Source organism: Enterobacter sp. ENT02 (assembly GCF_019219165.1).
GTDB classification, from domain to species: Bacteria; Pseudomonadota; Gammaproteobacteria; order Enterobacterales; family Enterobacteriaceae; genus Enterobacter; species Enterobacter mori.
Genome location: NZ_JAHUWD010000006.1, coordinates 57672 through 235675, shown reverse-complemented (window position 1 = coordinate 235675; position 178004 = coordinate 57672). Strand labels below are relative to the sequence as shown.

Below are 178004 nucleotides of genomic sequence, written 5' to 3'. Positions count from 1 at the left end.
TGTCTGATAAATTGTTAAAGAGCAGTGCAACGCGGCTTTCGCTCACCGTTGCGAGGTGGCGTATATTACGCTTTCCTCTTTCAGAGTCAACCCGTTATTTCAGGATTTTTTCTCTTCAACCGACCCGATTGTTTGTGAAGTGATTCACATCTGCCGTGTCGATGGAGGCGCATTATAGGGATCCCATTTTTTAGCACAAGTGTTTTTTAGATCTTTTTTTCCGACTGCTGATTTTCCGCGCTTTTCGCTGAAATCCCGCCCGATCTGCTTAAATATTGACGTATTTTGCCTTGCCACGATCCCAAAATATGATCAAAGTCTTCTGTATAGCGTCCATCTGTCGAGGTAGATATGTCTGCAGTACTACGTCCTTATAAAGATCTGTTCCCCCAAAAAGGCGATCGCGTGATGATCGACGCCAGTAGCGTCGTGATTGGCGATGTCCGAATGGCCGATGATGTGAGTATCTGGCCACTGGTTGCGATCAGGGGAGATGTTAACTTTGTGTCTATCGGCGCACGCACCAACATTCAGGACGGCAGCGTTCTTCATGTGACGCATAAATCTTCTTATAACCCGGAAGGTAATCCTTTAATCGTCGGGGAAGACGTTACCGTCGGCCACAAAGTGATGCTCCACGGCTGCACGATAGGTAACAGGGTACTTGTTGGTATGGGTTCAATTTTACTGGATGGCGTAACAGTAGAAGATGACGTGATGATTGGAGCCGGTAGCCTGGTCCCGCAAAACAAACGTCTGGAAAGCGGCTATCTCTATTTAGGCAGCCCGGTAAAACAGATCCGCCCCTTAAAAGAGGCGGAGATCGAAGGATTAAAATACTCAGCAAATAACTACGTCAAATGGAAGAATGAATATCTGGATCAAGACAACCAGACCCAGCCTTGATCGTCTTCCTGCTGATCGCGGATTAAATCGCTGGCTTCCTCTTCAAGATCCCAGCGATTTTCGCAAAATACCGCTAACGGGTCTGAACCGCCAAAACGACGCAGTAGCGTTTCCCCAGTAATTGCACAGGTCAGCTGCATTCCGTGCACCAGCACCGGGAAACAAACCGCTTGCTGATTTTCATCCCAGATTTCTCTGTCAGGAAAGTGGATCGCCTGATTCACGCCATCAGTTCCTGTTTCAGTTTTTCGATCACGGGTTCCACTGCAGGCAACACACCGTGCCAGAGCAGTACTGCATGAGCTGCCTGGCCCACCAGCATGCCCAGACCATCAGCCAGATGCTTCGCGCCGTGTTGTTCACACCAGGTCAGAAAAGGTGTTTTGCCTTTCTGATAGAACATGTCGTAGCAATAAACGTGGGCACTTACCAACGAAGCAGGGATCGCGGGCACTTCACCGCCAATACCGCTGGAGGTCGCATTAATGACAAGATCGAACTCATGGTCGGCAAGGTCATCAAGCGCAATGGCACTGACGCTCCCGGTATGGGCGAACAGCGCAGCCAGCTCTTCTGCACGGGAGAATGTTCGGTTGGTAATCGTTACCGCACAATCCATTGAAAGAAGAGGAAGCAGCACGCCCCGTGATGCCCCGCCCGCGCCAATCAGCAGGATGCGGAAACCAGGCTTAATAAATGAGAGTCTTTCTAAATCGCTGAGTAAACCAATCCCATCAGTGTTATCACCCAGAAGTCGGCCGTCCTTGAGCTGTTTTAGCGTATTTACCGCACCAGCAAGCGCCGCGCGCTCGGTCAATTCATCCGCGCGTTCAAAAGCGTCTTCCTTAAAGGGGACTGTTACATTCGCACCTTTTCCACCCGCCTCGAAAAAAGCATTCAGCGTCGTCACAAATGCATCAACAGGGGCCAGCACACGACCATACGGATGCTCTATCTGCAGTTGTTCAGCAAATAGCTGATGGATTAACGGCGATTTACTGTGAGCGATCGGGTTACCAAAAACAGCATAGGTTTCCATGAGATTACCCCTGGCGAAAACGTTCGCCGGTCAAAGCGTCGCGAATTTCAGACGGATTCAGGCGCCCTCCCGTTTCACCGACAGCGACAGGAAAGTCATTCCCGAACTGCGCCAGTACTTCTTCGGTTGTCCGGCAAGGTGGCAATCCGGTCAGGTTGGCGCTGGTTGAGACCAGCGGTTTACCAAATGCCAGACAAAGCTCAACCACCAGCGGATGGTCAGTTACGCGAACGGCGAGGGAATCAAAGCGTCCGGTTAACCAGCGCGGCGTTGTCGGCTGCGCCGGGAAAACGAAAGTCACCGGTCCAGGCCACGCGGAGAAGATACTCTCGCGCTGCGCCGGCGTCAGCATGGAATCATCGATGTAGGGTTTAAGCTGCTCGTAATTAGCAGCGATCAAAATTAGCCCTTTCTCGACGGGTCTTTGCTTTAGGGTGAGCAATCGGCTCACAGCGGTCTCGCTGTCAGGATCGCAACCGACCCCAAAAACAGCTTCTGTTGGATAGGCGATGACTTCTTCATTTTTCAGTACGTCCACGGCATGGGCAATGGAGCCTGATGGCAGGTTATTATTCACTGTTTTGATCCGCCGAAACCGGCTTTCCACATTGTTTACTGGCGCAGAAGCGTTTCATGCCTTGCGCGGTTTTCTTTTCTATAAGTAGCGGATAATTGCAATGAGGGCAGGTTCCCGCTACCGGTTTAAAATTGATAACGAACTGGCATTCAGGGTAGCGATCGCACGAATGGAAGTTCTTACCATAACGGGAGCGGCGTTGTACCAGTTGACCGCGCTGACACTGAGGACACGCAATCGCCGTTTCATCTGGCTTATCAATTTGTTCCGTATGCTCACATTCGGGGTAGCGGCTACATCCAATAAACATGCCGAAACGTCCCTGCCGCAGAGCTAATTCGCCACCGCAGAGTGGGCAATACTGACCCTCCAGAATTTTCACGATATGTCCATCCGCCTGGCTCTTCAGGGGACGGACATAATCACATTCCGGATACTGTGAACAACCGAGAAACGGGCCGTGTTTCCCGGACCGAATGACGAGCTCAGCCCCGCACTGTGGGCAGGGCTCGTTTTTGTGCACCGTGAATAGTGCTGATTTGGCCATAACAACTCTTGGTCCCGCACATTGAATTAGTGCAGCATACCTTCATTCACTTCAAAGAGTAATTCTTCCATTTGCTGATAGGCATTTTCACAGCCTGGGATATTGAACAGAACCATCAGGATCACCCACTTGAGGTCTTCCAGCTCGAATTCTGCCGTATCCAGCGCCATGACGCGCTCTATCACCATTTCTCGCGTTTCGAGGTTTAGCACCTGAATCTGCTCAAGGAATAAGATGAATCCCCGGCAGCTGGCATCCAGCCTTTCACACTCTTCAGCGGTGTAAATGCGTACAGATAAGGGATCGGAAGCAAGCTGCATCGGTTCGGCGAGGCCGTCCTGATAATCAGCCAGTTTATCCAACCACATCAACGCATTGTAAATATCTTCCCGCTCAAATCCTGCTTCGGTAAGATCCCGTGTCAATTTGTCCTGATCCACGCGCATTTCTGCTTCGTTGTGGATGTAAGTCTCAAACAAATACATCAGTACGTCGAACATGGCATGCCCTCCTTAATCGGACATAGCCGCCGGGTACAGCTGCGATCCACCCTGCTAACTCCAGTTCAAGTAGCTGTGCTACCGTTACTGGCACAGGTTGGCCGGCACGTTCAGCGACAACGTCAACAGGTGTTACCTCATCTCCTACGTTAGCCAGGAGCTTGGGAAATGGCAATGCCACCTTCTCCTGATCTGACGAATAATGTTGCTTTTTAGGTTCATCTGTTAACCAGTGCAAGCCATACCGTAAATTTTCCAGGATATCCTCTATGCAAGTCACAGGCGTTGCGCCTTGCTTTATTAGCCAGTGCGGCCCCTCACATCCTGGATTTCCGATCGGACCGGGTAAAGCAAAGACCTCTCGCCCCTGTTCTAGCGCACATCTTGCCGTAACCAACGAACCGCTTCGCAAAGCAGCCTCAACGACCAGCACGCCCTGACTTAACCCACTAATAATCCTGTTACGTCGAGGGAAATTCGCCGGTCTGGGGGGCGTAGAAAGTGAGAATTCAGACACGAGCGCCCCCTCCGAATGAATAAGCCGCCTGGCCAGGGTCTGATGGCGACGGGGATAGATGCTAAAGAGTCCATTACCCAACACCGCCACGCTTGTGCCTTGTACTGACAATGCAGCGTTGTGGGCCACACCGTCAATGCCACAGGCCAGGCCGCTGGTAATCGTGAAACCGCATTGTGAGAGCTGTTCACTCAGGATCCTTCCCCATCGCTCACCATACCAGGAGGGCGCGCGACTTCCGACAACAGCAAGTTGAACGGCATTAAGGGCCTCAAGGTTCCCCGTCACGAATAATGCCCCGGGATAATCAGGAAAAGTGCGAAGCAAAGGAGGATAAAGGGGATGGTCGGCAGTTAAGAGATGGTTCCCCGGCTGTTCCAGCCACACCTGGCTACGCTCAAGCTCACCTACACTTAGAGCAAGAAATCGCCCAGCCTGCGTTGCTGACAATCCGGCTTCTCGAAGCGTCACGCCATCAATCGTTGTCTGTTTACTGAGCTGTGATGCGGCTTCCAGCATTGCATCACCACATAGAGAACCTATGTGAATTAACCGTAACCATATCTCTGTCGACGTCATCCTTTCCCCTGCCACAAGCAGCCTCCGCAATCATTGCGATTGGTCACTGATGCTGTCAATCGATGAGGGATTTGTCTAGAATAGAGGTAGTATTCTTATCAACTCCTGAACACGACTCTGGAAATTTATGGCAGTTTTGCAAGTGTTACATATTCCGGACGAGCGCCTTCGCATCGTCGCTGAACCGGTTAAAGAAGTGAATGCAGAAATTCAGCGTATCGTCGATGATATGTTCGATACCATGTACGCCGAAGAAGGTATTGGGCTGGCGGCGACTCAGGTAGACATTCACAAGCGTATTATCGTGATTGATGTCTCTGAGAATCGCGATGGCCGCCTGGTGCTGATCAACCCGGAACTGCTTGAAAAGAGCGGTGAAACGGGTATTGAAGAAGGCTGCCTCTCCATTCCGGAACAGCGTGCTTTAGTACCGCGAGCAGAAAAAGTGAAGATTCGCGCTCTGGATCGTGACGGTAATCCGTTCGAGCTGGAAGCAGACGACCTGCTGGCAATTTGTATTCAGCATGAGATGGATCACCTGGTCGGTAAACTGTTTATCGATTACCTCTCGCCACTCAAGCAGCAGCGTATTCGTCAGAAAGTAGAGAAACTGGATCGCTTGCGTTCTCGCGCCTAAGATCCCCCCGGATACAAGGATCAACGTGTCTAAAACACTACGTATTATCTTCGCGGGTACCCCTGATTTTGCAGCGCGTCATCTCGACGCGCTGTTATCTTCTGGTCACAAGGTTGTTGGCGTCTTTACACAACCGGACCGTCCGGCTGGTCGTGGGAAAAAGCTCATGCCGAGCCCGGTTAAAGTGCTGGCCGAAGAACATGGATTACCCATTTACCAGCCTGCATCCTTGCGCCCTCAGGAAAATCAGCAGTTAGTGGCAGACCTGAACGCGGATGTCATGGTGGTAGTGGCTTACGGTTTAATCTTGCCAAAAGCCGTGCTGGATATGCCACGCCTGGGCTGTGTCAACGTGCATGGTTCTCTTCTTCCACGCTGGCGCGGGGCGGCACCTATTCAACGCTCTCTGTGGGCTGGCGATGCTGAAACTGGCGTCACCATCATGAAGATGGACGTAGGTTTAGACACCGGTGACATGCTGTTTAAGCTGGCCTGTCCAATTACTAACGAAGATACCAGTGCCACACTTTACGACAAGCTGGCAGATTTGGGCCCGCAGGGTCTCATTGAGACGCTGCAACAGCTTGCTGATAATACGGCGACACCTGAAGTTCAGGACGAAGCGCTGGTAACCTATGCCGAGAAACTCAGCAAAGAAGAAGCTCAGCTCGACTGGTCACTGTCTGCCGCTCAGCTTGAACGCTGCATCCGCGCTTTTAATCCGTGGCCAATGAGCTGGATGATGATTGACGATCAGCCGGTGAAAGTCTGGAAAGCCTCCGTTATTGATGGCGTTACCTCTGAAGAACCCGGCACAATTATTGAAGCCAGCAAGCAAGGTATTCAGGTCGCAACCGCGAAAGGCATTCTAAATCTTGAGTCTCTGCAACCTGCGGGTAAGAAAGCAATGAGCGCCCAGGATTTGTTAAATTCCCGTCGCGAATGGTTTATTCCTGGCAACCGTCTTGCCTGACCCCTTTCATTTTTAAGGCCCGGTGTTTCCGGGCATTTTTATTTTTACGGCTATGAAAAAACAAAATCTACGCAGTATGGCGGCACAGGCCGTTGAGCAAGTTGTCGAACAGGGCCAGTCACTCAGTAATGTCCTGCCCCCACTGCAGCAGAAGGTGTCCGATAAAGACAAAGCACTGCTTCAGGAGCTGTGCTTTGGCGTTCTACGCACCCTTTCTCAGCTTGAGTGGTTAATTAGCAAGCTAATGTCACGCCCTATGACCGGCAAGCAACGCACCATTCATTATTTGATCATGGTGGGCTTCTACCAGTTGCTTCATACACGCATTCCTCCTCATGCCGCGCTGGCTGAAACGGTGGAAGGTGCCGTTGCGGTTAAACGCCCTCAACTTAAGGGTTTGATCAACGGCGTACTACGTCAATTCCAGCGACAGCAGGAAGAGCTTCTGGCTGAATTTTCCCGCAGCGAAGCACGTTTCCTGCATCCGGAATGGCTGTTGAAGCGCCTGAAAAAAGCCTGGCCACAGCAGTGGCAGGATATTGCTGACGCCAATAACCAGCGCCCGCCGATGTGGCTACGCGTCAACCGTAATCACCATACTCGCGACGCATGGCTGGCTATGCTGGAAGAAGCCGGAATGAATGGATTCACACATGAAGCCTACCCGGATGCCGTGCGTTTAGCCTCTCCGGCACCGGTACACGTGCTTCCCGGGTTTGAAAATGGCTGGGTCACCGTTCAGGATGCTTCAGCTCAAGGGTGTATGACCTGGCTTGAGCCACAAAATGGTGAGCAGATCCTCGATCTCTGCGCAGCCCCTGGCGGTAAAACGACACATATTCTGGAAGTTGCTCCGCAGGCGAGCGTAATGGCAGTTGATGTTGATGAACAGCGTCTTTCTCGCGTCTACGATAACCTGAAGCGTCTTGGAATGAAGGCTCAGGTCAAGCAAGGCGACGGACGTAAACCTGCAGAATGGTGTGGCGAATCGCAGTTTGATCGCATTTTACTGGATGCTCCCTGCTCGGCGACGGGCGTGATTCGTCGTCATCCAGACATTAAATGGCTACGCCGGGATCGCGATATTACAGAGCTGGCCCAACTGCAATCCGACATTCTCGATGCTATCTGGCCACATCTTAAACCAGGCGGAACGTTGGTCTATGCAACCTGCTCCGTACTTCCGGAAGAAAACAGCCAGCAAATTGCGGCCTTCCTTAAGCGAACCCCTGATGCAACATTACGCGATACAGGCACGCCGGAACGACCTGGCCAGCAGAATCTCCCTGGCGCCGAAGAGGGCGATGGTTTTTTTTACGCTAAGCTAATCAAAGAGTGATGTTGAGAACAGGTCACGAGATATGAAAATTATCATTCTGGGTGCAGGACAGGTTGGCGGAACGTTAGCTGAAAATCTTGTTGGCGAAAACAATGACATCACGATTGTTGATACCAATGGCGATCGGCTGCGCGTTTTGCAGGACAAGTTTGACCTTCGCGTCGTGCAGGGTCATGGTTCACATCCTCGCGTTCTGCGTGAGGCAGGCGCTGACGATGCCGATATGCTGGTTGCCGTCACCAGCTCTGATGAAACCAATATGGTGGCATGCCAGGTTGCCTACTCGCTTTTCAACACCCCGAACAGAATTGCCCGTATCCGTTCTCCGGACTATGTTCGCGATGCAGAAAAACTGTTTAATTCTGAAGCGGTACCGATTGATCACCTGATCGCGCCAGAACAACTCGTTATCGACAATATCTATCGCCTGATTGAATATCCGGGCGCTTTGCAGGTTGTGAATTTTGCGGAAGGTAAAGTAAGCCTGGCAGTGGTGAAAGCCTATTACGGCGGCCCACTCATTGGTAATGCCTTGTCTACGATGCGTGAGCACATGCCACATATCGATACTCGCGTCGCTGCCATTTTCCGCCACGACAGGCCTATTCGGCCGCAAGGCTCAACGATTGTTGAAGCCGGTGATGAGGTTTTCTTTATTGCCGCATCTCAGCATATCCGTGCGGTGATGAGCGAGCTTCAGCGTCTTGAAAAGCCTTATAAACGCATCATGCTGGTCGGCGGTGGGAATATTGGCGCAGGTCTGGCGAGACGACTGGAAAAAGACTATAGCGTGAAGTTGATCGAACGCGATCAACAGCGCGCTTCTGAACTCGCTGAAAAGCTGCAGAATACGATCGTATTTTATGGTGATGCGTCCGATCAAGAATTGCTGGCCGAAGAGCATATCGATCAAGTTGATCTGTTTATTGCCGTCACCAACGACGACGAAGCGAATATTATGTCTGCGATGCTCGCCAAACGAATGGGAGCAAAAAAGGTTATGGTACTTATCCAGCGCCGCGCCTATGTTGACCTCGTTCAGGGAAGCGTCATTGATATCGCCATTTCGCCACAGCAAGCGACAATTTCAGCCCTGCTAAGTCATGTCCGTAAAGCGGATATCGTCGGTGTTTCTTCGCTTCGTCGCGGTGTTGCTGAAGCCATTGAGGCCGTGGCGCACGGTGATGAAACCACATCACGCGTTGTGGGTCGTTCAATTGATGAAATCAAATTACCCCCGGGCACAATCATTGGGGCTGTGGTGCGCGGGAACGATGTCATGATCGCCAATGATAATTTACGCATCGAGCAAGGGGACCACGTAATTATGTTCCTTACCGATAAAAAGTTTATTACAGACGTCGAACGCTTATTCCAGCCAAGTCCATTCTTCCTGTAATGATTCAGGTGCTCGGGTTAGAGCACCTGATTATTAACCTTTAAATTTATAAGACTTTTATTTTTCATAACCTTTATTTATCCTCGATGGCAATTAGCTAATCATTTGTTAAACTTATAGTCGTCAGCTGGCACAAGGAGAACATAATGAGTTTCATGAAAGAATTTCGCGAATTTGCGATGCGCGGGAATGTGGTAGATTTAGCTGTGGGTGTCATTATTGGTGCTGCGTTCGGTAAGATCGTTTCATCACTGGTTGCCGACATAATTATGCCGCCGTTGGGGCTATTAATTGGGGGCATTGACTTCAAACAGTTCGCCGTCACGCTCAGAGATGCACAGGGAGATATCCCGGCAGTCGTTATGCACTATGGCGTATTTATTCAGAATATTTTTGATTTCGTGATCGTGGCGTTTGCGATTTTTATGGCGATCAAGCTCATCAACAAGCTCAACCGTAAAAAAGAAGAACCGGCAGCGGCACCGCCAGCCCCTTCTAAAGAAGAAGTTTTACTGACTGAAATTCGCGATCTGTTAAAAGAGCAGAATAACCGCTCCTGACAGAACACTAAAAGCAGGAAGGCCAGTGGTAAATAAGCGATTCGCTTTTTTGCCACTGGCCTCCCAGTTACCCCGATTCCCATGTTTCCCTTTACGCAGATAACTCCCTTTCCCTTTTTTATTCTTCTCAACGCGCTGTCTGAAAAGCGGGTCGTGAAGTAATGCCTCAATGGCGTTATCCTTAATTTGTCCCTTCGTATGCTGATAGCGGCTCATAATTTCTCCTGAGCATGGTTTATGTTGACGCGAGTGTAGGCCCGGACAGAGGGAAAATCAACACCCCTGCGTTTCCGTTTCGCCACTGGCGCCCTGTTCAAGGGCTTCAAGAATAGAGCAATAAATGCTGCTGTGCGCAGTACCACAGCATGCGTCATTCAATCTTTGCAGGGAACGCTGCATTGTCTGCAATTCCTGAATTCGGGCCTCAACTTCATCCAGTCGGGCCTGGACGATGCTTTTTGATTCCTGGCAAGTGTGGTGCGCCGGATCGATGCGGATCGACAGTAACTCACGGATCGACTCCAGAGTGAAACCAAGCTGCCGTGCATAGCGGATAAACCGAAGACGCTGGAGATCGTTGTCGGTATAAAGACGGAATCCACCTTCCGTTCTCACCTCATGATCTATCATTTGCTGTTTCTCGTAGTAACGGATGGTATCTGGCGTTACGTTAGCGAGCTTTGCAAGTTCACCAATACGATACATAGTTATTCCTCATCGATTTTCTGCATTAACCTTTCACAATATTCACCGCGCAAAAAGTCAGTGCTCACACCAGCCTGGCGGAGTTTAAGCTCAATCAGCGTCAGTCGGCGGCTGAGCTCATTATGTCGTGGGTCATCTTTGCGAACACTTTTAAGTAGATCAACAAGTTCAATTGCCTCTCTTCGCTGTTCAAGTTCCGGAGGCAAACAGCCCGCATTTTTAAGTAAGCGGTATCCAGCACGTAATTCAGGTGCGATGTGCGAATCATCCTCCAACACGAGCGGTTCGCCGCTTCCTGGAAGATTATCGAATTCACCTTTGCGTTGGGCATCGCTGATATGGCGCTCTACCCATTCATCGAGTAACCACATGATGATCTCCGCGGATGAACAGAAAAGATACAGATAGTGTAGAGAGGTGATGATACTGAGGATATAAAAAAACCCGCCGGAGCGGGTTTTTTTACGTTACTACAGATTACTCTGCAGCAGCTTCTGCTTTCTCTGAACGATCAACCAGCTCGATGTAAGCCATCGGCGCGTTGTCGCCTGCACGGAAGCCACACTTCAGAATACGAGTGTAACCACCTGCACGGCTCGCGAAACGCGGGCCCAGTTCGTTAAACAGTTTTGCCACGATCTCGTTATCACGAGTACGGGCGAATGCCAGACGACGATTAGCAACGCTGTCAGTCTTGGCAAGAGTAATCAGCGGCTCAACTACGCGACGCAGCTCTTTCGCTTTAGGCAGGGTCGTCTTGATGATCTCATGACGAACCAGTGAACCTGCCATGTTGCGGAACATAGCCTGGCGATGGCTGCTGTTGCGGTTCAGTTGACGACCACTCTTACGATGGCGCATGACCTTATCCTTCTCAGTAAAACCTTAACCTGTGATCCGGTTACTCGTCAGCAATGCTTGCCGGTGGCCAGTTTTCCAGGCGCATGCCCAGAGACAGACCACGTGAAGCCAGCACGTCTTTAATCTCAGTAAGAGATTTTTTACCCAGGTTCGGCGTTTTCAGCAACTCAACCTCGGTACGCTGTACCAGATCACCGATATAGTGGATAGCTTCTGCCTTAAGGCAGTTAGCAGAGCGGACAGTCAATTCCAGATCGTCAACAGGGCGCAGCAGGATCGGATCGAATTCTGGTTTCTCTTCTTTCACTTCCGGCTGACGTACATCACGTAAGTCAACGAAAGCTTCCAGTTGTTCTGCCAGGATGGTTGCCGCACGACGAATCGCCTCTTCAGGATCGATTGTGCCGTTGGTTTCCATTTCGATGACCAGCTTGTCCAGGTCGGTACGCTGTTCTACACGCGCTGCTTCAACATTGTAGGCAATACGCTCTACAGGGCTGTAGCATGCGTCGACCAGCAGACGGCCGATTGGGCGCTCATCTTCTTCCGAATGAATTCGGGCAGAAGCCGGCACATAACCACGACCGCGCTGAACTTTGATACGCATGCTAATAGCTGCGTTCTCATCGGTCAGGTGGCAGATCACGTGCTGCGGCTTGACGATTTCAACATCACCGTCGTGGGTGATGTCGGCTGCAGTCACAGGGCCAATGCCAGATTTATTCAGAGTAAGAATAACTTCATCTTTACCCTGAACTCTCACCGCCAGCCCTTTCAGGTTGAGCAGGATTTCAAGGATATCTTCCTGAACGCCTTCTTTGGTGCTGTACTCATGAAGTACACCATCAATCTCAACCTCGGTCACCGCGCAACCCGGCATCGATGAGAGCAGAATACGGCGCAGTGCGTTACCCAGAGTATGGCCAAAGCCACGCTCTAAAGGCTCAAGGGTCACCTTGGCGTGCGTCGAACTCACTTGCTCGATATCTACCAGGCGCGGTTTTAGAAACTCTGTCACAGAACCCTGCATTGTGTCCTCTCTTTGGTACTAAGCTTTACTTGGAGTAAAGCTCGACGATCAGGTGTTCGTTAATGTCCGCAGACAGATCAGAACGTTCTGGCTGACGCTTGAACGTACCTTCCATCTTGCCAGCATCAACTTCCAGCCAGGTTGGCTTTTCACGCTGCTCAGCCAGCTCCAGAGCGGCCTTCACGCGAGATTGCTTTTTCGCTTTCTCACGAATGCTAACAACGTCATTCGCTTTAACCTGATAAGAAGCGATGTTAACAACACGACCGTTTACCATGATTGCTTTGTGGCTAACCAGCTGACGTGATTCAGCACGAGTAGCGCCGAAGCCCATACGGTATACAACGTTGTCCAGACGACCTTCCAGCAGAGCCAGCAGGTTTTCACCTGTGTTGCCTTTCAGACGTGCTGCTTCTTTATAGTAGTTACGGAACTGACGCTCCAGCACACCGTAGGTACGGCGAACTTTTTGCTTTTCACGCAACTGCACACCATAGTCAGACAGACGCGGTTTACGCGCACCGTGCTGGCCAGGAGCTTGTTCAATTTTACACTTGGTATCGATCGCGCGAACGCCAGACTTAAGGAATAAGTCGGTGCCCTCACGACGGCTCAGCTTGAGCTTAGGACCCAAATATCTTGCCATTTTCTATCTCCAACTAACCTAAAAAACGGAGCGTTATACGCGACGTTTTTTCGGCGGACGACAACCGTTATGAGGGATCGGAGTCACATCAGTAATATTAGTGATGCGGAAACCAGCGGCGTTCAGAGCGCGAACAGTAGATTCACGACCCGGACCCGGACCTTTAACCATAACTTCCAGATTCTTGATGCCGTATTCTTTTACGGCTTCAGCGCAACGCTCTGCTGCAACCTGAGCTGCGAACGGAGTGGATTTGCGAGAACCACGGAAACCGGAACCACCGGCTGTTGCCCAACCCAATGCGTTACCCTGACGATCAGTAATAGTAACGATGGTGTTGTTGAAAGAAGCATGGATATGAGCCACGCCGTCAGAGACTTGTTTTCTTACACGTTTACGTGCACGAACTGGTGCCTTTGCCATTATTCAATCACCCCGATTATTTCTTGATCGGTTTGCGCGGACCCTTACGGGTACGTGCGTTGGTCTTAGTACGCTGACCGCGCACTGGCAGACCACGACGATGACGCAAACCGCGATAGCAACCAAGATCCATCAGGCGCTTGATGCTCATGCTGATTTCACGGCGCAGATCACCTTCAACGACAAATTTGGCAACTTCGTCACGCAGCGTGTCGATTTGTTCTTCAGACAGCTCACTGATCTTAACATCTTCAGCGATACCCGCTGCAGCCAGAATGGCTTTAGAACGGGTCTTGCCGACGCCGTAGATCGAAGTTAATGCGATCACAGCATGTTTCTGATCAGGAATGTTAATGCCTGCTATACGGGCCACTATGCACTCCTACTATTTAATATGTACGCACCATGCTGAAAAGCCCGTTTTCAGGATACTCAAATGGAAACGTACAGACATACAAAAGATTGGCTGGCTAATCTAGCCAGCTCAACCCAACTTTGCAAGAAAAATATGCGAAATAATCAGCCTTGGCGCTGTTTATGCTTCGGCTCGGCACTGCAAATCACACGGATGACACCATCACGCTTAACGATTTTGCAGTTACGGCATAATTTCTTGACGGAAGCACGAACTTTCATTTTTACTCTCCGTAACTTCTCAGGCGACCATTTAGCGGCCGTAGCCTTTCAGGTTCGCCTTCTTCAATGCAGACTCATACTGACTGGACATCATCAGAGTTTGCACTTGAGCCATAAAGTCCATAATCACGACAACAACGATAAGCAGTGAGGTCCCACCGAAGTAGAACGGTACTTTCATTGCATCACGCATGAACTCCGGGATCAGGCAGATAAAAGTAATATAAAGCGCACCAACCAAAGTCAGGCGAGTCATTACTTTATCGATATACTTCGCCGTTTGCTCTCCCGGACGAATTCCTGGTACAAATGCACCGGACTTCTTCAGGTTATCTGCTGTTTCACGCGGGTTGAAGACCAACGCCGTGTAGAAGAAACAGAAGAAGATGATCGCAGACGCATAGAGTAACACATAAAGTGGTTGCCCAGGCTGCAAATACAGCGAAATTGTTGTCAGCCAGTTCCAACCAGTACCGCCCCCGAACCATGACGCGATGGTTGCCGGGAACAGAATAATACTGGAAGCGAAGATAGCCGGGATAACCCCCGCCATATTCACTTTCAGCGGTAAATGTGTGCTCTGTGCAGCATAGACACGACGACCCTGCTGACGTTTAGCGTAGTTCACCACAATGCGGCGCTGACCACGTTCAACGAAGACAACAAAGAACGTCACTGCAAATACTAATACTGCAACCAACAGCAACAGGAGGAAGTGCAGGTCGCCTTGACGCGCTTGCTCGATAGTATGGGCGATGGCTGGCGGGAGACCCGCAACAATACCGGCGAAGATGATGATTGAGATACCGTTACCGATACCACGCTCAGTAATCTGTTCGCCGAGCCACATCAGGAACATCGTCCCTGTGACCAGACTTACAACAGCGGTGAAATAGAATGCAAAGCCCGGGTTTAACACCAGGCCCTGCATACCAGGCATATTCGGAAGACCGGTAGCAATACCGATCGACTGGAATATTGCCAGCACCAGAGTGCCGTAACGGGTGTACTGGCTAATCTTACGACGTCCAGACTCCCCTTCTTTCTTCAGCTCTGCCAGGGCCGGATGAACGACCGTCAGCAGCTGGATAATAATTGATGCCGAAATGTACGGCATAATACCCAGTGCAAAGATAGAAGCACGGCTGAGAGCACCACCAGAGAACATGTTGAACATTTCAATGATGGTGCCTCGCTGTTGCTCAAGCAGTTTGGCAAGTACAGCGGCATCGATACCAGGGATCGGAATAAAAGAGCCAATACGGAACACAATCAGCGCGCCGATAACAAACAGCAGTCTGCGTTTCAGCTCGCCAAATCCACCTTTGGCACTTTGAAAATCTAATCCCGGTTGCTTAGCCATCTGCTACTTATTCCTCAATTTTACCGCCAGCAGCTTCGATAGCAGCACGAGCACCTTTAGTAACACGCAGGCCACGAACAGTTACCGGAGTAGAAACTTCACCAGCCAGGATCACTTTCGCGAACTCGATCTGGATACCGATAATGTTTGCTGCTTTCAGCGTGTTCAGGTCTACAACGCCGCCTTCAACTTTCGCCAGGTCAGACAGACGGATTTCCGCTGTGATCGCTGCTTTGCGAGAGGTGAAGCCGAACTTCGGCAGACGACGGTACAGTGGCATCTGGCCACCCTCGAAACCGCGACGTACGCCACCGCCAGAACGAGAGTTCTGACCTTTGTGACCACGACCACCGGTTTTGCCGAGGCCAGAACCGATACCACGACCCAGGCGTTTACCCGCCTTTTTAGAGCCTTCGGCCGGAGACAGAGTATTTAAACGCATCTCTTACTCCTCAACTTTAACCATGAAGTAAACCGCGTTGACCATACCACGAACAGCAGGAGTATCCTCGCGCTCAACGGTATGACCAATACGACGCAGACCCAGGCCAAGCAGCGTTGCCTTGTGTTTCGGCAGACGACCGATTGCACTGCGGGTTTGAGTGATTTTAATAGTCTTTGCCATGGTCAATTACCCCAGAATTTCTTCAACGGATTTACCACGCTTGGCAGCGACCATTTCTGGAGAATTCATATTTTCCAGGCCATCAATAGTTGCACGAACCACGTTGATCGGGTTGGTGGAACCATATGCTTTAGCCAGAACGTTATGAACTCCAGCAACTTCCAGAACGGCGCGCATTGCACCACCGGCGATGATACCGGTACCTTCTGAAGCTGGCTGCATGAATACACGAGAACCCGTGTGAACACCTTTAACTGGGTGTTGCAGGGTGCCGTTGTTCAGCGCGACGTTAATCATATTGCGACGGGCTTTTTCCATCGCTTTCTGGATCGCTGCTGGAACTTCACGCGCTTTACCGTAACCAAAACCAACGCGACCGTTACCATCACCAACTACAGTCAGAGCTGTGAAGGAGAAAATACGACCACCTTTTACGGTTTTAGATACGCGGTTAACCGCGATCAGCTTTTCCTGCAGTTCGCCAGCCTGTTTTTCGATGTGAGCCATCTTACACCTCTACCTTAGAACTGAAGGCCAGCTTCACGGGCAGCATCTGCCAGTGCCTGGACACGACCATGATATTGGAACCCGGAACGGTCAAAGGAAACATTGCTGATGCCTTTTTCCAGAGCGCGTTCAGCAACAGCTTTACCTACAGCTGCAGCGGCGTCTTTGTTACCGGTGTACTTCAATTGTTCTGAGATAGCTTTTTCTACAGTAGAAGCAGCTACCAGAACTTCAGAACCGTTCGGTGCAATTACCTGTGCGTAAATATGACGCGGGGTACGATGTACCACCAGGCGAGTTGCACCCAGCTCTTTGAGCTTGCGGCGTGCGCGGGTCGCACGACGGATACGAGCAGATTTCTTATCCATAGTGTTACCTTACTTCTTCTTAGCCTCTTTGGTACGCACGACTTCGTCGGCGTAACGAACACCCTTACCTTTATAAGGCTCAGGACGACGGTAGGCGCGCAGATCTGCTGCAACCTGACCGATCAGCTGTTTATCAGCGCCTTTCAGCACGATTTCAGTTTGAGTCGGACATTCTGCAGTGATACCGGCCGGCAGCGGATGCTCAACAGGGTGTGAGAAGCCCAGAGACAGGCCTACTGCATTCCCTTTGATAGCTGCACGATAACCTACACCAACCAGCTGAAGCTTTTTAGTGAAGCCTTCGGTAACACCAACAACCATTGAGTTCAGCAGGGCACGCGCGGTACCAGCCTGAGCCCATCCATCCACGAAACCATCACGTGGACCGAAGGTCAGAGCGTTATCTGCATGTTTAACTTCAACAGCTTTGTTGAGGGTACGAGTCAGCTCGCCGTTTTTACCTTTGATCGTAATAACCTGACCGTCGATTTTTACATCAACGCCGGCAGGAATAACGACCGGTGCTTTAGCAACACGAGACATTCTTTCCTCCGATTAGGCTACGTAGCAGATAATTTCGCCACCAAGACCAGCCTGGCGCGCTGCACGATCAGTCATAACACCTTTTGAGGTAGAAACAACTGCGATACCAAGGCCAGCCATAACTTTCGGCAGCTCATCTTTTTTCTTATAGATGCGCAGACCTGGGCGGCTGACACGCTGAATGCTTTCTACAACAGCTTTACCCTGGAAATACTTGAGAGTAAGTTCCAGTTCCGGCTTGGTGTCGCCTTCAACTTTAAAATCTTCGATAAAACCTTCTTCCTTCAGCACGTTGGCAATTGCCACTTTCAGCTTGGCGGAAGGCATGGTGACCGCAACTTTGTTCGCGGCCTGACCGTTACGGATACGGGTCAGCATATCCGCGATCGGATCTTGCATGCTCATCTGTCTTTACTCCCGTGATTCAATTGGTAATTACCAGCTAGCCTTTTTCAAGCCTGGTACTTCACCGCGCATGGCGGCTTCACGCAGTTTGATACGGCTCAACCCAAACTTGCCCACATAACCATGTGGACGACCTGTTTGACGACAGCGGTTACGCTGACGAGACGGGCTGGAATCACGCGGCAGAGACTGCAGCTTGAGAACCGCATTCCAACGATCTTCGTCGGAAGCGTTCACATCAGAAATGATCGCTTTCAGTTCAGCGCGTTTAGCGAAGAATTTATCAGCTAAAGCTACGCGCTTTACTTCGCGTGCTTTCATTGATTGCTTAGCCATTCAGTAACCCTACCTTACTTGCGGAACGGGAAGTCAAAGGCAGCCAGCAGAGCACGGCCTTCTTCGTCAGATTTCGCAGTAGTGGTAATGGTAATATCCAAACCACGCACGCGGTCGACTTTATCGTAGTCGATTTCTGGGAAGATGATCTGCTCACGGACACCCATGCTGTAGTTACCACGACCGTCGAAAGACTTAGCGGACAAACCACGGAAGTCACGGATACGTGGAACAGCAATAGTGATCAGGCGCTCAAAGAACTCCCACATGCGTTCGCCACGCAGAGTTACTTTACAGCCGATCGGATAGCCCTGACGGATTTTGAAGCCTGCAACTGATTTGCGTGCTTTGGTGATCAACGGCTTTTGACCGGAGATTGCTGTCAGGTCAGCTGCTGCGTTATCCAGCAGTTTCTTGTCAGCGATCGCTTCACCAACACCCATGTTCAGGGTGATCTTCTCGACCCGAGGGACTTGCATGACAGAATTGTAGTTAAACTCAGTCATGAGTTTGTTAACTACTTCGTCTTTGTAGTAATCATGCAGTTTCGCCATCGTACTACTCCAAATTACTTGATAGTTTCGCTGTTAGACTTGAAGAAACGGACTTTTTTGCCGTCTTCGAATCTAAAGCCTACACGGTCAGCCTTGCCGGTAGCCGCATTGAAGATTGCAACGTTAGAAACCTGAATTGCAGCTTCTTTTTCAACGATGCCGCCTGGTTGGTTCAGGGCCGGAACCGGCTTCTGATGTTTCTTAACCAGGTTGATACCTTCAACGACGAGTTTGCCGGAAGACAGAACATTTTTTACTTTACCGCGTTTACCTTTATCTTTACCGGTTAACACGATAACTTCGTCATCACGACGGATTTTCGCTGCCATGATTCGCTCCTTAGAGTACTTCTGGTGCCAGAGAGATAATTTTCATGAACTTTTCAGTACGAAGTTCACGAGTTACCGGCCCAAAGATACGCGTGCCGATAGGCTGCTCGCTGTTATTGTTTAAAATAACGCATGCATTACCATCGAAGCGAATGACAGAACCGTCAGGGCGACGAACACCCTTCCTGGTGCGCACCACTACCGCTTTCAGCACATCACCTTTTTTGACCTTACCACGTGGAATTGCTTCCTTGATGGTGATCTTGATGATGTCGCCTACGCCTGCGTAGCGACGGTGCGAGCCACCCAGAACCTTGATACACATTACGCGACGTGCACCGGAGTTGTCGGCGACGTTCAGCATAGTCTGTTCTTGGATCATTTCAGTGCTCCGCTAATGTCAACTACTACCTGAGACTCTAAAATCAGAGCCGTTAAAAAGCCCCATATCGAGGGCGCGGCATTATAACACCGCTTCTACAATATGGGTAGAAAAAATAAACGGCTCATCGCTGAGCCGTTTATTCGTATTGAGAATGCGTACTGTATTACAGAACCGCTTTCTCTACAACGCGAACCAGCGTCCAGGACTTAGTCTTGGACAGTGGACGGCATTCACGGATTTCAACCTTGTCGCCGATACCACATTCGTTGTTCTCGTCATGTACGTGCAGTTTGGTCGTACGTTTGATGAATTTACCGTAGATCGGGTGTTTCACAATACGTTCGATAGCTACAACAATGGATTTCTCCATTTTGTCGCTAACAACACGACCTTGCAGAGTACGGATTTTATCGGTCATTACGCACCCGCCTTCTGAGTCAGTAAAGTCTTAACGCGTGCAACATTGCGACGCACTTGCTTCAGCAGGTGAGTCTGTTGCAGCTGGCCACTTGCAGCCTGCATACGCAGGTTGAACTGCTCACGCAGCAGGTTCAGCAGCTCAGCGTTCAGCTCTTCAACGCTTTTTTCACGCAGCTCTTTTGCTTTCATTACATCACCGTCTTAGTTACAAAGGTGGTTTTGATAGGCAGTTTCGCTGCTGCCAGGCCGAAGGCTTCACGGGCCAGCTCTTCCGGAACACCGTCCATTTCATAAAGGACTTTGCCCGGTTGGATCAAGGCAACCCAGTACTCCACGTTACCTTTACCTTTACCCATACGAACTTCCAGTGGCTTCTCGGTGATCGGTTTGTCCGGGAATACACGGATCCAGATCTTACCTTGACGCTTAACTGCACGGGTCATTGCACGACGTGCTGCTTCGATCTGACGTGCAGTCAGACGACCACGGCCAACAGCTTTCAGACCGAAAGTGCCGAAGCTAACATCCGTACCCTGCGCCAGACCACGGTTGCGGCCTTTGTGCACTTTACGGAATTTTGTACGCTTTGGTTGTAACATCAGCGACGCTCCTTATTTACGGCCTTTACGCTGCTGCTTTTTAGGTTGAGCAGCCGGTTTTTCCGGTTGTTCAACAGCAGCCATACCACCCAGGATCTCACCTTTGAAGATCCATACCTTAACGCCGATTACACCGTAAGTGGTGTGCGCTTCAGAGGTGTTGTAGTCAATGTCAGCACGCAGAGTGTGCAGCGGTACGCGACCTTCGCGGTACCATTCGGTACGTGCGATTTCCGCGCCGCCCAGACGGCCGCTAACTTCAACTTTGATACCTTTAGCGCCCAGACGCATTGCGTTCTGTACAGCACGCTTCATAGCACGACGGAACATAACGCGACGTTCCAGCTGTGAAGTGATGCTGTCAGCAACCAATTTAGCGTCCAGTTCAGGCTTACGAACTTCAGCGATATTGATCTGTGCAGGAACGCCAGCGATATCCGCTACGACCTTGCGCAGTTTTTCTACGTCTTCGCCTTTCTTACCGATAACGATGCCAGGACGAGCAGTGTGAATAGTCACACGGATGCTCTTAGCTGGACGCTCGATAACGATACGAGATACAGACGCTTTAGCCAGTTCCTTAGTCAGGTACTGACGTACTTTAAAATCGCTGTCCAGGTTGTCAGCGAATTCTTTGGTGTTCGCAAACCAGGTAGAGTTCCATGGTTTTACAATACCCAGGCGAATACCATTAGGATGTACTTTCTGACCCATTGCTAGTCTCCAGAGTCTCAGCGATCGGACACAACCACAGTAATGTGGCTGGTGCGCTTCAGGATGCGATCTGCACGACCTTTCGCACGCGGCATAATGCGCTTCATGCTTGGGCCTTCATCTACGAAAATTTTCGCGACTTTCAGATCGTCGATGTCAGCGCCATCGTTGTGTTCAGCGTTAGCAATGGCAGATTCCAGTACTTTCTTGACCAATACCGCAGCTTTCTTGTTGGTATAGGTCAGGATGTCCAGGGCCTGCGACACTTTCTTACCGCGAATCAGGTCAGCAACAAGGCGAACCTTCTGTGCAGAAGAACGAGCATGGCGATGTTGAGCTAAAGTTTCCATCTCTTCCTCCTACCTTATTTCTTCTTCGCTTTTTTATCAGCAGCGTGGCCGCGATAAGTACGAGTCGGTGCGAATTCACCCAGTTTGTGACCAACCATTTCGTCGGTAACAAAGACTGGAACGTGCTGACGACCATTATGGACAGCGATGGTCAAACCGATCATGTTAGGAAAGATCGTTGAACGACGGGACCAAGTGCGCAGGGGCTTCTTGTCTCCGCTTTCCACCGCTTTCTCTACCTTCTTCAGCAAGTGCAGGTCAATAAAAGGACCTTTCTTGAGAGAACGTGGCATGGCTTATCCTCTAAAATTATTTGCTACGGCGACGTACGATAAATTTATCAGTACGCTTGTTGCTGCGGGTCTTCTTACCTTTGGTCTGAACGCCCCACGGAGATACCGGGTGCTTACCAAAGTTACGACCTTCACCACCACCATGTGGGTGGTCGACTGGGTTCATCGCAGTACCGCGAACGGTAGGACGAACACCACGCCAGCGTGCAGCACCTGCTTTACCCAGAACGCGCAGCATATGCTCAGCATTGCCAACTTCGCCCAGAGTAGCGCGGCAGTCTGCTTCGACTTTACGCATTTCACCAGAACGCAGACGCAGGGTGACATAAGCACCGTCGCGCGCAACGATCTGAACGTAAGTACCAGCGGAACGTGCCAGCTGACCGCCTTTACCTGGTTTCATTTCTACGTTATGAACGGTAGAACCAACCGGGATATTGCGCATCGGCAGGGTGTTACCTGCTTTGATTGCAGCATCAACGCCAGACTGAATCTGGTCGCCAGCTTTCAGGCCTTTAGGGGCCAGGATGTAACGGCGTTCGCCATCTTTGTACAGAACCAGCGCGATGTTCGCGGAACGGTTCGGATCGTACTCAAGACGCTCAACAACTGCTGGGATACCGTCTTTGTTGCGTTTGAAGTCAACAATACGATAAGCCTGCTTGTGGCCACCACCGATGTGACGAGTGGTGATACGGCCATTGTTGTTACGACCACCGGATTTGCTGTTTTTTTCCAGCAACGGAGCAAAAGGTTTGCCCTTGTGCAGCTCAGGGTTAACCACTTTAACTACGTGGCGACGACCCGGAGATGTCGGTTTACATTTAACAACTGCCATTGTATTACTCCTCCGACTTACTCAGCGCCGCCAACGAAGTCCAGATTCTGGCCTTCTTTCAGGGTGACGTAAGCTTTTTTCCAGTCGCTACGACGACCGATACGCTGTCCGTGACGTTTAACTTTCCCTTTAACAACCAGGGTGTTAACGACTTCGACTTCGACTTCAAACAGTTTCTGCACAGCAGCTTTGATTTCTGCTTTGGTCGCGTCTTTAGCAACTTTGAGAACGATGGTGTTTGTTTTTTCCATCGCAGTAGACGCTTTTTCAGAAACGTGCGGTGCGCGAAGCACCTTCAGCAGACGTTCTTCACGAATCATGCCAGCATCTCCTCAACTTGCTTAACAGCATCAGCAGTCATTACGACTTTGTCGAAGGCGATCAGGCTAACCGGGTCGATACCAGTCGCATCGCGTACGTCAACCTTGTGCAGGTTACGTGCGGCCAGGAACAGGTTCTCGTCCAGCTCACCGGTGATGATCAGCACATCTTCCAGAGCCATGTCTTTCAGTTTCTGTGCCAGCAGCTTAGTTTTAGGCGCTTCTACAGAGAATGATTCGACAACGATCAGACGATCCTGACGTACCAGTTCGGACAGGATGCTTTTCAGCGCGCCGCGGTACATCTTTTTGTTAACTTTTTGACTGTGGTCCTGTGGACGCGCAGCGAAGGTCACGCCACCTGAACGCCAGATCGGGCTCTTGATAGAACCTGAACGCGCACGGCCGGTACCTTTCTGGCGCCATGGCTTTTTGCCAGAACCAGTTACTTCAGCACGAGTCTTCTGAGCACGAGTACCCTGACGAGCACCAGCTGCATAAGCAACAACAACCTGGTGAACCAGCGCTTCGTTGAAATCACGACCGAAGGTAGTTTCGGAAACAGTCAGCGCGCTCTGCGCGTCTTTCAATACTAATTCCATTGCTATCCCCTTACGCCTTCACAGCTGGTTTAACGATCAGGTCGCTACCGGTTGCACCCGGAACTGCACCTTTAACCAGCAGCAGGTTGCGCTCAGCGTCAACACGTACTACGTCCAGGCTCTGAACGGTTACACGTTCGTTACCCAGCTGACCTGCCATTTTCTTGCCTTTGAACACTTTGCCCGGAGTCTGGTTCTGACCGATAGAACCTGGAACGCGGTGAGACAAGGAGTTACCGTGAGTAGCGTCCTGGGTACGGAAGTTCCAGCGCTTAACGGTACCAGCAAAACCTTTACCTTTAGAGGTACCGGTTACGTCAACTTTTTTAACGTCAGCAAACAGCTCAACGCTAATGTCTTGACCTACGGTGAACTCTTCGCCTTCAGCAAGACGGAATTCCCACAGACCACGGCCAGCTTCAACGCCAGCTTTAGCGAAGTGACCCGCTTCTGGTTTGGTTACACGGTTAGCTTTTTTAGCACCAGTGGTCACCTGAACAGCGCGGTAGCCATCGTTAGCCAGATCTTTGATCTGAGTAACGCGGTTTGCTTCAACTTCGATTACGGTTACTGGGATAGAAACGCCATCTTCTGTGAAGATGCGGGTCATACCCACTTTTTTACCGACTAAACCAATCATTGTATCAACCTCTCAATCGCTCGATGACCTGATCAACCCAGGCTGATCTGCACGTCTACACCGGCAGCCAGATCCAGACGCATCAGAGCATCAACGGTTTTCTCAGTTGGCTCAACGATGTCAACCAGACGCTTGTGAGTGCGGATTTCGTACTGATCACGCGCGTCTTTGTTGACGTGCGGAGAGATCAGAACGGTGAAGCGCTCTTTGCGGGTCGGCAGCGGGATCGGACCACGGACTTGCGCACCAGTGCGCTTAGCAGTCTCGACGATTTCCGCGGTTGATTGATCGATCAGACGATGATCAAACGCTTTAAGGCGGATACGGATTCTTTGGTTCTGCATGAGACCAGAGCTCCAATTATTTTATAAACGAAAATGATTACTCCTCAAACCCATTACGATTGATGGGAGAGTGTAACCGTTCTTACGTAGCTCCCCAATTGGGAGCATTGTTGAGTAACAAAATGAGTTACTCCGGTTCAGTTCGAACCAGCCGTCAATTACGACAAGCCCGCGCATTATACGTAAATCAGAGAAAGACGCAAGTGCCGTTTAGAAATTAAGCGCTAAAGGCGCGGTATGCGTAGGGACTCGCAACTTTTTACGCAATGTATCCCTTCTCGAATCTTTGTCTGGAGCCCCTACGCAATTGTGGTTTTTGTAGATTGTCGGACAGGCCGATTATAACGAGGATGCGCTCAAACCCTGTTGAGGCCTTTTCCATGTTAACTACCCTCCCCTTTCTGCTGTTCTATTTTTCGCTAACTGCCTTTCTTGTCTATGCAGATATCCGCTGCGGCCTACTTCCCGATAAATTTCTCTGCCCACTGCTGTGGGTGGGCCTGCTCTTTCAGCTCTGTATCCATCCTGATTTTCTGCCGAGTGCGGTGGTGGGTGCGATGGCAGGATATGTTGGCTTTGCCGTTATTTACTGGGGCTATCGTTTTTTCTTTCGCCGCGAAGGGATGGGCTATGGCGATGTTAAATATCTGGCAGCGCTGGGCGCCTGGCATGGCTGGTGCGTATTACCGCTGCTGGCGTTGGTCGCCGCGCTGATGGCACTTTTGTGCCTTCTCATCCTCTCTTTAGTGCACCCTGATAAACAGACATTAAAAAACCCACTGCCTTTTGGGCCATTTCTGGCGGCAGCGGGTTTATGCGTTGGCTGGGAAAACCTTATTAGCTTTCCACTTTGATCTGCGACTGAAGGTAGTTCTGTAGACCAATTTTGGTAATGAGATCCAGTTCAGTCTCCAGCCAGTCAATATGGCCTTCTTCATCGGCGAGGATCTGGATCATCATGTCACGACTAACATAATCATGGACGCTGTCAGCATAGGCGATGGCTTCACGAAGATCTCTTGCGCCTTCGAGTTCCAGTCTGAGATCGGAACGCAGCATCTCCTCAACATCTTCACCAATGCCCAGTTTGCCAAGATCCTGCAAGTTTGGAATGCCTTCGAGGAATAAAATACGCTCAATATATTTATCGGCGTGCTTCATCTCATCGATGGACTCATGGTATTCGACATCATTGAGGCGAGTCAGTCCCCAGTTTTTGAACATTCTTGCATGGAGAAAATACTGATTGATTGCGACAAGCTCATTTCCCAATAATTTATTGAGATAACTTATGATTTTAACATCACCTTTCATTATATAGTCCCTCCGCTTCCACTCATTGAAGCGTAGATCGGGCTACAGGGATGTCAAAAAAAAGATACGGGCTTACGCGATCTCTTTGAATTCCGGGATCTGCATCAATTCGTCCTGCATAATCTCACGCGCTGCGCGAACGCATTTACCGCATTGATTTCCCACCGGAACAAACTTGCGAAGCTGCTGGAAAGACTGTGGCTGAAACTGGCGAACGGCCTGACGTATTTTTTTGTCACTCACACCATTACATAAACAAACGTACATAAAAACTCCCGTTCAAAATATGCGCAAAGTGTAAGTGAGAATGGTTATGATTACAATAGCACAAACGCCGGGATGCGAGACGGAAGCACGCAAAAAATGCGAAAATTTGTGACAGGTTCAAAACGCCAGAAAACAAAAAAGGACGCCGAAGCGTCCTTTTTTCATTCAGGGATAATTAATTAGCCCAGAACTTTAGCAACAACGCCCGCGCCAACGGTACGGCCGCCTTCACGGATTGCGAAACGCAGACCGTCGTCCATCGCGATTGGGTGGATCAGAGTCACAACCATCTTGATGTTGTCGCCTGGCATTACCATCTCAACGCCTTCTGGCAGTTCGATGGTACCGGTCACGTCAGTTGTACGGAAGTAGAACTGTGGACGGTAGCCTTTGAAGAACGGAGTATGACGGCCGCCTTCGTCTTTGGACAGGATGTACACTTCAGATTCGAACTTGGTGTGCGGCTTGATTGAGCCTGGCTTCGCCAGAACCTGACCACGTTCGATTTCTTCACGTTTGATACCACGCAGCAGAACACCAACGTTCTCACCAGCACGGCCTTCGTCCAGCAGTTTGCGGAACATTTCAACGCCAGTACAGGTAGACTTAGCAGTCTCTTTGATACCAACGATTTCAACTTCTTCGCCAACTTTGATGATACCGCGCTCTACACGACCGGTAACAACGGTACCACGACCGGAGATGGAGAATACGTCTTCGATTGGCAGCAGGAATGGCTTGTCAATCGCACGCTCTGGTTCTGGGATGTAAGAATCCAGGAAGCCAGCCAGTTCGATGATTTTCGCTTCCCACTCTGCTTCGCCTTCCAGCGCTTTCAGCGCGGAACCACGAACGATTGGGGTGTCGTCGCCTGGGAAATCGTACTGAGACAGCAGTTCACGAACTTCCATCTCTACCAGTTCCAGCAGCTCTTCGTCATCAACCATGTCGCATTTGTTCAGGAACACGATGATGAAAGGAACGCCTACCTGACGACCCAGCAGGATGTGCTCACGAGTCTGAGGCATTGGGCCGTCAGTCGCAGCAACAACCAGGATCGCGCCGTCCATCTGCGCAGCACCGGTGATCATGTTTTTAACATAGTCGGCGTGGCCTGGGCAGTCTACGTGTGCGTAGTGGCGAGTCGGGGTGTCGTATTCAACGTGGGAAGTGTTGATGGTGATACCACGAGCTTTTTCTTCTGGTGCGTTATCGATCTGGTCGAATGCACGAGCAGAACCACCGTAGGTTTTAGCCAGAACGGTAGTGATTGCAGCAGTCAGGGTAGTTTTACCATGGTCAACGTGGCCGATAGTACCAACGTTGACGTGCGGTTTTGTACGTTCAAATTTTTCTTTAGACACGGCTATATTCCTTACTATAGTGCTCTCCCCTTTGGAGAGAGCACGGGACTTAGGTTTTAATCCTGTGGATTACTTACCACGGGCTTCAATAACGGCCTGAGCAACGTTGTTAGGCGCATCATCATACTTCAGGAATTCCATGGTGTATGATGCACGACCTTTGGTCAGAGAACGCAGCTGAGTTGCATATCCGAACATTTCAGACAGCGGAACTTCAGCGTGGATCTTAACGCCAGTTACTTCAGATTCCTGACCACGCAGCATACCGCGACGACGGCTCAAGTCACCGATAACGTCACCGGTGTTCTCTTCAGGAGTTTCTACTTCAACCTTCATGATCGGCTCAAGCAGAACTGGTTTTGCTTTCTTAAAGCCTTCTTTAAAGGCAATAGACGCAGCCAGTTTAAACGCCAGTTCAGAGGAGTCAACGTCATGGTAAGAACCGAAGTGCAGACGAACACCCATGTCAACAACTGGATAGCCAGCCAGAGGGCCCGCTTTCAGCTGCTCTTGGATGCCTTTATCAACGGCTGGGATGTATTCGCCAGGAATTACACCACCTTTGATGTCGTTGATGAACTCGTAACCTTTAGGGTTAGAGCCCGGCTCCAGTGGGTACATGTCGATCACAACGTGACCGTACTGACCGCGACCACCAGACTGCTTAGCGTGTTTACCTTCAACATCGGTAACTTTCGCACGAATCGCTTCGCGGTAAGCAACCTGAGGTTTACCCACGTTCGCTTCAACGTTGAATTCACGCTTCATACGGTCAACGATGATGTCCAGGTGCAGCTCACCCATACCAGCGATGATGGTCTGGTTAGATTCTTCATCAGTCCATACGCGGAATGATGGGTCTTCTTTCGCCAGACGGCCCAGAGCCAGACCCATTTTTTCCTGGTCAGCTTTGGTTTTTGGTTCAACCGCGATGGAGATTACCGGCTCAGGGAATTCCATACGCTCCAGAATGATCGGGTGATCTGGGTTACACAGGGTGTCACCAGTAGTCACGTCTTTCAGACCGATAGCTGCAGCGATGTCGCCCGCACGAACTTCTTTGATCTCTTCACGTTTGTTAGCGTGCATCTGTACGATACGGCCAAAACGCTCACGCGCCGCTTTCACGGAGTTCAGGATGGTGTCACCGGAGTTAACCACACCAGAGTAAACGCGGAAGAAGGTCAGGTTACCCACGAATGGGTCGGTAGCAATTTTGAACGCCAGTGCAGAGAACGGCTCGTCATCACTTGCGTGACGCTCAGCCGGAGTATCTTTACCGTCGTCCAGGATGCCGTTGATCGCAGGTACGTCAACTGGGGATGGCAGGTAGTCAACTACCGCATCCAGCATCGCCTGAACACCTTTGTTCTTGAACGCAGAACCACAGGTTACCAGGATGATTTCGTTGTTCAGAACGCGCTGACGCAGAGCTTTCTTGATCTCTTCTTCAGTCAGTTCTTCACCACCCAGGTATTTCTCCATCAGCTCTTCAGAAGCTTCAGCAGCGGACTCGATCAGGTTCTGGTGCCATTCGTCAGCCAGGTCCTGCATGTCTGCTGGGATATCTTCGTAAGTGAAGGTAACGCCTGCGTCTTCTTCGTTCCAGTTGATGGCTTTCATTTTCACCAGGTCGATAACACCGGTGAAACCTTCTTCAGCACCAATTGCCAGCTGCAGCGGAACAGGGTTCGCGCCCAGACGGGTTTTGATCTGACCAACAACTTTCAGGAAGTTAGCACCCATACGGTCCATTTTGTTAACGAACGCGATGCGTGGAACTTTATATTTGTTCGCCTGACGCCATACGGTTTCAGACTGTGGCTGAACACCACCAACTGCGCAATAAACCATTACCGCGCCGTCAAGAACACGCATGGAACGTTCTACTTCGATGGTGAAGTCAACGTGGCCTGGGGTGTCGATGATGTTTACGCGATGCGGTTCGTACTGCTTAGCCATACCTGACCAGAATGCAGTAGTCGCTGCGGAGGTGATAGTAATACCACGCTCCTGCTCCTGTTCCATCCAGTCCATGGTGGCTGCGCCGTCATGAACTTCACCGATTTTGTGGTTTACACCGGTGTAGAACAGAATACGTTCGGTAGTAGTGGTCTTACCGGCGTCGATGTGCGCACTGATACCGATGTTACGGTAGCGTGCGATGGGTGTTGTACGAGCCATTTGATTCCTCGTTTGTTTCTTTAGGCGTTCAGTTAAGTTACCCAGAGCGGGCGGCTTCTCTGAAGCGCCCGCCTGGTGACTAATACTCCGAAGGGATTACCAACGGTAGTGTGCGAACGCCTTGTTGGCTTCTGCCATACGGTGAACGTCTTCACGTTTCTTAACTGCAGTACCTTTGTTTTCTGCAGCATCAGAAAGTTCGTTCGCCAGACGCAGAGCCATGGATTTATCACCGCGTTTACGAGCAGCTTCAACGATCCAACGCATTGCCAGAGCATTACGACGAACCGGACGAACTTCAACTGGAACCTGATAAGTAGAACCACCAACACGGCGGGACTTAACTTCTACAGTTGGGCGAACGTTGTCGAGAGCGACTTCGAAAGCTTCCAGTTCATTTTTACCAGAACGCTGAGCCAGGGTCTCAAGCGCGCTGTATACGATTGCTTCTGCAGTAGATTTTTTACCATCTACCATCAGGATATTTACAAATTTTGCCAGCAGTTCTGATCCGAATTTCGGATCTGGAAGGATTTTACGCTGACCAATGACGCGACGACGTGGCATGGGAATACTCCGTTGTTAATTCAGGATTGTCCAAAACTCAAAGAGTTTAGTGTGACATTAAGATAAATCAGTTTGGCCTTACTTAACGGAGAACCATTAAGCCTTAGGACGCTTCACGCCGTACTTGGAGCGAGCCTGCTTACGGTCTTTAACACCTGAGCAGTCGAGCGCACCACGAACGGTGTGGTAACGAACACCCGGAAGGTCTTTAACACGACCGCCACGGATCAGGATCACGGAGTGCTCCTGCAGGTTGTGACCTTCACCACCGATGTAGGAAGTCACTTCGAAACCGTTAGTCAAACGCACACGGCATACTTTACGCAGTGCGGAGTTTGGTTTTTTAGGAGTGGTGGTATATACACGAGTACATACGCCACGTTTCTGCGGGCAGGCTTCCAGTGCAGGCACGTTGCTTTTTGCAACTTTGCGTGCACGTGGTTTGCGTACCAGCTGGTTAACTGTTGCCATTAAATAGCTCCTGGTTTTAGCTTTTGCTTCGTAAACACGTAATAAATCGACCTCATACAATATGAGGACGCGAAATTTTAGGGCTACGTCGAAAAGGTGTCAAGAAATATACAGCGATCTCAAATCACCAGTTCATTTGACTGGGGTGTGTCACAGTAAGATTGACGAAATCAGTATAGCCAACCACGTCAATTTTGGCTGAAATTTGACCAGTAAGACCTCGCGCTTCAAGATCGTCTTTCAGCGCAGAGATGGATATGGGGGCACTGCTGAGGATTTCAACGAACTGACTACCATCAAGCGCCGCAAGCACACCGTCCTGAATCAGCAGCAAATCATCCCCTTCGCGCAACATGCTCAGTAACGCGTCGATATCACATTGCCACGGGGAATGGCTCAGGGTGTGCAGCATGTCAGCCTCAGAAAGTCAGAACAGTATCATATTGAGAGAGTTGTTCGCGCAGCGCACCCGCGGGGAGGAGCGTGACATCCAGCACGAAAGGCGTCTTATCATTGAGACCGCGTGCAGCCAAAGAGTCAGCACACACATAGAAGGTTTCAATGTCGTAAAGCGGTAAAACTTTGAAGGTAGCGATGTAGTCTCGCGCCAGAATTGCCTGCGGTTGCTGGCCCGCCAGCAGCTGGAATACGCCGTCTCCCAGAAAGAATACGCCAATATCTTCGGTTAATGCGGAGGTTGCAAGCAACGCGTCCAGCCCTTCTCTGCCAGACGCACTCCCATGGGGAGCAGACGAAAAAACAAACGCGACACGCTTCATTAAAACTGCACCACTCTGTCGCAGGTTAGCGCGGCCCGGGCCAGCGCCCCCAGGCCACTCAACGAAAAACCGGGCTGAAGGTTAGCCCCTGGCAAGCCGAGACGCTCCGCTTCGGCCGCATCCGTCACGCCGCGACGCAATGCCGCTGCCACGCAGATATGCAGCTCAACGCCCTGCTTTTCGTTTAATGCCTGCCAGGCGCGGACAAGGTCAAATTCATCGCTCGCCGGTGACGTAAACTGGTTCGCGTTATAGACCCCTTCCCGATAGAAGAAGACGCTCGCCAGTTCGTGTCCAGCCTCAAGTAGCGCATGAGCAAACTGCAGCGCACTGCTGGCCTGCTGAGTGCCATACGCCGGGCCTGTCACCATTAACGCAAAACGCATTACTTGTCTTGCCCCAGGAAATCGCCGCTTTTGAACTGGCGAATGTAGAGGTAAACCGTGTGCTTGGAGATATTCAGACGATCGGCCACCTGGTTAATGGCGTCTTTGATGTCAAAAATCCCTTTCTCGTAGAGGTTAAGTACGATCTGACGGTTCTTGGCGTTGTTCGATACGTTGCGGTCGGCATTCACCTCTTCAATGGTGAACTCCAGCGTTTGGGTCACCAGATCCTCAACAGAGGAGGCAAAATTCACAGAAGAGCCTACATCTGGGGTTTCAGGTGGGATAAAGGTGCTCATGATTTGGGAGAACGGTACATCAAGGTTCATGTTGATGCACAGCAAACCGATGACACGATGGTCACGGTTTCGAATGGCGATAGTTTCTGATTTCATCAACACACCGCTTTTGGCGCGGGTGAAGTAACATTTGGAGACGCTGCTGTCCGCGCCGGTCATGTCATGCAACATACGCAATGCAAGGTCGGTGATTGGCGAACCAATTTTACGGCCAGTATGTTCACCATTCGCAATGCGGATGGCGGAACACTTCAGATCTTGCAGGGAGTGCAATACGATTTCGCAGTGGGAGCCAATGAGCATCGCTAACCCGTCCACCACCGCCTCGTAGGATTTCAGAATATCGAAGTCGGTCTGGTCAAAAGGACGTTGATCCAGCAAATCGAGTTCACTGGTTTCGTTGGTTAAAAGCGACCTGGACATGAAAAAAACACTCCTTTTCAGGAGCCTGTCGTTAGGTTTTCAGGGCAGGCTCATTATCTACACGGACAACTAAATTAATACAGCGTGTATAGCGCTTTCCAGTGTTAATTATATCTGCCCTACAATAAAAAAAACCGCCGCCTCGAAGGCGGCGGTTTTTTTTCAGCATTACTTCTTAGCAGCAGCGGCTTTATCGTCAGCCGGAGCATCTGCCTTGGCATCCGCTTTAGGTGCCGGTTTGATGTCCAGCAGTTCTACGTCAAAGACCAGCGTAGAGTTCGCTGGGATACCCGGCACACCGGTTTTGCCGTAAGCCAGATCCGGTGGGATGACCATCTTGATCTTGCCGCCTTTCTTGATGTTTTTCAGGCCTTCGGTCCAGCCCGGGATCACACCGTCCAGACGGAAGGAAAGAGGCTCACCACGGGTGTAAGAGTTGTCGAACTCTTTACCGTCGATCAACGTACCTTTGTAGTTAACCACAACGGTGTCGCTGTCTTTAGGCGCATCACCGGTACCTTCTTTCTCAACTTTGTACACCAGGCCAGTAGAGGAGGTTTTTACACCTTTTTCTTTAGCAAAGGTATCGCGGTAAGCTTTGCCTTTCGCTTCGTTGTCTTTGGCATCTGCTTCCATTTTGGTCTGAGCAGCACCTTTCACACGCGCTTCAAACGCCTGCAGAGTCTGTTCGATTTCCTGGTCAGACAGTTTGCTCTTATCTGCAAACGCATCCTGAACACCCGCGATCAGCTGAGCTTTGTCCAGTTTGATGCCCAGTTTCTCTTGCTCTTTCAGAGAGTTTTCCATGTAACGACCCAGAGATGCGCCAAGTGCGTAGGCGGATTTCTGGTCGTCATTTTTGAACGCCGCTTTGCTGTCTGCAGTTGCAGCAGGCTTCGCTGCAGTGTCAGCAGCGAAAGACAGCGGTGCATTCAGTGCGACAGCCATTGTCGTCGCCAGCAGCGTTACTTTGAACAGTGATTTCATCCATATCTCCAGGGCCTGGGGACTCTCACCCCAGCATTAAACGTAAATGAGTGACGTACTATAAATCGTTGCGGAAGAAATCTACAGACAGACTCTCCCGATTCTCGTCTCTTTTCAGACTATTTTTGTTTAAATAAGTTTCTTGCCAAAGGGATGGATACTGCACTTGAGGATAAACTCAGTTAAACTTCGCCGCCGCAGGCCCATTATGGCGAGTGTGAAATTGACGAGGTGAACCATGAAGGACACATTGATTGAAGCGAGACTGGCTGAGCTGGAAAGCCGACTGGCTTTTCAGGACATCACCATCGAAGAACTTAACCAGACCGTAACCGCCCATGAACTTGAAATGGCAAAGCTGCGCGATCTGATGCGCCTGCTCACTGAAAAAGTGAAGGCAACCCAGTCGTCGCACATCGCCTCTCAGTCAGAAGAGACACCACCACCTCATTATTGAGACGTAAAAAAAGCGGGATTATCCCGCTTTTTTATTTTCCGCATGACGGTATTAGTGGCAGCCGCAGCCGCCGTTGCCGCAACCACCTTTACCGTGGTCGTGACCATGGTCGTGATCGTGGCCGTGACCACCGCAGCAGCCGTCGTGGCCGTGATCGTGGTCATGGTCGTGACCGTGTGCACCGTGAACGTGGCCATGAGCCAGTTCTTCTTCGGTTGCTTCACGGATCGCAACAACTTCTACGTTGAATTTCAGGTTCTGGCCAGCCAGCATGTGGTTGCCGTCAACCACAACGTGGTCGTCTTCAACTTCAGTGATTTCAACCGGCACCGGGCCCTGGTCGGTTTCCGCCAGGAAGCGCATGCCAACCTGCAGTTCGTCAACGCCCATGAACACGTCTTTAGGAACGCGCTGAACCAGGTTGTCGTCATACTGACCGTAAGCGTCGTTCGCGCCTACAGCAACGTCAAATTTGTCGCCAACGTCATGACCTTCCAGCGCTGTTTCCAGGCCAGAAATCAGGGAGCCGTGACCATGCAGGTAGTCCAGCGGCGCACTCACCGGAGACTCATCAACCAACACACCGTCTTCTGTACGTACCTGATAGGCCAGGCTGACCACCAGGTCTTTTGCTACTTTCATGATATCTCCTGAGCGTGGGAAAATTGCTGGCGCAGATTGTAGCGGAAATCTGCACCCGTGTACCCTTTAGCTTAAAAAAACTCAGGGCATATCGCTAGTCCGGATGAAAAATGCCGATCACTTGCTCTTCTTTGCGAACGTGATCGCGGGCCTCTTTATCAGCCTCACGCATCTGGTGACCGCACTTAACACACTCAACTACATCAATATTATTCTCACGCCACATAGCCAGGGTATCTTGCGCCTGGCAGGTCGGGCATTTTGCCCCCGCGATAAAGCGTTTACGTACAGCCATCTTTCGTTACCCTTTATTCAAATTCGTCCCAGCCGTCCAGTTGGCGTCGTTCCTGTTGCATCTCTCTCTGGAAGATCTCCTCCAGCTCGCGACGCGCTTCCCGCACGCGGGATATTTGCGCCGTATCGGTATGGACCGGCATCAGCTCGCGCAGCATCCGCATATCCAGCCGGCGGAAGTGCATCTGGGCGCGCTGCGCCTGATGCGGATGCATGCCGAGCGAGATCAGCGCCTTACGGCCCAACTCCAGCGCACTGGAGAACGTCTCACGGGAGAAGTGTTTCACACCCGCCTGCAACAATTCGTGAGCTTCAACACGTCCCCGCGCACGCGCCAGAATATGCAGATGCGGGAAATGCTGCTGACACAGCTCCACCAGCTTCATGGTATCTTCCGGGTCATTGCAGGTAATCACGATGGACTCTGCCGCTTCCGCCCCCGCCGAGCGCAGCAGCTCAAGCTGGGTCGCGTCGCCGTAGTAAACCTTATAGCCATATTTGCGCATCAGGTTGACCGCACTGATATCGCGCTCCAGTACCGTGATGCGCATTTTGTTCGCCATCAGCAAACGCCCAATCACCTGTCCGAAACGGCCAAAACCCACGACGATAACCTGTGGCTTATCATCTTCCACCCAGGGCGCTTCATCTTCATCATCAGCCGGGTTAAACCGGCGCGACAGCAGTTTATCCACCAGCTTCATCAGCAGCGGCGTGGTCATCATCGACAGCGTGACCGTCACCAGCAGCAGCGCCATCTGGTCATCTTTGAAGAGTTTTTGGGAAGATGCGGTAGAGAACAGCACAAACGCGAACTCTCCTCCCTGGCTTAGCACGCTGGCAAACTGCATGCGTTCCGAGCTACGCAGCCCGTAAATACGGGCCAGTACGTAGAGCACCAGCGTTTTCACCGCCACCAGCACCGCCACGCTCACGGCCACCCACAGCAGATGGGTATAAAGCACGCCAAGGTTCAGCGCCATGCCGACCGAAATAAAGAACAGCCCTAACAGCAGCCCCTTAAACGGATCGATGGCAATTTCCAGTTCGTGACGATATTCGCTCTCCGCCAGCAGCACCCCGGCGATGAACGTCCCCAGCGCCATCGACAGCCCCAGCGCATCCATAAACAGCGCAGAGCCAAGCACCAGCAGCAGCGTCGCGGCGGTAAACACTTCACGAACGCCCGAGGCGGCAATAAAGCGGAACACCGGACGCAGTAAGAAACGCCCGCCAATCAGCATCCCCGCGAAGGCCAGCACCTTCATGGAGATTTTTACCCAGTCAAAATGATCGTCACCGGATCCTGCCAGCAGCGGCACCAGCGCCAGCGCCGGGATAACGGCCAAATCCTGGAACAGCAGCACCGAAAAGCCCAGCTGTCCGGCTTCGTTGCGATTCATCCCTTTGTCGCGCATCAACTGCAGCGCCATCGCCGTGGAGGACATCGCGAGGCCAATCCCGCCGATCACCGCCGCCTGCCAGGAAAACTGCGTCAACATGAGCAGCCCGCCCAGAATCGCGGCGCTGAACAGCACCTGTGCCGCCCCCACGCCGAAGATGGAGCGGCGAAGCTGCCACAGCTTGGACGGGTTCAGTTCAAGGCCGATGATGAACATCAGGAACACGACGCCCAGTTCAGAGAAGTGGAGGATCTCATCCACATCGCTGATGAATCCCAGCCCCCAGGGGCCGATGGCGATCCCCGCCAACAAATACCCCAGCACTGCACCGATCCCGATACGTGCCGCAAGCGGCACCGCAACAACCGCCGCAAATAAAAACAGCACCCCGGCGAGGAGTAAATTCGATCCTTCCATCAACGACCTCCTGCCGGAATCGGTGAGGCCAGCCATTCACCGTAGGCTCTGGCGTGGCTCGCCAGCTCTTGTGGCTGCTGGCGTCGCGCCCAGTAGACAATAATCGGGCTCATCCAGTGCATACGGCACATTGCCGCCGTCAGCTCGAAGGGACGCAGGATATCGCTCATCGGATAGCGGTTCAGCCCGTCGTGACGGTAAGCGCTTTCAGGCTCACCGGTCGTGATGACGCTACGCCAGTACTTTCCCGCCAGCTGGTTTCCCCCCACCCCGCTGGAGAAGCCCCGGCTCAGCACGCGGTCCAGCCACTCTTTAAGCAGCGCCGGACAGCTATAGGTATAAAGCGGATGCTGGAACACAATGACGTCATGCTGACGCAGCAGTTCCTGCTCGTAAGGAATATCAATAAAGAAATCAGGATAGTGCGCGTAGAGATCGTGCACTGTTACGTTACTGAGCTGTGTAGCCGGCTTAAGCAGCACCCGGTTCGCCACCGAGTCCTGAGATTCCGGATGGGCATACAGCAGCAGCACCTTTGCTGTCTGAGACATCATTCCCCTCCCGGTCTTGTTTCTGTTTTTGTGTATCGTCGTTGTTTTGGGCTACCATGGCGGCCCGGTGCGGAAAATGGCGCACACCTTACATTATCATAATGACAAATTAACATAGTCGGAACATACGGCGCTTCTATGATTGTTTTCTCCTCGTTACAAATTCGTCGCGGCGTGCGCGTCCTGCTGGATAACGCCACTGCTACCATCAACCCGGGCCAAAAAGTGGGTCTGGTCGGCAAAAACGGCTGCGGTAAATCCACCCTGCTGGCGTTGCTGAAAAACGAGATTAGCGCGGATGGCGGTAACTTTACCTTCCCGGGGAACTGGCAGCTTGCCTGGGTAAACCAGGAGACGCCTGCGCTGAGTGAGCCGGCGCTCGACTATGTTATCGACGGCGACCGTGAATACCGCAAGCTCGAGGCAGAACTCAACGCCGCGAACGAGCGCAACGACGGTCACGCCATCGCCACCGTTCACGGCAAGCTAGACGCCATCGACGCCTGGACCATTCGCTCCCGCGCCTCCAGCCTGCTACACGGCCTGGGCTTCAGCAATGAACAGCTGGAACGCCCGGTCAGTGACTTCTCGGGCGGCTGGCGCATGCGCCTCAACCTGGCGCAGGCGCTGATCTGCCGCTCTGACCTGCTGCTGCTCGATGAACCGACCAACCACCTCGATCTTGATGCCGTTATTTGGCTGGAGAAGTGGCTGAAGAGCTATCAGGGCACTCTGATTCTGATCTCCCACGACCGTGACTTCCTCGATCCGGTGGTGGATAAAATCATTCACATCGAACAGCAAACGATGTTCGAGTACACCGGCAACTACAGCTCCTTCGAGCGCCAGCGCGCGACGCGCCTTGCCCAGCAGCAGTCCATGTACGAAAGCCAGCAGCAGCGCGTGGCGCACCTGCAGAGCTTTGTGGATCGCTTCAAGGCCAAAGCCTCAAAAGCCAAGCAGGCCCAGAGCCGCATCAAGATGCTGGAGCGCATGGAGATGATTGCCCCAGCGCACGTTGATAACCCGTTCCACTTCAGCTTCCGCGAGCCTGAAAGCCTGCCGAACCCGCTGCTGAAGATGGAGAAGGTCAGCGCGGGCTATGCCGAGCGCATTATTCTCGATTCCATCAAGCTCAACCTGGTGCCGGGTTCGCGCATTGGCCTGCTGGGGCGTAACGGCGCCGGTAAGTCGACGCTGATCAAACTGCTGGCGGGCGAGCTTAACCCGGTCAGCGGTGAAATCGGCCTGGCGAAGGGCATTAAGCTGGGCTACTTCGCCCAGCATCAGCTGGAATTTTTACGCGCGGATGAATCGCCGATTCAGCACCTGGCGCGTCTGGCGCCGCAGGAGATGGAGCAAAAGCTGCGCGACTACCTCGGCGGCTTCGGCTTCCAGGGCGATAAGGTGACGGAAAACACCGAGCGCTTCTCCGGGGGCGAAAAAGCCCGTCTGGTGCTGGCGCTGATCGTCTGGCAGCGCCCGAACCTGCTGCTGCTCGATGAACCGACCAACCACCTGGATCTCGACATGCGACAGGCGCTGACCGAAGCGCTGATCGAGTTCGAAGGCGCGCTGGTTGTGGTTTCGCACGACCGCCACCTGATCCGCTCTACCACGGACGATCTCTACCTGGTGCACGGCGGCAAAGTTGAACCGTTCGACGGCGATCTGGAAGACTACCAGCAGTGGCTGACGGACGTGCAGAAGCAGGAGAACCAGCCGGAAGAGTCAGCGAAAGACAACGCCAACAGCGCGCAGTCGCGTAAAGACCAGAAGCGCCGTGAAGCGGAGTTGCGCACCCAGACGCAGCCGCTGCGTAAAGAGATTGCCCGTCTTGAAAAAGAGATGGAAAAGCTCAACGCCACGCTGGCTACCGTTGAAGAGAAGCTGGGCGACAGCGAGCTGTACGACCAGAGCCGCAAAGCGGAACTGACCGACTGTCTGCAAACCCAGGCGAAAACCAAATCCAGCCTCGAAGAGTGCGAAATGGCGTGGCTGGACGCGCAGGAACAGCTGGAAGCCATGCTTCAGGCCGACTAAACCATCGGGAGGGTTATGCGTTTCGATACCACGAGCGATATTACATTCCGCAAGCTCAGCATCTTCATGACGTTTATGGAGAAGGGGAATATCGCGCGTACCGCCGAAACGCTGGGCCTGAGCGGCGTCAGCGTGCACCGTGCGCTGCACACGCTGGAAGAGAACGTGCGCTGCCCGCTCTTTACACACAAGGGGCGTAACCTGATTGCGCTCCCCTCCGCGTGGACGCTGCTGGAGTATTGCCAGGAGGTAATGCAGGTGATGGAGCGCGGCCTGGAGGCGTCCCGCAAAATCGCCGGTATCGGCCAGGGGCGGCTGCGCGTGGGCACGCTCTACTCGCTCACCCTGGAAACCGTACCGCGTCTGATTATGGGCATGAAGCTGCGCCGTCCGGATCTGGAGATGGATCTGACGATGGGCTCCAACGACACCCTGCTGCACATGCTGGATGAAGGCTCGCTGGACGCGATTCTTATCTCCATCTCCGAAAGCGACATCGACCGTAACAGCCTCGAAGTGCTGCCCCTGTTCCACGACGATATTTTCCTTGCCGCACCGGCTTCCGCCACGCTGAATACCCGCGGCCCTGCGGATCTGCGTGATTATAAAGACCAGAAATTTGTCGCCCTGGCGGAAGGGTTCGCCACGTATGCAGGGTTTCAGGAAGCGTTTCATATCGCCGGGTTCGAGCCGGAAATCGTCACGCGCGTTAATGACATTTTCTCGATGCTGAGCCTGGTGCAGGCAGGCGTTGGATTTACGCTGATGCCGGGCAGGATGAAGAAGGTCTACGAGAATTCCGTGCAGCTGTTGAAGCTGGCGGAGCCGTACCAGATGCAGCAGCTGATCGCGATTGTCTTTGCCCGTAACCGCGAGCAGGACCCAAGCCTGCGGGCATTAGCCGCCGAAGGGCGGATGTATGCGCGCAGCCTGCAGGAAAGTGTGTGATACAAAACAAAGCAACCGAACACGTAGGCCCGGTAAGGCGCAGCCGCCACCGGGCAAAAAACTCATCGCTGAAGCCGACCCGCCAGATGCACCGCCACGTCCACCCCGCTGCGCTCCAGCGAAATGGTTTCCCCTTCCCACGCAGCCTGACGCGTCAGGCAGGTCAATATGCCGCCGGGCGGCATTTCAATCGCCAGCCGCGCTTCGCGTTCGTTAGCGGAAATCATCGCCTCCTGCCAGCGCACGGTTCGCGCCATGTTCATCGCCAGATCGTCGGCAATCTTTTCCGGCTGCCAGAGCACGCGGCCTGTACTGCCGCTCAGGTAGGCGCAGCGTGGACGAGCCAGCGTAACGGGCTCAAACGCCGACGCCAGCTTTTTCGCCGGTTCCGCCAACAGCGCGCAGTGCGACGGCACGCTAACCGCCAGCCGCCTGGCCTTGCTCGCCCCTTTTGCCAGCGCGCGTTCTGCCACCTGCGCCATCCCCTCATCGGTTCCGGCGATGACGATCTGCGTTTCGGCATTCAGGTTAGCAATATACGTTCCGGTACCCTCGATAAGCTGCTCCACCTGCGGCAGGGTCAGCCCCATAATCGCCGTCAGGCCGTAGCCGTGCGGGTACGCCTGCTCCATCAGGTCACCACGCAGCGCCACCAGCCTCAGCGCGTCCGAAAAATCCAGCGCGCCCGCGATAACCGCCGCCGGATAAGCGCCGATGGACAGCCCGCTGACGATATCCGGCGTCACGCCGCGACGCTCCAGCTCGCGCGCCCAGGCCACGCCTGAAATCAGGAGACACAGCTGAACCGCGCGGGTGTGAGTTAGCGAGGCTGCACTGTCCAGCGTATCGACTTCGCTGCCCAGCACCTCGCGTGCCTGTGCAAGCTCCGTTCCCGGCAGGTTTTGCAGCATGCCTTCGTGCTGCGTACCCTGCCCCGGAAAGGTAAACAGTATTTTCATCACTCCTCCCTGCGCCACGGATCCGCCACCAGGCGCGGTCCACATTGAGTTTTTAGCAGCGTTTTGCCGTCGCGCAGCCACTCCGCCAACGCAAAGCCCCCTTCGGGGGTATCGACCTGCGTATCCGCCCGACACAGTGCGCGGCTCAGCTGCGACTGCCATGCGGTAAAAGCATCCGGGGAAATCGGCTCAGGGGCGCGGATCAGCAGATCAAGATCGCTGTCGGCATGGATCACCGGAATACCGGTCGCCAGCGCGTAGCCGGCGCTGCCGGTAATGCCCCACGTCCACGGCCACGCCTGCTGAGCCAGCTGCAGCGCCACCTGAACCGGCGGCTGGGTCACAAAGGGCGAGCGCAGCAGATCGGCGGTGGTGCACAGGTCTTCAGGTGACACCACGCGCTGCACGTTTTCGGGCTTCACCCATCCGGCCGCACGCTGGTCGCGACGCAGGCCGCGCACGCCAACGGGAATACGGCCTTCATTATCAACATCACGCCGCACCACTACCGGCAGGCCAATATGCCAGGCTGCCTCAACCCAGGATTCGGTGATGCCTTCCAGCGCGTCGCGCGCGGTAAGCCAGATGAGGTCGTGCGGGCGTAATGTTGTGGTCATGATTACATTCCTGAAGTCAGCGAGATAAACAGCGGAAGCGACAGGATACACAGTACGGAGCTTAACAGCAGCACGGCTTCAGCATCCGGCGACTGCACGCCAAAGCGGTTACCGAACACCACGCCGAAGAAGCCCGCGGAGAGCGCAATCATCAGGATAGCGGTAATCGCCACCGAGCCGTGCAGACCGAAGATCAGCACGATACCCCAGGCAATCGCGGGCTGAATCAGCAGCTTGGCGATGGTTGCGGTAATCACCATGGTGTTGATCTGCAGCTTGCGGGCAGAGAGGATCACCCCGGTCAGGAACAGTGCCGCAGCGGTGGCGGACAGCCCCAGCGGTTTAATCGCCGCAAGCACCAGTTCCGGCATTTTGATGCCGATGGCGGAGAGAATCACGCCCAGCAGCGGGCCCATCACGATCGGTTTTTTAATGGAACGCCACATCAGCACCGGCAGCATGGAGAGCGTTGAGCCGGAATTATTCCCCTCGGCGCGCGCTTTCTCGCGCTCCAGGATCAGCAGGCAGAACGGGGTCATCAGCACCGAACCGCAGGCAATAGAGACCGCAACGGAAAGCGACGTGGAAGATCCTTCACCCAGCACGCTGCCCAGAATCGGCAGACCGAGCGCCGCGTAGTTCGGCAGGGCAACGGTAAGCGTCAGCACCGCCGCGTCCTGCGGGGATTTCTTAAAGATTTTGGTGGCAAGGAAGTAGATGACCGCATAGGTGATCCACATCGCCAGGGTCAGCACCAGGATCAGCGGCGACTGCGCCACGATGCCGGTCCACGGCGTTTGCACGGTGGCGCTAAACAGCGCGGCAGGCAGTGCAAAATCCATCACGAAGATATTGAGCAGGGAAACGTTTTTGTTATCGACCATCTTTGCCTTACCGGCCCAGAATCCCAGCAGCATGATGACGAAAATCGGTGCAAGAGCATGAACAATTACGTAAGTCATAAATCACCTGTAGTAAAAAAAGTTTTAGCACTGGTGCGATGTTTATTATTTTTCAGGATGCAGGCTCCCACGCGGGCGCAGCGGGCGCGCCCACGGGGGGTTGCATCTCTGGCAGGTCTCTTTTTTACTTACCAGCTGGCTCGCATACGTTCGCGTACGAGCGCCGAGCTGCGGCGGTTGTCAGCACCCAGACGGTTTTTCAAGGTGATATCCTGACGTGCGTCACTGATGGCCTGCTGCAGGGTGGTTTTCACCTGTGCCAGATCGTTATCGGATGGGGCATCCGGGTTGCTGATGTCCAGCAGGTCAGAAAGCAGCCCCAGCGTGGCGTAGTTGCTGATGTCATACGCCATTGGTGGAATGGTTGCCGCCAGTTTTTCCAGGGCCTCCACGGTACGCAGCGTAATGCGCGCCGCAGACTCTTTGCCCATCGCGTGAATCAGCACCCCTTTGTCGTTAAAGGCAATCAGGCGGTTGGCCTGGTAGCCGTGCGCCAGAAACGCGCCGGACATCGCCTTGCCGACGATAAGCCCAATCACCGGATGACCGGCCAGGCGCGCGTTCGCATACGCGGCAGCGGCTCCCGCCAGCGCCTGATGGATACCAAAAGCCTCTTCACGACGGCCATAGGCCTGGCTTGGGACGTCAATCACCGCCACAATCGGGCGCTTAACGTCCTTATCGGCATCCGCCGCGACGGTTTCGCTGACCACTTTCGCCAGCGTCCAGCCTTCCAGCAGACCGACTTCACCTTTCGCGGCGCGCGGGAAGTGGTTGTTGGCATCCGGAACCACGGCCACAAAGCGCACCGCTTCACCATTAAGCTCGCCGTCTGCCGCCTGCACGGACGGGCATAACCCTTCCACACGTTTTGCATTCGGGGCAAGAATGTCCAGCCAGAGTTCACCACGGCTCATTGAGTTAGTCATCATTTCACCTCCCGGGCAAAAAGTGCGTTAATCTGTTCGGCATCGGCCTGTTTGCGGGTGTCGAAATGGGTCAGACGGTTCAGGTAATCGTCGTAGTTATCGGTGCGGTGTTTCGCCGGTACGCCTTTCGCTATCGCCTCGTTCACCGCCGCTTTCACCGCGTTTACGCCGTCGCCTACCAGCGCATCCACCAGACCGCTTTGATAACGCACTTCGCCGCCGGTCATGCTCCAGATAAACGGACGGTCGCGGGAGTCGTACTCTTCAATCCCCGCCTCCTGCTCGATAACCTGCGGGCCGTTGAGGCCGAGACGCGCTTCACGGGTCACGATCAGGTAGCTGCACAGCGCCGCGGCGATGGACATCCCGCCGAAGCAGCCCACGGTCCCGGCAACAATCCCGACCACCGGGGTATACCGGCGCAGGTCAACAATCGCGGCGTGGATATCGGCAATCGCCGCCAGGCCGAGGTTAGCTTCCTGCAGACGCACGCCGCCGGTTTCGAGGCACAGCACCGCCTGCGTCGGAATGCCGTTGCGGTTATCTTCTGCCGCCAGCTCCAGCGCCGCCGCCATTTTGGCGCCGGACACTTCGCCCATGCTGCCGCCCTGGAACGCGCCTTCAATCGCGACGACGACCGCAGGCTGACCGTTGATGGTGCCTTTTGCGACGACCATGCCGTCATCGGCCTGCGGAACAATCCCCTGCGGCCCAAGCCACGGAGAGATAATGCCTTCAAACGGATCCAGCAGTTCGCGGTAGCTGCCGTCATCCAGCAGCGCCTGCGCGCGCTGGCGTGCTTTTAGTTCGATAAAGCTGCTGTCATTACGCATGGCTCACCCCCTCAAAGACCTGTTCGATGCGAATGCGCGCCACGCCCGGCGTCGCGCCGAAGTCGTGGATGGTCAGTTTGCCTGCGGGCAGGCTGCTGACGGTGTGCAGACGGTTGAACAGCGCCTCCCAACGACCACGGCTGTTGTCGACTGAAGTGGTGATATCAACGGTTAAGGTCTGGCCCGGTTCGGCGGCGAACAACACCTCCATATCCCCGGAGCCGACGACGCCTGCCAGCGCCCTGCCGCTTACTTCGCGGCTGGCGGGCACGGTCAATGTAATTTTTTCCATAACATCCTCTTAATGCTTTGAATAAGGCGTTTCGACGCGGTCGAGAAACAGCGTAGCGGCAAGCAGGTCGGCAGCGCCGCCCGGTGAAGCGTTGAGCGAGAGCATCTGGCGGTCTAAGCTCGCCAGCGCCTGCTGCCCTGAAAGCGTTGCGCATCCTCCGGCGTTCAGTACCCCACGAGCACCGTTCTGCATGGCGTCCAGTCCCTCCATTCCGGCGCGCGACAGCACGCAGGTGTCGGTGAGTGACGTCATGATCGCCATCAGCGCGTCGAGCCTCGCATGCGTTTCACTGCTGCCGTTGAGACGGCTGAGGCGAAGCTGCGGCAGCGCGCGCTGCATAACGTGCGGGAACGCCTGCTGCGCCTCTTCGCGTGCGCCCGGCACGCGGTAGCGGTGCGTGGCGCGCAGCCCTTTGCTGAACACTTTCGGCGCCGCATCGTCCGGGAGTTTCGCCAGCTGAGCGGCGGTATTCGCGACGGCCTGCGCAGTCGCCTCACCGCCCAGCATCGCCACCGCGCTCACCAGCAATCCCAGCGCCCAGATCGCACCACGGTGGGTATTAACCCCGTCGGTGGCAGCCATCATCTGCTGCTCGCCTTCGCGGCCAAGACGGCCAACGGTTTGCCGAAGCGCAATGTCCGCCGGACGCTGCCAGCTCTGCTGCGCCAGCGCCTGAAACGTGGGGGTCAGGCTGTGCGCGGAGCGCTCCATCAGCGCAAGGGATAAATCGTGGTGCGCGCCGTTCCCCCGACTGTCCACCAGACCGGGTTTCGGGCTTAAACGTGCTTCGTCAATCAGACACTGCGTGGCGGTTCGCGCCAGCCATTCGGCACCGCCTTCAACCTGAATCTGGGGCAGAAGTTTCATTACCAGCTCCGGAATTTCGCAGGTGGGTTATACAGACCGCCGGACCACTCAACGAGGTCAGACACGCTCCCGGCTGCCAGAAGAGAGCGGGTGGCGTCGGTGCGACGAATCCCCATATCTTCCGGATACACCACTTTGCCGCTCTGGCGCAGTTCCGCCACGCGTTTGGCGTCAACGCCCAGGCCGATATCGGTGATCCCCGCGACGGCGGCAACCATGGCACGACGCTCTTCCAGATCTTTCGCCCGGTAGAGGTAGGCAATGCCCTCTTCCGTCAGCACGTGCGTCACGTCGTCGCCGTAAATCATCACCGGTGCCAGCGGCATGCCGGAGGCTTTCGCCACGTCGACGGCATCGAGTTTTTCCACGAAGGTCGGCTTCACGCCTGCCTGGAAGGTTTCCACCATCTGCACGACCAGCTTTTTACCGCGCTGCATCGGATCCGGCTCGGTGATCATGTTCAGCCAGGCCGGGGTCGCATGACGACGACCGTGCGGGTCATGGCCCATGTTTGGCGCACCGCCGAAGCCGGAAAGACGACCGCGGGTCACGGTTGAGGAGTTGGCGTAGCCGTCAACCTGCAGCGTAGAGCCGATGAACATATCCACCGCGTACTGGCCTGCCAGCTGGCAGAAGGCGCGGTTGGAACGCATCGAGCCATCGGCACCGGTAAAGAAGACATCAGGACGGGCGCGGATGTACTCTTCCATCCCCAGCTCGCCGCCGAAGCAGTGCACGCTTTCCACCCAGCCGCTTTCAATGGCGGGGATCAGCGTCGGATGCGGGTTCAGCGTCCAGTGTTTACAGATTTTGCCCTTCAGGCCGAGCTGTTCGCCGTAGGTGGGCAGCAGCAGCTCAATCGCCGCGGTGTTAAAGCCGATACCGTGGTTCAGGGACTGCACCTGGTGTTCCGCATAGATGCCTTTGATCGCCATCATCGCCATCAGGATATGTTCCTGTTTGATCAGGCGCGGGTCGCGGGTGAACAGCGGTTCAATAAAGAACGGCTTGTCCGCAACGACCACGTAGTCGATCCAGGAGCCCGGAATATCGACGCGCGGCAGATCGCACTCGTCGTCCACCAGCTCGTTCACCTGCGCGATGACGATGCCGTCGTGGAACGCGGCGGCTTCCACCAGCGCCGGGGTATCTTCGGTACTCGCCCCGGTGTAGAGGTTGCCTTTGCGGTCGGCTTTAAAACCGGCAATCAGCGCCACGTTGGGGGACAGGTCGACATAGAGGCGCGAGTAGAGTTCGATGTAGGTGTGAATTGCACCGATTTCGAGCTGACCGTCTTCCAGCAGCTGCGAGATACGCAGGCTCTGTGTCCCGGAGAAGGAGAAGTCCAGCTTGCGGGCGATGCCTTTTTCAAAGATATCCAGATGCTCGCTGCGGCCAACGCTCGGCATGATCATATGCAGGTCGTGAACGATTTGCGGGTTCACTTCAGCGAGCGAGCGGGAAAGGAAATCCGCCTGCTTCTGGTTGTTGCCTTCCAGCACGACTTTATCGCCCGGGGCGATCAGTTTTTCCAGCATGGCGACAAGATCGCCGGTTGGCAGTACCTTGCCCTGCACCGGTACGGACGCCAGACGACGCGCTTTCTCGCTGCGTCGTGTGTTCCATTGCCGGGTGGGTGTTTGCCCAGATAACATTATTAACCTCCTGATTCAGCACATCATTCTGATTTGCCTAACGTTGAGTAAAGTCTGCGCTCTGGCGAGAAAGGCATCAATTAAGCGTAGAGCTGAATCATTAGCCTGAGAGTAATAATCAAGGTAAAGATTTGTGATCGGGATCAGTTCATGGTTCGGAAATCCAGGCTAAACGGGGTACAATTCGGAAGGTATAGTAAATTTCTGACAAGAATCAGCATCGCCCTTATGACCCAAATCATTCCATCAGACTTCGACATTACAGCCGAAGAGAGCGCAGAGTTCGTGCCCATGCGCGGCGTGGCTAACCCCCACCTGCAAACCATGCTGCCGCGCCTGATCCGCCGCAAGGTGCAGTTCACCCCGCACTGGCAGCGCCTGGATTTGCCGGACGGCGACTTTTTAGATCTCGCCTGGAGCGAAGCGCCGGAGCTGGCCCGACACAAACCTCGCCTGGTGGTGTTTCATGGTCTGGAAGGCAGCCTGCACAGTCCCTACGCCCACGGTTTAATCGAGGCGGCGAAAGCCCGCGGCTGGCTGGCGGTGGTGATGCATTTTCGCGGCTGCAGCGGCGAGCCGAATCGCCAGAAGCGCATTTACCATTCCGGCGAAACCGAAGACGGCACCTGGTTCTTACACTGGCTGAGAGAAAATTTTGGCACGGTGCCAACGGCGGCGGTGGGCTATTCGCTGGGCGGCAATATGCTGGCCTGCCTGCTGGCTAAAGAAGGTGATGCAGTCCCGCTGGATGCCGCTGTTATTGTCTCCGCTCCCTTTATGCTCGAGCAGTGCAGCTACCATATGGAGAAAGGGTTTTCCCGCGTCTATCAGCGCTACCTGCTCAACCTGCTGAAGGCCAACGCCGCGCGCAAGCTGAAGGCCTACCCTGATACCCTGCCGGTTAGCCTGCAGCAGCTCAAGCGCGTGAAGCGTCTGCGCGAGTTTGACGATCTGATTACCTCGAAGATCCACGGTTTTGCCGATGCGATTGACTATTACCGTCAGTGCAGCGCCATGCCGCTGTTGAATCAAATCACCACGCCGACGCTGATTATCCACGCCAAAGACGATCCGTTTATGGATCATCACTCCATTCCGGCACCGGAGCATTTACCGGCTAACGTGCAGTATCAGCTCACCGAGTACGGTGGGCACGTCGGCTTTGTTGGCGGCACGCTACGCAGGCCGAAAATGTGGCTGGAAACCCGCATCCCTGACTGGCTCACCTCTTTTCTGGACGGTAAAAAATGATTATCCCCTGGCAGGATCTCGCTCCCGAAACGCTCGATAATCTGATTGAAAGCTTTGTATTACGTGAAGGCACCGATTATGGTGAACAAGAACGTTCGCTCGAACAAAAGGTCAGCGATGTTAAGCGCCAGCTGAAAAGTGGCGACGTGGTGCTGGTGTGGTCCGAACTGCATGAGACGATCAATATCATGCACCGCAACGCGTTTCACGGCTGATCTGTAAACCTTTCCAGTCAGGGAGTTGCTATGTCTGCCAGACATCCGGTTATTGCCGTAACGGGCTCAAGTGGTGCGGGTACCACCACCACCAGCCTCGCCTTTCGCAAGATTTTCGCACAGCTGAATCTCCGGGCGGCAGAAGTGGAGGGCGATAGCTTTCACCGCTATACGCGCCCGGAAATGGACATGGCCATCCGCAAGGCGCGCGATCTGGGCAAACACATCAGCTATTTCGGGCCGGAAGCCAACGATTTCAGCCTGCTGGAACAAACCTTCCGCGAATACGGGCAGAGCGGGACCGGGCAGTCCCGCAAATACCTGCACACCTACGACGAAGCGGTTCCCTGGAATCAGGTGCCGGGGACGTTCACCCCGTGGCAGCCGCTGCCGGAGCCGACCGACGTGCTGTTTTACGAAGGGCTACACGGCGGCGTGGTCACGCCTCAACACGACGTCGCGCGTCACGTGGATCTGCTGGTCGGCGTGGTGCCGATTGTTAACCTTGAATGGATTCAGAAGCTGACGCGTGACATGAGCGAGCGCGGGCATTCTCGCGAAGCGGTGATGGATTCCGTCGTGCGCTCCATGGAGGATTACATCAACTTCCTGACGCCGCAGTTCTCCCGCACCCACATCAACTTCCAGCGCGTGCCGACGGTGGATACCTCCAACCCGTTTGCGGCCAAAACGATCCCGTCGCTGGATGAGAGCTTTGTCGTCATCCATTTCCGCAATCTCGAAGGCATTGATTACCCCTGGCTGCTGGCGATGCTGCAGGGCTCGTTTATTTCGCACATGAATACGTTGGTGGTGCCGGGCGGAAAAATGGGGCTGGCGATGGAGTTAATTATGACGCCGCTGGTCCAGCGACTGATGGAAGGGAAGCAGATCGCGTGAACATGTTCCCTCTCCCTGTGGGAGAGGGTTAGGGTGAGGGCATCAACACGCACGATGCCTCAATAATTAAGCCTCGATCACTTCATACGAATGCGTGATTTTTACCGCTTTCTCCAGCATTAACGCCACAGAGCAGTATTTCTCCGCAGAAAGGTCTACGGCGCGTGATACTGCGGCATCCTTCAGTTCTTTACCGGTCACGATAAAGTGCAGATTAATGTGCGTGAACAGGCGTGGCGCCTCTTCGCGACGTTCGGAAGTAAGCTTCACTTCGCAATCGGTCACATCATGACGACCTTTTTGCAAAATCGACACCACGTCAATTGCGCTGCATCCGCCCGCCGCCATCAGCACCATCTCCATCGGGCTTGGGGCTTTGTCGCCGGAGTTACCGTCCATCAAAATCTGATGTCCAGAAGCGGATTCGCCCAGGAACGTTAAACCTTCAACCCATTTCACACGCGCTTGCATATTCATTAACTCCAACGTTGCATTTTTGGTGACAGATTACGCGTGCATTACATTTCTCGCAACGGAAGGCGACCTGCATCATGCTGAAGCGAGACACCAGGAGACACGCGGCAAAAGCTATGCTAAAACACTCTGGATGCTACAGTAATACATTGACGTTACACATGTATGCAGAGGACATCAAACTTTACTGGCTGCGAAACGTTACGACAGCCGACTTCCCAGGGTATGGGTAAGAATTCGATTGCAACCCCAGAGTCCGGATGCATCTTATGACTCTGGTGACAGCTTATAACAGAGGATAACAGCGCATGGTGCTTGGCAAACCGCAAACAGACCCGACTCTCGAATGGTTCTTGTCTCATTGCCACATTCATAAGTACCCATCGAAGAGCACGCTGATTCACCAGGGTGAAAAAGCGGAAACGTTGTATTACATCGTTAAAGGCTCGGTGGCAGTGCTGATCAAAGATGAAGAAGGGAAAGAGATGATCCTTTCTTATCTGAACCAGGGCGATTTCATCGGTGAACTGGGCCTGTTTGAAGAGGGCCAGGAACGTAGCGCCTGGGTTCGTGCAAAGACAGCATGTGAAGTGGCTGAAATTTCTTACAAGAAATTCCGTCAGCTGATTCAGGTTAATCCTGACATCCTGATGCGTCTTTCTTCCCAGATGGCGCGCCGTCTGCAGGTGACATCTGAGAAAGTGGGTAACCTCGCCTTCCTGGACGTAACCGGCCGTATCGCGCAGACCCTGCTGAACCTGGCGAAACAGCCAGACGCCATGACCCACCCTGACGGCATGCAAATTAAAATTACCCGCCAGGAAATTGGTCAGATCGTCGGTTGCTCCCGTGAAACAGTGGGCCGTATCCTGAAAATGCTGGAAGACCAGAACCTGATCTCCGCCCACGGTAAAACCATCGTGGTTTACGGAACGCGTTAATTCCGCTCAAACGGCGTGCCATCGCAAGGTGTCACGCCGTTTTTGTCTCTACTCCTCATGTGGCGCAGGCTGATCTATCACCCGGAAGTTAACTACGCACTGCGACAAACGCTGGTGTTGTGCCTTCCTGTGGCCGTGGGCCTGATCCTCGGACACCTCCAGCAAGGTCTGCTGTTTTCCCTCGTGCCCGCCTGCTGCAACATTGCCGGTCTGGACACGCCGCATAAGCGCTTTTTCAAACGCCTGATTATCGGTGGCTGTCTGTTTGCTGGCTGTAGTCTCGCCGTACAGCTCCTGCTTGCCCATGATATCCCTCTGCCCCTGATCCTGACCGTGCTGGCGATGACGCTTGGCGTGACGGCGGAAATCAGTTCGCTGCACGCGCGCCTGCTGCCCGCTTCGCTGATTGCGGCTATCTTCACCCTGAGCCTCGCCGGGAATATGCCGGTGTGGGAGCCGCTGCTGATCTACGCCCTTGGCACGCTCTGGTACGGGGTGTTTAACTGGTTCTGGTTTTGGCTCTGGCGGGAACAGCCGCTGCGTGAATCCCTGAGCCTGCTCTATGTGCAGCTTGCGGATTACTGTGAAGCCAAATACACCCTGCTCACCCAACATACCGACCCGGAGAAATCCCTGCCGCCGCTGCTGACGCGCCAGCAAAAGGTTGTCGACCTGATTAGCCAGTGCTACCAGCAGCTGCACATGCTTGCCGCCAACAAGAACCACGAATACAAACGGCTGCTGCGCACTTTCCAGGTGGGGCTGGACCTGCAGGAGCATATCTCCGTTAGCCTTCACCACCCGCAGGAGGTACAAAAGCTGGTAGAGCGCAGCCATGCAGAAGCAGTGATCCGCTGGAACGCCCAGACCGTCGCCGCGCGGCTTAGGGTACTGGCTGACGATATTCTCTATCACCGCTACCCCACGCGTTTTAACATGGAAAAACAGCTCGGCGCGCTGGAGAAAATCGCCCGTCAGCATCCGGATAACCCGGTAGGCCAGTTTGCCGCCTGGCACTTCAGCCGTATCGCCCGCGTGTTGCGTACGCAGCGCCCGCTTTATCCGCGCGACCTGATGGCGGATAAGCAGAAACGTCTGCCGCTGCTGCCTGCGCTCAAAAGCTATCTGTCACTGAAATCCGCCGCCCTGCGCAACGCGGCGCGGATAAGCGTGATGCTTAGCATTGCAAGCCTGATGGGCATGGCGCTGCACCTGCCTAAACCCTACTGGATCTTAATGACCGTGCTGTTTGTCACGCAGAACGGCTACGGGGCCACGCGAGTGCGTATCTTCCACCGGGCTGGCGGAACGCTAGCCGGGCTGATTATTGCGGGCGTGACGCTTCACTTCCACGTGCCGGAAGGCTATACGCTGGTCGGGATGCTGGCGATCACCATGGTGAGCTATCTGATCATCCGTAAAAATTACGGCTGGGCGATGGTGGGCTTTACGGTCACCGCGGTGTACACCCTGCAGCTGCTCACGCTCAACGGCGAGCAGTTTATCGTGGCTCGCCTGGTCGATACGCTGATTGGCTGCCTGATTGCCTTCGGCGGTATGGTCTGGCTGTGGCCGCAGTGGCAGAGCGGATTGCTCAGGCAGAACGCCCATGACGCGCTGGAAGCCGACCAGCAGGCCATTCGCCTGATCCTCAGCGACGATCCGCAGCCCTCCCCGCTGGCGTATCAGCGGATGAAGGTCAACCAGGCGCACAACGCGCTGTTTAACTCGCTCAATCAGGCGATGCAGGAGCCGGGGTTTAACTCACACTATCTTGCAGACATGAAGCTGTGGGTGACACACAGCCAGTTTATCGTCGAGCACATTAACGCCATGACCACGCTGGCGCGCGAGCACACGATGCTGACGCCGGATCTGGCGCAGCGCTATTTGCAGTCGTGTGAAATTGCGTTGCAGAGGTGTCAGCAGCGTCTGGAGTATGACTCGCCAGGTGAATCGGGAGATTCGAATATTCTGGAAGCGCCTGAAACGCTGACCCACGGGCCGATGAGCACCCTTGAGCAGCATCTGCAGCGCGTTCTGGGGCATTTGAACACCATGCACACCATTTCATCGGTGGCATGGCGTCAGCGCCCGCATCACGGGATTTGGTTAACGCGCCGGTTAAAGCGAACCGAGTATTAGCCTTTAACGATCTTCGCAACCGCCGCAGCAAAGCGGGTTAATCCATCTTCAATATCTTTATCTTCCACCACCAGCGACGGCGCAAAGCGCATCACGTCAGGTCCGGCATTGAGCACCATCACCCCTTCGTGCGCGGCGGCGTGCAGGAAATCACGCGCGCGGCCTTTGAACTGCGGCTTCAGCTCGGCACCAATCAGCAGCCCCATGCCGCGGATCTCGCTGAAAACGTCATATTCATCGTTAATCTGCTGGAGATGCTTCACGAACAGCTCGCGCTTCGCGCTAACGCCGTTCAGCACCTCAGGCGTATTGATAATATCAAACGCGGCTCCCGCCACAGCGCTCGCCAGCGGGTTGCCGCCGTAGGTAGAGCCGTGAGAGCCGACGTGGAACGCAGAGGCAATATCCTGCGTCGTCAGTACCGCACTCACCGGGAAACCGCCGCCGAGCGCTTTGGCGCTGGTCAGGATGTCCGGCGTCACGCCGTAATGCATGTAGGCAAACAGATCCCCGGTGCGCCCCATGCCGCACTGCACTTCATCAAAGACCAGCAGCGCCTGATGCTCGTCACACAGTTCGCGCAGCCCTTTCAGGAATTCCGGCGTCGCTGCGGTCACGCCGCCTTCGCCCTGAATAGGCTCGACCACCACCGCGCAGGTGTGGTCGTCCATTACCGCTTTCACGGCATGCAGATCGTTAAACGGCACGTGGACAATGTCTGCCGGTTTCGGGCCAAAGCCGTCTGAATACTTCGGCTGGCCGCCAACGGAGACGGTAAAGAAGGAGCGTCCGTGGAAGGCATTGTGGAAGGCGATAATTTTGGTTTTGTACGGGCTGTGGCGCGTGGTGGCGTAGTAGCGCGCCAGCTTAAAGGCGGTTTCGTTGGCTTCGGTGCCGGAGTTCATAAACAGCACGCGTTCCGCGAAGGTGGCATCGATGATCTTACGCCCCAGACGCAGCGCCGGTTCGTTGGTGAACACGTTGCTGGTGTGCCACAGGGTTTCGCCCTGGGTTTTCAGCGCCTCCACCAGCGCGGGATGGCAATGGCCCAGCGCCGTCACCGCAATCCCGCCCGCGAAATCAACATACTCTTTGCCCTGCTGATCCCAGACGCGGCTGCCTTTCCCCTTCACAGGGATAAACTCAGCCGGTGCATAAATCGGCAGAATCACTTCATCAAATGTTGCACGGGTAATTGCTGGTTGTTCAGTTGCCATGTCATGACCATCCATTTTTATGTCACAGTGATTGTGAAAATATAATCACAAAATATGCATAAAAAATCACAGCAAGGCAACAGATATTCAGCGATTGAGGAAATTTGCCAGCAGCGCGTGTCCCTGCTCGCTGAGGATGCTTTCCGGATGGAATTGCACGCCTTCGAGATCCCACTCGCGGTGACGGATACCCATGATCTCCTGCGTCTCGCTCCAGGCGGTGACCTCAAAGCAGGCGGGTAGCGTCGGCGGGTCAATGACCAGAGAATGGTAGCGCGTCACGGTTAACGGATTATTTAACCCTGCGAATACGCCCGTGCCGGTGTGGGTGACCGGAGAGGTTTTCCCGTGCATCACTTTCGCAGCGCGCACGATGGTGGCACCAAACGCCTGGGCAATAGCCTGATGGCCCAGGCAGACGCCCAGAATCGGCAGTTTACCTGCATAGTGGCGGATAACATCCAGAGAAATGCCTGATTCCGAGGGCGTACACGGCCCCGGCGAAATCACGATTTTCTGCGGGGCCAGCGTGTCGATATCGGCCAGGGTGAGGTCATCATTACGGCGGACAACCACCTCTGCACCCAGTTCACAAAAATACTGGTAAAGGTTCCAGGTGAAGGAATCGTAGTTATCAATCAGCAGAATCATGGCGGCTCCCGAAAAAAATGCCGCCCTATTCTACTCAGATTCCCGTGCTTCGCTCACTACTTTGGCAAAGATAGCACTCAGCGCGGTCAAATCGCCCATCGCGCCGCTTCGGTTAGCCGCCACCCACTGCTCGGGATCGATATCCCGCCAGTCCAGCGCGTAACCCGCGTGGAGCGCCAGCTGCTCGAAGAAGACGCGTTGGGCAATGCCGTTGCCGTGCATAAAAGGATGCAACATATTGATTTCACAGTAGTAATGACTAACTTTGTCAACAAAAGCCGCCCTCTCAAGACCCACAAGATACTTTTCACTTTCAAGCGCCGCCATCAGCTCGTTGCCCATCTTCTCGATGTACTCGAAATGGCAGAAGGGAATGTCACCCTTAAAAATATCGTCGGTACGGAATTCGCCTGCCCGTTTCAACTCGCTGTGATACAGATGGCGGTGAATCAGGCACAGATGGGGCAACCCGGGCGCGGATGGCCCAAGCTCCAGCGTTTCGATGTGGGGCGCTGAAGGACCATGACCTTTTTCAAGGAGACAACTGGCCTGCAAATTGACGCTACGCTGCTGTTCCCAGAGACGGGATTTTTGCTTGTCGGTGAGTTTTTTCACTTAACGCCTCCCTGAATAGTCCGTTTGCCACAAGTATAAGCAGCAAAACGCGCTTTCGCAGGGAGGGCTACATAACGCGGGCAGAAGAAACCCGCGTTCAGAAGAGTTACGGCAGAACTTTTGCGGAAAGGATAACGATCGGTTTTGACGGGACATTCTGATACGGGCCGACGTCGTGAGTAGGCACCTGAGAAATCTTGTCGGCCACGTCCATCCCTTTCACGATTTTACCGAAGACGGCATAGCCAAAGTCGCGCTGGCCGTGGTCAAGGAAGGCGTTATCCGCCACGTTGAGGAAGAACTGGCTGGTCGCGCTGTCTTTATCTGCGGTACGCGCCATGGAGATAGTGCCGCGCTTGTTCAGCAGGCCGTTGTCCGCTTCGTTTTTAATCGGCGGGTTGGGCTGCTTCTGCTGCATCTGCTCGTTGAAACCGCCGCCCTGCACCATAAAGCCCGGGATCACGCGGTGGAAAGTGGTGTTGTTGTAGAACCCACTGTTCACGTAGTCGAGGAAGTTTTTCACAGAAACAGGGGCTTTCTGGCTGTTCAGTTCCAGCTCAATATTCCCGGCAGAGGTGGTCAGCAGGACGTGAGGGTCACCCTTGGCTGCCAGCGCAGCAGGGGAAACGGCAGAAAGAGCAAACACAGCTGCAACAGCCGCCAGTGTTGATTTGAGCATGAGAATTCCTTAACAAAGCGCAGTATAAAAAGCGAATGGCTTGATTCTAAAGAGCAGTATGAACGGAGACCAGCCTTTTACCTAATTTTACGAAATTGAAACAGTTGTTACCGCGCAAACGATTGGTAATGGCGCCATTTTACGTGATCTGCATCACACAAAAATATGCAAATGTGATCAATATTTTCTGAAAAGATTTAATTAGATCACTTTCGAGTCTAAAATCTGCCCGCTCTCAGCGCCTTCCCGGCGCTTTTCTTTTTCTGAACAGGCCAGACATGACTAACAGCAATCGCATCAAGCTCACATGGATCAGCTTCTTCTCCTACGCCCTGACCGGCGCGTTGGTGATCGTCACCGGGATGGTGATGGGAAATATCGCAGACTACTTCCAGCTGCCCGTTTCCAGCATGAGTAACACCTTTACCTTCCTCAACGCGGGGATCCTGATCTCTATCTTCCTGAATGCCTGGCTGATGGAAATTGTGCCACTGAAAACCCAGCTGCGCTTTGGTTTTGTGCTGATGGTCGCCGCCGTGGCGGGCCTGATGCTGAGCCACAGCATCGCGCTGTTCTCCGCCGCCATGTTCGTGCTCGGTCTGGTCAGCGGTATCACCATGTCGATCGGGACCTTTCTGATTACCCATATGTATGAAGGCCGTCAGCGCGGCGCGCGACTGCTGTTTACCGACTCTTTCTTCAGCATGGCCGGAATGATCTTCCCGATGGTCGCCGCCGTTCTGCTGGCCCGCAGCATTGAGTGGTACTGGGTTTATGCCTGCATCGGCCTGGTCTACGTGGCAATCTTTATTCTGACCTTCGGCTGTGAGTTCCCGGTGCTGGGCAAAAAAGCGCAGACTACCGCAGAACCTGTCGCGAAAGAGAAATGGGGCATCGGCGTGCTGTTCCTCTCCATTGCCGCCCTGTGCTACATCCTGGGCCAGCTGGGCTTTATCTCCTGGGTACCGGAGTATGCGAAAGGCCTGGGCATGAGCCTGAACGACGCGGGTAAGCTGGTGAGCGATTTCTGGATGTCTTACATGTTCGGCATGTGGGCGTTTAGCTTCATCCTGCGCTTCTTCGACCTGCAGCGCATTTTGACCGTGCTGGCGGGCCTGGCAACCGTGCTTATGTATCTGTTCATCAACGGTTCGCCGGAGCATATGCCGTGGTTCATTCTGACCCTGGGCTTCTTCTCAAGCGCAATCTACACCTCGATCATTACCCTGGGCTCTCTGCAGACCAAAGTGGCCTCGCCGAAGCTGGTTAACTTCGTCCTGACCTGCGGTACCATCGGCACCATGCTAACCTTCGTGGTGACGGGTCCGATTGTCGCCCACAGCGGTCCGCTGGCGGCGCTGCACACCGCGAACGGTCTGTATGCCGTGGTGTTCATCATGTGCTTCATCCTGGGCTTCGTGACCCGCCACCGCCAGCACAACGTCGCAGCGGCGTCTCACTAACGTCTACGCCCCTTTGCGCTCGGCAGAGGGGCTGTTTCTGGCAAAGCTCACCTCTTCTCCCCCGACATCCATCTGGATCCACGTCTGCGCCAGCTGCGTCGTGGCAATCACGCGTCCCTGACGAATCGACCAGCGCACCGGCACCTGACAGCGTACCGCTTCAAACCCGCTCTCCGCAGGCAGAATAATCAGATTCGCCGGGTTTCCCGTTTCAATGCCGTAATCGCTCAGGCCAAAGGTCCGGGCGCTGTTATGGGTGATCAGGTTCAGGCCGTTGTCGATTTGCGGATAGCCCATCATCTGACAGACGTGCAGTCCCATATGCAGTACCTGCAGCATATTGCCAGTCCCGAGCGGATACCACGGGTCAAACACATCATCGTGACCAAAGCAGACGTTAATGCCCGCGTCCTGCAGCTCTTTCACTCGGGTGATGCCGCGGCGTTTCGGGTAGTCATCAAAGCGCCCCTGCAGGTGGATGTTCACCAGCGGGTTAGCGACGAAGTTAATCCCTGACATTTTCAGCAGGCGGAAGAGCCGCGAGGTGTACGCGCCGTTGTAGGAGTGCATGGCGGTAGTATGGCTGGCCGTCACGCGCGGACCGATGCCTGCTTCATATGCCAGCGTCGCCACCGTCTCGACAAACCGCGACTGTTCGTCGTCAATTTCGTCGCAGTGAATATCCAGCGGGCGGTCATATTTCTTCGCCAGATCAAAAGCGATATGCAGCGACTGGACGCCATACTCACGGGTGAACTCGAAGTGCGGGATCGCCCCCACCACGTCGGCCCCCAGCGTTAACGCCTCTTCCAGCAGCGCCGCGCCGTTCGGATAGGAGAGGATCCCCTCCTGCGGGAATGCGACGATTTGCAGCGTCACCCACGGCGCGACCTCCTGCTTCACCTCCAGCATCGCCTTCAGGGCGGTGAGCGTCGGATCAGAGACATCCACATGGGTGCGGACAAACTGGATGCCGTTGGCGATTTGCCACTTCAGCGTTTTCCAGGCGCGCGCTTTCACATCCTCATGGCTGAGCAGCGCCTTGCGCTCGGCCCAGCGCTCGATACCTTCGAACAGAGTGCCGGACTGGTTCCAGTTTGGCTCCCCCGCCGTCTGGGTGGTATCGAGATGAATATGCGGCTCGATAAACGGCGGGATCGCAAGCCCGCCGCGCGCATTCAGGATTTCGTAACTTTCGGCATGGGTATCATCCATTGGTGTGATATCACCAAAACGACCGTTCTCGATGGCGATTTGCCACAGCCCTTCCCGACCCGGTAAGCGAACATTCTGGACAAGCCAAAGCGGTGTTGTAGACATACCTTTCTCCCGAAAAACACGGCTGATATTTAGGAGTACGCATTTTCAAAAAACGCACTCTATTTTGTACACAAAATCGACGAATACGAAAAGCCAGCAAATTCCATAACTTATAAAAATCCTGACAAATCAGTCATATACCACCTTGTGGGTAGGTGAAGGCGTATTTGATTTGCATCAATAAGTGCCCCTGCTGAATCGTTAAGGTAGGCAGTAATAGAAAAGAAATCGAGGCAAAAATGAGCAAAGTCAGACTCGCTATCATCGGTAACGGCATGGTCGGCCACCGCTTTATTGAGGATCTTCTCGATAAAGCCGACGCCGACCGTTTCGATATTACCGTGTTCTGTGAAGAACCCCGCAAGGCGTACGACCGCGTGCACTTGTCTTCCTACTTCTCCCATCATACCGCCGAAGAGCTCTCTCTGGTGCGTGAAGGTTTCTACGAGAAGCATGGCGTAAAAGTGCTGGTGGGCGAACGCGCTATCACCATCAACCGTCAGGAAAAAGTGATCCACTCCAGCGCCGGGCGTACGGTTTTTTACGACAAGCTGATCATGGCGACGGGCTCCTATCCGTGGATCCCGCCTATCAAAGGCTCGGAAACGCAGGATTGCTTCGTTTATCGTACCATTGAAGACCTCAACGCCATCGAATCCTGCGCCCGTCGAAGCAAACGCGGCGCGGTGGTCGGCGGCGGCCTGCTGGGTCTGGAAGCGGCTGGCGCGCTCAAAAACCTCGGCGTTGAAACCCACGTTATCGAATTTGCCCCGATGCTGATGGCCGAACAGCTGGACCACATGGGTGGTGACCAGTTGCGCCGTAAAATCGAAAGCATGGGCGTGAAGGTTCACACCAGCAAGAACACCAAAGAGATCGTGCAGGAAGGCACAGAGGCGCGCAAAACCATGCGCTTTGCCGACGGCAGCGAGCTGGAAGTGGACTTTATCGTCTTTTCCACCGGTATTCGTCCGCGCGACAAGCTGGCGACCCAGTGCGGCCTTGCCGTGGCGCAGCGCGGCGGGATCATGATTAACGATGCCTGCCAAACCTCCGATCCGGATATCTACGCCATCGGCGAATGCGCCAGCTGGAACAACCGCGTTTACGGTCTGGTCGCGCCGGGTTACAAAATGGCGCAGGTCGCCGTTGACCACATTCTCGGCACCGAAAACGCGTTTACCGGCGCAGACATGAGCGCCAAGCTGAAGCTGCTGGGTGTGGACGTAGGCGGTATTGGCGATGCGCACGGTCGTACCCCGAACTCCCGCAGCTACGTCTACCTCGACGAAAGCAAAGAAGTCTACAAACGCCTCATCGTCAGCCAGGACAACAAAACCCTGCTCGGAGCGGTACTGGTGGGCGATACCAGCGACTTCGGTAACCTGCTCCAGCTGGTGCTGAACGCCATCGAGCTGCCGGAGAACCCGGACGCACTGATCCTCCCGGCGCATGCCTCCAGCGGCAAGCCGTCTATCGGGGTGGATAAACTGCCCGACAGCGCGCAGATTTGCTCCTGCTTCGACGTCACCAAAGGCATGCTGATTTCCGCCATCAATAAGGGCTGCCACACCGTGGCGGCGCTGAAAGCGGAAACCAAAGCCGGTACCGGCTGCGGCGGCTGTATTCCGCTGGTCACTCAGGTGCTGAACGCCGAGCTGGCGAAACAAGGCATCGAAGTGAACAACAACCTGTGCGAGCACTTCGCGTATTCTCGCCAGGAGCTGTACCACCTGATCCGCGTGGAAGGCATCAAGTCCTTCGACGAACTGCTGGCGAAGCATGGCCAGGGCTACGGCTGTGAAGTGTGTAAACCGACCGTCGGCTCCCTGCTGGCCTCCTGCTGGAACGAGTACGTGCTCAAGCCGGAACACACGCCGCTGCAGGACACTAACGACAACTTCCTGGCGAACATCCAGAAAGACGGGACCTATTCCGTTATCCCACGTTCCGCCGGTGGCGAAATCACGCCAGAAGGGCTGGTGGCCGTGGGCCGTATCGCCCGTGAATTTAACCTGTACACCAAAATCACCGGCTCCCAGCGTATCGGCCTGTTTGGTGCGCAGAAGGACGACCTGCCGGAAATCTGGCGTCAGCTGATTGAAGCGGGCTTTGAAACTGGCCACGCGTATGCCAAAGCGCTGCGTATGGCGAAAACCTGCGTGGGCAGCACCTGGTGCCGCTACGGCGTGGGCGACAGCGTGGGCTTCGGCGTGGAGCTGGAGAACCGCTACAAAGGCATCCGCACCCCGCACAAAATGAAGTTTGGCGTCTCCGGCTGTACCCGTGAATGTGCGGAAGCGCAGGGTAAAGACGTGGGGATCATCGCCACCGAGAAAGGCTGGAACCTGTACGTCTGCGGCAACGGCGGGATGAAGCCACGCCACGCGGACCTGCTGGCCGCGGATCTTGACCGCGACACGCTGATTCAGTATCTCGACCGCTTCATGATGTTCTACATCCGCACCGCCGATAAGCTGACCCGTACCGCTTCCTGGCTGGATAACCTGGAAGGCGGCATCGACTACCTGAAGTCCGTCATCATCGACGATAAGCTGGGCCTGAACGAACAGCTGGAAGCCGAAATGGCTCGCCTGCGCGAGGCGGTAATCTGCGAGTGGACTGAAACCGTGAACACGCCTGCGGCGCAGACGCGCTTCAAACACTTTATCAACAGCACCCAGCGCGACCCGAACGTGCAGGTAGTGCCGGAGCGTGAACAGCATCGCCCGGCAACGCCATATGAACGCATCCCAGTGACGCTGGTGGAGGAAAACGCATGAGCCAGTGGATAAACATTTGCGATATTAACGACATTATCCCCGCCTCCGGCGTATGTGCGCTGCTGGGCAGCGAGCAGGTCGCGATTTTCCGCCCTCGCCACGATGAACAGGTTTATGCCATCAGCAATATTGACCCGTTCTTCGAGGCCAGCGTGCTCTCCCGTGGATTGATTGCCGAGCATCAGGGTGAACTGTGGGTTGCCAGCCCGCTGAAAAAGCAGCGCTTCAGCTTAACTGACGGACGCTGCATGGAAGATGAAAGTGTCTCCGTGAAGCACTACGACGCCCGCGTGAAGGACGGCAAGGTGCAGCTGAAAGGCTAATCCCCCGCCTTTTCAATACGAAAAGCTTATGACCCCTTATGGGTAACGGCAGGAAAAACCGTATGTTCTGTGCGATTCCTGCTGTTATCCTGACGTCAATTATTACCCCCTCCATGAATGCTGCGAGGTAACGTCGTGGATCACCTGCCGATTTTTTGTCAATTACGCAACCGCGACTGCCTGCTCGTGGGCGGCGGCGACGTGGCTGAACGCAAAGCGCGCCTGCTGTTAGAGGCTGGCGCCCGACTCACCGTCAACGCCCTCGACTTCGCCCCACAGTTTGAGGTCTGGGCTCAGGAAGGGATGCTCACGCTGGAACAGGGTGAGTTTAATGAATCCCTACTGGATACCTGCTGGCTGACCATCGCTGCGACGGATAACGATGAAGTGAACCAGCGCGTCAGTGACGCCTGCGAAGCGCGACGTATCTTCTGTAACGTGGTGGATGCGCCGAAAGAGGCCAGCTTCATCATGCCGTCGATTATCGACCGTTCGCCGCTGATGATCGCAGTGTCATCCGGCGGTCGCTCGCCGGTTCTCGCCCGCCTGCTGCGGGAAAAGCTGGAGGCCGTGCTGCCCCAGCATCTTGGTCAGATAGCCCATTACGCCGGGCAGCTTCGTACCCGCGTGAAGCAAACTTTCTCCACCGTGGGCGAGCGTCGCCGCTTCTGGGAGAAATTCTTTGTTAACGACAGGCTGGCACAGTCTCTGGCGAATCAGGACGCGAAAGCCGTTGAAGAGACGACCGAACAGCTGCTAAGCGAACCGCTGGATCACCGCGGTGAAGTGGTGCTGGTGGGCGCAGGTCCCGGCGATGCAGGTTTGCTGACGCTGAAAGGGCTACAGCAGATCCAGCAGGCCGATATCGTGGTTTACGATCGCCTGGTCTCCGATGACATCATGAATCTGGTGCGCCGCGACGCCGACCGCGTGTTCGTCGGCAAACGCGCGGGCTACCACTGCGTGCCCCAGGAGGAGATCAACCAGATCCTGCTGCGTGAAGCGCAAAAAGGTAAGCGTGTGGTGCGCCTTAAGGGCGGCGATCCGTTTATCTTTGGCCGCGGCGGCGAAGAGCTGGAAACCCTGTGTAACGCGGGCATTCCGTTCTCTGTCGTGCCGGGCATTACGGCGGCGTCCGGGTGTTCAGCCTACTCTGGCATTCCGCTGACCCACCGTGATTACGCCCAGAGCGTGCGTCTGGTGACGGGGCACCTGAAAACCGGCAGCGAGCTGGACTGGCACAACCTGGCTGCCGAAAAGCAGACGCTGGTGTTCTATATGGGGCTTAACCAGGCCGCGACTATTCAGGCGAAACTGCTGGAACACGGCATGGAGGCTGATATGCCCGTCGCGCTGGTAGAAAACGGTACCGCCATTACGCAGCGCGTGGTGGATGGTGTGCTGACGCAGCTTGGTGAACTGGCGCAGCAGGTAGAGAGTCCGGCGCTGATTATTGTTGGCCGTGTGGTTGAACTGCGCGAAAAACTCAACTGGTTCTCTAATCACTAACGCATATCCGCCCTACTTCGAGTAGTCCTTAACCGGACTACTCCCCTGTTACCGCTGTCGATAACATACCGCCCTGAAATGGAACTTTTCCATTTATTCCCTCGTGTTACATCCAATTTAAGTTTCAAGACAAGGAATGCGTATGTTCAAACTGGCAAAAGCCGCCGTTCTGGTTGGCCTGTTATCGACTCTGACCGCCTGCACCGGTCACGTGCAAAACACCAAAAATAACTGCAGCTACGATTACCTGCTGCACCCGGCGATCTCCATTTCGAAGATCATCGGTGGCTGCGGCCCGGCGGCGCAGCAGTAAGCGATTTTCAGGCGTAAAAAAACCGGGGATTTCCCGGTTTTTTAGTTTTGGTGGTGCGGCCTGATGCCCTCACCCTGGCCCTCTCCCACAGGGAGTGGGAATAAACCCTAAAAACGGTAACGTGGTTACCGTTTTGCTTTTACCTAAGGTTTCGCCACAAACCCAATTGCTTCGTACACCGCTTTCAGGGTTTCGGACGCGCGCGCGCTGGCTTTTTCCGCGCCGTCTTTCATCACCTTCTGCAGGAAGGCTTCGTCGTTGCGATAGCGGTTGTAGCGCTCCTGAAGCTCGGTCAGCATGCCGGAAACGGCGTCTGCCACTTCACCTTTCAGGTGACCGTACATTTTGCCTTCGAAGTGCTGCTCCAGCTCAGGAATGCTCTGGCCGGTGACACCGGAGAGAATATCCAGCAGGTTGGAGACGCCCGCTTTGTTCTGCACGTCGTAGCGCACAACAGGCGGCTCGTCGGAATCGGTCACAGCACGCTTGAGCTTTTTAACCACCGATTTCGGGTCTTCCAGCAGGCCGATAACGTTGTTGCGGTTATCATCTGACTTGGACATCTTCTTGGTCGGCTCCAGCAGCGACATCACGCGCGCACCGGATTTTGGAATGAACGGCTCTGGCACTTTAAACACATCGCCGTAAATCGCGTTGAAGCGCTGGGCGATATCACGGCTCAGCTCAAGGTGCTGCTTCTGGTCTTCACCCACCGGCACCTGGTTGGTTTGATACAGCAGGATGTCAGCCGCCATCAGCACCGGATAGTCAAACAGACCGGCGTTGATGTTTTCAGAGTAGCGCGCGGATTTATCCTTGAACTGGGTCATGCGGCTCAGCTCGCCGAAATAGGTGTAGCAGTTCAGCGCCCAGCCCAGCTGTGCGTGCTCTGGCACGTGAGACTGAACGAAGATGGTGCTCTTCTCTGGATCGATACCGCAGGCCAGATATAAAGCCAGGGTATCCAGCGTGGCTTTGCGCAGCTTCTCAGGATCCTGACGCGCGGTAATCGCATGCAGGTCGACGATGCAGTAAATGCAATGGTAGTCATCCTGCATGCTGACCCACTGACGTAACGCACCCATGTAGTTACCAATGGTCAATTCACCTGACGGCTGTGCGCCACTAAAAACGATGGGCTTAGTCATTTTTCAATTCCTGATGTTCACTGTGCGAAAGCCCGAGTGCGGGCAACAAATCTTTGAAGTGGTCGAACACGACATCCGGCTCACTCAACGTGATGGCCTCACCGTAGTTGTAGCCATAGGTTAATCCCACGGAAGGACAGCCTGCCGCTCTGGCAGCCAGAATATCATTACGGGAATCACCGACAAAGAGCAGCTCCGCAGGCGTTAAGGATAATTTTCCTGCCACCAGCAGAAGCGGTTCCGGGTGCGGCTTTTTGTTCTGCACGTCGTCGCCGCCCACAATCACGGAGAAATACTTCGCGATATCCAGCGCTTCCAGAAGCGGTGCGACAAACGGCGTCGGCTTGTTCGTCACCAGACCCAGCGGGATGCCTTTGGCGTGAAGTGCGCTCAGCGTTTGTTCTACATCCGGGAACAGGAAGCTGCCCTCTTCAACGGTCTCTTCGTAGAAACGATCGAACAGTTTACGCAGAATACGCAGCTGCTCATCTTTAGGAATGTCGGCGTGATCGACGCTCGGTTTACCCTGCGCAGCACGCTGCGATGCGCGTTCCTGACGAGCCCAGGTCAGGGCGCGATCCATCAGCACATCTGCGCCGTTGCCAATCCACGTCACCACGCGCTCTTCGCCCGCAACGGGTAATTCGAGAGCATACAGCGCCTGATCGACGGCGCTCGTTAAGCCAGGCGCGCTGTCGACCAGCGTGCCGTCGAGGTCAAATGCGATACCCCGGGTTGCCTGCAATTTATCCATGACTTACCTTCGCCAGTTCACGGCGCATTTCATCAATGACTTTTTTGTAATCCGGTTGGTCGAAAATCGCTGAGCCTGCAACGAACATATCCGCGCCCGCAGCCGCAATTTCACCAATGTTATTTACTTTCACGCCACCATCCACTTCCAGACGAATATCGTAACCTGACTCGTCAATACGACGGCGCACTTCACGCAGTTTATCGAGCGTCTGAGGAATGAACGACTGGCCGCCAAAGCCCGGGTTAACGGACATCAGCAGGATCACGTCCAGCTTATCCATCACGTAGTCGAGATAGCTCAGCGGCGTAGCCGGGTTAAAGACCAGGCCCGCTTTACAGCCGTTCTCTTTGATCAGCTGCAGCGTGCGGTCAACATGTTCGGAGGCTTCCGGGTGGAAAGTGATGATACTGGCGCCCGCAGCGGCGAAATCAGGCACGATGCGATCAACCGGTTTAACCATCAGGTGCACGTCAATCGGTGCGGTAATACCGTAGCTACGCAGCGCCTTGAGCACCATAGGACCGATGGTCAGATTGGGAACGTAGTGGTTATCCATAACGTCAAAATGGACGACATCCGCGCCAGCCGCCAGTGCGTTGGCGGTGTCTTCACCCAGGCGGGCAAAATCGGCCGACAGAATTGAGGGAGCAATCAAAAACTGTTTCATCCGCATCTCCTTGAAATGTATTTACCGGCGGGCAAAACGGCTCAGGGGCGATAAAGAGCCAGGAGTTCGTCCACCTTTTTACGTGTGCCGCCGTTGCTGCTAATGCTACGCCGCACCTTGACCTGAAAATGCTTCGCGGCTTTGTACCATTCGCGCGTATCAGGGGTATCGTGATTCGAAATTAACACCGGAATTCTTTTGCTGACCAGCTTTTCCGCCATCTCCGCCAGACGCGCCTGCTCGGCAGGGCTGAAGCTATTGGTGTGATAAGCGGTAAAATTCGCCGTCGCAGAGAGCGGGGCGTAAGGCGGGTCGCAGTAGACGACCGAGTTTACGCCAGCCAGCTCCATGCACTCCTCATAGGAGAGACAGTGGAATTCTGCATTCTGCGCTTTTTCAGCAAAGTGGTACAACTCATCCTGCGGGAAGTAAGGACGCTTGTAGCGACCAAACGGCACGTTAAATTCACCGCGCAGGTTATACCGGCACAGGCCGTTGTAGCCATGGCGGTTGAGGTAGAGGAACAACAGTGCACGACGGAACGGATCCTGGCTCTGATTAAACTCAGTGCGGAACTGGTAGTAAACGTCAGGATGGTTGTTCTCAGGGGTAAACAGCTTCCGCGCCTCTTCCACATACTCATCGGTACGCAGCTTAACAATGTTATAGAGGCTGATAAGGTCGCTGTTGATATCCGCCAGGATATAACGAGAAAAATCGGTATTCAGGAATACCGATCCAGCGCCCACGAAGGGCTCGATAAGACACTCGCCTTTCGGCAGGTGCTTTTTAATATCGTCGAGCAGGGGGTATTTCCCCCCTGCCCATTTCAGAAAAGCGCGATTTTTTTTCATGCTGACTAACTGATTACACCTTCTCCGGCTGTGGAGAAAGCTCCGACAGCATCCTGCGCTTTAAACATTACTTCAGATCGGCCTGCACCTGATGAATCGGCTTCGCCCACGGGTTCTTCGCCTGGACATCAGCGGGCAGCGTTGCAACGGCGCGTTTCGCTTCATCTTTAGAAGCATACACACCGCTCACCAGCACATACCACGGCTGCCCGTTGCGGGTCGTCTGATAAACAACGTAGTTTTTCAGATTTGATTTCTTCGCCCAACCGTTGAGATTGTCATAGTTAGACGAACTGCTCAGCTGCAGGGTGTAATTGCTGGATGGCGCAGATTTCAGAGAACCCACGTTGCCTGCCGTTTTACCTGCTGCTGCGCTGGAAGTGGTTGCCGTTGCAGTTGGTGCTGCCGTCGCTGCAGGTGCCGTTGTGGTTGCTGTCGCTTTTGGCGCTGCTGTTGCCGCTGGCGCTTTCACCGGCTCGCTCACTGCAGGTTTGGTCTGCGCTGGCGCTTTCACTTCAGGCGCTTTAGCCACAGTCTGCGGCTTGCTTTCACGCTTCGGCTCAATCACGGCCTGTTTACGTTCCTGACGCGGTGCAGTCTGCGTCTGGCGCGGTTTGGTTTCCGTTGTCGGCGCGGTTGCCGTTGCTTGCGATTGTGCATTGCTACCGCGAATCGGCGCGACGGTTGCAGGTTCAGTTGGCAGCGTAGAGTTGACCACCACGTTGTTCATCTGATCCTGGTTCTGAGGCTGCGTCAGTGCGTTGTTCAGATCGCCCTGAACCTCTACACGCTGCTGGCCCTCTGGCGTAGCAGGTGCCTGCCCTTCGGTCGGGGTAGAAGAGACTGGCGGCAAAGACACATCCTGCGGAGTCGTTGTATTACCCGCAGTCTGCTCTGCAGACGTGGTACCCGGTGCAGGCTGCGCACCGTTTGCCTGGTCGGTCGCATCGTTACCTGACAGGTTGATGCTCTTCTCGGTAGAAGCCGTCTGATCGGCTGAATTCGTTGAGGGTGCTTTCAGCGCGGAACCAATGCCGACAATCAGCAGCAGCAGTACCAGAACGCCCAGCCCCATCATGATGTACTGGCGGGAAGCCGGTTTCGCCGCTACCGCTTTTTTACGTTTACGCGGGCGACGCTCTACAGGCTCTTCGTCCATTGAATCTTCTTCGGACTCATAATCCTCTTCTTCTCGCTCATCACGCGCGTTACGGCTGCGTGAAGGGCGACGATCGTCTGCATCCAGATCAACATCGTCAAAGTTGATCTGCGGCTCGTTATCACGTTCTGAAGATTGACGAGAACGACCAGTACGACGATCGCTGGGATCGGGTTTCAGCTCGTCTTCTGGTTTGAATTCATCCATTTAACACCCCACTCAAAGGCTTATGCCAACGACTTTGCATTTCACCTGAAGCTAAACGACCACCGGTAACAGTGGCCTGACCTTTCTAGTTGTTACGCCTGCTGACAATCAGCGATAGCGCCAAGAACGACATCGTGCGGCACTCCGCCGCGCATTTCACTCTTCCCTATTGCAAGCGGGAGTACCAAACGCATCTCACCTGCCAATACTTTTTTATCGCGCATCATGTGGGGTAGATACGCCTGCGCAGACATCTCCTGCGGCCCTGTCACTGGTAACCCGGCACGTTCAAGCAGCGCAATAATGCGCGCTGTCTCTTCCGGTTTGAACTGACCCAGGCGCTCAGACGCACGCGCAGCCATGACCATACCGGCCGCGACCGCTTCGCCATGAAGCCAGTTGCCGTAGCCCATTTCCGCTTCGATCGCGTGACCAAACGTATGCCCCAGATTCAGTAAAGCACGTAAGCCCGTTTCGCGCTCGTCTGCTGCAACGACTTCTGCTTTCAGCTCACAACAACGACGAATACAGTACGCCAACGCTGGCCCGTCAAGGCGCAGCAGGGCATCCATATTCTCTTCCAGCCAGGTGAAGAACTCACCGTCAAGAATAATGCCGTATTTGATCACTTCTGCAAGACCAGACGCCAGCTCACGCTCAGGTAAGGTTTTCAGACAGTCGAGATCCACCACCACCGATGCCGGCTGGTAGAACGCGCCAATCATGTTTTTACCGAGCGGATGGTTGACGGCGGTTTTGCCACCAACAGAAGAGTCGACCTGTGACAGCAAGGTCGTTGGGATCTGAATAAAGCGCACGCCACGTTGATAGCTGGCGGCAGCAAAGCCTGTAAGATCGCCTACAACACCGCCGCCGAGGGCGAGCAGTGTCGTATCGCGACCGTGCGGTTTTTGCAGAAGTGCGGTAAAGACGGTATCAAGCACCGTCAGGCTTTTATACTGCTCGCCATCGGGCAGAATCACACTGTCGACCTTCACGCCCGCCTGCTCAAGCAGGTGGCGCACGCGGTCAAGATAAAGCGGAGCCAGTGTCTCATTGGTGACCAGCATCGCCTGATCACCCGCTTTCAGTGGTAAGAAGGAAGCTGGGTCGTTAAACAAACCAGCCGCGATGGTGATAGGGTAACTACGTTCCCCGAGAGTAACTGTAATCCTCTCCATGACGCGACATCCACCTTAAATGCTTTTACCCGCAGGCGAGTGTATATAAAGCCAGAATCAGTTGCTTTCCAGCATATGAATAATCTGGTTTGCAACCACTTTAGCGCTCTGATCGTCAGTACGAATGGTCACATCAGCAATCTCTTCGTACAGAGGATTGCGTTCGCCTGCCAGGGCTTCCAGAACTTCACGTGGTGGCGTTTCAACCTGCAGCAGCGGGCGCTTTTTATCGCGCTGCGTACGTGCCAGTTGTTTTTCGATAGTTGTCTCAAGATAGACCACTACACCACGGGCGGAGAGACGGTTGCGGGTTTCGCGAGATTTAACAGAGCCGCCGCCAGTTGCCAGCACAATGCCCTGTTTTTCCGTGAGTTCGTTGATCACTTTTTCTTCTCGGTCACGGAAACCTTCTTCGCCTTCTACATCGAAGACCCAGCCCACATCCGCTCCGGTTCGTTTCTCAATCTCTTGATCAGAATCGTAAAATTCCATATTGAGTTGTTGAGCTAACTGACGCCCAATAGTGCTTTTGCCGGCACCCATAGGCCCAACCAGAAAGATATTGCGTTTCTCTGCCATTTTTTCGGTACTACTAAGACTATTCGTTAATGGTAATCCCCGCTTCGCAGACACCCAGCGTAGCAGGACATGAACTGAAACCTCATATGCAATAGAGCGAGAGTCAGACTAAAAATTATCTCAATACTCCGGCTTGTTTGGCAACTGATTAAATCACCGCACCAGACGCATAAGGTAATAAGACGTAAGTCCAACTCAAATCGGTACTCCTTGTATGCTAATTCATGCCCCACGTCAAACATCTGCAACAAACTGAATGCAAAATCATTGCGGGGATCGTTACCCGTTAATGAATATCGACCAGGCGTGGCGTAATAAACACCACCAGCTCGCGCCGCTCGTTATCTTTACCGTCGTGACGGAACAGTTGCCCAATCCAGGGGATTTTCCCCAGCCCCGGCACGCTATCACTCCCGGTTTTATTCTTTTGCGAGAAAATGCCGCCCAGCGCCAGCGTTTCTCCGCTTTTTACCTCCACCTGCGTTTCTATCTCTTGCTTATCAATTGCCAGCGTTTCGCCATCGGCCTGCTGAAGCACCTGGCCCGGCATGTTTTCGCTGATGTGAAGCTTCAGACGCACGCGCCCTCCCGGCAGCACCACCGGCGTGACCTCCATCCCAAGCACGGCCTCTTTAAATTCCACGGAGGTCGCGCCGCTCTCGCCGCTGGAGACCTGATACGGAATTTCGCTGCCCTGCTTGATGCTGGCCGGTTGCATATGGGACGCCAACAGCCGTGGACTGGCGATAATATCCACCTGCTGTTTTTGCTCCAGAGCCGACAGTTCCAGATCCAGCAGCCTGCCGTTGATGCGCCCAATGTTAAACCCGACGTGCGTGGTCGCACTGGCGACCGACAGATCTGCCCCGAGCGTCGTGACCTGCCCCACTTTACCGGCCTCTGTAGCCTCTGCGAGATTCCATTTCACCCCCAGTTCACGCAGGCTTTTTTCGTTAATGGTGACGATATGGGCCGAAAGCTCCACTTGCTCAACGGGCAGGTCCATCTGCTCCGCCCAACGCTTTAGCACGTCCACGACGCTCTGATTATCCCGCACCCACAGTCGATTTGTGCGCTTATCGACGGATAAACTGCCCTTCGGGCTCAGGAGCCTTTCGGCGTTTTTTTGCACGTCTCCGGCATCCGCCCAGGTGAACGGAATGCTATGTGAGACGAGCGGTGCCTCAAGCAACCGCCGTGCCTGCTGCTCGCGCTGCCAGGCGGCAGTATGGACATAAAAGATGCCGCCATCTTCCTGAAGGACCAGCCCGGCACTGGTCACCACCGTCTGCAGCGCCTGTCGCCAGGGCACGCGCGTTAAATTCAACGAAAGCGAGCCCGTCACATCCGGCGATACCACCAGATTACGGTTCTCCTGCGCCACCAGCGCCTGCAGCACCTGTACGACAGGGACATCATCCACCACGAGGGTGACGGGTTTTGGCGCGGCGGCCCACAGGGGCTGGCTGATCGCCAGCAGTAACAGCAGTATCCTTAACGTCACTTTTATGCGTTCCTTCTCGTTGCCATGTCCATTGCGTCGGTTCACACAGGTCACCGACATCCACGGTCAGCTGTTGTTGATCCATCTTGCTCACCCGCCAGCCTGGCGGTAAACGTTCATCCTTTTTCACGCGGTGCCAGCGCTGTTGCCCGTCGCGCAAAATGCCGGTTTCCATGCTGCCACCCACCATTCCCTGATATCGCCACTGGGCGAGCTGCCCAACCGCACAGCTATCCTCCGGAGGCTGGAAGGGATCGCGCATTCCAGTCAGAAACAGCAGCGAAAAGAGAATCAGGTAGCGCACCTTACTGCGCATGATCGCTCTCCAGCTGCAGGCTCAGGCGTAGCGTTGTGCCTTCAGGGGCAAGGTTAAATGCGCTGATGCTCACCGCCTGCTGCGCCAGACGGGAAAACAGCGCAGGGACATCTGACCATAGCGTATCCAGCACCAGTTCCCCGCCGTTCGTCTGCGGTTTCCAGTGCACCAGTGCGGTTCTCTTGTCATGAAAATCCAGCGGCGAGAAGGGCTGAACGGGCGGCATCTCGCGCCGGGCTGGCGCCACGGGTTGCCGTCCGGCCCCGGGCCACAACGCGGCATTCAATTGCCTGGCGCGAATGGATAACGCCTCGAGTTCTGCACACTTCACCCCAACGGGCCGGACCAGAAGCCCCCATACGGCTATGGCAATAACCCCGGACACCACGCACCAGCAGATCACCCGCACAGAAGAGCGGATTTCTACCCAGCGTTGCAGACGTTGTTCCACGGCCTACCCCCGGCGCTTAAGCTGAAAAGTGAACACCCAGCGGCCCTGGCTATCCTGCTGCAGTTCACCAGCAGACCCGAAGCTAAACCCTGCCACCTGTTTCAGCGCATCCGTCATGGCCGCAAGCGCCGGGAGGGCGGAGGCATACCCGCTCACCGTAAGCACAGGCGGTTGATAACGTAACGCTGAAAGCCAGGCTTGCGCTGGCATCACGGCAGAGAGTGACTCCAGTGCCGGTTGCCATGCGACGGGACGAGATTCCACCTCAGTCGTTGCTGGGGGTGCAGAGGGGCGCTGACGTGTTTTCAGTATTTGCTGCACCGCGTTGATTCCCGCCAGTTCACTCTGTAGCCCACGCAGCTTCACGTCATGATTCATCCGCAGGCCAAGCCCGAGGGTCAGCGTCACCAGCAATGAAGCGATAAACAGCACGCCCCAGAAGCGCAGGCAGCGCATCCGGCGCTGCTGTCGCCACGGTAAAAAATTCGCCGTGCTCATTCAGGCACCTCACTCATGGCCAACGCCAGCGCGACGGTAAAATCAGCACCGCGCTCGGGTAAGGGAGGCTGGCAACTGACCAGCAGTTTCCAGGGGTCACGTGTGGCATCGAACTGAACGATGTCATCAAAAGAGAGCGCAAGCAGGGCCGCCAGCTCGGTGACATCTTTCGCTTCTGTGGCGTAGCGCCGTCCCCACTGGTGGCGCATCGCCCACAGCCACTGGTGCCGATCCCGCCAGGCGACGCACTGAGCAGGGGCAATGGCAGGAAGGAGATTCCCTAACGCGCCTGCATCCGGCGTGATAGCCGCTAACCGCAAGCGCAGCGTTTTTGCCAACAACAAAAGGGCATCGACTTCGTTGTTTTGCGCCGCCGTAACATGAAATGTGTTGCTGAACGTGTCCTCCACATAGTCAAAGCACAGCCCGTCTGTGGACATCTCCAGCTCCCGGGACAGCGTGGAACCCACCCAGGAAACCTGCTCGCTGTCACGAAGGGCCATGGACGGGCGCGGCAGCGAGCGTTGTAACGTGCGCGCAGCGGGAAATGAGAGGAATACCCGGTGGTAATGGGGCAACGCCCGCCGCCAGTCGCGTAACGCGGCAACCAGATGTTCTGGCTTGAGAATTTTCCCGTCGCGGATAATCCCGTCTGCCAGGGAAACAGCCCACCAGCGCCGTAAACGCCACCCAGGCTTCTCTTTGGTCAGCGCTACAATGAGCACCCTATCTTGTTGAATATGAATGCCCGTTTGCCAGGTTTTGAAAGCCATACTTCACGATCTCCTTATCGCCCGTCAGAGTGACGGCTATATCAATGAATCAGGCTTGCCTTTATACTACCGCGCGATTGTTTAGAAACTGCCCAAGTGAAACCAGATGGGAAATCTCCGGTGAAGTTCGTAAAGTATTTATTGATCCTTGCAGTCTGTTGCATTCTGCTGGGAGCAGGCTCGATTTATGGTTTGTACAAATATATTGAGCCGCAGCTACCTGATGTCGCCACGCTTCGTGATGTGCGACTCCAGATCCCAATGCAGGTCTATAGCGCCGATGGCGAGCTTATGGCGCAATATGGCGAAAAACGCCGTATCCCGCTGACCTTAAAGCAAATTCCTCCCGTGATGGTGAACGCTTTTATCGCCACCGAGGACAGCCGTTTTTACGAGCACCACGGCGTCGATCCGGTGGGGATTTTCCGCGCCGCCAGCATTGCGTTGTTCTCCGGTCATGCCTCTCAGGGGGCCAGTACCATTACGCAGCAGCTGGCGCGTAACTTCTTCCTCAGCCCTGAAAAGACGCTGACGCGTAAGATCAAAGAGGTGTTCCTCGCGATCCGCATCGAGCAGCTGCTGAGTAAAGACGAGATCCTTGAGCTTTACCTCAACAAAATCTATCTCGGTTACCGCGCCTATGGCGTTGGCGCTGCGGCGCAGGTGTACTTCGGTAAGCCAGTAGAACAACTCACGCTGAGCGAAATGGCGACCATCGCCGGTCTGCCGAAAGCGCCATCCACGTTCAACCCGCTCTACTCCATGGACCGTGCGACTGCGCGTCGTAACGTGGTGCTGTCGCGTATGCTGAGCGAAGGCTACATCAGCCAGACCGAGTACGACCAGGCACGCAGCGATGTTATCGACGCCAACTACCATGCGCCGGAAATCGCCTTCTCCTCACCGTATCTCACCGAGATGGTTCGTCAGGAGATGGTGAGCCGTTATGGCGAGAAGGCCTATGAAGACGGCTATCGCGTATACACCACAGTAACCCGCAAAGTTCAGCAGGCGGCACAGCAGGCCGTGCGTAACAACGTGATGGATTACGACATGCGCCACGGCTACCGCGGCCCGTCGAACGTGTTGTGGAAAGTGGGCGAAAGCGCATGGGACAGCAAGAAAATCACCGACTCGCTGAAAACACTTCCAACCTATGGCCCGCTGCTGCCAGCCGTTGTCACACAGGCCGATCCGCAGGAGGCCGTCGCACTGCTGGCAGACGGCACCTCCGTCTCGCTGCGAATGGACGGGATCCGCTGGGCCCGTCCGTACCGCTCTGACACGCTGCAAGGCCCAACGCCGCGCAAAGTGACGGACGCGGTGCAGACGGGTCAGCAAATCTGGGTTCGCCAGGTGGGCGATACGTGGTGGCTGGCACAGGTGCCAGACGTGAACTCCGCGCTCGTCTCCATTAATCCGCAAAACGGTGCGGTGATGGCGCTGGTCGGCGGGTTTGATTTCAACCAGAGCAAATTTAACCGTGCCACTCAGGCGCTGCGTCAGGTTGGCTCTAACATCAAGCCGTTCCTCTACACCGCCGCGATGGATAAAGGGCTGACGCTCGCCAGTATTCTCAACGACGTACCGATTTCGCGCTGGGATGCCGGTGCGGGTTCTGACTGGCAGCCGAAAAACTCTCCACCGCAATATGCGGGCCCAATCCGTCTTCGTCAGGGTCTGGGGCAGTCGAAAAACGTGGTGATGGTTCGCGCCATGCGCGCCATGGGCGTTGACTATGCGGCAGAGTATCTGCAGCGCTTCGGCTTCCCGGCGCAGAATATCGTCCATACCGAATCGCTGGCGCTGGGCTCCGCGTCCTTTACGCCGCTTCAGGTCGCGCGCGGTTATGCGGTAATGACGAACGGCGGGTTCCTGATCGATCCGTACTTCATCAGTAAAATTGAGAACGACCAGGGCGGCGTGCTGTTCGAGGCGAAACCAAAAATCGCCTGTGCAGAGTGCGATATTCCGGTCATTTACGGCGATACGCAGAAGTCTAACGTACTTGAAAACAAAGACATGGAAGATGTCGCCATTTCTCAGGAACAGCAGAACTCAGCGGTACCACAGCCTCAGCTGGAGCAGGCTAACCAGGCCCTAGTTGCCCAGACCGGTGCGCAGGAGTATGCCCCGCACGTAATCAACACACCGCTGTCGTTCCTGATTAAGAGCGCGCTGAATACCAATATCTTTGGTGAACCGGGCTGGCAAGGCACCGGCTGGCGTGCCGGACGTGATCTGCAGCGCCGCGACATCGGCGGGAAAACGGGAACCACCAACAGCTCGAAAGATGCGTGGTTCTCCGGTTACGGGCCGGGTGTGGTCACTTCTGTCTGGATCGGCTTTGACGATCACCGCCGCGATTTGGGTCGTACCACCGCCTCCGGCGCGATTAAAGATCAGATCTCTGGTTACGAAGGCGGCGCGAAGAGTGCGCAACCGGCGTGGGATGCGTACATGAAATCCGTTCTGGAAGGCGTGCCTGAGCAGCCGCTAACGCCTCCGCCGGGCATTGTGACGGTCAACATTGACCGCAACACCGGGCAGCTCGCCAATGGCGGAAATAGCCGTGAAGAGTATTTCATCGAAGGCACGCAGCCAACCAGGCAGGCGGTGCATGAGGTGGGAACAGAAATTATCGATAACGGCGAAACGCACGAGTTGTTTTAAGCATAAAAATGCCCGGTAAAAACCGGGCAAAGAATTGTAGGCCGGGTAAGGCGAAGCTGCCACCCGGCTTTTTTATGGCCTACAGTCGCCCCAGCCCTTTCAACCACTCGCGTACCAGGAATAGGGCGCTCACGTTACGCGCTTCGTTAAAGTCCGGATCTTCCAGTAAATCCATCAGATGCGCCAGCGGCCAGCGAACCTGCGGCAGCGGCTCCGGCTCGTCTCCTTCCAGCGATTCTGGATAGAGATCTTCCGCCACCACGATATTCATTTTGCTGGAAAAATAGGACGGTGCCATGCTCAGTTTTTTCAGGAACGACAGCTCATTCGCGCCAAAACCGACCTCTTCTTTCAGTTCACGATTGGCGGCTTCGAAAACCGTCTCGCCAGGATCGATCAGTCCCTTGGAGAATCCAAGTTCGTAAGATTCAGTTCCTACCGCGTATTCACGGATCAAGATCAGGTGATCGTCAACGATGGGGACAATCATCACTGCTTCACGCGAAGAGGGGCGCATACGTTCGTAAACGCGACGCACACCGTTGCTGAACTCCAGGTCCACACTTTCCACATTAAACAGGCGCGATTTAGCGACGGTTTCAACGCTCAGAATGGTGGGTTTTTGTAGTGGTTTGCTCATCTTGACGGGTCTTTGCTGTGTGAACTGGCGTTATTGTGCGATATGCCGCACGGTTTGGGCAATGTCAATTGTACTTTATTTACATTTGTGCAACGTAACTGGAATCAATCCTTAATTCAAAACAAATGTCAAGAGGTTGAAATGTTTCCAGGAATTTGCTGATATCGCGCCATCACAGGCTTTGCTATTATCATCGGTCACTGGGATGCGCTTCAGAATGCTCAAGTTCGACTCCATACTTGCCGATAGCCAACCACAGACTCTCATTCATGTTAAAGGTGCTACTGACTACACCTGTAAGATAAGTAAGATGGGGAAAGCATGAGCACCATTTTGATTGTTCTCACTGCTATGCTGGCCGCCGCGCTGGTTGCAGGGTGGGCGTACAGGCGTCGCGTACAGCGTCGATATCGACTGCCCTTTTTAAACGCTTTTGCGGGTGCGACGACACGTAAGCTCGCGCCTGAAGAACGCAGCGCCATTGAACACTACCTCGATAATCTGAACCGCGCTCAGCAGTCGCCTGGGCCAACGGGTGCCAGTACTGCGCCGGTCTCCCTCAATCTTAACGCACAAAGCGACACCGTGCTCTGCGTGACGCGCTCGATCACCCGTTACGGCATTACGACTGACGACCCTAACAAATGGCGTTATTACCTGGATTCTGTCGAGGTCCATCTCCCGCCATTCTGGGAACAGTACATTAATGATGAAAACAGCGTAGAGCTGATTCATACCGACTCCCTGCCGCTGGTTATCTCGCTAAACGGTCATCACCTCAATGAGTACGTGCATGAAGCGCCGCGCTTCGCGCTGGAACGGGCAAGTTCAACGCAGGCCAGCATTCGCGGTGAAGAGACAGAGCAGATTGAACTGCTGAACATTCGTCAGGAGACGCATGAAGAGTACGCCTTAAGCCGCCCGGATGGTATTCGTGAAGCGGTGCTGATTGTTGCGGCATTTCTGCTCTTTTTCTTCTGTCTGCTCACGCCAGATGTTTTCGTTCCCTGGCTTGCGGGCGGCGCAGTTCTGCTCCTGGCGGCCGGATTGTGGGGTCTGTTTGCCCCTCCGACGAAAACGTCGCTGCGTGAAATTCACTGCCTGCGTGGAACGCCAAAGCGCTGGGGTCTCTTCGGCGAGAACGATCAGGAGCATCTCAATAATATCTCGCTCGGTATTATCGACCTTATCTATCCGCGCCACTGGCAGCCGTGGATCGCCCAGGATTTAGGGCATAAAACCGATATCGATATCTACCTCGACCGCCACGTGGTGCGTCAGGGGCGTTATCTGTCCCTGCACGATGAAGTGAAAAACTTCCCGCTTCAGCACTGGCTTCGCAGCACGGTCATTGCTGGCGGTGCAGCGCTGGTCTTTTTGATGCTGCTACTTTTCGTGCCGCTGGATATGCCCATTAAGTTCACCCTGTCATGGATTAAAGGGGCGCAGACGGTGGAAGCCACCAGCGTGAAGCAACTGGAAGACGCCGGCATACGCGTGGGTGATACGCTGCGTCTGCAAGGGACCGGAATGTGTAACATCCATGCGCCTGGCGCATGGAACACACGTCAGAATTCGCCGTTTATGCCGTTTGATTGTTCGCAAATTATCTGGAACGATGCGCCTCCGCTGCCGCTGCCTGAATCCGATGTCGTGAATAAAGCTACGGCGCTCACCGAAACGGTCAGCCGCCAGTTGCATCCGAAACCGGATGACGATTCCCGCGTTAGCCCTGCCCTGCGTTCGGCAATTCAGAAATCGGGCATGGTACTGCTGGATGACTTTGGTGAAATCGTCCTGAAAACAGAGGATCTCTGTTCTGCCCAGGACGAGTGCGTGCGGCTTAAAAATGCACTGGTGAATCTCGGGAACAGCAAGGACTGGGATGCACTGGTGAAACGCGCGGAAGCAGGACGCCTGGACGGCGTCAACGTGCTGCTGCGTCCGGTCAGCGCTGAATCTCTGGATAACCTGGTCGCCACCTCCACCGCGCCGTTTGTGATGCGCGAAACCACCCGAGCAGCCCAGGCGTTAAACAGCCCGGCTCCGGGCGGCTTTGTGATTGTCAGCGATGAGGGGAGCGATCTGGTTGATCAGCCTTATCCGCAAGTTGCGTTATATGACTACCCGGCTCAGGAGCAGTGGGGAGAGTTCCAGCGGCTTGCTCAAATGCTGATGCAAACGCCGTTCAGCGCGGAAGGGATCGTCACACGTATCTTCACAGACGCCAATGGCACGCGCCATGTCGACCTGCACCGAATGCCGGATAGCGCAGGATTGTGGCGTTATATCGGCACATCCCTGCTGATGATCGCGATGCTGGCATGCATTTTCTGGAACGGCTTTATGGCCTTGCGCCGCTATCAGCGTTCGCGCACCCGGCTTGCTGAGATTCAGCAGTATTACGAAAATTGCCTCAATCCTAAACTCATCTCATCCTCTGAGAGCCTGATCGGATAACGTCACTGCGCGGCAAGTTGTGCTACCCTGTCGCGCACGTTTCTTCTGGCTGGAGTTCCCCTAAATGCATCTTGATATTGCCTGGCAGGAGGTCGATACCGTCCTGCTGGATATGGACGGCACGCTGCTTGATCTCGCCTTTGATAACTTTTTCTGGCAACAACTGGTGCCCGAAACATACGGTAAACAGCAGGGTATCTCTCCGGCAGAAGCGCAGGAATTCATTCGTTCGCAATATAGCGCCGTGCAGCATACGCTAAACTGGTACTGTCTGGACTACTGGAGCGAGCGCCTCGGTTTGGATATTTGTGCCATGACCACCGCCCAAGGGCCACGCGCGGTACTGCGCGACGATACGGTGCCGTTCCTGGATGCCCTGCAAGCCAGCGGTAAGCGCCGCATTTTGCTGACTAACGCGCATCCTCATAATCTGGCCGTGAAGCTGGAACATACGGGTCTGGCGTCACACCTTGATTTATTACTTTCCACCCACACATTTGGTTATCCGAAAGAGGATCAGCGGTTGTGGCATGCGGTGGCGGAAGAGACCGGTTTACAGCCAGAACGTACGCTGTTTATTGACGACAGCGAGCCGATTCTGGATGCTGCCGCGACGTTTGGCATTCGCTATTGTCTGGGCGTGACCAATCCTGATTCCGGACTGGCTGAAAAAAGCTACCTGCGGCATCCGGGGCTGAACGACTATCGCCGGATGATCCCCTCACTCACCGTGAAGGAGACGCCATGAAAGAAAAACCCTCTGATGGGGTAAGACTGGATAAATGGCTATGGGCGGCCCGGTTTTATAAAACGCGCGCCCTTGCCCGCGAAATGGTTGATGGTGGCAAAGTGCATTACAACGGTCAGCGCAGCAAGCCGAGCAAGATGGTTGAGCTGAATGCCACCTTAACGCTGCGCCAGGGTAATGATGAAAAAACGGTAGTGATTAAAGCCATTACCGAACAGCGACGTCCCGCAACCGAAGCCACACAGCTTTATGAAGAGACAGTTGAAAGCATTGAAAAGCGTGAGAAAACCGCGCTGGCGCGCAAAATGAACGCGCTGACGATGCCTCACCCGGACCGGCGACCGGATAAAAAAGAGCGCCGCGATCTGATGAAATTTAAACACGGTGAGACCGAGTAACCCTCACCTGCACGAGAGATGAAAATGGCCCAACACGACCAATTACACCGCTATCTGTTTGAACAATTCGCCGTGCGCGGCGAGCTGGTCACCGTATCCGAAACCTGGAAACAGATTCTGGAAAACCACAACTACCCGCTGCCGGTGAAAACCCTGTTGGGCGAACTGCTGGTTGCCACCAGCCTGCTGACCGCCACGCTAAAATTCGCTGGTGATATCACCGTGCAGCTGCAGGGTGACGGCCCGATGACGCTGGCGGTGATCAACGGCAACAACCAGCAGCAGATGCGCGGCGTTGCACGCGTTCAGGGCGAAGTCCCTGAAAATGCGGATCTGAAAACGCTGGTTGGCAATGGCTATCTGGTGATCACCATCTCTCCGGAGGAAGGCGAGCGCTATCAGGGCGTGGTCGGGCTGGAAGGCGATACCCTGGCAGCCTGCCTGGAAGACTACTTCATGCGGTCTGAACAGCTGCCAACCCGTCTGTTCATCCGCACCGGTGAAGTTGACGGTCAGCCTGCTGCTGGCGGTATGCTGCTGCAGGTTCTGCCTGCACAGGATGCGCAGACTAATGATTTTGAGCACCTGGCGACGCTGACCGAAACCGTCAAAGCAGAAGAGCTCTTCAACCTGTCGGCGACCGACGTGCTGTGGCGTCTGTACCACGAAGAAGAAGTGACGGTATACGACCCGCAGGCGGTGGAGTTTAAGTGCACCTGCTCCCGCGAGCGCTGCGCGGGCGCCCTGAAAACGCTGCCTGACGAAGAGATCGACAGCATCATGGCGGAAGACGGTGAAATCGACATGCACTGTGACTACTGCGGTACGCACTACGTGTTCAATTCGATGGATATCGCCGAGATCCGCAATAACGCCTCCCCGGCGGATCCGCAGGTCCACTAAACCTCTTTCCCCTCATCCTAACCCTCTCCCCTTTGGGGAGAGGGGTAAAAACCCCCCCCAAGCTGAATCGTTTTCCCTATGTAACTCTTACGTAATTTTCTTACGTGTATGCGATTACATTCACATTCCTTCGGTTAAATTCACCAGCCCTTAACCTTTTAGGAACATTTTCCACAACCAAAAAGCGATTCCTGCGATAATCCGCCTGCGCTGTGACTGGAGTCGCAGCGTTTTCCGTTAGTAAGGGTTTTGTCCAGATACGTAAATCTATGAGCCCCGTCGCGGTTAACAACCTCAGAAAAACCCTACAATTTCAGGCAGTACATATTGGCTAAGGAGCAGTGATATGCGTGTTACTGGTTTAACCCCGCAAGATCTCATGGCTTATGGTATTCACGACGTCCAGGAAATCGTCTACAACCCCGATTACGATACGCTGTATCAGGAAGAGCTCAATCCAGCACTGGAAGGATACGAGCGAGGTGTGTTGACAAACCTTGGTGCTATCGCCGTCGATACCGGTATTTTTACCGGTCGTTCGCCGAAAGATAAGTATATCGTCCGAGACGAAACCACCCGCGATACGCTGTGGTGGGCTGATAAGGGCAAAGGGAAGAACGACAACAAACCGCTCTCCCCGGAGACCTGGCAGCATCTGAAAGGGCTCGTCACTCACCAACTCTCCGGCAAGCGCCTGTTCATTATCGACGCTTTCTGCGGCGCTAACGCCGACACCCGACTTTCCGTGCGTTTCATTACCGAAGTGGCCTGGCAGGCGCATTTCGTGAAAAATATGTTTATTCGTCCTACCGACGAAGAGCTACAGGACTTCACCCCAGATTTCATCGTGATGAACGGTGCAAAATGCACGAATCCACAGTGGAAAGAGCAGGGTCTGAACTCCGAGAACTTTGTTGCCTTCAACCTGACCGAGCGTATCCAGCTGATTGGCGGTACCTGGTACGGCGGCGAGATGAAGAAAGGGATGTTCTCGGTCATGAACTACCTGCTGCCGCTGCGCGGTATCGCCTCCATGCACTGCTCGGCGAACGTCGGCGAGAAAGGCGACGTGGCGGTATTCTTCGGCCTGTCCGGCACTGGGAAAACAACCCTCTCTACCGACCCGAAACGCCGCCTGATTGGCGATGACGAACATGGCTGGGACGACGACGGCGTGTTTAACTTCGAAGGCGGCTGCTACGCGAAGACCATTCGCCTGTCTGAAGAGGCCGAACCGGATATCTTCCACGCGATCCGCCGCGACGCGCTGCTCGAAAACGTCACCGTGCGTGCCGACGGCTCCATCGACTTCGACGATGCGTCGAAAACCGAAAACACCCGTGTGTCGTATCCGATTTACCACATCGACAATATCGTGAAGCCGGTGTCAAAAGCGGGTCATGCTACGAAGGTAATTTTCCTGACGGCGGATGCGTTCGGCGTACTGCCTCCGGTATCTCGCCTGACCGCCAGCCAGACGCAGTACCACTTCCTCTCGGGCTTTACCGCCAAGCTGGCGGGTACCGAGCGCGGTGTGACGGAGCCAACTCCGACCTTCTCCGCCTGCTTCGGCGCGGCCTTCCTGTCGCTGCATCCGACGCAGTACGCTGAAGTGCTGGTAAAACGCATGCAGGCATCCGGCGCGCAGGCCTACCTGGTGAACACCGGCTGGAACGGCACCGGCAAGCGTATCTCCATCAAGGATACCCGCGCGATTATCGACGCCATTCTGGATGGTTCTCTGGACGACGCTGAAACCTTCACGCTGCCAATGTTTGACCTGGCGATCCCAACGTCTCTGCCGGGCGTGGATACGCATATCCTCGACCCGCGCAATACGTACGGCTCACCGGAGCAGTGGCGCGAGAAGGCGGAATCGCTGGCGAAGCTGTTTATTGAGAACTTCGAGAAGTATACCGATACCCCGGCAGGCGAAGCGCTGGTGAGCGCGGGTCCGAAGCTGTAGTTAAAAGCAAAAAGGCAACGCAAGTTGCCTTTTTTAATGTTTTCTCCCTCTCCCCGTGGGAGAGGGCCGGGGTGAGGGCATCAAACCGCACCTTTTAATGATGAACCCTCTTTCACCTGCCCCCGCGTCACCGGTACCGGCAGCCAGGCGCGAATGCTCAGCCCACCCCGTTCGCTGGTGCCAATCTCCAGCAATCCGTTATGGTTATCGATAATACGCTGCACAATCGCCAGGCCTAAACCGGTTCCGCTGGTGCTGCGCGCGCTGTCGCCACGCACAAACGGCTGGAACAGATGCTTACGCTGCTCAGGCTTAATGCCAGGGCCATCGTCTTCCACCTGGAACCAGGCGCGGTTGAGTTCAGACCCGCTGCTGACTTTAATCCAGCCATTACCGTAGCGAGCCGCGTTGACCACCATGTTCGCCACTGCACGTTTGATGGAGAGCGGATGCATGCGCACCTGGATCTCCCCCGCCTGCAGGTCGGTATCAATCTCACGCTCGTAGCCGCTTTCCGCCGCCACCACCTCGCCCAGCACCGCGTTCAGGTCAGCCATTTCCATCGGCATCTCCTGCCCGGTGCGCAGGTAATCGATGAACTGCTCGATGATGGCGTTACACTCTTCGATGTCCTTGTTGATGGACTCGGCAAGGTAACCGTCCTCTTCCCCCATCATCTCCGTCGCCAGGCGAATACGCGTCAGCGGCGTACGCAGGTCATGGCTAACGCCCGCCATCAGCAGCGTACGGTCATCCGCCAGCTGCTTCACACCTGCCGCCATATGGTTAAACGCACGCGTCACCGAACGCACTTCTGAGGCGCCATACTCGCGCAGCGGTGGAGGAATAATCCCTTTACCGACCTGCAGCGCCGCGTGCTCCAGGTCGACCAGCGGTCGGTTCTGTATACGGATAAACAGCCACGCGCCGCCTATCGCCAGCAGCATGATGGCCAGGGTGTAGCGGAACAGCGGCGAGAAGTCGCCCTGATGGATTTCGGTCAGCGGGACGCGCACCCATATGTTGGGTGAGAGCCAGGTTTTCAGCCAGACGACCGGCGAGCTTTTGTTGACCTCAACGCGCACTTCCGTTGGGCCACCCAGCTGCTGCGCCATCTGCTGGCTAAGGAATTCGTAGTGCTGCGCCCAGCGCAGGCCAGCGTCTTCCGCCGCTTCGTTGGAGTAGAGCGAAATGCCCAGCTCACGGTAGATTTCACGGCGAAACGCCGGGGGAACAACCAGCTGCGTGCCGTCCTCCAGCTGCAGCTTATCGGTCATCAGCATACGGACTTCGTAGGCAAGGACCTTATTAAACTGCTGGAGGCTCGGCAGGATCGCAAAGTTCAGCACCACCAGATAGGTCGTCACCAGGCTGACGAACAGCAGGGTGACGATCAATAACAGGGTGCGGGCAAACGAGCTTCGCGGCGAGAAGCGCATTCGCCTCATGCTTTAGAGCCGTCCGGGACAAACACGTAGCCTAGACCCCACACGGTCTGAATATAACGAGGATGCGCCGGATCTTCTTCCACCATGCGGCGCAGGCGGGAGATCTGCACGTCGATGGAGCGTTCCATTGCGGAGTATTCGCGACCGCGCGCCAGGTTCATCAGCTTGTCACGGGAGAGCGGCTCACGCGGGTGGCTGACCAGCGCTTTCAGTACCGCAAACTCGCCGCTGGTGAGCGGCATTGGCTCGTCTTCACGGAACATCTCACGGGTGCCGAGGTTCAGCTTGAACTTACCGAAGGCAATCACCGCTTCTTCCTGGGAAGGAGCGCCCGGCAGTTCGTTCGCCTGACGGCGCAGCACGGCGCGAATACGCGCCAGCAGTTCACGCGGGTTAAACGGTTTTGGAATGTAGTCGTCTGCGCCAATTTCGAGGCCCACGATACGGTCAACCTCTTCGCCCTTCGCCGTCACCATGATGATTGGCATCGGGTTGCTCTGACTGCGCAGACGGCGGCAGATGGAAAGCCCGTCTTCGCCCGGTAGCATCAGGTCAAGGACCATCAGGTGGAAAGATTCACGGGTCAGCAGACGGTCCATCTGCTCAGCGTTCGCGACGCTACGAACCTGGAAGCCCTGCTCGGTCAGATAACGCTCAAGCAGCGCGCGCAGGCGCATGTCGTCATCCACGACCAGAATTTTGTAGTTTTCTTGCATTGTGTGTACTCCCAAAGGTTCGGATAGTCTTTGTAACAGCGTATTCTAAAAAAGTGCACGTATTCGACCAGCTAATTCTGGTATAAATTCTAGTCGAAATTGTTACAAAGCATATTTAACAGCAGCTTATCTGCTCATTTCATCACATAAATCATTATTAATCCTGTCTGTTACACTGTGTGGTACGTATTGTGCGCAAGACAGTAAACCGGCAGCAAAGGCTTCACCATGAAAACGCCCCTGATCACCCGCGAAGGGTACGAAAAGCTCAAAAAAGAGATGGATTACCTGTGGCGCGAAGAGCGTCCCGAGGTGACCAAAAAAGTCACCTGGGCGGCAAGTCTGGGCGATCGCAGCGAAAATGCTGACTACCAGTACAACAAAAAGCGACTGCGTGAGATCGACCGCCGGGTTCGCTACCTGACGAAGTGCCTCGAGAACCTGAAAATTGTCGATTACTCCCCGCAGCAGGAGGGCAAAGTGTTCTTCGGCGCGTGGGTTGAAATTGAAAACGATGACGGCAACACCCTGCGGTTTCGCATCGTTGGCTACGATGAAATTTTTGGTCGTAAGGATTACATCTCCATCGACTCACCCATGGCGCGCGCGCTGCTGAAAAAGGAAGTGGGCGATCTGGCCGTCGTTCAGACCCCTTCCGGTGAAGCCAGCTGGTACGTGAACGAAATCGAGTACGTTAAATAGTCCGAGAGCGCCCTCCACGGCTGGCATTTTGCCGTGTCAGCCCGTATAACTATCCCCTGATTTTTTCGACTCAACAGATGATAAAGCCATGATGAAAGATTCGCTCTGCCGCATTATTGCGGGTGATATTCAGGCCAGAGCCGAACAGGTAGAAGCTGCCGTTCGCCTGCTTGATGAAGGGAACACCGTGCCGTTTATTGCACGCTATCGTAAGGAAGTCACCGGTGGTCTGGATGACACGCAGCTGCGTAACCTGGAAACGCGTCTGGGTTATTTGCGCGAGCTGGAAGAACGTCGGCAGGCAATCCTCAAATCCATTGGCGAACAGGGCAAGCTGACCAGCGAGCTGGAAAACGCCATCAATGGCACCCTGAGCAAAACCGAACTCGAAGATCTCTATCTGCCGTATAAACCGAAGCGCCGCACGCGTGGGCAGATTGCGATTGAAGCGGGTCTTGAGCCGCTGGCCGACCTGCTGTGGAACGAGCCGTCCCACGATCCCGATACCGAAGCGGCGAAATTTATCGACGCTGACAAAGGCGTAGTGGACACCAAAGCCGCCCTCGACGGCGCGCGCTACATTCTGATGGAGCGTTTCTCTGAAGACGCCGCCCTGCTCGCTAAAGTGCGTGATTACCTGTGGAAAAACGCCCACATCGTCTCTACCGTCGTCGCGGGTAAAGAGGAAGAAGGCGCGAAATTCCGCGACTACTTCGATCACCACGAACCGATCTCTACCACCCCTTCACACCGCGCGCTGGCGATGTTCCGCGGCCGCAACGAAGGCGTGCTCCAGCTCTCCCTGAACGCCGACCCGCAGTTTGACGAGCCGCCGAAAGAGAGCCACTGCGAGCAGATCATCACCGATCACCTCGGCCTGCGCCTGAACAACGCCCCGGCGGACAGCTGGCGTAAAGGCGTGGTGAGCTGGACCTGGCGCATTAAGGTGCTGATGCACCTCGAAACCGAGCTGATGGGCACCGTGCGCGAGCGCGCCGAAGACGAAGCCATTAACGTTTTCGCCCGCAACCTGCACGACCTGCTGATGGCCGCCCCTGCTGGCCTGCGCGCGACCATGGGTCTCGATCCGGGCCTGCGTACCGGTGTGAAGGTTGCCGTCGTTGACGGCACCGGCAAGCTTGTCGCCACCGACACTATTTACCCGCACACTGGTCAGGCAGCGAAAGCGGCCGTCGTGGTGGCGGCGCTGTGCGAGAAGTACAACGTGGAACTGGTCGCCATCGGCAACGGTACGGCCTCACGCGAAACCGAGCGTTTCTACCTCGACGTGCAGAAACAGTTCCCGAAAGTGACGGCGCAGAAAGTGATCGTCAGCGAAGCGGGCGCATCCGTCTATTCCGCGTCTGAACTGGCAGCGCTGGAGTTCCCGGACCTGGACGTTTCCCTGCGCGGCGCGGTCTCTATCGCACGCCGTTTACAGGATCCGCTGGCCGAACTCGTGAAGATCGACCCGAAATCCATCGGCGTGGGCCAGTATCAGCACGACGTGAGCCAGACGCAGCTGGCGCGCAAGCTGGATGCGGTGGTGGAAGACTGCGTAAACGCCGTAGGCGTTGACCTGAACACCGCCTCCGTTCCCTTGCTGACCCGCGTGGCGGGCTTAACCCGCATGATGGCGCAGAACATCGTCGCCTGGCGTGATGAGAACGGCCAGTTCCAGAACCGTCAGCAGTTGCTGAAGGTGAGCCGTCTGGGGCCGAAAGCCTTTGAGCAGTGCGCGGGCTTCCTGCGTATCAACCACGGCGATAACCCGCTCGATGCCTCTACCGTTCACCCGGAAGCCTACCCTGTGGTGGAGCGTATTCTGGCCGCGACCCAGCAGGCGCTGAAAGACCTGATGGGCGACAACAGCGCGCTGCGTAACCTGAAAGCATCGGATTTCACCGACGAGCAGTTTGGCGTGCCGACGGTTAGCGACATCATCAAAGAGCTGGAAAAACCGGGCCGCGATCCGCGCCCTGAGTTTAAAACCGCGACCTTTGCTGACGGCGTGGAGACCATGAACGACCTGCTGCCCGGCATGGTGCTGGAAGGTGCGGTCACCAACGTCACCAACTTTGGCGCGTTTGTGGATATCGGCGTGCATCAGGACGGTCTGGTCCATATCTCTTCCCTCGCCGACAAGTTCGTTGAAGACCCGCATACCGTGGTCAAAGCGGGCGACATCGTGAAGGTGAAAGTGCTGGAAGTGGATCTGCAGCGCAAGCGTATCGCCCTGACCATGCGTCTGGACGAGCAGCCGGGCGAAACCAACGCGCGCCGCGGCGGGAACGGCGGCGGTCGCGAACAGCAGCGTCCGGCAGCGAAGGCCGCGAAACCGCGCGGGCGTGACGCGCAGCCTGCGGGCAACAGCGCGATGATGGATGCGCTGGCAGCGGCAATGGGTAAGAAACGCTAAGGTAACAAAATTCCCCTCACCCTAACCCTCTCCCCAAAGGGGAGAGGGGATCGCACGGTGCGGTCTTTTCTCCCTCGCCCCTTTGGGGAGAGGGCCGGGGTGAGGGGAATAAAAACATATCGAAATATATGAAACCGATTGCACATCCATATTTAAACCACTATTTATCACTCCATTAACAAATAAGCTTTTTATTCCTTCCCGGTAATTCTGCAAATATTGAGCAAGGTCAATCAGACCGCAAATTAATACGATTAACAACATTCCGTCACAGTTTTAATATTGCTGATAAAAACTATTCTCATTATCATCATTGTGTAGATTATTTAACCTCTCGTGGAATCAGGCGCTATGCAATTCACTCCAGACAGTGCATGGAAAATTACCGGTTTTACTCGTGAAATTAGCCCCGCCTATCGGCAAAAGCTCTTGTCACTCGGCATGCTACCCGGCTCGTCATTCCAGGTTGTACGCGTGGCCCCGCTGGGCGACCCCGTTCATATCGAAACCCGACGCGTCAATCTGGTACTGCGTAAGAAAGACCTCGCCTTAATTGAAGTCGAAGCGTTATCTCAATAACAAGCCAGCGGTTCAGTGAGTCTATTACAATGAAAAAATTAACTATTGGCTTAATTGGCAATCCTAATTCCGGCAAGACAACCTTATTTAATCAGTTAACCGGTGCGCGCCAGCGCGTCGGCAACTGGGCAGGCGTGACGGTTGAACGCAAAGAAGGCCAGTTCACGACGACGGACAATCAGGTCACGCTGGTTGACCTGCCGGGCACCTATTCGCTCACCACGATTTCATCCCAGACCTCGCTCGATGAGCAGATCGCCTGCCACTATATTCTGAGCGGCGATGCGGATCTGCTCATCAACGTGGTGGATGCGTCCAACCTTGAGCGCAATCTCTATCTGACGCTGCAGCTGCTTGAGCTGGGTATTCCCTGCATCGTGGCGCTTAACATGCTCGATATCGCAGAGAAGCAGAAATTGCGCATCGACGTCGATGCCCTCTCTGCCCGCCTGGGCTGCCCGGTGGTTCCGCTGGTCTCTACCCGCGGGCGCGGCATTGACGCCCTGAAGCTGGCCGTTGACCGCCACACAGGTAACGCCGACATTGAACTGGTGCACTACGCGCAGCCGCTGCTTCGTGAAGCCAGCCAGTTGGCGCAGGAGATGGACACCGCCATGCCTGCCAGACAGCGTCAATGGCTCGGCCTGCAGATGCTGGAAGGCGATATCTACAGCCGCGCCTATGCCGGTGATGCAGCAGATAAACTCGACGTGGCGCTGGCACGCCTGAGCGACGAGCTGGATGACCCGGCGCTGCACATCGCGGACGCACGCTATCAGGCCATCGCCGCGATTTGCGACGTGGTCAGCAACGCCCTGACGGCGGAACCCAGCCGCTTTACCGCCGCCGTAGATAAGATTGTGCTCAACCGCTTCCTCGGTTTGCCCATCTTCCTGCTGGTGATGTACCTGATGTTCCTGCTTGCCATTAACATCGGCGGCGCGCTCCAGCCTGTCTTTGACGCCGGTTCCGTCGCGATATTCGTGCACGGTATCCAGTGGCTGGGCTACACCCTGCACTTCCCGGAATGGCTGACCATCTTCCTCGCCCAGGGGATTGGCGGCGGTATCAACACCGTGCTGCCGCTGGTGCCGCAGATCGGCATGATGTACCTGTTCCTCTCCTTCCTCGAAGACTCCGGCTATATGGCTCGCGCGGCGTTCGTGATGGATCGCCTGATGCAGGCGCTGGGGCTGCCGGGTAAATCCTTCGTGCCGCTGATCGTTGGCTTCGGCTGCAACGTGCCGTCGGTGATGGGTGCACGTACGCTTGATGCACCGCGCGAGCGGCTGATGACCATCATGATGGCGCCGTTTATGTCCTGCGGCGCGCGCCTGGCCATCTTTGCGGTCTTTGCCGCCGCTTTCTTTGGTCAGCAGGGCGCGCTGGCGGTCTTCTCGCTGTACGTGCTCGGCATCGTGATGGCAATCCTGACCGGTCTGATGCTGAAGCACACCATTATGCGCGGTGAAGCGTCACCGTTCGTGATGGAGCTGCCGGTTTACCACGTACCGCATCTGAAGAGCCTGGCGATCCAGACCTGGCAGCGCCTGAAAGGCTTCGTGCTGCGCGCCGGTAAAGTGATTGTCATCGTCAGTATCTTCCTGAGCGCGCTGAACAGCTTCACGTTGAGCGGTCAGGCGGCAGATAACATCAACGACTCTGCCCTCGCCTCCGTCAGCCGCGTCATCACGCCGGTCTTCAAACCGATTGGCGTGCAGGAGGATAACTGGCAGGCGACCGTTGGCCTGTTCACCGGCGCAATGGCGAAAGAGGTGGTTGTCGGGACGCTGAACACGCTCTACACCGCAGAGAACATTCAGGAGCAAGAGTTCAATCCGGCAGAGTTTCACCTCGGCGACGAACTGCTGGGTGCCGTTGAGGAAACCTGGCAGAGCCTGAAAGACACCTTCAGCCTGAGCGTGCTGGCGAACCCGATTGAGGCCAGCAAAGGCGACGGCGAAATGGCAACTGGCGCCATGGGCGTGATGAGCGAGAAATTCGGCAGTGCGTCAGCGGCCTACAGCTACCTCATCTTCGTGTTGCTGTATATTCCGTGCATCTCGGTAATGGGGGCGATCGCCCGTGAGTCCAGCCGCGGCTGGATGGGCTTCTCCATTCTGTGGGGGTTGAATATCGCTTACTCCCTGGCGACGGTGTTCTATCAGACCGTTAACTTCAGCCAGCACCCACGTTACAGTCTGGTCTGCATCCTGGCGGTGCTCCTGTTTAACGTGATGGTGTTGGGCCTGCTACGCCGGGCGCGGAGCCGCGTTGATATCAACCTGCTGGCGACGCGTAAAACGCCGACCTCCTGCTGCAACAGCCCGACCGGCGACTGTCACTAAGGGGCAAACCGATGGCATCGTTGATTCAGGTTCGTGATTTACTGGCGTTACAGGGGCGCATGGAGGCAAAGCAGCTAAGCCTCAGCCTGCATACGCCCCAGCCGATGATCGATGCCATGCTGGAAAGACTCGAAGCGATGGGAAAAGCCGTGCGCATTCAGGAAGAGCCGGACGGTTGTTTGTCCGGCAGCTGTAAACGTTGCCCGGAAGGGAAGGCCTGCCTCAGGGAGTGGTGGGCACTGCGCGAATAAAGCCGGACAGCGCCGAACAAAACTCGCCAGGGTGCGAAATAAACGGCGCGTGTGCCGCTTTAGCGACCACCAACGATTGGCTCTCCGGCCACAGGTCATCCAGCAGCGGAACCACCTTGCGCGGCACCAGCCCGTCCAGATAACCATAAATACGCAGATGCGGGACCGCCAGCGACGCCAGCGGTTCACGCAGATCGACCGTTTTCAGGATCTCAAGCCCCCCGTTAAGCACCTCAACGTCAGGCATCGGCAGCGAGAGCACGGTCTGTTTCAGCGTACGCGCATCCTGACGCGCGGTTTCTGTTCCCATCGTCTGCAGCGCGAGAAAACGTTCCACCGTCCGCTGGAAGTCTTCGCTTAGCTGCTGCTGGAACCCGGCCAGCACTTCAGGCTTGATACCCGGCCACGCGTCCTGCGCGCTAAAACACGGGGACGAGGCCACGGTAACCAGCGCGCTCACGCGCCCGGGGTTATCCAGCGCAATTTTGCTTGCCACCAGCCCACCCAGGCTCCAGCCCAGCCAGACGGCGTTTTGCGGCGCGGCATCCAAAACCTGCTGCGCCATCTCATCAAGCGACATCGCGCCAAAGCCGCGGCTGCGGCCATAGCCCGGCAAATCCACCAGATGCAGCGTAAATTGCGAGGCGAGTTCCTCACTTACGCAACGCCACACTTCCGCATTCAGTCCCCATCCGTGCAGCAGCACAAGATGACAATTTCCCGTCCCAACGGTCTGCCACCACAGCGTCTTCATCAGCTATCGTTCTCTTTTTTTACATGGAGGTTACCTATGCTAACAGTGCCCGGCTTGTGCTGGCTATGCCGAATGCCGCTTGCGCTCAGCGCGTGGGGGATGTGTTCCGTCTGTACCCGCTCGCTGGAAGGACGGATCGCCGGGTGTCCGCAGTGTGGGTTACCGGCGGTCAGCCTGGCGCTCCCCTGCGGTCGCTGCCTGAAAAAAGCGCCGCCGTGGCAAGCGCTTGTTGCGGTGGATAATTATGTTCCGCCGCTCAGTTCGCTTATCCACGCGCTGAAGTTTTCCCACCAAAGCGTACTGGCGACGCCCCTTGCCCGCTTGCTGCTTCTCGCCGTTTTGCAGGCACGACGAACGCGTGCGCTGCCGCGGGTCGACATGCTGATGAATGTCCCCCTGCACCACCGTCGCCACTGGCGGCGCGGCTGTAACCAAAGCGACCTGCTCTGTCGTCCGCTCGCCCGCTGGCTCGGATGCCGTTACGCTGCCTCAGCGCTCAGTCGCGTGCAGGCAACCGCAATACAGCATCAGCTCAGCGCGCGGCTTCGCAAAAGGAACCTGAAAAATGCCTTCCGCCTTGAATTGCCGGTTCACGGCCTCCATATCGCGCTTGTGGATGATGTCGTCACCACGGGCAGTACCGTTGCTGAACTTTCCCGACTGCTTTTGCAAAGCGGCGCCGCGTCGGTTCAGGTATGGTGTCTGTGCCGTACCTTGTAGCCCTTCTTCAATGGGCGTATGATTATACCCAGGTAATTTAGTCAACTATTAGGCCAAAGCTATGATCCGTATTTCCGATTCTGCACAAGCGCACTTTGCCAAATTGCTGGCAAATCAGGAAGAAGGGACGCAGATCCGCGTGTTTGTGATCAATCCAGGCACACCGAATGCAGAATGTGGTGTCTCGTATTGTCCTCCGGACGCTGTGGAAGCAACTGACACCGCCCTTAAATTTGAACAGCTCACCGCGTACGTCGATGAACTGAGCGCGCCGTATCTTGACGATGCGGAAATCGACTTTGTCACCGACCAGCTGGGCTCTCAGCTGACCCTGAAAGCACCGAACGCGAAAATGCGTAAAGTGTCTGACGATGCCCCGCTGATGGAGCGCGTTGAGTATCTGCTGCAATCGCAGATCAACCCACAGCTTGCAGGACACGGTGGCCGTGTAACCCTGATGGAAATCACGGAAGACGGTCTGGCGATCCTGCAGTTCGGCGGCGGCTGTAACGGCTGTTCTATGGTCGATGTGACCCTGAAGGAAGGGATCGAGAAGCAGCTGCTGAACGAATTCCCGGAACTGAAAGGCGTGCGCGATCTGACCGAGCACCAGCGCGGCGAGCACTCTTACTACTAATTCAGTACCCGTCTGTCTTGCCCGGTGGCGCTGCGCTTACCGGGCCTACAAAACAGTTACTGCATCCGAATCGTAGGCCGGGTAAGGCGTAGCCGCCACCCGGCTTTTGTTTTCCTGCAGCTCCCCTCTATATGTTGACCTGCGTCTCATAATTCAAATTTAGCCTCCCAGGGTGATTCTCAATCACATCATGTTACCCGTATCATTCTCGTGGGCACTCAGCACCCTTATAACAGCCGACTAAACTTAATGGTTTCGCAGGCATCAGTATGAGTGCCGTTAACGCTCTGTTCCCAGTTGGGACAATCGGAATTTGTCGTTGAAACAATGACGTTACCCATAACAATTCAAAGGCCAGGTAAATCATGCCATTAGTCATCGTCGCTATCGGTGTTGTGTTATTACTGCTCTTGATGATCCGTTTCAAAATGAACGGATTTATCGCTTTGGTTCTGGTGGCACTTGCAGTCGGTCTGATGCAAGGGATGCCGCTGGTGAAAGTCATCAGCTCGATTAAAGCCGGTGTCGGCGGTACGCTCGGCAGCCTGGCGTTGATCATGGGCTTCGGCGCCATGCTCGGCAAAATGCTGGCTGACTGCGGGGGTGCGCAGCGTATCGCCACCACGCTGATCGCCAAATTTGGTAAGAAGAATATCCAGTGGGCGGTGGTGTTAACCGGTTTTACCGTCGGTTTCGCGCTGTTCTACGAAGTGGGCTTCGTGCTGATGCTGCCGCTGGTGTTCACCATCGCGGCTGCGGCAAATATCCCGCTGCTGTATGTCGGTGTGCCAATGGCTGCGGCGCTGTCCGTGACCCACGGCTTCCTGCCGCCGCATCCGGGTCCAACCGCTATCGCCACCATTTTCCACGCAGATATGGGTAAAACCCTGCTGTTCGGTACAATTCTGGCAATCCCAACCGTGATTCTGGCGGGCCCGGTTTATGCGCGCTTCCTGAAAGGCATTGATAAGCCGATTCCTGAAGGTCTGTACAGCGCCAAAACCTTCACCGAAGAAGAGATGCCTGGCTTTGGCGTCAGCGTCTGGACTTCTCTGGTGCCGGTCATTCTGATGGCGATGCGTGCCGTGGCGGAGATGGTCCTGCCAAAAGGTCACGCGTTCCTGGCGGTTGCGGAATTCCTGGGTGACCCGGTGATGGCAACGCTGATTGCGGTACTGATCGCAATGTTCACCTTCGGTCTGAACCGCGGTCGTTCAATGGATCAGATCAACGACACGCTGACCTCTTCCATCAAAATCATTGCCATGATGCTCCTGATCATCGGCGGTGGCGGTGCGTTTAAGCAGGTTCTGGTCGACAGCGGCGTGGACAAATACATCGCTGCCATGATGCATGAAACCAACGTGTCGCCGCTCCTGATGGCCTGGTCTATCGCTGCCGTGCTGCGTATTGCGCTGGGTTCTGCGACCGTTGCGGCGATCACCGCAGGCGGTATCGTTGCCCCGCTGATTGCGACCACGGGCGTAAGCCCTGAGCTGATGGTTATCGCGGTCGGTTCCGGTAGCGTGATTTTCTCTCACGTGAACGATCCGGGCTTCTGGCTGTTCAAGGAGTACTTCAACCTGACCATCGGTGAAACCATCAAGTCCTGGTCCGCGCTGGAAACCATTATTTCGGTGTGCGGTCTGGTCGGGGTGCTGCTGTTGAATATGGTGCTCTGATGTAAAAAAGCCGGGTGGCGCTGGCGCTTACCCGGCCTACATTCTATTCCCTCTCCCTCTGGGAGAGGGTTAGGGTGAGGGTGAAACTACCGCTTCTTACCCACCGCTCTTCTGCGCTTGTCCAAATCCTTAATCAGCCTGTTCACCCCGTCATCGGCAAACATCTTCTCAAGCGTTGTGGACAGCTTGCGACGCCAGTTCTTGTACTGATAGCTGGTGCCCGGGATGTTCACCGGCTCCGCCATATCAATCCAGTCTTCAGGCTGCAGGCCCAGCAGAGCGCTGTTGCTGTCGGCAATATAGCGCTGCAAACCACGGTTAAGCGTGGAGGTCATCGACATCAACGACGCCTTATGCCCGGCGCGTTTCGGCAGACAGCCATGCTTGTGCAGCGCATCCAGCAGCCCCTGTTTGGAGAGTTCGCGATCCTGATACAGGCCGCGCAGAACCTCTTCATCAGGATAGAGTCCCAGCGTTTTGCCGAGCGTCAGGTCGCCGCTTTCCCAATAGCCACGAAGCGTAGGAAGGTCATGCGTCGTCGCGACTGCCATTGACTGTTCAGGGTACGCTTTCGGCGCGCGGAAGGTTTTCTCATGGTCGTTTTCAAAATAGAGCACTTTGTAGGAGTAGACGCCGCTGTCGCGGAGCTTACTGACAATTTCCACCGGCACGGTACCGAGATCTTCACCGATCACCATGCACTGGTGACGCTTACTTTCCAGCGCCAGGATCGACAGCAGATCGTCAACCGGGTACTGCACGTACGCCCCGTGATCGGCCGTTTCACCGTACGGGATCCACCACAGGCGCAGCACGGACATCACGTGGTCGATACGCAGCGCCCCGCAGTTCTGCATGTTCGCGCGCAGCAGGTCGATAAACGGCTCGTAGGCGCGCGCCGCCATCACGTGCGGATCCATCGGCGGCAAGCCCCAGTTCTGGCCGAGCGGGCCAAGGATATCCGGCGGCGCGCCGACGGAGGCTTTCAGACAGTAAAGCTCGCGGTCACACCAGGTTTCCGCACCGCCTTCCGCCACGCCGACGGCCAGGTCACGATACAGGCCAATCGGCATCTTGTAGCCCTGGCTCACCTGCCAGCAGGCGGCAAACTGGCTGTACGCCAGCCACTGCAGCCACAGGTAGAAGTCCACCTCGTCAGCGTATTTTTTGCAGAAGGCTTTCACTTCAGGCGTGTCGACGGTCTGATACGCTTCCGGCCAGACCGGCCAGCCCCAGCGCATTTCGTCCTCTTTCACCTGATACGCGTGCAGCGCATCAAACGCCGCCTGCCAGTACAGGCTCTCGCCCTCCTGGGTGACAAACTGACGGAAGGCCGTCATCTGCTCGTCATCGCGCTTCGCAAAATCTTTCCATGCCAGACGCAGTGCCGCCATTTTCAACGCGGTGACGGTGGCGTAGTCCACCCAGTCGGCGTCGCGCGCCTGCTTCAGCGCGTGCTGCGTGGTACTGAGGTTCCACCACGCTTGCGCCTCTTTGCTGTTTTTGAAGTCATCTAACGCGTTAACGTCGATGTAAATCACGTTCAGCCAGCGACGGGACGACGGGCTGTACGGGCTGGCACTTTCCGGGTTCGCCGGATAAAGCGCATGGATCGGGTTGAGGCCGATGAACGCGCCGCCGCGCTCGCCCACATCCACCAGCATCTTTTTCAGGTCGCCAAAATCACCGATGCCCCAGTTGTTGTCCGAACGCAGGGTGTAGAGCTGCACGCAGGCGCCCCACAGCTTTTTACCTTCGAGCAACGCCTGCGGCTCGTAGCAGCGTTTTGGCGCGACGATCACCCGGCAGTGGAAACGCAGGTCATCCTGGGTGAGCGTTAAGGTGTGATAGCCCTCCGGCAGCTTCGCCGGAAGGTTGAGCGTTTTGCCACCGGTAGCATGGCCTTTGTGCTGATGTCCCTCTTCGGTGGTGAGCAGCCAGCTAAACTCGCCACGCCCCTCCACCGCCAGCGGCATCTTTTTGCCTGCAGTGAAGACCTTCACGTTCGGCACCGGTGCAACCGACGCTTTCGCGTCGGCTTTGTGCATGGCATCCAGCAAACGTCTTTTGGTGTCGGCGCCAATAGACTGCGGTTTGCCGTGCGCATTAATGTAACTGAGGCTGATCCCCGCCGCCTGCGCGGCACTGTCCAGACGTTTACTCTCCATCGCGCTTCCTTAGCGTTTTGCCTGCCAGATACGGGCCTGATAATCACGGATTGAACGGTCAGAGCTGAACATGCCGCAGCGGGCGGTGTTCAGGATGCACGCGCGGGTCCACGCTTCCTGGTCGCGATACAGCACGTCGACCTGTTTTTGCGCTTCAACGTAGGCCGTGAAGTCCGCCATCACCAGATACGGGTCACCGCCGTGTTTGTCCATGCTGTGCAGCATCTGGTCAAACGCGTGCTTGTCGCCGTCGCTGTATTTGCCGCTTTCCAGCTCTTTCAGCACCGCGTCCAGCACTTTGTCTTTCTTACGCCATTTCACCGGGTCGTAGCCTTTGGCCTTGATGGCTTTCACCTCTTCCACGGTATGGCCGAAGATGAAGATATTCTCTTCACCGACCTTCTCGGCGATTTCGACGTTTGCTCCGTCGAGCGTACCGACGGTCAGCGCGCCGTTCAGCGCCAGCTTCATGTTGCCGGTACCGGACGCTTCTTTCCCTGCGGTAGAGATCTGCTCGGAGATATCCGCCGCCGGGATCAGCATTTCAGCCGCCGAGACGCAGTAATCCGGCAGGAACACCACCTTCAGCTTGTCGCCCACTTTTGGATCGCTGTTGATCGCCGCCGCCACTTTGTTGATGGCGAGGATAATGTTTTTCGCCAGGTAGTAGCCCGGCGCCGCTTTCGCACCGAACAGGAACACGCGCGGCACGCGGTCGGCCTGCGGGTTCTCGCGGATCTCTTTGTACAGCGCCAGAATGTGCAGCAGGTTCAGGTGCTGACGTTTGTACTCGTGCAGACGTTTGATCTGGATATCGAAAATGGCATTCGGGTTGATCTCAATCCCGGTACGCACTTTCACAAACTCCGCCAGGCGAACCTTATTCTCAAGCTTGATCGCGCGGTACTGCTCGCGGAATTTCGCGTCGTCAGCCTGTTTTTCCAGGTTGATGAGCTGGTCCAGATCGTTGGCCCACTCTTTCTTCAGGGTCTTGTCCAGCAGGCCAGCCAGCAGCGGGTTGCACTGCTTGATCCAGCGACGCGGCGTGATGCCGTTGGTCACGTTGTGGAATTTGGTCGGCCACAGCTGGTGGTATTCCGGGAACAGATCTTTCACCACCAGGTCCGAGTGCAACGCGGCCACGCCGTTAACGGCAAAGCCGCTGACAACGCACATGTTCGCCATGCGCACCTGCTTATCGTGCACCACCGCCAGCTTCGCCCAGACCGCTTTGTCGCCCGGCCAGGTTTTATCCACCAGCGTTTTAAACTGGTCGTTAATCTTGTTGATGATCTGCATATGACGCGGCAGCAGCGTTTTCACCAGCTTCTCATCCCAGCACTCCAGCGCTTCCGGCATCAGGGTGTGGTTGGTGTAGGCAAAGGTACGGCTGGTGATGGCCCAGGCGTCGTCCCAGCTCAGCTGATGTTCGTCGAGCAGCACGCGCAGCAGTTCCGGGATGGCAATGGTCGGGTGCGTGTCGTTGAGCTGAATCACTTCGAAGTCCGGCAGCTGCGCCAGCTTGCGGCCCGCCAGGTGATGGCGACGCAGAATGTCCGCCACGGAGCAGGCGCACTGGAAGTACTGCTGCATCAGACGCAGCTTTTTACCCGCCAGGTGGTTGTCGTTCGGGTAGAGCACTTTGGTCAGCTTCTCGGCGTCGATACCCTGCTGCTCGGCGCGCAGGAAATCGCCGTCGTTGAATTTGGTCAGGTTAAACGGATGCGCATGCTTCGCCTGCCACAGACGCAGCGGCTGCGCCACGCCGTTACGGTAGCCGAGCACTGGCAGATCCCAGGCTTCACCGGTAAGGGTGAACGCCGGTTCCCAGAGTCCCTGCTTAGTGACTTTCCCGCCAATGCTGACCTGCACATCGAGCTGCGCGTTGTGGCGGAACCACGGATAGGTGTTGCGATGCCAGTCGTCCGGCGCTTCCATCTGATGGCCGTCGGCAAATGACTGACGGAACAGGCCATACTGATAGTTCAGGCCATAGCCAATCGCGGACTGACCAACGGTTGCCATAGAGTCAAGGAAGCAGGCTGCCAGGCGCCCCAGACCACCATTCCCCAGCGCCGGGTCGGTCTCTTCTTCCAGCAGGTCGGTCAGGTTAATGTCGTGTTCTTTCAGCACATCGCCGACGTCCTGATACCAGCCGAGGTTCAGCAGGTTGTTGCCGGTCAGGCGGCCAATCAGGAATTCCATCGAGATATAGTTCACGTGACGCTGGCCCTTAACAGGCTTCGCCACCGGTTGAGCATCCAGTTGCTCTGCGAGCGCACCGCTCACCGCCTGCCACCACTGGTGAGGCGTCATCTCGTTTGCAGCACGAAGGCCAAAACGCTGCCACTGACGCGTCAGGGCAGCCTGGAATTGAGCTTTGTTGAAGGTAGGCTGTGACATAGGGAATTGGCATCCTGTAGAAAGAAAACACATGTTGGCGCTAGTGTGCCTGGCTCATTCCGCCTCTTCCTCCTCCTGTGGGGGATTAGACAGGGAGGAGTAGCGGGGATGAGCATAAAAGTGTGATCGAGGCCACTCTGTAAGTGTGCACGGCGGGAGAAAAGATATCCTGGAAGAGTGTCAAAAAAATGAAATGCAGTTTCGTAAGAAATTATTCCACGCAGAAATGATTACTTACGTACAATAATATTTCTGCAATCGGGTAATAACTAAGGCGATTATTAATTTCCCTTAACTTTACCAGCAGTATATTAAATTTCACGTCACTATCCCTTCCTGAAACCAGTTTCAGCGCAGCCGCAACACAACCATACAAGCCAGCATTGACGGGGCATCAAAGACCTTTCCAGAAAGTTCCATCATCTGCCTGAATGTTTTGTGACAGAGTGCAAATTCACAGCCACCAAATCCAGACATAACTTGCAATAGTTAACTTATTGGCCGACCTTATATCCATTAATTACGAAGCGCAAAAAAAATAAAATCTCTCGTTCCCCACAGTGAAGTGAAACCTATGTTGATTCCGTCTAAATTAAGTCGCCCGGTTCGTCTTGACCATACAGTGGTCCGCGAGCGTCTGCTGGCTAAACTTTCCGGCGCGCATAATTTCCGACTGGCGCTGGTTACGAGTCCTGCAGGTTATGGAAAAACAACGCTCATTTCGCAATGGGCCGCAGGTAAGAGCGATCTCGGCTGGTACTCCCTTGATGAGGGCGATAACCAGCAGGAGCGTTTTGCCAGCTATTTGATTGCCGCCATTCAACAGGCCACCAACGGACACTGCGTCGCCAGTGAGGTGATGGTGCAAAAGCGCCAGTACGCCAGCCTGTCTTCCCTTTTCTCACAGCTGTTTATCGAACTGGCAGAATGGCATCGTCCGCTTTATGTGGTGATTGATGACTATCATCTGATCACAAACCCGGTGATCCACGAGTCGATGCGCTTCTTCCTGCGCCATCAGCCGGAAAACCTGACCTTAGTTGTCTTGTCGCGTAACCTGCCGCAGTTGGGTATTGCCAACCTGCGCGTGCGCGATCAGCTTCTCGAAGTGGGCAGCCAGCAGCTGGCCTTCACCCACCAGGAAGCGAAACAGTTCTTTGACTGCCGCCTGACCTCACCGATTGAGGCCGCCGAAAGCAGCCGCCTGTGTGATGATGTCGCGGGCTGGGCCACGGCGCTGCAGCTGATCGCGCTCTCTGCCCGGCAAAACAACAGTCCGGCGCATCAGTCTGCGCGGCGTTTGGCGGGCATCAACGCCAGCCACCTTTCTGATTATCTGGTGGATGAGGTGCTGGACAGCGTCGATCCCTCCACCCGTAATTTTTTGCTGAAGAGCTCCCTGCTGCGTTCCATGAACGATGCGCTGATCGTGCGCGTCACTGGCTGTGAGAACGGCCAGCTACAGCTTGAAGAGATTGAACGTCAGGGGCTGTTTCTGACGCGCATGGACGACCCCGGCGAGTGGTTTAGCTATCACCCGCTGTTTGGCAGCTTCCTGCGCCAGCGCTGCCAATGGGAACTGGCGGTTGAACTGCCGGAAATTCACCGCGCCGCAGCCGAAAGCTGGATGGCACAAGGCTTCCCGAGCGAGGCCATCCACCACGCGCTGGCCGCCGGTGATGCCAGCATGCTGCGCGATATCCTCCTCAACCATGCATGGGGCCTGTTCAACCACAGCGAGCTGACGCTGCTTGAAGAGTCGTTAAAAGCGCTGCCGTGGGAAAGCCTTCTGGAGAACCCGCGTCTGGTGCTGCTTCAGGCCTGGCTGATGCAGAGCCAGCATCGCTACAGCGAAGTTAACACCCTGCTGGCGCGCGCCGAGCAGGAGATGGAAAGCGAAATGGATGCCACCCTGCACGGCGAGTTCAACGCCCTGCGCGCTCAGGTGGCCATTAACGACGGCGACCCGGACGAAGCTGAGCGGCTGGCAATGGTCGCGCTGGATGAACTGCCGCTGGCTAACTTCTACAGCCGCATCGTTGCGACCTCGGTGCACGGCGAAGTGCTGCACTGCAAAGGCGACCTCACCCGTTCGCTTTCACTGATGCAGCAAACCGAGCAGATGGCACGTCGGCACGACGTCTGGCACTACGCGCTGTGGAGCCTGATCCAACAGAGCGAGATTTTATTTGCGCAGGGGTTCCTGCAGGCCGCCTGGGAAAATCAGGAAAAAGCGTTCCAGCTGATTCGTGAACAGCATCTGGAACAGCTGCCGATGCATGAGTTCCTGTTGCGTATTCGCGCTCAGCTGCTGTGGGCATGGTCACGTCTGGATGAGGCCGAAAGCTGCGCCCGTCAGGGTGTAGACGTACTCTCCAGCTTCCAGCCGCAGCAGCAGCTACAGTGTCTGGCGCTGCTGGTCCAGTGTTCGCTGGCGCGTGGGGATCTGGATAATGCCCGCAACCACCTTAACCGCCTGGAGAACCTGCTCGGCAACGGTCAGTACCACAGCGACTGGGTGTCAAACGCCGATAAGGTTCGGGTGATTTACTGGCAGATGATCGGCGATAAAAAGTCCGCCGCCAACTGGCTGCGTCAAACGCCGAAACCGGAATTTGCTAACAACCACTTCCTGCAGAGCCAGTGGCGGAACATTGCCCGCGCGCAGATCCTGCTGGGTGAGTTTGAACCGGCTGAGATCGTGCTGGAGGAGTTAAACGAAAACGCGCGCAGCCTGCGGCTGATGAGCGACCTGAACCGCAACCTGCTGCTGCTGAACCAGCTCTACTGGCAGGCCGGGCGTAAAAATGACGCCCAGCGCGTGCTGCTGGAAGCGCTACAGCTGGCTAACCGCACCGGGTTTGTCAGCCACTTTGTCATTGAAGGCGAAGTCATGGCGCAGCAGCTGCGCCAGCTTATTCAGCTCAATACGCTGCCGGAACTGGATCAGCATCGCGCTCAGCGTATTCTGCGCGAGATTAACCAGCACCATCGCCATAAGTTCGCGCATTTCGATGAGAACTTTGTAGAACGTCTGCTTAACCACCCGGAAGTCCCGGAACTTATCCGCACCAGCCCGCTCACTCAGCGTGAATGGCAGGTTCTCGGGCTGATTTATTCCGGCTACAGCAACGAGCAGATTGCCGGCGAGCTGGCGGTGGCGGCGACCACCATCAAAACGCATATCCGCAATTTGTATCAGAAGCTGGGTGTGGCGCATCGACAGGATGCGGTGCAGCATGCGCAGCAATTGTTGAAGATGATGGGGTACGGCGTGTAGGTTTTGTGCGGCCTGATGCCCTCACCCCGCCCCTCTCCCACAGGGAGAGGGAGAAAGGCTTTTCAACACAACTCTAACTGCAAATTATTATCTTTAATCACCTGCATCACGCCCGCTGGCGGCATCACGTCGGTATAAACCGCATCCACCATGCTGATGCTGCCCATGTTCACCATCGCGTTACGGCCAAACTTGGAATGGTCTACCACCAGCATCACGTGGCGTGAGTTTTCAATAATCGCGCGCTTGGTGCGCACCTCGTGATAATCAAACTCCAGCAGCGAGCCGTCGCTGTCGATACCGCTGATCCCCAGAATGCCGAAGTCGAGGCGGAACTGGGAGATAAAATCGAGCGTCGCTTCGCCAATAATCCCGCCGTCGCGGCTACGCAGTTCGCCGCCCGCGAGGATAATGCGGAAATCGTCTTTCTGCATCAGGGTATTGGCGACGTTCAGGTTGTTCGTCACCACGCGCAGGTTCTCGTGATCCAGCAGCGCATGGGCCACCGCTTCCGGCGTGGTGCCGATATCAATAAACAGCGTCGCCCCGTTTGGGATCTGGCTGGCGACCTTGCGGGCAATCCGCTCTTTCTCTGCCGTCTGCGTGGCTTTACGGTCATGCCAGGAGGTATTGACCGAGCTGGACGGCAGCGCCGCCCCTCCGTGGTGGCGCAGAATGCGGTTCTGATCGGCCAGATCGTTCAGGTCACGACGGATGGTTTGTGGACTGACGGCAAACTGCTCCACCAGCTCTTCGGTGCTGACGTATCCCTGTTTTTTAACCAGTTCGATAATGGCGTCATGACGTTGTGTTTGTTTCATCAATTATCCCTGAGAATTATGTTCGTTTTCGCGCATGGAGCGTGTCGGCGAAGGCCATCGCCAGCCCCACGGCCAGCCCGGTGACGTGCGCACCGTTGGCGATAGACATACCAAACAGATCAAACCATCCGGCAATTAGCCATATTAACGCAAAGGTTATCAAACCGCGTTGCAGATAGATGCCGCTTTCAGGGTCGCGTTCGCCTCTGAGCCAGACATAGCCCATCAGGGCGTACACCACGCCTGACAATCCGCCAAACCACGGGCCGCTGAATTTATGCTGCACATAGCCGCTCAGCAGGGCGCTAATAATGGTGATAACGATCAGCTTGCCGCTGCCGAGCCGCTTCTCCACGATACCGCCGAGATACCACCACCACAGCAGGTTAAAGAGGATGTGCATCACCGAGAAGTGCATCAGCGCGTGGGTAAAGTAGCGCCAGACGTCAAACTGCAGCGACGGATCGTACGGCCACGCCAGGGCAATCATTACGCTCTGGTCGCCCACCACGTTCATGATAATGAAGACGATAATGCAGGCTGCCATCAGCAGCAGCGTAAACGGCCCTGCGCGTTCGCGGATGGTGGCAAGAAAAGGAAAACGACTGTAGTGCAACCCGCTGCCGGTGTGGCCGGATTGCCAGCTTGCCGCCAGATAGCGCGGATCGCCAGGGTTCTCAAGGAAACGCGCCAGTTCTTCATTTACGCGCGCGGCCTGGCTCTCGTCGGCCAGCCAAACGTCGGTCTGGTTATGTTGCTGAATGGTCAGGATAACGCCCTGCGTCGCCATATAGTCGACAAACGCCTGGGCGACGCGCGGGTTGGTAAAGGAGGTAATCATCAACATGGGCGACGGTCGCTTATTTCCACACAAAAGGGGACAGTATAGCGGGATCAGCGCTCAAAAGCGTATTCCACTTCTGCCGGGAAATGACGATGCCAGGCATCGAAGCCGCCGTCGACGCTGTACACCGCGTCGTAACCCTGCTGAAGCAGATACTGCGCCGCGCCTTTGCTGCTGTTGCCGTGGTAGCACATGACCATTACCGGCGTCTCGAAGTCGTTATCGCGCATAAACGCGCCCAGCGTGTCGTTGGTGAGATGGAACGCGCCCGGTGTGTGGCCCATCGCAAAGCTTTGCGGATCGCGGATGTCCACCAGCACCGCTTTTCCCTGGTGCATCTTCTGGTGGGCTTCTTCTACGTTAATACATTCAAACTGATCCATGGTGTTCTCATCTTATATTCGGGTGTGGTGCGTTTTCCCCTCACCCTACCCTCTCCCTGAGGGAGAGGGAAACGGATCCCCCTCTCCCCGTGGGAGAGGGCTGGGGTGAGGGCATCAGACCGCACTATTTTACCCCGTAGTGTACGTCCTGGCGGCGGGTAAACGCCATTATGTTATCCATATCACTCTAAATTGTTTTTTTGATGTTACCAAAAGCGCGTTCCTTTGCTATTATGAGCGATATCGAACATTTCTGAGCTTTAACGAAAGTGCGTGAGGGTGTTATGGAAACCAAAGATCTGATTGTGATAGGCGGTGGCATCAACGGTGCCGGTATTGCGGTCGATGCCGCAGGACGCGGTTTATCCGTACTGATGCTGGAAGCTAACGATCTCGCCTGCGCGACCTCGTCCGCCAGCTCCAAACTGATCCACGGTGGCCTGCGCTACCTGGAACACTACGAATTCCGCCTGGTCAGTGAAGCACTGGCCGAACGCGAAGTGCTGCTGAAAATGGCCCCGCATCTGGCTATTCCGATGCGCTTCCGCCTGCCCCATCGCCCGCATCTGCGTCCGGCGTGGATGATCCGAATTGGTCTGTTTATGTACGATCATCTGGGTAAGCGCACCAGCCTGCCGGGTTCGAACGGTTTGCGTTTTGGCTCAGAATCGGTCCTTAAGCCTGAAATCGTGCGCGGTTTCGAATATTCCGACTGCTGGGTGGACGATGCGCGTCTGGTGCTGGCGAATGCGCAGATGGTAGAGAAAAAAGGCGGCGAGGTGAAAACCCGTACCCGCGCCACCGCCGCGCGTCGTGAAAACGGTCTGTGGATTGTGGAAGCGGAAGACGTGGATACCGGCGAGAAGTTCAGCTGGAAAGCGCGCGGTCTGGTGAACGCCACCGGCCCGTGGGTGAAGCAGTTCTTCGATGACGGCATGCACCTGCCTTCTCCGTACGGCATCCGCCTGATCAAAGGCAGCCACATTGTGGTGCCGCGCGTGCATACCCAGAAGCAGGCCTACATTCTGCAGAACGAAGATAAACGCATCGTGTTTGTCATCCCGTGGATGGACGAGTTCTCGATCATCGGCACCACCGACGTGGAGTACAAAGGCGATCCGAAAAACGTCGAGATCGACGAGAGCGAAGTGAACTACCTGCTGAAAGTGTATAACGCGCACTTTAAGAAGCAGCTGGCGCGCGATGACGTGGTCTGGACCTACTCCGGCGTGCGTCCGCTGTGCGATGACGAGTCTGACTCACCGCAGGCCATCACCCGCGACTATACGCTCGATATTCACGACGTAGACGGCCAGGCGCCGCTGCTGTCGGTGTTTGGCGGCAAGTTGACCACCTATCGCAAGCTGGCCGAGCACGCGCTGGAAAAACTGGCACCGTACTATAAAGGCATTGGCCCGGCATGGACCAAAGGCGCGGTTCTGCCTGGCGGTGATATCGGCGATAACCGCGATGATTACGCCGCGAAGCTGCGCCGTCGTTTCCCGTTCATCACCGAAGGCATGGCGCGCCACTATGCCCGCACCTACGGCAGTAACACCGAGCTTTTCCTGGGTGACGCGAAAGCGCTGGCCGATCTGGGCGAGCATTTCGGTCATGAGCTGTATGAAGCCGAGCTGCGTTACCTGGTGGAGCACGAGTGGGTTCGCCGCCTGGATGATGCCATCTGGCGTCGTACCAAAGAGGGGATGTGGCTCAACGCCGAGCAGCAGTCTCGCGTGGCGCAGTGGCTGCAGCAGCATGCGGGAAAGCGTGAATTGTCGTTAGCGTCGTAATGCGATCGGTGCGGGCTGATGCCCTCACCCTGCCCCTCTCCCACAGGGAGAGGGAACAAACACTAAAAACGGCAACCAGGGTTGCCGTTTTGCTTTTATAACCGCACCGGATCAATATGCCAGATCGTCTCGGCATACTCCTTGATGGTCCTGTCAGACGAGAAATACCCCATATTGGCGATGTTATGCATCGCAGTGATGGTCCACTTCTCCTGCTGACGATACAGCTCGTCCACCCGGTCCTGACAATCCACGTAGCTGCGATAATCCGCCAGCACCTGATAGTGATCGCCAAAGTTAATCAGCGAATCCACCAGGTCCCGGTAGCGTCCGGGCTCTTCAGGATTAAACAACCCGGTCGCGATTTGGGTCAGCACCTGACGTAGCTCTTCATCCTCTTCATAATACTCACGCGGTTTGTAGCCCTGCCTGCGCAGTTCCTCCACCTCCTCCGTGGTATTACCGAAAATAAAGATATTCTCCTCCCCCACATGCTCCAGCATCTCGACGTTCGCGCCGTCCAGCGTGCCGATGGTCAGCGCGCCGTTCAGGGCAAATTTCATGTTACTGGTGCCGGACGCTTCCGTCCCCGCCGTGGAAATCTGCTCTGAGAGATCCGCCGCCGGGATGATCAGCTGCGCCAGGCTCACGCTGTAGTTAGGGATGAATACCACCTTCAGCTTGTCGCCGATGTCCGGATCGGTATTCACCACCTTCGCCACGTCGTTAATCAGGTGAATGATGTGCTTCGCCATGTAATAGGCGGAAGCCGCCTTACCGGCAAAGATCTTCACGCGCGGTACCCAGTCAGCCGTAGGGTCGGCCTTGATACGGTTGTAGTGCGTGATCACATGCAGCACGTTCATCAGCTGGCGTTTGTACTCGTGAATACGTTTGATCTGCACGTCAAACAGCGCTTTCGGGTTCGCCACCACGTTCAGATGCATCGCCAGCCAGACCGCCAGACGCTTTTTGTTGAGGAGCTTGGCTTCACGCACGGCTTTATTCACCGTCGGGAAATCAATGTGCTGTTCCAGTTCGCTCAGCTGGCTCAAATCGGTGCGCCAGGTGCGGCCGATATTCTCGTCCAGCACGTCAGACAGCGGCGGGTTCGCCAGCGCCAGCCAGCGGCGCGGCGTGACGCCATTGGTCACGTTGCAGAAACGCGTCGGGAAGATCTTCGCAAAATCCGCAAACAGCGACTGCACCATCAGGTTCGAGTGCAGCTCGGATACCCCGTTGACCTTGTGGCTGATCACCACCGCCAGCCAGGCCATGCGCACGCGGCGACCATTGGATTCATCGATGATCGACGCACGGCTCAGCAGGCCGGTATCGTTCGGGTACTGCTCCTGCAGGGTCTTGAGGAAGTAGTCGTTAATTTCAAAGATAATCTGCAGGTGGCGCGGCAGAATTTTGCCGAGCATATCCACCGGCCAGGTTTCCAGCGCTTCGCTCATCAGCGTGTGGTTGGTGTACGAGAACACCTGACAGGTCACTTCAAAGGCGTCATCCCAGCTGAACTTATGTTCGTCGATCAGCAGGCGCATCAGTTCCGGAATGGAGAGCACCGGATGTGTGTCGTTGAGGTGAATCGCCGTTTTCTCCGCCAGATTGGCGTAGGTTTTGTGCAGCTGATGGTGGCGGCTGAGGATGTCCTGAATCGTGGAGGAGACGAGGAAATACTCCTGACGCAGGCGCAGCTCGCGGCCCGAGTAGGTTGAATCGTCCGGATACAGTACGCGGGACACGTTCTCGGAGTGGTTTTTATCTTCCACTGCCGCAAAGTAGTCGCCCTGATTAAATTTACCCAGGTTGATCTCGCTACTGGCCTGGGCATTCCACAGGCGCAGCGTGTTGGTGGCGTCGGTGTCGTAGCCGGGGATGATCTGGTCATAGGCTACGGCGAGGATCTCTTCGGTTTCGACCCAGCGGGATTTTTTGCCTTCCTGCTGAATACGCCCGCCAAAGCGCACTTTATAGCGCGTGTTGTGACGCTTGAACTCCCACGGGTTACCGTATTCCAGCCAGTAATCCGGGGACTCTTTCTGGCGGCCATCAACGATGTTCTGCTTGAACATGCCGTAGTCGTAGCGGATGCCGTACCCACGGCCCGGCAGCGCCAGCGTCGCCAGCGAGTCAAGGAAGCAGGCGGCAAGGCGTCCCAGACCACCGTTTCCGAGGCCGGGGTCGTTCTCTTCGTCGATCAGCTCTTCTAAATCCAGCCCCATCTCTTCCAGCGCGGTTTTGACGTCGTCATAAATACCGAGCGACAGCAGCGCGTTGGAGAGGGTGCGGCCAATCAAAAATTCCATCGACAGGTAATAAACCTGACGCGTTTCCTGCGAGAGCTGGGCGCGATTGGAGCGCAGCCAACGTTCGACTAAACGGTCACGCACCGCAAACAGGGTGGCGTTCAGCCACTCGTGTTTGTTGGCGATAACCGGATCTTTCCCGATGGTGAACATCAGCTTGTAGGCGATGGAGTGCTTTAACGCCTCAACGCTGAGCGTGGGTGAAGAGTAGCTAAATGGAGCGTTCATATCAGTAACTTCGCCTCGTTACATCAAGCGTTGATAAAGGTCACGGTAGGACTGCGCCGCAACGTGCCAGCTAAAGTCCATGGACATCGCCTGACGTTGTACGTAACGCCACAGCGATGGACGGGACCACAAGACGAACGCACGCCGAATCGCGCGAAGCAGCGACCAGGCATTACTGTCCTCAAAAACAAAACCGCTGGCGATACCGTCCGCCAGGTTTTCCAGAGAGCTGTCGGACACCGTATCCGCCAGCCCGCCCGTGCGGCGTACCAGCGGCAGCGTGCCGTATTTCAGGCCGTAAAGCTGCGTCAGGCCGCAGGGTTCAAAGCGGCTCGGCACCAGAATGACGTCTGCCCCACCCATAATGCGGTGCGAAAATGCTTCGTGATAACCAATCTGCACGCCCACCTGCCCCGGATGTTCTGCGGCGGCGGCAAGAAAACCCTCCTGCAGCACCGGATCGCCCGCGCCGAGCAGCGCCAGCTGGCCGCCCTGCTCCAGTAGTCCCGGCAGCGCTTCGAGCACCAAATCCAGCCCTTTCTGGCTGGTCAGGCGGCTGACCACGGCGAACAGCGGCACTTTGTCGTTCACCTTCAGCCCCATCGCAATTTGCAGCTGGCGTTTGTTTTCGGCTTTGTCTTCCACCGAATCGCGGCCATAGCGCGCAGCCAAAAGGAGATCGGTATCCGGACTCCAGATCTTTTCATCCACGCCGTTCAGAATGCCCGACAGACGGCCTTCACGGTGGCGCTGTTGTAACAGCCCTTCCAGACCGTAGCCAAACTCGGGCTGGGTGATTTCACGCGCGTAGGTTGGGCTCACCGCCGTGATGTGATCGGCGTAATACAGCCCCGCCTTCAGGAACGAGATCTGCCCGTTAAACTCCAGACCGTGCATGTTATAGAACGACCATGGCAGATCGATGTCATTCATATGATGGGCATAGTACATGCCCTGATACGCCAGGTTGTGCACCGTAAAGACCGATTTGGCCGGATGACCTTTCGCCGCCAGATACGCAGGCGCCAGGCCAGCATGCCAGTCATGCGCGTGTACAACATCCGGTCGCCAGAACGGATCCAGCCCGACGGCCATCTCCGCCCCCACCCAGCCGAGCAGCGCAAAGCGCAGCACGTTGTCGGTATAGGCGAACAGGTTCGTATCGTGATACGGACTGCCTGGTCGGTCGTACAGGTGAGGCGCGTCGATCAGGTAAATCCCTACGCCATTGTAATGTCCAAATAGCAGGGTGATGCGTCCGGCGAAGGTTTCACGGCGGGTAACGACCTTTGCATCAGGAATACCACGCCGGATATCCGGGAAAGCGGGCAACAGGACTCGGGTATCCACCCCACCGGCGATTTGCGCCGCCGGTAATGCGCCAAGAACGTCCGCCAGCCCGCCCGTCTTCAGCAACGGGAACATCTCAGAACATACGTGTAAAACCTGCATCATCGCTCCTGTTTGATTTGCAGCTTCCGCAACATTTCCCGTGTGACTAACACGATCCCCTCTTCAGAACGGTAGAAGCGACGCGCATCTTCTTCCGCGTTTTCACCAATCACCATCCCTTCAGGGATGACGCAGGCACGGTCGATCACGCAACGGCGAAGACGACACGAGCGCCCTACCCAGACATCCGGCAGCAGGACTGCCGAGTCGATATTACAGAATGAATTCACACGCACGCGGGGGAACAGCACGGACTGCACCACCACGGAGCCGGAGATAATGCACCCGCCGGAAACCAGCGAGTTCAGCGTCATTCCGTGGCTGCCGGAGCGGTCCTGCACGAACTTCGCGGGCGGCAGCGATTCCATGTGGGTGCGAATCGGCCAGTTCTGGTCGTACATATCCAGTTCAGGCGTAACAGACGCCAGGTCGAGGTTCGCTTTCCAGTAGGCTTCCAGCGTACCGACGTCGCGCCAGTAAGGTTCCGCATTCGGGTCTGATTGCACGCAGGACAGCGGGAAAGGATGTGCATACGCCATGCCAGCTTTGGTGATTTTCGGGATGATGTCTTTACCGAAGTCGTGGCTGGAGTTTTCGTCTTTGTCGTCTTCTTCCAGCAGCTCATAAAGGTATTCTGCATCAAAGATATAGATCCCCATGCTGGCGAGCGATTTGGTGTCATCTCCCGGCATGGTCGGCGGGTTCGCCGGTTTTTCAACAAAGTCGATAATCTTGTCGTCGGCATCCACGTGCATCACACCAAACGCCGTCGCCTCAGCAACGGGCACCGGCAGACACGCCACGGTGCAGCGCGCCCCTTTTTCGACGTGGTCGATGAGCATGTGCGAGTAGTCTTGCTTGTAGATGTGGTCACCCGCGAGGATGACGATATATTCCGCGCTGTAGCGGCGAATAATGTCGAGGTTCTGGGTCACCGCATCCGCCGTGCCGCGATACCAGTTTTCCCCGTGAACGCGCTGCTGCGCCGGGAGCAGATCGACAAACTCGTTCATCTCTTCGCTAAAGAACGACCAGCCGCGCTGGATATGCTGAACCAGCGTGTGCGACTGATACTGAGTAATGACGCCAATGCGGCGAATGCCAGAGTTCAGGCAGTTGGAGAGCGCAAAGTCGATAATGCGGAACTTACCACCAAAGTGAACGGCTGGTTTGGCGCGCTTGATGGTCAAATCTTTCAGACGGGTTCCACGCCCGCCCGCGAGTATCAGGGCAACAGTTTTTAATGGTAGCTGGCGCGCCAACATTAACGGATCGTTCTTCTCTAATCTAACCATGACTAACTCCTTTTTTATCATCTTTGGAATACGCACACTCCGTGCGCAGGCCCGTGCCAGACAGCCATAACAACCGGATTATCCGCTCCGGCAAAGGGGGGAACGGCTCGCCACTCCCCGTCAGGTAAAACAATCTCTGCGACGTCATCCGTCGCGTTCAGCGTGACCAGCCACGTATCCGACAGCAGGATTTGCAGACAGGTTATGCCGTGTTGCCACTCTTGCGCGCTCAGCGGTTGCGCGTCTTTATTCAGCCAGCGAACGTTGCCGTCGCCCTCTTCCCACCAGCTATCGGCGGTAAGCGCCGGGATTTGCTGGCGAAGGTGGATCAGCGCCGCGGTGAAATGGGTCAACCCGCTGTTTGCTTCTCCCCAGTCGAGCCAGGTTAAGGTGTTATCCTGGCAATAGGCGTTGTTGTTGCCGTGCTGGCTGTGGCCGTGCTCGTCGCCCGCCAGCAGCATCGGCGTGCCCTGCGACAGCAAAAGCGTCGTGAGCAGCGCGTGAACGCTGGCGCGTCGCCGCTCGATCACGTCCAGACTTCCGCCTAACCCTTCTATACCATGGTTAAAGCTATGGTTATTGTTAGTCCCATCGCGATTCTCCTCACCGTTTGCCTCATTGTGTTTCTGATTGAAACAAACGCAGTCGCGAAGCGTGAAACCGTCGTGCGCCGTTACCAGGTTGATGGTGGCCGACGGACGTTTGCCGTCGCGCTTAAAGAGATCGCTGGAACCGGCAAAACGTCCTGCGAATTCCCCCAACGACAGATCGCGCGCCAGCCAGAAGCGGCGGACGGCATCGCGGTAGTGATCGTTCCACTCGGCAAACAGCGGCGGGAAATTTCCCACCTGATAGCCGCCCTCACCGATGTCCCACGGCTCGGCAATCAGCTTCACCTGCGATAACACCGGGCAATTTCTGATTGCCTCAAACAGCGGTGCCTGCTGGCTGAACGCCGGCGTGCGCCCCATGACGGGGGCCAGGTCGAAACGAAAACCGTCAACATGGAAGGTTTCCACCCAATATTTCAGGCACTCATACGCATAATGCGTCACCGCCGGATGGCTAAGATTGAGCGTGTTACCGCAGCCGGTCCAGTTGGCGTAATCACCATCTTCCCTGATCCAATAATAGCTACGGTTATCAATTCCGCGCTGCGAGAGCGTCGGGCCGTCGAGATCGCTTTCGGCACTGTGGTTGAGCACCACGTCCAGAATGACCTCAATGCCCGCCGCGTGGAGGGCCTTCACCGCATCGCGGAACTCGTCCCGGGCTTTTTCAGGATGGGCGGCATAGCGGGGTTCAAGGGCGAACATTGCCAGCGGGTTGTAACCCCAGTAGTTGCTCAGACCAAGGCGCTGTAACCGCGGCTCGCTGGCGAAATGCGCCACGGGCAGTAGCTCCAGCGCGGTGATCCCTAAGTGCTTCAGGTAGGCAACCAGCGTCGGATGCCCGAGCGCTTTATAGGTCCCGCGCATCTCTTTGGGAATCGACGGGTGCAGATACGTCAGCCCTTTCACATGCGCTTCGTAAATGACGGTATTGCCCCACGGCGTGCGCGGCGGGGCATCGTCTTCCCAGTCGTAGAGGTCGTTCACCACCACGCTTTTTGGCGCGAGCGGCGCACTGTCGCGGTGGTCGGGTTCACCGTAGCCGACGTGGAATATCGGGTCGTCTTTAAACTCGCCGTCCACACGGTGCGCACACGGGTCAATCAACAGCTTCGCCGGGTTAAACCAGTGTCCCTGTGAAGGTTCCCATGCGCCGTGAACGCGAAAACCGTAGTGCATTCCCGGACGCCCGCCGGACAGGTAACCGTGCCAGATATCCCCCGTGCGGGACGGTAAATCGTAACGGTGCTCGTTACCTTCCCCGTCAAACACACAGAGTTCTACCCGCTCCGCGTGCGCAGAAAAGAGCGTGAAGTTCACCCCCTTCCCGTCAAAGCGCGCCCCAAGCGGTTCGGGATTACCTGCCGTAAGCTGCGTCATTCCCCCTCCCGCACCAGCCAGATGGTGCTAAGCGGCGGCAGCGTCAGGCTCAGGGAATGAGGACGCCCGTGGCTTTCGAGAGCATCGCTCTGCACCAGACCGCCGTTACCCGCGTTGCTGCCGTGATAATGCATGGAATCGGTGTTCAGTATTTCGCGCCATTTCCCCGCCTGGTTAATGCCGAAGCGGTAATGTTCGCGCGGCACCGGCGTGAAATTGCTGGCAACGATAATTTCATTGCCCGCTTTATCGCGGCGCACAAAGACAAATACCGACCGTTCACGATCGTCCACCACCAGCCACTCGAAGCCGTACGGGTCAAAATCCAGCTCGTGCAGCGCTTTGTGGTGGCGATAGGTCAGGTTCAGGTCACGCACCAGACGCTGTACGCCGTGGTGCCAGTTATCACCGCCTTCCAGCAGGTGCCAGTCGAGGCTGGAATCGTGGTTCCACTCTCGGCCCTGCGCGAATTCATTGCCCATAAACAGCAGTTTCTTGCCCGGGAAAGCGAACATCCAGCCGTAGTAAGCGCGCAGGTTGGCAAACTTCTGCCACGCGTCGCCCGGCATGCGGTCAAGAATGGATTTTTTGCCGTGCACCACTTCATCATGCGACAGCGGCAGCATGAAGTTTTCGGTGTAGTTGTAGAGCAGCCCGAAGGTGAGCTTGTCGTGGTGATACTGACGGTGAACCGGGTCGAGCTTCATGTAGTCGAGCGTGTCGTGCATCCAGCCCAGGTTCCACTTGTACCAGAAGCCCAGGCCCCCCATTGACGGAGGGCGAGAGACGCCGGGGAAGTCGGTGGACTCTTCCGCCATCGTCACCGCGCCTTCCACCTGCTCGCCGAGAATGCGGTTGGTGTTGCGCAGGAACTCAATGGCTTCCAGATTTTCACGGCCGCCATACTCGTTCGGGATCCACTCCCCCTCTTTACGGCTGTAGTCGCGGTAGATCATCGACGCCACCGCATCGACGCGCAGAGCATCAATACCGAAACGCTCGATCCAGTACAGCGCGTTGCCTACCAGGAAGTTCGTCACTTCACGGCGACCGTAGTTATAGATCAGCGTGTTCCAGTCCTGGTGATAGCCTTCGCGCGGGTCGCTGTGCTCGTACAGCTTCGTGCCGTCAAATTCCGACAAACTGAAATCATCAGACGGGAAGTGGCCGGGCACCCAGTCGAGGATCACGTTCAGCCCGGCGGCATGCGCGGCATTGACGAAATAGCGGAAATCATCGCGCGTGCCGAAGCGGCGCGTTGGCGCATACAACCCGGTAGGCTGGTAGCCCCAGCTTCCGTCGAACGGGTGTTCATTAACCGGCAGCAGCTCAAGGTGAGTAAAGCCCATCCATTTGGCGTACGGCACCAGCTGATCGGCCAATTCACGATAGCTGAGCCAGAAGTTATTATCGGTGTGGCGACGCCAGGAGCCGAGATGCACCTCATAGACGGAGATTGGCGCGTCGAAGCGGTTGGCCTGCTTGCGTTCTTCCGTCTGGACGATCTTCTCCGGCAGCCCACAAATCAGCGACGCGGTATCCGGGCGCATCTGCGCTTCAAAGGCATACGGGTCAGCTTTAATGCGCAGCTTGCCGTTGGCATCGATCATCTCGAACTTATAGAGCTGGCCGTTTTGCGCGCCGGGGATAAACAGCTCCCAGATGCCGGTTTCACGGCGCAGGCGCATCGGATGACGGCGGCCATCCCAATAGTTGAACTGCCCGACAACGGAAACCCGCCGGGCATTCGGTGCCCACACGGAAAAACGCGTGCCGGTGATCCCGTCCATGGTATCGGCATGCGCGCCCAGCGTTTCATACGGCCGCAGGTGAGTCCCTTCGGACAACAGCCAGGCGTCCATCTCTTTCAGGAGCGGGCCGAAGCTGTAAGGGTCATCAATCAGGTTCTGCTGGCCGTGCCAGATGACGGCAAGCTGATAGCGAAAAGGGTTTTTACGACGGGGCATCACGCCCGAGAAGAAGCCACGAGAATCGAGGCATTCCAGATTGCCGACCTTGCGGCCGGTTTTGGGTTCAATCACCCACACTTCTGTGGCATCCGGCAACAGCGCCCGAACTTCCAGTCCAGCCTCCGTTCGGTGCATCCCAAGCACAGAAAAGGGGTCAGCAAAATGACCCGCAATAAGCGCATTAATCACGTCTCTATCCACACGATCGGACATGGTATTCATCCTGTTTTTTATGTCGTCCTTTTTACGCGCTCCGGGACGACTTTTAATGTGACCTGAACGGGACAGCACAAATATGTGCATCCTTTCTGCTCCGTTCGAACCTCAGGTAAGAAATGACTCTTCCTTAAAGCATAGCCAACGCTCTAAATGACTCCTGATAAAAAATAAGACATCCGCGTGTTACTCCATGTAGTACGCAAAAAAAAGGGGTGAAAATCACCCCCGGTATTTAACAAATTATTACGCCAGCTGGCGCAGCATGCGGCGCAGCGGTTCGGCTGCCCCCCACAGGAGCTGGTCGCCGACGGTGAATGCGGAGAGGTACTCCGGCCCCATGTTCAGCTTGCGCAGACGGCCAACCGGCGTGGTCAGCGTGCCGGTGACGGCTGCCGGGGTCAGTTCGCGCATGGTGATATCGCGATCGTTTGGCACCACTTTCGCCCACGGGTTGTGTGCGGCCAGCAGCTCTTCCACGGTCGGAATAGACACATCTTTTTTCAGTTTAAGGGTGAAAGCCTGGCTGTGGCAGCGCAGCGCGCCGATACGCACGCAGAGGCCGTCAACCGGAATGGTGTTCGCGGTCGCGAGGATTTTGTTGGTCTCAGCCTGGCCCTTCCACTCTTCACGGGTCTGGCCGTTATCCAGCTGTTTGTCGATCCACGGGATCAGGCCACCGGCCAGCGGTACGCCGAAGTTGTCCACTGGCAGCTCGCCGCTGCGGGTCAGTTGAGTGACCTTACGCTCGATATCAAGAATCGCGGATGCCGGGTTTGCCAGCTCGGTCGCTACGCTCTGGTGCAGCTGGCCCATCTGGGTCAGCAGCTCGCGCATGTGACGCGCGCCGCCGCCGGACGCGGCCTGGTAGGTCGCCACGGAGACCCACTCCACCAGATCCTGCGCGAACAGGCCGCCGAGGGACATCAGCATCAGGCTGACGGTACAGTTGCCGCCAACAAAGGTTTTCACACCGTTGTTCAGGCCGTCGGTGATCACGCCCTGGTTAACCGGGTCGAGAATGATGATGGCATCGTCCTTCATGCGCAGTGAAGAGGCCGCGTCAATCCAGTAGCCCTGCCAGCCGCTTTCACGCAGCTTTGGATAGATTTCGTTGGTATAATCGCCGCCCTGGCACGTCACAATAATGTCGAGTGCCTTCAGCGCTTCCAGATCGTAAGCATCCTGCAACGTGCCTGTGGTACCACCAAAGGACGGAGCAGCCTGGCCGAGCTGGGAAGTGGAGAAGAAGACCGGGCGGATAGCGTCGAAATCGCGCTCTTCAACCATGCGTTGCATGAGTACAGAGCCGACCATACCGCGCCAGCCGATAAAACCAACGTTTTTCATAGCATTTTTTTCCTGCTGAGGGTGTGTGCTGATTGTGCAAGCCAGTATTGAACTGGGATATGCTTCACATTACAAAATGCTGCCAAAGTCGCAAGCGAAATTAATCGATGATTGCCCGGCAATCAGAAATACAGCTAATTATCATAATAACCATAGAGAGTTTCAGGGATAATTTACATGAGTGAAATCATTTCCGCGGCGGTTTTATTGATCCTGATAATGGATCCACTGGGAAACCTGCCGATCTTCATGTCGGTGTTAAAGCACACCGAGCCGAAGCGCCGTCGGGCGATCATGATCCGCGAGCTGCTCATCGCCCTGCTGGTGATGTTTATCTTCCTGTTTGCCGGGGAAAAAATTCTCGCGTTCCTGAACCTGCGCGCCGAAACGGTCTCGATTTCCGGCGGGATTATTCTGTTCCTGATTGCCATCAAAATGATTTTCCCGAGCGCGGAAGGCAGCAGCAGCGGCCTGCCAGCGGGTGAAGAGCCGTTCATCGTGCCGCTGGCGATCCCGCTGGTTGCCGGGCCAACGATTCTGGCGACGCTGATGCTGTTGTCGCACCAGTACCCGAATCAGATGAGCCACCTGGTGATTGCCCTGCTGATTGCCTGGGGCGGGACGTTTATCATCCTGCTGCAGTCGTCGCTGTTCCTGCGCCTGCTGGGTGAAAAAGGGGTGAACGCCCTGGAGCGTCTGATGGGGCTGATTCTGGTGATGATGGCGACGCAAATGTTCCTGGACGGGATCCGGGCATGGATGAAGGGGTAGGTAAAAGCAAAACGGCAATCTTCGATTGCCGTTTTTAGTGTTTGCCCCCTCTCCCCGTGGGAGAGGGTTGGGGTGAGGGCAACAGGCCGCAGAGGCCGTATGTTTGTCGGGTGGCGGCTTTGCCTTACCCGACCTACAAGTCACTCCGGTTTTCTCCCTCTCCCACAGGGAGAGGGAGAAAACCCGTTAGCTCAGCAGAGTAAACGCAATCATCCCGACAATCGCACCCGTCGTGCCGAGGATGGTTTCCATCAGCGTCCAGGTTTTCAGGGTTTGCGCTTCGGTCGCGCCGGTAAATTTACCGAACAGCCAGAAGCCTGCGTCGTTCACGTGGGATACCACAATCGAACCGCCCGCGATACAGATAGACAGCGCCGCCATCTGCGCACCGGAGTAGTTCAGCTGTTCAATCACCGGCATCACCAGGCCCACCGCAGTTAAGCACGCCACGGTTGCGGAACCCTGGATGATACGCACCGCCGCCGCCAGCACGAAGCAGGTGACCGCAATCGGCAGGCCCATTCCGGTCAGCGCTTCGCCCAGAGCCGGGCCCACGCCGGAATCCACCAGCACCTGCTTGAACACGCCACCGGCACCGATCACCAGCAGGATGATACCCGCAGGCTGCAGCGCGGCACCGCAAATCTCCATCACGCGGTCTTTCGGCATCCCCTGACGCATTGCCAGGCCGTAAATCGCCACCAGACAGGCCACCAGAATCGCCGTGAACGGGTGGCCGATGAACTCAAACCACTCGTAAGCGCTGGAACCGACCGGCACAAAGCGCGCGGCGATGGTTTTCAGGCCCACCAGCACCAGCGGGAGCAGGATCAGCGACAGGCTGAAGCCGAAGGACGGCATTTTGCCCTCGCCCAGGTGCGGCTCGGTGATGTCATCAGGAATGTGCAGCTCAACGTAGCGGCTGATGAAGTTACCCCACAGCGGACCGGCGATAATCATCCCCGGGATCGCGGCGCAGAGGCCAATGAGGATCATCCAGCCAAAGTCAGCGTGCATCTGGGAGGCCAGCAGCATCGGCGCAGGCCCCGGCAGCAGGAACGCCGCGGCCGCCGCCACGCCCGCAAACAGCGGTATGACCAGCTTCACGAGGTTAGTGCCGGTATGGCGTGCCATCGAGAACGCGACGCTAATCAGCAGCACTACCGCCACTTCGAAGAACAGCGGCAGCGCGCAAATCAGACCAGCCAGACCAATCGCGTAGTGCGCGCGGCTGTGGCCGAAGGATTTCAGCATCTTGACGGCAATCTGATCGACCGCGCCCGTCTCGTGCAAAATCTTGCCAAACATCGCGCCGAGCGCGACCACAATCGCCAGGAAACCCAGCGTGCCACCCATCCCTTTTTCCATCGTCGCGGCGATCTTGTCGAGCGGCATACCGGAAAAGAGACCTGCACCAATAGAAACCACCATCAAAGCAACGAAGGCATGCATACGCGCCTTCATCACGAGAAACAGCAGCAGTAATACGGAACCCACTGCTGTCAAAACAAGCGTTAATGTACTCAAAACTTACTGCCTTTTATTAATGACCTCGATGGTGCTGGCGACAACACCTTCCAGTGACTGATCGATATCAACCACTAAGACGTCCTGCTCATCCGCACCCGGCTCCTGCAGCGCTTCGAACTGCGTAACCAGCATCTGGGTTTTGAAGAAGTGGCCTTTACGCGCCTTCAGACGGCTTTCAATAACCTCGAAATCGCCCTTCAGATAGATGAAGGAGAGGTTCGGGTTACCGTCGCGCAGCAGGTCGCGGTAGGTTTTTTTCAGCGCGGAGCAGACGATCAGGGAGACTTTGTTAGTACGCTGCATCGCAAAGGCGGCATCGTTCAGCGCCTGCAGCCACGGTTTGCGGTCGTCGTCGTTCAGCGGCTCGCCGGAGGCCATTTTCATGATGTTGCTGCGCGGATGGAGGAAGTCGCCATCAAGAAACGCAGCCTGAAGTTGATGCGCCACTTCGCTCGCCACGGCAGATTTACCGCTACCGGACACGCCCATCAGGACGTAAACGTGGTGATCGTGATTAGTCGTGCTCAAAGGGTGTCCCTCAGTCAATTGTTACGGGTAACAGTTATCGGTAACATTGTCCTGCCGGGGCAAAAGAGAAGCAATATCCAAACGTGCGCGAAGTGAATAAGTGTGAGCTACTTCAAATTTGTCGGATTAAATAGATCCACCCGGTGACAAGGTGAAACCTAAATCTAACATTTTAGGGGTAACTGCCTCACCACGAATGCGCGCCAGCAGGCGTTCTGCGCCAATGCGGCCCATACGTTCACGCGGGGTCAGGACGCTCGCCAGACGCGGCTCCATCACCTGGCCGATGTCGTGGCCGTGAAAACCAGCAATCGCCATATCGTCGGGGATCTTCAGCCCCAGACGCTGGCACTCAAACGCCGCGCCGACCGCAAGGTCATCGTTGGTACAGAAAATACCGTCCAGTTGCGGATACTCGCGTCGCGCCTGACGCATCAGCTCAATACCCGAGGTGTAGGACGAGGATTGCTCCACCATCACGCTGTACGGAGTTAAACCGGCGTCGAGCATCGCCTGCTCGTATCCCTTCTGTTTGATGATAGTACGTTCATCAAGGCGTGCACCCAGATAGGCAATGTGGCGATGACCGCGCGCAATGATCGCCGCCGTCATCTGACGCGCCGCTTCAAAGTTATCGAACCCAACGGCGATGTCGAGGCAAGGCGACTGGCTGTCCATCAGTTCCACCACCGGGATACCGGCCACTTCAATCATTTTGAGCGTGCGGGCAGTGTGGGTACGTTCCGTTAAAATCAGGCCGTCGATGTTCCAGGAAAGCATCGATTCAAGACGTTCCTCTTCCAGTTCCGGCTTGTACCCGTAGTGCGCGAGCATGGTCTGATAGCCAAAGGCATCGGTCACGCTTTCGATTCCACGTAATACTTCGGCGAAAACCTGGTTGGTCAAAGAAGGAAGCAGGACGCCCACCGCACGGCTGGTCGCATTGGAGAGAATATCGGGTGCGCGGTTGGGAATATAACCCAGTTCATCAAGGGCAGCGGCAATCTTGCCACGTAACGCCACGGAAACCTGTTCCGGGTTACGTAAAAAACGGCTGACCGTCATTTTGGTCACACCGACGCGATCGGCGACATCCTGAAGTACGGGGCGTTTCTTTTTCATCGTCCTGAGAAATCTTGAAGTGAGAGATTTTCTCAGTTTATCACGGACAAAGCTCAACCTTCCCCGTTTAAAGGGAAGGTTGAGTAATTATTTATACCGGCGGCAGGTCAAACAGCAGGATTTCGCTTTCGCTGTCGGCATGCACGGAGAGCGCCTGCTCATCCCAGATGGCCAGACCATCGGCGGTGGTTGCTTTGGTGCCGTTGATGGACACGTCACCTTTCACCACCTGGATCCAGACGCGGCGGTTGGCGGCAATCTGATGCACGGACTGTTCGTCTTTTGCCAGCGCCCAGCGGTAGAGCTCCATATCCTGATGCACTTTCAGGGAACCTTCACGCGCATCCGGGGACAGCACCAGCTGTTTGCCCTGTTTGGCGTCGAAGCGGCGCTGCTCGTAGCGCGGCGCGATGCCGGTCTCTTCTGGAATGATCCAGATTTGATACAGGTGCAGTTTTTCCGTTTTGCTCGGGTTGTACTCAGAGTGACGCACCCCGGTGCCCGCACTCATAATCTGGAACTCACCCGCCGGAACCTGCTCTTCGTTACCCATGCTGTCTTTGTGCGCCACGGCTCCTTCGAGCACATAAGTCAGGATTTCCATGTCCTTGTGCGGGTGGGTACCGAAGCCCTGGCCTGCATCAATCACGTCGTCGTTAATCACGCGCAGTGCGGAGAAGCCCATAAAGTTCGGGTCGTAGTAGTCGGCAAACGAGAATGAATGCCATGAGTCCAGCCAGCCATGATTTGCGTGACCACGTTCGTTTGCTTTGCGTAAGTAGATCATTTATTTCACCCTCAGTTCGTTTCGATGGAGTAAGTGTGGACGCAAACCGCCTGGGATCATAGAGGGTGAAAATTGACTCCTCTGTTCAAAAATTATGAACAAGCGCAGAGGAGCCATTTTTGCTTATTTTGCGAGGGTTACCGTGGCAGGAGAAGCCTGCTCAAAGGCCCGTTCAAGGATTTCCAGGTTGGTCAGAACGTCAGATTCCTTGACGTAATTCGGCGTACCCGTGGTGAGCGTTTCATACAGCGCATCGTAAACGCGGCCATAGTCGCCTGGTTCCGGCTTGAGTTCTTCTTTTACTGTTGTGCCATCTGCCTTCACATACTCCAGCACGCCTACGGAATCATCCGCCGCAAAGCCCGGTTCGCCCGGCATGATGTTAGCCTTCAGGCTGGTCTCCTGCTGGTCGATGCCGTACTTGATAAACGAGCCTTTGGTGCCGTGAACGATAAACCTGGGATAGTCGATTTTCACCAGATGGCTGGTTTTGACGATGGCTTTCAGATCGCCGTAGAACAGTTGCGCTTCGAAGGTGTCGTCCGGGTTGGCTTTGTTGCGCAGGCTGCGGATGTCGTACGCCACATGGTCCGGGCGACCAAACAGGGAGATGATCTGGTCCATAGTGTGCACGCCCAGACCATAGAACGAGCCGTCCTGCGGCAGGCCGGGCTGGGTTTCCACGACCGGACGGTAGTAGTCGAAGTGGCTTTCAATTTCCACAATGTCGCCGAGCTTGCCGCTCTCAATCGCCTTTTTCGCCGTCAGGAAGCAGCTGTCAAAACGGCGGTTCTGATACGGCGTAACGGTCAGCCCTTTGCTCTTCGCCAGCGCAAACAGTTCCTTCGCTTCGGCGATGGTCGGGGTGAACGGCTTTTCCACCAGCACGTTTTTGCCCGCTTCCAGCGCGCGCTTCGCGTAGTCGAAGTGGCTGTCGGCGTGGGTGCAGACAATGATCAGATTCACCTGCGGATCGTGAAGCACCTCGTTCAGATCGCCGGTGAAATGAATGTGGGAATACTGCGGAGACTGCTCTTCCGGCTTCGCACTGCGTCTGTAGATATGGGCGACGTGCCAGCTGTCTTTACGGTTGAGAATATAGGGTAGGTGATAGCGGGTGGTGCTTTTACCAAAGCCGATAAACGCACAGTTCAGGGTCATGGTTCCGTCCTTTTTGATCAGGTTTCTGTTTTCACTATAGCGATAAACTTGCCCAAAAGAATCCTAAAATGGCGGCACTTGCCTTGACCCTGCCGCTAAAAACCACGATAAGGTGAAGGTCAAATCTATGCTCGCGAATGGAGTCGCGCCTATTTCTATGGAAAAGAAATATCTCGCCTTAAACAGTGCGCTTCTCTTCTGGTTGCTTTCGCTTGCCGCCTGGTGCTTCGCCGCCCGTCAACTCGCATGGCTCTTCGCAGCATTCTCTTTATTGGCTTTCACTCTTCCCCTGCTTATCAACCTGGGTAATGTTATGTTTAAAAAGAATAAAATTAATGAAATCAAGGTGCCAACTGCCCTTCCTCCGGCTCCTGTCATGGAAAAAGAACCTACCGCCACCGAGAAGCACGGCACCACGGTGATTGCCAACGACGTCCGCGTTGAAGGTAATATCGTATCGACGGGTCACGTCTATGTGCACGGTGAGCTTATCGGCAATATTGCCTCTGAACAGAGTCTGATCAAAATCATGCGCGGGGGACGGGTTGAGGGAAATATCACCTGCCGCGAGCTGATTATTGACGGGGCCGTGATTGGCGAATGCCACAGCGATGCCATTGAAATCTGCGAAAACGGTGAGGTAACGGGAACGCTTTCCTACCGGGCGCTGGCCGTCAAAAAAGGGGGGATGTTTTCCGGTATTGCGGAGATGCTGCCTGCCGCTATCGAAAAGAACAACGTCGTTGGCCTGATCAAGGACAGCACCGCTGACGCTCCTGAAGCGTGCGAGCTTGCCAAATAATAAGCAAAAAAAAGCCAGCGAAACGCTGGCTAAAGTAATACTGGAAGCAATGTGAGCAATGTCGTGCTTTCAGGTTCCCGTAGCGGTCTTCCTGAATGCAGAGCAATAATAATCATTCTCATTCGCACTTGTCCACTCCTTTTTGCAAAAAATAGCGGTTGACTCAAATTTTAAAGTCATTGATGTTGGAAGGGAGAGTTAACTGACTGAGGAACAAGGAATGAGTGAGATAGTGATACGCCACGCAGAACCGAAAGATGCCGAAGCTTTACGCCAGAACTATATGCATCCTGGGGTGTATCACGACACGCTACAGCTACCTCATCCTTCCCTTGAACACTGGCAAGAGCGGCTTCATCCTAAACCTGGCCAAAAACGTCTGGTCGCCTGCATCGATGAAAACATCGTCGGTGACCTGGCGCTGCAGGTAGAAGCCAGCCCGCGACGCAGCCATGTGGCAACCTTTGGTATCAGCGTTGCGGCGCACGCCCAGGGGCGCGGCGTGGGGAGCGCGCTCATGCGCGAGATGATCAACCTGTGCGATAACTGGATGCGCATCGAACGTATCGAGCTAACGGTTTTTGCCGATAACCCTGCTGCACTGGCGCTGTACCGGAAGTTTGGTTTTGAAATCGAAGGCACCGGCAGGAAATTTGCCCTGCGCAACGGCGAGTATGTGGATGCGTATTATATGGCGAGAATGAAGTAGTTATTTGCCGGGTGGCGGCTTCGCCTTACCCGGCCTACGTTTGTGCAGTTGTAGGCCCGGTAAGCACAGCGCCACCGGGCAATACGTTAATATCCCGCCGTCAAATCATCCACCGAACGTGGATCCGATGCCCCAAACAGCGCCCCGTCCGGCCCCACCATAATGCTCTGGGTGCTGCCCATCGCCTCTTTCACCGCCACTTTTTGCCCGCGCTGTTCAAGCAGCTTAATGGTGTCTGGGCTAAAGCCCTTCTCGACGCGCAGCTCGTCCGGCAGCCACTGGTGGTGGAAACGCGGGGCGTTGGTCGCTTCGGCTACGTTCATCCCAAAGTCGATGCTGTTCACCACCATCTGCAGCACGGTGGTAATAATTCGACTCCCGCCCGGGCTGCCGGTTACCAGCCAGGTTTTTCCGTCTTTCACCACGATGGTAGGCGACATGGACGAGAGCGGACGCTTCTTCGGCCCGACGGCGTTTGCATCACCGCCTACCAGCCCGTAAACGTTCGGCACGCCCGGCTTGGCGGAAAAGTCATCCATCTCGTTGTTCAGCAGAATGCCGCTGTTGCCCGCCACAATCCCGGTACCAAAGGTGGTATTCAGCGTATAGGTCACCGCCACCGCATTGCCGTCTTTATCCACCACCGAGAAGTGGGTGGTCTGGTTGCTTTCATAAGGCGCCAGCTTGCCGGGGCGGATCTCGCTCGACGGCTTCGCCTTGTTGATGTCGATCTGGTCGGCCAGGGATTTGGCATAGGCTTTGTTGGTCAGCGCCTGCCACGGTACCTTCACGAAGTCCGGGTCGCCGAGGTACTCCGAGCGGTCGGCGTAGGCACGTTTTTCCGCTTCCGCCATCACCTGCATGGCGTCCGCGCTGCCGAAGCCAAACTTGTGCATATCAAAGTTTTCTAGAATGTTGAGGATCTGCACGATGTGAATGCCCCCGGAAGACGGCGGCGGCATGGAGAAGACCTCGTAGCCGCGATAGGTGCCGCTAATCGGCTCGCGCTCCACCGCTTTGTACTCCGCCAGATCCGCTTTGGTGATTAGCCCACCGTTCTTTTGCATTTCATCGGCAATCTGGTCAGCAATCGCGCCTTTATAGAAGGCATCCGGGCCGTGTTCCGCAATCCGCTCCAGGCTGGTCGCCAGGTTCTTCTGCACCAGCTTATCGCCCTTCTTCAGCGGCTCGCCGTCTTTCCAGAAGATGGCCTTACTGTTTTCATGATTCGGAATGACTTCACTGCCGTAGGTTTTGAGATCGTCCGCAAGCGCGTCATTGACCACAAAACCGTCGCGCGCCAGCTTGATGGCAGGCTGCACCACTTTGTTCAGCGGCAGCGTGCCGTATTTTTCCAGCGCCAGCGAGAAGCCCGCAACGGTGCCCGGCGTGCCGGAGGCGAGGTGCGAGGTCAGGGATTTCTTGCTGTCCGGGTTGCCCTGCTCGTCAAGGAACATGTCGCGGGAGGCCTGATTCGGTGCCATCTCACGGAAGTCGATGGCGGTGGTTTTCCCGTCTTTGGTACGCAGCATCATAAACCCGCCGCCGCCGAGGTTACCCGCCTGCGGATGCGTGACCGCCAGCGCGTACCCCACCGCAACCGCCGCATCCACCGCGTTACCGCCCTGTTTGAGAATATCGACGCCCACCTGGGTTGCCAGCGCGTCAACCGAGGCCACCATGCCATGCGTCGCCCGCACGGGATGGAAAACGTCTTCCTCCACGCCGTAGGAGACGGGAGGCGCCGCGGGCGGGTTGGCCGCCACGCTAAATGTGCCGCCTGCCATCAGCGCGGCGATCGCTACCCAGCGCAAAAACGTTGGTTTCATCATTATTGTTCTCCAGGTGATAGGGTCCATACTCCCCGCTTAAGCCTGGTTCACAACTCCTAAAAAATCATCGTCATGGTGAAATCGGGGTAAACTTAAGAGAAACCTCAAAAGGAGGAGATGACAATGAAACGCTTGATGATTCTTACGGCACTGCTTCCCTTTGCCGCGCTCGCACAGCCACTCAATACGATGAACAACCCTAACCAGCAGGGTTACGTCATTCCCAGCCAGCAGCGGATGCAAACGGAGATGATGAGCCAGCAACAGCAGCAGAAAGGGATGCTTAATCAACAGTTGAAAACGCAAACCCAAATGCAGCAGCAGAGCCTGCAAAACCAGATGAACGCCAACACCCAGCGCATCCAGCAGGGTCAGGTGCGCGAGCAGCCGCTGCCGAATAAAAACGGCGGGATGTTAGGCGGAGGGTCAACCCTGAACAGCGGTCAGCAGCATATGCTGCCGCCGCAGTCGAACGGCAGTATGCTTAATCCACAGAACTAAAGTTCGGGCCGATGCGGTCAATCGCATCGGTACAAATACTGTCAACGCCCCAGCGCAGCAGTTCGGCTACACGCTGGGGTTTGTTAACGGTATACACCAGAATATGCAGACCCGCCGCTTTCAACATCTTCACCCGCGCCTCATCCAGCAGCTTGTGATTGAGATGGATAGAGACACACGCTAAGCGTGTCGTCAGCTCGCGCCAGTCTTCGCGCCACTCGTCCAGCAGCAGCCCGCGCGGCAGCTCCGGCACGGCCGCCTGTGCCGCTTCCAGCGCGTCGATCTCAAACGACGACAGTAGCGGTGCCGTCATCCCTTCCCATAGCTCACGCGCGGCCAGCGCGATGACTTTGCCCGTAAGCGGCCCGGTGCCGGTGGTCGGTTTGATTTCGATATTGGCCATCATACCGTGCTGGCGACAGCGATCCGCCACTTCCGCCAGCAGCGGTAGCGGTTCGCCTTTGAATTCGCCGCTGTACCAGCTTCCGGCATCTACCTTCAGCAGATCGCGCCACGGCAGTTCACCCGCCACGCCCCAGCCGTTGCTGGTGCGTTCGAGGTTATCGTCATGCAGCAGGAAAATTTCGCCGTCTTTCGACAGCTTGGCGTCGAACTCGATCATCGTGTGGCCGTAGCGCGCGCCAACGTCAATCGCCGCCAGGGTATTTTCCGGCGCCAGCTTACCGCCGCCCCGGTGGGCGACGATGTGGGGATAAGGCCAGTTGCTCATACTCGTTGTCCTGTTTCACCGTCAAAGAAGTGCAGGTGATTTTCCGGCAGGTGCAGCCACAGCGTGCTGCCTGCTTTCGGGCGTTCCTGATGCGCTAAACGCACCACTATTTTTTGCTCACCCCAGCGTCCGTGCGCCAGGTTATCTGCACCCAACATCTCCAGCGTGTCCATCACCAGCGGCACGCCGCCGTCCGCCTGAGAGGTTAAACCGATATGCTCCGGGCGGATACCGAGCGTCATCTTACGCCCGGCGTAGCCACGATAGTACCAGTTGATCGGCAATGCCATCCCGCTTTCCAGTTCAAAGTGGGTGCCCGCGCTGCTGATCCGTCCTTCCAGCAGGTTCATTGCCGGGCTGCCGATAAAGCTCGCCACAAAGCGGGTAGCCGGTTTCTCATACACCTCCACCGGGGTGCCAATCTGCTCGGCGATGCCTTTGTTCATCACCATCACGCGCTGGGCGAGGGTCATGGCTTCGACCTGATCGTGGGTCACGTACAGGGAGGTGGTTTTCAGACGACGGTGCAGCTGCTGCAGTTCGAGGCGCATCTGCACGCGCAGCTTGGCGTCGAGGTTAGAAAGCGGTTCGTCAAACAGGAACACCGCCGGATCGCGCACGATGGCGCGCCCCATCGCCACGCGCTGGCGCTGGCCGCCGGAGAGCTCGCGCGGGCGGCGCTTCAGCAGGCCGTCCAGCTCGAGAATGCGCGCCGCCTCTTTCACGCGCTCGTCGATATGGCCTTTGCCCATGCCGCGGATTTTCAGCCCCCAGGCCATGTTCTCTTCCACGCTCATGTGCGGGTAGAGGGCGTAGTTCTGGAACACCATCGCGATGCCTCTGTCTTTCGGCTCCATTTCGGTGACGCGCTGGCGGTCAATCCAGATATCCCCGGACGTCACGCGCTCCAGCCCCGCCACCATGCGCAGCAGCGTGGATTTGCCGCAGCCGGACGGGCCGACCATCACGATAAATTCCCCGTCCGCCACGTCGAGCGTCAGCGGCTGAATCACCTGGGTTTTACCATCCCAGCTTTTGGTTACTGCCTGAAGTTTTAAACCTGACATCTTATTTCTCGCTATCGACCAGGCCACGGACAAACGCACGCTGCATGGCTAAAACAATGACTACGGGTGGGATAAGGGTGAGCAGCATCGCCGCCATCACCTGGTTCCAGAGGGTGGTGCCTTCACCGGTGGCAATCATGCCTTTGATGCCCGCCACGGCGGTGCCGAGGTTGACGTCCTGAATAATCAGCAGCGGCCACAGGTACTGGTTCCAGCCGTAGATAAAGGTGATCACAAACAGCGCCGCGAGGTTGGTTTTCGACAGCGGCAGCACGATGTCGCGGAAAAAGCGCATCGGCGACGCGCCGTCGATGCGCGCCGCTTCAATCAGCTCGTCCGGCAGGGTCATAAAGAACTGGCGGAACAGGAAGGTCGCGGTCGCCGAGGCCATCAGCGGCAGGGTCAAGCCCGCGTAGCTGTCGAGCATTTTCAGGTTGGCGATCACCTCCACCGTCGGGAAGATACGCACCTCCACCGGCAGCATCAGGGTAATGAAGATCATCCAGAAGAAGAGGTTACGCAGCGGAAAGCGGAACCAGACGATGGCGAAGGCCGAGAGCATCGACACCGTAATTTTGCCGACGGTGATGCCAAACGCCATGATGAAGCTGTTGAGCATCATCAGCCAGAACGGCGCGCTGTTGGCGCCCACCCCCTGTGTCCAGATGGTCTTCATGTTCTCGAAAAGATGAGTGCCTGGGATCAGCGTCATCGGCGTGTCGAACACCGCTTTGGTGTCCAGTGTGGCGGCGACAAACGCCACGTACAGCGGGAAGAGGATGACGATAATCCCTAAAATCAGCATGGTATGGCTGAAAATCGTCAGCCCGCGACGGTTCTCAATCATTGGTAGCGCACCTTACTTTCGACATAGCGGAACTGCACCACCGTGAGGATGATTACGAGGAACATCAGCACCACCGACTGCGCGGCAGAAGCGGAGAGATCCAACCCCGCAAAACCTTCGCGGTAGATCTTGTAGATCAGCGTCGTTGTCGCCTGCACCGGTCCGCCTGCGGTCGCCGCGTCGATCACCGGGAAGGTGTCGAAGAAGGCGTACACGAGGTTAACTACCAGCAGGAAGAAACTCACCGGAGCGATCAGCGGCAGCGACAGCCTGAAGAAGCGGCGAATGGGCCCTGCACCGTCAATCGCCGCCGCTTCCACCAGCGAGCGCGGGATGGACTGCAGCGCGGCAAAGAAGAACAGGAAGTTGTAGCTGATCTGCTTCCACACCGAGGCAAACACCACCAGGAACATCGCCTGGCCGCTGTTCTGGGCGTGGTTCCAGTCGTAGCCCAGTTCGGCCAGGAAGTGGGTAATCAGCCCGCGCCCCGGGTTAAACAGGAAGATCCACAATACGGCGGCGACGGCGGGAGCCACGGCGTACGGCAGCAGCATCAGCGTTTGATAAATACGACTGCCGCGCACCACGTAGTCCACCAGCGCGGCGAAGAACAGCGAGGCTAAAAGGCCGCTGACGGTCACCAGGGCGCTGAACTTGATCGTCGTCCAGAAGGAATCCAGGTAGTAGCTGTCATGGAACAGCGCGGTGAAGTTGTCCAGCCCGACAAACTGGCTGGAAAGCCCGAACGGATCGACGCTTTGTACCGAGTACCACAGCGCTTCGCCCGCAGGCCAGATAAAGAAAATAACGGTGATGACCAGCTGCGGCGCGACCAGCAGGTACGGCAGCCAGCGGGAACGGAACACCGGACGGGATGATGACATGGAGATTTGGTTCCTGAACAATGCCGGGTGGCGATTTCGGTTTTCTCCCTCTCCCTGTGGGAGAGGGTTGGGGTGAGGGCATCAGACCGCATTAATTCGTAGGCCCGGATCGCTACGCGCTACCGGGCTTTTTTTTACGATTTGGTCGACTGCTCAAAGCGGCGCAGCAGCTGATTCCCGCGCTCTACCGCTGAATCCAGCGCCTGCTGTGGCGTTTTCTTCCCGGTCCACACGCTTTCCAGCTCTTCATCAACGATGGTGCGGATCTGCGGCATGTTGCCCAGACGCAGGCCCTTGGTGAACGGCAACGGCGGCTTGTTCAGCATCTGACGCGTCGCAATGTCCGCGCCCGGGTTCTTGCTGTAGAAGCCCTGCTCGCGGGTCAGGTCATACGCGGCTTTGGTGATCGGCAGGTAGCCGGTCTTCTGGTGCCATTCGGCCGCGTTTTCCGGCTTCGCAAGGAAGTCGAGGAACTCGGCTACGCCTTTGTAGGTGCCTTTGTCCTTGCCCTGCATCACCCACAGGCTCGCCCCGCCGATGATGGCGTTCTGCGGCGCGCCCTTCACGTCGGCGTCGTACGGCATCATGCCCACGCCGTAGTTAAATTTGGCGTAGTGACGGATATCCGCCAGCGAGCCGGACGATGCGGTGGTAATGGCGCAGTCGCCGTTGTAGAACTTCTCGGTGGATTCGTCTTTACGCCCGAAGTAGCTGAAGTCGCCCTTCTTGTTGAGTTCTTCCAGCAGGGCGATGTGCTTCACCTGCTCCGGCTTGTTGAACTCCAGCACCGCGTCGGTGCCATCGAAGCCGTTGTTTTTGGTGGCAACCGGCAGGCCGTGCCAGGCGCTGAAGTTTTCAATCTGGATCCAGCCCTGCCAGCCGCTGGCGTAGCCGCACTTCATCCCCGCCGCTTTCAGCTTCGCGGTATACTCAGCCAAATCCTGCCAGGTTTTTGGCGGCTGCTCCGAGTCTAAACCGGCTTTCCTGAAGGCGTCTTTGTTGTAGTACAGCACCGGCGTGGAGCTGTTAAACGGCTGAGACAGCAGGTGGCCGGTTTTGGAATCGGTGTAATAACCGGAAACGGTCGGCACGAACTGTGATTCGTCAAAATTGATACCCGCCTCTTTGAACACTTCATACACCGGCTTGATGGCTTTAGAGGCCATCATGGTGGCGGTGCCCACTTCATAAACCTGTAACAAGGCTGGCGCATTGCCGGTACGGAAGGCGGCAATGCCCGCGCTCAGGCTCTGCTCGTAGTTGCCTTTGTACACCGGCACAATTTTGTAATCCGGGTGGGTGTCGTTGAAACGCTGCGCCAGGGAGTCAACCTCTTTACCCAACTCCCCTTCCATGGAATGCCAGAACGGAATGGTGGTCACAGCCATTGCGTTCGTCGCAAAAGCCAGACCGATTGCCAGACCCAAAGCTGTGTGTCGTAACGATGTCATTGTCATCTCTCTTATTGTGCCGGATGCGCGATATCACGCGTTTTATGCTCGCGAGGTAACATGACATGCTCGAATTACAGAAAAATAACTGTTTGTTTACAGATAAGTGACAGCCAGGCGTCAGGGGGATGATGGTTGTGTGAAGGGGGTTGAGGTGTAGTTGGGTGCGGTCTGGTGCCCTCACCCCGACCCTCTCCCACAGGGAGAGGGAGAAAATCGATCGGTTCCCTCTCCCTTGAGGGAGAGGGTTAGGGTGAGGGGGAAATGCAATTAACCGCCCAAATACGCGCTCCGCACCGCCTCGTTTGCCAGCAGCGCGTCGCCGGTATCCTCCAGCACCACGCGGCCGTTCTCCAGCACGTAGCCACGGTCGGCGAGCTTCAGCGCCTGGTTGGCGTTCTGCTCGACGAGGAAGATGGTCATCCCCTCTTTGCGCAGCTGCTCAATGGTGTCGAAGATCTGCTGAATGATGATCGGCGCAAGACCGAGCGACGGTTCATCCAGCAGCAGCAGACGCGGCTGGCTCATCAGCGCGCGGCCAATCGCCAGCATCTGCTGCTCGCCGCCGGACATAGTGCCCGCACGCTGGATGCGGCGCTCCCACAGGCGTGGGAAGAGTTCGTACACCCACTTGATGCGGGTCTGGTATTCATCGCGGTGAGCAAAGAAGCCGCCCATCGCCAGGTTCTCTTCCACCGTCATGCGGGAAAACACGCGACGCCCTTCCGGGACAATCGCCACCGCTTCACGCATGATTTTGGCGGTCTGCCAGTCGGTAATGTCTTTACCATCGAACACAATCCGCCCGCTGGTGGCGCGCGGGTCGCCGCACAGGGTGCCGAGCAGCGTGGTCTTACCCGCGCCGTTGGCCCCGATCAGGGTGACGATTTCGCCCTGATTGATGTGCAGGCTGACGTCGTGCAGCGCCTGGATCTTGCCGTAGTGCGCGTTGACCTTGTCGAACGTTAACATCGCTTTTTCCATCTTATGCCTCACCAAGGTATGCGCGGATCACGTCCGGGTTGTTGCGGATCTCTTCCGGCGTGCCGTTCGCCAGCGGCGTGCCCTGGTTTACCACGTAGATACGGTCCGAAATGCCCATCACCAGCTTCATGTCATGCTCAATCAGCAGAATGGTGGTGTCGTGATGATCGCGCAGCTCGGCAATCAGCTCGTCCAGCTCTTTGGTCTCTTTCGGGTTGAGGCCTGCCGCCGGTTCGTCGAGCATCAGGATTTCCGGCTGCGTCACCATGCAGCGCACAATCTCCAGGCGACGCTGATCGCCGTAGGCCAGGTTGCTCGCCTGACGGTTGGCGTGCTGCAGCAGGCCAATTCGGTCAAGCCAGGTGGCGGCGCGGTCAAGCGCCTCATCCTGTGCGCGGCGGAAGGCCGGGGTTTTAAGCAGGCCGGAGAACAGCCCGGTTTTCAGCTGCTGATGCTGTGCCACCAGCAGGTTCTCAATTACCGTCATCTCGCGGAACAGACGCACGTGCTGGAAGGTACGCACCACGCCCATGCGGGCAATCTGCTGGCCCGGCAGACCTTCCAGGTGCTGGTCGCGCAGCATGATGGTGCCGCCCGTCGGCTTGTAGAAGCCGGTCAGGCAGTTGAAGACCGTGGTTTTCCCCGCGCCGTTCGGGCCAATCAGTGAGACAATCTCTTTCTTGTGCAGATCCAGATTCACGTTGTTGACCGCCAGCAGGCCGCCAAAACGCATCATCAGACCGTTAACGGATAATAATGGCTGGCTCATGCCTGCTCTCCTTTCGCTTGCCCGTTCTTCAGCTTCAGCTGTGGACGGGTCATCGGCAGCAGACCCTGCGGACGCCAGATCATCATCAGCACCATCAAACCACCCAGCATCAGCATGCTGTATTCGTTAAAGTCGCGCATCAGCTCGCGCGAGACCACCAGCAGGATGGCCGCGAGGATAACGGCAAACTGCGAGCCCATCCCGCCGAGTACCACAATCGCCAGCACGAAGGCCGATTCGGCAAAGGTGAAGGATTCCGGGCTAACGAAGCCCTGACGCGCGGCAAACAGCGTTCCGGCGAAACCGGCAAACGCGGCGCTGATGGTGAATGCGGTCAGCTTGATGCGGGTCGGGTTCAGGCCCAGCGAGCGGCAGGCGATTTCATCTTCGCGCAGCGCTTCCCACGCGCGGCCCAGCGGCATGCGCAGCAGACGGTTGATCACGAACAGGGTAATCACCACCAGCAGCAGCGCCACCAGATAGAGCCAGATCACGCGGTCGGACGGATCGTACTTGATGCCAAAGAAGTTGCTGAAGGTATCCCAGCCGCCTTCGCGGGCGGTGCGGCTGAACTCCAGGCCGAAGAAGGTCGGTTTCGGGATCTGGCTGATGCCGTTCGGGCCGCCGGTCACTTCGGTATTGTTGAGCAGCAGGATACGGACGATTTCGCCGAAGCCCAGGGTCACAATCGCCAGATAGTCACCGCGCAGGCGCAGCACCGGGAAGCCGAGCAGGAAGCCCGCGGCGGCAGAGACCAGCCCCGCCAGCGGCAGGCAGGTCCAGAAGCCGAGGCCGTAATAGTGGTTCAGCAGCGCGAAGGTGTAGGCACCGATGGCGTAGAAGCCGCCGTAGCCCAGCACCAGCAGGCCGGAGAGCCCCACCACCACGTTCAGACCGAGACCCAGGATCACGTAGATCATGGTCAGGGTGGCGATATCCACGGTCCCGCGCGATACCACAAACGGCCACGCCACGGCGGCCACCAGCAGCGCCACGAGGAACAGCTTCTGCTTCACGGTCGTACCGTCGATAGCGGGCAGCACGAATTTCGGCCCGGAGACGTTTTTCAGCGTCTTCTGGAAGACCGGGCGCAGCAGCTGGAACAGGAATACCACGGCGGTGCCGATAAACACCCACTGCCAGCGAATATCAGCGGCGGTGTCGACCACCAGCTTAGTGCCGTCCAGCTCTAACTGGACGCCCATAAAGACGCCCGCCAGCACGAAGAACATGGCGGCAGAGAGCAGCGCCATTGCAAAATGCATCGGTTTCATACTTTCTCTACCTCCGGACGGCCCAGAATACCGGTAGGCATCACCAGCAGAACCAGAATCAGCAGGGCAAACGAGACCACGTCTTTATATTCTGTGCTCAGGTACGCCGAGGAGAGCGCTTCCGCCACGCCCAGGATCAGGCCGCCGATCATCGCGCCCGGAATACTGCCGATACCGCCCAGTACCGCGGCGGTGAAGGCTTTCATCCCGGCCATAAAGCCGATGTACGGGTTAATCACGCCATAGAACTGGCCGAGCAGTACGCCTGCCACCGCCGCCATCGCGGCGCCAATCACGAAGGTCAGGGCAATCACGCGGTCGGTGTTGATGCCGAGCAGGCTCGCCATCTTCAGGTCTTCCGCGCAGGCGCGGCAGGCGCGCCCCATGCGGGAGTAGCGGATGAAAAGAGTCAGAGCCAGCATTGCCAGGAAGGTTACAACCCAGATAACCAGCTGCATGGTGGTGATAGAGGCAGAGAAGTTCTCGCTGGCCCCCACAATCCACTGGCCGTTAAACAGGCTTGGCAGCGCCACGTCGCGCGAGCCTTCGGTCAGGCTGACGTAGTTTTGCAGGAAGATGGACATCCCGATGGCGGAGATCAGCGCAATCAGGCGTTTTGAACTGCGCACGGGCCGGTAGGCCACGCGTTCGATGCTCCAGCCGTAGGCGCTGGCAATCACAATCGCGCCGACAAACCCGGCGGCGACCAGCAGCCAGCTGCTGTCGATGCCCATCATCATCAGGGCGGCAATGATCATAAAGGAGACATAGCTACCGATCATGTACACCTCGCCGTGGGCGAAGTTGATCATGCCGATAATGCCGTAAACCATCGTGTAGCCGATGGCGATCAGCGCGTAGGTGCTTCCCAGCGTAACGCCGTTAAACATCTGCTGCAGGAAATAGAGAAACTGCTCGGACATATGCAAACCTTTTTATACCCGCCCGGCGAGCCGGGCGGTGGGATAGTTATTTGGCGGCCGAGGACGAACCGTCGGCGTGCCACTTAAAGACACCAAATTCAAATCCCTTCAGATCGCCTTTCTCATCCCAGTTCAGCGGCCCAATCACGGTGTTCGCCCCGTGTGCTTTTAAATCTTTCACCAGATCCAGCGGCTCTTTGCTGCCGGTACGCTCCAGCGCGGTCGCCAGAGACTGCACGGCCGCGTAGGTGATCCAGACGTACGGACCGCTCGGATCTTTCTTCTGCGCCTTGAGCGCCTCTACGATAGCCTTGTTGGCCGGATCCTGGTCATAGCGTTTTGGCATCGTGACCAGCATGCCTTCGGCAGAATCCCCGGCGATGTTTGACAGGGAGGCGTTACCCACGCCCTCTGGCCCCATAAACTGGGTTTTCAGGCCAGTGGCACGCGCCTGGCGCAGCATCTGGCCCATTTCCGGGTAGTAGCCGCCGTAGTAAACGAAGTCGATATTCTCTTTTTGCAGACGGGCGATCAGCGCGGAGAAGTCTTTCTCACCGGCGGTAATGCCGTCGAAGAAGACGATGTTCGCGCCGCCTTTTTTCAGGCCGTCCTGCACGGAACGCGCCAGGCCTTCGCCGTACTGCTGTTTGTCATGAATGATGGCAATACGCGTTGGCTTAACGGTGTCGAGGATGTATTTGGCGGCGGTGGGTCCCTGCGAGGAGTCCAGACCGGCGGTACGCATAATGTGCTGGTAGCCGCGCTGGGTCAGCTCCGGGTTAGTTGCGCCCGGGGTGATCATCAGAATGCCTTCGTCTTCGTAAATATCAGACGCGGGCTGCGTGGACGATGAGCACAGGTGGCCGATGACGTACTGGATACCGTCGTTGACGATTTTGTTAGCGACCGCGACGGCCTGTTTTGGATCGCAGGCGTCGTCATATTCTACACCCACCAGCTTGTCGCCTTTGATGCCGCCTTTGGCGTTGATGTCTTTAATGGCCTGACGTGCGCCGTTGAACTCCATATCACCCCACTGGGCAACAGGACCGGACATCGCGCCTACCACAGCAACTTTTATGTCGTCCGCCATAGCCGCCTGCGAAATTGCCAGTGCGACCATTCCCGCGATTATTGCTTTCGCGTTCCTTTTCATCTCTGAATCCCCATTCGTGATGTCGTGTATATATTTTGTTTTATTATGGTTAAAAAGCATTCTGTACTTTTAATGAACAACGCTATTTTTACCAGTGCCTTTAATGGTTTAGCGCGGTTTTTTATCAAAAACCAGACTAATATCTCTATTTTTCAGGCGATTAAGCAAAGATAATATTCTGAAATCAGGCAGAGATAAACAAATAAAAGTGCAGTTTGCAGCATAAAATAACGGTACAAAGCGCCGAATAAATCACTGCCTGTCAGGTTAAAATTCTGCTTAATTTTCGATCCATGTGTTTTCGAACTGCGCAATGCGTTGCCAAAAAACTAATCACCTGGTAAATGGGAATAAAAAGAGAAAGCACCCGAGCAAATAAATTGAGTACACTGGCCCTACTCAATCTGATTTGGACAAGTAGCTAATGAAACTGACTATCGTGCGTCTGGTGACCTTTAGCGACCAGGATCATATCGACCTGGGCAAGATCTGGCCGGAATATTCTCCTTCGTCGCTGGCCGTCGACGACAATCACCGTATCTATGCCGCGCGCTTTAACGAGCGTCTGCTGGCCGCCGTTCGCGTGACGCTGAGCGGCACGGAAGGGGCGCTGGATTCCCTGCGCGTGCGCGACGTCACCCGCCGTCGCGGGGTCGGACAGTATTTAATTGAAGAAGTCATACGTGAAAACCCGAGCGTGACCTCCTGGTGGATGGCCGACGTGGGCGTGGAAGACCGCAGCGTGATGGCGGCGTTTATGCAGGCGTTAGGGTTTACGGCGCAGGCGAACGGGTGGGAGAAGCGCGAGGGTTGATGTGTGCGACCTGATGCCCTCACCCCGGCCCTCTCCCACGGGGAGAGGGAGAACACCGAGCGATCCCCTCTCCCTGTGGGAGAGGGTTAGGGTGAGGGTAACAACCCGCACCAGTATTATTTTGCGTCAGTAGCAGTCCCGTTAGCATGCCAGTCAAACACGCCGAACTCGAAGCCCTTCAGATCGCCCTTCTCATCCCATGACAGCGGCCCCATGACGGTTTCCACGGAGTTCGCTTTCAGCCAGGTGGCAATCTCAGCCGGATCGGCTGACTGGTTCAGGCCCGCCTGCAGCGACTGCAGCGCCGCGTAGGTGGTCCAGACGAACGCGCCGCTTGGATCCTGTTTCTTCGCCTTGATCGCATCTACGATTGGTTTGTTCGCAGGGACCTGGTCGTAGTTCTTCGGCTTGGTCACCAGCAGGCCTTCGGCTGATTCACCCGCGATGTTAGACAGAGAGACGTTTGCCACGCCTTCCGGCCCCATGAACTGAGTTTTCAGACCGGCAGCGCGCGCCTGGCGCAGGATCTGGCCCATTTCCGGGTGGTAGCCACCGTAGTAAACGAAATCAATATTCTCTTTCTTCAGACGCGCCACCAGCGTGGAGAAGTCTTTCTCACCGGCGGTAATACCGTCGAAGAACACCACGTCAGCATTGGCTTTCTTCAGGTTGTCCTGTACGGAACGCGCCAGACCTTCACCGTACTGCTGCTTGTCGTGAACGATAGCGATGCGCTTCGGCTTCACTTTTTCAACGATGTATTTCGCTGCGGTTGGGCCCTGGTCAGAGTCCAGGCCGGTGGTGCGCAGGGTCAGCTTGTAGCCGCGCGAGGTCAGCTCCGGCGCGGTTGCAGCCGGGGTGATCATCAGAATGCCTTCGTCTTCGTAGATGTCAGACGCTGGCTGCGTAGAGGAGGAGCACAGGTGACCGATAACGTATTTGATCCCGTCGTTCACCACTTTGTTCGCCACCGCGACCGCTTGTTTCGGGTCACAGGCATCATCATATTTTACGATCTGCAGTTTTTCGCCCTTGATGCCGCCCTTAGCATTAATGTCTGCAACCGCCTGTTCTGCGCCCGTAAATTCCTGGTCGCCGTACTGAGCTACCGGACCGGACATCGCGCCAACCACAGCAACTTTGATATCTGCCTGTGCCATGGTGCTGAATGCCAACGCGATACATCCTGCCAGTAACGCTTTACCCTTCATGTTCATCCTGAGATTCCCCATTATTATGGTTATTACGATTGTTGTGATGTTGTTGTGCAGCGCTTTATGTCAGTTATAGGTGTGCTGTTCGCGCTTTTTCAGCATACTCTGCTAAAACATACCCGATTTTTATGATTTTGGAATAGCTAATTTGAAATGTATCTATGCTATGCCCGGCACCGTTTTGCGCCGGGCATTTGGCTTTATCGTGTCAGCGAGGCGGAAATAATATCCAGCGCCTGTCGGAACTGCGCTTCGGGGATCGTGAGCGGATAGAGGAAGCGAATCACGTTGCCGTACACGCCGCAGCTCAGGAGCAGCAGCCCTTCGTTCAACGCGCGTTCTTGCACCTGTCGGGTGAATTCCGGCGAGGGTTGCCCGGATTGCGGATCGTTGAACTCCACCGCCACCATAGAGCCTTGCGCACGAATGTCGGCAATATACGGGCAGCCATCCTTCGCTTTATTTAGCACCTCTACCAGATGGTGGCCAAGGTGGGCCGCGCGGGTGCAGAGATCTTCTTCGTCAATCACGTCCAGCACCGCATGGGCCGCTGCAATCGCCAGCGGGTTACCCGCGTAGGTGCCGCCCAGCCCGCCGGGCGCGGGGGCGTCCATCACCTCCGCCCGACCAGAGACCGCCGAAAGCGGCATCCCACCCGCCAGGCTTTTCGCCATGGTGATAAGGTCCGGCTTCACACAGTGGTTTTCCATCGAGAACAGCTTGCCGGTGCGGGCGAAGCCAGTTTGGACTTCGTCGGCAATCAGCAAAATCCCGTGGGTATCGCACAGGGCACGCAGCGCCTGCATAAAATCGGCGGGCGCGACATTAAACCCGCCCTCACCCTGAACCGGTTCGAGGATAATGGCCGCCACCTGGTCTGGCGCAATATCCGCTTTGAAAATGCGCTCCAGGCTTTTTAACGCTTCCGCCGTGCTGATGCCGTGCAGATCGTTAGGGAACTGTGCGTGGTACACCGAGCCGGGGAACGGGCCGAAGCCCAGCTTGTAGGGTGCGACCTTGCCGGTCAGCGCCATGGTCATAAAGGTGCGGCCATGGAAGGCGCCGCCAAAGGTGATAAGGCCGGGGCGTTTGGTGTACGCGCGGGCAATTTTGACCGCGTTTTCAACCGCTTCTGCGCCCGTCGAGAAGAAGGCGGTCTTGGCGGGTCCGTCAATCGGCACGCGCTGGTTGATGCGTTCGGCAAGCGCCACATAGCCCTCATACGGCACAATCTGGTAGGCCGTGTGGGTGAAGGCGTGGAGTTGTTTTTCGATGGCGGCAATGACTTTTGGATGGCGATGGCCGGTATTCAGCACCGCGATCCCGGCGGCGAAGTCGATGTACTCATTGCCTTCCACGTCCCACACCGTGGCGTTTTCAGCTTTATCGGCATAGAAGTTACACATCACGCCGATGCCGCGCGGCGTCGCCTGTAAACGCCGGTCGTTCAGTTCGTTATTTTTCACCCTGTCCCCCTGAGAAAGTCGCCTGCTTAGCGCATCAGTAAGTGTTTGCCAGGGGGAGGGAATTCGCCAGAGCGGGCGCTAAAAAAACAAAACCCCCGGACTCGCATCCAGGGGTTATCGGTGTACTTCGCTTAGATTACGCTTCGATAGCAGCGCGAAGTTTTTTCATGGCGTTCTTTTCAAGCTGACGGACACGTTCCGCGGAAACGCCGTAGCGGTCGGCCAGCTCCTGCAGCGTGGACTTGTTGTCTTCGTCCAGCCAGCGGGCGCGGATGATATCCTGGCTACGCTCGTCGAGACCTTCCATCGCGAAAGTCAGCTTATTCGCCGCCTGGTCTTCCCAGTTGTCCTCTTCAATACCGTCGGCAAAGTTAGAGGTTTTATCCTGCAGGTACAGGACCGGGGCCATCGGCTGGCTGTCAGAGGCGTCGTCGTCGGAGGACATATCAAAGGTCATGTCCTGCGCGGCCATGCGGGATTCCATCTCACGGACGTCTTTGCTGGATACGCCCAGCTCGCGCGCCACCATTTCGACTTCATCCTGGTTAAACCAGCCCAGACGCTGCTTGGTTTTACGCAGATTGAAGAACAGTTTGCGCTGCGCTTTTGTCGTGGCGACCTTCACAATACGCCAGTTACGCAGGACGTATTCGTGAATTTCTGCTTTGATCCAGTGCACGGCGAAGGAGACCAGTCGCACACCCACTTCCGGGTTGAAGCGACGTACAGCCTTCATCAGGCCGATGTTACCTTCCTGAATCAAGTCCGCCTGCGGCAGGCCGTAGCCCGAATAGTTACGAGCAACGTGAACAACAAAGCGCAGGTGAGACAGGATCAGCGTCTTAGCTGCTTCCAGATCGCCCTGGTAATGCAGCTTTTCAGCAAGCTCCTTTTCTTCCTCGGCCGTTAACATCGGCCAGGTGTTCGCAGCCCGGATGTAAGATTCCAGGTTACCAACAGGGGCTAAAGCTAAAGTTTGCATTTCTTTGGTCATTCATTCCTCTCAATGTTTCTTCTGGTCCAGGCTGTCCCCATCAGGCAACAACCATGCCAAAGCGTTTGAGCAGCGAGATTAGCATTCACACTTTTATCAGACCGTGATTTTATCCACAAGTTCCAGGTGCAACAGTGAATAAATTACGCACAAAATGTGACATGAAGATGATAACAGGGGAAGAGACAACAGGGACGCTTTCCCTGCAGAGCGAACATCTCGGTGCAGGGAAAGATTATATCACGCTTTTATTAGTCGGGAGTAAAGTGGCGTAAATGTTGAACCGTCGCCAGCCATGCGGCTACCCAGCCGATCATGGAGCACACCAGCAGCAACAGCAGGCACTCATCGAACCCTAAGCCACTGATATCAAACTTGGTTCCGAAAACCTGCGCCACTTCAGTCACGGCAGACGAAAGCCGCATCACCAAAATTTCTGACAATATCAGTGAAAGAAATGCGCCGGAAAAACCGAGCAGCGCGCCGCCGTAGAGGAACGGACGGAGGATGAAACCATCCGTTGCGCCAATCAGTTTCTGCACGTTGATGGTATCGCGGCGGGCGAAGATGCTCAGACGCACGCTGTTACCGATGACGAGGAACACCGCCGCCACCATCAGCACGCCTATCATCGCCGACACGCGCCCCACCAGCCCGGTCAGGGCAGCAAGACGGGCGAACCAGCTGTCGTCCATGCGCACTTCATCAATCCCGTTGATACGGGTGATGCGGTCGCGCAGGGTGTTAAGCGAATCGGTACCCTGGAAATCGAGTTTCGGGATCACCACCGCCACGGCGGGCAGCGGGTTCTCTTCCAGCATATCCAGCGCGCCGCCAAAGCCTGACCAGTTGCGGAACTCGCCCAGCGCTTCATCGCGCGAGAGATAGTTAACCTTCTCCACGCCCTGTTCGGCCTGGATTTGCCCGACCACCTGCGCCGCCGCGTTATCGTCGAGCGCTTTATCCAGATAAACGGTGATCTGCGGCGACGGATAATACTGCGACGCTGCCTGGTTAACGTTCTTATAGACCATGTAGCAGACGCTTGGCAGCGTCAGGGAGATGGCGATCACCATCACCGTCAGGAACGTCGCCAGCGGCTTGCTTTTCAGATCCTGCAATGCCCCCTGGAAGGCATAACGCACCTGCTCGTTGAACACGTTGGTCTTGCGGGAAGCCGGTTTTGGCGCCGCTTTCTGGCGCTTTGGCGTATTACGATTGCCGTCACCGCCGCCCTGCGGCTTACGGAAACGGTCAAACCGGTTTCCGAACTGCCGAATCTGGTTCATTGCATCACGCTTGTTCACCGTGGCCTCCGTGCAAATGCCCGTCGCTCAGGGTCAGCATGCGGTACGAACGACGGGAAATGAGCCCAATGTCGTGCGTCGCCATCAATACCGTGACCCCTACGCGGTTGAATTCCTCAAACAGACGCAAAATCCCTTCGGACAGGGCATCGTCCAGGTTACCGGTTGGTTCATCCGCCAGCAGTACGGCAGGCTTGTTCACCACCGCACGGGCGATGCCCACGCGCTGCTGCTCACCGCCGGACAGCTGGATCGGGAAGTTCTTCGCTTTGTCCAGCAGCCCGACCTTATCCAGCGCCGCAGAGACGCGACGGCGGATATCGTCATAGCTGGCGCCGGCAATAATCAGCGGGATAGCGACGTTATCAAAAACGGTGCGATCCATCAGCAGGTGGTGATCCTGGAAAATCATGCCGATCTGACGACGCAGGAACGGCACTTCGCGGTTTTTCAGGCGGCTAATTTCGTGGCCGCTGAAAAAGATTTTCCCGGCGCTGGGCCGTTCGATCCCACAGATAAGCTTGAGCAGGGTACTTTTCCCCGCGCCGGAATGGCCGGTCAGGAATGCCATCTCGCCTGGCTGCAGATGGAACGTTACCCCCTGCAGCGCTTGTCTCCCACCGAGATAGGCCTTGCTGACGTGTTCAAAGCGAATCATTGTTAGTCCTCTCGGGCAAATAATGCCTCAATAAAGTCGTCCGCCTTAAACGGACGCAAATCCTCAATACGCTCGCCCACACCGATGTAACGGATAGGAATGCCGAACTGGTCGGCCACGGAGAAGATCACCCCGCCTTTGGCGGTGCCGTCCAGCTTGGTCAGCGCGATCCCCGTCAGTCCTACCGCTTCATGGAACAGCTTCGCCTGACTGATGGCGTTCTGCCCGGTGCTGGCGTCAATGGTCAGCATAATTTCATGCGGTGCGTCTTCGTCCAGCTTCTTCATGACGCGGACGATTTTCTTCAACTCTTCCATCAGGTGCGATTTGTTCTGCAAACGCCCTGCGGTATCGGCAATCAGCACGTCCACGTTACGCGCCTTCGCCGCCTGGATGGCGTCGAAGATCACGGATGCGGAATCCGCGCCGGTATGCTGGGCAATCACCGGAATGTTGTTGCGCTGGCCCCACACCTGCAGCTGCTCAACCGCCGCTGCACGGAAGGTATCGCCCGCCGCCAGCATCACCGATTTGCCCTGCTGCTCGAACTGACGTGCCAGCTTGCCGATGGTGGTGGTTTTACCTACGCCGTTCACGCCCACCATCAGAATAACAAATGGCGTTTTGCCTTCAATATTAAGCGGTTCGTCAACTTTTGCGAGAATTTCGCCCATCTCGTCTTTCAGCAGGCCGTACAGCGCTTCGGCATCACGCAGCTGTTTGCGGCTCGCCCCTTCGGTCAGGTTGGCGATGATCTTACGGGTGGTTTCCACACCGACGTCCGCAATCAGCAGCTGTTCTTCCAGCTCCTCAAAGAGATCGTCGTCGATCTTCTTGCCGCGGAACAGACTGATAAATCCGGAACCTAAATTTTCTTTGGTTTTGAGCAGGCTACGCTTCAGGCGCGCGAAGAAACCTTCTTTGGTCGGTTTGTCCTGCTCCTGAACGATCTCTTCTTCGGCTTGCAATTCTACCGGCACAACGATAACCGCTTCTTCTGCGGCTTCTGCCGCCAGCGCCTGGGCTTCCAGCTCTTCGTCGGTCAGCTCTGGCTCGCGTGCCGCTTCTTCTTCCACCGCTTCAACAATTTCAACGGTTTCCGCTTCGGCCTGCCACTCTTCAGCAGAAACATCTTCGGCTTTTACCTCTTCCGGCAGCGGCAGCTCTTCGTGCTCAATAACGGCCTGCGGCGCGTGGGTAATGTCTTCGACGACAACCGGCTCTGGCTTCTCGCTTTCCTGAACCTGTTCAGTGACCTCAACCACCTCTTCAGCAAAGGATTCAATCTCTTCTTTGCTGTGCGCCGTTTCTTCCGCGTCGACAACCGCGGCGGTTTCTACAGGCGTTTCAGGCTGCGACTGCTCTTCAACGGCTTGTTGTTCTTCGGTTTTCTGTTCTGTTTCTTGCTCTTTTTCACCGAAGCCCAGCCAGGAAAAGAAGCCACGTTTTTTTTGTTTTGCCATCTGCGACTACACTCCTCGCGGCGCTATATACATGTAAGCTAAAAAAATGATGAAATAGTCTAACACTTTACTTAATTGACATCACCGCCCGCAATCGCAGGCCAATTGTTAACAGAGCTTTCCTGAGATGAAGAAACCCAACCGCGCCCCGGCCGGTCAAATTCGTATTATCGGAGGTCAGTGGCGAGGCCGGAAATTACCGGTGCCGGACAGCCCCGGTTTACGCCCCACTACCGACCGCGTGCGCGAGACGCTGTTTAACTGGCTCGCCCCGTCAATGGTAGACGCCCGCTGCCTGGACTGCTTCGCCGGAAGCGGCGCATTAGGGCTTGAAGCGCTGTCGCGCTATGCCGCCAGCGCCACGCTGCTGGAGATGGAGCGCGGCGTGGCGCAGACGCTGCAGCAAAATCTGGCGACGCTGAAGGCGAGCAACGCCAAAGTGGTCAACACCAACACGCTGAGCTTCCTCGCGCAACAGGGCACACCGCACAACGTGGTGTTCGTCGACCCACCGTTCCGCAAGGGGCTGCTGGAAGAGACGTTATCCCTGCTGGAGCAAAACGGCTGGCTGGCGGATGACGCGCTAATCTATGTAGAAAGCGAAGTGGAGAACGGTTTGCCGCCGGTGCCCGCGCACTGGGATCTGCACCGCGAAAAGGTCGCCGGTCAGGTTGCTTATCGTCTGTATCACCGTCAGGCACAAGGAGGATCCGATGCCGGTACTGATTAACCTGGGACGTTTGCTGATGCTGGGCGTCTGGGCGTTTTTGATTCTGAATCTGGTGCATCCTTTCCCGCGCCCGATGAACATTTTCGTTAACGTGGCGCTGATTTTCACGTCGTTTATGCACGCCCTGCAGATGGTGATGCTGAAAAACGGTCTTCCGAAAGACGGCCCGCAGATGACCGGATGGCAGCAGCTGCGCGTGTTTATTTTCGGCGTGTTTGAACTGCTGGTGTGGATGAAGAAGTTTAAGGCGCAGGTGAAGAAGTAACACCCTCACCCTAACCCTCTCCCAGAGGGAGAGGGGACGATTACACCCTCTCCCTCTGGGAGAGGGCCGGGGTGAGGGGAAAATTACAGCTCCGGTTCAAACCCTTCAAACCGCGATCCTTTATAGTTCAACGTCCCTTTATCCCCCACTGTCAGCTGATGGTACTGCTGCGCCTCCAGGCGGAAGGTCACCTCCAGCCCGCCGGTTTCCGGCTTAAAGCTCGCTTCATAGCGCATGCTGGTTCCAGCGGGCGTCACCTGCTGCTGGCGCGAGCGGCGGTCGTTGAGCGGTTTCTCACGCTTGTTCGTCACCACCACGCGCTTTTGCATCAGCGGCGCGGCGTCGTTATCCGCCTTCTCGCGGCGCTGCTGCACGAAACGGAACGAGGCGGCAATGACGATAATCGCCACCACGACAATGAAAAAAAGCGGCATCTTGCTCATTGATAAATCCCATCAGATTTTGCGGAATTCAGGATACCTTGCCTTCCCCGTCATTGCCAAACGCCCGCCCGCGTCACTACACTGGATCAGAAACTGATTATTCAGCCTCAACAGATACAGGGAGTTAATATGCTTTGGTCATTTATCGCCGTCTGTTTGTCCGCATGGCTTTTTGTCGATGCGTCGTATCGTGGCCCTGCCTGGCAGCGCTGGCTGTTCAAACCCGTCACGCTGCTGCTCCTGCTGCTGCTGGCCTGGCAAGCGCCGATGTTTAACGCCGTCAGCTATCTGGTCCTCGCCGGGCTGTGTGCGTCCCTGATAGGCGATGCGCTGACTCTGCTCCCCCGTCAGCGCCTGCTCTATGCCGTCGGCGCGTTCTTCCTGTCGCATCTGCTTTACACCATCTACTTTGCCAGCCAGATGACGCTCTCCTTCTTCTGGCCGCTGCCGCTGGTGCTGCTGGTGATTGGCGCGCTGTTGATTGCGGTGATTTGGTCGCGTCTGGAAGAGATGCGTTTGCCGGTCTGTACCTTTATCGCCATGACGCTGGTGATGGTGTGGCTTGCAGGCGAGCTGTGGTTCTTCCGTCCGACGTCTCCGGCAATGTCAGCGTTCTTTGGCGCGGCGCTGTTGCTGATCGGGAATATCGTCTGGCTGGGCAGCCACTATCGCCGTCGCTTCCGCGCGGATAACGCGATTGCCGCCGCCTGCTACTTTGCCGGGCACTTCCTGATCGTGCGTTCGCTGTATATTTAAATAAGTCTTGACTCTGGAGTCGACTCCAGAGTGTATGCTGCGGTTAATGAGAAAATTATCATTACCGGAGACTGCCATGTCGACTCCAGAAACATCTAAAAAAGTTCCACAATTCTCGGCACTTAAGCTCAGCCCGGTTCCGCCGAAAGACGACTGCTGCTGCGAAGGCGCGTGCGAAACGCAAACTGAAATGCTGCCTGAAAGCGGCAACCGCTACAGCTGGGTCGTCAACGGCATGGACTGCGCGGCCTGCGCGCGCAAAGTGGAAAACGCGGTGATGCAAGTGCCGGGCGTGAGTCACGTTCAGGTGCTGTTCGCCACCGAAAAACTGCTGGTCAGCGCCGAAAGCGACGTCAGCAAACAGGTTGAAGCCGCCGTCAGCAAGGCGGGCTATACCCTGCGTAGCGAAACGGCCCCCGTCGAAAAAACCTCCTCCCTGAAAGAAAACCTGCCGCTCATTACGCTCATCATCATGATGGCCCTGAGCTGGGGGCTGGAGCAGATTAACCACCCGTTCGGCAATCTGGCGTTTATCGCCACCACGCTGGTCGGGCTGTTCCCGATTGCCCGCCAGGCGCTGCGCCTGATGAAAAGCGGCAGCTGGTTTGCCATCGAAACGCTGATGAGCGTGGCAGCCATCGGCGCGCTGTTCATTGGCGCGACGGCGGAAGCGGCGATGGTGCTGCTGCTGTTCTTAATCGGCGAACGGCTTGAGGGCTGGGCGGCGAGCCGGGCGCGTAAAGGGGTCAGCGCACTGATGGCGCTGAAGCCTGAAACCGCCACACGGGTAAAAAACGGCAATCGTGAAACGGTGGCGATTAATACCCTACGTCCCGGAGACGTGATTGAAGTCGCCGCGGGCGGTCGTTTACCCGCCGACGGCGCGCTGGTTACCGCCACCGCCAGCTTCGACGAGAGCGCCCTGACCGGGGAATCCATTCCGGTAGAACGCGCGGCAGGTGAAAAAGTGCCTGCTGGTGCCACCAGCGTCGACCGTCTGGTGCAGCTGACGGTCCTTTCCGAACCGGGCGACAGCGCCATCGACCGCATCCTCAGGCTGATAGAAGAAGCCGAGGAGCGCCGCGCGCCCGTCGAGCGTTTCATCGACCGTTTTAGCCGGATTTATACCCCTGCCATCATGCTGGTTGCCCTGCTGGTTACTATCGTGCCGCCGCTGGTCTTCGGCGCACCGTGGGAGGGCTGGATCTATAAAGGGCTGACGCTGCTGCTGATCGGCTGCCCGTGCGCACTGGTGATCTCCACGCCTGCGGCGATTACCTCCGGGCTGGCAGCGGCGGCACGTCGCGGGGCGCTGATTAAGGGCGGCGCGGCGCTGGAGCAGCTGAGCCAGGTTCAGCATATCGCGTTCGATAAAACCGGCACGCTGACCGTCGGCAAGCCGCAGGTCACCGGCGTGTATCCGCAGGATATCGGTGAAGATGAACTGCTTACGCTGGCCGCCGCCGTTGAGCAGGGTTCCACTCACCCGCTGGCGCAGGCGATTGTGCGTGAAGCGCAGTCGCGCGGGTTGGCAATTCCGACGGCAACGGCACAGCGGGCGCTGGTCGGGTCGGGGATTGAGGCCACCGTTGACGGTAAAAAGGTGCTGATTGTCGCGGCGGGCAAGTCTTCTCATCCAGAGGTTGAGGCGTTAGAACAGACCGGACAAACTGTCGTGACCCTCATGCAGGACGGCGTCGCGAAAGGGATGCTGGCGCTGCGCGACACCCTGCGCGATGACGCCAAAGAGGCCGTGACGGCGCTGCATCAGCTTGGCGTACAGGGCGTGATCCTGACCGGCGATAATCCGCGCGCGGCGGCGGCAATTGCCGGTGAGCTGGGGCTGGAATTCAAGGCCGGATTGCTGCCCGCAGATAAAGTCCGCGCGGTCACGGAGCTGAACGCCTTCGCCCCGCTGGCGATGGTCGGTGACGGCATTAACGATGCGCCTGCGATGAAGGCGGCAACCATCGGCATTGCAATGGGCAGCGGCACCGACGTGGCGCTGGAGACGGCGGATGCGGCGCTGACCCACAACCGCCTGACCGGGCTGGCGCAGATGATTAGCCTGGCGCGGGCGACGCGCGCCAACATCCGCCAGAACATTGGGATTGCGCTGGGGCTGAAGGGGATATTCCTCGTCACCACCCTGCTCGGCATGACCGGCCTGTGGCTGGCGGTGCTGGCGGATACGGGTGCAACGGTGCTGGTAACGGCAAATGCGTTGCGGTTATTACGTCGGAAATAAAATCGTTATCGAACCGTAGGCCGGGTAAGGCGCAGCCGCCACCCGGCAGTGGGTTGGGTCGGGGTGCGGCCTGATGCCCTCACCCCGACCCTCTCCCACGGGGAGAGGGAGAAGAGCGGCGTCACTGCATCCCTAACACCCCCGGCAACCATAATGAAATCGCCGGGATGTACGTCACCATCCCCAGCACCACCAGCAGCATGCCGTAAAATGGCAGCATGGCGCGCACCACGGTTTCAATCTTCTGCTTGCTCACCGCGCTCGCCACGAACAGCACCGACCCAACCGGCGGGGTGATCAGCCCGATCCCCAGGTTCACCATCATGATCATCCCGAAATGCACTGGGTCGATCCCCAGCGAATTGGTCACCGGCAGCAGCACCGGGGTCAGGATCAGGATGATCGGCGCCATGTCCATCAGCGTGCCAATCAGCAGCAGCATGACGTTGAGGTACATCAGGATCACGTACTTGTTATCGGAGAGCGAGGTGAAGAACTCGGTGATGCGGGTCGGGAGCTGCATGTAGGTCATCACCGCGCCAAAGGCCGCCGCAAAGCCAATCAAAATCATCACGATGGTGACGGTTTTCACCGTCCGGCACAGCAGCTTCGGCAGTTCGCTCCACTTATAATCGCGGTAGATGAACATGGTGACGAAGAACGCCCACAGGCAGGCCACGGCGGCGGATTCGGTTGCCGTGAAGATCCCGGACAATATCCCGCCGAGGATGATCACGACCGTCATCAGCCCCCACAGGGCATCGAGCAATATCTTCAGCGCCTGCTTAAACGGGATTTTCTCGCCTTTCGGGTAGCCGCGCTTATGGGCGAAGCCGAGGCAGAGGATCATCAGACATAACCCTAACAGCAGCCCCGGCAGCACGCCCGCGATAAACAGCGTGGCAATAGAAACCGTCCCGCCCGCGGCCAGCGAGTAAATGACCGAGTTGTGGCTGGGCGGGATCAGAATCGCCTGCACGGAACCGCTGGCCGTTACCGCCGCCGCATATTCCCGCGGGTAGCCCTTCTTCTCCATCTCCGGGATCATCACGCTGCCGATAGAGGCCGTATCCGCCACCGACGAGCCGGAAATTGCGCCGAAGAACGTTGAGGCGACAATATTCACCAGCGACAGCCCGCCGCGAATAAAGCCGACAAACACGTAGGCGAAATTCACCAGCCGTCGGGCAATGCCCCCTTCCGCCATGATCGCCCCGGCAAGGATAAAGAACGGGATCGCCAGCAGGGTAAACTTGTTCACCCCGCTGGTGATTTGGATCATCAGCGCCTCCAGCGGCAGATCGATCCACAACGCCCCCGCCACGGCGCTTAACCCGACGGCGAAAGCCACAGGCATTCCCAGCGCCAGCAGTATGGCGAGGGTGAATAACAAAACGAATGCATCCATTGTTCACCCCTTAACTGTGGTTGCCGATAAGCACGACGGGACGGTTTTCCTGCGAGCCAAACAGCAGGCGTTCAATCACAAACAGGATCAGAATGGCCGACCCGACGGGCAGCGGCAGATAGCTTTCGCCAGAGGTCAGGAGTGGGAACTCCGCGACGGGCTGTTCCCAGAGGTCGACGCACAGCCAGAGGCTGTACCAGAACATCAGGGCGGAGATCAGCAGCATCAGCAGGTCGACCACGCGGGCGCAGAGGTTTTTCAGCATGTCGGGCAGACGGTCGGTGAGCATGTTTACCGCGATGTGCGACCCAGCGCGATACCCTACCGCCGCGCCAATAAAGGTAAAGGTCACCATGCAGATAATAGCGATCGGCTCCGGCCAGGATTCCCCGCGGTTAAGCACGTAGCGCGAGAAGATGCCAATCGGGATAACTATCGTCATGACCAGCAGCGAGACGCCCGCCACGGTCATGGCGAGCAGATACAAACGGTCCATCCACTTCAGGTAGAGTTCGGACATACGTACTCCGTTTTACTGGACGTCAGCGATGGCTTTCATCAGATCCTGATGCTTGTCGCCATACTGTGCGCGCACCGGCTCTGTGGCTTTGATAAACACCGTTTTGTCGATGTCGTGGAACTGCACCCCACCTGCCTTCATTTTCGCCAGCGCCTGGTCGTTATAGGCCTGCCAGAGCTTGCGCTGCTCGAACTGCGCTTCGCGGGCCAGCGTCAGGACCTTTTGCTGCTCGTCGGCGCTGAGCTTGTCCCATTTCACTTTTGAGTAGAGGAGCATTTCCGGGGTGATAAAGTGGCCGCTGAGGGTGTAGTTTTTGGCGACCGGCATGTAGTTGTGGGCGATAAAGGTTGGCGGGTTGTTCTCCGCGCCGTCGATCACCCCGGTCTGCATACCGCTGTAGACTTCGCTCACGCCCATCGCGACCGAGTTTGCCCCCATATCCTTAAGCGTGGCGAGCGCCACCGGGCTACCCTGCACGCGGATTTTTTTCCCTTTCAGATCTTCCGGTTTAACGATCGGCTCTTTGGTGATCAGGTTACGGGTGCCGGAATCCATCCAGCCGAGGAACACCAGCTTCGATTTCGGGTTCGCGGTCAGCTTGTCGCCAATCTGCTTGCCGATATCTCCGTCGATCACCTTGTGCATGTGGTCCTCATCGCGGAAGACATACGGCAGCGTGAAGACTTCGATATCCGGCAGGATGGCGGCAACCGGCGCCATCGAGACGCGGATCATGTCGATAGCCCCCATCTGCGCCTGCTCAATCATCTGCTTTTCATCCCCGAGCACGCCGCCGGGGAAGACTTTGATCTCCAGCTTGCCGTCGGTTTGCTGCTTGAGTTTTTCACCCATGTGCTGAACCGCCACCACGTTCGGGTAGCCTTCGGGGTGTACATCGGCAGCTTTGATGGTTTGAGCAGAAACGGTGCAGGCAAAAGCAGACAGACACAGCGCGGCCAGTAACGGCTTGAGGGTCGTTTTCATCGGGTCAACTCCAGGGTAGTGAGATAAGCGTTAAAACGGCGTTTTATTTTTATACGCTTAAAAATTAGACTACGGCTGGAAAAGCGGAGGTGAAGCGCCTCACAAAAGCGCGAAAATTTGAAACGATGGTTTAGAAAGGTTTTCCCCTCTCCCCGTGGGAGAGGGTCGGGGTGAGGGCATCTTGCCGCACTTACCCCTTACGAATCACATACCGGTACGGCAGCGTTTCGGTCTGCTGCGCCACCAGCTCATGCTCCATAAAGGTACAAAAGCCGGGAATATCGCGGGTGGTGGCCGGATCGTCTGCGATGATCAGCAGCGTTTCACCGGTCTGCATAGTGCGCACAGTTTTGCGCACCATCATTACCGGCTCCGGGCAGCGGAGGCCCTGAGCGTCAAGGGTGTGGTCTGGGCTGGAAAACAGGTCGGTCATGGTCTTCTCGATCAAAATAAAACGGCTGTAGTTTACGCCCGGTTGCCGCCAATGCAAACCAGGTTAACGGTTGCGTGAAAATTAGCCATTGCAAAGTCCCGTCAAAGCAGTATCATGCGGCGGTTTTTATTGGGTTCCCTCACCCCAACGTATAAAAAGGTCACAATATGACGCAGTTTTCTCAATCACAGCGCGTAAAAGCGTTGTTCTGGCTTTCGCTTTTTCATCTGCTGGTGATCACTTCCAGCAACTATCTGGTGCAGCTCCCGATCTCCATTTTTGGTTTCCATACCACCTGGGGCGCGTTCAGTTTTCCGTTTATTTTCCTCGCCACCGATCTGACCGTGCGAATCTTTGGCGCACCGCTGGCGCGTTGCATTATTTTCGCGGTGATGCTCCCGGCGCTGTTCGTGTCGTATGTGATCTCTTCTCTGTTCTACATGGGAAGCTGGCAGGGTTTTGAGGCGCTGACGCACTTCAACCTCTTTGTCGCCCGTATCGCCGCCGCCAGCTTTATGGCCTACGCGCTGGGGCAGATCCTCGACGTTCACGTGTTTAACCGCCTGCGTCAAAATCACCGCTGGTGGATGGCGCCTACGGCCTCCACGCTGTTCGGAAACGTGAGCGATACGCTGGCCTTCTTCTTCATCGCCTTCTGGCGTAGCCCGGATGCGTTCATGGCCGAACACTGGATGGAAATCGCCCTGGTGGACTACTGCTTCAAGGTGCTTATCAGTATTGTATTCTTCCTGCCGATGTACGGCGTGCTGCTGAATATGCTGCTGAAAAGGCTGGCAGATAAATCTGAAATCACCGCATTGCAGGCAGGTTAAAGGTTCGCTTTATCAGTTGTGATAAGATGAGCGAATGAGCCGCTATGGCCGTTTATCGAAAGGAAGAAGTCAATGCGCAATCTGGTTAAATATGTCGGGATTGGCCTGCTGGTTGTTGGCCTTGCAGCCTGTGATAACAGCGACACCAAAACGCCTGCACAGGGCGCGTCCGCAGAGAGCAACGCGACCGGGCAGCCGGTAAGCCTGCTGGACGGCAAACTCAGTTTCTCTCTGCCAGCGGATATGACCGATCAGAGCGGCAAGCTGGGTACCCAGGCGAACAACATGCACGTGTATTCCGACGCAACCGGTCAGAAAGCGGTCATTGTGATTGTGGGTGACGACACCACTGAAGCGCTGAGCGTGTTGTCCAAACGTCTGGAAGATCAGCAGCGTAGCCGCGACCCGCAGCTGCAGGTGGTGACCAATAAGTCTATCGAACTCAAAGGCCACACGCTGCAACAGCTGGACAGCATTATCTCTGCGAAAGGCCAGACCGCTTACTCTTCCGTGGTACTGGGTAAAGTTGATAACAAACTGCTGACCCTGCAAATCACGCTGCCTGCGGAAGACCAGCAGAAAGCGCAGACTGCCGCAGAAAACATCATTAACACCCTCGTGATTCAGTAATCTTTCACGAGGATGACGTGGCCTCCGGTGCGTGCACCGGGGGCCATTTTTTTAGCCGCCACGTCAGCATCAGCGCCAGCACCACTAAACCTGCCGCCGCCAGATAGATAACGGGCACGCCAGCCCAGGCCATCACCAGCCCTGCCAGCGGCCCGGTGATCCCCAGCGACATATCCATAAACACTGTATAGGTGGCGAGCGCGGCCCCCTGATTTTGCTGCGGCACGGCTTTCACCGCCACCACGCCCAGCGCCGGGAAGACCAGCGAGAAGCCCGCCCCCGCAAGAAAGACGCCGATTTTCGCCATCCACGGCGCAGTGGCGATCCCGGTCAGCAGCAGCCCGACGATTTCGACCGCAAAGCAGATCATCGCCACGTTCAGCCCGCCCAGACGGTTAATGCCGTTCGGGAAGAGCAGACGCGCGCCGACAAACGCACAGCTAAACAGGGTTAAGGCAAAGGCCGCGCCGTCCCAGCCTTTGGCGTCGTAAAACAGGGTGATGAAGGTGGCGATCACTCCAAAGCCGGTGGTCGCCAGCGCCAGTGCCATCCCGTATGGCCAGACGCGCCCCAGCACCGCGCGAAACGGCAGCGGCTTGCCCTTGCTGGCTTTCACTTTCGGACGCGGCAGCGCCAGCAGGATCGCCAGCAGCGCAACCGCCATAATGGTGAGGGACAGGCCGTACAGACCGCCCCAGGCGTAACACACCACCCCAAGCGGCGCGCCAATCGCCATGGCGCCGTAGGTGACAATCCCGTTCCAGGAGATCACCCGCCCGATGTGCGATGCGCCGACGACGCCCACGCCCCAAAGCGTGGAACCCGTACCTGCCAGGCTTTGCCCAATGCCCAGAATCACGCGGCCCAGGCACAGCAGCACCAGACTGACCAGCGGCCACTGGCTGGCGGTGGCCGCCAGAAAGTACCCCAGCCCGCTCAGAAAGCAGCCACACAGTCCCACGACAACAATGCTCTTCGGCCCAAACAGATCGGCGTAACGTCCCGCATGGGGGCGGCTTATCAACGTCGCAAAGTATTGCAGGCTAATGACCAGCCCCGCCCAGAAGGCGCTAAAGCCCATCACGTCATGAACGTAGCCCGGTAGGATCGCCAGCGGCAGGCCAATCGTCAGATAGCTGGCGAAGTTAAAAATCACAACAGAAACAATGCGCAGATTGAGGCGTACTCCGCTCAGTGCCGGTTCGGCGGAAGGTTCGGGCATGGGTTTAACCTGGATTTTTGCAACAGTGTTTCACTATTACCATGAAGAGAGATGAAAATCAGCAGTGACTTTCAGAGTAACACCCCAGACGAAGGGGATCCGGCGCACTACAATAAACAAGCCCCCCGAAAAAGGAATTCGTATGACCGCCAGCCCGCCCGATAAAGCAGGACTTCACATTTTGTTAAAACTCGCCTGTCTGGTCGTGATCCTCGCAGGTATCCACGCTGCGGCTGATATCATCGTTCAGCTGTTACTGGCGCTCTTTTTTGCCATTGTGCTCAACCCGCTGGTGACCTGGTTTTTACGCCGCGGCGTCAGCCGCCCGGTGGCGATTACTATCGTCGTCATCGTCATGCTGATTGTTCTGACGGCGCTGTTTGGCGTGCTGGCTGCCTCCCTGAGTGAATTCTCGACCATGCTGCCGCAATACAACAAAGCCCTCACCCGCAAGCTGGTTGATTTGCAGGAGATGATGCCGTTTATCAACCTGCATATTTCGCCAGAACGGATGCTGCGCCGGATGGATTCAGAGAAGGTGATGACCTACGCCACCACGCTGATGACCGGCCTTTCCGGTGCGATGGCCAGCATTCTGCTGCTGGTGATGACGGTGGTGTTTATGCTGTTCGAAGTCCGCCACGTGCCCTACAAACTGCGCTTTGCGCTGAACAATCCGCAAATTCACATTGCCGGTTTGCACCGCGCATTAAAGGGCGTCACCAAGTATCTGGCGCTGAAAACATTATTAAGCCTGTGGACCGGAATCATCGTCTGGCTGGGGCTGATGCTAATGGGCGTGCAGTTTGCGCTGATGTGGGGCGTGCTGGCGTTTCTGTTAAACTACGTGCCCAACATTGGCGCGGTGCTCTCCGCCGTGCCGCCCATGATCCAGGCCTTCCTGTTTAACGGGTTTTACGAATGCATGCTGGTCGGGGCGCTTTTCCTTGTCGTGCATATGGTGCTGGGGAATATTCTCGAGCCGCGCATGTTGGGCCACCGCCTAGGCATGTCGACGCTGGTGGTGTTTTTATCGTTACTGATCTGGGGCTGGCTGCTGGGTCCCGTCGGAATGTTGCTGTCGGTACCGCTCACCAGCGTCTGTAAAATTTGGATGGAGACCACCAAAGGCGGCAGTAAACTCGCCATTCTGCTGGGTCCAGGTCGACCAAAAAGCCGGTTGCCGGGCTAATCGCAGGGAAAGGGCTAAAAGAGACGTTTATTCGCATGCGCGCCAACAACATTGTACGATGTGCGCAGCTCATCGCGCTTGCGAAGAATAAGTCACAGAAACAGGTTTATCGCGGACGCGCGTAGATGAAATTTACACTCTCAATTATCGACTGGCAGGCACGAGCGCCAGGACTGGGCGATGCCGCTGCGTGGCAGGACTGGTCACGCCAGTCTGACGCTATCGACCCCGCCGCGCCGCTGGCAAAACTGACCGACCTGCCGATGATGACCGCGCGCCGCCTCAACTCTGGCAGCAGGCTGGCGGTGGATATCGGCCTCGCGATGCTGCGAAAGCACCAGATTGACGCCGTCGTCTACAGCAGTCGCCACGGTGAACTGGAGCGCAATTACCGTATTCTGCAGGCGCTGGCGGCGGAAGAACCTGTTTCTCCCACGGATTTTGCCATGTCGGTCCACAATGCTGCCGTCGGGAATCTCACAATCGCCGCGCGTCAGCCGATTGTCTCCTCGTCGGTCTCCGCCGGTATGGATACCTTCCAGCAAGGTTTGTGTGAAGTATTAAGCCTGCTCCATGCGGGCTATTCCCGCGTGCTGCTGGTCGATTTTGACGGCGTCCTGCCTGCGTTTTATCACGCCGGGCTGCCGCCGCAGATGCCCGTCTGGCCGTATGCCCTGGCGCTGGTGATTGAAGCCGGCGATCTGCTCTGCTGCGAAACGCGTGGCGGCAGTGAAGGTGAAGAGCCCGCGCTGCCGCAAAGCCTCCAGTTCCTGCGCCATTACCTGAACGACGCGCCGCAATTTACCCTCTCTGGTGAACGTCTCCAGTGGCAATGGACGCGCAAATGAGCGGACTGACTTCGCGTCTCGACAGGTTATGGCGCATGACGATGACCGGATTCTGCTTCGCGCTGTTCGGCCTCGGCGGGCTGCTGCTGTCGCTGGTGTGGTTTAACCTGCTGCTGGTTATTCAGCGCGATCGCGCGAAGCGCCGCCAGCTGGCCCGCCGCAGCATTTCCGCCAGTTTTCGCCTGTTTCTCGCGGTGGTACGGGGAGTGGGTGTACTGGATTACCGCTTCAACAACCTCGACGTGCTGCGTGCGGAGCGCGGCTGTCTGGTGATAGCCAACCACCCTTCGCTGCTGGACTACGTGTTCCTGGCGTCGGTCATGAACGAAACCGACTGCCTGGTGAAAAGCGCCCTACTGCGTAACCCGTTTGTCAGCGGGGTGATCCGCGCCGCGGATTATCTGATCAACAGCGAAGCTGAAACCCTGCTCTCCGCCAGCCAGCAGCGTCTGGCACAGGGCGATACGCTGCTCATATTCCCGGAAGGGACCCGCACGCGCGTTGGCGAAGCCATAACGCTGCAGCGCGGGGCGGCTAACATCGCCGTTCGCTGCAATAGCGCTGTGCGTGTGGTGGTGATCCACTGCAGCGAACGCATGCTGGATAAGCAAAGCAGCTGGTACAACGTTCCGCCCAACAAACCTTTTTTTACCGTGGATGTTCGCGAACGCATCAACATTCATGATTTTTACGATGCGAGCCAGCACGAACCTGCGCTGGCGGCAAGGCAGTTAAACCGGCATATGCAGCATCAGTTAACAACCGGTCTTCAATCTTTGTCAGGAACGAAAGATGCAAGCGCTCTATCTTGAAATTAAGAATCTCATTATCTCTACGCTGAATCTGGAAGAACTTACGCCAGAGGATATCGATACTGACGCCCCGCTGTTTGGCGACGGGCTGGGTCTGGACTCGATAGATGCCCTGGAACTGGGGCTGGCTGTGAAAAATCAGTATGGCGTAGTGCTTTCTGCCGAAAGCGACGAGATGCGTCAGCACTTCTATTCCGTTGCCACGCTCGCGGCTTTTATCCATCAACAACGCGCCTGAGAATTTACCCGCTATGACTAACCAGGAAATGATTTATCAGGAAGTCTCTGCGCTTCTTATTACGCTGTTTGAAGTCGCCCCCGAGGACATCACCCCGGAAGCGCGCCTGTACGACGATCTGGATCTCGACAGCATTGATGCCGTTGACATGGTGGTTCACCTGCAGAAGAAGACGGGCCATAAAATCAAGCCTGACACCTTCAAAGCGGTGCGTACCGTCCAGGACGTGGTCGACGTTGTGGAACAGCTTCAGCGCGAAGCGTAACGTGCCTGCGATTCCATTCATCCCGATACTGACGGGGTTGATGCTGCTGGCATGGCCTTTTCTGATTGGCTTCGGGCTGGCAAACAACAATTTGCACGGGATACTGCCCGTGATAGCGCTTGTGCTGCTGTTGCGGGTCTGGCAGGTGCGCCGTCAGAGCGGCCCTCTGCGCAACATGATCCTGGGCGTTGCCCTCACAGGCGTGGCGCTGTGCGCGGCGAGCTATGTGCTGCACGCTCACCAGTGGGTGTTGTTTTATCCGGTAGTCGTTAATCTGGTGATGCTGGTGGTGTTTGGCGGATCGCTGTGGACAACCATGCCGATGGTAGAACGATTTGCGCGGCTGCGTGAGCCCACTCTCTCGCCCACCGGCATCCGCTACACTCGCATCGTTACCCGGGTGTGGTGCGGCTTTTTTATCGGCAACGGCACGATGGCGCTGTTTACCGTGTTGCACGCCGACATACACCTGTGGACGCTGTGGAACGGCATGATTGCCTACATCCTGATGGGCACGCTGATGGCCTGCGAGTGGCTGGTGCGACAACGGGTAATGAAAAAAGATGCATAAACCGCTTCCGCTCAGCCAGTGGCTCAGTGCGCCCCGCCCTGACGATACGCCGATAGCCTGGCGCGACGATGGCGTCTGGACGCTCGGCGATCTGCGTCACGACGTGACGCAGCTGGTTAACACGCTGCGTCAGGAAGAGGGCGAGCGCTGGGCGCTGTGCGTTGAAAACGGCTATCTGTTTACGGTCGCCCTGCTGGCGACGCTGCACGCGGGTAAAACGCCCGTGCTACCCGGGCACAGCCGGGCTGCACAGCTTAACGAACAGCGGGACTTGTTCAGCGGCGTCCTGAGTGACACAGCGCTTGCCTTTTCAGGGCGACAGCGGTTGGTAGCCTCCACCCCGCGCACAGACAACGGCTTTTCCCCGCTGCCAGCCATAGACGATACGCGCGCCATCGAGCTTTTCACCTCCGGCTCCACCGGCGCGCCGCAGCGGGTGGTTAAGCCGATTATCAGTCTGGATCGCGAAGTCCGCTTGCTGGCGGAACAGTTTGGCGATCGTCTTGCGGGCTGCCATGTTGTCGCCTCCGTGGTGCTGCACCACCTGTATGGCCTGACGTTTCGTGTCGTCTTGCCCATGGCGCTCGGCCTGCCGTCACAGACCAGGCTGCTCAACTATGCCGAGCAACTCTCAGCCCTGCCCCACGACAAACGCTATCTTTTTATCAGCAGCCCGGCCTTCCTCAAGCGCCTGGATACAGCACTGACGCCGCCCCCCGTTGCCCTGCTCATTTCCGCAGGTGGCGTATTGCCCTGGCGGGATATCACCGCGTTTCAGGGTTGGCTCAACCTCTGGCCCGATGAAATCTACGGCAGTACCGAAACGGGAGTCATGGCCTGGCGTCACCGTCAGGATGAGACAACGCGCTGGCAGCCGTTCCCCGGCGTGACGTTTCACGACGGTCGCGTCACGTCGCCGCTGATCCACGAGCCGGAAGGCGTCGTGCTGGATGACAATTTACACTTCGCGGCCGACGGGCAGTTCAGCATCGTTGGCCGCCGTGGGCGGGTGGTCAAAATCGAAGACAAACGCATTTCGCTCGATGAAATTGAGCAGCGGCTGCTGGCGCTGGACGGCATCTGCGACGCCGCCGCGCTGGCGGTGACGCGCGGGGGACGTCAGGGCATTGGCGTGCTGCTGGTGCTCAGTGACGACGCGCGAATGCACAGAGAAAGCGTGGGGAAAAATGCCCAGGAATCCGCCTGGCGCCGCGCCCTTCGCCCCTGCCTTGAACCGGTTGCCGTGCCCCGCTACTGGCGGATCGTCGATGAAATCCCGGTCAACAGCATGAACAAGCGTGTGACTGCGCAGCTACAGGAGTTATTTCATGAAGATCCATGAAATCGAACGCCGCCAGCCCGATGCGACGCATCTGGAGATCGACCTCTATCTGGATCCGGCCCTGCTCTGGTTTAAGGGGCATTTCGCCGTTCAGCCCTTGCTCCCCGGCGTGGCGCAGCTCGACTGGGTAATGGACTACGCCACCACGCTGCTGGCTCCGGGCTACCGTTTTCACAGCATTCAGAACGTGAAGTTCGCGGCCCCGCTGCTGCCGGAGAACAGGGTGACGCTGCTCCTGGCCTGGCAGCCCGAACGCCAGATGCTGACCTTCAGCTACCAGCGCCATGCCGGTGACGAACGCCATACTGCCAGCAGCGGGAAGATTCGCCTATGTCAGTAACCTTCCGCCCCTGCGTGCTGATCCCGTGCTACAACCACGGGGCGATGATGGCCTCGGTGCTGGCGCGCCTCGCGCCCTTCGATCTACCCTGTCTGGTGGTGGACGACGGCAGCGATGAACCCACGCGCCGCACGCTTGACGATCTTGCTGCGCGCCATCCGCAGCTCACGCTGCTGCGGCTGGCAGAAAACAGCGGGAAAGGGGCGGCAGTCATGCAGGGTTTGCAAGCCTGTGCAGAGCGCGGCTTCACCCACGCGATTCAGGTGGACGCCGACGGTCAACACGCTATCGAAGACATTCCCAAACTGCTGGCGCTGGCGGAGCGCCACCCTGAGGCGTTAATTTCCGGCAGACCCGTTTACGATGACTCCATTCCCCGTTCGCGCCTGTACGGACGCTGGATAACGCACGTCTGGGTGTGGATTGAAACCCTGTCGCTGCAGCTAAAAGACAGCATGTGCGGCTTTCGGGTCTACCCCATCGCGCCGGTGCTGCGGCTTGCCGCGCGCACGCCGCTCGGTAAACGGATGGATTTTGATACCGAAGTGATGGTGCGGCTCTACTGGCAGGGCAACACCAGCTATTTTCTGCCCACCCGCGTGACCTATCCGCCGGACGGGCTATCCCATTTCGATGCGCTAAAGGACAACCTGCGCATCTCGCTGATGCATACCCGCCTGTTCTTCGGCATGCTGCCGCGCATTCCCGCTCTGCTGATGCGCCGCCGCACGCAGCACTGGGCGCAGCACTGGGCGCAGCAGCAGGAGGTGAAAGGGCTGTGGGGAATGCGTCTGATGCTGCGCGTCTGGCAGCTGCTGGGGCGTAACGCCTTTACCATCCTGCTGTGGCCGGTCACCGCCGTATACTGGCTGACCGCCCGTTCTGCGCGCCAGGCGTCACGGCAATGGCTGACGCGCGTAAAGCAGGTGATGGCGCAGCGGCAGATGCCTCAGCCTCCCCGCCTGCACAGCTTTTTCCACTTCCTGCGTTTTGGTCAGGCCATGCTCAACAAAGTGGCCAGCTGGCGCGGCGAAATGAAGCTCGATCGCGATCTGGTCTTTGCACCGGGTGCGCAGGCGGCGCTGGGTCTGGACGATCCGCAGGGCAAACTGCTGCTCGCCTCGCATCTTGGCGACGTGGAGGCCTGTCGGGCGCTGGCGCAGCGCGAAGGGGGGAAAACCATCAACGCGCTGGTCTTCAGCGATAACGCCAAACGCTTTAAGCAGGTGATGGAAGAGATGGCCCCGCAGGCAGGCATTCACCTGATGCCCGTGACCGACATCGGCCCGGATACCGCCATCCTCATCAAAGAGAAGCTGGATCGCGGCGAATGGGTCGCCATTGTGGGCGACCGCATCGCCGTCACGCCGCAGCGCGGCGGCAGCTGGCGCGTGATATGGAGCGACTTTATGGGCCAGCCCGCGCCGTTCCCGCAGGGGCCGTTTATCCTGGCGTCTATTTTGCGCTGCCCGGTGGTGCTGATTTTTGCCCTCTGCCAGCAGGGGAAACTGACCCTGCACTGCGAGCCCTTTGCCGACCCGCTGCTGCTGCCGCGCGGCGAACGCCAGCAGGCGCTGCAGCAGACCGTCGATCGCTATGCGCAGCGGCTGGAACATTACGCCCTCATGTCGCCGCTCGACTGGTTTAATTTTTTCGATTTCTGGCAGCTGCCAGAGGTCAACGAGAAGGAGTAAAGGGTGCTGACCGATCCCCGCTTTACGGCTGAAGTTGAGATCACCGTGCCGTTCCACGACGTCGATATGATGGGCGTGGTCTGGCACGGCAACTATTTCCGCTACTTTGAGATCGCCCGCGAGGCGCTGCTTAACCAGTTTAATTACGGCTATCGCCAGATGAAGGCCTCCGGCTACGTCTGGCCGGTGGTGGACACCCGCGTGAAATACCGCGACGCGGTGACGTTCGAGCAGCGCATCCGCGTGCGCGCCCACATTGAAGAATATGAAAACCGCCTGCGCATCGCCTATCAAATCTTCGACGCGCAAACCGGGAAACGCACCACCACCGGCTACACCATTCAGGTGGCGGTGGATGAAGCCAGCCGGGAGATGTGCTTTGTCAGCCCGGCTATTCTGTTTGAACGTATGGGGATCGCGCCATGAAATGGATACCGCTTCTCGCCCTGCTGATGAGCCCGCTGGTCAGCGCGATCACGCTGGACGAACTGCAGCAGCGCTTTGCGGAACAGCCGGTGGTGCGTGCGCACTTCGAGCAAACCCGCACCATCAGGGACATGCCACAGCCGCTGCGCTCGCAGGGGGAGATGCTGATCGCCCGCGACAGCGGCCTGCTGTGGGATCAAAAAGCGCCGTTTCCGATGACGCTGCTGCTGGACGACAGGCGGATGGTGCAGATCGTTAACGGCCAACCGCCGCAAACCCTCACAGCCGACAATAACCCTCAGATGTTCCAGTTCAACCACCTGCTGCGGGCGCTGTTTCAGGCCGACCGCAAGGCGCTCGAAGAGAACTTCCGCATCGATTTTAAAGACCAGGGGGAAGGCCGCTGGTCGCTGGTGCTGACGCCTGTGACCACGCCGCTGGACAAGATTTTCGCCACCCTCGATTTGCGCGGTGCCGCGTACCTGGAATCGATTCGACTGAACGATAAGCAGGGCGACACGACCGATATCGCCCTGTCCCGCCACCAACTGACGCCCGCCAGCCTGACCGATGCCGAACGCCAACGCTTTGCCGCACCGTAAATCCCTGCGCCCGGCGCTGCTGTGGGCCACGGTATGCCTGATCCTGTTGGGCGTGCTGCTCACGCTGCTGCCCGGCGCGCGGCTGAACAGCAGCGTACTGGCGATGTTGCCGAAACAGACGCTCGGGGCGATGCCCCCGGCGCTCAACGACGGATTTATGCAGCGTCTCGACCGCCAGCTCGTCTGGCTGGTCAGCCCCGGCAAAAAGCCAGACCCGCGCGTGGCGCAGCAATGGCTGGAACTGCTGCAGCGCAGTCACGCATTGAATGTGGTGAAAGGGCCAATGGACGCCGCCGGGCAAAAAGCCTGGGGGGATTTCTTCTGGCAGCACCGTAACGGCCTGATCGATCCCGCCACCCGGGCGCGCCTGCAACACGGCGGGGACGCGCAGGCCCGGTGGATCCTGTCCCAGCTCTATTCCGCCTTTTCCGGCGTGAGCGGCAAGGAGCTGCAAAACGATCCGCTGATGCTGATGCGCGGCTCACAGCTCGCCCTCGCTCAAAACGGCCAGAAAATGCAGCTGATGGACGGCTGGCTGGTCACCAAAGATGATGCCGGAAACTACTGGTATCTGCTGCACGGCGAACTGGCGGGGTCGTCGTTCGATATGCAACAAACCCACCGGCTGGTCACCACCCTTAAGGCGCTGAAAGAGACGCTGAAAACGCACTACCCGCAGGCGCAGCTGCTCTCTCGCGGCACGGTGTTTTACAGCGATTATGCCAGCCAGCAGGCCAAACGGGATATTTCCACGCTCGGCGTCGCCACGGTGCTCGGGGTGATCCTGCTGATTGTGGTGGTGTTCCGCTCCGTGCGCCCGCTGCTGTTGAGCATGCTCTCCATTGCCATCGGCGCGCTGGCGGGCACGGTATTTACGCTGCTGCTGTTTGGCGAGCTGCACCTGATGACGCTGGTGATGAGCATGAGCATCATCGGTATTTCGGCAGATTATACGCTTTACTACCTCACGGAGCGGATGGTGCACGGCGCTGACGACTCGCCCTGGCAAAGCCTGTCGAAGGTACGCAATGCGCTGCTGCTGGCGTTGCTCACCACCGTCGTCGCCTACCTGATGATGATGCTGGCCCCCTTCCCCGGCATCCGCCAGATGGCGGTGTTTGCCGCAGCGGGGCTGAGCGCCTCGTGCCTGACGGTGATTTTCTGGCATCCGTGGTTGTGCCAAAGAATGCCGGTTCGCCCGATTCCCGCGAAAGGTTTTTTGCTGCGCTGGCTGAACGCCTGGCGTAGCAGCAAAACCCTGTCCGTGGGGCTGCCGCTGGCGCTGGCGCTGATTTCCGCCATCGGGATAGGCAGCTTACGGGTCGACGACGATATCGCCCAGCTTCAGGCGCTGCCGAAAGACATTCTGGCACAGGAAAAAACCATTACCGCCCTGACCGGGCAGAGCGTCGACCAAAAGTGGTTTGTGGTGTACGGCGCGTCGGCTCAGCAAACGCTGGAGCGGCTGGAGGCCTTTACCCCGGCGCTGGCGCAGGCGCAAAAAGCGGGCGATATGGCCCACTGGCGCACCCTGCCGCTGAACTCGCTGGCGCGTCAGAAAAGCGATCTGCAGCTTCTGCACAACGCCGCGCCTGCGGTGACAACAATGTTGAAAAGCGCGGGGCTGAACAGCGTCACACCCAATCTGGACGCGATGCCGGTTAGCGTTGAGGCCTGGCTCGCCAGCCCGGTCAGCGAAGGCTGGCGGCTGCTGTGGCTGACGTTGCCCAACGGCGAAAGCGGCGTACTGGTCCCGGTGGATGGCGTGAAAAACAGCGCGGCGCTCGGCAAACTGGCGGCCAGCCATGAGGGCGTTGCCTGGGTCGACCGCAAAGCCAGCTTCGACAGCCTGTTTACGCTCTACCGTTCGCTGCTGACGGGCTTACTGTTCGTGGCGCTGGCGGTGATTGCCTGCGGCGCGATGGTGCGCCTCGGCTGGCGCAAAGGAGCGATCAGCCTGGTGCCCTCCCTGCTCTCGCTCAGCTGCGGGCTGGCGGCGCTGGCCGTCGCGGGCCATCCGGTGAACCTGTTTTCGCTGCTGGCGCTGGTGCTGGTGCTCGGGATTGGCATCAACTACACGCTGTTTTTCAGCAACCCACGCGGAACGCCCCTGACCGCTATGCTGGCGATTACGCTTGCCATGATGACCACGCTGCTGACGCTGGGCATGCTGGTGTTCAGCACCACCCAGGCCATCAGCAGCTTTGGCATTGTGCTGGTGAGCGGTATTTTCACCGCCTTCCTGCTCGCCCCGCTGGCGATGCCGACGACGAAAGAGAGAATACGATGATCCGATTTTACCGCCTGGCGATATGTCTTCTGGCGCTGCTGCTGGCAGGGTGTAGCCATTCGCCGAACCGAGATGACGCACGGCCCGAGGCCTGGCTCCAGCCGGGCACCCGCGTGACGCTGCCGCCGCCGGGTATCACCCCGGCCATTAGCTCGCAGCAGCTGCTGACCGGCAGGTTCAACGGACACACCCAGTCGCTGCTGGTGATGCTGAATGCAGACGAGCATAAGGTGACGCTGGCCGGCCTCTCCTCCGTGGGGATCCGTCTGTTCATCGCGACGTATGACAATACCGGTATCCATACCGAACAGTCGGTTGTGGCGCCGGAGCTGCCGCCCGCCAGCCAGGTACTGGCGGACGTGATGCTCAGCCACTGGCCGCTCAGCGCCTGGCAGCCGCAGTTGCCGAAAGGCTGGACGCTGAACGATACTGACAACAGACGCGAGCTGCGCAACCCCGACGGCAAGCTGGTCACGGAGATTGTCTACCTGCAACGCAAAGGCAAACGTGAGCCGATTAGCATCGAGCAGCATGTTTTTAACTACCACATCACCATTCGATATCTGGGTGACTGAGATGATCTACCTTTCTGCCGTTGGCATGGTCAACGCCCTGGGTAACTCGGCTGATGAGATTGCGGCAAATCTGACCGCAGGCGTTGCGCCGGGGATGCGTCACCGCGCAGGCTGGCTGCAGGGCGTGCCGGATGCGGTGCTGGGCGGCGTGGAAGGCGAGCTGCCGTCAATACCGGACCACCTGTCGGCGCATCGCAGCCGTAACAACCAGCTGTTACTGGCAGCGCTGGCGCAGATCCAGCCTGCCGTCGATGCGGCCATCGCGCGCGTGGGACGCGACCGTGTGGCGGTGGTGCTTGGCACCAGCACGTCCGGACTGGACGAAGGTGACGCGTACGTGCGCCTCTCTCAGAACGGCGAGGACAGCCCGCAGTGGCAATACCCGCAGCAGGAGCTGGGCGATCCGTCGCGCTTTCTCGCCAGCTGGCTTGAGCTGGACGGCCCGGCATATACCCTCTCGACCGCCTGCTCCTCCAGCGCGCGGGCAATCATCAGCGGTTGTCGTTTGATCAACGCCGGACTGGTGGATGTCGCCATTGTGGGCGGTGCCGACAGCCTGAGCCGCATGCCGGTTAACGGGTTTAACAGCCTGGAGTCCCTCTCGCCAACCCAGTGCGAACCCTTTGGCCGTGACCGCCGGGGGATCACCATTGGTGAAGCGGCGGCGCTGATGGTGCTAACCCGCAAGCCGGGAGAGATCGCGCTGCTGGGCGCGGGTGAATCCAGCGATGCGTATCATATTTCCGCGCCGCACCCGCAGGGTGAAGGGGCCATCCGCGCCATCACGCAGGCGCTGAACGAGGCGGGCATGACGGCGGATGATATCGGCTATATCAACCTGCACGGCACCGCCACGCCGCTTAACGATCGCATTGAGGCGCAGGTTATCCACGATCTGTTTGGCGAACGCGTGCCGTGCAGTTCCACCAAACATCTGACCGGCCACACGCTGGGCGCCGCCGGGATCACCGAGGCCGCGCTAAGCTGGCTGATCCTGACCCGCAACCTGCCGCTGCCGCCGCAGGATTTTTCCCGCTACGCGCAGGACGACACGCTGCCCGCCTGCGGACTGCTGCACGCGCCTGCCCCGCTGAAAAAACCGGCGATCCTGTCGAACTCGTTCGCGTTTGGCGGCAACAACGCCAGCCTTCTGCTGGGGAGAGTGTGATGAAATATTTATCCCCCGCCGAGTACCTTCCTCACGACGCGCCCATGATGCTGCTGGAGACCGTCGAGAGCGTCACCGACAATGGCGCAGCGTGCAGCGTCACGGTGAGCGGGCACGGCGTGCTCGCCCCGTTTCTGAACGCCGACGGCGACCTGCCGGGCTGGTTTGCGCTGGAGCTGATGGCGCAGACCGTCGGCGTCTGGTCTGAGTGGCATCGCCTGCAAAAAGGGCTGCCGCACAGCCCGCTGGGCATGGTGCTGGGCGCGCGTGAACTGGTATGCACCGCAGGGCTGTTTATCGCAGGCACCACGCTGACTATCACCATCGAACGGCTGATGCAGGATGAACGCTTTGGCAGCTTCGAATGCGTCATCCACGCGGATAACGCCTCCCTTGCCACGGGCCGGGTGAACACCTTCCAGCCGAGCGAAGAAGAATTAACATCACTTTTCAATCAGGGAACGCCATCATGAGATCCGTACTGGTCACCGGTGCCAGCAAAGGCATTGGCCGCGCTATTGCCCTTCAGCTTGCGGCTGACGGTTTCACCGTGGGCGTGCATTACCACCTCGATGCCGCTGGCGCACAGGAGACACTCGACGCGATTGTTCAGGCGGGCGGCACGGGCCGTTTACTTGCCTTCGACGTGGGCAACCGCGAGCAGTGCCGCACGGTGCTGGAACAGGAAATGGCTGACCACGGCGCATGGTATGGCGTGGTCAGTAACGCAGGCATCACCCGCGACGGCGCGTTTCCGGCGCTCAGCGAGGATGACTGGGACAGCGTAATCCACACCAATCTCGACAGTTTCTATAACGTTATCCATCCCTGCATTATGCCGATGATCGGCACCCGCAAGGGCGGGCGGATTATCACCCTATCGTCGGTTTCTGGCCTGATGGGCAACCGCGGGCAGGTGAACTACAGCGCCGCCAAAGCCGGGATTATCGGGGCCACCAAAGCGCTGGCCGTTGAGCTGGCGAAGCGCAAAATCACCGTGAACTGCATCGCGCCGGGGCTGATTGATACCGGCATGATCGAGATGGACGAGGCCGCGCTGAACGCGGCAATGTCGACGATCCCGATGCAGCGTATGGGCCACGCTGACGAAGTGGCCGGGCTTGCGAGCTACCTGATGTCAGACAAGGCGGGCTATGTGACGCGCCAGGTGATCTCGATTAACGGAGGTATGCTATGACGCGTCGCGTCGTGATTACCGGCATGGGCGGCATCACCGCGTTTGGCGAAGCGTGGCCGACCATTTCACGCCGCCTGCGCGGATATGAAAATGCGGTGCGCACCATGTCTGAATGGCAGGCGTATGACGGTCTGCAAACCCTGCTGGCCGCGCCCATTGAGGACTTCACCCTGCCGGATCACTACACCCGCAAGCGGATTCGGGCCATGGGTCGCGTGTCGCTGCTCTCTACCCGCGCCACCGAGCTGGCGCTGGAGCAGGCGGGCCTGATCGACGACGCCGTGCTGACCAGCGGTCAAACCGGCATCGCCTACGGCTCGTCGACGGGCAGCACCGGGCCGGTGAGCGAATTCGCGTCCATGCTTATGGAAAAGCACACCCATAACATCACCGGCACGACCTATGTGCAGATGATGCCGCACACTACCGCCGTCAATACGGGACTGTTCTTTGGCCTGCGCGGACGGGTGATCCCCACCTCGAGCGCCTGTACCTCCGGGAGCCAGGCGATTGGCTATGCGTGGGAGGCCATTCGTCATGGTTATCAAACCGTGATGGTGGCGGGCGGTGCGGAAGAGCTTTGCCCCTCGGAAGCCGCCGTTTTTGATACCCTCTTCGCCACCAGCCAGCGTAACGACGCACCCAAAACCACGCCGTCGCCTTTCGACAGCCAGCGCGACGGTCTGGTGATTGGCGAAGGTGCAGGCACCGTCATTCTGGAAGAGCTGGAGCACGCCAGAGCGCGCGGTGCGACAATTTACGGCGAGATTGTGGGCTTTGCCACCAACTGCGATGCGGCCCATATCACCCAGCCCCAGCGTGAAACCATGCAGATTTGTATGGAACAGTCGCTGGCGATGGCGGGTCTGAGCCCTCAGGATATTGGCTACATTTCCGCCCACGGCACGGCGACCGATCGCGGGGACATCGCCGAGAGTCAGGCCACCGCCGCCATTTTCGGCGACAGCGTGCCCATTTCATCCCTGAAAAGCTATTTTGGCCACACGCTGGGCGCGTGCGGGGCGCTGGAAGCCTGGCTGAGCCTGGAGATGATGCGCGAAGGCTGGTTCATTCCAACGCTCAATTTAAGACAACCGGATGAGCAATGCGGCGCTTTAGATTATATTATGGGGGAAGCCCGTCAGATTGACTGTGAGTATCTGCAAAGCAATAACTTCGCATTCGGCGGCATCAATACTTCGATAATCATTAAACGCTGGGCGTAACTATGTACCAGTTTGTACTGGGAAAAATCTCCACCCTTAGCGCGGACCCGCTGGCGTCAACGCTCGCAGACAGGGCACCTCAGGGTGCGCGAAACGCATCCTGGCTTGCAGGCCGGACGCTGCTCGCCAGAACATTATCCCCCTCGCCGCTGCCCGACATCATTTACGGTGAACAGGGAAAACCGGCTTTTGCGAAGGGGCACCCGTTGTGGTTCAACCTGAGCCATAGCGGCGACGACATTGCCTTATTGATGAGCGACGAAGGTGAAGTCGGCTGCGATATCGAAGTGATCCGCCCGCGGCAGAACTGGCAGGCGCTGGCGAATGCCGTCTTTAGCATCACCGAGCATGAAGAGCTTGAGCGCGAAGCGCCCGAGGAACAGCTTTCTGCCTTCTGGCGTATCTGGACGCGGAAAGAGGCGATTGTAAAACAGCGTGGCGGCAGCGCCTGGCAGATTGTCAGCATCGACAGCACCGCGCAGACGCATTCGGTGAGCCAGCTGCGCTTCGGCACGCTGAGCCTGGCGGTGTGTACCCCGACGCCCTTTACCTTGACCGCCGAGTCGATTTCTTACCCCAATACGTCTGCGGCATAAAGATCGTCAGCACGCCGAGAATAATCAGGCCAACACCCGCCAGCCCGCGCCAGGAAAAGTGTTCTCCCCAGCCGGGCAGCACAACGGCGGCACCCCACACCAGAATGTAGCTGAGACTCAGCAGGGCATAGGCTCTACTGAGCGCCATGCGCTGCAGGGCCAGATACCAGCAGCCCATCGAGGCAACATAGCCAGTTAGACCCAGCATCAAGGTTCCCGTGCCGGGCGCGGCGTGCCAGAGGGCAGCAAAAAAGGCGTCACTCACCGGCGGCAGCGTCACCATGGCGTGGCGCAGCACCAGCTGCGCCACGCTGACCAACACCACGCTGCATAACGCCCAACATGTCCCCTTCACAGGCTTCCTCCCAGCAGGATAATCCCGACCATAATCAACCCGACGCCCAGCCAGTGGCGTGACGGGACGGACTCATGCCAGACGATTTTCGCCGCCAGCGTGACCCAGACAACGTTCAGACTGAGCATGGGGTAAGCCACGCCGACAGGCAGAAGCTGCAACACCACCAGCCAGGCAAGCATCCCGCAGCCAAGCGCCAGCAAGGCCAGCCCAAGCCACAGGGCAGTTCGCTGACCGCCCTTCGCCCGGGTTGCCTGTTTCTGACACAGCTGCCCTGCGCAGCTCAGCAGGCTTGCCAGTACCAGCCAGATCCAGGCCATCATTGCGGCAGATATTGCAGGTAGGCCAGACGCCCCTGAATCGTCAGGCTGTCCGGTTTCGGCAGCCCGGCACGGGCAATGTCATCGTTTTTTGAAAGCAGGATCACCAGTGATACCGGCCCCTGCTGACGATGCATTTCGAGCCATTGTGCGATGTCACCGTTGCTCACAAACCGTCCTTTCACATCCGGGTAACCGAGGCCATATTTCAGCTCCCCGGTCTGGCCAAAAAGAATGATGTCATGACGATTCAGTTCCCACGCCAGCCCCGACGCCACGCCAACGTTGTTTGCCAGCACAAACCGGCTCTCCTCCAGCGGCATACGCACGGTATCCACCAGCGACTGCGGCTGTTTGGAATCCACCACCAGGTTAGGGATGGCAAACCCAATGAGCAGCGCAAGACCGACAGGACAGAGTGCCGCGAGCCACCAGCGCCGCGCGCTCTGCTTCAGCGTAATCCAGCCCACCGCGGCCCAGATAAGAAAAGCGATCGCGGCACAGAAGACTTTGTACAGTTCAACCGATGTCCAGACCGGATGTTTAGCGAGTCCCCACGGCGACACCACCAGCGCCGCCACCACGCCGATAATGCCAAACGCGAGGTTGATGCCGCCGTTGACGCGCAGCACGCGGGCCCCTTTTTCCGCCATCGTGCAGGCGTAGCGCGCCATCAGGATAGCCAGCGGCGCGAAGCACGGCAGGATATAGGTGGGCAGCTTGCCTTTGGCGATGCTGAAGAACAGCAGCGGCATCACCACCCAGCCCAGCAGATAGAGCCCCGCCCCCTCATTTTGCCTCTCACGCCAGCCGAGGCGCAGCGCGCCCGGCAGCAGCGCCAGCCAGGGCAGACTCCCCGCGACGAGGAACGGCAGGTAGTACCAGAACGGCGCTTTATGCTGGGCATCGCTCTGTGCAAAACGCTGGATATGCTCCACCCAGAAGAAGTAACGCCAGAAATCCGGTTCGCGCTGGGCGATTGCCAGCCCCCAGGGCAGGACGATAAGCACGCAGCTCAGGATCGCCAGCCAGCCAAAAACAAGCACCTCTTTCCAGCGTTTCTGCGCAATCACCCACGGCAGCACGCCCATCACCGGAACCGCCAGCGCCAGGAAGCCTTTGGTCATGACGCCCATGCCGCAGGCCAGCCCCAGCAGAATGTAGCCCCCCGCTTTTCCGGCCACGGTTTTCGACCGTGCGGCCAGCCAGAAGCTGCACATCGCTAACGCCAGCCACAGGGCGATAATCGGATCCAGCACGGCGTAGGTGCCGATGCCATAGACCAGGAACAACGTTAAGAAGATAAGGCCGGAGAAAATCGCCACCCGCTTATCCTGCCAGAGGCGCCAGGCGAGCCAGATGACCAGCAGCGCCGTCAACCCGGTGGAGAAGATCGCTCCGGCGCGCACGGCAAAGTTGGAGTGACCAAAGATCAGCTGCCCGATGCTGTTAACCCAGTAACCGGCAATCGGCTTTTCAAAGTAACGCAGGCCGAGAAAATGCGGCACAATCCAGTCGCCTGAGGCGAGCATTTCACGGCTGATTTCCGCGTAGCGCGTCTCGTCCGGCTGCCACAACAGGCGGAGATCGACCGGGATAACGTAGTAAACAATAAACAGTGCGAGAAGTGCTACGCCATAACGGGCTGCTTTCATGATACCGGGCTCACGGTTTGTTGATAGCCAAGCCAGCCTTCCCGACCGGCCATTTCATTGCGCACAATTTTGCCGACCGGCAAGGTGCTGAGATCGTCTGGCAGCATATCGCCGAGCGGGCTGAAGTGAATGCCCTCGGCGGCAGCCATCGTCAACAGCGCATCAAAATCATGCTGATACGCGATCCCTTCCACCTCAGCGTGAATCGTGTAGACCGGCGTACCCTCATCGCGATGCATGCAGTCCAGTATGTAGCGGTTAAACCCTGCGGCACTGACGTCGCGCCCGACCACTTCATCCCAGGTCGGGAGCGTGACAGGAATTTGAACCGTACCGGTGCGCTCGTTCCCTAACAGCGGTAAAAACGGGGCGGTACCGCGACAATCGCTGTTATAGCGAAACGCGAAGATCTCCTTGGCTTTCACCACGCGCTGGTCGGCACGCCATCCCGCCGCGGCGGAACAGCGCACGGGCTGGCCGGTAATCGCCTCCAGCTCCTGCACGCCGAGCTCGACGTCTTGTTCCAGGCGCGGAATATCCCAGACGCCCGCCCAGGCCTGCCAGGCATGGTGATCCCAGGCGTGAAGCCCCACTTCGTGCTGATGCGCCGCTTCGCAGATAATCGCCTCATTCCCCGCCCCGATGCGCCTGCCGGGCCAGGCGGTCCCCGCCAGCAAAATATCCCAGCCGTAGAGGGATGCCGCGCGCGAGCGCAGCATTTTGTACAGAAATGCCGGTTTAACCAGGCGCCACAGATGACGCCCCATGTTGTCTGGCCCGACGCTGAAGAAAATGCTGGCACGCACGTCGTGCTTGCTCAGCAGTTCCAGCAGCCGCGGGACGCCTTCGCGGGTGCCGCGAAAGGTGTCGACATCAATGCGTAAACCGACCTTTTTCATGATGCCTGTTCCGACAGCTCCACGGTGCGCAGGAAGAAGTCGAGTGTTTCATCAATGGTCTGCTCCATCTTCACGGTTGGCGTCCAGTTCAGGCAGCGCTTCGCGTTGCGGATGCTCGGCTTACGGTGCTCTACGTCCTGATAGCCTTTGCCGTAGTAGCTGCTACTCTCCACTTCGCGGAACCCGGCAAACGGCGGGAACTGGCTGCGCAGCGGATGGCGCTCAAAGCTTGCCAGCAGCATTTCAGCCAGCTCGCGGATGCTCGCTTCGTTGTCCGGGTTGCCGATGTTGATGATCTCCCCGTTGCAACGGCCGTCTTTGTTTTCGATGATGCGGAACAGCGCTTCGATGCCGTCGCTGATATCGGTGAAGCAGCGTTTCTGTTTGCCGCCTTCGATAAGCTTAATGGGCGACCCTTCCACCAGGTTCAGGATCAATTGGGTGATGGCGCGGGAGCTGCCGATACGCGCGGCGTTCAGGTTATCCAGACGCGGCCCCATCCAGTTAAACGGACGGAACAGGGTAAAGCGTAGCCCCTCTTTCTCGCCGTAGGCCCAAATCACGCGATCCAGCAGCTGCTTGGAGACGGAGTAGATCCAGCGCTGCTTGTTGATCGGCCCGACCACCAGGCTGGAGGTGTCCTCGTCGAAGTTCTTATCGGTACACATGCCGTACACCTCAGAAGTGGACGGGAAGATGATGCGCTTATCGTATTTCACGCAGTCGCGGATAATCTTCAGGTTCTCTTCGAAATCCAGCTCGAATACACGCAGCGGGTTACGGGTGTACTCAATCGGTGTGGCAATCGCCACCAGCGGCAGCACCACGTCGCATTTCTTGATGTGGTACTCGATCCATTCGGAGTGGATGCTGATGTCCCCTTCAACGAAGTGGAAGCGCGGATTACCGAGGAAACGGCCGATCGCATCGGATCCAATGTCCAGACCGTAAATCTCGTAGTTGTCGTCTTTCAGCAGGCGCTCGGTGAGGTGGTTACCGATAAACCCGTTCACCCCGAGGATCAACACGCGCGTGCGCCGTTTGAGCGCCACCACCGGCGCGCTGGTGATCAGCGCCCCCGCCACCAGCCCCAGAGACTGCGCCAGCTGCGCCCCCTGAACGTACAAGCCGCTGTCGGTTTGTCCGGTGACGATCTCCAGCGCCTGCTCGCCACAGCTCACAATCAGCGGGGAGACCGAGACGACGGTGCCCGGTTTGGCGGCAGGGATGTCGTCACGCACGCGGGATTTCCAGACGATAAATTTACTCACGCCCGCAAAGCTGTATGCGCCCGGCCACGGGTCGGTCACGGCGCGTACCAGGTTGTGCAGCTGGCGGGCCGGTTGGTTCCAGTCCAGACGGCCATCTTCCGGCGTGCGGCGACCGAAGCAGCTGGCCTTGCTTTCATCCTGCGCGGTTTCGGTAAAGGTTCCCTGAAGGATCGTCGGCAGCGCGTCGCGCAGCAGGCTTTGCGCGGCGGTGCAGAGCTTGCGGTGCAGCTCCAGCGCCGTCTCATCGGCGTCAATGCTCACTTTCTGCTGCGCCACGATGCCGCCCGCATCGGCACGTCGCACCATTTTGTGCAGCGTTACGCCGGTTTCCGTTTCACCGTTAACCAGCGCCCAGTTCAGCGGGGCGCGGCCACGGTAGGCTGGCAGCAGGGAGCCGTGCAGGTTGAACGCCCCTTTGTCTGCCACGCTCAGGATCGCATCGCAGAGCAGGTTGCGGTAATAGAACGAGAAAATCACGTCCGGCGCGAGTTTCTGAATGCGATCCACCCACAGCGGGTGGTTCACGTCGTCCGGGGCGTACACCGGGATCCCGTGTTCAGCCGCAATACGCGCCACCGAGCCAAAGAAATGGTTTTCTCCGGCAACGTCCGGATGCGTGAAGATGGCCGTAATGTCGAAGCCCGCGTCCAGCAAGGCTTGCGTGCCCGAGCACCCCATATCGTGATAGGCGAAGACGACAGCTTTCATGGGTGTTTTTCCTCTTGAGATGCGGTGTGTTCCTGACGGACAACCCGTTGAATAAAGTAGCGCGGACGCGCGCGAACATCGTTGTAAATACGGCCGATATATTCACCGAGCAGGCCCATACCAATGAACTGGGCGCCGATGAACATGAACAGCACGGCAAACAGCATAAAGACCCCTTCCGCCGCCCACTGCGGGCCAAAGGCCAGCCGCAGCACGACCAGCAGAACGGAAAGCGCAAACCCGGCCAGCGCGATAACGCTGCCGAAAACGCTCAGCAGGCGCAGCGGCGTGGTGGTCAGGCAGGTGATGAGGTCGTACATCAGGTTGATCAGACGCATAAAGCTGTACTTTGACTCTCCGTGCTCGCGCTCGGCGTGCAGCACCGGGATCTCCGTCGCTTTGCGGGCAAAGGTGTTCGCCAGAATCGGAATG

192 protein-coding genes (1 of these 192 only partly in view) are annotated in these 178004 nt (G+C 56.6%); 65 read left to right on the top strand and 127 right to left on the bottom strand.

The annotated features are described in order from the left end of the window. Window positions 1-351: 351 nt before the first annotated feature. The gene (locus KW829_RS18270; protein WP_108418158.1) at window positions 352-906 is read left to right on the top strand and encodes a gamma carbonic anhydrase family protein; all 555 of its coding nucleotides are present in this window, start codon (window positions 352-354) and stop codon (window positions 904-906) included. Here the strand turns inward: KW829_RS18270 and KW829_RS18265 are convergent. From KW829_RS18265 to dprA, 6 genes are read right to left on the bottom strand one after another with little or no spacing between them, the layout of a single operon-like run. Then, window positions 882-1130 carry a DUF1488 domain-containing protein gene (locus KW829_RS18265; RefSeq protein ID WP_100167609.1) on the bottom strand — a complete coding sequence of 83 codons (249 nt, stop codon included), beginning with the start codon at window positions 1128-1130 and terminating at the stop codon, window positions 882-884. The genes KW829_RS18270 and KW829_RS18265 overlap by 25 nt on opposite strands. Then, window positions 1127-1945 carry a shikimate dehydrogenase gene (gene aroE / locus KW829_RS18260; protein WP_218308752.1) on the bottom strand — a complete coding sequence of 273 codons (819 nt, stop codon included), beginning with the start codon at window positions 1943-1945 and terminating at the stop codon, window positions 1127-1129. The genes KW829_RS18265 and aroE overlap by 4 nt, the downstream gene beginning before the upstream one ends. A 4-nt stretch (window positions 1946-1949) precedes the next feature. Then, window positions 1950-2522, bottom strand: a complete 573-nt coding sequence (tsaC, locus tag KW829_RS18255; RefSeq protein ID WP_042717084.1) for an L-threonylcarbamoyladenylate synthase type 1 TsaC — start codon at window positions 2520-2522, stop codon at window positions 1950-1952. Beyond that, entirely contained in the window at window positions 2515-3069 is a 555-nt protein-coding gene (locus KW829_RS18250; protein WP_172701811.1) for a type I DNA topoisomerase, read from the bottom strand. Before KW829_RS18250 ends, tsaC begins: the two co-directional genes overlap by 8 nt. Before the next feature lie 26 nt (window positions 3070-3095). Beyond that, the gene (gene smg, locus KW829_RS18245; RefSeq protein WP_042717081.1) at window positions 3096-3569 is read right to left on the bottom strand and encodes a DUF494 family protein Smg; all 474 of its coding nucleotides are present in this window, start codon (window positions 3567-3569) and stop codon (window positions 3096-3098) included. Continuing rightward, a complete protein-coding gene (dprA, locus tag KW829_RS18240) occupies window positions 3541-4665 on the bottom strand; it encodes a DNA-protecting protein DprA (protein WP_218308751.1) in 1125 nt (374 codons plus the stop codon). The genes smg and dprA overlap by 29 nt, the downstream gene beginning before the upstream one ends. 127 nt (window positions 4666-4792) lie before the next feature. On the opposite strand from dprA, the gene def reads away from it, so the two are divergent. From def to mscL, 5 genes are all read left to right on the top strand, one after another. Then, complete coding sequence (def, locus tag KW829_RS18235) at window positions 4793-5302, top strand: peptide deformylase (RefSeq protein WP_008503479.1); 510 nt, start codon at window positions 4793-4795, stop codon at window positions 5300-5302. A 25-nt stretch (window positions 5303-5327) separates the two neighbouring features. Beyond that, window positions 5328-6275 carry a methionyl-tRNA formyltransferase gene (gene fmt, locus KW829_RS18230; protein ID WP_218308750.1) on the top strand — a complete coding sequence of 316 codons (948 nt, stop codon included), beginning with the start codon at window positions 5328-5330 and terminating at the stop codon, window positions 6273-6275. Between the two features lie 52 nt (window positions 6276-6327). Then, the gene (rsmB, locus tag KW829_RS18225) at window positions 6328-7614 is read left to right on the top strand and encodes a 16S rRNA (cytosine(967)-C(5))-methyltransferase RsmB (RefSeq protein ID WP_089600754.1); all 1287 of its coding nucleotides are present in this window, start codon (window positions 6328-6330) and stop codon (window positions 7612-7614) included. 22 nt (window positions 7615-7636) lie between these two features. Next, window positions 7637-9013: a Trk system potassium transporter TrkA gene (trkA, locus tag KW829_RS18220; protein WP_089600737.1), complete on the top strand. Its 1377-nt coding sequence runs from the start codon at window positions 7637-7639 to the stop codon at window positions 9011-9013. Window positions 9014-9159: 146 nt separating this feature from the next. Continuing rightward, window positions 9160-9573, top strand: a complete 414-nt coding sequence (mscL, locus tag KW829_RS18215) for a large-conductance mechanosensitive channel protein MscL (protein ID WP_042717071.1) — start codon at window positions 9160-9162, stop codon at window positions 9571-9573. On the opposite strand, the gene KW829_RS18210 is transcribed toward mscL, so the two are convergent. The 31 genes from KW829_RS18210 to rpsJ form a co-directional block, all read right to left on the bottom strand. Further along, window positions 9547-9789 carry an alternative ribosome-rescue factor A gene (locus tag KW829_RS18210; protein ID WP_042717069.1) on the bottom strand — a complete coding sequence of 81 codons (243 nt, stop codon included), beginning with the start codon at window positions 9787-9789 and terminating at the stop codon, window positions 9547-9549. The genes mscL and KW829_RS18210 overlap by 27 nt on opposite strands. A gap of 57 nt (window positions 9790-9846) precedes the next feature. After that, a complete protein-coding gene (gene zntR, locus KW829_RS18205) occupies window positions 9847-10278 on the bottom strand; it encodes a Zn(2+)-responsive transcriptional regulator (protein WP_042717067.1) in 432 nt (143 codons plus the stop codon). Window positions 10279-10280: 2 nt separating this feature from the next. Next, window positions 10281-10649, bottom strand: a complete 369-nt coding sequence (locus tag KW829_RS18200) for a DUF1992 domain-containing protein (protein ID WP_218308749.1) — start codon at window positions 10647-10649, stop codon at window positions 10281-10283. A 106-nt stretch (window positions 10650-10755) separates the two neighbouring features. Then, window positions 10756-11139: a 50S ribosomal protein L17 gene (rplQ, locus tag KW829_RS18195; protein WP_001216368.1), complete on the bottom strand. Its 384-nt coding sequence runs from the start codon at window positions 11137-11139 to the stop codon at window positions 10756-10758. A gap of 40 nt (window positions 11140-11179) precedes the next feature. Continuing rightward, window positions 11180-12169 (bottom strand): DNA-directed RNA polymerase subunit alpha, encoded by a 990-nt coding sequence (gene rpoA, locus KW829_RS18190; RefSeq protein WP_002919219.1) that lies wholly within the window; start codon window positions 12167-12169, stop codon window positions 11180-11182. 25 nt (window positions 12170-12194) lie between these two features. Then, window positions 12195-12815, bottom strand: a complete 621-nt coding sequence (gene rpsD, locus KW829_RS18185; RefSeq protein ID WP_042717062.1) for a 30S ribosomal protein S4 — start codon at window positions 12813-12815, stop codon at window positions 12195-12197. Window positions 12816-12848: 33 nt separating this feature from the next. After that, entirely contained in the window at window positions 12849-13238 is a 390-nt protein-coding gene (gene rpsK, locus KW829_RS18180; protein WP_003863312.1) for a 30S ribosomal protein S11, read from the bottom strand. A 16-nt stretch (window positions 13239-13254) separates the two neighbouring features. Further along, window positions 13255-13611 (bottom strand): 30S ribosomal protein S13, encoded by a 357-nt coding sequence (gene rpsM, locus KW829_RS18175; RefSeq protein WP_003863308.1) that lies wholly within the window; start codon window positions 13609-13611, stop codon window positions 13255-13257. A gap of 146 nt (window positions 13612-13757) precedes the next feature. Continuing rightward, a complete protein-coding gene (gene rpmJ, locus KW829_RS18170; protein WP_000868187.1) occupies window positions 13758-13874 on the bottom strand; it encodes a 50S ribosomal protein L36 in 117 nt (38 codons plus the stop codon). A 31-nt stretch (window positions 13875-13905) separates the two neighbouring features. Next, entirely contained in the window at window positions 13906-15237 is a 1332-nt protein-coding gene (secY, locus tag KW829_RS18165; protein WP_003863305.1) for a preprotein translocase subunit SecY, read from the bottom strand. 7 nt (window positions 15238-15244) lie between these two features. Further along, window positions 15245-15679: a 50S ribosomal protein L15 gene (rplO, locus tag KW829_RS18160; RefSeq protein ID WP_003863304.1), complete on the bottom strand. Its 435-nt coding sequence runs from the start codon at window positions 15677-15679 to the stop codon at window positions 15245-15247. Between the two features lie 3 nt (window positions 15680-15682). After that, window positions 15683-15862: a 50S ribosomal protein L30 gene (gene rpmD / locus KW829_RS18155; RefSeq protein ID WP_003863301.1), complete on the bottom strand. Its 180-nt coding sequence runs from the start codon at window positions 15860-15862 to the stop codon at window positions 15683-15685. 6 nt (window positions 15863-15868) lie between these two features. After that, window positions 15869-16369, bottom strand: coding sequence for a 30S ribosomal protein S5 (rpsE, locus tag KW829_RS18150; protein ID WP_003863299.1), 501 nt, complete (start codon window positions 16367-16369; stop codon window positions 15869-15871). A gap of 14 nt (window positions 16370-16383) precedes the next feature. Next, window positions 16384-16737, bottom strand: coding sequence for a 50S ribosomal protein L18 (rplR, locus tag KW829_RS18145; RefSeq protein ID WP_003863297.1), 354 nt, complete (start codon window positions 16735-16737; stop codon window positions 16384-16386). Window positions 16738-16746: 9 nt separating this feature from the next. Beyond that, entirely contained in the window at window positions 16747-17280 is a 534-nt protein-coding gene (gene rplF / locus KW829_RS18140) for a 50S ribosomal protein L6 (protein ID WP_003863296.1), read from the bottom strand. 12 nt (window positions 17281-17292) lie between these two features. Next, window positions 17293-17685 carry a 30S ribosomal protein S8 gene (rpsH, locus tag KW829_RS18135; protein ID WP_006178918.1) on the bottom strand — a complete coding sequence of 131 codons (393 nt, stop codon included), beginning with the start codon at window positions 17683-17685 and terminating at the stop codon, window positions 17293-17295. Between the two features lie 30 nt (window positions 17686-17715). Further along, the gene (rpsN, locus tag KW829_RS18130; protein WP_003863291.1) at window positions 17716-18021 is read right to left on the bottom strand and encodes a 30S ribosomal protein S14; all 306 of its coding nucleotides are present in this window, start codon (window positions 18019-18021) and stop codon (window positions 17716-17718) included. A gap of 14 nt (window positions 18022-18035) precedes the next feature. Further along, window positions 18036-18575 (bottom strand): 50S ribosomal protein L5, encoded by a 540-nt coding sequence (gene rplE, locus KW829_RS18125; protein WP_001096206.1) that lies wholly within the window; start codon window positions 18573-18575, stop codon window positions 18036-18038. Between the two features lie 14 nt (window positions 18576-18589). Then, a complete protein-coding gene (gene rplX, locus KW829_RS18120) occupies window positions 18590-18904 on the bottom strand; it encodes a 50S ribosomal protein L24 (RefSeq protein WP_003863287.1) in 315 nt (104 codons plus the stop codon). A 10-nt stretch (window positions 18905-18914) separates the two neighbouring features. Further along, window positions 18915-19286, bottom strand: a complete 372-nt coding sequence (gene rplN, locus KW829_RS18115; protein WP_004160583.1) for a 50S ribosomal protein L14 — start codon at window positions 19284-19286, stop codon at window positions 18915-18917. 166 nt (window positions 19287-19452) lie between these two features. Beyond that, window positions 19453-19707, bottom strand: coding sequence for a 30S ribosomal protein S17 (rpsQ, locus tag KW829_RS18110; protein WP_008503489.1), 255 nt, complete (start codon window positions 19705-19707; stop codon window positions 19453-19455). Continuing rightward, window positions 19707-19898, bottom strand: a complete 192-nt coding sequence (gene rpmC / locus KW829_RS18105) for a 50S ribosomal protein L29 (protein WP_003863282.1) — start codon at window positions 19896-19898, stop codon at window positions 19707-19709. The genes rpsQ and rpmC overlap by 1 nt, the downstream gene beginning before the upstream one ends. Beyond that, a complete protein-coding gene (gene rplP / locus KW829_RS18100) occupies window positions 19898-20308 on the bottom strand; it encodes a 50S ribosomal protein L16 (RefSeq protein WP_002919759.1) in 411 nt (136 codons plus the stop codon). The genes rpmC and rplP overlap by 1 nt, the downstream gene beginning before the upstream one ends. Before the next feature lie 12 nt (window positions 20309-20320). Further along, the gene (gene rpsC / locus KW829_RS18095; protein WP_000529945.1) at window positions 20321-21022 is read right to left on the bottom strand and encodes a 30S ribosomal protein S3; all 702 of its coding nucleotides are present in this window, start codon (window positions 21020-21022) and stop codon (window positions 20321-20323) included. A 17-nt stretch (window positions 21023-21039) separates the two neighbouring features. After that, window positions 21040-21372 carry a 50S ribosomal protein L22 gene (gene rplV / locus KW829_RS18090; protein WP_002919773.1) on the bottom strand — a complete coding sequence of 111 codons (333 nt, stop codon included), beginning with the start codon at window positions 21370-21372 and terminating at the stop codon, window positions 21040-21042. Between the two features lie 14 nt (window positions 21373-21386). Then, on the bottom strand, window positions 21387-21665 hold the full coding sequence (rpsS, locus tag KW829_RS18085) for a 30S ribosomal protein S19 (protein ID WP_001138117.1): 279 nt from the start codon (window positions 21663-21665) through the stop codon (window positions 21387-21389). Between the two features lie 16 nt (window positions 21666-21681). Beyond that, the gene (gene rplB / locus KW829_RS18080) at window positions 21682-22503 is read right to left on the bottom strand and encodes a 50S ribosomal protein L2 (protein ID WP_008457150.1); all 822 of its coding nucleotides are present in this window, start codon (window positions 22501-22503) and stop codon (window positions 21682-21684) included. A gap of 17 nt (window positions 22504-22520) precedes the next feature. After that, complete coding sequence (rplW, locus tag KW829_RS18075) at window positions 22521-22823, bottom strand: 50S ribosomal protein L23 (protein ID WP_000617546.1); 303 nt, start codon at window positions 22821-22823, stop codon at window positions 22521-22523. Continuing rightward, complete coding sequence (gene rplD / locus KW829_RS18070) at window positions 22820-23425, bottom strand: 50S ribosomal protein L4 (protein WP_003031119.1); 606 nt, start codon at window positions 23423-23425, stop codon at window positions 22820-22822. The genes rplW and rplD overlap by 4 nt, the downstream gene beginning before the upstream one ends. 10 nt (window positions 23426-23435) lie before the next feature. Further along, on the bottom strand, window positions 23436-24065 hold the full coding sequence (gene rplC / locus KW829_RS18065; RefSeq protein ID WP_042714858.1) for a 50S ribosomal protein L3: 630 nt from the start codon (window positions 24063-24065) through the stop codon (window positions 23436-23438). Window positions 24066-24097: 32 nt separating this feature from the next. Further along, complete coding sequence (gene rpsJ / locus KW829_RS18060) at window positions 24098-24409, bottom strand: 30S ribosomal protein S10 (RefSeq protein WP_001181005.1); 312 nt, start codon at window positions 24407-24409, stop codon at window positions 24098-24100. Between the two features lie 380 nt (window positions 24410-24789). Between rpsJ and KW829_RS18055 the strand changes: the two genes are divergently transcribed. Then, window positions 24790-25263, top strand: a complete 474-nt coding sequence (locus KW829_RS18055) for an A24 family peptidase (protein WP_172701816.1) — start codon at window positions 24790-24792, stop codon at window positions 25261-25263. Here the strand turns inward: KW829_RS18055 and bfr are convergent. The 11 genes from bfr to fkpA all read right to left on the bottom strand — a co-directional run bounded on the left by bfr (window position 25247) and on the right by fkpA (window position 33450). Beyond that, on the bottom strand, window positions 25247-25723 hold the full coding sequence (bfr, locus tag KW829_RS18050; protein ID WP_089600728.1) for a bacterioferritin: 477 nt from the start codon (window positions 25721-25723) through the stop codon (window positions 25247-25249). The genes KW829_RS18055 and bfr overlap by 17 nt on opposite strands. A 72-nt stretch (window positions 25724-25795) precedes the next feature. Beyond that, window positions 25796-25990, bottom strand: a complete 195-nt coding sequence (gene bfd, locus KW829_RS18045) for a bacterioferritin-associated ferredoxin (RefSeq protein ID WP_003863268.1) — start codon at window positions 25988-25990, stop codon at window positions 25796-25798. 179 nt (window positions 25991-26169) lie between these two features. After that, a complete protein-coding gene (gene tuf / locus KW829_RS18040; RefSeq protein ID WP_014068448.1) occupies window positions 26170-27354 on the bottom strand; it encodes an elongation factor Tu in 1185 nt (394 codons plus the stop codon). Between the two features lie 69 nt (window positions 27355-27423). Then, window positions 27424-29538: an elongation factor G gene (gene fusA, locus KW829_RS18035; protein WP_010436278.1), complete on the bottom strand. Its 2115-nt coding sequence runs from the start codon at window positions 29536-29538 to the stop codon at window positions 27424-27426. 96 nt (window positions 29539-29634) lie between these two features. Next, the gene (gene rpsG / locus KW829_RS18030; RefSeq protein WP_003861706.1) at window positions 29635-30105 is read right to left on the bottom strand and encodes a 30S ribosomal protein S7; all 471 of its coding nucleotides are present in this window, start codon (window positions 30103-30105) and stop codon (window positions 29635-29637) included. Window positions 30106-30201: 96 nt separating this feature from the next. Then, a complete protein-coding gene (gene rpsL / locus KW829_RS18025; protein ID WP_000246815.1) occupies window positions 30202-30576 on the bottom strand; it encodes a 30S ribosomal protein S12 in 375 nt (124 codons plus the stop codon). Between the two features lie 124 nt (window positions 30577-30700). Then, complete coding sequence (gene tusB / locus KW829_RS18020) at window positions 30701-30988, bottom strand: sulfurtransferase complex subunit TusB (RefSeq protein ID WP_100167378.1); 288 nt, start codon at window positions 30986-30988, stop codon at window positions 30701-30703. Window positions 30989-30995: 7 nt separating this feature from the next. Further along, window positions 30996-31355: a sulfurtransferase complex subunit TusC gene (gene tusC, locus KW829_RS18015; protein ID WP_108417738.1), complete on the bottom strand. Its 360-nt coding sequence runs from the start codon at window positions 31353-31355 to the stop codon at window positions 30996-30998. Beyond that, complete coding sequence (tusD, locus tag KW829_RS18010) at window positions 31355-31741, bottom strand: sulfurtransferase complex subunit TusD (RefSeq protein ID WP_218308748.1); 387 nt, start codon at window positions 31739-31741, stop codon at window positions 31355-31357. The genes tusC and tusD overlap by 1 nt, the downstream gene beginning before the upstream one ends. Then, a complete protein-coding gene (locus KW829_RS18005; RefSeq protein WP_023333674.1) occupies window positions 31741-32463 on the bottom strand; it encodes a transcriptional regulator in 723 nt (240 codons plus the stop codon). The genes tusD and KW829_RS18005 overlap by 1 nt, the downstream gene beginning before the upstream one ends. Window positions 32464-32631: 168 nt before the next feature. Further along, window positions 32632-33450 carry an FKBP-type peptidyl-prolyl cis-trans isomerase gene (gene fkpA / locus KW829_RS18000; protein WP_010436293.1) on the bottom strand — a complete coding sequence of 273 codons (819 nt, stop codon included), beginning with the start codon at window positions 33448-33450 and terminating at the stop codon, window positions 32632-32634. A gap of 238 nt (window positions 33451-33688) precedes the next feature. On the opposite strand from fkpA, the gene KW829_RS17995 reads away from it, so the two are divergent. Next, the gene (locus tag KW829_RS17995) at window positions 33689-33907 is read left to right on the top strand and encodes a protein SlyX (RefSeq protein WP_010436296.1); all 219 of its coding nucleotides are present in this window, start codon (window positions 33689-33691) and stop codon (window positions 33905-33907) included. A gap of 51 nt (window positions 33908-33958) precedes the next feature. On the opposite strand, the gene slyD is transcribed toward KW829_RS17995, so the two are convergent. From slyD to kefG, 4 genes are all read right to left on the bottom strand, one after another. Next, window positions 33959-34549: a peptidylprolyl isomerase gene (gene slyD, locus KW829_RS17990; RefSeq protein ID WP_089598586.1), complete on the bottom strand. Its 591-nt coding sequence runs from the start codon at window positions 34547-34549 to the stop codon at window positions 33959-33961. A gap of 94 nt (window positions 34550-34643) precedes the next feature. Next, window positions 34644-34844, bottom strand: a complete 201-nt coding sequence (locus KW829_RS17985; RefSeq protein ID WP_010436300.1) for a YheV family putative zinc ribbon protein — start codon at window positions 34842-34844, stop codon at window positions 34644-34646. A 13-nt stretch (window positions 34845-34857) separates the two neighbouring features. Continuing rightward, window positions 34858-36663: a glutathione-regulated potassium-efflux system protein KefB gene (gene kefB / locus KW829_RS17980; protein ID WP_100167375.1), complete on the bottom strand. Its 1806-nt coding sequence runs from the start codon at window positions 36661-36663 to the stop codon at window positions 34858-34860. Beyond that, on the bottom strand, window positions 36663-37217 hold the full coding sequence (gene kefG / locus KW829_RS17975; RefSeq protein ID WP_085928927.1) for a glutathione-regulated potassium-efflux system ancillary protein KefG: 555 nt from the start codon (window positions 37215-37217) through the stop codon (window positions 36663-36665). The genes kefB and kefG overlap by 1 nt, the downstream gene beginning before the upstream one ends. Window positions 37218-37352: 135 nt before the next feature. Between kefG and KW829_RS17970 the strand changes: the two genes are divergently transcribed. Next, window positions 37353-39257, top strand: coding sequence for an ABC transporter ATP-binding protein (locus KW829_RS17970; protein ID WP_108417736.1), 1905 nt, complete (start codon window positions 37353-37355; stop codon window positions 39255-39257). A 15-nt stretch (window positions 39258-39272) separates the two neighbouring features. Then, entirely contained in the window at window positions 39273-40205 is a 933-nt protein-coding gene (locus KW829_RS17965; protein WP_089598583.1) for a LysR family transcriptional regulator, read from the top strand. 62 nt (window positions 40206-40267) lie between these two features. Here KW829_RS17965 and mdcH read toward each other — a convergent pair whose 3' ends face one another. The 8 genes from mdcH to mdcA form a co-directional block, all read right to left on the bottom strand. Beyond that, on the bottom strand, window positions 40268-41164 hold the full coding sequence (mdcH, locus tag KW829_RS17960) for a malonate decarboxylase subunit epsilon (protein ID WP_218308747.1): 897 nt from the start codon (window positions 41162-41164) through the stop codon (window positions 40268-40270). Next, window positions 41164-41781 carry a malonate decarboxylase holo-ACP synthase gene (locus KW829_RS17955; RefSeq protein WP_089598581.1) on the bottom strand — a complete coding sequence of 206 codons (618 nt, stop codon included), beginning with the start codon at window positions 41779-41781 and terminating at the stop codon, window positions 41164-41166. The genes mdcH and KW829_RS17955 overlap by 1 nt, the downstream gene beginning before the upstream one ends. Before the next feature lie 2 nt (window positions 41782-41783). After that, window positions 41784-42743: an AEC family transporter gene (locus KW829_RS17950; RefSeq protein ID WP_218308746.1), complete on the bottom strand. Its 960-nt coding sequence runs from the start codon at window positions 42741-42743 to the stop codon at window positions 41784-41786. 128 nt (window positions 42744-42871) lie between these two features. Further along, entirely contained in the window at window positions 42872-43672 is an 801-nt protein-coding gene (gene mdcE / locus KW829_RS17945; protein WP_218308757.1) for a biotin-independent malonate decarboxylase subunit gamma, read from the bottom strand. Next, entirely contained in the window at window positions 43672-44505 is an 834-nt protein-coding gene (locus tag KW829_RS17940; RefSeq protein ID WP_010436320.1) for a biotin-independent malonate decarboxylase subunit beta, read from the bottom strand. The genes mdcE and KW829_RS17940 overlap by 1 nt, the downstream gene beginning before the upstream one ends. Next, complete coding sequence (mdcC, locus tag KW829_RS17935) at window positions 44498-44797, bottom strand: malonate decarboxylase acyl carrier protein (protein ID WP_010436321.1); 300 nt, start codon at window positions 44795-44797, stop codon at window positions 44498-44500. The genes KW829_RS17940 and mdcC overlap by 8 nt, the downstream gene beginning before the upstream one ends. A 9-nt stretch (window positions 44798-44806) precedes the next feature. Beyond that, a complete protein-coding gene (locus KW829_RS17930) occupies window positions 44807-45664 on the bottom strand; it encodes a triphosphoribosyl-dephospho-CoA synthase (RefSeq protein WP_010436322.1) in 858 nt (285 codons plus the stop codon). Next, complete coding sequence (mdcA, locus tag KW829_RS17925; protein ID WP_010436323.1) at window positions 45664-47319, bottom strand: malonate decarboxylase subunit alpha; 1656 nt, start codon at window positions 47317-47319, stop codon at window positions 45664-45666. Before mdcA ends, KW829_RS17930 begins: the two co-directional genes overlap by 1 nt. A 228-nt stretch (window positions 47320-47547) precedes the next feature. Here mdcA and KW829_RS17920 point away from each other — a divergent pair, with 228 nt between their 5' ends. The 3 genes from KW829_RS17920 to KW829_RS17910 are packed head-to-tail and all read left to right on the top strand — an operon-like array spanning window position 47548 to window position 49685. Then, window positions 47548-48570: a hydrolase gene (locus KW829_RS17920; RefSeq protein WP_218308745.1), complete on the top strand. Its 1023-nt coding sequence runs from the start codon at window positions 47548-47550 to the stop codon at window positions 48568-48570. Next, window positions 48567-48785, top strand: a complete 219-nt coding sequence (locus tag KW829_RS17915; protein WP_089598578.1) for a YheU family protein — start codon at window positions 48567-48569, stop codon at window positions 48783-48785. Before KW829_RS17920 ends, KW829_RS17915 begins: the two co-directional genes overlap by 4 nt. A gap of 30 nt (window positions 48786-48815) precedes the next feature. Next, window positions 48816-49685 (top strand): phosphoribulokinase, encoded by an 870-nt coding sequence (locus tag KW829_RS17910; RefSeq protein ID WP_010436329.1) that lies wholly within the window; start codon window positions 48816-48818, stop codon window positions 49683-49685. A 66-nt stretch (window positions 49686-49751) separates the two neighbouring features. Here KW829_RS17910 and KW829_RS17905 read toward each other — a convergent pair whose 3' ends face one another. Further along, entirely contained in the window at window positions 49752-50156 is a 405-nt protein-coding gene (locus KW829_RS17905) for an OsmC family protein (RefSeq protein ID WP_010436331.1), read from the bottom strand. A gap of 311 nt (window positions 50157-50467) precedes the next feature. Here KW829_RS17905 and crp point away from each other — a divergent pair, with 311 nt between their 5' ends. Then, window positions 50468-51100 (top strand): cAMP-activated global transcriptional regulator CRP, encoded by a 633-nt coding sequence (crp, locus tag KW829_RS17900; RefSeq protein WP_000242758.1) that lies wholly within the window; start codon window positions 50468-50470, stop codon window positions 51098-51100. 57 nt (window positions 51101-51157) lie between these two features. Continuing rightward, entirely contained in the window at window positions 51158-53245 is a 2088-nt protein-coding gene (locus KW829_RS17895; protein ID WP_218308756.1) for a YccS/YhfK family putative transporter, read from the top strand. Here the strand turns inward: KW829_RS17895 and KW829_RS17890 are convergent. From KW829_RS17890 to ppiA, 4 genes are all read right to left on the bottom strand, one after another. After that, window positions 53242-54462 carry an aspartate aminotransferase family protein gene (locus KW829_RS17890; protein WP_010436339.1) on the bottom strand — a complete coding sequence of 407 codons (1221 nt, stop codon included), beginning with the start codon at window positions 54460-54462 and terminating at the stop codon, window positions 53242-53244. The genes KW829_RS17895 and KW829_RS17890 overlap by 4 nt on opposite strands. Before the next feature lie 87 nt (window positions 54463-54549). Beyond that, the gene (gene pabA, locus KW829_RS17885; RefSeq protein WP_089598576.1) at window positions 54550-55113 is read right to left on the bottom strand and encodes an aminodeoxychorismate synthase component 2; all 564 of its coding nucleotides are present in this window, start codon (window positions 55111-55113) and stop codon (window positions 54550-54552) included. 30 nt (window positions 55114-55143) lie between these two features. After that, window positions 55144-55728, bottom strand: coding sequence for a putative adenosine monophosphate-protein transferase Fic (locus KW829_RS17880; RefSeq protein WP_218308744.1), 585 nt, complete (start codon window positions 55726-55728; stop codon window positions 55144-55146). A 106-nt stretch (window positions 55729-55834) separates the two neighbouring features. Next, window positions 55835-56407: a peptidylprolyl isomerase A gene (ppiA, locus tag KW829_RS17875; protein WP_010436347.1), complete on the bottom strand. Its 573-nt coding sequence runs from the start codon at window positions 56405-56407 to the stop codon at window positions 55835-55837. A gap of 278 nt (window positions 56408-56685) precedes the next feature. Between ppiA and tsgA the strand changes: the two genes are divergently transcribed. Next, on the top strand, window positions 56686-57870 hold the full coding sequence (gene tsgA, locus KW829_RS17870; RefSeq protein ID WP_218308743.1) for an MFS transporter TsgA: 1185 nt from the start codon (window positions 56686-56688) through the stop codon (window positions 57868-57870). Between the two features lie 3 nt (window positions 57871-57873). Here the strand turns inward: tsgA and KW829_RS17865 are convergent, their stop codons facing one another. After that, window positions 57874-59190: a cytosine deaminase gene (locus tag KW829_RS17865; protein WP_089598574.1), complete on the bottom strand. Its 1317-nt coding sequence runs from the start codon at window positions 59188-59190 to the stop codon at window positions 57874-57876. Between the two features lie 239 nt (window positions 59191-59429). Between KW829_RS17865 and nirB the strand changes: the two genes are divergently transcribed. The 4 genes from nirB to KW829_RS17845 all read left to right on the top strand — a co-directional run bounded on the left by nirB (window position 59430) and on the right by KW829_RS17845 (window position 64118). Further along, window positions 59430-61973: a nitrite reductase large subunit NirB gene (nirB, locus tag KW829_RS17860; RefSeq protein WP_089598573.1), complete on the top strand. Its 2544-nt coding sequence runs from the start codon at window positions 59430-59432 to the stop codon at window positions 61971-61973. Then, window positions 61970-62296, top strand: a complete 327-nt coding sequence (gene nirD / locus KW829_RS17855) for a nitrite reductase small subunit NirD (RefSeq protein WP_218308742.1) — start codon at window positions 61970-61972, stop codon at window positions 62294-62296. The genes nirB and nirD overlap by 4 nt, the downstream gene beginning before the upstream one ends. A gap of 135 nt (window positions 62297-62431) precedes the next feature. Further along, entirely contained in the window at window positions 62432-63805 is a 1374-nt protein-coding gene (cysG, locus tag KW829_RS17850; protein ID WP_172701518.1) for a siroheme synthase CysG, read from the top strand. Window positions 63806-63947: 142 nt separating this feature from the next. Continuing rightward, a complete protein-coding gene (locus KW829_RS17845; protein ID WP_008503029.1) occupies window positions 63948-64118 on the top strand; it encodes a YhfL family protein in 171 nt (56 codons plus the stop codon). Between the two features lie 143 nt (window positions 64119-64261). Here KW829_RS17845 and trpS read toward each other — a convergent pair whose 3' ends face one another. From trpS to KW829_RS17785, 12 genes are all read right to left on the bottom strand, one after another. Continuing rightward, on the bottom strand, window positions 64262-65266 hold the full coding sequence (gene trpS, locus KW829_RS17840; RefSeq protein ID WP_010436358.1) for a tryptophan--tRNA ligase: 1005 nt from the start codon (window positions 65264-65266) through the stop codon (window positions 64262-64264). Further along, window positions 65259-66020, bottom strand: a complete 762-nt coding sequence (gene gph / locus KW829_RS17835; protein ID WP_218308741.1) for a phosphoglycolate phosphatase — start codon at window positions 66018-66020, stop codon at window positions 65259-65261. The genes trpS and gph overlap by 8 nt, the downstream gene beginning before the upstream one ends. Beyond that, a complete protein-coding gene (gene rpe, locus KW829_RS17830) occupies window positions 66013-66690 on the bottom strand; it encodes a ribulose-phosphate 3-epimerase (RefSeq protein WP_010436362.1) in 678 nt (225 codons plus the stop codon). Before rpe ends, gph begins: the two co-directional genes overlap by 8 nt. Window positions 66691-66731: 41 nt before the next feature. Beyond that, window positions 66732-67544, bottom strand: a complete 813-nt coding sequence (dam, locus tag KW829_RS17825) for an adenine-specific DNA-methyltransferase (RefSeq protein WP_042715393.1) — start codon at window positions 67542-67544, stop codon at window positions 66732-66734. Window positions 67545-67611: 67 nt separating this feature from the next. Further along, a complete protein-coding gene (damX, locus tag KW829_RS17820; RefSeq protein WP_214606148.1) occupies window positions 67612-68910 on the bottom strand; it encodes a cell division protein DamX in 1299 nt (432 codons plus the stop codon). A gap of 92 nt (window positions 68911-69002) precedes the next feature. Beyond that, on the bottom strand, window positions 69003-70091 hold the full coding sequence (gene aroB / locus KW829_RS17815; protein WP_042715390.1) for a 3-dehydroquinate synthase: 1089 nt from the start codon (window positions 70089-70091) through the stop codon (window positions 69003-69005). 57 nt (window positions 70092-70148) lie between these two features. Beyond that, entirely contained in the window at window positions 70149-70670 is a 522-nt protein-coding gene (aroK, locus tag KW829_RS17810) for a shikimate kinase AroK (protein WP_010436374.1), read from the bottom strand. 286 nt (window positions 70671-70956) lie between these two features. Continuing rightward, a complete protein-coding gene (gene hofQ / locus KW829_RS17805) occupies window positions 70957-72174 on the bottom strand; it encodes a DNA uptake porin HofQ (protein ID WP_172701520.1) in 1218 nt (405 codons plus the stop codon). Further along, window positions 72086-72490: a HofP DNA utilization family protein gene (locus tag KW829_RS17800; protein WP_218308740.1), complete on the bottom strand. Its 405-nt coding sequence runs from the start codon at window positions 72488-72490 to the stop codon at window positions 72086-72088. The genes hofQ and KW829_RS17800 overlap by 89 nt, the downstream gene beginning before the upstream one ends. Beyond that, window positions 72480-72941 (bottom strand): DNA utilization protein HofO, encoded by a 462-nt coding sequence (locus tag KW829_RS22955; RefSeq protein ID WP_371317578.1) that lies wholly within the window; start codon window positions 72939-72941, stop codon window positions 72480-72482. The genes KW829_RS17800 and KW829_RS22955 overlap by 11 nt, the downstream gene beginning before the upstream one ends. 3 nt (window positions 72942-72944) lie before the next feature. Next, window positions 72945-73439 carry a PilN domain-containing protein gene (locus KW829_RS17790; protein WP_120159451.1) on the bottom strand — a complete coding sequence of 165 codons (495 nt, stop codon included), beginning with the start codon at window positions 73437-73439 and terminating at the stop codon, window positions 72945-72947. Beyond that, entirely contained in the window at window positions 73436-74212 is a 777-nt protein-coding gene (locus KW829_RS17785; RefSeq protein WP_218308739.1) for a DNA utilization protein HofM, read from the bottom strand. The genes KW829_RS17790 and KW829_RS17785 overlap by 4 nt, the downstream gene beginning before the upstream one ends. Before the next feature lie 120 nt (window positions 74213-74332). Here KW829_RS17785 and mrcA point away from each other — a divergent pair, with 120 nt between their 5' ends. Next, window positions 74333-76885 carry a peptidoglycan glycosyltransferase/peptidoglycan DD-transpeptidase MrcA gene (gene mrcA, locus KW829_RS17780; RefSeq protein ID WP_089598563.1) on the top strand — a complete coding sequence of 851 codons (2553 nt, stop codon included), beginning with the start codon at window positions 74333-74335 and terminating at the stop codon, window positions 76883-76885. 79 nt (window positions 76886-76964) lie between these two features. On the opposite strand, the gene nudE is transcribed toward mrcA, so the two are convergent. Further along, window positions 76965-77525, bottom strand: a complete 561-nt coding sequence (gene nudE, locus KW829_RS17775; RefSeq protein ID WP_218308738.1) for an ADP compounds hydrolase NudE — start codon at window positions 77523-77525, stop codon at window positions 76965-76967. A 321-nt stretch (window positions 77526-77846) separates the two neighbouring features. Here nudE and KW829_RS17770 point away from each other — a divergent pair, with 321 nt between their 5' ends. From KW829_RS17770 to pckA, 5 genes are all read left to right on the top strand, one after another. Then, a complete protein-coding gene (locus KW829_RS17770; protein WP_010436392.1) occupies window positions 77847-79985 on the top strand; it encodes an intracellular growth attenuator family protein in 2139 nt (712 codons plus the stop codon). A gap of 64 nt (window positions 79986-80049) precedes the next feature. Continuing rightward, window positions 80050-80733 (top strand): GMP/IMP nucleotidase, encoded by a 684-nt coding sequence (gene yrfG / locus KW829_RS17765; RefSeq protein ID WP_172701523.1) that lies wholly within the window; start codon window positions 80050-80052, stop codon window positions 80731-80733. Continuing rightward, on the top strand, window positions 80730-81131 hold the full coding sequence (gene hslR / locus KW829_RS17760) for a ribosome-associated heat shock protein Hsp15 (protein WP_218308737.1): 402 nt from the start codon (window positions 80730-80732) through the stop codon (window positions 81129-81131). The genes yrfG and hslR overlap by 4 nt, the downstream gene beginning before the upstream one ends. 24 nt (window positions 81132-81155) lie before the next feature. Then, window positions 81156-82034 carry an Hsp33 family molecular chaperone HslO gene (gene hslO, locus KW829_RS17755; protein ID WP_010436401.1) on the top strand — a complete coding sequence of 293 codons (879 nt, stop codon included), beginning with the start codon at window positions 81156-81158 and terminating at the stop codon, window positions 82032-82034. A 346-nt stretch (window positions 82035-82380) separates the two neighbouring features. Next, window positions 82381-84000 carry a phosphoenolpyruvate carboxykinase (ATP) gene (gene pckA / locus KW829_RS17750; RefSeq protein ID WP_089598559.1) on the top strand — a complete coding sequence of 540 codons (1620 nt, stop codon included), beginning with the start codon at window positions 82381-82383 and terminating at the stop codon, window positions 83998-84000. Between the two features lie 80 nt (window positions 84001-84080). Here pckA and envZ read toward each other — a convergent pair whose 3' ends face one another. Both envZ and ompR read right to left on the bottom strand, forming a co-directional pair. After that, complete coding sequence (envZ, locus tag KW829_RS17745) at window positions 84081-85448, bottom strand: two-component system sensor histidine kinase EnvZ (RefSeq protein WP_218308736.1); 1368 nt, start codon at window positions 85446-85448, stop codon at window positions 84081-84083. After that, window positions 85445-86164, bottom strand: a complete 720-nt coding sequence (gene ompR / locus KW829_RS17740; RefSeq protein ID WP_001157751.1) for a two-component system response regulator OmpR — start codon at window positions 86162-86164, stop codon at window positions 85445-85447. The genes envZ and ompR overlap by 4 nt, the downstream gene beginning before the upstream one ends. Before the next feature lie 228 nt (window positions 86165-86392). On the opposite strand from ompR, the gene greB reads away from it, so the two are divergent. The 5 genes from greB to feoC all read left to right on the top strand — a co-directional run bounded on the left by greB (window position 86393) and on the right by feoC (window position 92463). Beyond that, the gene (gene greB / locus KW829_RS17735) at window positions 86393-86866 is read left to right on the top strand and encodes a transcription elongation factor GreB (RefSeq protein ID WP_010436410.1); all 474 of its coding nucleotides are present in this window, start codon (window positions 86393-86395) and stop codon (window positions 86864-86866) included. Between the two features lie 88 nt (window positions 86867-86954). Then, window positions 86955-89285 carry a Tex family protein gene (locus tag KW829_RS17730; RefSeq protein ID WP_218308735.1) on the top strand — a complete coding sequence of 777 codons (2331 nt, stop codon included), beginning with the start codon at window positions 86955-86957 and terminating at the stop codon, window positions 89283-89285. A 351-nt stretch (window positions 89286-89636) separates the two neighbouring features. Next, window positions 89637-89864, top strand: coding sequence for a ferrous iron transporter A (feoA, locus tag KW829_RS17725; protein WP_010436417.1), 228 nt, complete (start codon window positions 89637-89639; stop codon window positions 89862-89864). 29 nt (window positions 89865-89893) lie between these two features. Continuing rightward, complete coding sequence (gene feoB, locus KW829_RS17720; protein ID WP_218308734.1) at window positions 89894-92212, top strand: Fe(2+) transporter permease subunit FeoB; 2319 nt, start codon at window positions 89894-89896, stop codon at window positions 92210-92212. A gap of 11 nt (window positions 92213-92223) precedes the next feature. After that, complete coding sequence (gene feoC, locus KW829_RS17715; RefSeq protein WP_010436421.1) at window positions 92224-92463, top strand: [Fe-S]-dependent transcriptional repressor FeoC; 240 nt, start codon at window positions 92224-92226, stop codon at window positions 92461-92463. On the opposite strand, the gene bioH is transcribed toward feoC, so the two are convergent. Further along, window positions 92435-93217 carry a pimeloyl-ACP methyl ester esterase BioH gene (bioH, locus tag KW829_RS17710; RefSeq protein WP_089598555.1) on the bottom strand — a complete coding sequence of 261 codons (783 nt, stop codon included), beginning with the start codon at window positions 93215-93217 and terminating at the stop codon, window positions 92435-92437. The two genes, feoC and bioH, sit on opposite strands and share 29 nt — an antisense overlap. A gap of 36 nt (window positions 93218-93253) precedes the next feature. On the opposite strand from bioH, the gene gntX reads away from it, so the two are divergent. The 3 genes from gntX to gntT all read left to right on the top strand — a co-directional run bounded on the left by gntX (window position 93254) and on the right by gntT (window position 96256). Further along, window positions 93254-93937, top strand: a complete 684-nt coding sequence (gene gntX / locus KW829_RS17705; protein ID WP_218308733.1) for a DNA utilization protein GntX — start codon at window positions 93254-93256, stop codon at window positions 93935-93937. 61 nt (window positions 93938-93998) lie between these two features. Then, window positions 93999-94574 (top strand): Fe-S biogenesis protein NfuA, encoded by a 576-nt coding sequence (gene nfuA, locus KW829_RS17700; RefSeq protein ID WP_010436427.1) that lies wholly within the window; start codon window positions 93999-94001, stop codon window positions 94572-94574. A 365-nt stretch (window positions 94575-94939) separates the two neighbouring features. Continuing rightward, window positions 94940-96256: a gluconate transporter gene (gntT, locus tag KW829_RS17695; RefSeq protein ID WP_100167347.1), complete on the top strand. Its 1317-nt coding sequence runs from the start codon at window positions 94940-94942 to the stop codon at window positions 96254-96256. Between the two features lie 86 nt (window positions 96257-96342). Here gntT and malQ read toward each other — a convergent pair whose 3' ends face one another. Both malQ and malP read right to left on the bottom strand, forming a co-directional pair. Further along, window positions 96343-98424 (bottom strand): 4-alpha-glucanotransferase, encoded by a 2082-nt coding sequence (malQ, locus tag KW829_RS17690; protein ID WP_010436431.1) that lies wholly within the window; start codon window positions 98422-98424, stop codon window positions 96343-96345. Window positions 98425-98433: 9 nt separating this feature from the next. Continuing rightward, entirely contained in the window at window positions 98434-100827 is a 2394-nt protein-coding gene (gene malP / locus KW829_RS17685) for a maltodextrin phosphorylase (RefSeq protein ID WP_218308732.1), read from the bottom strand. Window positions 100828-101401: 574 nt separating this feature from the next. On the opposite strand from malP, the gene malT reads away from it, so the two are divergent. Next, a complete protein-coding gene (gene malT / locus KW829_RS17680; protein ID WP_089598550.1) occupies window positions 101402-104107 on the top strand; it encodes an HTH-type transcriptional regulator MalT in 2706 nt (901 codons plus the stop codon). A gap of 62 nt (window positions 104108-104169) precedes the next feature. Here malT and KW829_RS17675 read toward each other — a convergent pair whose 3' ends face one another. From KW829_RS17675 to glpE, 3 genes are read right to left on the bottom strand one after another with little or no spacing between them, the layout of a single operon-like run. Further along, entirely contained in the window at window positions 104170-104928 is a 759-nt protein-coding gene (locus KW829_RS17675; protein ID WP_008503060.1) for a DeoR/GlpR family transcriptional regulator, read from the bottom strand. 16 nt (window positions 104929-104944) lie between these two features. Further along, window positions 104945-105775 carry a rhomboid family intramembrane serine protease GlpG gene (gene glpG, locus KW829_RS17670; protein ID WP_042718924.1) on the bottom strand — a complete coding sequence of 277 codons (831 nt, stop codon included), beginning with the start codon at window positions 105773-105775 and terminating at the stop codon, window positions 104945-104947. 47 nt (window positions 105776-105822) lie between these two features. Beyond that, a complete protein-coding gene (glpE, locus tag KW829_RS17665) occupies window positions 105823-106155 on the bottom strand; it encodes a thiosulfate sulfurtransferase GlpE (protein WP_006177908.1) in 333 nt (110 codons plus the stop codon). A gap of 284 nt (window positions 106156-106439) precedes the next feature. Between glpE and glpD the strand changes: the two genes are divergently transcribed. Continuing rightward, window positions 106440-107948, top strand: coding sequence for a glycerol-3-phosphate dehydrogenase (gene glpD, locus KW829_RS17660; RefSeq protein ID WP_089598548.1), 1509 nt, complete (start codon window positions 106440-106442; stop codon window positions 107946-107948). Between the two features lie 95 nt (window positions 107949-108043). Here the strand turns inward: glpD and glgP are convergent, their stop codons facing one another. The 6 genes from glgP to asd form a co-directional block, all read right to left on the bottom strand. Further along, the gene (glgP, locus tag KW829_RS17655; RefSeq protein ID WP_089598547.1) at window positions 108044-110491 is read right to left on the bottom strand and encodes a glycogen phosphorylase; all 2448 of its coding nucleotides are present in this window, start codon (window positions 110489-110491) and stop codon (window positions 108044-108046) included. 18 nt (window positions 110492-110509) lie between these two features. After that, entirely contained in the window at window positions 110510-111943 is a 1434-nt protein-coding gene (glgA, locus tag KW829_RS17650; protein ID WP_089598546.1) for a glycogen synthase GlgA, read from the bottom strand. Further along, a complete protein-coding gene (gene glgC / locus KW829_RS17645) occupies window positions 111943-113238 on the bottom strand; it encodes a glucose-1-phosphate adenylyltransferase (RefSeq protein WP_042718928.1) in 1296 nt (431 codons plus the stop codon). Before glgC ends, glgA begins: the two co-directional genes overlap by 1 nt. Window positions 113239-113255: 17 nt before the next feature. Beyond that, window positions 113256-115229 carry a glycogen debranching protein GlgX gene (gene glgX / locus KW829_RS17640; protein WP_218308731.1) on the bottom strand — a complete coding sequence of 658 codons (1974 nt, stop codon included), beginning with the start codon at window positions 115227-115229 and terminating at the stop codon, window positions 113256-113258. Next, window positions 115226-117412 carry a 1,4-alpha-glucan branching enzyme gene (gene glgB / locus KW829_RS17635; RefSeq protein ID WP_148401284.1) on the bottom strand — a complete coding sequence of 729 codons (2187 nt, stop codon included), beginning with the start codon at window positions 117410-117412 and terminating at the stop codon, window positions 115226-115228. Before glgB ends, glgX begins: the two co-directional genes overlap by 4 nt. Before the next feature lie 249 nt (window positions 117413-117661). Next, a complete protein-coding gene (asd, locus tag KW829_RS17630) occupies window positions 117662-118765 on the bottom strand; it encodes an aspartate-semialdehyde dehydrogenase (protein ID WP_010436455.1) in 1104 nt (367 codons plus the stop codon). Between the two features lie 177 nt (window positions 118766-118942). Between asd and yhgN the strand changes: the two genes are divergently transcribed. Next, on the top strand, window positions 118943-119536 hold the full coding sequence (yhgN, locus tag KW829_RS17625; protein WP_003861574.1) for an NAAT family transporter YhgN: 594 nt from the start codon (window positions 118943-118945) through the stop codon (window positions 119534-119536). A gap of 186 nt (window positions 119537-119722) precedes the next feature. Here yhgN and gntU read toward each other — a convergent pair whose 3' ends face one another. The 5 genes from gntU to KW829_RS17600 all read right to left on the bottom strand — a co-directional run bounded on the left by gntU (window position 119723) and on the right by KW829_RS17600 (window position 124664). Next, on the bottom strand, window positions 119723-121063 hold the full coding sequence (gntU, locus tag KW829_RS17620) for a gluconate transporter (RefSeq protein WP_010436459.1): 1341 nt from the start codon (window positions 121061-121063) through the stop codon (window positions 119723-119725). Between the two features lie 3 nt (window positions 121064-121066). Further along, the gene (gene gntK, locus KW829_RS17615) at window positions 121067-121594 is read right to left on the bottom strand and encodes a gluconokinase (protein WP_010436461.1); all 528 of its coding nucleotides are present in this window, start codon (window positions 121592-121594) and stop codon (window positions 121067-121069) included. A gap of 126 nt (window positions 121595-121720) precedes the next feature. After that, window positions 121721-122716 carry a gluconate operon transcriptional repressor GntR gene (gene gntR / locus KW829_RS17610; RefSeq protein WP_089598541.1) on the bottom strand — a complete coding sequence of 332 codons (996 nt, stop codon included), beginning with the start codon at window positions 122714-122716 and terminating at the stop codon, window positions 121721-121723. A gap of 91 nt (window positions 122717-122807) precedes the next feature. Further along, window positions 122808-123503, bottom strand: a complete 696-nt coding sequence (locus KW829_RS17605; RefSeq protein ID WP_010436464.1) for a pirin family protein — start codon at window positions 123501-123503, stop codon at window positions 122808-122810. Window positions 123504-123626: 123 nt separating this feature from the next. Further along, window positions 123627-124664 carry an oxidoreductase gene (locus tag KW829_RS17600; protein WP_218308730.1) on the bottom strand — a complete coding sequence of 346 codons (1038 nt, stop codon included), beginning with the start codon at window positions 124662-124664 and terminating at the stop codon, window positions 123627-123629. 157 nt (window positions 124665-124821) lie between these two features. Between KW829_RS17600 and KW829_RS17595 the strand changes: the two genes are divergently transcribed. Both KW829_RS17595 and yhhY read left to right on the top strand, forming a co-directional pair. Then, window positions 124822-125466, top strand: a complete 645-nt coding sequence (locus KW829_RS17595) for a polymer-forming cytoskeletal protein (protein WP_010436468.1) — start codon at window positions 124822-124824, stop codon at window positions 125464-125466. Between the two features lie 220 nt (window positions 125467-125686). Next, window positions 125687-126175 carry an N-acetyltransferase gene (gene yhhY, locus KW829_RS17590; RefSeq protein WP_010436469.1) on the top strand — a complete coding sequence of 163 codons (489 nt, stop codon included), beginning with the start codon at window positions 125687-125689 and terminating at the stop codon, window positions 126173-126175. An 86-nt stretch (window positions 126176-126261) separates the two neighbouring features. Here the strand turns inward: yhhY and ggt are convergent, their stop codons facing one another. After that, window positions 126262-128007, bottom strand: coding sequence for a gamma-glutamyltransferase (gene ggt, locus KW829_RS17585; protein ID WP_172411107.1), 1746 nt, complete (start codon window positions 128005-128007; stop codon window positions 126262-126264). Window positions 128008-128130: 123 nt separating this feature from the next. Here ggt and KW829_RS17580 point away from each other — a divergent pair, with 123 nt between their 5' ends. Beyond that, complete coding sequence (locus KW829_RS17580) at window positions 128131-128508, top strand: DUF2756 family protein (RefSeq protein ID WP_042719209.1); 378 nt, start codon at window positions 128131-128133, stop codon at window positions 128506-128508. Here KW829_RS17580 and ugpQ read toward each other — a convergent pair. The 10 genes from ugpQ to livK all read right to left on the bottom strand — a co-directional run bounded on the left by ugpQ (window position 128492) and on the right by livK (window position 138593). After that, entirely contained in the window at window positions 128492-129238 is a 747-nt protein-coding gene (gene ugpQ / locus KW829_RS17575; protein WP_218308729.1) for a glycerophosphodiester phosphodiesterase, read from the bottom strand. The genes KW829_RS17580 and ugpQ overlap by 17 nt on opposite strands. After that, entirely contained in the window at window positions 129235-130305 is a 1071-nt protein-coding gene (locus KW829_RS17570; RefSeq protein ID WP_218308728.1) for a sn-glycerol-3-phosphate import ATP-binding protein UgpC, read from the bottom strand. Before KW829_RS17570 ends, ugpQ begins: the two co-directional genes overlap by 4 nt. Window position 130306: 1 nt before the next feature. Beyond that, window positions 130307-131152: a sn-glycerol-3-phosphate ABC transporter permease UgpE gene (ugpE, locus tag KW829_RS17565; RefSeq protein WP_013099125.1), complete on the bottom strand. Its 846-nt coding sequence runs from the start codon at window positions 131150-131152 to the stop codon at window positions 130307-130309. Next, entirely contained in the window at window positions 131149-132036 is an 888-nt protein-coding gene (ugpA, locus tag KW829_RS17560; RefSeq protein ID WP_100167338.1) for a sn-glycerol-3-phosphate ABC transporter permease UgpA, read from the bottom strand. The genes ugpE and ugpA overlap by 4 nt, the downstream gene beginning before the upstream one ends. Before the next feature lie 134 nt (window positions 132037-132170). Continuing rightward, window positions 132171-133487 (bottom strand): sn-glycerol-3-phosphate ABC transporter substrate-binding protein UgpB, encoded by a 1317-nt coding sequence (gene ugpB, locus KW829_RS17555; RefSeq protein ID WP_218308727.1) that lies wholly within the window; start codon window positions 133485-133487, stop codon window positions 132171-132173. A gap of 270 nt (window positions 133488-133757) precedes the next feature. After that, complete coding sequence (livF, locus tag KW829_RS17550; RefSeq protein WP_006812273.1) at window positions 133758-134471, bottom strand: high-affinity branched-chain amino acid ABC transporter ATP-binding protein LivF; 714 nt, start codon at window positions 134469-134471, stop codon at window positions 133758-133760. A gap of 1 nt (window position 134472) precedes the next feature. Further along, window positions 134473-135240 carry a high-affinity branched-chain amino acid ABC transporter ATP-binding protein LivG gene (livG, locus tag KW829_RS17545; RefSeq protein WP_008500101.1) on the bottom strand — a complete coding sequence of 256 codons (768 nt, stop codon included), beginning with the start codon at window positions 135238-135240 and terminating at the stop codon, window positions 134473-134475. Continuing rightward, window positions 135237-136514, bottom strand: coding sequence for a branched chain amino acid ABC transporter permease LivM (livM, locus tag KW829_RS17540; RefSeq protein WP_010436486.1), 1278 nt, complete (start codon window positions 136512-136514; stop codon window positions 135237-135239). The genes livG and livM overlap by 4 nt, the downstream gene beginning before the upstream one ends. After that, window positions 136511-137437: a high-affinity branched-chain amino acid ABC transporter permease LivH gene (livH, locus tag KW829_RS17535; RefSeq protein WP_042713707.1), complete on the bottom strand. Its 927-nt coding sequence runs from the start codon at window positions 137435-137437 to the stop codon at window positions 136511-136513. Before livH ends, livM begins: the two co-directional genes overlap by 4 nt. A 46-nt stretch (window positions 137438-137483) precedes the next feature. After that, window positions 137484-138593 (bottom strand): high-affinity branched-chain amino acid ABC transporter substrate-binding protein LivK, encoded by a 1110-nt coding sequence (gene livK, locus KW829_RS17530; RefSeq protein ID WP_010436489.1) that lies wholly within the window; start codon window positions 138591-138593, stop codon window positions 137484-137486. A 424-nt stretch (window positions 138594-139017) separates the two neighbouring features. On the opposite strand from livK, the gene panM reads away from it, so the two are divergent. Then, the gene (gene panM / locus KW829_RS17525) at window positions 139018-139407 is read left to right on the top strand and encodes an aspartate 1-decarboxylase autocleavage activator PanM (RefSeq protein ID WP_172701536.1); all 390 of its coding nucleotides are present in this window, start codon (window positions 139018-139020) and stop codon (window positions 139405-139407) included. A 116-nt stretch (window positions 139408-139523) separates the two neighbouring features. On the opposite strand, the gene livJ is transcribed toward panM, so the two are convergent. The 6 genes from livJ to ftsY form a co-directional block, all read right to left on the bottom strand. Continuing rightward, window positions 139524-140624 (bottom strand): branched chain amino acid ABC transporter substrate-binding protein LivJ, encoded by a 1101-nt coding sequence (gene livJ / locus KW829_RS17520; RefSeq protein WP_139157911.1) that lies wholly within the window; start codon window positions 140622-140624, stop codon window positions 139524-139526. 197 nt (window positions 140625-140821) lie between these two features. Next, window positions 140822-142087, bottom strand: coding sequence for a 4-aminobutyrate--2-oxoglutarate transaminase (locus tag KW829_RS17515; protein ID WP_042713697.1), 1266 nt, complete (start codon window positions 142085-142087; stop codon window positions 140822-140824). 136 nt (window positions 142088-142223) lie between these two features. Then, window positions 142224-143081, bottom strand: coding sequence for an RNA polymerase sigma factor RpoH (gene rpoH, locus KW829_RS17510; protein ID WP_010436497.1), 858 nt, complete (start codon window positions 143079-143081; stop codon window positions 142224-142226). Window positions 143082-143332: 251 nt separating this feature from the next. Further along, entirely contained in the window at window positions 143333-144388 is a 1056-nt protein-coding gene (gene ftsX / locus KW829_RS17505) for a permease-like cell division protein FtsX (protein WP_108417694.1), read from the bottom strand. Next, window positions 144375-145046, bottom strand: coding sequence for a cell division ATP-binding protein FtsE (ftsE, locus tag KW829_RS17500; RefSeq protein WP_008500091.1), 672 nt, complete (start codon window positions 145044-145046; stop codon window positions 144375-144377). The genes ftsX and ftsE overlap by 14 nt, the downstream gene beginning before the upstream one ends. Before the next feature lie 2 nt (window positions 145047-145048). Then, window positions 145049-146509, bottom strand: a complete 1461-nt coding sequence (gene ftsY, locus KW829_RS17495; RefSeq protein WP_218308726.1) for a signal recognition particle-docking protein FtsY — start codon at window positions 146507-146509, stop codon at window positions 145049-145051. 127 nt (window positions 146510-146636) lie between these two features. Between ftsY and rsmD the strand changes: the two genes are divergently transcribed. Both rsmD and KW829_RS17485 read left to right on the top strand, forming a co-directional pair. Next, window positions 146637-147239: a 16S rRNA (guanine(966)-N(2))-methyltransferase gene (gene rsmD / locus KW829_RS17490; protein WP_010436505.1), complete on the top strand. Its 603-nt coding sequence runs from the start codon at window positions 146637-146639 to the stop codon at window positions 147237-147239. Beyond that, window positions 147223-147504: a DUF1145 family protein gene (locus tag KW829_RS17485; protein ID WP_010436509.1), complete on the top strand. Its 282-nt coding sequence runs from the start codon at window positions 147223-147225 to the stop codon at window positions 147502-147504. The genes rsmD and KW829_RS17485 overlap by 17 nt, the downstream gene beginning before the upstream one ends. Window positions 147505-147587: 83 nt before the next feature. Here the strand turns inward: KW829_RS17485 and KW829_RS17480 are convergent, their stop codons facing one another. Further along, entirely contained in the window at window positions 147588-147947 is a 360-nt protein-coding gene (locus KW829_RS17480) for a DUF2500 domain-containing protein (protein WP_218308725.1), read from the bottom strand. Window positions 147948-148076: 129 nt separating this feature from the next. On the opposite strand from KW829_RS17480, the gene KW829_RS17475 reads away from it, so the two are divergent. Beyond that, a complete protein-coding gene (locus KW829_RS17475; protein ID WP_010436513.1) occupies window positions 148077-148703 on the top strand; it encodes a lysoplasmalogenase in 627 nt (208 codons plus the stop codon). 76 nt (window positions 148704-148779) lie between these two features. Continuing rightward, window positions 148780-150951, top strand: a complete 2172-nt coding sequence (zntA, locus tag KW829_RS17470; protein ID WP_218308724.1) for a Zn(II)/Cd(II)/Pb(II) translocating P-type ATPase ZntA — start codon at window positions 148780-148782, stop codon at window positions 150949-150951. A gap of 121 nt (window positions 150952-151072) precedes the next feature. On the opposite strand, the gene KW829_RS17465 is transcribed toward zntA, so the two are convergent. The 4 genes from KW829_RS17465 to tusA form a co-directional block, all read right to left on the bottom strand. Further along, window positions 151073-152359 (bottom strand): TRAP transporter large permease, encoded by a 1287-nt coding sequence (locus tag KW829_RS17465; RefSeq protein ID WP_172701540.1) that lies wholly within the window; start codon window positions 152357-152359, stop codon window positions 151073-151075. Between the two features lie 10 nt (window positions 152360-152369). Beyond that, window positions 152370-152879 carry a TRAP transporter small permease gene (locus tag KW829_RS17460; protein ID WP_010436519.1) on the bottom strand — a complete coding sequence of 170 codons (510 nt, stop codon included), beginning with the start codon at window positions 152877-152879 and terminating at the stop codon, window positions 152370-152372. A gap of 12 nt (window positions 152880-152891) precedes the next feature. After that, window positions 152892-153863, bottom strand: coding sequence for a TRAP transporter substrate-binding protein (locus tag KW829_RS17455; RefSeq protein ID WP_042713324.1), 972 nt, complete (start codon window positions 153861-153863; stop codon window positions 152892-152894). Between the two features lie 190 nt (window positions 153864-154053). After that, window positions 154054-154296 (bottom strand): sulfurtransferase TusA, encoded by a 243-nt coding sequence (gene tusA / locus KW829_RS17450; protein ID WP_010436523.1) that lies wholly within the window; start codon window positions 154294-154296, stop codon window positions 154054-154056. A gap of 167 nt (window positions 154297-154463) precedes the next feature. Between tusA and KW829_RS17445 the strand changes: the two genes are divergently transcribed. Together KW829_RS17445 and KW829_RS17440 are read left to right on the top strand one after the other, a co-directional pair. Next, window positions 154464-155129, top strand: coding sequence for a 7-cyano-7-deazaguanine/7-aminomethyl-7-deazaguanine transporter (locus KW829_RS17445; RefSeq protein ID WP_218308723.1), 666 nt, complete (start codon window positions 154464-154466; stop codon window positions 155127-155129). A 72-nt stretch (window positions 155130-155201) separates the two neighbouring features. Further along, window positions 155202-155759, top strand: coding sequence for a DcrB family lipoprotein (locus tag KW829_RS17440; RefSeq protein WP_010436528.1), 558 nt, complete (start codon window positions 155202-155204; stop codon window positions 155757-155759). A 4-nt stretch (window positions 155760-155763) separates the two neighbouring features. On the opposite strand, the gene KW829_RS17435 is transcribed toward KW829_RS17440, so the two are convergent. Next, window positions 155764-156981, bottom strand: coding sequence for an MFS transporter (locus KW829_RS17435; RefSeq protein WP_100167332.1), 1218 nt, complete (start codon window positions 156979-156981; stop codon window positions 155764-155766). A 142-nt stretch (window positions 156982-157123) separates the two neighbouring features. Here KW829_RS17435 and KW829_RS17430 point away from each other — a divergent pair, with 142 nt between their 5' ends. From KW829_RS17430 to acpT, 18 genes are all read left to right on the top strand, one after another. Beyond that, the gene (locus KW829_RS17430; RefSeq protein WP_218308722.1) at window positions 157124-158173 is read left to right on the top strand and encodes an AI-2E family transporter; all 1050 of its coding nucleotides are present in this window, start codon (window positions 157124-157126) and stop codon (window positions 158171-158173) included. Between the two features lie 125 nt (window positions 158174-158298). After that, window positions 158299-159021, top strand: coding sequence for a beta-ketoacyl synthase chain length factor (locus KW829_RS17425; RefSeq protein ID WP_042717281.1), 723 nt, complete (start codon window positions 158299-158301; stop codon window positions 159019-159021). Continuing rightward, entirely contained in the window at window positions 159018-159833 is an 816-nt protein-coding gene (locus KW829_RS17420) for a 1-acyl-sn-glycerol-3-phosphate acyltransferase (protein ID WP_089598667.1), read from the top strand. The genes KW829_RS17425 and KW829_RS17420 overlap by 4 nt, the downstream gene beginning before the upstream one ends. Then, window positions 159814-160071, top strand: coding sequence for a phosphopantetheine-binding protein (locus tag KW829_RS17415; RefSeq protein WP_010436544.1), 258 nt, complete (start codon window positions 159814-159816; stop codon window positions 160069-160071). The genes KW829_RS17420 and KW829_RS17415 overlap by 20 nt, the downstream gene beginning before the upstream one ends. Window positions 160072-160084: 13 nt before the next feature. Beyond that, on the top strand, window positions 160085-160336 hold the full coding sequence (locus tag KW829_RS17410) for an acyl carrier protein (protein ID WP_218308721.1): 252 nt from the start codon (window positions 160085-160087) through the stop codon (window positions 160334-160336). Beyond that, a complete protein-coding gene (locus KW829_RS17405; protein WP_108417686.1) occupies window positions 160308-160907 on the top strand; it encodes a hypothetical protein in 600 nt (199 codons plus the stop codon). Before KW829_RS17410 ends, KW829_RS17405 begins: the two co-directional genes overlap by 29 nt. Further along, window positions 160900-162249: an AMP-binding protein gene (locus KW829_RS17400; RefSeq protein ID WP_218308720.1), complete on the top strand. Its 1350-nt coding sequence runs from the start codon at window positions 160900-160902 to the stop codon at window positions 162247-162249. The genes KW829_RS17405 and KW829_RS17400 overlap by 8 nt, the downstream gene beginning before the upstream one ends. After that, window positions 162236-162589, top strand: coding sequence for a hydroxymyristoyl-ACP dehydratase (locus KW829_RS17395; RefSeq protein ID WP_120159416.1), 354 nt, complete (start codon window positions 162236-162238; stop codon window positions 162587-162589). Before KW829_RS17400 ends, KW829_RS17395 begins: the two co-directional genes overlap by 14 nt. Continuing rightward, the gene (locus KW829_RS17390; RefSeq protein WP_218308719.1) at window positions 162580-164283 is read left to right on the top strand and encodes a glycosyltransferase; all 1704 of its coding nucleotides are present in this window, start codon (window positions 162580-162582) and stop codon (window positions 164281-164283) included. Before KW829_RS17395 ends, KW829_RS17390 begins: the two co-directional genes overlap by 10 nt. Before the next feature lie 3 nt (window positions 164284-164286). Next, window positions 164287-164709 (top strand): thioesterase family protein, encoded by a 423-nt coding sequence (locus KW829_RS17385; RefSeq protein WP_100167327.1) that lies wholly within the window; start codon window positions 164287-164289, stop codon window positions 164707-164709. Then, window positions 164706-165311, top strand: coding sequence for an outer membrane lipoprotein carrier protein LolA (locus tag KW829_RS17380; RefSeq protein WP_218308718.1), 606 nt, complete (start codon window positions 164706-164708; stop codon window positions 165309-165311). Before KW829_RS17385 ends, KW829_RS17380 begins: the two co-directional genes overlap by 4 nt. Next, window positions 165280-167601 carry an MMPL family transporter gene (locus KW829_RS17375; RefSeq protein WP_218308717.1) on the top strand — a complete coding sequence of 774 codons (2322 nt, stop codon included), beginning with the start codon at window positions 165280-165282 and terminating at the stop codon, window positions 167599-167601. The genes KW829_RS17380 and KW829_RS17375 overlap by 32 nt, the downstream gene beginning before the upstream one ends. Further along, window positions 167598-168176 (top strand): DUF3261 domain-containing protein, encoded by a 579-nt coding sequence (locus tag KW829_RS17370; protein WP_218308716.1) that lies wholly within the window; start codon window positions 167598-167600, stop codon window positions 168174-168176. The genes KW829_RS17375 and KW829_RS17370 overlap by 4 nt, the downstream gene beginning before the upstream one ends. Before the next feature lies 1 nt (window position 168177). Beyond that, complete coding sequence (locus tag KW829_RS17365; protein WP_218308715.1) at window positions 168178-169344, top strand: beta-ketoacyl-[acyl-carrier-protein] synthase family protein; 1167 nt, start codon at window positions 168178-168180, stop codon at window positions 169342-169344. Further along, the gene (locus KW829_RS17360; protein WP_172701551.1) at window positions 169344-169817 is read left to right on the top strand and encodes a 3-hydroxy-fatty acyl-ACP dehydratase; all 474 of its coding nucleotides are present in this window, start codon (window positions 169344-169346) and stop codon (window positions 169815-169817) included. The genes KW829_RS17365 and KW829_RS17360 overlap by 1 nt, the downstream gene beginning before the upstream one ends. Then, window positions 169811-170542, top strand: coding sequence for a 3-ketoacyl-ACP reductase FabG2 (locus tag KW829_RS17355; protein WP_218308754.1), 732 nt, complete (start codon window positions 169811-169813; stop codon window positions 170540-170542). Before KW829_RS17360 ends, KW829_RS17355 begins: the two co-directional genes overlap by 7 nt. Further along, on the top strand, window positions 170539-171768 hold the full coding sequence (locus tag KW829_RS17350) for a beta-ketoacyl-ACP synthase (RefSeq protein WP_010436577.1): 1230 nt from the start codon (window positions 170539-170541) through the stop codon (window positions 171766-171768). The genes KW829_RS17355 and KW829_RS17350 overlap by 4 nt, the downstream gene beginning before the upstream one ends. Window positions 171769-171770: 2 nt before the next feature. Further along, window positions 171771-172364, top strand: coding sequence for a 4'-phosphopantetheinyl transferase AcpT (acpT, locus tag KW829_RS17345; protein WP_010436580.1), 594 nt, complete (start codon window positions 171771-171773; stop codon window positions 172362-172364). Here acpT and arnF read toward each other — a convergent pair. The 6 genes in view from arnF to arnC are tightly spaced (each overlapping or abutting the next) and all read right to left on the bottom strand, a layout consistent with a single transcriptional unit that may run on beyond the window. Next, a complete protein-coding gene (gene arnF / locus KW829_RS17340) occupies window positions 172315-172719 on the bottom strand; it encodes a 4-amino-4-deoxy-L-arabinose-phosphoundecaprenol flippase subunit ArnF (RefSeq protein WP_218308714.1) in 405 nt (134 codons plus the stop codon). The two genes, acpT and arnF, sit on opposite strands and share 50 nt — an antisense overlap. Beyond that, window positions 172716-173042, bottom strand: a complete 327-nt coding sequence (gene arnE / locus KW829_RS17335; RefSeq protein WP_218308713.1) for a 4-amino-4-deoxy-L-arabinose-phosphoundecaprenol flippase subunit ArnE — start codon at window positions 173040-173042, stop codon at window positions 172716-172718. Before arnE ends, arnF begins: the two co-directional genes overlap by 4 nt. Continuing rightward, window positions 173039-174694, bottom strand: coding sequence for a lipid IV(A) 4-amino-4-deoxy-L-arabinosyltransferase (gene arnT, locus KW829_RS17330; protein ID WP_218308712.1), 1656 nt, complete (start codon window positions 174692-174694; stop codon window positions 173039-173041). Before arnT ends, arnE begins: the two co-directional genes overlap by 4 nt. Then, window positions 174691-175593 (bottom strand): 4-deoxy-4-formamido-L-arabinose-phosphoundecaprenol deformylase, encoded by a 903-nt coding sequence (arnD, locus tag KW829_RS17325; RefSeq protein ID WP_218308711.1) that lies wholly within the window; start codon window positions 175591-175593, stop codon window positions 174691-174693. Before arnD ends, arnT begins: the two co-directional genes overlap by 4 nt. After that, window positions 175590-177572, bottom strand: a complete 1983-nt coding sequence (arnA, locus tag KW829_RS17320; protein ID WP_010436592.1) for a bifunctional UDP-4-amino-4-deoxy-L-arabinose formyltransferase/UDP-glucuronic acid oxidase ArnA — start codon at window positions 177570-177572, stop codon at window positions 175590-175592. The genes arnD and arnA overlap by 4 nt, the downstream gene beginning before the upstream one ends. After that, a protein-coding gene (arnC, locus tag KW829_RS17315; protein WP_010436594.1) for an undecaprenyl-phosphate 4-deoxy-4-formamido-L-arabinose transferase crosses the window boundary here: on the bottom strand, window positions 177569-178004 show its final stretch. The gene runs 548 nt beyond the window's last position; the window shows 436 of its 984 coding nt (coding positions 549-984); its start codon lies off the right edge, out of view; the stop codon is at window positions 177569-177571. The genes arnA and arnC overlap by 4 nt, the downstream gene beginning before the upstream one ends.

Bases quoted from the DNA above. Each gene is read 5' to 3' on its own strand.
- KW829_RS18270 (WP_108418158.1), top strand. From the start codon at position 352: ATGTCTGCAGTACTACGTCCTTATAAAGATCTGTTCCCCCAAAAAGGC.
- aroE (WP_218308752.1), bottom strand. From the start codon at position 1,945: ATGGAAACCTATGCTGTTTTTGGTAACCCGATCGCTCACAGTAAATCG.
- KW829_RS18250 (WP_172701811.1), bottom strand. From the start codon at position 3,069: ATGGCCAAATCAGCACTATTCACGGTGCACAAAAACGAGCCCTGCCCA.
- smg (WP_042717081.1), bottom strand. From the start codon at position 3,569: ATGTTCGACGTACTGATGTATTTGTTTGAGACTTACATCCACAACGAA.
- dprA (WP_218308751.1), bottom strand. From the start codon at position 4,665: ATGACGTCGACAGAGATATGGTTACGGTTAATTCACATAGGTTCTCTA.
- def (WP_008503479.1), top strand. From the start codon at position 4,793: ATGGCAGTTTTGCAAGTGTTACATATTCCGGACGAGCGCCTTCGCATC.
- rsmB (WP_089600754.1), top strand. From the start codon at position 6,328: ATGAAAAAACAAAATCTACGCAGTATGGCGGCACAGGCCGTTGAGCAA.
- trkA (WP_089600737.1), top strand. From the start codon at position 7,637: ATGAAAATTATCATTCTGGGTGCAGGACAGGTTGGCGGAACGTTAGCT.
- mscL (WP_042717071.1), top strand. From the start codon at position 9,160: ATGAGTTTCATGAAAGAATTTCGCGAATTTGCGATGCGCGGGAATGTG.
- KW829_RS18210 (WP_042717069.1), bottom strand. From the start codon at position 9,789: ATGAGCCGCTATCAGCATACGAAGGGACAAATTAAGGATAACGCCATT.
- zntR (WP_042717067.1), bottom strand. From the start codon at position 10,278: ATGTATCGTATTGGTGAACTTGCAAAGCTCGCTAACGTAACGCCAGAT.
- KW829_RS18200 (WP_218308749.1), bottom strand. From the start codon at position 10,649: ATGTGGTTACTCGATGAATGGGTAGAGCGCCATATCAGCGATGCCCAA.
- rplQ (WP_001216368.1), bottom strand. From the start codon at position 11,139: ATGCGCCATCGTAAGAGTGGTCGTCAACTGAACCGCAACAGCAGCCAT.
- rpoA (WP_002919219.1), bottom strand. From the start codon at position 12,169: ATGCAGGGTTCTGTGACAGAGTTTCTAAAACCGCGCCTGGTAGATATC.
- rpsD (WP_042717062.1), bottom strand. From the start codon at position 12,815: ATGGCAAGATATTTGGGTCCTAAGCTCAAGCTGAGCCGTCGTGAGGGC.
- rpsK (WP_003863312.1), bottom strand. From the start codon at position 13,238: ATGGCAAAGGCACCAGTTCGTGCACGTAAACGTGTAAGAAAACAAGTC.
- rpmJ (WP_000868187.1), bottom strand. From the start codon at position 13,874: ATGAAAGTTCGTGCTTCCGTCAAGAAATTATGCCGTAACTGCAAAATC.
- secY (WP_003863305.1), bottom strand. From the start codon at position 15,237: ATGGCTAAGCAACCGGGATTAGATTTTCAAAGTGCCAAAGGTGGATTT.
- rplO (WP_003863304.1), bottom strand. From the start codon at position 15,679: ATGCGTTTAAATACTCTGTCTCCGGCCGAAGGCTCTAAAAAGGCGGGT.
- rpmD (WP_003863301.1), bottom strand. From the start codon at position 15,862: ATGGCAAAGACTATTAAAATCACTCAAACCCGCAGTGCAATCGGTCGT.
- rpsE (WP_003863299.1), bottom strand. From the start codon at position 16,369: ATGGCTCACATCGAAAAACAGGCTGGCGAACTGCAGGAAAAGCTGATC.
- rplR (WP_003863297.1), bottom strand. From the start codon at position 16,737: ATGGATAAGAAATCTGCTCGTATCCGTCGTGCGACCCGCGCACGCCGC.
- rplF (WP_003863296.1), bottom strand. From the start codon at position 17,280: ATGTCTCGTGTTGCTAAAGCACCGGTCGTTATTCCTGCCGGCGTTGAT.
- rpsH (WP_006178918.1), bottom strand. From the start codon at position 17,685: ATGAGCATGCAAGATCCGATCGCGGATATGCTGACCCGTATCCGTAAC.
- rpsN (WP_003863291.1), bottom strand. From the start codon at position 18,021: ATGGCTAAGCAATCAATGAAAGCACGCGAAGTAAAGCGCGTAGCTTTA.
- rplE (WP_001096206.1), bottom strand. From the start codon at position 18,575: ATGGCGAAACTGCATGATTACTACAAAGACGAAGTAGTTAACAAACTC.
- rplX (WP_003863287.1), bottom strand. From the start codon at position 18,904: ATGGCAGCGAAAATCCGTCGTGATGACGAAGTTATCGTGTTAACCGGT.
- rplN (WP_004160583.1), bottom strand. From the start codon at position 19,286: ATGATCCAAGAACAGACTATGCTGAACGTCGCCGACAACTCCGGTGCA.
- rpsQ (WP_008503489.1), bottom strand. From the start codon at position 19,707: ATGACCGATAAAATCCGTACTCTGCAAGGTCGTGTTGTTAGCGACAAA.
- rpmC (WP_003863282.1), bottom strand. From the start codon at position 19,898: ATGAAAGCAAAAGAGCTGCGTGAAAAAAGCGTTGAAGAGCTGAACGCT.
- rplP (WP_002919759.1), bottom strand. From the start codon at position 20,308: ATGTTACAACCAAAGCGTACAAAATTCCGTAAAGTGCACAAAGGCCGC.
- rpsC (WP_000529945.1), bottom strand. From the start codon at position 21,022: ATGGGTCAGAAAGTACATCCTAATGGTATTCGCCTGGGTATTGTAAAA.
- rplV (WP_002919773.1), bottom strand. From the start codon at position 21,372: ATGGAAACTTTAGCTCAACATCGCCATGCTCGTTCTTCTGCACAGAAG.
- rpsS (WP_001138117.1), bottom strand. From the start codon at position 21,665: ATGCCACGTTCTCTCAAGAAAGGTCCTTTTATTGACCTGCACTTGCTG.
- rplB (WP_008457150.1), bottom strand. From the start codon at position 22,503: ATGGCAGTTGTTAAATGTAAACCGACATCTCCGGGTCGTCGCCACGTA.
- rplW (WP_000617546.1), bottom strand. From the start codon at position 22,823: ATGATTCGTGAAGAACGTCTGCTGAAGGTGCTTCGCGCACCGCACGTT.
- rplD (WP_003031119.1), bottom strand. From the start codon at position 23,425: ATGGAATTAGTATTGAAAGACGCGCAGAGCGCGCTGACTGTTTCCGAA.
- rplC (WP_042714858.1), bottom strand. From the start codon at position 24,065: ATGATTGGTTTAGTCGGTAAAAAAGTGGGTATGACCCGCATCTTCACA.
- rpsJ (WP_001181005.1), bottom strand. From the start codon at position 24,409: ATGCAGAACCAAAGAATCCGTATCCGCCTTAAAGCGTTTGATCATCGT.
- KW829_RS18055 (WP_172701816.1), top strand. From the start codon at position 24,790: ATGTTAACTACCCTCCCCTTTCTGCTGTTCTATTTTTCGCTAACTGCC.
- bfr (WP_089600728.1), bottom strand. From the start codon at position 25,723: ATGAAAGGTGATGTTAAAATCATAAGTTATCTCAATAAATTATTGGGA.
- bfd (WP_003863268.1), bottom strand. From the start codon at position 25,990: ATGTACGTTTGTTTATGTAATGGTGTGAGTGACAAAAAAATACGTCAG.
- fusA (WP_010436278.1), bottom strand. From the start codon at position 29,538: ATGGCTCGTACAACACCCATCGCACGCTACCGTAACATCGGTATCAGT.
- rpsG (WP_003861706.1), bottom strand. From the start codon at position 30,105: ATGCCACGTCGTCGCGTCATTGGTCAGCGTAAAATCCTTCCAGATCCG.
- rpsL (WP_000246815.1), bottom strand. From the start codon at position 30,576: ATGGCAACAGTTAACCAGCTGGTACGCAAACCACGTGCACGCAAAGTT.
- tusB (WP_100167378.1), bottom strand. From the start codon at position 30,988: ATGCTGCACACCCTGAGCCATTCCCCGTGGCAATGTGATATCGACGCG.
- tusC (WP_108417738.1), bottom strand. From the start codon at position 31,355: ATGAAGCGTGTCGCGTTTGTTTTTTCGTCTGCTCCCCATGGGAGTGCG.
- tusD (WP_218308748.1), bottom strand. From the start codon at position 31,741: ATGCGTTTTGCGTTAATGGTGACAGGCCCGGCGTATGGCACTCAGCAG.
- KW829_RS18005 (WP_023333674.1), bottom strand. From the start codon at position 32,463: ATGTCCAGGTCGCTTTTAACCAACGAAACCAGTGAACTCGATTTGCTG.
- fkpA (WP_010436293.1), bottom strand. From the start codon at position 33,450: ATGAAATCACTGTTCAAAGTAACGCTGCTGGCGACGACAATGGCTGTC.
- KW829_RS17995 (WP_010436296.1), top strand. From the start codon at position 33,689: ATGAAGGACACATTGATTGAAGCGAGACTGGCTGAGCTGGAAAGCCGA.
- slyD (WP_089598586.1), bottom strand. From the start codon at position 34,549: ATGAAAGTAGCAAAAGACCTGGTGGTCAGCCTGGCCTATCAGGTACGT.
- KW829_RS17985 (WP_010436300.1), bottom strand. From the start codon at position 34,844: ATGGCTGTACGTAAACGCTTTATCGCGGGGGCAAAATGCCCGACCTGC.
- kefB (WP_100167375.1), bottom strand. From the start codon at position 36,663: ATGGAAGGATCGAATTTACTCCTCGCCGGGGTGCTGTTTTTATTTGCG.
- kefG (WP_085928927.1), bottom strand. From the start codon at position 37,217: ATGATGTCTCAGACAGCAAAGGTGCTGCTGCTGTATGCCCATCCGGAA.
- KW829_RS17970 (WP_108417736.1), top strand. From the start codon at position 37,353: ATGATTGTTTTCTCCTCGTTACAAATTCGTCGCGGCGTGCGCGTCCTG.
- KW829_RS17965 (WP_089598583.1), top strand. From the start codon at position 39,273: ATGCGTTTCGATACCACGAGCGATATTACATTCCGCAAGCTCAGCATC.
- mdcH (WP_218308747.1), bottom strand. From the start codon at position 41,164: ATGAAAATACTGTTTACCTTTCCGGGGCAGGGTACGCAGCACGAAGGC.
- KW829_RS17955 (WP_089598581.1), bottom strand. From the start codon at position 41,781: ATGACCACAACATTACGCCCGCACGACCTCATCTGGCTTACCGCGCGC.
- KW829_RS17950 (WP_218308746.1), bottom strand. From the start codon at position 42,743: ATGACTTACGTAATTGTTCATGCTCTTGCACCGATTTTCGTCATCATG.
- mdcE (WP_218308757.1), bottom strand. From the start codon at position 43,672: ATGACTAACTCAATGAGCCGTGGTGAACTCTGGCTGGACATTCTTGCC.
- KW829_RS17940 (WP_010436320.1), bottom strand. From the start codon at position 44,505: ATGCGTAATGACAGCAGCTTTATCGAACTAAAAGCACGCCAGCGCGCG.
- mdcC (WP_010436321.1), bottom strand. From the start codon at position 44,797: ATGGAAAAAATTACATTGACCGTGCCCGCCAGCCGCGAAGTAAGCGGC.
- KW829_RS17930 (WP_010436322.1), bottom strand. From the start codon at position 45,664: ATGAAACTTCTGCCCCAGATTCAGGTTGAAGGCGGTGCCGAATGGCTG.
- mdcA (WP_010436323.1), bottom strand. From the start codon at position 47,319: ATGTTATCTGGGCAAACACCCACCCGGCAATGGAACACACGACGCAGC.
- KW829_RS17920 (WP_218308745.1), top strand. From the start codon at position 47,548: ATGACCCAAATCATTCCATCAGACTTCGACATTACAGCCGAAGAGAGC.
- KW829_RS17915 (WP_089598578.1), top strand. From the start codon at position 48,567: ATGATTATCCCCTGGCAGGATCTCGCTCCCGAAACGCTCGATAATCTG.
- KW829_RS17910 (WP_010436329.1), top strand. From the start codon at position 48,816: ATGTCTGCCAGACATCCGGTTATTGCCGTAACGGGCTCAAGTGGTGCG.
- KW829_RS17905 (WP_010436331.1), bottom strand. From the start codon at position 50,156: ATGCAAGCGCGTGTGAAATGGGTTGAAGGTTTAACGTTCCTGGGCGAA.
- crp (WP_000242758.1), top strand. From the start codon at position 50,468: ATGGTGCTTGGCAAACCGCAAACAGACCCGACTCTCGAATGGTTCTTG.
- KW829_RS17895 (WP_218308756.1), top strand. From the start codon at position 51,158: ATGTGGCGCAGGCTGATCTATCACCCGGAAGTTAACTACGCACTGCGA.
- KW829_RS17890 (WP_010436339.1), bottom strand. From the start codon at position 54,462: ATGGCAACTGAACAACCAGCAATTACCCGTGCAACATTTGATGAAGTG.
- pabA (WP_089598576.1), bottom strand. From the start codon at position 55,113: ATGATTCTGCTGATTGATAACTACGATTCCTTCACCTGGAACCTTTAC.
- ppiA (WP_010436347.1), bottom strand. From the start codon at position 56,407: ATGCTCAAATCAACACTGGCGGCTGTTGCAGCTGTGTTTGCTCTTTCT.
- tsgA (WP_218308743.1), top strand. From the start codon at position 56,686: ATGACTAACAGCAATCGCATCAAGCTCACATGGATCAGCTTCTTCTCC.
- KW829_RS17865 (WP_089598574.1), bottom strand. From the start codon at position 59,190: ATGTCTACAACACCGCTTTGGCTTGTCCAGAATGTTCGCTTACCGGGT.
- nirB (WP_089598573.1), top strand. From the start codon at position 59,430: ATGAGCAAAGTCAGACTCGCTATCATCGGTAACGGCATGGTCGGCCAC.
- nirD (WP_218308742.1), top strand. From the start codon at position 61,970: ATGAGCCAGTGGATAAACATTTGCGATATTAACGACATTATCCCCGCC.
- KW829_RS17845 (WP_008503029.1), top strand. From the start codon at position 63,948: ATGTTCAAACTGGCAAAAGCCGCCGTTCTGGTTGGCCTGTTATCGACT.
- trpS (WP_010436358.1), bottom strand. From the start codon at position 65,266: ATGACTAAGCCCATCGTTTTTAGTGGCGCACAGCCGTCAGGTGAATTG.
- gph (WP_218308741.1), bottom strand. From the start codon at position 66,020: ATGGATAAATTGCAGGCAACCCGGGGTATCGCATTTGACCTCGACGGC.
- rpe (WP_010436362.1), bottom strand. From the start codon at position 66,690: ATGAAACAGTTTTTGATTGCTCCCTCAATTCTGTCGGCCGATTTTGCC.
- dam (WP_042715393.1), bottom strand. From the start codon at position 67,544: ATGAAAAAAAATCGCGCTTTTCTGAAATGGGCAGGGGGGAAATACCCC.
- damX (WP_214606148.1), bottom strand. From the start codon at position 68,910: ATGGATGAATTCAAACCAGAAGACGAGCTGAAACCCGATCCCAGCGAT.
- aroB (WP_042715390.1), bottom strand. From the start codon at position 70,091: ATGGAGAGGATTACAGTTACTCTCGGGGAACGTAGTTACCCTATCACC.
- aroK (WP_010436374.1), bottom strand. From the start codon at position 70,670: ATGGCAGAGAAACGCAATATCTTTCTGGTTGGGCCTATGGGTGCCGGC.
- KW829_RS17800 (WP_218308740.1), bottom strand. From the start codon at position 72,490: ATGCGCAGTAAGGTGCGCTACCTGATTCTCTTTTCGCTGCTGTTTCTG.
- KW829_RS17790 (WP_120159451.1), bottom strand. From the start codon at position 73,439: ATGAGCACGGCGAATTTTTTACCGTGGCGACAGCAGCGCCGGATGCGC.
- KW829_RS17785 (WP_218308739.1), bottom strand. From the start codon at position 74,212: ATGGCTTTCAAAACCTGGCAAACGGGCATTCATATTCAACAAGATAGG.
- nudE (WP_218308738.1), bottom strand. From the start codon at position 77,525: ATGAGCAAACCACTACAAAAACCCACCATTCTGAGCGTTGAAACCGTC.
- KW829_RS17770 (WP_010436392.1), top strand. From the start codon at position 77,847: ATGAGCACCATTTTGATTGTTCTCACTGCTATGCTGGCCGCCGCGCTG.
- yrfG (WP_172701523.1), top strand. From the start codon at position 80,050: ATGCATCTTGATATTGCCTGGCAGGAGGTCGATACCGTCCTGCTGGAT.
- hslR (WP_218308737.1), top strand. From the start codon at position 80,730: ATGAAAGAAAAACCCTCTGATGGGGTAAGACTGGATAAATGGCTATGG.
- hslO (WP_010436401.1), top strand. From the start codon at position 81,156: ATGGCCCAACACGACCAATTACACCGCTATCTGTTTGAACAATTCGCC.
- pckA (WP_089598559.1), top strand. From the start codon at position 82,381: ATGCGTGTTACTGGTTTAACCCCGCAAGATCTCATGGCTTATGGTATT.
- envZ (WP_218308736.1), bottom strand. From the start codon at position 85,448: ATGAGGCGAATGCGCTTCTCGCCGCGAAGCTCGTTTGCCCGCACCCTG.
- ompR (WP_001157751.1), bottom strand. From the start codon at position 86,164: ATGCAAGAAAACTACAAAATTCTGGTCGTGGATGACGACATGCGCCTG.
- greB (WP_010436410.1), top strand. From the start codon at position 86,393: ATGAAAACGCCCCTGATCACCCGCGAAGGGTACGAAAAGCTCAAAAAA.
- KW829_RS17730 (WP_218308735.1), top strand. From the start codon at position 86,955: ATGATGAAAGATTCGCTCTGCCGCATTATTGCGGGTGATATTCAGGCC.
- feoA (WP_010436417.1), top strand. From the start codon at position 89,637: ATGCAATTCACTCCAGACAGTGCATGGAAAATTACCGGTTTTACTCGT.
- feoB (WP_218308734.1), top strand. From the start codon at position 89,894: ATGAAAAAATTAACTATTGGCTTAATTGGCAATCCTAATTCCGGCAAG.
- feoC (WP_010436421.1), top strand. From the start codon at position 92,224: ATGGCATCGTTGATTCAGGTTCGTGATTTACTGGCGTTACAGGGGCGC.
- bioH (WP_089598555.1), bottom strand. From the start codon at position 93,217: ATGAAGACGCTGTGGTGGCAGACCGTTGGGACGGGAAATTGTCATCTT.
- gntX (WP_218308733.1), top strand. From the start codon at position 93,254: ATGCTAACAGTGCCCGGCTTGTGCTGGCTATGCCGAATGCCGCTTGCG.
- nfuA (WP_010436427.1), top strand. From the start codon at position 93,999: ATGATCCGTATTTCCGATTCTGCACAAGCGCACTTTGCCAAATTGCTG.
- gntT (WP_100167347.1), top strand. From the start codon at position 94,940: ATGCCATTAGTCATCGTCGCTATCGGTGTTGTGTTATTACTGCTCTTG.
- malQ (WP_010436431.1), bottom strand. From the start codon at position 98,424: ATGGAGAGTAAACGTCTGGACAGTGCCGCGCAGGCGGCGGGGATCAGC.
- malP (WP_218308732.1), bottom strand. From the start codon at position 100,827: ATGTCACAGCCTACCTTCAACAAAGCTCAATTCCAGGCTGCCCTGACG.
- malT (WP_089598550.1), top strand. From the start codon at position 101,402: ATGTTGATTCCGTCTAAATTAAGTCGCCCGGTTCGTCTTGACCATACA.
- KW829_RS17675 (WP_008503060.1), bottom strand. From the start codon at position 104,928: ATGAAACAAACACAACGTCATGACGCCATTATCGAACTGGTTAAAAAA.
- glpG (WP_042718924.1), bottom strand. From the start codon at position 105,775: ATGTTGATGATTACCTCCTTTACCAACCCGCGCGTCGCCCAGGCGTTT.
- glpE (WP_006177908.1), bottom strand. From the start codon at position 106,155: ATGGATCAGTTTGAATGTATTAACGTAGAAGAAGCCCACCAGAAGATG.
- glpD (WP_089598548.1), top strand. From the start codon at position 106,440: ATGGAAACCAAAGATCTGATTGTGATAGGCGGTGGCATCAACGGTGCC.
- glgP (WP_089598547.1), bottom strand. From the start codon at position 110,491: ATGAACGCTCCATTTAGCTACTCTTCACCCACGCTCAGCGTTGAGGCG.
- glgA (WP_089598546.1), bottom strand. From the start codon at position 111,943: ATGCAGGTTTTACACGTATGTTCTGAGATGTTCCCGTTGCTGAAGACG.
- glgC (WP_042718928.1), bottom strand. From the start codon at position 113,238: ATGGTTAGATTAGAGAAGAACGATCCGTTAATGTTGGCGCGCCAGCTA.
- glgX (WP_218308731.1), bottom strand. From the start codon at position 115,229: ATGACGCAGCTTACGGCAGGTAATCCCGAACCGCTTGGGGCGCGCTTT.
- glgB (WP_148401284.1), bottom strand. From the start codon at position 117,412: ATGTCCGATCGTGTGGATAGAGACGTGATTAATGCGCTTATTGCGGGT.
- asd (WP_010436455.1), bottom strand. From the start codon at position 118,765: ATGAAAAACGTTGGTTTTATCGGCTGGCGCGGTATGGTCGGCTCTGTA.
- yhgN (WP_003861574.1), top strand. From the start codon at position 118,943: ATGAGTGAAATCATTTCCGCGGCGGTTTTATTGATCCTGATAATGGAT.
- gntR (WP_089598541.1), bottom strand. From the start codon at position 122,716: ATGAAAAAGAAACGCCCCGTACTTCAGGATGTCGCCGATCGCGTCGGT.
- KW829_RS17605 (WP_010436464.1), bottom strand. From the start codon at position 123,503: ATGATCTACTTACGCAAAGCAAACGAACGTGGTCACGCAAATCATGGC.
- KW829_RS17600 (WP_218308730.1), bottom strand. From the start codon at position 124,664: ATGACCCTGAACTGTGCGTTTATCGGCTTTGGTAAAAGCACCACCCGC.
- KW829_RS17595 (WP_010436468.1), top strand. From the start codon at position 124,822: ATGGAAAAGAAATATCTCGCCTTAAACAGTGCGCTTCTCTTCTGGTTG.
- yhhY (WP_010436469.1), top strand. From the start codon at position 125,687: ATGAGTGAGATAGTGATACGCCACGCAGAACCGAAAGATGCCGAAGCT.
- ggt (WP_172411107.1), bottom strand. From the start codon at position 128,007: ATGATGAAACCAACGTTTTTGCGCTGGGTAGCGATCGCCGCGCTGATG.
- KW829_RS17580 (WP_042719209.1), top strand. From the start codon at position 128,131: ATGAAACGCTTGATGATTCTTACGGCACTGCTTCCCTTTGCCGCGCTC.
- ugpQ (WP_218308729.1), bottom strand. From the start codon at position 129,238: ATGAGCAACTGGCCTTATCCCCACATCGTCGCCCACCGGGGCGGCGGT.
- KW829_RS17570 (WP_218308728.1), bottom strand. From the start codon at position 130,305: ATGTCAGGTTTAAAACTTCAGGCAGTAACCAAAAGCTGGGATGGTAAA.
- ugpE (WP_013099125.1), bottom strand. From the start codon at position 131,152: ATGATTGAGAACCGTCGCGGGCTGACGATTTTCAGCCATACCATGCTG.
- ugpA (WP_100167338.1), bottom strand. From the start codon at position 132,036: ATGTCATCATCCCGTCCGGTGTTCCGTTCCCGCTGGCTGCCGTACCTG.
- ugpB (WP_218308727.1), bottom strand. From the start codon at position 133,487: ATGACATCGTTACGACACACAGCTTTGGGTCTGGCAATCGGTCTGGCT.
- livF (WP_006812273.1), bottom strand. From the start codon at position 134,471: ATGGAAAAAGCGATGTTAACGTTCGACAAGGTCAACGCGCACTACGGC.
- livG (WP_008500101.1), bottom strand. From the start codon at position 135,240: ATGAGCCAGCCATTATTATCCGTTAACGGTCTGATGATGCGTTTTGGC.
- livM (WP_010436486.1), bottom strand. From the start codon at position 136,514: ATGAAACCGATGCATTTTGCAATGGCGCTGCTCTCTGCCGCCATGTTC.
- livH (WP_042713707.1), bottom strand. From the start codon at position 137,437: ATGTCCGAGCAGTTTCTCTATTTCCTGCAGCAGATGTTTAACGGCGTT.
- livK (WP_010436489.1), bottom strand. From the start codon at position 138,593: ATGAAAAGGAACGCGAAAGCAATAATCGCGGGAATGGTCGCACTGGCA.
- panM (WP_172701536.1), top strand. From the start codon at position 139,018: ATGAAACTGACTATCGTGCGTCTGGTGACCTTTAGCGACCAGGATCAT.
- livJ (WP_139157911.1), bottom strand. From the start codon at position 140,624: ATGAACATGAAGGGTAAAGCGTTACTGGCAGGATGTATCGCGTTGGCA.
- rpoH (WP_010436497.1), bottom strand. From the start codon at position 143,081: ATGACCAAAGAAATGCAAACTTTAGCTTTAGCCCCTGTTGGTAACCTG.
- ftsE (WP_008500091.1), bottom strand. From the start codon at position 145,046: ATGATTCGCTTTGAACACGTCAGCAAGGCCTATCTCGGTGGGAGACAA.
- ftsY (WP_218308726.1), bottom strand. From the start codon at position 146,509: ATGGCAAAACAAAAAAAACGTGGCTTCTTTTCCTGGCTGGGCTTCGGT.
- rsmD (WP_010436505.1), top strand. From the start codon at position 146,637: ATGAAGAAACCCAACCGCGCCCCGGCCGGTCAAATTCGTATTATCGGA.
- KW829_RS17485 (WP_010436509.1), top strand. From the start codon at position 147,223: ATGCCGGTACTGATTAACCTGGGACGTTTGCTGATGCTGGGCGTCTGG.
- KW829_RS17480 (WP_218308725.1), bottom strand. From the start codon at position 147,947: ATGAGCAAGATGCCGCTTTTTTTCATTGTCGTGGTGGCGATTATCGTC.
- KW829_RS17475 (WP_010436513.1), top strand. From the start codon at position 148,077: ATGCTTTGGTCATTTATCGCCGTCTGTTTGTCCGCATGGCTTTTTGTC.
- zntA (WP_218308724.1), top strand. From the start codon at position 148,780: ATGTCGACTCCAGAAACATCTAAAAAAGTTCCACAATTCTCGGCACTT.
- KW829_RS17465 (WP_172701540.1), bottom strand. From the start codon at position 152,359: ATGGATGCATTCGTTTTGTTATTCACCCTCGCCATACTGCTGGCGCTG.
- KW829_RS17460 (WP_010436519.1), bottom strand. From the start codon at position 152,879: ATGTCCGAACTCTACCTGAAGTGGATGGACCGTTTGTATCTGCTCGCC.
- KW829_RS17455 (WP_042713324.1), bottom strand. From the start codon at position 153,863: ATGAAAACGACCCTCAAGCCGTTACTGGCCGCGCTGTGTCTGTCTGCT.
- tusA (WP_010436523.1), bottom strand. From the start codon at position 154,296: ATGACCGACCTGTTTTCCAGCCCAGACCACACCCTTGACGCTCAGGGC.
- KW829_RS17445 (WP_218308723.1), top strand. From the start codon at position 154,464: ATGACGCAGTTTTCTCAATCACAGCGCGTAAAAGCGTTGTTCTGGCTT.
- KW829_RS17440 (WP_010436528.1), top strand. From the start codon at position 155,202: ATGCGCAATCTGGTTAAATATGTCGGGATTGGCCTGCTGGTTGTTGGC.
- KW829_RS17435 (WP_100167332.1), bottom strand. From the start codon at position 156,981: ATGCCCGAACCTTCCGCCGAACCGGCACTGAGCGGAGTACGCCTCAAT.
- KW829_RS17430 (WP_218308722.1), top strand. From the start codon at position 157,124: ATGACCGCCAGCCCGCCCGATAAAGCAGGACTTCACATTTTGTTAAAA.
- KW829_RS17425 (WP_042717281.1), top strand. From the start codon at position 158,299: ATGAAATTTACACTCTCAATTATCGACTGGCAGGCACGAGCGCCAGGA.
- KW829_RS17420 (WP_089598667.1), top strand. From the start codon at position 159,018: ATGAGCGGACTGACTTCGCGTCTCGACAGGTTATGGCGCATGACGATG.
- KW829_RS17415 (WP_010436544.1), top strand. From the start codon at position 159,814: ATGCAAGCGCTCTATCTTGAAATTAAGAATCTCATTATCTCTACGCTG.
- KW829_RS17410 (WP_218308721.1), top strand. From the start codon at position 160,085: ATGACTAACCAGGAAATGATTTATCAGGAAGTCTCTGCGCTTCTTATT.
- KW829_RS17400 (WP_218308720.1), top strand. From the start codon at position 160,900: ATGCATAAACCGCTTCCGCTCAGCCAGTGGCTCAGTGCGCCCCGCCCT.
- KW829_RS17395 (WP_120159416.1), top strand. From the start codon at position 162,236: ATGAAGATCCATGAAATCGAACGCCGCCAGCCCGATGCGACGCATCTG.
- KW829_RS17390 (WP_218308719.1), top strand. From the start codon at position 162,580: ATGTCAGTAACCTTCCGCCCCTGCGTGCTGATCCCGTGCTACAACCAC.
- KW829_RS17380 (WP_218308718.1), top strand. From the start codon at position 164,706: ATGAAATGGATACCGCTTCTCGCCCTGCTGATGAGCCCGCTGGTCAGC.
- KW829_RS17375 (WP_218308717.1), top strand. From the start codon at position 165,280: ATGCCGAACGCCAACGCTTTGCCGCACCGTAAATCCCTGCGCCCGGCG.
- KW829_RS17370 (WP_218308716.1), top strand. From the start codon at position 167,598: ATGATCCGATTTTACCGCCTGGCGATATGTCTTCTGGCGCTGCTGCTG.
- KW829_RS17365 (WP_218308715.1), top strand. From the start codon at position 168,178: ATGATCTACCTTTCTGCCGTTGGCATGGTCAACGCCCTGGGTAACTCG.
- KW829_RS17360 (WP_172701551.1), top strand. From the start codon at position 169,344: ATGAAATATTTATCCCCCGCCGAGTACCTTCCTCACGACGCGCCCATG.
- KW829_RS17350 (WP_010436577.1), top strand. From the start codon at position 170,539: ATGACGCGTCGCGTCGTGATTACCGGCATGGGCGGCATCACCGCGTTT.
- acpT (WP_010436580.1), top strand. From the start codon at position 171,771: ATGTACCAGTTTGTACTGGGAAAAATCTCCACCCTTAGCGCGGACCCG.
- arnE (WP_218308713.1), bottom strand. From the start codon at position 173,042: ATGATGGCCTGGATCTGGCTGGTACTGGCAAGCCTGCTGAGCTGCGCA.
- arnT (WP_218308712.1), bottom strand. From the start codon at position 174,694: ATGAAAGCAGCCCGTTATGGCGTAGCACTTCTCGCACTGTTTATTGTT.
- arnD (WP_218308711.1), bottom strand. From the start codon at position 175,593: ATGAAAAAGGTCGGTTTACGCATTGATGTCGACACCTTTCGCGGCACC.
- arnA (WP_010436592.1), bottom strand. From the start codon at position 177,572: ATGAAAGCTGTCGTCTTCGCCTATCACGATATGGGGTGCTCGGGCACG.